Origin of the sequence: Microbacterium sp. NPDC087592 (assembly GCF_044743585.1) — a bacterium.
GTDB lineage: Bacteria > Actinomycetota > Actinomycetes > Actinomycetales > Microbacteriaceae > Microbacterium.
In genome coordinates, this window is record NZ_JBIUWT010000002.1 from 169,088 (window position 1) to 397,934 (window position 228,847).

A 228,847-nucleotide genomic window follows, 5' to 3' on the forward strand; every position below is an offset into this window, starting at 1 on the left:
CGCGCTCCGCGCCTTCAGCTACAACATCGACGGCGACATCGGGTACGTGCTCAACCCCGTCCTCACCGAGGTGCGCGGTGAGCCGCAGCCGACGGGGGAGGGATGCCTCTCGGTTCCCGGCCTCTGGCACGATGCCCAGCGCTACCCGTGGGCGCGCGTCGAGGGCATCGACCTCGACGGTGAGACCGTGGTGCTCGAGGGCGAGGGGCTGCTCGCACAGGCGCTGCAGCACGAGACCGATCACCTCGACGGCAAGCTCTTCCTGACGCGTCTCGACGCGGAGACCCGCAAGATCGCCATGCGCGAGGTCCGCGAGAGCGCCTGGTTCTGAACATACGAAGAAGGGCCCCGCGTGAGCGGGGCCCTTCTTCGTGAAGATCGTCCGTCGAAGCGTCAGCCGCCGATCGCCACGTTGGTCGTGGCGACGGGCTCGTCGTAGATCGCGGCGATCTCGTCGGCGAAGTCGTTCATGATGACGTTGCGCTTGATCGAGAGCTTCGGCGTCAGGTGACCGGAAGCCTCCGTCCATTCCGAGTCGAGGATCGTGAATTTCCGGATCGACTCGGCACGCGAGACGTGGGCGTTCGCGATGTCCACCGCTCGCTGCACCTCGGCACGGACAGCGGCGTTCTTGGACGCGTCCTCGAGCGACATCTTCGCCTCGAGGCCGTTGTTCGCGAGCCACGTCGGGAGCATCTCGGGGTCGAGGGTGACGAGCGCCGAGATGAACGGACGCTGGTCACCCACCACGACGACCTGTCCGATGATCGGGTTGGCGCGGATCGGGTCCTCGAGTGCTGCGGGAGCGACGTTCTTGCCGCCGGCGGTGACGATGATCTCCTTCTTGCGTCCGGTGATCGTGAGGAAGCCCTCGGAGTCGAAGCTGCCGATGTCACCGGTGTGGAACCAGCCGCCCTCGCTGAAGGCTTCCGCCGTCGCTTCGGGGTTGTTCCAGTACTCCTTGAACACGTTGATGCCGCGCACTTCGATCTCGCCGTCGTCGGCGAGGCGTACGCCCACACCCGGGAGCGCAGGGCCGACGGTCCCGATCTTGGACTTGTCCGCCAGGTTCACCGTCGCGGGTGCCGTCGTCTCGGTGAGACCGTATCCCTCGAGGATGACCACGCCGAGGCTGTGGAAGAAGTGACCCAGCCGCGAGCCCAGGGGAGCGGAGCCCGAGACGGCGTACACGACATTCCCGCCCATCGCCTCACGGAGCTTGCTGTACACGAGCTTGTTGAAGAGGGCGAACTTGAGCTTCATCCCGAACGGGATCTTCTTGCCCGCCTCCAGCAGCTTCGAGTGCTCGATGGCGACGTCGGCCGCGGCGCGGAAGATCTTGCCCTTGCCCCCGGCCTCGGCCTTCTGCTCGGCGGAGTTGTACACCTTCTCGAACACGCGGGGCACGGCGAGAAGGAAAGTGGGCTTGAACGACCCGAGCGCCGGCAGGAGCTGGCGCGTGTCCGGCTGGTGACCGGTGCGCACCCCGGCGTGGATGTCGAGGATCGAGATGAAGCGCGCGAAGACGTGTGCCGTGGTGATGAAGAGCAGCGTGGACGCGCCGGGGGTCTGCACGACGGCGTCGAGCGCTTTGGCGGAGTTGCGGGACAGCTCGACGAAGTTGCTGTGCGTGAGGACACAGCCCTTCGGACGTCCGGTGGAGCCGGAGGTGTAGATGAGCGTCGCGATGTCGGAACCGACGGCGAGGGTGCGGCGTCGTTCGATCTCGGCATCGGTCACCGAGGCGCCCTGAGCGGTCAGGGTGTCGATGGCGCCGAGGTGCAGCTGCCAGACCTCGCGGATCAGCGGCAGGTCCCCGCGCACCTCATCGACGCGCGCGAAATGCTCGGAGGTCTCCACGATCAGAGCGATCGCACCGGAGTCTTCGAGGATCCACTGGATCTGCGACGGCGAGCTGGTCTCGTAGATCGGCACCATCACCGCGCCGGCGTAGAAGAGCGCGAAATCCACGAGCGTCCACTCGTACGTCGTGCGTGCGAGGAAGCCGACCTTCTCGCCGGGCTGGATGCCGGCCGCAGCGAAGCCCTTCGCCAGAGCGACGACAGCTGTCTGGAAGTCGGCTGCGGAGATGTCGCGCCAGCCGTCGCCGTCGGGCACGGAGAAGAGCGCACGATCCGGAGTGGCTTCGACGCGCTTCACCAGCAGGTCGGCGACGTTCGCGTCGGGATCGGCGGGGACGATCGCGGGGACTTCAAACTGGACCACGGCAGCTCCTTCGGTACCGGTCGGGCACGGGTGTCCTTCGAGTGTAGGGCATGGAATCGGGTCGCGTCCGAGGTGAGACTCAGTCGCTCCTGAGGTCGAGAACGCGAGAACTCCGAGGCACGGGCCGCGGCGGCGCTAGACTTCACCTCGATGTTCTACTGGCTGATGAAGTACGTCGTTATCGGCCCCGTGGTCAAGGGTGTCTTCCGCCCCTGGATCGTGGGGCGGAACAACGTGCCCGCGAACGGTGCGGCGATCCTCGCGAGCAACCACCTCTCCTTCGCCGATTCCATCTTCCTGCCGCTGGTCATCGACCGGTCGATGTCCTTCCTCGCGAAGAGCGACTACTTCACCGGTCGCGGGCTCAAAGGCTGGGCGACGAAGTTCTTCATGAAGGCCACCGGTCAGATCCCGATCGACCGGTCCGGCGGCAAGGCCTCGGAGGCCTCCCTGAACACGGGGCTTCAGGTGCTCGGCGGTGGCGACCTGCTCGGCATCTACCCCGAGGGCACGCGCAGCCCCGACGGCAAGCTGTACCGCGGCCGCACGGGCATCGCCCGGATGGCATTGGAGGCGAAAGTCCCCGTCGTCCCTGTGATCATGGTCGACACCGACACGGCGATGCCGATCGGCCGGCGCCTGCCGCGCATCGTGCGCGTCGGCATCGTGATCGGGGAGCCTCTCGACTTCTCCCGGTACGCCGGCATGGAGAACGACCGCTACATCCTCCGATCGGTCACCGACGAGATCATGGTGGCCCTGCAGCGCCTCGGCGAGCAGACCTACGAGGACGTCTACGCGTCGACGGTCAAAGACCGCCTCCCGACCCGCGTCACATAGCCCTCGGCGCGCGTCTGGGCGGTACGCGCGACCACTAGGCTGGAACGCATGCTCCCGCACCACATCGAAGCCCTTGATGCATGGCGCTCGCTTCCCATCAAGCAGCAGCCGCAGTGGCCCGACGCGGACCGCGTCGCCGACGTCTCCCGTCAGATCGCAGGCCTCCCGCCGCTGGTGTTCGCGGGTGAGGTCGACAACCTCCGCGAGCGCCTCGCGCGCGCCGCCTCCGGGCAGGCGTTCCTCCTGCAAGGCGGAGACTGCGCCGAGACCTTCGCGGGAGCGACGGCCGAGCAGATCCGCAATCGCATCAAGACGGTGCTGCAGATGGCCGTGGTGCTGACCTACGGCGCGTCGATGCCGATCGTCAAGATGGGCCGCATGGCCGGTCAGTTCGCCAAGCCGCGCTCCAGCGACAACGAGACGCGTGGCGAGGTCACCCTGCCCGCGTACCGCGGCGACATCGTGAACGGCTACGACTTCACCGAGGGATCCCGCACGGCGGACCCTGCTCGTCTCCTGCAGGGGTACCACACGGCGGCATCCACGCTGAACCTGATCCGTGCGTTCACGCAGGGTGGGTTCGCCGACCTCCGCGAGGTGCATTCGTGGAACAAGGGCTTTGCGCAGAACCCGGCCAACCAGCGTTACGAGCGCATGGCGGCCGAGATCGACCGTGCGATCAAGTTCATGGAGGCGGCGGGTGCCGACTTCGATGAGCTCAAGCGAGTGGAGTTCTTCACCGGCCACGAGGGCCTGCTGATGGACTACGAGCGTCCGATGACGCGCATCGACTCGCGCACCGACACCCCGTACAACACCTCCGCACACTTCCTCTGGATCGGCGAGCGCACGCGAGAGCTCGACGGCGCGCACGTCGACTACTTCTCCAAGATCCGCAACCCGATCGGAGTGAAGCTCGGACCGACGACGACGCCCGAGACCGCGCTCGCCCTGATCGACAAGCTCGACCCCGAGCGCGAGCCCGGTCGACTCACCTTCATCACGCGGATGGGTGCGGGCAAGATCCGCGACGCTCTGCCGCCGCTGCTCGAGGCCGTCCGTGACTCCGGGGCGCAGCCGCTGTGGGTCACCGACCCGATGCACGGCAACGGCATCACCACGCCGACCGGATACAAGACCCGTCGCTTCGACGACGTCGTCGACGAGGTGCGCGGCTTCTTCGAGGCGCACCGTGCGGTCGGCACGTTCCCGGGCGGGATCCACGTCGAGCTCACCGGGGACGACGTCACCGAGTGCCTCGGCGGGTCCGAGCAGATCGACGAGGCCGCGCTGGCGACCCGCTACGAGAGCCTGTGCGACCCGCGCCTGAACCACATGCAGTCGCTCGAGCTGGCGTTCCTCGTGGCCGAGGAGCTCGAGAAGCGCTGACGCTGTAGACGAAGGGGGGGGCCGGAACGCGATTCCGGCCCCCCCTTCGTGCGTCCGGCCTCAGCCGGAGAAGCTCATCGTGAGGGTGATGGTCGTACCCTTGCGCTGGGCATCGGTCGGGCTGTACGACTCGACCTTCGTGTTCTCGTTGGCGAAGAGATCCCACACCGAGTCCGGGAGTCCGGTGCCGCTCGTGTAGGACCACTTGAAGCCGGCGTCGTTGAGCGCACGCGTCGCTTCGTCACGGGTCTTCCCGGACACATCGGGCACGTCGAACAGCGGGGGACCCTGGGAGATGATGAGCTGCACGGTCTCGCCGGGGCGCCACGCGCCTTCGGTCGGTCGATCCGCGATCCCGATGACCCGGTCCTTTCCGATGCCGTCACTGGTCTGGTACAGGCTCTCCGGATTGACCTTCAGCCCCTTGCCCGTGAGCGCGTCCGTGGCCTGGGCGACGCTGAGGTCGCTGACATCGGGAACCGCGCCGCGCGACACCTGGATCGTCGCCGTGTCGGTCTCATGGACCGTGCAGCCCTCGGCGCAGCCGAACGCGTCTCCGCCGTCGCGCGGCGTGATGCGGACATTGATGACCTTGCCGTCGTCGAGGTCGCCGAAGTACTCCTCGTCGTCCGTGAGTTCGAGGTTGGCCGCCTGCAGCGCCGCGCGGACGTCGTCCGACGCCACGCCGGCGACCGGGGCGATGTCGTGGGATGCAGGACCCGACGACACCACGACCGTGACGGTCGTCCCCTTGTCGAGGCGGGCACCTTCTTCGGGGTCGGTCTCTATCACCGCACCGGCCTCGACATCGACGGAAGGCGCGTCCTTCTGTGTCGGAACGAACCCGGCGTCGACCAGGAGGGCCGCGGCCTCGTCGTACGTCTTGCCGGCGACACCCGGCACAGCGATCAGTGAGCCGGGGCCGGATCCGAACCACCAGCCCACACCGCCGGCGAGCACCGCCAACAGCAGCACCAGTGTCAGGAGGAACGCTCCGCGGGCCCGGCGCTTCGACGCTCGGCGTCGAAGGAGCGTCGCGTTGTCGATCTCGGCAGGGACCGGCGCAGTCGGATCCGCGATGACCATCGTCCCCGGCATCACCTTGGTGAGGTCTCCGGAGTCGGCATGGCTGTGTTGCGGAGCGGTCGCTCTCGCTGCGGTCGGGGTGACACCGAGTTCGCGCTCGATGGCACGCAGGCGCTCGAGCATCTGCTGGGCGTCGTCCGGTCGCTCGTCGGGAGACTTCTCCGTCGCCCAGAGCACGAGTTCGTCGAGCTGTTCCGGCACGGCGGGGTTGCGCACGCTCGGACGCGGCACCGACTCGGTGGCGTGCTGGAACGCGATCTGCATGGGCTGCTCGCCCTTGTAGGGCTGCTCGCCGACGAGCATCTCGTACAGCATGATGCCGAGGGCATAGATGTCGCTGCGGGCGTCCGCGGTCCCACGGGTCACCAGCTCCGGGGCGAGGTAGGCGATCGTCCCGAGCAGCTGCTGCCCGGTCGCCGTGTTCGCCGTGGTCGCTCTGGCCAGCCCGAAGTCGCCGATCTTGATGCGCCCGTCCTCCGCGAGGAGCACGTTCTCCGGCTTGACGTCGCGGTGCACGATTCCGGCGCGATGCGCGGCCGAGAGCCCGGCGAGGATCGCATCCATGATCGTGATCGTCTGCGGGATGGTGAGTCGCTTCTGCTCACGCAGTAGCTCGCGCAGCGTGATGCCGGGCAGATACTCCATCACGAGGTAGGCGAGTTCGCCGTCCTGCCCCTGATCGAAGACGTTGACGACGTGCGGATCCGCCAGCCTGGCGGCTGCGCGGGCCTCCTGGATGAAGCGGCTCTGGAACGCCGAATCGTCGCTGAGGTGGGCGTGCATGACCTTGAGCGCGATGCGCCGCTCGAGGCGGAGGTCGGTGGCGACGTAGACCGTCGCCATCCCTCCGCGCGCGATCCGAGCACGGACGCGGTAGCGACCGTCGACAAGCCGCCCGATGAGGGGGTCGGCCTGCTGATTGGTCGTCACGTCAGAATTCTATTGAGAACTGCCTGAAAGACAGGGGAGCGGCTCACCTCTCGGCCCTGCGGATTTTATGGAAGTGGTCAGCCGTGGAGGGCGAGCCAGCTGTAGGACTGCGTCTCCCACTGCCCGTACTTGTCCGGATAGGCGGAGATCTGCACGGCCTGAGCGGCGGATGTGAACGGCATGCTCTCCCACCCGGCGATGTCGAGCAGACCGCGCGTCATGTGTCCGTTCGGGTCGTTCCGCCCGCCGTAGAAGACGCGGGTGCTCCGGTCGGCGTCCATGATCTGCGCCGGCGTTCCCCACCCGGTGCTCGGACGCTGCTGGAAGATGCCGAGCGAATCGCGGTCACCCCAGTCGAGGTTGCGGAGACCCGATTCCACCATGCCGGTCGCGAGTGCGAGGGCGATTCCACGATCGGGGATGCCGAGCTCTCGACCGACGCGGATGATGAGCGCGGCGTTCGCCGCCTGCTCGCTGTCGAGGGTCGCAGACCGCTGTCCGCCCACCGTGGCTGTTGCCGCTGCGGGAGGTGCGGCAACAGGTGCCGCACGAACAGCGAGCTTCTGCCCGGGGTAGATGATCGAGGACGGGCCCAGTCCGTTCAGGGCGAACACCGTCTGCGTGGTGATGCCGTACTTCTGGGCGATCCCGTAGACGGTGTCGCCGGCGACGACCATGTGCGATGCCGTGGCGGCGGGCGTGGGCGCGGACGCCGGTGCTGCTGCCGGTGCGGCGGCGGGCGCAGCCGAGCCGGTCACCGCCAGGGCCTGTCCGGGGTAGATCACCGATGCGCGCGTGAGCCCGTTCGCAGCCAGGACCGCATCGACGGTGGTTCCGTACTTCTGCGCGATGGCGTACACGGTGTCGCCCGCGACCACCTTGTGCGAGGTGGAGGTCGCAGCAGCAGGAGCGGGAGCAGGGGCGGCAGACGCAGCGGCTGTCCGCAGCGTCAGCGTCTGGCCCGGGTAGATCACCGAGCGCCAGGAGAGATGGTTCCAGGCGAGCACGTCGACGGTGCGGAGTCCGAAACGCGAGGCGATCGATGAGACCGTGTCGCCCGGTCGCACGACATAGCTCGCGGGCGCTGCCTGTGCCGGCACCACGCGCACGGGCATGCTGCGGTGGCGCTCGACCGGAGCGAGATCTGTGGTCGTCGCGGCGGCTTCGGCCGGAGCGGCGGTGAGAGTGGCGGCGAGAGCGCCGAGCACGGCGGCGGGCACTCCGAACTGCAGGCTTCGCGTCCGACGCGTGGCGGTCTTGGTTCTCAAGGCGGGCCCCCTTTTCGAGCACTTCACGCTGACACGGATGTAAACGGAAGTCAACAGAAGTGACGCAAGTGAAGGATGTGACTGGAGGGGCGACATGCGATGCCTCTGCAGAGATGAGATAGTGGGCAACGTGTCTGAGAACGTTGCTGGAACCCCTGCCGCCGCTGACGTCGAGTGGCTGACCATGCCCGATCTCGTCGAGGTGCTCGACGAGCCCCTCGGTCGTGTCCGCCGCCTGATCGACGACCACTATCTGGTCGGGTCGCGTCGCAGCGGCACCTTCGCGGTTCCGGCGGTGTTCATCGTCGACGGGCATCCGCTCAGCTCGCTGCGGGGGACGATCATCGTGCTGCAGGACGCCGGCTTCTCCGACGATGAGCTGATCGACTGGCTCCTCACGGAGGAGGAGACCCTCGGTCGCTCGCCGATCGACGCGCTGCTGGCCGGGCACAAGAGCGCGGTCCGGCGGCTCGCTCGAACCCTCGCCTGAGACGGGTTCCGCGTCAGGCGGAGCGGACGGTGGCGGCTCGCGCCAGCTCGCGCAGCTCGCCGACTGCCGCGTTGTCGAGGCGAGCACCCGATAGGGCGCGATCCGCTTCGCGCGCATAATCGGCGATCATCGCCTCCACCCGGTCCAGTGCACCGGAGTCGGTGATGGTGGCCTGCAGGAACGACACCTGCTGCGCGGTCAGCTCCGGGTCGCCGAGCATCTCGTCGAGAAGATTCCGCGCCGACGGGTCGAGGGCCTGCCGGGTGAGGGCGATGAGTACCGTGCGCTTTCCCTCTCGAAGATCATCCCCGGCCGGCTTGCCCGTGACGGACGCGTCTCCGAAGACCCCGAGCACGTCGTCGCGGAGTTGGAAGGCCATGCCGATCGGGTGGCCGAAGCGACGCAGCGCCGCCGTCTGATCGCGTTCGGCGCCGGCGAGGGCCGCGCCCAGGACCAGCGGCTGCTCGATGCTGTACCTGGCGGACTTCAGCGACGCCACGCGCAGCGCTCGCTCGGCATGGAGTCCACCATCGTTGACGCTCCAGGCCGACTCCTCGGCGATGTCGAGAAACTGCCCCGTGGTCACGTCGCGGCGCATCCTGGCGTATTCGGAGCGCACGTCCCCGGCGTGCGGGAGCCCCTCGAGGGCGGACTCGAGCAGGTCGTCGCTCCAGGCGACGAGGAGATCACCGAGGAGGATCGCGGAAGCGCGGCCGAAGGCCTCAGCATCGCCGGACCAGCCGGCCGAACGGTGCGACTCCTCGAGGGCGCGGTGGGCGGCCGGGCGGCCGCGGCGCGTGTCCGAGTTGTCGATCAGATCGTCATGGACGAGCGCGGCCGATTGAAAGATCTCCAACGCGGTGCAGATGTCCCAGAGGGCATCCGTCTCGGTCGTGGTGCGATCGCTGAATCGGCTGACGGCCCGCCACCCGGCGTGGCAGAACCGGGCGCGCAACCGCTTCCCTCCTTCGAGCGTGCCGGCAGCGGCATCGAAGAAGGAGGCGGCATCCGGGCCGTACTCCGACGATTCCTCGCGCATCCGAGTGAGGAATCGGTCGAGGTGTGCGGCGACCGCACCGGGAACGGAGGATGAAGTCGGCACGACTCCCAGCATACGTAAAGCAAGGGGACGCCGAACTGCTAGCCCCGGACGCCCGGGCGCGCGTAGAATGGAACGCACGATACCCGAGGGGGACGAAATGCCACTCTCCGAACAGGAGCAGCGTCTGCTCGACGAGATGGAACGCCATCTCCTCCACAACGATGCCGACGTCGTCAGCGCGCCGTCCGGCGACCGTGCACTGAGCTACCGAAATCTGGTCTACGGGGCTCTTCTCCTACTCGCCGGAGTCGGCGGCCTCGTGGCCGGCGTCATCCTCGGCGGCGTGTGGGGCATCGTGGTCGGCGTGATCGGATTCGCGGCGATGCTCGCCGGAGTCATGGTCGCCGTCACGCCCGTGCGTCGAGCGACTCCCGCCGAGCCGCGAGAGCGTTCCGCCCCGAAGCGTCAGGATTCCGCCTCGTTCATGGACCGTATGAATGATCGCTGGGATCGGCGCCAGGACGGTCACTGACCCCCACAGATTTTCACGACAGAAGCCCGGATGCTGAGCATCCGGGCTTCTGTCGTTAACGCGCGCCCCGCTCTGCTCCTCCACTGAGCCTCCACCTTCCTCCACCGCGGAATTCCGCGGTTCTTTGGCGCGCCCTTCGGGCCGATGGTGCGATATCTGCGGATTGGTCGTAGGTAAGTGGAGGAAAGTGGAGTAAAGTGGGGCGCACCTCGAGTTGGCCGGACGGAGAGGGGGTGGTGGCCGATGCTGCTGGGTACGCACTCACCCAAGCTGGACGACAAAGGACGGGTCATCCTTCCTGCGAAGTTCCGCGAGGACCTCGGCGGCGGCATCGTCGTCACCCGAGGCCAGGAACGCTGCCTCTACGTGTTCAGCACGGCCGAGTTCGAGGCGATGCACGAGCGGATCCGTCAGGCCCCGCTCGCCAACAAGCAGGCGCGTGACTTCATGCGGCTGTTCCTCTCCGGTGCGAGCGCGGAGATGCCCGACAGCCAGAACCGCATCACCATCCCCGCGCACCTGCGTCAGTACGCAGGTCTGCAGAAAGAGCTCATCGTCACCGGAGTCGGCGCGCACGCCGAGATCTGGGATGCCGAGAGCTGGAACACCTACCTCGCCGCCGGCGAGGAGACCTACTCGGACCTCGAGCAGGAGGTGATTCCGGGACTCTTCTGACCACGGCTGTGATGCCCCGCCGCTCCCGCCCCGACACACTTCCCCGGTGCCGGGTCGAGAAGCGGAGGGGGATCAGAGCCGAAGGTCACCCCGAGAAAGATCATGAACCTCCGAGACATTCACACCCCCGTACTGCTCGACCGCTGCGTCGAGCTGCTCGCTCCCGCCCTCCAGGCGGACGGAGCGGTGCTCGTCGATGCCACGCTCGGCATGGGCGGCCACTCGGAGGCGCTGCTCGAGCGCTTCCCGAACATCCGCCTCGTCGGACTCGACCGCGACACCGACGCCCTGCGCATCGCGGGGGAGCGGCTCGCGCGCTTCAAAGACCGCGTGACGCTCGTGCATACGGTGTACGACGAGATCGGCCTGCACGCCCAGGGGGCCGCGGGCATCCTCTTCGACCTCGGCGTCTCCTCGCTGCAGCTGGACGAGGCCGAGCGAGGATTCGCGTACTCGAAGGATGCTCCGCTCGACATGCGTATGGATCAGACCAAGGGCGTCACAGCGGCCGACGTCATCGCGACGTACAACGAGGGCAACCTGCGTCGCATCTTCGAGCGGTACGGCGAAGAGAAGCTCGCCGGCCGCTACGCGCGCTTCATCATCGACGCCCGGCAGAAGCAGCCGATCACCCGCTCCGGCCAGCTGGTCGAGATCCTGATCGCCGCGACTCCGGCAGCCGCTCAGCGCGCCGGGCACCCGGCCAAGCGTGTGTTCCAGGCCCTGCGCATCGAGGTGAACACCGAGCTCAACGTGCTCGCCGATGCCATCCCGTCCGCGATGGATGCGCTCGGCGTCGGCGGACGCATCGTCGTGATGTCGTACCAGTCGCTCGAGGACCGCCTGGTCAAGCAGGCGTTCGCCGCCGCAGCAGCCTCGACTGCTCCGGCAGGGCTCCCCGTCGAGCTCCCCGAGCATGCTCCGAAGTTCCGCATCCTCACCAAGGGGGCGGAACTCGCCTCCGACGAAGAACGCGCGCGCAACCCGCGGGCGATCCCCGTGCGGCTCCGCGCCGCCGAGAAGCTGCGGGAGAGCGCATGAGTCTGAACGCCGTCGTCCGCAAACCTGTGCAGCCGGTCGCCCCGGCGCGCGAGCCCCAACGGAGATTGCGGCCGGTCACCCGACCTGCAGTCCGCCGCAAGCCCAAGCTCGCCTACGCGCTCGTCGCCCTGGGCGGTGCGTTGGCGATCGGCGCGGCTCAGGTCGCGCTGTCGCTCGCGATCACGCAGGACTCGTTCACGCTCGCCGGTCTCTCATCCCAGCAGCGTGAACTGAGTCTGCAGACGCACGCACTCCAGGAGGAGCTCACCGGTCTGAGCTCACCGCAGGTGCTCGCCAACAGCGCTGCGGGACTCGGGATGGTGGTGGCGGGATCGCCGTCGTACCTGCGTCTGAGCGATGGCGCGGTGTTCGGCACCGGGGCGGGAGCGGACTGGACGTCGACCGTGAACCCGGGCGGAGCGGGTGCGGTGAGCAACTCACTGATCGTCAAGCCCGCGCCGACGGAGACGAAGACGGCAACAGATGACGGCCCCTCGGGCGCGACGACCCCAGAACTGCCGCCGGCGATCACCGACGGACTCCCGAGCCCCACGACACGCTGAACACACACGATCGACGGAGAGACGCATGACGACACGAGCCACCCGCGGACCGCGGCGACGCACCGTCGTCGCCCTCGCCGTCATCCTGTCCGTGCTGGCGGCCTTCGTGGTGCGTCTGGTCGACATCCAGGTTGTGAGCGCCGACGAGCACGTCGCTCAGTCGCTCACCAAGATCGGCGTGGGCGACGAGATTCCGGGGCAGCGCGGATCGGTCGTCGATGCCGGTGGAACGGTTCTCGCCTCGAGCGTGCTCGTCTACGACGCGCAACTCAGCCCGCTCGTCATCAACCAGTTCGAGGAGAAGGACCCGAAGGTTCCGTGGGCGGAAGCATCCGAGAAGATCGCGGCGATCACCGGACAGACCGGCGACGAGGTCCGCGCGCTCGTGGCCGACGCGCTCGCGAAGGATTCGCAGAGTCAGTACGCGCCGCTCAAGAAGTCCCTCACCACCGAGCAGTACATCGAGCTGCGTGACCTGAAGCTCGCCTACCTCCACATGCAGGGGCGGGAGACGCGGGTCTACCCGAACGGCGCGGTCGCCGGAAACATCCTCGGCTTCCTCGACGGCTCGGGAACGGCGCAGGCCGGCATCGAGCAGCTGGGCGAACAATGCCTGGCGCCGATCGATGGCGAGGAGTCCTACCGCCGAGGCGCGAACGGCGTCGTGATCCCGGGAAGCGAGCGCACGGTGGATGCCGTCGACGGCGGCTCGGTGCAGTTGACCATCAACAGTGATCTGCAGTGGTACCTGCAGCAGATGGTCGGCGAGGAGGCGCGTAAGCAGGGTGCGAAGGGCGGCACCGTCACCGTCGTCGAGGCGAAGACCGGGAAGATCCGTGCGGCGGCGGAGTGGCCGTCCCTGGACCCCAATGATCTCGACTCCTCGACGCCCGAGACGCGGTACAGCCAGATCTTCCACCGGGACTTCGAGCCGGGATCGACGTTCAAGGCGATCACCGCCGCCGCCGTCATCGAGGGCGCAGGGCTCACGCCCCTGAGCACGGTCACCGCATCGTCACGGGAGACGTTCCCCAATGGCGCCGTGATCAACGACGCGTTCAACCACCCGGCGTACAACTACACCCTCGCCGGCGGGCTCATCGACTCCTCGAACGTGGCGCTGTCCAAGTTCGGCACCATGGTGAGTCCCGAGGTGCGCTACGACTACCTGGAGCGGTTCGGGGTCGGACACAAGACGATCGACTTCCCCTCCGAGGTGGGGGGAACACTCCACCCGGTCAGCGAATGGGACAGCCAGTCGCTCTACACGACGACCTTCGGCCAGTACTACACGGTCACAGCGGCCCAGCTCGCCGGCGCGTACCAGGCGATCGCCAACGGCGGCGAGAAGATCGATCTCTCGCTGGTCGAGTCCTGCACCAAAGCGGACGGCACCGTCGCCGCGCCCGACAAGCCGAAGCACGAGCAGATCATCGAGAAGCAGACCGCGGCCGAGATCACCCGCATGCTCGAGAACGTGGCCGTTCAGGGCGGTAACGCCGAGCGGATCCAGGTGCCCGGCTACCGTGTGACCAGCAAGACCGGTACCGCTCAGGTCGCAGACCCCGTCAACGGCGGCTACAAGAACGGCGTGTACTACACCAGCATGGTGGGCTTCGCGCCGGTGGACGATCCCCAGTACGTCGTCGTGGTCACCCTCGATGAGCCGACTAAGGTTGTATCGTCCGCGGCCACCGCATCCGCCTTCCAGAAGGCGATGACGCAGGTGATGAAAACGTATCGCGTGATGCCGTCCTCTGTCCCGATGGACGAGCTCCTTCCCAAGTTCGGATAGTCGGCGAGAGCCGCGCATGGAGATGAAATGATCGCCCTGACGCTCGCTGAGATCACCGCCGCAGTGAGCGGTGATCTGCGCGTGGCCGGAGAAGACACGGCCGAGACCGTCGTCGACGGCCTCGTCGACACGGACTCGCGGACGATGGTTCCCGGCTCGATCTTCGTCGCGAAGCCCGGCGCGGAGACCGACGGTCACCAGTTCGTGGGAGCTGCTGTCGGGGCCGGCGCCGTGCTGGCGATCGTGGAGCACCCGGTCGATGTCCCCGTCAGCCAGATCGTCGTCGCCGACGCCGTCGCGGCGCTGGGAGAGCTGGCCAGAGAGGTCGTGGCTCGCGTGCGTGCCGGCGGCTCCCTCCGCATCATCGGGATCACCGGATCCAACGGCAAGACCACCACGAAGAACTTCCTCGCACGCATCCTCGAGGGTGAGGGCGAAACCGTCGCGCCGGTCAAGTCGTTCAACAACGAGGTCGGCGCCCCCGTCACGATGCTCCGCGTCACCGAGAACACGCGGTTCCTGGTGAGCGAGTTCGGGGCGGCGGCACCGGGCAGCATCGCGCACCTCGCCGGTCTCGTCGAGCCCGACGTGGCCGTCGTGCTCATGGTCGGCATGGCGCACGCCGGCGGATTCGGGGGGATCGAAGCCACCGCGAAGGCGAAGGCCGAGCTCGTCGAAGCGGCTCGCGTTCCCGGGACCGCCGTCCTCAACATCGATGACAGCAGGGTCGCCGCCATGCAAGGGCTCGCCGAAGCGCGTGGTCTGCAGGTCGTCGGCTTCGGACAAGGGTCGAGCGCCGATGTCCGCGCGCACGACATCTCCGTCTCCGCCTCCGGCACGTCCTGCACCGTCGAGGTCGGCGGCGACCGCCTGACCCTTCGTCTGCGGGTCCTCGGTGCGCATCACGTGTCCAACGCGCTGGCAGCCATCGCCGCAGCGCTCGTCGTCGGCGTCACGCCCGCAGACGCGGTCGCGCGTCTGGAGACGGTCGAGATCGCCGAGCGGTGGCGCATGCAGCCGCTGGGCAGCGACCGCGTGCGGATCATCAACGACGCCTACAACGCGAGCCCCGATTCCATGGCCGCGGCGTTGCGGACTCTCGCGCAGATCACCGGGCCGGAGGAGCGCACCGTCGCCGTCCTCGGCGCGATGACCGAGCTCGGAGAAGGTGCGGGGGAAGAGCACGACCGTATCGGTCTGCTCGCGGTGCGGCTCAACATCCAACGCATCGTCGTCGTCGGCCCTGAGGCGCGGCGGCTCTACCTCGCTGCGGTCGGCGAGGGCTCCTGGGACAGCGAGGCCATCCACCTCCCCGACCAGGAGGCAGCCTTCGAGTACCTGCGCACCGAACTCCGCGACGGCGACCGCGTACTCGTGAAGTCATCCAATTCCGTGGGCCTCCGGCATCTCGGCGATCGTCTGGGAGAATTGTTCTCGTGAGGTCTCTCATCATGTCGGCGGCGATCTCGCTCGCCTTCACCCTGTTCCTGACTCCTGTCTTCCTCCGGCTCTTCCGGAAGTGGGGCTGGGGGCAGGTCATCCGCACCCCGGAGTCGGTGCACAATCCGAGCCACGAGGCGAAGCGCGGCACGCCCACAATGGGCGGTGTCATCTTCATCGTCGGATCCATCGTCGGTTACTTCACCGGCGTGCTGGTGAGCGGTGAGGTGCCCGCACTCTCGGCGATCCTGGTGATCTGGCTGATGGTCGGCTTCGGCGCCGTCGGCTTCATCGACGACTACATGAAGGTGCGCAGCCAGCGCAGCCTCGGGCTGTCCGGCTGGCGCAAGGTGATCGGCCAGTTGCTGGTCATCATCCCCTTCGGCATCGTCGCTCTGAACTTCCCGAACAGGTGGGGGCAGATGCCGGCGAGCCCCGCGATCTCGCTCTTCCGCGACATCACCTGGCTCAACCTCTTCGCCTTCGGCGTCGTCCTCGGCTGGATCCTCTACCTCGTGTGGATCTCGATCATCGGCGTCGCGACCTCGAACAGTGTGAACCTGACGGACGGTCTCGACGGTCTCGCCGCCGGGGCCGGAGTCATCGTCGTCGGCGCCTACAGCGTGATCGCGTTCTGGCAGTTCAAGCAGCCCTGCATCGGCGGTGATCCCGACGCCCTCGGCGGATGCTACGAGGTGCGTGATCCGTTCAACCTGGCCATCATCGCGGCGTCGGTCGCCGCCAGCCTCATCGGGTTCCTCTGGTGGAACGCGCCCAAGGCGAAGGTCTTCATGGGCGATGTCGGCTCGATGGCGATCGGCGGCGTGATCACCGCGATGGCGATCCTCACCCGCACCGAGCTCCTCCTGCTGGTGATCGCCGGCGTGTTCGTCCTGTCCTCCGGCTCCGTCATCCTGCAGCGGGCGTACTTCAAGATCACGCGCGGCAAGCGGCTGTTCCTGATGAGTCCCTTCCATCACCACCTCGAGATGCGCGGCTGGTCCGAGGTCACGATCGTGGTGCGCATGTGGATCATCGCCGGACTCCTCGCGGTCTCGGCGGTCGGCCTCTTCTACGTCGAGTGGCTCACCCGTGTCGACTGATCGCCTGAGCGGACTCACCAGCTGGAATGCCGATTGGCGCGATCTCCGCGTCGCCGTGCTCGGCTTGTCGATGACGGGCTTCTCGGTGGCCGACACTCTCGCCGAGCTCGGTGCGGAGGTGCTCGTGCTCAGCGAGTCCGCAGAAGAGGAGTACGCGCGCCTGCTTCCGGTGATCGGTGCCGCGCTCGAGCTCGGCCCCCTGGCCGAGGTGCCGGCCGCACTGGTGGACTTCGCCCCCGAGGTGGTCATCGCCTCGCCCGGCTTCTCCCCATCGCACTCCGTGATCCGCTGGGCCCAGGCGTCGGGAATCGCGATCTGGGGCGATGTCGAACTCGCCTGGCGTGTCCGTGACAAGGTGCTCCGCGCCGACGGTACGCCGGCCGATTGGGTCCTCATCACGGGGACCAACGGCAAGACGACCACGACGCAGCTCACGGCCTCGCTGCTGGTCGAGGGTGGCCTTCGTGCGGCGCCCTGCGGCAACATCGGCGTGCCCGTCCTCGACGCGGTGCGGGATCCCGCCGGCTTCGACGTGCTCGTGGTCGAGCTCTCCAGCCACCAGCTCTGGTACCTCGGCCAGTCGCGGCCCGAGGGCGAGCTCTTCCCCTACGCGGCCGTGTGCCTCAACCTCGCCGACGACCACCTGGTGTGGCACGGCAGCGCCCAGGCATATCGCGACGCGAAGGCCGTGGTCTACCGCAACACCCGCGTCGCCTGCGTCTACAACAAGGCCGATGAGGCGACCCGGCTCATGGTCGAAGAAGCCGAGGTCGTCGAAGGAGCCCGCGCGATCGGTTTCGATCTCGGCATCCCCGGACCGAGCGACCTCGGCATCGTGGAGGGGCTCATCGTCGACCGCGCCTTCCTCGACGACCGCGCACGCAGCGCTCTCGAGCTGACGACCATCGCGGCTCTGGACGAGGTCGGGCTCGCAGCTCCGCACATCGTCCAGAACATCCTCGCCGCCAGTGCTCTGGCGCGGTCACTGGGAGTCGAACCGGAGGCGATCCACACGGCGCTGCAGAATTTCCGGCTGGACGCGCACCGCATCCAGGTCATAGCGCGGCATGCGGGCGTCACCTGGGTCGACGACTCCAAGGCCACCAATCCGCACGCCGCGGCGTCGTCGCTGCGGGCCTACCCCGGCGCGGTGTGGATCGTCGGGGGTGACTTGAAGGGCGTCGACATCGCCGATCTGGTCGCCGATGTCGGTGCCACGGCGCGAGCCGCTGTCGTGATCGGGGTCGAGAGGGACTCCGTGGTCGCGGCATTCCAGCGACACGCGCCGTCGGTACCGGTGTTCGAGGTCGATGCTGGCGAGACTGGACAGGTCATGAACCGTGTCGTGGAGATCGCGTCGGGGATCGTCGACGGCGAGGGCACAGTCCTGCTGGCCCCGGCGGCGGCATCGTTCGATCAGTTCTCGAGCTACGCGGATCGAGGTCACCGTTTCGCCGAGGCGGTGCGTGACTGGATAGACCGGGGGAGCGCCGATGACGCAGGTGTCCCGCCCTCCGCGCTCTGAGTCCGGCGGACTCGCCGCCAGGGTGTCGCTCGGACGCCGGTTCACGCCGGTGTCGACCGAGTTCCTCCTCATCGCGTCGACCGCCCTGCTGCTGACACTCTTCGGCCTGGTCATGGTGCTGTCCGCGACGAGCGCGACCGCGGTCGCGAGCGGAGCCGATCCGATGGGCGGCGTCCTCCGCCAGGGCGTGTTCGCGCTCCTCGGAGTCCCGCTGATGTTCCTGATCAGCCGTCTACCCGTCGCGTTCCTGAAGAAGATGGCGTGGCCCGCGCTGTTCGGCGCCGTCGCCCTGCAGCTGCTCGTGTTCACCCCCCTGGGGATCGAAGACGGCGGAAACCGGAACTGGATCGACATCGGCGGCTTCACGCTGCAGCCCTCCGAGTTCCTGAAGCTCGCACTGGCTCTGTGGATCGCCGCGGTGCTGCTGCGCAAGCAGGCCATGCTCGGCACCTGGCACCACGTCTTCATCCCCGTGATCCCGGTCGGGGCGCTGGCGATCGGTACCGTGCTCGCCGGCAAGGACCTCGGCACCGCGATGGTGCTGGTGCTCATCCTGCTGGGCTGTCTCTTCTTCTCGGGTGTCAAGCTTCGCCTGTTCATCATCCCGGTGGTGATCGGCATCGGCGCGGTCCTCGCCTACGCGCTGTCGAGCCAGGACCGGATGCGGCGCATCACGGCGACCTGCGACAACATGGCGCTGTACGAGAGCGACTGCTACCAGTCCATCCACGGCATCTGGGGGATGGCATCGGGCGGGATATTCGGGCTCGGACTCGGCAACTCCCAGGAGAAGTACGGCTGGCTGCCCGCCGCCGGCAACGACTTCATCTTCGCGATCGTCGGGGAAGAGCTCGGGCTGATCGGCTGCATCGTCGTTCTGGCGCTGTTCACGTTCTTCACGGTCGGTGCCTTCCACGTGATCCGGAAGACGCCTGATCCCTTCATCCGCGTCGCGGCCGGCGGAATCACGGTGTGGATCGTCGGTCAGGCCGTGCTCAACATCGGCGTCGTCATCGGTGTGTTCCCGGTGATGGGAGTCCCGCTCCCGTTCATGTCTCAGGGAGGCACGGCACTGCTCGCCGTGCTGATCGCGTGCGGGGTGCTGCTCGCCTTCGCGCGCACCATTCCCGTGGTCGAGAAGCCCTCAGCCGAGCGGGGTAGGGTCACCAGGTGACCTCGTACCTCCTCGCCGGCGGTGGCACCGCCGGCCATGTGAATCCCCTGCTCGCCGTCGCCGACGCACTTCGTGAACGCGACGCCGATGCCACCGTGCTCGTGCTCGGTACGGCCGAGGGGCTCGAGTCCCGGCTGGTGCCCGCTCGAGGCTACGAACTGCTCGTCGTCGACAAGGTCCCGTTCCCGCGTCGTCCGAATCGCCAGGCTGCGGCCTTCCCGATGCGGTTCCGCCGCGCCATCGCTCAGGTGCGCGCGCACATCCGCCGACACGGCGTCGATGTCGTCGTCGGATTCGGGGGCTACGCATCCGCACCCGCCTACGTGGCTGCGCGGCGCGAGGGCGTGCCGTTCGTGGTGCACGAGGCCAACGCCAAGCCCGGTCTCGCCAACGTGCTCGGGGCCCGCCGTGCCGCGGCCGTGGGCGTGGCGTTCGAGGGCACGCCGCTCCGGGGTAGCGAGACGGTCGGGATGCCGCTGCGCCAGGAGGTCATCACGCTCGATCGTGCGGCGACGCGCGCGGAGGCCGCGGAGTATTTCGGTCTCGACCCGGATCGCCCGGTGCTGCTCGCGTTCGGCGGCTCGCTCGGTGCTCAGCGCCTCAACGAGGCCCTCGCGGACTCCTGGCGCGATGTCCTCGCAGCCGGGTGGCAGCTGCTGCATGTGACGGGTGAGCGCAGCGATCTCGCCGATCCGGGCGTCGAGGGATACGCACTGCGGCGCTACGTCGACCGGATGGATCTGGCCTTCGCTCTGGCGGACCTGATCGTGTCGCGGTCCGGCTCGGCGACGGTCAGCGAGATCAGTGCGCTGGGCATCCCCGCCCTCTACGTGCCGTACTCGGTCGGCAACGGCGAGCAGCGCCTGAACGCGGCGTCTGCGGTGGCGGCAGGAGCGGCCGAGCTTCTCGACGACGCGACGTTCGACGGCGACGCCGTACGGCGGATCGTCGTGCCGATCCTGGGAGACAGGGACAGGCTCGACCGGATGGCCGCCGCGGCCGAGACGGCGGGCACCCGCAACGGCACCGAGAACGTGATCGGGTTGATCGACCGCGCATTGGACGCGGTCTGACACGGTCGTCGACACCGAAGAAAAGTAGACTGAAGCGGACATGATCAGACCCGACCTCTCCCTCCCCATTCCCGAGACGATCACCGCTGCGCACTTCATCGGCATCGGCGGTTCCGGCATGAGCGGCCTCGCGAAGATGTTCCTCGACGCGGGTATCCGCGTCTCCGGCAGCGACCGGGCGGACAGCGACAATCTGCGTGCCCTGGCGGACGCGGGGGCGACGGTGCACGTCGGCCACGACGCCGCCCACCTCGGTGATGCCGACACCGTCGTGCACACGGGCGCGATCTGGCCCGAGAACCCCGAGTTCGTGACGGCGAAGGCTCGCGGCCTGCACGTGATCCACCGGTCGCAGGCGCTGCATTGGCTGATCGGTTCGCGGCGGCTGGTCTCGGTCGCCGGTGCCCACGGGAAGACCACCTCGACCGGGATGATCGTCACGGCGCTGCGTGAGCTGGGCGCCGACCCGCACTTCGTCAACGGAGGCGTCATCGAGCAGCTCGGCACCTCGAGTGCCACGGGCACGGGCGACCTGTTCGTGGTCGAGGCCGACGAGTCCGACGGCACTTTCCTGCTCTACGACACCGCGGTCGCGCTCATCACCAACGTCGATCCCGACCACCTCGACCACTACGGCTCGGAAGAGGCATTCCACGACGCTTTCGTGCGGTTCGCCGACGCGGCCACCGAAGCCGTCGTCATCTCGAGCGACGACGCCGGTGCGCTCCGCGTCGGTGCCGGGCTGTCGCACCCGAACGTGCTCACGTTCGGCCAGGCGGAGAACGCCGACGTGCGCGTCACCGACATCGTCGCGGCCGGACCGGTCGCCGCGACCATCAGCCAAGGGGATGAGCAGGCGCGCATGCAGCTCGCGGTCCCCGGCGTGCACAACGCGATCAACGCGGCCGGAGTCGTCGCGGTGCTCCGAGCACTCGGGTACCCGCTCGTCGACGCCGTGCGCGCGGTCGAGGGCTTCGCCGGGACCGTGCGCCGCCTGGAGCAGCACGGCGTCGAACGAGGCGTCACGGTCTACGACGACTACTCGCACCATCCGACGGAGGTGCGGGCGGCGCTCGAGGCCATGCGCAGCATCGCGGGGTCGGGACGGATCATCGCGATCCAGCAGCCGCACACCTACTCCCGCACACAGCACATGTATCAGGAGTTCGCCGACGTCCTCGAGGAGTTCGCCGATCACACGGTGATGCTCGACGTGTACGGCGCTCGCGAAGACCCCGTCCCCGGTGTCACGGGCGAGCTGGTGAGCACGGCGTTCCGCGATCCGTCGCATGTGCACTTCGTCGCCGACTGGCAGCAGGCGGCCGACTACACCGCCGCGGTGGCCCGTGACGGCGACTTCGTCGTGACGCTCGGCTGCGGCAACGTCTACCAGATCATCCCGCAGGTCCTGGATTCGCTGCGCCGGACCGACGAGGCGTAGCGATGCGCCGTCCCCCACCGCTGCCGTCCGCACCGGAGAGCCCGGTGGAGAAGGGCGACGCGTCAGAAGCACGGGCACGCCACGGACGGCGGAGCGACCGCAGCGGGGTGCGGTCCGAACCGGATGGGTCGGTGCCGGAGCCTCCGGCCCACGACGGATTCGACGCTGCTGGCGCGGACGAGCCGGAGCCGACCTCGACCAGGGACGTGTGGCGTGCAGCACGGGCCAGACGTAAGGCTCTCCGCTCCGAGATCCGGCGCTTCACGCAGCGCTCCCGGCGTCGACGGATCATCTGGCTGAGTAGCATCGGTGCCGTGATCCTGTTGATCGGGGGCAGCGTCGCGGCCGCGTACAGCCCGCTGTTCGCGGTGGAGAAGATCACCGTGGTCGGGGCCGGGAGCCTCGATCCCGCCGCGATCGAGGCGGCGCTCGGCGACCAGATCGGCACGCCGCTGGCGCTCGTGGACACCAGTGAGGTGAAGGCCGCGCTGCTGGCCTTCCCCCTCATCGAGACATATGCACTCGAAGCGCGTCCTCCGCACGACCTCACGGTGCGGATCGTGGAACGCACACCGGTCGGTGTCATCCGATCGGGCGCCGGGTACACCCTCGTCGATGCCGCGGGAGTCGCGCTCTCGACCACAGCCGATCAACCGGCGGGCCAGCCGGTGATCGACGTCGACGGCGGCGTCGAGTCGCGCGCTTTCCAGAGCGCCGGTCTCGTCGTCCGTGCGCTGCCGGCAGATGTCCGTGCCGCTCTCACAGGCGTGCGTGCCACGACCGCCGATGATGTGACGCTGACCCTCGAATCCGGGCTGACCGTGGTCTGGGGGAGCGCAGAGGAGTCGGCCCTGAAGGCGCTCACGCTCTCCGCCACGATGGCCAAGAACCCGGACGCTGCCTCCATCGACGTCACTTCTCCCGAGGTGGCCGTCGTCGGCTGACGGCTTTCGAAGCCACGCCGAAGGCTTTCGCGAAGGAATGGCGCGACACGCCCAGGCGATCGCGCGCGCGGAGCCAGGCGGCGCTTACCTTCGATCAAAGAGAACGCAATACCGGGAAATACTTTACACCTCTACTTGAGGTTTAAGGTTCACCCTTTTCCAGGCTCGAATAATCGGAGGCCGGCCATGAGCCAGAACCAGAACTACCTCGCCGTGATCAAGGTCGTCGGCGTCGGCGGTGGCGGCGTCAACGCCGTCAATCGCATGATCGATCTCGGTCTCCGCGGAGTCGAGTTCATCGCCGTCAACACCGACGCACAGGCGCTGCTCATGAGCGACGCCGACGTCAAGCTCGATGTGGGCCGTGAGCTCACCCGCGGCCTCGGCGCCGGCGCGGACCCCGAGGTGGGTCGACGTGCCGCGGAGGACCATGCCGAGGAGATCGAGCAGGCCCTGACCGGCGCCGACATGGTCTTCGTGACCGCCGGCGAAGGTGGCGGAACCGGAACCGGAGGCGCACCGGTCGTGGCTCGCATCGCGAAGTCCATCGGCGCCCTCACCATCGGTGTCGTCACCAAGCCGTTCTCCTTCGAGGGTCGCCGTCGTCAGAGCCAGGCGGAGGCGGGTGTGGTCAAGCTCAAGGAAGAGGTCGACACCCTCATTGTCGTCCCCAACGACCGTCTCCTCGAGATCAGCGACCGCGGCATCTCGATGATCGAGGCGTTCGCCACCGCAGACCAGGTTCTGCTCGCCGGTGTCCAGGGCATCACCGACCTCATCACGACCCCGGGTCTGATCAACCTCGACTTCGCGGACGTCAAGTCCGTCATGCAGGGCGCCGGCTCCGCGCTCATGGGCATCGGTTCGGCACGGGGGGCGGACCGGGCCATCAAGGCCGCAGAGCTCGCCGTGGAGTCGCCGCTGCTCGAAGCCTCCATCGAGGGTGCGCACGGTGTGCTGCTCTCGATCCAGGGTGGATCGAATCTCGGAATCTTCGAGATCCACGATGCCGCCGACCTCGTCAAGGAGGCCGCGCACCCCGAGGCGAACATCATCTTCGGTACGGTCATCGATGACACTCTGGGCGACGAGGTGCGGGTGACGGTGATCGCCGCCGGCTTCGACAGCGGGGAACCGTCGCTGCGTCTCGACCCGATGGTGGTCTCGCGTCCGTCGGCCGCGACGCTTCCCGAGGTGGCCCTCCCGGACGAGTCCGAGACGAAGAGCGAGCCTGCACAGGCGGAGCCCGTGCACCAGCGCGTGCCCGCCACGAGCATCGAGCCGGCGTTCGCCGACGACGACATCGACATCCCCGAATTCCTGAAGTGACCTCGGCGGTCGACGGCCAGGAGCCATCGGGCCTGGCCGCGCGGCTGGCGGCGATCGACGAACGGATCGCCGCCGCCGCGCGTGCCGCAGGCAGAGATCCCGAAGAGCTCACCAGGATCGTGGTGACGAAGTTCCACCCGGCGTCGCTGGTCGAGGAGCTGGGCGCGCTCGGTGTGCGCGAGGTCGGCGAGAACCGACAGCAGGAGCTGTCGGCCAAGCAGGCTGAGCTCGCCGCCCTCGACCTGTCCTGGCACTTCATCGGCCAGGGGCAGACGAACAAGGCGGCGGCCATCCGTCGCAGCGCCGACGTGGTGCACTCGGTCGACCGCGACCGGTTCGCCGATGCCCTGCACAGAGCAGCCGACGGCGACGATGTGCTCGACGTGCTCGTGCAGGTCAACCTGACGGATGATCCGGGTAGAGGAGGCGTGGCCCCCGCCGATGCGGTCGGTCTCGCCGAGCATGTGCTCGCCCTGCCTTCTCTGCGTCTGCGCGGCGTGATGGCTGTCGCTCCTCTCGATGAGGAGCCTGCTGCCGCATTCGCTCGGCTGCGCGACGTCTCCGACGTCGTCCGAGCCACCGCCCCTGACGCGACTTGGATCTCGGCCGGGATGACCGGAGACTTCGCCGAGGCGATCGCCGCCGGCGCGACACACCTGCGGATCGGCTCCGCAATCACCGGACCCCGGCCCGACCGGGGTTAACCTGTGAAAAGACCAGCCCCAAACGTTCGAACCGGAGGACACGATGGGTAACCCGCTGAAGAAGACCATGGTGTATCTCGGCCTCGCCGACGAGGAAGAGGTCTACGAGGAAGAGGCGCAGGCGCCTGCCCGCGCTCACCGCGAACGCGACCGTGACCGTGACCGCGAGGAGCCGGCACCGGCCCCCGTCACGCCGTTGCGCCGCCCTGTCGCCGTCCGCCAGCCGTCTGCAGGAGCCGTGAACGAGATCCTCACCGTCCACCCGAAGCAGTACCGCGACGCACAGCTGATCGCCGAGAGCTTCCGTGAGGGCGTCCCCGTCATCATCAACCTCTCCCAGATGAGCGATGCCGACGCGCGTCGCCTCATCGACTTCGCGAGCGGGCTCTCCCTCGGTCTGTACGGCCGTATCGAGCGCGTCACTTCGAAGGTGTTCCTGCTCTCGCCGGAGAACATCGCGGTTTCGGGCCACGGGGGCATCGCACACGCAGACGCTGAGTCTGCGGGCTTCGACCAGTCGTAGCCCGTGGAGCTGGTCTCCGTCGCAGCGAGCATCGTTCACCTGGTGCTGCTGCTGTACATCTTCGTGCTCTTCGCGCGCCTCATCCTGGACTACATCCCGATGTTCAATCGGGAATGGCGTCCGAAGGGTTTCGGTCTGGTCGCCGCTGAGGCCGTCTACACGGTCACCGATCCACCCATCCGGTTCTTCCGGAGGCTCATCCCACCGCTGCGGATCGGCTCGCTGTCACTCGACTTCGGGTTCACACTCACCCTGTTGGTGGTGCTGATCCTGATGAACATCGTGCGGCTTTTCATCCGCTGAACTCCGCCCGCTCCGTGTGTCGGGCACGCCCCGAGTTCGTGTTCTCTGGGTGTCGCGACATCGCGGCGCTGAGGCGCGGGGGCTATGCTGGCACCCAGGTGCGCGCCCCGGGTTCGCGCCACATCACGACCACGCCATACATCGATACTGGCATTCGAACTCATCGAAAGAGGAGCCACTCATGGCACTTACCCCGGATGACGTCGTCACCAAGCAGTTCCAGCACGTCCGATTCAAGGACGGCTTCGACCCGGACGAGGTGGACGACTTCCTCGACGAGATCGTCATCGAGTGGCGCAAGGCTCTCGAGGAGAACGTCGAGCTGAAGGCCAAGCTGGCCGCGTACGAGTCCGGTGCTGCCCCCGAGGCCGCCGCGCCCGCCGCTGCACCCGTCGCGACCGAGGCCCCCGCGCCCGTCGCCGAGGTTGCTGCCGAGCCCGCACCGACCGGCTCCGCCACCGCGACTGCCGGCATCATCGAGCTCGCGCAGCGTCTGCACGACGAGCACGTGGCCGAGGGTGAGGCGAAGCGCAACGCGCTCATCGCCGAGGCCGAGACCGAGGTGGCGCGTATCCGCACCGAGGCCGAGGCGAAGCAGCGCGAAGAGTCGGCACGCCTGGAGCGCGAGCGCAACACGCTCGAAGCCCGCATCACCGAACTCCGCAACTTCGAGCGCGACTACCGCTCGCAGCTGCGCGGCTACATCGAGGGTCAGCTCCGCGAGCTCGACGAGAAGTCGGCATCCACGGACTCCACGCCCGTCTCCGCGATCGGTCTGTAAGGCGCCCCTTGTCAGGACGCTCGCCCCTTCGTCGGTCGGCGGCCGGTGCGATCGTTGCGATTCTCGCAGCGCTCGTGCTGGCCGCCGATCAGTTTGTGAAGTACCTCACGATCGAGAACCTGCCCCTGCATGAGCCGGTTCCGGTTCTCGGTGAGTTCCTTCAGCTGTACTACGTCCGCAATCCCGGCGCGGCATTCTCGCTCGGGTCCGAGGTGACGTGGATCTTCACGATCGCCCTCGCGGTGGTGGCCTCGATCATCATCTGGAAGGCGTTCGGGATCAAGTCCCGACTGTGGGCCGTCGTTCTCGGGTGCCTGCTCGGTGGTGTGCTGGGCAACCTCACGGACCGGCTGCTTCGTGAGCCCGGTTTCCCCGTGGGGCACGTCGTCGACATGATCTCGATGCCGTGGATGATGCCCGCGATCTTCAACGTGGCAGACGTCTTCATCGTGACCGGAATGATCTCGGTCGCACTTCTCGTCGTGTTCGGGCTCCGATTCGACGGCACGCGCGAGCGCGACCATGCTGTCGTCGAGACCGAGGAAGAAGCCGAAGCGGCTGCTGTGGCCGCTATGGTCGCGACCGAGACGGATGCCGAGTCGGCCGATGCGGACGACGCGGCGGCGGACACCGTCGGCGCGGATCGCTCGATCGACGACGATGCGCCCTCGGAGGGTGCGGCTCCCGCATCCGAAGGACGCTGACCGTGGAGTCCCGGTCTCTGCCGGTGCCCGACGGCTTGGACGGCACTCGCGTCGACGCAGCTCTGGCGAAGCTCATGGGCTTCTCCCGCACCTTCGCCGCCGACGTCGCCGCCGCAGGCGGCGTGCGGTTGGACGGCGTGACGCTCGACAAGTCCGACCGCCTCCGCGGCGGCGGCTGGCTCGATGTCGAGTGGCAGCCGAAGGAAGCACCGAAGATCATTCCGATCGCGGTGCCCGAGCTCGGCATCGTGTACGACGACGACGACATCGTCGTGGTCGACAAGCCCACCGGCGTCGCGGCGCATCCGTCGGTCGGTTGGGAGGGTCCGACGGTGGTCGGCGCTCTTGCCGCCGCGGGATTCCGCGTCGCCACGAGTGGCGCTCCCGAGCGCCAGGGAGTCGTGCATCGGCTCGATGTCGGCACCAGCGGCCTGATGGTCGTCGCGAAATCAGAACACGCCTACACGGTGCTGAAGCAGGCGTTCAAGGATCGAACGGTCGAGAAGATCTATCACGCCGTGGTGCAAGGGCACCCCGACCCGCTCGCAGGGACGATCGACGCGCCGATCGGGCGCCACCCGAACCACTCCTGGAAGTTCGCCGTCGTTCCCGACGGCAAGCCCTCGGTCACCCACTACGAGACGCTCGAGGCGTTCCCCGGTGCTTCGCTCCTCGAGATCCATCTCGAGACGGGGCGCACCCACCAGATCCGTGTGCACATGGCCGCCCACCGGCATCCGTGCGTCGGCGATCCACTGTACGGAGCCGACCCGACCATGTCGGCCCGCCTCGGGCTCACGCGACAGTGGCTTCATGCGCATCAGCTGGCGTTCGCGCACCCGGCGACGGGGGATTGGGTGCAGTTCGAGTCGCCGTACCCCGAGGACTTCCGGCACGCGCTGGACGTGCTCCGCGGCGAATAGCCCGCGCTTCATCGACGCGATGTCTGCGTCGTGCGCCACACTGATCGCATGGGCATCGAGGTTCGACCAGCAACGGAGTTCGACGATGTCGCGACGCTCGTCGGCCCGAAGAAGCCGACGTCCAACGTGTGCGTCTGCCTGAGCTATCGCATCGGCAGCAAGGAGAATGTGGCGCTGCGCGGGTCGCAGCGCGCTGATCGCGTGCGCGAGCTGTGCCATCAGGATCCGCCACCTGGGGTCATCGCCTACCTCGACGATGAGCCGGTGGGCTGGGCGGCGCTGCATCCACGGCGTGACACGAGCTTCGCGCGCAACCGTCTCGTCCCGCACATCGACGATTCGGACGTCTGGTCGCTGTGGTGCTTCCGGGTGCGGCCAGGACACCGCAAGCAGGGCATCTCCCACGCGCTGATCGACGGTGCCGTGGCCTACGCGACGGAGCGCGGCGCCCCGGCGATCGAGGGGTATCCCGTCGACAACGGCGGGGAGAAGGTCAACCTGACGATGGCGTACGTCGGCACGCGCGCGCTCTTCGAGAGCGCAGGATTCGTGAAGGCAGCCGACACGGGCTCCGTCCTCGACGGGTTCCCGCGGGTGCTGATGCGGCTCGATCTGGGCACTTCACGGAAGGCGTCGAAGAAAGCGTGAACCGTTTTCGTGAATCGCCCCAATACTCAGTGTGAGCACGGACAGCGAGATCATCCAGCGGTCGCTCGAAGAACCCGGGGTCTTCTCCGAGATCTTCGAGCGGCACGTCCGACCCGTCGGTGGGTACATCCGGCGACGGGTCGGGGCGCACGCCGTCGACGATGTTCTGAGTGAGACGTTCCTCGTCGCATTCCGGCGGCGTTCGTCGTTCGACCTCGGGACGGAGTCGGCGCGGCCCTGGCTGCTCGGCATCGCGACCAGGGTGGTGAAGAGCCATCGGGCTGCGGAAGCGCGGCAGTGGCGCGCATTCGAGGCTTCGGCATCAGCGGAGGAGGTCGCCGTGGAGACTCCGCAGGTCGCCTCCGAGTCGCGGATCGATGCCGATGCCGCTCTGCGAGCGCTGGCCCCGCGGATCGCGGCCCTCGCGGCGAAGGATCGCGACACCCTGCTGCTGCATGCGTGGGGCGACCTCACGTATGAGCAGATCGCCGCTGCGCTGGGCGTGCCGGTCGGAACCGTGCGGTCCCGACTGAATCGCGTTCGTCGCAAGCTCGCGCCGCCGGGCTCGCACGGAGCAGCCCGACTGACATGGATGGCGAAGGAGGAGAGCGATGCAGCTTATGGAACAAGTTCGTGAGATCGGGATCGATGAGTCCCGTGTGGATGAAGACACCGTTCTCGCTGCGCGACGGGCGCTGACGCGAGAGATGGCGCGGAGTGCGCGCCCGGAGCGCGCGGGGCCGTCGCGACGACGCACATGGGCCGGCATCGGTATCGGGGGGCTCGCCACCGGTGCGGCGGTGACCGCGATCGTGGTCGGCTCTGTCATCGCGCCACCGGACGCACCCGACGCGGCCGCAGCTGAAGTGCTGGAGCGTGCGTCAGCGGTGACGTTCGATGCGCAGGACACCACACTCGTCCCCGGGCAGTACCTGCGGATCGAGACCGTCGGTGAGTACCTCCATTTCTGGAAGGCCGAATGGGCCGATGATGATGACGAGAACACGTTCGCGTTCAACGCCTCGCGAGACGGCGGCGACGCCGCCGTGCTGGAGCGCGACACGCGCGTGCTCTACGTCCCGGCCGACCGGGCTGGTGACTGGTTCTACGACTGGGGCTCCTCCGAGGTCGTGGACTCCTTCGGACCCCGTGGCGCGGAGGCAGCACGGGAATGGTCGTCCTCGCCCGGCTCCGCGATTCGTGGACGCGGCACGATCGAGACGCTCCCGGCGGGCGAGTATCTCGCCGTGGGAGGCGACGAACCGCCGATGCCGTACCTGGCGGACCGGTACCGGCCGTATTACGACGATATGCCGAGGGATCCTCAGACGCTGCTCGATTGGCTCCGCGCGCAGTCGGGGATGACGGGGGAGGAAGGGGACCGCTGGCTCGTGGCGAGTCTCAGCGACCCGTCGGCGATCAACCTGATGCCTGCCGACCTGCGCTCGGCGTTCTTCCTCGCGATCGCGCTGATCCCCGGATTCGAGGTGGTGGCGGAGGATGGTTCGACGGCGACGCTGCAGTACGTCGTTCCCGGCCACCGGACGACGAAGATCGCGATCGATACCGAGCAGGGCCTCGTCGACTCGATCTCGGAGAACTACGGAAGCGGAGGACCTGCGGGCGACACGGTCGACTCCACCACCACGGTGCGCACCTCCGTCGTGGACTCCGCGCCCCAGGGCTAGCGGCCGAGGCTGAGCCCCGACACCGACCTGCGGTGTCGGGGCTCCGCCGTAGACTCGAAGGCATGGCATCCGACTCCTTCGTCCACCTGCATGTGCACAGCGAGTACTCCATGTTGGACGGTGCGGCGAAGATCAATGCGATGACCCAGGCGGCCGCCGATTACGGCATGCCGGCCATCGCGGTGACCGATCACGGCAACACCTTCGCGGCGTTCGAGTTCTACAACGCGGCGCGGAATGCGGGCATCAAGCCCATCATCGGGCTCGAGGCGTACATGACGCCGGGCACACACCGCAGCGACAAGACGCGCGTGCAGTGGGGCTCGCCCGACCAGAAGAGCGACGACGTCTCCGGCTCGGGCGCCTACACCCACATGACGATGTGGAGCCAGAGCACCCAGGGCATGCACAACCTCTTCCGGATCAGTTCACGGTCGAGCATGGAGGGCTACTACTTCAAGCCCCGCATGGACCGCGAGCTGCTCCAGACCTATGGCAAGGGCATCATCGCGACGACGGGGTGCCCGTCCGGCGAAGTGCAGACGCGGCTCCGGCTGGGGCAGTACGACGCGGCACGGGCGGCGGCGGCAGAGTTCCAGGACATCTTCGGCAAGGAGAACTACTTCGCCGAGATCATGGACCACGGTCTCTCCATCGAGCGTCGGGTGATGACCGATCTGCTCCGCCTCGCGAAAGACCTGAACATCCCGCTGGTCGCGACCAACGACTCGCACTACACCCACCAGCACGAGGCCGATGCGCATGAGGCTCTGCTGTGCGTGCAGTCGGGCTCCACCATGGACGACCCGAACCGCTTCAAGTTCGACGGCGACGGCTATTACATCAAGACCGCCGCGGAGATGCGGCAGCTGTTCCGCGATCACCCCGAGGCCTGCGACAACACTCTGTTGATCGCCGAGCGCTGCGAGGTCGAGTTCGACACCTCGGCGAACTACATGCCGCGGTTCCCGGTGCCGGACGGCGAGACCGAAGACAGCTGGCTCATCAAAGAGGTCGAGGCAGGCCTGCACTACCGGTACCCGGGTGGCATCCCCGACAAGGTGCGCAAGCAGGCCGAGTACGAGACCGGCATCATCCTGCAGATGGGCTTCCCCGGGTACTTCCTGGTCGTCGCCGACTTCATCAACTGGGCCAAGGACAACGGCATCCGCGTCGGTCCCGGACGCGGCTCCGGTGCCGGTTCCATGGTCGCGTACGCGATGAAGATCACCGACCTCGACCCCCTCGAGCACGGCCTGATCTTCGAGCGCTTCCTGAACCCCGACCGCGTCTCGATGCCCGACTTCGACGTCGACTTCGATGATCGCCGTCGTGGCGAGGTCATCGACTACGTCACGGAGAAGTACGGCTCGGAGCGCGTCGCCCAGATCGTCACCTACGGCACCATCAAGTCCAAGCAGGCGCTGAAGGATGCGGGCCGCGTGCTCGGCTTCCCGTTCAGCATGGGGGAGCGTCTGACCAAGGCGATGCCGCCGCCCGTCATGGGCAAGGACATGCCCCTCGACGGTATGTTCGACTCGGCGCACCCGCGGTACAAAGAGGCGAGCGAGTTCCGTGCGCTGATCGAGACCGACCCCGAGGCGAAGACGGTCTTCGACCGCGCGCTCGGTCTCGAAGGTCTGAAGCGTCAATGGGGCGTGCACGCCGCCGGCGTGATCATGTCGTCCGACCCGCTGCTCGACATCATCCCGATCATGAAGCGGGAGCAGGACGGTCAGATCGTCACGCAGTTCGACTATCCGTCGTGCGAGTCGCTCGGCCTGATCAAGATGGACTTCCTGGGGCTCCGTAACCTCACGATCATCTCCGACGCGCTCGACAACATCCGCACGAACCGTGGCGAGGAACTCGACCTCGAGCACCTCGGCCTCGATGATCCCGGGGTGTACGAACTGCTCGCGCGCGGCGACACCCTGGGTGTCTTCCAGCTCGACAGTCCGCCGCTGCGCTCGCTGATGCGCCTCATGAAGCCCGACAACTTCGGTGACATCTCGGCCCTCATCGCCCTCTACCGCCCTGGTCCCATGGGAGCGAACTCCCACACGAACTACGCGCTGCGCAAGAACGGTCTACAGGAGATCACGCCGATCCACCCTGAACTCGAGGAGCCTCTGGCGGAGATCCTGGAGGAGTCCTACGGCCTCATCATCTACCAGGAGCAGGTGATGGCGATCGCTCAGGCGGTGGCCGGATTCAGCCTCGGACAAGCAGACATCCTGCGCCGAGCGATGGGAAAGAAGAAGAAGTCCGAGCTCGACAAGCAGTACGAGGGCTTCGCGGGGGGCATGAAGCAGCGCGGATTCGGAGAGGCGGCGATCAAGGCCCTCTGGGACATCCTGCTTCCGTTCTCGGACTACGCGTTCAACAAAGCCCACTCCGCCGCGTACGGCCTCGTGTCGTACTGGACCGCCTACCTCAAGGCGCACTATCCCGCCGAGTACATGGCGGCACTGCTGACCAGCGTCGGTGACTCGAAAGACAAGATGGCGCTGTACCTCAACGAGTGCCGTCGCATGGGCATCAAGGTGCTCCCTCCCGACGTGTCCGACTCGATCAACTACTTCGCGGCCGTCGACGATGACATCCGCTTCGGTCTCGGCGCTGTGCGCAACGTCGGCAGCAATGTCGTCGACGGCATCGTGCGGGCTCGAAAGGACGAGCGGTTCACCTCGTTCCATCACTTCCTCGACAAAGTCCCTCTGCACGTCTCGAACAAGCGCACCGTCGAATCGCTGATCAAAGCCGGTGCCTTCGACTCGATGGGGGACTCGCGGCGGGCTCTCATGGAGGTACACGAGGACGCGGTCGAGGCAGCCGTCGACCGTAAGCGCAATGAGGCCCAGGGAGCGATCGGTTTCGATTTCGACAGCCTCTACGACGGCATGGAAGAGGCAGCTCCCGCCAAGGTGCCCGCCCGCCCGGAGTGGATCAAGAAGGACAAGCTCGCCTTCGAGCGGGAGATGCTCGGCCTCTACGTCTCCGATCACCCGCTCGCGGGCCTCGAGGTCCCGCTGGCCAAGCACGCGTCGATCTCGATCCACGACCTCAACAACTCCGAGGACCTTCAGGACGGCGATCAGGTGACGGTCGCCGGACTCGTGACCAGCGTGCAGCACCGCGTCGCCAAGGCCAGCGGAAACCCCTACGGCATGATCACGGTCGAGGACTTCAACGGCGAGGTGACCGTGATGTTCATGGGGAAGACCTACACCGAGTTCCAGCACACGCTGCAGCAGGATGCGATCCTCGCTGTCCGCGGACGAGTCTCCCGACGTGACGACGGGCTCAACCTGCACGCCCAATCGGCGTTCGCGCCCGACATCGGCTCGTTCGATGCGGCGGGTCCGCTGTCGCTCGTCCTCGCCGAGCAGCGCGCGACGGAGCGGGTGATGACCGAGCTCGCCGAGGTGCTTCGCCGCCACAACGGCGATACCGAAGTGCTGCTCCGCGTGCATCGAGGGGGGACCGCGAAGGTCTTCGAAGTGCCGATGCCGGTCAAGGTCTCCGCAGACCTCTTCGGTGACCTCAAGTCACTGCTCGGACCCACCTGTCTGGGGTGAGCGGGTAGGATCGTGAGCCGTCGGCAGCACGACGAACACCCCCGTCGAGCACTGTGACGAAAGGACCACCATGAGTACGGACACCTCCGAACCCGACCTTCCCGAGTCGGAGCCCGAGGACTCGATCTTCAGCGACGACGACGGCGTGCTCTACGACGACGAGGTGACTCCGGAATTCGGCATTCTCGGATTCACGCTGCGTGAACTGCTGATCGTGGGCGTATGGGTGGTGGCCTTCGTGCTGTCCTTCTTCCCGCTGACCGGCGGCCTCTCGCTCTGGGGGATCGGTATCCAGTGGATCCTCCCCATCGCGCTTCCCACCGTGGCCGTCTTCCTGCTGGTGCTGCGCCGCTTCTCGCCGGATGGTATCCGCCGAGTGGGCTCGCTGGGCATCGACCAGTTCGCCTCCGTGGCGTTCTCCGTCGCGGCCGTCGTCTGGGTCGGGAATCTGTGGCTCTCGATCTCCGGGCTGATCGCCACCGGCTACTGGGGGCTCCCGTGGAACGGCGTGGGGATGGTCATCACGTCTCTCGCGCTGGTCGTGCTCACGGTCTTCGCCCCGATCATTCCGGGTCTCAAGGAGGACTTCCACGGCCGCCTCGTCACGCTCGCGCATCGCAATGCGAATCCGGTGCGCCCGGTCATCGCGCGCCCGCGCCCCGAGCCCGCTCCCGTCGCCGAGTCGACCGTTTCCCCCAGCAGCACCGAGCCCGACGTCACCGTCGATGCGTCAGGGCTGCCCCCGGTGACCGGCCTCGACATCGAGACGACCGGGCGACAGGCGACTGACGAGATCGCCCGACTCGACCTCGCGGAGCAGGTGCCTCTCACGGCGCATGCCTCCGGCGGTGGCGTCGGGACCGACCAGGACACCTCCGACGAGGACTATGTGCCCGCCTACTCCCGTCGATCCCGCGGACAGGAGCCCGAGATCGTCTCGGACACCGGAAGCATCGAGTCGCTGCTCGAGACCGCAGCGACCTACGAGACCGGCGATGTCCTGGCCGAAGCGGAGCCCCGCATCGTCGAGGGCTTCGCCGACGCCGATGCTGATCTCGACGCGACGAATCCTCGCGAGGCGGCTCCCGCCGCGCAGCCGTTCTGGATCCTCGCCGCCTCCGAACGGGATGTGCATGACGAGCGAGGAGAACCGCTGTTCCGCATCGGGCCGAGTGCCTGGGCCCTCGTGATCGAGGACCGTGGAGGTGCGTACGTCGTCCGACATGACGACGGACGGATCGGCTACCTCCACGACATCTCCGACATCTCGAAGGGCTGAAATGCGCACGATCGATCTGCGAGGGCGCGAGCTCTCGCCCGCTGACATGCTCGCGGCCGTGCCGCGCGCCACGCACGCTCGGGCGGAGGCGCTCGACACGGCCGCCCGGATCGTCGAGGACGTGCGCGTTCGCGGTGAGGCCGCTCTCCGTGAGCAGGCGGAGCAGTTCGACCGGGTGACGGGCCACGAGGTGCGGGTTCCCGCCGCGCACATCGCCGACGCCCTCGCATCCATCGAGCCCCCCGTCCGCGCTGCGCTCGAAGAGGCGATCGTGCGCGTGCGCCGTGGGTCCGAGGCCCAGGTGCCGGCGCCTCAGACCACCGAGATCGGCCCTGGGGCGCGCATTCTGCAGCGGTGGCAGCCCGTGCACCGCGTGGGCGTCTACATTCCCGGCGGCAAGGCGGTCTACCCGTCGAGCGTGATCATGAACGTGGTTCCCGCGCAGGTGGCGGGCGTCGAGCAGATCGCTCTGGCGTCTCCACCGCAGGCCGATCAGGGCGGTCGGATCCATCCGACGATCCTTGCGGCCGCCGCCCTGTTGGGCGTCACCGAGGTCTACGCCATGGGGGGAGCCGGCGCGATCGGCGCCTTCGCGCATGGCGTTCCGTCGCTCGGCCTCGACCCCGTCGACGTGGTCTCCGGCCCGGGGAACAACTATGTCGCGTCTGCGAAGCGGGCCGTCGCCGGCGTCGTCGGGACGGATTCCGAGGCCGGTGCGACCGAGATCCTCGTCGTGGCCGATGCCGATGCCGATGCGAGACTCATCGCTGCGGATCTGGTCAGCCAGGCGGAGCACGATGAACAGGCTTCCGCCGTCCTGGTGACGGATGCTGCCGGGCTCGCGGATCAGGTCGCCGTCGAGGTCGAGCGGATGGCGGCGGTCACACGCCACAGCGAGCGTGTCGGGGCGGCTCTGAGCGGTCCGCAATCCGCGATCGTCCTCGTCGACGACCGTGCCATGGCGACGGCTTTCAGCAACGCCTACGCTCCGGAGCACCTCGAGCTGCACCTCGCCGACGCCGCAGATGCGGCGGCGGCGTTCACCAGCGCCGGTGCCGTCTTCGTCGGCGACCAGACTCCCGTCAGCCTCGGTGACTACATGGCGGGAAGCAACCACGTGCTTCCGACCGGCGGTCAGGCGCGGTATGCGCCCGGTCTCGGGTCCTACACGTTCCTGCGCCCGCAGCAGGTCATCTCGTATGATCGCGCGGCGCTGTCAGTCGTTCGCGCCGGTGTCGTGGCCCTCGCCGAAACCGAGGTGCTCCCTGCACACGGCGAGGCGATCGAGGCGCGTTTCACGGCGTAGGATCGGTCAGATGCACTGCCCCTTCTGTCGTCATCCCGACTCCCGTGTCATCGACTCGCGCACCAGCGACGACGGGTTGTCGATCAGACGCCGCCGCCAGTGCCCGGAATGCGGGGGCCGGTTCACCACCACCGAGACGGCGAGCCTCAACGTCATCAAGCGCTCCGGCGTCATGGAGCCGTTCAGCCGCGAGAAGGTCATCTCCGGCGTGCGCAAAGCCTGCCAGGGGCGGCCGGTGACCGAGGCCGACCTCGCGATCCTCGCGCAGCGTGTGGAGGAGGCCGTTCGCCAGACCGGTGTCTCGCAGCTCGACGCGAACGAGATCGGTCTCGCCATCCTGGGCCCGTTGCGTGAGCTCGACGAGGTCGCGTTCCTCCGCTTCGCCAGCGTCTACCAGGCGTTCGACTCGCTCGAGGACTTCGAGGCAGCGATCACCGATCTGCGGGCCGACCACACGAAGCAGGAGTCCGCGGAGCGGTAATCTGGCAGGGATGTATCCGTTGCTCTTCCGCGCTGTCCTCTCGCGCTTCGACCCCGAGTTCGCCCACCACGCCGGCATGGCGGTGATCCGTGTTCTCGGCGTGCGCCCCCTCTCCTGGGTGACGCGTGCCATGACGCGCCCGGACCCATCGCTGCGTGTCGAGGCTCTCGGTCTCACCTTCCCCTCGCCGTTCGGCATCGCGGCCGGGTTCGATAAAAACGCGGTCGGGGTGCGGGGCCTGGCAGCTCTCGGCTTCGGGCACGTGGAGGTCGGCACGCTCACCGCGATCCCGCAGGAGGGCAACCCCAAGCCGCGTCTGTTCCGTCTCATCGCCGATCGCGCCGTCATCAACCGGATGGGCTTCAACAACGCGGGCGCGGACGCGGCAGCGCGCCGTCTGGCCCGTCTGCGCCGTGGAGCGCCCGACACGGTGGTCGGCGTCAACATCGGCAAGAGTCGGGTGGTGGACGTGGAGAACGCGACGGCCGACTACGTGGCTTCCGCGACTCGTCTCGCCCCGCTCGCCGACTACCTCGCCGTGAACGTGTCGTCTCCGAACACGCCGGGGCTGCGCGGGCTGCAGGCGGTGGAGACCCTCGCCCCGCTCTTGCGGGCGGTCAAGCAGGCCTCCGGTGCCACGCCGCTGCTCGTGAAGATCGCCCCGGACCTTCCGGACGAGGAGATCGCAGCGATCGCGCAGCTGGCAGTGGCCGAAGGACTCGCCGGCATCATCGCGAACAACACGACCATCAGCCGAGACGGCCTGCTCTCGGATGCGGCGAAGGTCGAGGCCGCCGGCGCCGGTGGTCTGTCGGGGGCGCCGTTGAAGCAGCGCTCGCTCGAGGTGCTGCGCGTCGTGCGAGGCGCGGTTCCCGCCGACTTCTGCGTGATCGCGGTCGGCGGTGTCGAGACCGCTGCAGACGTGCAGGAGCGTCTGGAAGCCGGCGCCACTCTCGTGCAGGGTTACACGGCGTTCCTGTACCGCGGTCCGTTCTGGGGCCGCGAGATCAACAGGGGACTGATCAGTCGGGGTACTGCCCGCGCTTGACCTGCGGCTTCGGCAAGCGCATGAATCGCATCTGCAGGGCCCGCATCGCCGCGTACCAGCCGAGACCGCGCTCGAGACGCTCCTTGCCGAACTTCGCCGCAGCCTTGCGCTTGACCCGCATGGCCAGCAGGACCATGCCGCCGATCGCGATCACCAGGTACCCCATCATCACCAGGTACGCGTAGAACGAGATCATCATGTTCGTGGGCAGCAGCGAGGCGAGGATGACCAGCACCATGACGCCCATCACGAACTCGGCCGGGTGCCAGCCCGCATCGACGTAGTCGCGCACCCAGCGGCGCTGAGGCCCCTTGTCGCGGACGGGGAGGTACTTCTCCTCGCCGGCGGCCATGCCGGCCTGTGCCTTGGCTCGGCGCTCGTTGAGCTCGGCCTTGGCGGCGGCTTTGGCCTCTTTGGTGTTGGCGACCAGGGGGCGGCGGCGGGCAGCCTCCTGCTCCGCACGGGTCGGCGTCGCGCGCCCCTTTCCGACGGCGGGCGTCTCGGGGGCGTCGTCGTTCGTCGAAGGGGAGACAGGGGTAGTGGCCACGGAGTTCCTCGGTTCGCTGCGGGGGATCACCTTAAGATTACTCGCATGACCTCTCTTGTTCCTCCCCGTGAGCCCGATGCCGCCGTCCTCGAGGCTGTGGCGACCGGTATCCCCTCCGCGTTGTCGGACCTCGGCCACCTCGTGCGCATCCCGGGAATGGCCTGGCCCGCGTTCGATCAGACCCAGCTGGAGCGCAGCGCGGAAGCCGTGGCTGCGCTGGCCTCGGACACCGGTGTCTTCGACGAGGTGCGTGTGCTCCGTGCCGCGATCCCGGGCACCGATGAGCAGGGACAGCCGGCAGTCCTCGCCACGCGCGCGGCCCGCAACGGCAAGCCGACGATCCTGCTCTACGCGCACCACGACGTGCAGCCTCCCGGCGATGACGCCCTCTGGGAGACCCCGCCGTTCGAGCCGACGGTCCGTGACGGGCGTCTGTACGGACGCGGCGCCGCAGACGACAAGGCGGGGATCATGGCGCACATCGCGTCGATCCGAGCCGTACACGAGGTGCTGGGGGACGACCTCGACCTCGGTATCGCGATGTTCATCGAGGGGGAGGAGGAGTACGGGTCTCGTTCCTTCGCTCAGTTCCTCTCCGACAACAAGGAGGCGCTCCGCGCGGACGCCATCGTCGTCGCCGACTCCGGTAACTGGGATTCGGTCACCCCGGGCCTCACCGTCTCGCTTCGCGGGAACGCGCGCTTCACGCTGCGCGTGCGCACCCTCGATCACGCGTCCCACTCGGGGATGTTCGGGGGAGCGGTGCCCGACGCGATGATGTCGACCGTGAAACTGCTCTCCACGCTGTGGAACTCCGACGGCTCGGTGGCGGTGGCGGGGATGACCGAGCGCGATGCGCCCACTCCCGATTACACCGAGGCGACACTCCGTGACGAGGCAGGGCTCCTGCCCGGCACCACTCCGATCGGTGACGGCACGATCCTCAGCCGGATCTGGAACAAGCCCGCGGTGACGGTGATCGGCATCGACGCGACGAGCGTGGCGGCGGCATCCAACACCCTGCTTCCCGAGGTCACGGTCGTGATCAGCGCTCGTGTCGCGCCCGGGCAGACGGGGCAGGCCGCTTATGACGCCCTCGAGAGCCACCTGCGGGCTCACGCTCCGTTCGGCGCGGAGCTCACCTTCTCGGATGTCGACCTGGGGGATGGCTTCCTCGTCGACACCAGCGGCTGGGCGGTGCAGCTCACGCGCGACGCGATGCACGACGGCTACGGGGTTCCGCCGGTGGACCTGGGCGTCGGCGGTTCGATCCCGTTCATCGCCGACCTGGTGCGGGAGTTCCCGGCCGCGCAGATCCTCGTCACCGGTGTCGAGGACCCGCATTCGCGGGCGCACAGCCCCAACGAGTCGCTGCACCTCGACACCTTCCGCCATGCGGTCGCGACCGAGGCGCTGCTGCTCACCCGCATGAATGCTGCAGAACTCTGAGCCTCACAGGATCTGCGGCGGTAGAATCGTCCGAGAAGCCGTGCACCTGCGGCCCGTCACAAGGAGCGACATGAGCGACACCACACTCTCCCCAGAGACCACCCGCGCACACGGCGTCACCCTGACCGACGCTGCCGCCGTCAAGGTGAAGAACCTCCTCGAGCAGGAAGGCCGCGACGATCTCCGTCTTCGCGTCGCCGTGCAGCCCGGCGGATGCTCGGGCCTGATCTACCAGCTGTACTTCGACGAGCGCTACCTCGAAGGCGATGAGACCGTCGACTTCGACGGCGTCGAGGTGATCATCGACAACATGAGCGTCCCGTACCTCGACGGTGCGGCGATCGACTTCAAAGACACGATCTCGGAGCAGGGGTTCACGATCGACAACCCCAACGCAGCGGGCAGCTGCGCCTGCGGCGACAGCTTCCACTGATCGTCCGTCTGCCGAACGGCCGCCGTCACCATGGGTGACGGCGGCCGTTCCGCTTTCGGAACCTGCGTGGTTGGCATGAATCAGGTGTGAGGTTGCCCTAGACTTGGGTGTGCTCTGTTCGCGATCTGAAAGGTGCATCGTGCCCTCGAAACGCAGCCTTCGTTGGGCCGCACTCCCTGTGGGAGTCGTGGCAGCCTTGGCCCTGGCGGGATGTTCTCCCACCGAGCTGAACGGCTTTCTTCCGGGCTTCGTGGAGGGTGGCCCCGCAGCCACCAATCAGACCGAGCGCGTCTCCTCGCTCTGGGTGAACTCCTGGATCGTGCTTCTCGCCGTCGGCATCATCACCTGGGGCCTGATGGCCTGGGCCGCGATCGCGTACCGTCGCCGCAAGGGCCAGACCGGCCTCCCGGTGCAGATGCGCTACAACATGCCGATCGAGATCTTCTACACGATCGTGCCGCTCATCCTCGTGCTGGGTATGTTCTTCTTCACCGCTCGCGATCAGACCGAGATCGAGGCCAAGTGGGACGAGCCCGACGTCGAGATCACCGCGATCGCCAAGCAGTGGGCGTGGGACTTCCAGTACGACGGCGAAGAAGAGGACAACTCCGACGCCGTGTGGACGATGGGCATCCAGGCCCAGCCCGACGCCGAAGGCAACATCGATCAGTCGCAGCTGCCGACCCTGGTTCTGCCGGTCGACAAGAAGGTCACGATCGACCTGCAGTCGCGCGACGTCATCCACTCGTTCTGGATCATCGACTTCCTCTACAAGAAGGACATGTTCATCGGGAAGGACAACTCCTGGTCGTTCATCCCCACCCGTGAGGGCGAGTACGCCGGCAAGTGCGCCGAGCTCTGCGGTGAGTACCACTCGATGATGCTCTTCAACGTGAAGGTCGTCTCTCAGGACGACTACGACGCGTACCTCGAGTCGCTCGAGGAGAAGGGCAACACGGGCGACATCACCGACGCGTACGACCGTCTCTCGAACTTCCCGGGGACGACCCCGAAGACCGACACCGAGGAAGGAGGGGAGTAAGTCATGTCGACCACAGAAGCTCCCCGTACCGACGAGACTCCCCAGTCGCGTCCGACCACTCTGCCCGCTCGCCAGGCCGCTCTCATGAGCTCCTCGCGCGTGGAGCAGAAGGGTAACATCGTCGTCAAGTGGATCACCTCCACCGACCACAAGACCATCGGGTACATGTACCTGATCGCGTCCGTGCTGTTCTTCCTCCTCGGTGGCGTGATGGCACTCGTCATCCGCGCCGAGCTGTTCGCGCCGGGCATGCAGATCGTCCCGACGAAGGAGCAGTACAACCAGCTGTTCACGATGCACGGCACGATCATGCTGCTGATGTTCGCGACGCCGCTCTTCGCGGGCTTCGCCAACGCGATCCTGCCGTTGCAGATCGGCGCCCCCGACGTGGCCTTCCCGCGTCTGAACGCGTTCGCCTTCTGGCTCTTCCTCTTCGGCTCGACCATCGCGGTCGCCGGCTTCCTCACCCCGCAGGGCGCGGCCTCCTTCGGATGGTTCGCCTATCAACCGCTAGCCGGTGCGTCGTTCTCGCCGGGCGCGGGTGGAAACCTCTGGATGGTCGGACTGGGTATCTCCGGTTTCGGAACCATCCTCGGTGCCGTCAACTTCATCACCACGATCATCACGATGCGCGCTCCCGGCATGACGATGTGGCGCATGCCGATCTTCTCCTGGAACACGCTCATCACGAGCCTGCTCATCCTGATGGCGTTCCCCGTGCTCGCGGCAGCGATCTTCGCCGCTGCAGCGGACCGCATCCTCGGCGCTCACATCTACGACCCCGCCAACGGTGGTGTCCTGCTGTGGCAGCACCTGTTCTGGTTCTTCGGCCACCCCGAGGTCTACATCATCGCTCTGCCGTTCTTCGGCATCGTGTCGGAGATCTTCCCGGTCTTCAGCCGTAAGCCGATCTTCGGATACAAGACGCTGGTCTACGCGACGATCGCGATCGCCGCTCTCTCCGTGGCCGTGTGGGCGCACCACATGTACGTGACCGGATCGGTGCTGCTGCCCTTCTTCGCCCTCATGACGATGCTCATCGCCGTGCCGACGGGTGTGAAGATCTTCAACTGGATCGGCACGCTCTGGCGAGGATCGGTGACCTTCGAGACTCCGATGGTCTTCGCACTCGGATTCCTCGTGTCGTTCGTCTTCGGCGGTCTGACCGGTGTCATCCTCGCGGCCCCGCCGCTGGACTTCGCGCTCTCCGACTCGTACTTCGTCGTCGCTCACTTCCACTACGTGGTGTTCGGCACCGTCGTGTTCGCCATGTTCGCCGGCTTCTACTTCTGGTGGCCGAAGTGGACCGGTCGCATGCTCAACGAGCGTCTCGGCTACGTGCACTTCTGGATGCTGTTCATCGGCTTCCACATGACGTTCCTCATCCAGCACTGGCTGGGTGTCGACGGCATGGTGCGCCGCTACGCGGACTACTCCGCAGCAGACGGCTGGACCTGGCAGAACCAGGTCTCCACGATCGGTGCGATCATCCTCGGCGCCTCGATGCTGCCGTTCTTCCTGAACGTGTGGATCACGGCCCGCAAGGCTCCGAAGGTCACGGTCAACGACCCGTGGGGCTACGGTGCTTCGCTCGAGTGGGCGACGTCGTGCCCGCCGCCGCGGCACAACTTCACGTCGATCCCGCGTATCCGCAGCGAGCGTCCCGCGTTCGACCTGAATCACCCGGAGGCTGCCGAGTTCGCGACCACGGCGCCCGGCGAGCGAGAGGCCCACTAAGTCATGCGCGACAACGTCATTCTCTGGTGGGTGCTGACAGCGTTCTTCGCCCTCGTCGGTGTCGTCTACACCGGCTGGCACATCCTGGTCACTCCGTCCGACAACTTCGCGATGCGGATCGAGTGGGTCGGCACTGTCGCCCTGTTCTTCGCAGCCTTCATGGCCGCGATGGTCGCGTTCTATCTCGATCGCACGCACAAGGCGCAGAACGGTGAGCTGCCGGAAGACATCCTGACGGCGGACATCGACGACGGTGACCCTGAGCTCGGCGAGTTCAGCCCGTGGTCCTGGTGGCCGATCGTGCTCGCGGCTTCGGCCGGTGTCTTCGTCGTCGGCCTTGCAGTCGGACACTTCCTGCTCCCGATCGGTCTCGCGATCTTCGTCGTCGCGATCGTCGGCTGGGTCTACGAGTACTACCGCGGCAACTTCGCCCGCTGAGACTTCTGAATAGAAGAAGGCCCCCGGAATCGTCCGGGGGCCTTCTTCGTGTACGCGCCAGTGGGTCGGTTCGTGTGCGGGCGGCGGGGATCTTCACGACCTCGTTCGGACCCGTGCGATGCCGGTCAGTGGGTCGACAGGACGGCAGTGCACACCGTCGGCGTTGCCCAGAGAGCGAATGCCGTCAGCGTCGACGCATCAGAGGGTGGCAGTCATCTGCACGCGAGGGCCGTACCTGAAGAGCCCGAGGGCGGTCTCTGTGTCGATGAGGGAGCGGAGCAGAGCGGAGTCCGGCTCGGTCTCCGTGAAGCCGCAGGAGGCGTAGAACGGCGCGTTCCAGGGGACGTCACGGTAGGTGCGGAGGGTGATCGTACGATGTCCGCGGTCTCGGGTCTCAGAGAGCGCCGCCTGGACGAGCCGACGCCCGATCCCGCGCCGGCCGTACGTGGGCAGCACAGAGAGCTGCTCCAGATGAGCGTGCCCGTCGATCTCCAGGACGTGCACGAAGCCGACGGGGCCCGAAGAGGGGGCTGAGGCCTCGTGGGGCTCAGCGACGAGCACGAAGCCCGGCATCGAAGCGCGCTCCCAAGCAGTGGTCGGGGGCGGCCAGTCGACCGCGTCGAAACGATCGACGAGCAGAGCATCCGCCGCGGCTTCGATCTGTTCGGTCTCCGCGTCATCCGCCGGATGCGCAGGACGTACTCGGATCTCCATGGTCACTCTCCTGCGACGGCGGCGATGGCCTCGATCTCGACGAGCTGGTCATCGTAACCGAGCACCGTGACACCCAGGAGGGTGCTGGGCACGTCGTGGTCGCCGAAGGCAGCGTGGACCACGTCCCACGCCGTGACGAGGTCGGCCTGCGCGGAGGAAGCCACCAGCACTCGTGTGCTGATGACATCGGTGAGGTCCGCGCCAGCGACGTCGAGTGCTGCCTCGAGCGTCTGCACGCATCGGGCCGCCTGAGCCGCGTAGTCGCCCGGTGCGGCGGTCGTCCCGTCGTCGTTCAGAGGGCAGGCTCCCGCGAGGAAGATGAAACGCGAACCCGCCGGTGCAGTGGCGGCATAGGCGTAGGGGGCGTCGGCGAGGGCAGTGGCGCGGATCAGCTGGACGGCGGATGACATGGTTCGATCCTCTCATTCACGGATTAACGATGAAGGCCCCGTCCGTGTGGACGAGGCCTTCATCGTGGGGGAGTGGCGACTACTCGCCATCCTCCTTCTTCTTGCGAGGCTTCTTCACCGGCTCGGTCGCGATGACCGTGCTGGGGGTGTTCGGCGTCTCGTCGACGTGCGTCTCATCGACCGTGAGCGGGGCATCAGGGAAGCCGGCGCGCTCGTGAGCGCCCTGGATCTCTGCGGCCTCGGTCTCATCGTTCTGAGCCGTGACGTGGTGCTGGTGCGCATCGGCTGCTTCGACCTCGGCCTGCGTGAGCGGGGCCAGACGATCTTCGAAGAACCACCGGGAGATCGAGGAACGGAGGTTCTCCGTCCACGGGATGCGGCCCTTGGCGTTCGGGCGAACCACGAGAGGCTCGTAGGAGTCGACATCGATGAGCTTCCAGCGGTCGTACTGGTCGACCGGCTGGTGGACCTCGATGAACTCGCCACCGGGGAGACGGACGATGCGCCCCGACTCGAAGCCGTGCAGCACGATCTCGCGGTCCTTCTTCTGCAGCGCGATGCAGATGCGCTTGGTGACGAAGTATCCGAGGATCGGGCCCAGGAACAGCAACGCCTGCAGCGTGTGGATGACGCCTTCCATCGTGAGCATGAAGTGCGTCGCGATGAGGTCGGACGATGCTGCAGCCCAGAGGACGGCGTAGAAGATGACGCCGGCGACGCCGATCGCGGTGCGCGTCGCCGCGTTGCGGGGACGCTGTGCGATGTGGTGCTCGCGCTTGTCGCCGGTGACCCACGCCTCGATGAACGGGTAGATCGCGACGACCACGATGAACAGGCCGAGCACGAGCACGGGCGCAATGATTCCGAAGGACCACGTGCGGTCGAGGAACACGATGTCCCAGTTCGACGGCGCCAGACGCAGAGCGCCGTCGGCGAAGCCGATGTACCAGTCCGGCTGCGTGCCGGCCGAGACAGGGGACGGGTCGTACGGGCCGTAGTTCCAGATCGGGTTGATCTGGAAGAACGTCGCGATCATGACGATCACGCCGAACACGATGAACAGGTAGCCGCCCATCTTCGACATGTAGACCGGCATCATCGGGTAGCCCACGACATTGTCGTTCGTGCGGCCGGGGCCAGCGAACTGCGTGTGCTTGTTGATGATCATCAGCATCAGGTGCACGACGATGAGCGCGATGACGAGCATCGGCAGCAACAGGATGTGCAGCGTGTACAGACGTCCGACGATGTCGGTCCCGGGGAACTCGCCGCCGAAGAGGAGGAACGAGGTCCAGGTGCCGATCAGGGGGAGACCCTTGATCATGCCGTCGATGATGCGGAGGCCGTTACCCGAGAGCAGGTCGTCGGGAAGCGAGTAGCCGGTGAAGCCCTCTGCCATCGCGAGGATGAACAGGACGAAGCCGATGACCCAGTTGAGCTCACGCGGCTTGCGGAACGCGCCGGTGAAGAACACGCGGAGCATGTGCACGCCGATGCCGGCGATGAACACGAGCGCCGCCCAGTGGTGGATCTGGCGGACCAGGAGCCCGCCGCGCAGGTCGAACGAGATGTGCAGCGATGACTCGAGCGCCGCCGACATCTCGATACCACGCATCGGCGCGTAGGCGCCGGTGTAGTGGGTCTCGACCATGGAAGCCTGGAAGAAGAACGTCAGGAAGGTTCCGGAGAGGAACACGACGACGAAGCTCCACAGCGCGATCTCGCCGAGCATGAACGACCAGTGGTCGGGGAAGATCTTACGTCCGAGCTCCTTGACGAAGCCGGAGAGGCTGGTGCGCTCGTCGATGTAGTTCGACGCGGCACCGACGAAGCGACCGCCGAGGGGCGCCTTGGTGTCCTTGTCCTCTTTGGACAGCGTTGCGGTGCTCAATGGCGCTCCCAGAAGCTCGGGCCGACGGGTTCCTTGAAGTCGCTGCGTGCGACCAGGTAGCCCTCGTCATCGACGGTGATGGGCAGCTGCGGCAGCGGACGAGCCGCCGGGCCGAAGATGACCTTGGCGTGGTCCGTGACGTCGAACTGCGACTGGTGGCACGGGCACAGCAGGTGGTGCGTCTGCTGCTCGTACAGAGCCACAGGGCATCCGACGTGCGTGCAGACCTTGGAATAGGCGACGATGCCGTCGTAGGACCAGTCCTTGCGGTCCTCGGCCTCGATCAGCTGCTCGGGGCGCAGACGCATCATCAGCACGATGGCCTTGGCCTTCTCCTCGAGGTAGCCGTCGTGGTGGCTGAGCGTCGCGAGCTCTTCGGGGATCACGTGGAACGCCGACCCGAGGGTCACGTCCGCGGCGCGGATCGGGGTGCCGTCGGGGTCGCGGACGAGGCGCGCACCCTTCTCCCACATCGTGTGCTTGAGGAGAACGACCGGGTCGCCCGCGGTGGGGTCATCCGGCGTCGAGTGCGGAGCGAGACCACGGAAGAGTGTGACGCCCGGGATGATCGAGGCGACGAGTGCGGCGAACAGCGAGTTGCGGATCACCGTGCGGCGTCCGAAACCGGACTCCTCGTTCGCGTCGGAGAAGGCCTGGATGGCCGCCTCGCGGGTCGCGTCCTTGCCACGGGTGGGGTGGCGGTGCTCGATGAACTCCTTGTCGGACATGAGCGCCTTGGACCAGTGGATCGCACCGATGCCGAGGGCCAGCAGCGCGAGGGCGATGCCGAGACCGATGAAGAGGTTGTTCTGCCGGATGTCGATGAGCGCGCCGCTCTCGATCGGGAACAGCATGTAGGCGGCGACCGCCCAGATGCTCCCGGCCAGCGAGAGGTAGAACAGCGTGTAGACAGTGCGGACAGCGGCCTTCTCAGCGCGCGGGTCCTTGTCGGTCATCCGCTCGCGGTGCGGCGGAAGCCCGGGGTTCTGCACGGGATCGCTGACTGCGACACCCAGCCCCGGAGAGGGCTGGTAGGCCCTGTCAAGAGCCTGCGAGTCGTCGTCGTGTGCCATGGTGCTCCTCGTACGTTCCTCTTCGATGAATAAGCGTCAGTTGGACTTCGCCGTGATCCACACGGTGATGGCGACGAGCGCGCCGATTCCGAAGATCCAGACGAACAGGCCCTCGGAGACCGGTCCGAGCGAACCGAGCGAGAATCCGCCGATCTGCACGGACTGCTGCTGGAAGAGCAGCGCCGAGATGATGTCGCGCTTGTCCTCGTCGGACAGGTTCATGTCGCCGAAGACCGGCATGTTCTGCGGGCCGGTGACCATCGCCGCGTACATGTGCAGGGCGCTGGTCTCCTGGAGACCGGGTGCGTACTTGCCCTCGGTGAGCGCTCCACCCGCTGCGGCCACGTTGTGGCACATCGCGCAGTTGACGCGGAACAGCTCGGCGCCGTTCGCGACGTCACCTTCTCCGTCCAGGATGTGGTCGGCGGGGAACGTCGGGCCGGGAGCCTCGGACTGCACGAACGAGGAGATCGCGAGGATCTGGTCCTCGGTGAACTGCGGTGCCTTCTGCGGCGCCTGCGGTCCCTGCATCTGCAGGGGCATGCGACCGGTCGACAGCTGGAACTCGGTGGCCAGCTCGCCCACGCCGTACAGGCTGGGGCCGTTGGCGGTTCCCTGCAGGTCGAGACCGTGGCAGGTGGCGCAGTTCGCCTGGAACAGCTTCTCGCCGTCTTCGACGGTCAGCTGGGTCGACGCGGTCGGCGTGTCGGATGCGGCGAACGCAGCCGTCGCACCGGCGTACACGGCGCCGGTGATCATGAGGCCTGCTCCGATGAGCGCGGCCGCCGCCAACGGGCTGCGACGACCGCTGGAACGGCGCTTCTTCTCTCGTGCCATCTCGGGGATCAGCTCCGCTCTTATTTCAGGAAGTAGATAACGAGGAACAGCACGATCCAGACGACGTCGACGAAGTGCCAGTAGTAGGACACCACGATCGAGGAGGTCGCCTCCTTGTGCCGGAAGTTCTTGACGGCGTATGCGCGTCCGATGACGAGCAGGAACGCGACGAGGCCGCCCGTGACGTGAAGGGCGTGGAAGCCGGTCGTCAGGTAGAAGGCGGAGGCGTACGAGTCGGCGTTGATCGGCATGCCTTCAGCGACCAGCTGTGCGTACTCCCACACCTGGCCGGAGACGAAGATCGCGCCGAGGGCGAAGGTGAGGAAGAACCACTCGACCATTCCCCAGCCGAAGAGGCGACGGCGTCCGGCGCCGTTCTTCTGCCCCTTGCCGATCTTGTAGGGCTGCAGGTCTTCTGCCGCGAACACGCCCATCTGGCACGTGAACGAGGAGAGGACGAGGATCGCAGTGTTCACTGCGGCGAACGGGACGTTCAGCAGCTCGGTCCGGTCTGCCCACAGCTCCGGGGAGGTGCTGCGGAGCGTGAAGTAGATCGCGAAGAGTCCCGCGAAGAACATCACCTCACTGCCGAGCCACACAATGGTGCCGACAGCTACCGGGTTGGGCCGCTTAATCGTTCTCGCCGCCGGGGCATACGTCGCTGAGGTCGTCACCCCTCCATTATGGCCGATCCTGGGGCGTGATTCTTGCACCCACGACCTTCGAATCGCCGGACCTGGACTTAGGGGACCCTAAGAAAACACTGCGAATACCCGGTGAATCCGCGGGAAACAGGGGGTGGGCACGGAGTGCGCATGCGTGCGGAAGCATCTGCATGTTTTCTCCACGCCGATAGGATCGCACACATGCCTGATTCGTTGACCTGGCCCGACGTGCTCACCTCGCTGTTGGAGCGCCGCGATCTCAGCGTCTGGGAGTCCACGTGGGCGATGCGTCAGATCATGCAGGGTGGCGTGAGCGAGGCGCAGCTCGCCGGTTTCCTCGTCGCTCTCCGTGCGAAGGGCGAGACGATCGACGAGATCGTCGGGTTCCGCGATGCGATCCTCGAGGCCGCCGTGCCGCTGCCGGTCTCCCCGGACGTGCTCGACATCGTCGGAACCGGAGGGGACCGCGTCGGTACGGTCAACGTGTCCACGACCGCGGCGATCATTATCGGTGCCACCGGCGTGCCCGTCGTGAAGCACGGCAACCGTGCGGCCAGCTCCGCCTCCGGATCCTCGGACGTGCTCGGGGCGCTCGGCCTGGAGCTTTCTCTGAACCCCGCCGACGTGGCATCCATTCTCGACCGCACCGGCATCACGTTCGCGTGGGCCGGGGCGTTCCACCCGGGCTTCAAGCACGCAGGCACCGTGCGAGCCGAGCTCGGGGTGCCGACGGTCTTCAACATGCTCGGCCCGCTGTGCAACCCCGCGCGTGCCGAAGCCAATGCCGTCGGTGTCGCGCAGATCGAACGGGTGCCGCTGATCACGGGCGTGTTCCGCACCCGCGGCGCGACCGCACTCGTCTTCCGCGGCGACGACGGGCTCGACGAGCTGACGACCACCGGACACAGTCGTATCTGGGAGGTCACCCGAGGAGACATCCACGAGCACGACCTCGACCCCCGCGACCTCGACATCCCGATCGCCGATCTCGCCGACCTGATCGGCGGCTCACCGCAGCACAACGCCGAGGTGCTCCGGCGCACGCTCGCGGGGGAGACCGGCGCGGTACGCGACATCGTGCTCCTCAACGCCGCTGCCGGAATCGTCGCCTTCGAGCTCTCGCAGGACGCCACGCAGGTGCAGCGGCCCATCCTCGAGCGGTTGCGCGCGGGGTACGACAAGGCCGCGGCGGCGGTCGACGACGGTCGTGCCCTGGCCAAGCTCGATCAGTGGATCGGCGTCAGCCGCGAGCTGGCGGCACCCCAGGAGTGATCGTGGATCCCGTCGACGCGCTGCTCGAGATCGCCTCCCTCCTCGAACGCGAGCGTGCGTCACGGTATCGGGCGAAGGCGTTCCGCCAGGCCGCGGCGACTCTGCAGGATCTGCCGGACGACGTGCAGGCCGATCCGACGAGGCTTCGTGCGGCAAAGGGCATCGGCGAGTCCACGTTCGCGGTCATCCGTCAGGCGCAGGCGGGTCGGATTCCCGACTATCTCGTGGAGTTGCGCGGCGACGTCGAGCCGGAGCGCGTCTCGGCGCTGCGTGCCAAGCTGCGCGGTGACCTGCACGCGCACACCGACTGGTCGGACGGCACGACACCCATCCCGGTGATGGCCGCGGCCGCGCGGGCGCTGGGACACGAGTACCAGGCGATCACGGATCACTCTCCACGACTCCGGGTGGCACGCGGGTTGTCTGCCGAGCGCCTTCGTGAGCAGATGCCGTTGGTGCGTGCCGAGTCCGGCGACGGATTCACTTTGCTCGCGGGGATCGAGGTGGACATCCTGGAGGACGGCACACTCGACCAGGAGGATGGGCTGCTCGCGGAACTCGACATCGTCGTGGCCTCCGTGCACTCCAAGCTGCGCATGGACGCACGGCCGATGACGGCGCGGATGATCGCCGCCGTCTCGGATCCTCGGGTGAATGTACTCGGGCATTGCACGGGCCGGCTCGTGCAGGGCGATCGGGGAACGCGTCCGCCGTCGGCGTTCGACGCCGCAGCCGTCTTCGCCGCGTGCGCGGAGAACGGAGTGGCGGTGGAGATCAACTCGCGGCCCGAGCGGCAGGACCCTCCGGACGAACTGATCGCCATCGCGCTCGACGCGGGGTGCCTGTTCTCCATCGATTCGGATGCGCACGCACCGGGGCAGCTGTCACTGCTGGATCACGGCGCCGAGCGCGCCGAACGGGCGGGGATCCCCGCATCACGGATCGTGACGACCTGGGGCCTCTCCCGCTTGCTCGCCTGGGCCGAGTGAGTCGGGCCCGCACGCCGATCAGTCGGCGTGCAGAGCAGCCTTCGACACGGCTGCGACCGCCCGCGTCATGGAACCGCCGAGGTTCCATTTCTCTGCGAGAGCGGTGGCGGCGTCGACCTCGGCGGGGTCGAGGACGCGGAGCGGGATGCCGGGGGCGCTGATCGGCAGCGAGGTCGCCACGGCGACCACGGTGGGTGCGACCTCGAGGTAGTCCGAAGCCGCCAGGACCTTCGCGCGGACTCCCGCGCTCATTCCCTCGCCGACTTCCGCCGCGGCGCGGATCCCCGTGAGGTCGCTGTGGGTCTGGAGGAGGGTCGCCGCCGTCTTCTCTCCCACGCCGGCGACGCCAGGGAGCCCGTCGGAGGCGTCACCGCGCATGGTCGCGAAGTCCGCGTACTGAGACGGGAGGACCCCGTACTTGGCGACGACGGTCGCATCGGTCACGATCTCGAGGTTGCTCATGCCGCGCGCGGTGTAGATGACGCGGACGTCGCGCGCGTCGTCGACGAGCTGGAACAGGTCACGGTCGCCCGTGACGATGTCGACCGGCATCGTGGCGTCTGTCGCGAGTGTGCCGATCACGTCATCGGCCTCATGTTCCGCGACGCCGATGATGGGGATGCCGATGGCGGCGAGCGTCTCGCGGATCAGAGGGATCTGCGCCTCGAGCGGGTCGGGGATCTCCTCGACGTCCGGCCCACTGGCCACGACCTCGACGACGCGATGGGTCTTGTAGCTCGGGATGAGATCGACGCGCCACTGCGGGCGCCAGTCGTCGTCCCAGCACGCGATCACATGCGTCGGCTCATACAGGGTGACGAGCTTGGCGATGATGTCGAGCAGACCGCGGGCCGCGTTGATGGGCGATCCGTCCGGCGCCGTCACCTTGTCGGGAACGCCGTAGAAGGCGCGGAAGTAGAGGCTGGCGGTGTCGAGCAGCATGAGGCGGTCGGCGCGGGTCATGGACTCAGCGTAGAGCGCGGTCGGCCCACAGTCAGCAACCGGGCGCGCCGGGCTGCTCAGCGCACGTGCGGGCGACCAGCGCGGTCTCCGCCTCGTAGACACGGATCTGCCGCGCCGGGCCATCGATGGACAGCTCGCCGTCGATCGGGAACCACCCACCGCCGATGTCGACCTCGGCGGTGTAGTGGACGGTCACGTGCGCCGAGTACGTGCCGCGGTCGCGATACGAGTGACTCGTCGGGGTCGGTGTGAACTGCGCCTGCCCCAGGGCAGCCCAGGACCGACCGCCTGTGTTCGAGGTGGCCGCTGTGCCGTCACCGAACGCGAACCTGAAACGGACAGGCGTGAATCGTACGCTGATCGGTCTGTCGAACAGCGTGCCGGCGCGGGTGTGCACGGCTGCGGCTGCCACGAAGTTCGTCGGCATGCCCGCGATGCCGATGTTGCCCGGCTCTCCGGCGGTGGTGACGGGGGCAGGAGCGAACTGTGCGACGTCGGTGATGGTGAGGGGGCGGCCTTCGTCGTTCGTCACCCGCTCAGCGGTGAAGTTGCAGGACGCCTGGCGGACGGGATCGGTCGTGCAGGGCTTCGGCTTCTCGGGACTCGTCTGCTTGTCGCCTGGAGTGTCAAGTGACCGGGAGGCGTCGCGGGGCGATTGGGTATCGGTGCCGGAGATGACGACGGAGTTGTTGACGTTCGATGCCCAAGCATCATCGATACCCGCCTGGGGCGGACGAGTGTCCGTCTGCCCAGCCGCCACGACCCCCAAGACCAGAGAGACGATTAGCAGGGCGCGGACTCCTAGCATTTGATCGCCGCCGTCGAGATGGTCGAGAATATCGCCAGTGCGGAGTCTGTCTTAGCAGGGGCGAACTCAACTTCGAGCGATTGTCGAGGTGCGCGGTCGGCTGGCACTACTGAAACACCATTCGTGTCGAGCAGTTCAACGTCCGAAACGTCCAAGCAAAGACGAGCCGTGATGATCTGTCGGTCGTGCGAAACAGGAGTGAATGAGTCGAACGTGGTTTCGCCAGAGCGGGTCATGCCGCTTGCATAAAAGGCGTTGTAGTTCTCCTTGGCTGCTGAGAGGGCTTCCCCTCGTAGCCATCGGTACACCGATTCAAACGAATGTGGATCGTGAAGATCAGTCGCGTTGGACGCATCCGTGTATGCCCGATAGGTCGCCTCGGCGGCGTCGAAGGCCTCTTCTTCCGAGGCGAAGGCAGGCGTCGGAGTGGGCGAGGGTGAAGGATCGGGGGCGCAGCCGACGAGCAGGAGGAGGGCGCTCGTCAAGGCTGCAGCGCGCGCGAACGAGCGGGAAGAAGACGTCGGGGAGATCACCCGGTCACGCTAACTCGGAGGGCCGCCTGCCCGTTCGAGTTATCCACAGCTCGCGAGGCCGGAATCCGACTTCCTGCGGGATCCGAAGTTCTGATAGCCTTAACCGTCACTCGTGGCGTGCATGCGCGTGCCCTCGTGGCGAGAAAACCAAAATCCAACCGCTGAGAAGCATGCAGTCGGCCGTGCGCGGCCGTTGAGTCTCAGCCCGAGTCTCCATTCAACAAGGACAACCCACTACATGACTACCGCAACGACCGCCCCGGCCACCAAGCAGGTCGCCATCAACGACATCGGATCTGCTGAGGACTTCCTGGCCGCGGTCGAGAAGACCCTGAAGTTCTTCAACGACGGCGACATCATCGAAGGCACGATCGTCAAGATCGACCGCGATGAGGTCCTCCTCGATGTCGGCTACAAGACCGAGGGTGTCATCCCCTCGCGCGAGCTCTCGATCAAGCACGACGTCGACCCCAACGAGGTCGTCGCTGTCGGCGACCTGGTCGAGGCCCTCGTTCTCCAGAAGGAGGACAAGGAAGGCCGTCTCATCCTCTCCAAGAAGCGCGCACAGTACGAGCGTGCCTGGGGAGACGTCGAGAAGATCAAGGAGAACGACGGCGTCGTCACCGGTACGGTCATCGAGGTCGTCAAGGGTGGACTCATCGTCGACATCGGCCTCCGTGGCTTCCTGCCGGCGTCGCTCATCGAGCTGCGTCGCGTCCGCGACCTCACGCCGTACCTCGGCCAGGAGATCGAGGCCAAGATCCTCGAGCTCGACAAGAACCGCAACAACGTCGTCCTCAGCCGCCGCGCGCTGCTCGAGCAGACGCAGTCGGAGTCGCGCACCACGTTCCTGAACAACCTGCACAAGGGTCAGGTCCGCAAGGGTGTCGTGTCGTCGATCGTCAACTTCGGCGCGTTCGTCGACCTGGGTGGCGTGGACGGCCTCGTGCACGTCTCCGAGCTGTCCTGGAAGCACATCGAGCACGCCTCCGAGGTCGTCGAGGTGGGCCAGGAGGTCACCGTCGAGATCCTCGAGGTCGACCTCGACCGCGAGCGCGTCTCCCTGTCGCTGAAGGCGACGCAGGAAGACCCGTGGCAGGTCTTCGCCCGCACCCACGCGATCGGTCAGGTCACGCCGGGTAAGGTCACCAAGCTCGTTCCGTTCGGTGCGTTCGTCCGTGTCGCAGACGGCATCGAGGGCCTCGTCCACATCTCCGAGCTCTCCAGCAAGCACGTCGAGCTGGCCGAGCAGGTCGTGTCGGTCGGCGAAGAGGTCTTCGTCAAGGTCATCGACATCGACCTCGAGCGTCGTCGCATCTCGCTGTCGCTGAAGCAGGCCAACGAGTCGGTCGACCCCAACGGCACCGAGTTCGACCCGGCTCTCTACGGCATGCTCGCCGAGTACGACGAGAACGGCGAGTACAAGTACCCGGAGGGCTTCGACGCCGAGACCGGTGCGTGGAAGGAAGGCTTCGACGCCCAGCGCGAGGCATGGGAGCAGGAGTACGCTGCAGCCCAGGCTCGCTGGGAGGCGCACAAGGCTCAGGTCGTCAAGGCGGCCGAGGCCGAGGCCGCAGCCGGAGAGGACTTCGGCGGAGGCCAGTCCTTCACCAGCGAGGTCGCCGGAGCCGGCACCCTCGCCGACGACGAGGCTCTCGCGGCTCTGCGCGAGAAGCTCTCGGGCGGCAACGCTTAAGCAGCACTCTGAATCGGGTCGCCACCTCGCCTTCGGGCGGGTGTGGCGGCCCGTTTCGCGTTTCCGGGGTGCTGCTGCTTTTGCGTGACGGAACATTACGTCGGCATTCGTAACAATCGGTCCGCCCCGCCAGCATGGGGTCATGACTGCTCTGTTGCCCGCGTCGCGCACTGCTGACGCTTCGCCCTCGGCAGGAACAGCGCAGGCGGTCCGCCTCGACGGGATCGAGCGTTCCTTCGCGCTGCCGCGCGGGAGGCGCGACGTGCTCCGCGGCATCGACCTCCACATCGCGGCCGGGGAGATCCTCGCGGTCGTCGGTCCCTCCGGGTGCGGCAAGTCCACCCTCCTCCGTCTCGTCGGCGGACTGGATGCTCCGACGAGCGGACGCATCCTCCTCGACGACATCGGTGTCGCCGACGTCGACGAGCGGACCGCCATCGCCTTCCAGGAGCCGCGACTGCTCCCATGGCGCACCATCGCCCAGAACATCGAGCTCGGCCTGCCGCGAGGAACCGCCCGCCGTGTCGGCCGTGAGCGAGTGCGCGAGCTGCTGCACCTCGTGGGGCTCGAGCACGCGGGCGACCAGCGCCCGCGCGAGGTCTCCGGCGGTATGGCCCAGCGCGCCTCCCTAGCCCGGGCGCTCGCCCGAAACCCCGGGGTGCTGCTGCTCGATGAGCCGTTCGGCGCGCTCGACGCCCTGACGCGTCTGCGCATGCACGATCTGCTCCTGAAGATCCATGCGGCCGAGCCCACCACGATCCTGCTGGTCACCCACGACGTCGAAGAGGCGCTCTACCTCGCCGACCGCGTGCTGCTCCTGCGGACGCTGGACAGCTCGGGCACGGGCGCCGACGACGACCAATCCATCGCCCGCACGATCTCCGTGCCGGGCGTCCGTCCCCGCGACCGCGCCGACCGCGGCCTCGCCGACCTGCGCGCCGACCTTCTCGAAGGACTCGGCGTCGACACCCACCACCGCATCACCGAGGAGTCCCGATGAGCACCACCACACGCCGAATCATCCCCGCGATCGTGATCGCCGGGACGATGATGCTCGTCGCGACCGGGTGCGTGGCCGGAGAGAACGCCAAGGCATCGGACACCGAGGGCACGCCGGGCACGACCGAGTGGTCGGCGGACACCCTGTCTATCGACTTCGCCACCTACAACCCGCTGAGTCTGGTCGTCAAGGATCAGGGCATCCTCGAGGAGATCCTCGGCGATGACGTCGAGGTCGAGTGGGTGCAGTCCGCCGGCTCGAACAAGGCCAACGAACTGCTGCGCTCCGGCTCCGTCGATGTCGGCTCGACGGCAGGATCGGCCGCACTCCTCGCCCGTGCGAACGGCTCGCCCATCCAGGTCATCGACATCTACTCGCAGCCCGAGTGGTCTGCCATCGTCGTGGGCCCGGACAGCGACATCACCGCCCTCGAAGATCTCAAGGGCGCCTCCATCGCGGCGACCAAGGGCACCGACCCCTACTTCTTCCTGCTGCAGGCGCTCGAGGAGGGCGGCCTGTCGCTCTCCGACGTGGAGGTGCAGAATCTGCAGCATGCTGACGGCCGGGCCGCACTCGACGGCGGCTCCGTGGACGCCTGGGCCGGGCTCGACCCGATCATGGCCGCCGCCGAGGTGGAGTCGGGTGACCAGCTCATCTACCGCAACGTCGACTTCAACACCTACGGCTTCCTGAACGCGACCGAGGACTTCACCACGAACCACCCCGACCTCGCGCAGGCTGTCGTCGACGCGTACGAGCAGGCGCGAGAGTGGGCGCTCGAGAACCCTGAGGAGACCGCCGCGCTGCTCGCCGAGGTCGCCGGCATCGACCCCGAAGTCGCCACCACCGTGATCGAGGAGCGCTCGAACCTCGACGTGAGCGGCGTCCCCGGTGACGACCAGATCGCGGTGCTCGAGAAGATCGCGCCCGTGCTCGTCGAGTCCGGTGACGTGCAGGGCGGCAAGGACTCCGTCGACAAGGCGCTCTCATCGATCGTGAACGACACGTTCGCGAAGAAGGCGGTCGACGGCGAGTGACCATTCCCGACCGACTGATCGTTCCCGAGGAGTCTCGGGACGCGCTCGACTTCGCGAAGGGCACGTCCCAGCCCCGGAGCGGGGCTACGCGGCGCTCGTGGGACCGGCCGGTCGTGCGGATCATCGCCGGTCTCCTGCTGCCCGTGATCATCCTGACGGCCTGGCAGGTGGTGACGACGAGCGGGATGGTGCCGCCGTACCGCCTGCCCACACCGGCGTCGGTGTTCCAGGCCGGTGTGGAGCTGGCCGAGACCGGACAGCTCTGGACGCACATCGCGATCTCGGTGCAGCGCGTGCTGCTCGGTTTCGCGATCGGATCCGTCATCGGGTTGGCCGCGGCCGGCATCGTCGGGCTCTCCCGGCTGGGAGAGGTGCTTCTCAGCCCGACGCTCACGGCGGTCCGCGCCGTGCCGTCGCTGGCCTGGGTGCCGCTCCTCATCCTCTGGATGCAGATCGGCGAGGAGTCGAAGGTCACTCTGATCGCGATCGGTGCGTTCTTCCCGGTGTATACGACGGTCTCGTCGGCGCTCCGACACGTCGATCCGCAGCTCGTCGAAGCCGGGCGTTCGTTCAGCCTGCGCGGCTGGTCGCTGTTCCGCATCGTGCAGCTGCCGGCGGTGGTGCCGTCCGTCGTGTCCGGGCTGCGTCTGGCACTCGCGCAAGCGTGGCTGTTCCTCGTCGCCGCAGAGCTCATCGCAGCGTCCATGGGCCTGGGCTTCCTGCTGACCGAGTCGCAGAGCAGCGGGCGCGTGGACCGCATCCTGCTCTCGATCGTGCTGCTCGCACTTCTGGGCACGCTCACCAACGGGATCCTCGTGCTGGTCGAGAAATACCTGCTCCGTCGGTGGGTGTGACGGTGACCGAGGCTCGGCTGCAGGAGTCGCGGGTGTACGTGCCGGACGCTGGCTTCAGTGACGCGAACGTCACCGCGGACGCGTATGCGCGCGCCGCCGCGGATCCGATCGCGTTCTGGGAAGAGGCCGCGCGCCGCCTGGACTGGTCCGAGCCGTGGCACACCGCCCACGAATGGGATCCGCCGGTCGGCGATGCCGTTCCGGCGGCGCGCTGGTTCGTCGGCGGCAGACTCAACGTCGCGGTCAACTGCGTGGACCGTCACGTGGAAGCCGGACGCGGCGACAAGGTGGCGCTGCACTTCGAGGGGGAGCCGGGCGACCGCCTCTCGGTCACCTACGCCGATCTGCAGCGCCGCGTGTCGCAGGCCGCCAACGCGCTCACAGCTCTCGGCATCCGTCCCGGGGACCGCGTCGTGATCTACCTCCCCGTGCTCGTCGAGACGATCGTGATCACTCTCGCCTGTGCGCGGATCGGCGCCGTGCATTCGCTCGTCTTCGGTGGCTTCTCGGCCGAAGCCGTGCGGTTCCGTCTCGCCGACACCGGCGCGAAGCTGCTCGTCACGAGTGACGGTCAGTATCGCCGCGGAACCGCCACCGAGGTGAAGTCGACGGCCGATGTCGCTGCGGCGGAGCTTCCCGACCTCGAGCACGTCCTCGTGCTGCGCCGCACGGGGCAGGGCATTCCGTGGACGGATGGCCGCGACGTGTGGTGGCATGACGTTGTCGACACGGCGTCGCCGGAGCACAAGGCGCAGGCCTTCGATGCGGAGCATCCGCTCTTCATCATCTACACATCGGGAACGACGGGGAAGCCGAAGGGGCTCGTGCACACGTCGGGCGGGTACCTGACACACGCAAGCTGGGCGCACTGGGCGCATTTCGACGCGAAGCCCGACGACGTGCACTGGTGCACCGCAGACCTCGCGTGGGTCACGGCGCACACCTACGAGATCTACGGTCCGCTCTCGAACGGACTCACCCAGGTCCTCTACGAGGGGACTCCCGACGCACCGCACCGGGAACGCCACCTCGAGATCATCGAGCGCTATGGGGTGACCGTCTACTACACGGCGCCCACGCTGATCCGTACGTTCATGACCTGGTTCGGGGCGGAGCTGCCACAGGGCCACGACCTCTCCACCCTGCGACTGCTCGGCACCGTCGGGGAGGCGATCAACCCGGAAGCCTGGGTGTGGTTCCGACGCAACTTCGGCCGCGACGAACTGCCCGTCATCGACACGTGGTGGCAATCCGAGACCGGCGCGGCGATGATCGCCCCGCTCCCGGGAGTAACCGCCCTCAAGCCGGGGTCTGCCTCGGTCCCGCTCCCGGGCATCGACGCGGCGGTGGTGGACGAGCGGGGCGACGAGGTCGCGCCCGGCCGCTCGGGAACCCTCGTCGTCCGCAGGCCCTGGCCGGGAATGGCCAGGACCGTGTGGGGAGACCCCACCCGCTATCGCGACGCCTACTGGTCGACGTTCGCAGGTAGGGGTGACCACGGCGGGTTCTACGTGGCAGGTGACGGAGCGACCAGGGACGCCGACGGATACATCTGGATCCTCGGCCGACTCGACGACGTCGTGAACGTCTCGGGACACCGACTCTCCACGATCGAGATCGAATCGGCTCTGGTCGCACACGACACCGTGGGGGAGGCCGGGTCCGCCGGCGTGTCCGATCCGGTCACCGGACAGGCCGTCGTCGCCTTCGTCACCCCGTCCGGCCGGGCAGAGATCACCCCATCCGACCTGCGCACCCAGGTCGCACGATCCATCGGCCCCGTCGCCAAGCCGAAGCACATCGTGATCGTGCCCGACCTGCCGAAGACCCGCTCGGGCAAGATCATGCGCAGACTCCTGGCACAGTTGTGGGAGGCCGAGCAGGATCGCAGAGCCGGTCGCGACCCCGGCCCCCTCGGGGATACCACATCGCTGCAGAACCCCTGGGCCGTCGACGACATCGCCGACGTGCTCGCCGCCGCCGAACTGAGGACAGCATGACGGAAGAACACCGCTTCGGATTTCGCACCAGAGCCCTGCACGCCGGTGGCACGCCCGACGCGGCGACCGGCGCCCGAGCGGTGCCGATCTACCAGACGACCTCGTTCGTCTTCGAGGATGCGGCGGATGCGGGGAATCTGTTCGCCCTGCAGAAGTACGGAAACATCTACTCGCGGATCGGCAATCCCACGGTCGCCGCACTGGAGGAGCGCCTGGCATCGCTCGAAGGCGGCATCGGCGCCGTCGCGACCGCATCGGGCATGAGCGCCGAGTTCATCACGTTCGCGGCCCTCGTCGGGGCCGGCGACCACGTCGTCGCTGCGGCTCAGCTCTACGGCGGGACCGTGACGCAACTCGACGTGACGCTGCGACGGTTCGGCGTGGAGACGACGTTCGTCACGTCCTCCGACCCTGCCGACTATGCGGCGGCCATCCGTCCGGAGACCAAGGTCGTCTACGTCGAGATGATCGGCAACCCGTCCGGGGAGATCGCCGACATCGAAGGACTGGCCGCCGTCGCCCACGAGGCCGGGGTTCCCCTCGTGGTGGACGCGACTCTCGCCACGCCCTACCTGGCACGGCCGCTCGAGCACGGCGCCGACATCGTGATCCACTCCGTGACGAAGTTCCTGGGCGGACACGGCACCACCCTCGGCGGCGTCGTCATCGAGAAGGGGACGTTCGACTGGGGCAACGGAAAGTTCCCGCAGATGACCGAGCCCGTCGATTCCTACGGCGGCATCAAATGGTGGGACAACTTCGGGGAGTACGGTTTCCTCACCAAACTCCGCTCGGAGCAGTTGCGTGACATCGGTCCGGCACTCAGTCCGCAGTCGGCGTTCAACCTGCTCCAGGGGATCGAGACACTGCCGCAGCGCATCGACGCGCACCTCGCGAACGCGCGCATCGTCGCGGACTGGCTCGCCTCCGATCCCCGGGTCGCATACGTGACGTGGGCCGGCCTCGAAGGGCATCCGCACCATGATCGGGTGGCCAAGTACCTGCCGCTCGGCCCCGGTTCGGTGTTCGCGTTCGGCGTCGCGGCGGAGGACGGTCGGACGGCGGGGGAGACGGTGATCGAGAACCTGCAGCTCGCCTCCCATCTCGCCAACATCGGCGACGCTCGCACCCTCGTCATCCACCCGGCCTCGACGACGCACCGCCAGCTCACCGAGGCGCAGCTCGTCGCCGCGGGCGTGCGCCCCGACCTGATCCGCATCTCGGTGGGACTCGAAGACGCCGAAGACATCATCTGGGACCTCGACCAGGCCCTCACGACCGCGACGGGAGCGAACCGATGAGCGAGACGCAGACGACCGCCGCGGATTCCTGCGCCGTTCCGGCGGAGTCGGACGGGGTGGCCTGTGCGCTGCCCGGCGCACCGGCAGCTCACCCTGAGCGGACCTGGGTGGGGCCGAGTCAGCAAGAGCGCTTCGGTCTGCTCCGGCGGGCCAAGTCCATCGCGATCGTGGGGGCGTCGAACAATCCGGCACGCGCGTCGTACTTCGTGACGACATACCTGCTCTCCAGCACGTCGTACGACGTCTACCTCGTCAACCCGCGCGAGACCGAGATCCTCGGGCAGCCGGTCTACGCGTCGCTGAGCGGCCTTCCCGTCGTCCCCGACATCGTGGATGTGTTCCGCCGGCACGACGACCTTCCGGGTGTCGCGCAGGAGGCGATCGACGCGGGCGCGCAGACACTGTGGCTGCAGCTCGGCTCATGGAATGAAGACGCTGCGGCGGTCGCCGAGGCGGCAGGGCTCTCGGTCGTGATGGATCGCTGCATCAAGATCGAGCACGCGCGATTCCACGGTGGTCTGCACCTCGCCGGGTTCGACACCGGCGTGATCAGCTCGCGGCGTCAGCTGCTCGCCCGCTGAGCACAGATCGGATCGAAACATAGACTGGCGACATGCCACTCATCGCGCTCACCGGCGGCATCGCGTCGGGGAAATCGACCATTGCCCGGCGACTGGCGGAGCACGGTGCGGTGATCGTCGACGCCGACCAGATCGTCCGCGACGTGCAGGCGCCGGGCTCGCCGGTGCTGGAGCGAATAGCGGAGACGTTCGGAGCGACGGTGATCGACGGCGATGGCGCCCTGGACCGTGCCGCCCTGGGGGCGAAGGTCTTCGGCGACCCCGAGCTGCTCGCTCAGCTGAACGCGATCGTGCACCCCGCCGTTCGGGAGGAGTCGCAGCGCCGATTCGATGCGGCGTTCACTGCTGATGCGGATGCCGTGGTCGTCTACGACGTCCCCCTGCTCGTGGAGGCGAGAGTCGACGATCCGTGGGACCTGATCGTGGTCGCGCACGCCCCCGCTGCGGTGCGGCTCCGACGGCTGACCGAGCTGCGCGGCATGGAAGAGAAGGCCGCGCAGGAGCGGATCGATGCTCAGGTCTCCGACGAGAGGCGGCTCGCCATCGCCGATGTCGTGATCGACACGGCAGGAACCCTGGAGCGCACGCACGAGCAGACCGACGCGCTCTGGGAGCGGCTCCGACAGCGGTGACCTTACCCGGGCACGTGAAGACGGCGACCATCGTCGCCTGACGGCCTCGATGTCGGAGGGGCGGCATACGCTGGAGGTATGCAACCCACGCGCAGTGTCCGCCCCTTCGAGGTCATCAGCGAGTACGCGCCCGCCGGCGACCAGCCGGCGGCGATCGCCGATCTGGCGGCGCGGATCAATGCGGGCGAGACCGACGTCGTGCTGCTCGGAGCGACGGGTACCGGAAAGTCGGCGACCACGGCCTGGCTCGTCGAGCAGGTGCAGCGACCGACGCTCGTGCTCGCGCACAACAAGACCCTCGCGGCCCAATTGGCCAACGAATTCCGCGAGCTCATGCCGAACAACGCCGTCGAGTACTTCGTCTCGTACTACGACTACTACCAGCCAGAGGCCTACGTTCCACAGACAGACACCTTCATCGAGAAGGACTCGTCGATCAACTCCGAGGTCGAGCGGCTGCGGCACTCGACGACGAACTCGCTGCTGAGCCGTCGCGACGTGATCGTGGTCTCGACCGTCTCCTGCATCTACGGACTCGGCGCTCCCGAAGAGTATCTGCGCGCCATGGTGGCCCTGCAAGTGGGGGAGCGATACGACCGCGATGCGCTGATCCGCCAGTTCATCGCGATGCAGTACAACCGCAACGACGTCGACTTCTCGCGAGGCAACTTCCGGGTACGCGGCGACACGATCGAGATCATCCCCGTCTACGAAGAGCACGCCATCCGCATCGAGCTGTTCGGCGACGAGATCGAGGCCCTGTACTCGCTCCACCCGCTCACGGGCGAGGTGATCGAGAAACTCGACGCCGTCCCGATCTTCCCGGCGTCTCACTATGTCGCCGGCACCGATGTGATCCAGCGTTCCATCGGCACGATCGAGCACGAGCTGGAAGAGCGCCTGGCCGAGTTCGAGCGGCAGGGCAAGCTCCTCGAGGCGCAGCGTCTGCGCATGCGCACCACGTTCGATCTCGAGATGCTGCAGCAGTTGGGCTTCTGCTCGGGGATCGAGAACTACTCGCGTCACATGGACGGGCGCATGCCGGGGGAGCCGCCGCACACGCTGCTCGACTTCTTCCCCGACGACTTCCTGCTGGTCATCGACGAGTCGCACGTCACCGTGCCCCAGATCGGCGCGATGTACGAGGGGGACGCGTCCCGCAAGCGCACCCTCGTCGATCACGGTTTCCGGCTGCCGAGCGCGATGGACAACCGTCCGCTGCGATGGGACGAGTTCAAGAACCGGATCGGACAGACCGTCTATCTGTCGGCCACGCCCGGCAAATACGAGATGGGGATCGCCGACGGCATCGTCGAGCAGATCATCCGTCCCACCGGTCTGGTCGACCCGCACATCGTCGTCAAACCGTCGAAGGGGCAGATCGACGACCTGCTGGAGGAGATCCGCGTCCGCGTCGAGCGTGACGAGCGGGTTCTCGTCACGACCCTCACGAAGAAGATGGCCGAAGAGCTGACCGACTTCCTCGGGGAGCACGGTGTGCGCGTGCGCTACCTGCACTCCGATGTCGACACGCTGCGTCGTGTCGAGCTCCTCAGTGAGCTGCGTGCCGGCGTGTACGACGTGCTGGTCGGCATCAACCTGCTGCGTGAAGGTCTCGATCTTCCGGAGGTCTCGCTCGTGGCGATCCTGGATGCCGACAAGGAGGGCTTCCTGCGGTCGGGGACCTCACTCATCCAGACCATCGGTCGCGCCGCGCGAAACGTCTCGGGCGAAGTGCACATGTACGCCGACAAGATGACCGACTCGATGGCGAAGGCGATCGAGGAGACGGATCGTCGCCGCGAGAAGCAGGTCGCGTACAACAAGGAGCACGGCATCGACCCGCAGCCCCTCCGCAAACGCATCGCGGACATCACCGAGGTGCTCGCCCGCGAAGGCGCAGACACGGCGGAGATGATGTCAGGCCGTGGTCGCGCATCGGGCAAGGGCAAGTCGCCGACGCCCAACCTGCGTCGCACGGGCATCGCGGCCGAGGGAGCGCAACAGCTCGAAGCCACGATCCAGGATCTATCCGACCAGATGCTTGCGGCAGCTGCGGAGCTCAAGTTCGAGCTCGCCGGACGCCTGCGCGACGAGGTGCAGGACCTCAAGAAGGAACTCCGGGCGATGGAACGCGCGGGGCACGCGTAAGGCGACGCGCGGACCATGGATGCTGCGGGGGACGAGCTGGCCGATCGGATCCGGGCGCTGCTGAGCGCCGACATCGAGATCGAGGAGCGGCGGATGTTCGGAACCCGGGCATTCCTCGACGACGGTCGCATTCTTCTCGGTGCGCGTCCGGGCGGCGTCCTCCTGGTGCGTGTCGACGACGAGAACGGAGCGGCGCTCGTGGCTCGCGCGGGTGTCGCGCGGGCGGTCATGGGCTCGCGCACGATGGGTTCCGGATGGCTCGACGTCTCGCCTGAGGCCATCGAAGACGACAGCGAACTGATGTTCTGGCTCGATGTCGCGCGCGAGTCGACCGGCTCGGCGACCGATACCTCCGGCTCGGACTGACCTACGGGCAGTGCATCAGTGGCTTGGGGCCCGATCGATCGATCTCGTGCTGGGTCATCGGTGCACCGCACAGCGGGCACGCGCGTTCGGCACGTTCTGCGGCGCTCGGCGGAGGAGTCTTCTCGTACGGGCCGACGGAGGCAGGACCGGCGAGCCGGATGAGGTTCGTGTTCACCCAGGAGTAGAGGCCACCTGCCTCGCGGATGCGGGTGCGAAGGGGCGGGCGGTCGGAGTCCTGTGCCATGTTGCTTAGTGTACTAATGATTAGTGCAGATGTATAGTCGTCCATGTGACGGCTGACGACGACCTGCTCAAGCTGGAGAACCAGCTGTGCTTCGCCCTGGTGACCGCGGCACGCAACGTCGTCGCCCTCTACCGCCCGATCCTCGAGCCCCTGGGACTCACGCACCCGCAGTACCTCGTGATGCTCGCCCTGTGGGAGCGGGCGCCGCGTACGCTGAACGATCTCGCTCTGGATCTCGCGTTGGAGCCTGCGACCGCGTCGCCCCTGGTCAAGCGGCTCGAAGCGGACGGACTCGTGGCGCGACAGCGAAGCAGCGAGGACGAGCGACGACTGGAGATCACCCTGACAGCGACAGGCGTGGCACTGCGCGAGCGCGCCGTGGATGTTCCGCACCAGGTCATGGCGGCGGTCGGCATGGGCATCGATGAGATCGCTGCGCTCCGCGACGGCCTCGGTCCGTTCGCCGGGCGGCGTCCGGATCTCGGCTGAACCCGAGCGATGCCGCCCACGACTCGCGCGACCGACGACGGATTCATCGGGAGTCGCGCCCTAGGGTGGAGGCATGTCGCGCGCCGAAGCCCCGGTTTCCGGGGACCGGCGCGTCGGTGGCTCTCGCGTGGTCCGCGTCTTTCTGTCTCTGGTCACGGTCGCGGGCGTCTTCGCGGTCCTCATGTTCGTCGCTGCGCAGCAGGGCCTTCCACAGTTCCGCCCGCTGTCCGGCAACGGTGCGGAGATCGTCAATGAAGCGACCAGTGAGCCCGCGCCTGCCGAGTCGACGCCCGGACCGATGGAGCAGACCGAGGAATCGCCCCTGCTCAAGGTGATCGGCGCGGTGATGGCCGCCCTCGTCGCGATCGCGGTGTTGACGCTGCTGTTCTTCGGGGTGAGGATGCTGGTCCGCTACGCGCGCGGTCTCTGGCGGGATCGACCGCTCGCGCGGCGCGAGGCCGCCGACATCGATGCGTCGAGCGCGGCTGTCGCCGGGGCGGATGCCGAGCCTGACGCAGCGGTCATCCGAAGAGGGATCGACGAAGCACTGCGGACGATCGACGTCGACCCGGCACCGGGCGACAGCATCGTCGCCGCGTGGGTCGGTCTCGAGGAATCGGCGACGGATGCCGGCGCCGGCCGCGCCCCTCACGAGACGCCTTCCGAGTTCACCGTCCGGATCATCGGCCGACGTGCGGGGATAGCCGCCGACATCGTCGGGCTGCTCCGACTGTACGAGCAGGTCCGTTTCGGCGGTCTCGTCGCGGACGAGCGCGATCGCGCCGCGGCAGCGGCCTGTCTGCGCGGCATCCAGGAGGGGTGGCGATGAAGGGACGGCTGATTCTCCTGGGAGTCGGGGCGGCTGTCGCGGCCGTGGTCCTCGTGCTGCTCGGCGCACTCGGCGTGCCGACGCTGTTCGCCGCGTCCTGGCTGCTGATCGTGCTGACGATCGCGCTCGTGAGCCGTCAGGTCTTCTTCGACGAAGCCTCCCTCTGGCCCCCGGAGCAACGCCGACGTGCGGAGCGCGGCTCCGAGGTGTCTCGGCTCGCCTGGTCGATCAACTCGCGCACCGGTGTCGCCGGGCACGTGGTCGTCCGTCGGGTGCAGAACGTGCTGCGGCGACGACTGGCCCACCGGGGGCTCGACCTCGACGACCCCGCTCAACAGGCGGCGATCGACGCGCTCCTCGGGCCGGGAGTACGTGACTCTCTGCACAATCGCGAGGTTCAGGCTGCCGATCTCGAAAGGGTGCTCGACGCGGTCGAGGGCATAACGACCGAGGCCTCCGCGAACGCAGACCACCCGATCGCCGCGAAAGCCGGCATGGAGGAGAACCGATGAACACGGATGACGTCACCCGGATCGCCGCTCTCGGACGCCGAGTGCGGGAGAGCGTCGGCGCCGCCGTCGTCGGTATGGACGAGCCGCTCACGATCGCCCTGGCCGCGATCTTCGCCGGTGGTCACGTGCTGTTCGAAGATGTCCCCGGGCTCGGCAAGACACTCGCAGCGCGGAGCCTGGCCTCTGCGCTGGGCCTGGACTTCCGGCGATTGCAGTGCACACCCGATATGCTCCCCGGAGACGTCACCGGGTCGTACGTCTATGCACCGGCGACGGGCGACTTCGAGTTCCGGCCGGGGCCCATCTTCACCGGGCTGCTGCTGGCGGACGAGATCAACCGCACCACCCCCAAGACGCAGTCGGCGATGCTCGAGGCGATGGCGGAGCACCAGGTCACGGTCGAGGGGAACAGGTTCCCGCTGCCCCAGCCGTTCCATGTCGTCGCCACGTCGAACCCGATCGAGTACGAGGGAACCTACGCGCTTCCCGAGGCCCAGCTCGACCGCTTCATGGTGCGGCTCTCGGTCGGCTATCCGGACGTCGACGACGAGACCCGCATCATCCTGGACCGCGTGCGACGGCAGTCGTCCGACGTTTCCGTCGAGCCGGTCGTCGACGGCGAGGGCCTGCTGGCGATCCAGCGAGCGGTGGAACGGATCCACGTCGACGCGGACGTCGCCCGCTACTGCGTCGAGCTGGTCCGCGCCACGCGTGAGGTGGCGAACGTCTCGGTGGGTGCCTCTCCGCGCGGCTCGCAGTCCCTGGTGCTGCTCGGACGCGCTCTCGCCGCGCTGGACGGGCGGGCGTATGTGCGGCCGGACGATATCAAGCGCATCGCGGAGCCCGTGCTCGCGCACCGCCTCACCCTCACCCCGCAGGCCTGGGCGCAGGGCGTGGATCCCCGAGCGGTCGTCGCCGCGGTCGTCGCGAAGACATCGGTGCCGCCGACCGTCTCCGCGGTGCGATGACCGATCCGATCCGCGTCTCCGAGCGCACGACTCTCCGCTGGCGGCGGACCCCCGTCGTCGCGATCGGTGTGGCCGGGGCGGCGCTGCTCGTCGCGGCGGGGCTCGCTTTCTCGCGGCCGGACATCATCGGCATCGGCCTGCCTCTCGCGTTGACGACGGCCTGGATGCTGGTGCGCCGGCCTGCGACGGCCGATCTGCGGGTCGAACTGCGCGCGCAGGCCGGCGTGGGCGGTGAGCAGTCGGAGGCATGGGGCGAGGTCGACGTCGATGTCGATGCGGATTGGGTGCAGCTCGCCGTCGCGCAGGACAAGGGCCCGCAGCGACTCGCAGACGTCGGCGTCGGTCGATCCGTGCTCACCACGAGGACACGCCTTCAGCATTCCGGCCCCTTGGATCTGTTGAGCGTGACGGCGCGGTGCGTGGCGCAGGACGGCGCCTGGATCACGGAGGAGGCTCCGGCCGCCGGTATCCGGTGGAACACGCCGCCGCGCGCACTCCGCCTCGCGGGACTCCCCGTCGCGCCGCGGCTCACCGGTCTTCACGGTGCTCATGAGGGCGGACGCCCGGGGCAGGGTGGCGACTTCCGCGACATCCATCCGTTCGCGCCGGGCGACGAGCTGCGCCGCGTCGACTGGCGGGCCACTGCCCGGGCTGCTCGGCGGCCCGGCGAGCTCCTCGTGCGCCGGAACAACACCCTGAGCGACTCGTCGGTCGTCATCGCGGTGGATACGGCAGAGGATCTCGGCGCTGTGGTCGCGGGGTGGGGCGCCGCCGACCCCGACCGGTCCGGCGTGACCTCGTTGGACCTCGCCCGAGAAGCGGCGCTGTCGATCGCGACCACGGCCGTCGGTGCGGGCGACAGGATCGCCTACCACGCGCTGTCGAGCGGCGGGCGGAGCATCCCTTCGGGCGGAGGAGCACGACACCTCGCCCGGGTGCGCGATGTCATCGCCGCGACCGGTTCGAGTACCGACGGCTCGCCCTATCGCCGATCACCCGTCGTTCCCTCCGGCTCCATCGTGTTCGTGCTCTCGACCTTCTTCGACGGGGTGGCTGCCCAGCTGGCGACCCGATGGCGAGCGTCCGGCCACGCGGTCGTCGCGGTGGACGTCCTTCCGACGTCGGACGCGTCACGTCTCACCCGGGAGCAGCACATCGCGTTGCGCACCGTCCTCGCGGAGCGCACCGACATCCTGACCGAGCTGCGCCATGCGGGCATCGAGGTGGTGTCGTGGGCGGCGCCCGACGTTGATGCCGCCATGCGATTGGCGGACCTGCGCCAGCAGCGGATGAGGGCGGTGCGACGATGAGTCGCGCGATCCGGCAGATTCGGGTGCCGGGTGCCGTACCCGGGGTCACGGTCCGGCTGCTGCTCGTCGGCGTGGTCGCGGTCGGGGCGGTGACGCTGGTCCCGTTCCCGCTCTGGCAGGCGATCGCGGTGGTCGCGGCCCTCGTCGCCGTCGTCATCCCGCGCACACTCGCGGCGTGGACAGCTGCGGCATGCCTCCCGTTCGGGGTGATCCTCACGGAGCCGTCCCCGGGGCGGACGGCTCTTGCGCTCCTGCTCGTGCACGCCATCCACGTCCTCGCCGCGCTCAGTCTGGTCGTGCCGCTGAGGTCGCGCCTCGCGGTGCGGGTGCTCCGGCCGACCTTCATGCGTTTCGGCATCGTGCAGCTCCTGTCGCAGCCGCTGGTGTTCGCGATGTGGCTGCTCGCTCCGAGCGGTGTCGACCGTGGAACGGAGTGGCTCGCGCCGGTCGCGGCCGCGACCCTGGTCATGGGCGTGCTCCTCGCTCTGCGGGCGGCGAAACGGTCGGACGGCGAGCCGGCGCACACGGCCTCGGGCGGGGGAGAGACCGGAGTGGATGCCGGAGTCGGAGCCGATGTCCGTGGTCCCTCGTAGACTTGTTCGGTGCCCATCGTCCCCGTTGCTTCCCCAGGAAAACTCAGTGTCCGCGGTGCCCGCGTCCACAATCTCAAGAACGTCGACATCGACATCCCCCGCGACTCGCTGGTCGTGTTCACCGGCCTGTCCGGGTCGGGCAAGTCGAGTCTCGCGTTCGACACGATCTTCGCCGAGGGGCAGCGTCGCTACGTCGAATCGCTGAGTGCGTACGCGCGCCAGTTCCTCGGGCAGGTCGACCGCCCCGACGTCGATTTCATCGAGGGCCTCAGCCCGGCCGTCTCGATCGACCAGAAGTCGACCAACCGCAACCCGCGGTCCACCGTCGGCACGATCACCGAGATCTACGACTACATGCGCCTGCTCTGGGCGCGCATCGGTATCCCGCACTGTCCCGAATGCGGTGAACGCATCCAGCGTCAGACCGTGCAGCAGATCGCCGATCAGCTCATGGAACTTCCGGAGCGCACGCGCTACCAGGTGGTCGCACCCATCGTCTCTCAGAAGAAGGGCGAGTTCGTCGACCTGTTCCGTGAACTGGGCGCGAAGGGCTACTCGCGTGCCATCGTCGACGGAGATCTCGTCCAACTCGCCGAGCCGCCGACGCTCAAGAAGAGCTACAAGCACGACATCGCGGTGGTCGTCGACCGCCTCGTGGCGTCTGATGACATCCTCGGCCGCGTGACCGATTCGGTCGAGACCGCGCTCGGTCTCGCCGGCGGAGTGGTGCAGATCAACTACGTCGACGGCGAGGGCGACGACGCATGGCAGACGTTCTCCGAGAAACTCGCCTGCCCGAACGGGCACGCGCTCACCCTCACCGAGATCGAGCCCCGCACGTTCTCGTTCAACGCGCCGTTCGGTGCGTGCCCGGCATGCTCCGGGCTCGGCACCCGCATGTCGGTCGACGTCGACCTGATGCTGGGTGACGAAGACCTCTCGATCCGCGAAGGTGTAATCATCCCCTGGACCACCCAGGGTAAGGGGTTGTTCCAGTACTACGAGCGCCTGCTCGAGGGACTCTCCCGCGATCTGGACTTCTCGCTGGACACCCCGTGGCGCAAGCTGCACTCCGATGTGCAGAATGCGATCCTTCGCGGCGAGAACTACAAGGTGACCGTCAAGTGGAAGAACCGCTACGGACGCGAGATGCGCTATGCATCCGGATTCGAGGGCGTGGTCCCCTACATCGAGCGGCAGTATCTGCAGGCGGAGTCCGACAACCAGCGCAGCCGGTGGGGCGAGTACCTCCGCGAAGTGCCGTGCCCGGTCTGCGACGGCAACCGCCTCAAGCCCGAGGTGCTCGCCGTACAGGTGCACGGTCACTCCATCGCCGAGGTCTCGCACCTCAGCCTCGCCGACGCCCGCGGGTTCATGGAGACCCTCACCCTCAGCGACCGTGAGGCGAAGATCGCCGCTCAGGTGCTGCGCGAGATCCGTCTGCGTCTCGACTTCCTGCTCCAGGTCGGACTCTCCTACCTCAACCTCAGCCGCTCGGCCGGATCCCTGTCCGGTGGAGAGGCGCAGCGCATCCGCCTGGCCACGCAGATCGGCTCCGGCCTCACCGGGGTGCTCTACGTGCTCGACGAGCCGTCGATCGGACTCCACCAGCGTGACAACCGACGCCTCATCGACACCCTGCTGAAGCTGCGCGACCTCGGCAACACGCTCATCGTCGTCGAGCACGACGAGGAGACGATCGAAGCGGCCGACTGGGTGGTCGACATCGGTCCCGGCGCCGGAGTCAACGGCGGCGAGGTGGTGCACTCGGGTCCGTATTCGGCACTGCTCGAGGACAGCGACTCGATGACGGGGGAGTACCTCTCGGGTCGCCGTGAGATCCCCCTGCCGACGAAGCGCCGCAAGATCGACAAGAAGCGGATGCTGAGCGTCGTGGGCGCTCGGGCCAATAACCTCCGCAACGTCACAGCCGACTTCCCGCTGGGTGTGCTCACGGCCGTCACCGGTGTCAGCGGCTCCGGCAAGTCCTCGCTCGTGAACGACATCCTGTACCAGGTGCTCGCGTCACGGCTGAACGGTGCCCGCACGGTCCCCGGCAAGCACACGCGCGTGACCGGACTCGACAACCTCGACAAGGTCGTCCACGTCGACCAGGCACCGATCGGCCGCACCCCGCGGTCGAACCCCGCCACGTACACGGGCGTGTTCGATCGCATCCGCACACTCTTCAGCGAGACGCCGGAGGCGAAGGTCCGCGGCTATCAGCCCGGCCGCTTCAGCTTCAACGTCAAGGGTGGCCGCTGCGAGGCGTGCTCCGGTGACGGCACGATCAAGATCGAGATGAACTTCCTGCCCGACGTGTACGTCGACTGCGAGGTCTGCCACGGCAAGCGATACAACCGCGACACACTGGCCGTGCACTACAAGGGCAAGAACATCGCCGAGGTGCTCGAGATGCCGATCGAGGAGGCTGCGGAGTTCTTCGAGCCGATCCAGGCCATCCACCGTTACATGAAGACGCTCGTCGACGTGGGGCTCGGCTATGTCCGACTCGGGCAGTCGGCGACGACGCTCTCCGGCGGGGAGGCGCAGCGCGTCAAGCTCGCCACCGAGCTTCAGCGTCGTAGCAACGGACGCAGCATCTACGTGCTCGACGAGCCGACGACAGGTCTGCACTTCGAAGACGTCCGCAAGCTCCTCGAGGTGCTGAACGGACTGGTCGACAAGGGAAACACCGTGATCGTCATCGAGCACAACCTCGATGTGATCAAGTCGGCCGACTGGGTGATCGATCTCGGCCCCGAGGGCGGTTCCGGCGGCGGCCAGATCGTCGCCACCGGCACCCCGGAGCAGATCGCACGCGTCGAGGCGAGCCACACCGGGCTGTTCCTCGGCGAGATCCTGGGTGAGGGGCGCGCCGCGCGGAAGGCCAGCTGATGGCCGACGTGCTGCCGTACAAGCCGCGGCCGGGGGAGATCCCGACCGATCCCGGCGTGTACCGCTTCCGTGATGCGTCCGGGCGGGTGCTTTATGTCGGCAAGGCGAAGAACCTGCGTCAGCGCCTGTCGAACTACTTCGCCCCGCTGCGTACGCTCCACGAGCGCACCCGGCGCATGGTCACGACAGCGGCATCCGTCGAATGGACGGTCGTGTCGACGGACGTCGACTCGCTGCAGCTGGAATACATGTGGATCAAGGAGTTCGATCCGCCGTTCAACGTGCGCTACAAAGACGACAAGTCGTATCCCTTCATGGCGGTGACGCTCGCCGACGAAGCGCCCAGGGTGATCGTCACACGCAATCGCAAGATCCCCGGTGCGCGGTACTTCGGCCCGTTCCCGAAGGTGTGGGCGGTGCACGAGACCATCGATCTGATGATTAAGGCGTTCCCGATCCGCACCTGCAGCGATTCCAGCTACAAGCGCGCGATGCAGACCGGCAGGCCCTGTTTCCCCGGGCAGATCGGCAAGTGCGGCGGCCCCTGCTCTATGACGGTGAGCATCGAGGAGCACCGCGCCATGGTCGATGACTTCGTGGCGTTCATGGCCGGCGGTGATGAGCGCTTCACCCGGGAGCTCACCAAGCGGATGCTGGCTGCCTCGGCGGCGATGGACTACGAGGCGGCGGCGAAGTACCGGGACAAGCTCTCGGCGATCGAAGCAGTTCTGGGCAAGAGCGCACTCGTGCTCCCCGCCGACGAGGACGCCGATCTCTTCGGCATCGCCGAGGATGAGCTGGCGGCAGCTGTGCAGCATTTCGTGATCCGCGGCGGCAGGTTACGCGGTGTGCGTGCGCTGACCATCGAGAAGGAGATCGACATCTCGAGTGGTGATCTCGTCGAACAGGTGCTGCAGCAGGCATACGGCGAGGCGCAGGACGTCCCTCGCCGAATCCTCGTCCCGACCCTTCCGGACGACGCTGCCGAGCTCGAAGTCTGGCTGCGCGAACGTCGCGGCAAGAAGGTCGAGATCGCGGTCGCGCAGCGCGGGCAGCGGGCAGACCTCATGCGCACCGCGACGTTGAACGCGCAGCAGGCGTTGATCCGCTACAAGACCCGGCGCACGAGCGACTACGTCGCCCGTACGCAGGCGCTCACCGACCTGCAGGAGGCTCTCGGGATGTCCGAAGCCCCGCTGCGCATCGAGTGCTTCGACATCTCGCACCTCGGCGGAACGAACGTCGTGGCATCGATGGTCGTGTTCGAGGACGGTCTTCCCCGCAAGGACCAGTACCGCTCCTTCAACATCGCCGAGACGACGGATGACACCGACTCGATGTACCAGGTGCTTCGTCGTCGGCTCGCCTACCTCGATCGTCCCGAGGAACCGGAGGTCATCGATCCGACGACCGAGGCAGTCGTCGGAGAAGACGTGGGAGAGGCGACCGCGCGGCGAAAGCCGCGATTCGCCTACCCGCCGCAGCTCCTGCTCGTCGATGGTGGGCAACCGCAGGTGGAAGCAGCGGCCCGGGCCCTCCGTGACGCCGGGCACACCGAGATCGCGGTCTGCGGAATCGCGAAGCGTTTGGAGGAAGTGTGGCTCCCGGGTGACGATTTCCCGGTGATCCTGCCGCGTACCAGCGAGGCGCTCTATCTGCTGCAGCGTCTTCGTGACGAGGCGCACCGCTTCGCGATCACGCACCAGCGCAAGCGACGGCGCAACGACATCTCCTCCGTGCTCGCCGAGGTGCCGGGGCTCGGGGCATCCCGCATCAAGGTGCTGCTCAAGCACTTCGGCTCGGTGACGGCGCTGCGCGCAGCCGAACCGGGACAGATCGAAGAAGTGCAGGGAATCGGGCCCGTGCTCGCCCAGAACATCCATTCGCACCTGTCCACTCGCTAGGCTGGAGGCCGAGGGGGAGAGGGAGCACTGAGCAATGTCTGACGAGGAAAAGGGCGAGTTCCTCATCGTCACGGGAATGTCCGGCGCGGGTCGGACCACGGTGGCGAATGCGCTGGAGGATCTCGGCTGGTACGTCGTCGACAACCTCCCGCCCCAGATCCTCCGGCCGCTGCTGGATCTGACCGATATGGGTGGCAATGCGCTTCCCAAGGTCGCCGCCGTGGTCGATGTCCGGGGACGCAACCTCTTCGACGACTTCCCCGGCGTCGCGCGAGCTCTCCGGTCTCGAGGGTCTGTCCGCGTCCTGTTCCTCGACGCCTCCGACGACGTCCTCGTGCGGCGCTTCGAGTCCGTCCGACGGCCGCATCCGCTCCAGGGGGATGGGACGCTTCTCGACGGGATCCGCATCGAGCGCACCAGGCTCGCACCGATCCGTGAGGCGGCCGACCTGGTCATCGACACCTCGCGGCTCAACATCCATCAACTGGCGACGCAGGTTTCGGACATCTTCTCGGAGGAGGGCGCGGCGCGCCACCGCGTGACGCTCCTCAGCTTCGGATTCAAGTACGGGCTTCCGACCGACGTCGACATCGTCGCCGACATGAGGTTCCTGCCCAACCCGTTCTGGAACGAAGAACTCCGCGGCCTCACCGGCCAGGACGAGACGGTTCGTGACTACGTTCTCTCGCGGCCCGGTGCGATGGAGTTCCTGGACGCCTACTCGACCGCCCTCGTCCCGGTCCTCGAGGGGTATCAGCGAGAGAACAAGAGCCACTCCACGATCGCGATCGGTTGCACGGGGGGAAAGCACCGTTCGGTCGCGATGTCGGAGGAGCTCGCGCGCAGGCTGTCCGCGATCCCCGGCGTCGCCGTCAACGTCCGCCATCGAGACCTCGGCCGAGAATAGCGGTCCGCCCGGCCGAGTAAGCTGGACGTTTGCGCCGCGACCCGGCGCGTGAACGTGAAGGAGTGTCGTGGCACTAACCACCGACGTCAAGGCCGAGCTGGTCAGCATCCGCAATGCACCCCCGACGGTGCGAGTTGCGGAAGTCACCGCGATCCTCCGGTTCGCCGGTGGTCTGCATTCGATCGCCGGCCGCGTGGCCGTGGAGGCCGAGGTGGACGCCGAGACTCTCGCGCGCCGCGTCGCACGTGACCTCGCCGAGATCTACGGCGTGCGTCCCGAGATCGCGCAGGTGCAGTCGAGCACCGCGAACGACGGTGCCCGGTGGGCCGTTCGGGTGATCGCCCAGGGCGAGACGCTCGCCCGTCAGACGGGCCTTCTCGACCAGCGGCGGCGTCCCGTGCGCGGGCTCCCGAACCGCCTCACGACCGGTTCTCGGGCCGAGGTCGCCGGCCTGTGGCGCGGAGCGTTCCTCGCCGCCGGCACCCTGAGCGAGCCGGGCCGTTCGGCCATGCTCGAGGTCGTCTGCCCGTCGTCGGAAGCGGCGATGGCCCTCGTCGGTGCCGCGCACCGGCTCGGCGTGGCCGCCAAGGCTCGCGAGGTCCGCGGCATGCCGCGTGTCGTCGTGCGCGAAGGGGAGGCGATCCGCACCATCCTCAACGAGATGGGCGCGCAGAAGACCGCCATCGCGTGGGAAGAACTCCGTCAGCGCCGCGAGGTCCGTGCCGGGGTCAACCGCCTCGTGAACTTCGACGACGCGAACCTGCGCCGCTCGGCGCAGGCCGCGGTCGCCGCCTGCGCGCGTGTGGAGCGCGCGCTCGAGATCCTGGCCGACGAGGTACCCGATCATCTGAAGGTCGCCGGAGAGCTGCGTCTGGCTCACCGGGATGCCAGCCTCGACGAGCTCGGCCATCACGCCGACCCGCCGCTGACGAAGGATGCCGTCGCAGGCCGCATCCGCCGCCTGCTGGCGATGGCCGACAAGCGCGCTCAGCAGGAGGGTATTCCGGGCACCGAGGCCGCCGTGCCCGTGGGACTCGACGTCTGAGAGAATCCCTGCATGAGTGTCTTCGGCTGGCGCAGTGCAGAGTTCGGTGAGGCGACGGTCGAGACGCCGTTCGCGGAGACGATCCGTGATGCGATCACGGTCCTCGGCGTCGCTCCCACGATCACCGAGGGGCCTTTCGTCCGCTGGTACGACGGTGCGCGGCAGATCTCCGTCCGTCCGTCGAGCAGTGGCGGTGCGCAGATCCTCGTCGCGCACATGGATGCCATCGCTGACGAGGAGTATCGGAACTTCGAGTCCCTGCCCGACTCTGCTCTTCCCTACCGGTGGCGCGCGGATGACATCGGCCTCCTCCCCGACGGCAGCTACCTGCCGGGGGAGCGGGTCGTCGACGATTTCGACGCGCTGGCTCCGGTCCTGACCCGGACACTCGTCACGTTGTGCGAGGCGACGGCCGCGCTGGGGGACGGGCGTTCCGAGGCGCAACTGCACGTCTGGTACGCCGATCCGGCACATGACACCCTCGCCAGGGCCGACCGTTGGGCGGCGCGTCGCAAGACCTCGCTGAGCATCGCGTTCAAGGCGGGGACCGGGAACATACATGTGATGCCGGTGGGCGGGAAGGCGCACGCAGAGCGGATCTCGTTCCCCGCCACCCCCGAGAACGCATCCATCGCCGCGGGCGCACTCCTGGAGCAGGTCGTGGCTACGGGGGCGCCGAATCCGGCGGCGCTCCGACAAGACTCGCTGATGTACGTCGACCGTCGCAAGCTCGTGCTCAGTCCGTTCGCCCTCGGCATCCCGCAGATGGGGCTGAACGCCTGATCCGGGTCGACCGGTCCGAACCGTCATATGGCGGAAGGTTCCGGGGCGCACCCGCGTTGTCGTCAGTAGGATGAAAGATGTCCGCTCTACGCCGCACATCGGCGGCGCGGAGGATCGGCAAGCGCCGCGGCGCGGCGCGGATTGGATGAAAGCGATATGGCGACTTACACGCTCCCCGACCTTCCCTACGACTTCGCAGCCCTCGAGCCGCACATCAGCGGCAAGATCATGGAACTGCACCATGACAAGCACCACGCGACGTACGTCGCGGGCGCGAACACCGCGCTCGACCAGCTCGCAGAAGCCCGCGAGAGCGGCAACCTCGCGAACGTCAACAAGCTCGAGAAGGACCTCGCCTTCAACCTCGGCGGCCACGTCAACCACTCGATCTTCTGGACGAACCTGTCGCCGAACGGCGGAGGCCAGCCCGAGGGCGAGCTGAAGGCGGCCATCGACGAGTACTTCGGCTCGTTCGAGAAGTTTCAGGCGCACTTCACCGCGGCGGCGACCGGCATCCAGGGCTCCGGCTGGGCCGTGCTCAGCTGGGACTCGATCGGCTCGCGCCTGATCATCCAGCAGCTGTTCGACCAGCAGTCGAACACGGCGCAGGGCACCATCCCGCTGTTCCAGCTCGACATGTGGGAGCACGCGTTCTACCTCGACTACCTGAACGTCAAGGCGGACTACGTCAAGGCCGCGTGGAACATCGCGAACTGGGAGAACGTCGCCCAGCGCCTCGAGGTCGCCCGCAAGCAGACGAACGGCCTGCTGGTACTGTCGTAATCGGGTCGCGTCCCGACGGGCCACGGCTCGTCGGGACGCCCTCTCAGCCAAAAAACCCCGCGCTTCATACATGCTGGAAAGCTGTGTGCAGCGCACGAGAAACAGGGAGACCTGAGTGTCTGTCAAGATCGGTATCAACGGCTTCGGCCGCATCGGACGCAACTACTTCCGCGCGGCTCTCGCGCAGGGAGCGGACCTTGAGATCGTCGCCGTCAACGACCTCACCGACAACAAGACCCTGGCGCACCTGCTGAAGTACGACTCGGTGGGCGGCGTCCTCGACGCCGAGATCAGCTACGACGACGAGAGCATCACCGTCAACGGCAAGGTCATCAAGGCCTTCGCCGAGCGCGACCCCGCCGGTCTCCCGTGGGGCGAGCTGGGTGTGGACATCGTCATCGAGTCGACCGGCTTCTTCACCAAGGCCGAGCTCGCCAAGAAGCACATCGAGGCCGGCGCGAAGAAGGTCCTCATCTCGGCTCCGGGCACCGGTGTCGACGGAACGTTCGTCATGGGCGTGAACGAGGACACGTACAACCCGGAGACGGATCACATCATCTCCAACGCATCTTGCACCACGAACTGCCTCGCACCGCTCGCGCAGGTCTTCAACGACGCGTTCGGCATCGACCGCGGCTTCATGATGACCGCGCACGCGTACACGGCCGACCAGAACCTGCAGGACGGCCCGCACAGCGACCTCCGTCGTGCACGCGCCGCCGCGATCAACATCACCCCGGCTTCCACCGGTGCTGCCAAGGCCATCGGCGAGGTGCTCCCGGAGCTCCAGGGCAAGCTCAGCGGCTCGTCGTACCGCGTTCCGGTTCCCACCGGTTCGATCGTCGACCTCACCCTCATCACCGACCGTGAGAACCTCACGGTCGACGAGGTCAACGAGGCATACAAGAAGGCTGCTGCCGAGGGTCGCCTCGCCGGCTACCTCCAGTACAACGAGGACCCGATCGTGTCGAGCGACATCGTGCACAACCCGCACTCGTCGATCTTCGACTCGACGCTCACCAACGTGAGCGGCAACCTGATCAAGGTCTCGAGCTGGTACGACAACGAGTGGGGCTACTCCAACCGTCTCGTCGACCTGACCGAGTACGTCGCCGAGCGCCTCTAAGCTCAGGAACATGACTCTGCGCACCCTGGACACACTGGGGTCGCTCGAGGGCAAGCGCGTCATCGTCCGTTGTGATCTCAACGTCCCGCTCCGGGACGGGATCATCACGGACGATGGCCGTGTCCGCGCCTCGCTGCCGACCCTCAATGCACTCATCAACGCGGGCGCCCGCGTCGTCGTGTGCTCTCACCTCGGACGGCCGGATGGCGCGCCCGACCCGCAGTACAGCCTGGAGCCGGTGGCTCAGCGGCTGTCCGAGCTGCTCGGCGCTCCGGTCGCGTTCGCACGCGACACGGTCGGCGAGTCGGCGAAGGAGGCCGTCGCCTCGCTCGAGGACGGCGGGGTCGTCGTCATCGAGAACCTGCGGTTCAACCCGGGGGAGACCTCGAAGGACGAGTCCGTGCGCGCAGCCTTCGCGGCTGAGCTCGCCGAGCTCGGAGACGTGCTCGTCTCCGACGGATTCGGGGTCGTGCACCGCAAGCAGGCGAGCGTCTACGAGCTCGCCGAGCTGCTCCCGTCGGCGGCCGGTCTGCTGATCGCGGCCGAGCTCGACGTGCTCGACCGCCTGACCGAGAACCCCGAGCGCCCGTACGCGGTCGTGCTCGGCGGGTCGAAGGTCAGCGACAAGCTCGGCGTCATCTCGCACCTGCTGCCGCGCGTCGACAGGATTCTCGTCGGCGGCGGAATGCTCTTCACCTTCCTGAAGGCGCAGGGGCACGCTGTGGCTTCGAGCCTGCTGGAAGAGGATCAGCTCGAGACGGTTCGCGGCTACATCGCCGAGGCGGCCGAACGCGGTGTCGAGCTCGTGCTCCCCACCGATGTCGTCGTCGCCGCATCGTTCGGCGCGGACGCCGCCCACGAAGTCGCCGCGGCGGACGCGATCGAGTCGACGCCGTTCGGTGCCTCCGGCATCGGACTCGACATCGGTCCGGAGACGGCAGCACGCTTCGCCGACGTCATCCGCGAATCGAAGACCGTGTTCTGGAACGGCCCGATGGGCGTGTTCGAGTTCCCGGCGTTCGCGGCCGGCACCAAGACCGTCGCGCAGGCGCTCACCGAGGTCGACGGCCTCAGTGTCGTCGGTGGCGGCGATTCCGCCGCGGCCGTGCGTCAGCTCGGATTCACCGACGACCAGTTCGGTCACATCTCGACCGGCGGCGGCGCGAGCCTCGAGTTCCTCGAGGGCAAGAAACTACCTGGGCTGGAGGTCCTCGGATGGGTGTGAACTCCCGTACCCCGCTGATCGCGGGAAACTGGAAGATGAATCTCGACCACCTTCAGGCGGTCGCGTTCGTGCAGAAGCTGCACTGGACGTTGAAGGATGCCAAGCACGAAGACGGATCCGTCGAGGTCGCGGTCTTCCCGCCGTTCACCGACATCCGCAGCGTGCAGACGCTCATCGACGCGGACAAGATCCCGTTCGCGCTCGGTGCGCAGGATGTGTCGGCACACGACTCCGGTGCGTACACCGGTGAGGTCTCCGGTGCTTTCCTGGCGAAGCTCGACGCGAAGTACGTCATCATCGGCCACTCGGAGCGTCGTGAATACCACGCCGAGGGCGACGATGTCGTGGCGGCCAAGGTGCAGGCATCGCTCAAGCACGGTCTCGTGCCGGTGATCTGCGTCGGTGAGACCGCGGGCGACCTGGAGAAGTTCGGTGCGAGCGCCGTTCCGGTGTCGCAGCTCGAGGCCGCGCTTCAGGGCGTGTCCCCGAAGGCGGACATCGTGGTGGCGTACGAGCCGGTGTGGGCGATCGGCTCCGGCCAGGCCGCGACGCCGCAGCAGGCGCAGGATGTCTGCGCCGCTCTGCGTGCGGTCGTCGCGAAGGTTCTGGGCGACGAGGCAGCCGCGCGCACGCGCATCCTCTACGGCGGCTCCGTGAAGGCGGCGAACATCGCCAGCTTCATGCGCGAGCCCGATGTGGACGGCGCGCTGGTCGGCGGGGCGAGCCTCGTCGTGGACGAGTTCGCAGCGATCATCCGCTTCGAGAAGCACGTCGGAGTGTGAGTGCAGCGGGGCTGCGGCCCCGCTGCACCGTATACTTGACCGTTACGGGGGCGTTCCGGCCCCAGCGAAAGGCTCTTTCTCGTGGCAATTCTCGAGTTCGTCCTGCAGGTCGTGCTGGGCATCACCAGCGTTCTGCTGACCCTCCTCATCCTCCTGCACAAAGGTCGGGGCGGTGGACTGTCCGACATGTTCGGTGGAGGCATGACCTCTGCGGTCGGCTCCTCCGGTCTTGCGGAGCGGAACCTGAACCGCTTCACCGTCGTCCTGGCACTGACATGGTTCGTCGCCATCGTCGCGCTGGGCCTCATCACGAAATTCGAGGTCATCTGATGGCTACCGGTGGAAACGCCATCCGCGGCACCCGTGTCGGCTCCGGCCCGATGGGCGAGCAGGATCACGGTTATCACGCCGACCGCATCGCGGTCTCGTACTGGGACGGACTCGGCAACGAGACCGTGCGCTACTTCGCTGCGGGACTCCCCGAAGAGGAGATCCCCGAGACGATCGATCACCCGCAGTCGGGTCTCCCGGCCGGGCGTGACAAGGAGAACCCTCCTGCTCTCGCGAAGGCGGAGCCGTACAAGACGCACCTCGCGTATGTGAAGGAGCGTCGTACCGACGAGGAAGCCGTCCAGCTTCTCGACGACGCGCTCACCCAGCTGCGAGAGCGTCGGGGACAGTGACCTCGACCTGACATCGAAGAAGCCGCCGTGAGCGATCACGGCGGCTTCTTGCTTTATCAGTTCCTCGCTCAGAGCTCAGCGGCAGCCCGCTGCGGCGTCGATGTACTCCTGAGGCGGGTATCCGTAGGCCCAGACCCCGTTGGCATCGTCGGTGTATCCCATGCTGATGGCCCACGCAGTCGCCCATTTCTCGATGCTGTCCTGTGTCGACGCGTCGTACATGTCCTCGCACTTGACACTGATCGCGTGACCGACCTCGTGCGCGACCAGTGCCTTGCTCCGCTCCGCCGGCCACTGCTCGGCGACCGAGTTCGACAGCTCGATGTTGGCGCGGCCGGGGTCATCCCACCACCACGTGGTGTACCCGCCCATGCTGCCGTTGTAACCCGCACCGTTGACCACGGGCGACCAGTCGAACTCGAGGAGCACGCCGGGGGCGAGGGAGCGGGCGAAGGCCTCGATCTCCAGTCGGGCACCCCGCAACGGGCCCGACTTCTCCTGAAGTTCTTCGGCCTCCGTCGCGATGACCCGTGCGCCCGCGTCCTGCAATGCGACATAGGTGGTCGCCGCGTCGTCATCGACGGTCGTCGCAGTCAGCGCATCCGCAGCGGCGTTCCGGAGCGCGATCACGGCATCGTTGCGGGCTGACGGGTGTGCCGTCTCGAAACCCGCTGCCGCCTCACCGGCTGAGGAGAGCACGCCCAGGCCACTCTCCTGAACGGCCTCCTCGGCTTCGACGGCGCTCTCGGACGCCGTTTCGAGCTCCTGCGCCAGTTCGTCGAGCGAGCTCTCGTCCTCGACGAGCGCCGCAGAGGCTCCGAACAGCTCCCAGAACCAGACCGGCTTCTCTTCGGGGGACGGCAATGCGGTGGCGAGGAGCTCCTCCGCGACCGCTCCGGCTTCTTCCCCCTCGACGACGGCGGTCGACAGTGCAGAGACGGTCTCCTCCGGCACGGCGATCTGTGCGCTGCCCGCGTCCAGGATGACGTGGCCGGCATCCGTCGCCCGGGTCAGCACGTCTCGGGTGTGAGCGGTTTCCGACGTGATCGCCGTCGCGGTCCGCAGGGTGTCGGCGAATCGGTCCGCGGCAGCGTCGTAGCCCAGGTTCGCGGACAGCTGGGTGATGCCGAGGGCGGCGATCACCGCGGCGCCGCCGAGAACGCCGATGAGGAGGCCTCGATGCGGGCGACGGCGAGCACGGGGACGCGCGGTCGGATTCGGACTCGAGGAGAAGCGCGCCGGCAGCTCGTGGGGCCCGCGTGTCAGGGGGATCGAAGCCTCCAGGCCGGACGGAAGCGGGGCGGTCACGTCGTGCCCATTCGATGGTGCCTTCCGGTCGGAGACTGCGAGGGTCGGTGCTTTCAGAGTATTGGACCGATCGCCGCGCACGCGAGAAGGCCCCCACCGTTTCCGATGGGGGCCTTCTGATCCGGAGGGGCTGACGGGAATCGAACCCGCATCATTAGTTTGGAAGACTAAGGCTTTACCACTAAGCTACAGCCCCGGATCCCCGCGGAATCTCGGGGACGGGCCGGAGTCGCATCTCCGGACTCATCGATCATACCGGACAGTCGGGGGTGCTCTCGTCCGTTAGACTCGGTGGGGCTGAATCTGCGTGCGGATTCCCCGGGGCGTAGCTCAGCTTGGTAGAGCGCCCGCTTTGGGAGCGGGAGGTCGCAGGTTCAACTCCTGTCGCCCCGACACGGCCCCACGGACCTTACAGCCGCGATACCGCGCGGAAATCACAAGGAGAACACACCAGCATGGCGAACAGCACCGTCGAGAAGCTGACCCCGACCCGGGTCAAGCTCACCATCACGGTCACCCCGGACGACCTCAAGCCCAGCATCGCGCACGCCTACGAGCACATCGCTCAGGACGTGCAGATCCCCGGCTTCCGCAAGGGCAAGGTCCCGGCGCCCATCATCGATCAGCGCATCGGCCGCGGTGCGGTCATCGAGCACGCGGTGAACGAGGGCCTGGACAAGTTCTTCCGTGACGCCACGGTCGAGCACAAGCTGCGCGTCGTCGGCCGTCCGGCCGCCGACATCACACAGTGGCCGAACGAGAAGGACTTCTCCGGCGACCTGCTCGTCGACATCGAGGTGGACGTCCGCCCCGACATCGAGCTGCCCGCCTACGACGACATCACCGTGACGGTCGACGCCGTCGAGGCCGACGAGGCCGCACTGGATGCCGAGCTCGACAACATGCGTGCGCGCTTCGGCACGCTGGTGCCGGTCGACCGTCCGGCAGCGAAGGGCGACTTCGTCGAACTCGACCTCGTCGCGACGATCGACGGTGCCGAGATCGACCGCGCCGAGGGCGTCTCCTACGAGATCGGCTCCGGCGAGCTGCTCGAGGGCATCGACGACGCGATCGAGTCGCTCACCGCCGGTGAGGACACCACGTTCCGCTCGGCTCTCGTGGGCGGCGACCACGCCGGCTCCGAGGCCGAGGTCTCCGTGTCCGTCAAGGCCGTCAAGGAGCGCGAGCTTCCCGAGGCCGACGACGACTTCGCGCAGATCGCGAGCGAGTTCGACACCATCGCGGAGCTCCGCGAGAGCCTCGCTGAGCGCGTCGCACAGCAGGGCGTCTTCACGCAGGGTTCCGCCGCGCGCGACAAGCTCGTCGAGGCGCTGCTCGAGAAGATCGAGATCCCGGTTCCGCCGCAGCTCATCGAGGACGAGGTGCACAACCACCTCGAGGGCGAAGGCCGTCTCGAGGACGACGTGCACCGCGCCGAGGTCACCGAGGCGAGCGAGAAGCAGTTCCGCACGCAGGTGCTGCTCGACACGATCGCCGAGCAGGCCGACGTGCAGGTCTCGCAGGAAGAGCTGAGCCAGTACCTAATCCAGTCTGCCGCGCAGTACGGCATGGCTCCGCAGGAGTTCGTCGAGGCGCTGCAGTCCTCGAACCAGCTGCCCGCGCTCGTCGGTGAGGTGGCCCGGAACAAGGCCCTCGCCATCGCGCTCGGCAAGGTCAAGGTCGTCGACAGCAACGGCAAGGCCGTCGACCTCTCCGACTTCATCGTCACGGACGACGAGGCCGAGACCGAGGCGGAAGCCGACGAGAAGCCGGCCAAGAAAGCTCCGGCCAAGAAGGCTCCCGCCAAGAAGGCTCCGGCCAAGAAGGCCGACGCCGACGCTGCGGACGAGACCGCCGAGAAGAAGCCGGCTGCCAAGAAGCCCGCCGCCAAGAAGGCTCCGGCCAAGAAGGCTGCCGACAAGGCTGAGTGATCGGACACGATCCAGTGAAGAGGGCGGGTGCTGCGGCATCCGCCCTCTTTTCCATCCAGGGAGGGAGCAGCGATGAAGACGTGGGATGAGCGCATCGACGAGGTGTGGGAGGACGCGACGGGCGAAGAGGTCGGCGACGACACGATCGCGCGGGTTGATGCCCTGGCCGCCGAGCGCGGATCGGACGACGCACGCGCGGAGTTCGAACGTGCGGGTGCGCGCGACTCCGCGGGGAAGCCGGCCGAGGCCGTGGAACTGTACCGGCGCGCCCTGCAGCTCGGTCTCGACGAGGAGCACCGCCCGCAGTGCGTGATCCAGCTGGCGAGCTCCCTGCGCAACCTGGGGGAGTACGACGAGGCTCTCGCCGTCATCCGTGCCGAGGAGGAGCTGTCGGCTGATGGGCCCTATCGCGACGCCGTCGCGACGGTCCACGCACTCATCCTCGCGAGTGCCGGGCGACCGGCGCAGGGGCTCTCGGTCGCGTTGCTCGCCCTCGTGCCGCACCTCCCGCGGTACCACCGCTCGATGACGGCCTACGCCCACGAGATCGCCGGCACCGACACCTGATATGCCGACGGCGAACACGGCCTGAGCGCTGCGTTGTCGCCGGTAGATTCGAATCACTGAAACACGGAATCAGGAGCTGACATGGCTGCAGAACCCCTCCTCGCAACGAGCGTCTTCGACAGGTTGCTGAAGGACCGCATCATCTGGCTCGGCTCGGAGGTGCGAGACGAGAACGCGAACGAGATCTGCGCGAAGATCCTTCTTCTCGCCGCAGAGGACTCCGAGCGAGACATCTACCTCTACGTGAACTCGCCGGGTGGCTCGATCACCGCGGGTATGGCGATCTACGACACGATGCAGTTCGTGCCGAACGACATCGTCACCGTCGGCATCGGAATGGCAGCCTCGATGGGCCAGCTGCTGCTGACCGCGGGCACCAAGGGCAAGCGCTACATCACGCCCAACGCCCGGGTGCTGCTGCACCAGCCGCACGGTGGCTTCGGCGGTACGTCGAGTGACATCCAGACCCAGGCGCAGCTCATCATGTCGATGAAGAACCGCCTCGCCGAGATCACCGCAGCGCAGACCGGCAAGTCTGTCGAGCAGATCAACGCCGACGGTGACCGCGACCGCTGGTTCACCGCCGAGGAAGCGCTCGAGTACGGCTTCGTCGACCACATCCGCGAATCGGCCTCCGACGTCATCGGCGGCGGCGGAACCGACCAGGACACCGAGTAACGGAAAGCGAAAGGACGCTCATGTACACACCCACCTTCCGCGCTGCCGGTGACCTGCCCTCCAGCCGCTACGTGCTCCCGCAGTTCGAGGAGCGCACGGCCTACGGGTTCAAGCGTCAGGACCCGTACAACAAGCTGTTCGAAGACCGCGTGATCTTCCTCGGCGTGCAGGTCGACGACGCGTCGGCCGACGACGTGATGGCGCAGCTCCTCGTCCTGGAGAGCCAGGACTCCGAGCGTGACATCACGATGTACATCAACTCGCCCGGTGGTTCGTTCACCGCGATGACGGCGATCTACGACACGATGCAGTACGTCGCGCCGCAGATCCAGACCGTGGTGCTCGGCCAGGCGGCATCCGCCGCGGCCGTGCTGCTCGCGGCCGGCGCGCCCGGCAAGCGTCTCGCGCTGCCGAACGCCCGAGTGCTGATCCACCAGCCCGCGATGGGCGAGGCCGGCCACGGCCAGGCTTCGGACATCGAGATCCAGGCCGCGGAGATCCTCCGTATGCGGACCTGGCTCGAGGAGACCCTGGCCGGGCACACCAAGCGCACCCCGGAGCAGGTGAACCGCGACATCGATCGCGACAACATCCTCTCCGCCGCGCAGGCGCTGGAGTACGGCATCGTCGACCAGGTGCTCACCACGCGCAAGCGGGTCTGAGGCCTGCCGATCCTGAAGGGGCGTCCGTCATCATGACGGGCGCCCCTTCGCCGTGTCCGGCGAATGTGCACGCGCTGCGGGCGTTCTGCTCATATGAGCGATTGCGTGCGCGAACGCAGATTTCGGCCTACTCTGGGTGAGGAAGGAGGATGCCGTGGAAGAAGATCTGCTCATGGTTCGCGTCGCCGAGCTCTACTACGACGAGGACAAGACCCAGGACGAGATCGGCGGGCTCCTCAAGATCTCCCGCTGGAAGGTCGGCCGACTTCTGGTCCAGGCCAAGGACCGCGGCATCGTGCGCATCGAGATCGTGCACCCGCGTGCCCGTCGGCTCGGTCTGGAGCGGATGCTGGTGGAGCGGTTCGGCCTCACCGATGCCGTCGTCGTGCCCGCGCCGGACGGCGACGACGGGACGCTCGAGCGCGTCGCGCAGGCTGCCGCCGACTTCCTTACCGCGCTGCGTCCGGTTCCGCGCACCCTCGGCGTGAGCTGGGGGCGTACGCTCCGTGCCGTCGCTGAAGCCCTCCCCGACGGATGGGCCAACGGCGTCACCGTCGTGCAGCTCAACGGCGGCGTCAGCCTGAACCGCCGCTCCGGCGGTGCGGCCGGGCTGGCCGTGACGATCGCCCAGCGCGCCTCCGGGCAGGTGTCGCTGCTGCCGAGCCCGGCGATCCTCGAGCGCGTGGAGACCAAACAGGCCATCGAGTCCGACCGCACGGTCGCGGCGGTTCTCGAAGAAGCTGCCGAGGCGCAGGCGTTCCTGTTCACCGCGGGACCTTGCGATGCCTCGTCCGCCCATGTCGAGAACGGCTACCTCACGGGCGAAGAGGTCGAGGAGCTGGCGCGGCGCGGCGCGGTCGGCGACGTTCTCGGCCGCTACGTCGATGCCGAGGGCAACATCGTCGACTCGCAGCTCGACGCCCGGACGGTCGGCGTGTCGCTCGACCGGCTGCGCGGAGCCACCCACGCGATCTTCGTCACGGCGGGATCTGCCAAGCACGACATCGCACGAACGGTCGTGACCAGTGGCCTGTGCGGCGTACTGGTGACCGATGAGACCACAGCACGAGCATTGTTGGAGGAACAGTGACGACCACAGAAATCAGCCGCAGGACGGCGGTGGATGTCCTCGGCGGTGAGCCGGACGACGCCACCCTCCGTCGCTTCCTGCACGGGCTCCCCGGCGTCGACGCGGTCGGCCTGGAGCAGCGCGCTTCGGGCCTCGGCACCCGCTCCATCAAGACCACGTCGAAGGCCTGGGCCCTCGACACCATCATCAAGCTGATCGACCTCACCACACTCGAGGGTGCGGACACTCCTGGCAAGGTGCGATCGCTCGTCGCGAAGGCGAAGAATCCGGACGCCGCCGACCCCTCGACCCCTCGGGTCGCGGCCGTGTGCGTGTACGGCGACATGGTGGGCGACGCGGTCACCGCCCTCGGCGGCCTGCACGGCGACCCCGACGACGGTCTGATCTCGGTCGCGGCAGTGGCCACGGCTTTCCCGAGCGGCCGTGCGTCGCTCGCGATCAAGCTCGCCGACACCGCCGAGGCGGTCGCCGCGGGCGCAGACGAGATCGACATGGTCATCGATCGGGGAGCCTTCCTCTCCGGCCGCTACGGCCTCGTGTTCGATCAGATCGCCCAGGTGAAGGAAGCCTGCCGCCGCGAAGACGGTTCGTCCGCCTCCCTCAAGGTGATCCTCGAGACCGGTGAACTGAACACCTACGACAACATCAAGCGTGCCTCCTGGCTCGGCATCCTGGCGGGAGGCGACTTCATCAAGACGTCGACCGGAAAAGTGCAGCCGGCGGCGACCCTGCCGACCACGCTGCTGATGCTCGAGACGGTCCGCGACTGGCACCGCGGCACGGGTGAGAAGATCGGCGTGAAGCCGGCCGGCGGCATCCGCTCCTCGAAGGACGCGGTGAAGTACCTCGTCACGGTGGCCGAGACCGTGGGGGAGGAGTGGCTGCAGCCGCACCTGTTCCGCTTCGGTGCGTCCAGCCTTCTCAACGATGTGCTCCTGCAGCGTCAGAAGCTCAGCTCCGGCCACTACTCGGGCCCCGACTACGTCACGATCGACTGACGGGAAGACGAACATGTCATTTCTGGAATACGCTCCGGCACCGGAGTCCACTGCGGTCCTGAACCTCAAGAACAGCTACGGGCTGTTCATCGACGGCGAGTTCGTCGACGGGTCGGGCACGCCCTTCAACACCATCTCCCCGGCGACCGAGAAGCACATCGCGGAGATCGCCTCCGCGAGTGACGACGACGTGGACCGTGCGGTCAAGGCGGCGCGTCGCGCCTACGAGAAGACCTGGTCGCGGATGAGCGGCCGCGACCGCGGCAAGTACCTCTTCCGCATCGCCCGCCTCGTGCAGGAGCGTGCTCGCGAGCTCGCCGTCGCGGAGAGCCTCGACAACGGCAAGCCGATCAAGGAGAGCCGTGACGTCGACGTGCCGCTCGTCGCCTCCTGGTTCTTCTACTACGCGGGCTGGGCGGACAAGCTCGATCACGCCGGGCTCGGCGCGAACCCCCGCGCTCTCGGCGTCGCCGGACAGATCATCCCGTGGAACTTCCCGCTGCTCATGCTCGCGTGGAAGATCGCGCCCGCTCTCGCCGCCGGCAACACGGTCGTGCTCAAGCCCGCTGAGACCACGCCGCTGACGGCGCTGATCTTCGCCGAGATCCTGCAGCAGGCCGACCTTCCGGCCGGTGTCGTGAACATCGTCACCGGAGCGGGAGCCACGGGCTCGACGCTCGTGCGTCACCCCGATGTGGACAAGGTCGCCTTCACGGGTTCGACCGGTGTCGGTCGCGACATCGCGCGCGCGGTGGCCGGTACCAAGAAGAAGGTGACCCTCGAACTCGGCGGCAAGGCCGCGAACATCGTGTTCGACGACGCTCCGATCGACCAGGCCGTCGAGGGCATCGTCAACGGCATCTTCTTCAACCAGGGCCATGTCTGCTGCGCAGGGAGCCGCCTCCTGGTGCAGGAGTCGATCCACGATGAGGTCGTCGACCGGCTCAAGGCGCGCCTGTCGACGCTGCGCCTCGGCGACCCGCTCGACAAGAACACCGACATCGGTGCGATCAACTCCGCAGCCCAGCTGGCCCGCATCCGCGAGCTGAGTGACATCGGCGAGGCCGAAGGTGCGGAGCGCTGGACGGCGGACTGCGCGATCCCCGAGCAGGGTTTCTGGTTCGCTCCCACCATCTTCACCGGGGTCGAGGCGTCGCACCGCATCGCCCGTGACGAGGTCTTCGGTCCCGTGCTCTCTGTGCTCACCTTCCGCACGCCGGCCGAGGCCGTCGCGAAGGCGAACAACACGCCCTACGGGCTCTCGGCAGGCATCTGGTCCGACAAGGGATCCCGCATCCTCGCGGTGGCCGACCGGCTGCGCGCCGGGGTGATCTGGGCCAACACGTTCAACCGCTTCGATCCGTCGAGCCCGTTCGGTGGATACAAGGAGTCCGGATACGGCCGCGAGGGCGGACGCCAGGGTCTCACCGCCTACCTCAAGGGAGCCACAGCATGAGCAAGCGCCTGACCGTCCCGAAAACGTACAAGCTCGCGATCGGCGGGGCCTTCCCGCGCAGCGAGTCGGGCCGCACGTATGAGGTGCTTTCGCCCAAGGGCACGTTCCTCGCCAACGCGGCGAAAGGTTCCCGCAAGGACGCCCGTGACGCGGTGGTGGCCGCGCGCGCGGCGGTCAAGGGCTGGTCCGGTGCGACCGCCTACAACCGCGGCCAGGTGCTCTATCGTGTGGCCGAAGTGCTCGAGGGGCGGCGCGCGCAGTTCATCGACGAGATCGTCGTCCAGCAGGGGCTCTCGTCCTCCGCTGCGGCCGCGCAGGTGGACGAGGCCATCGATCTCTGGGTCTGGTACGCCGGGTGGTGCGACAAGTATGCGCAGGTCGCGGGTAACGCGAACCCGGTCTCGGGGCCGTACTTCAACATCTCCGTTCCGGAGCCGACGGGCGTCGTGGCTATCGTCGCGCCCCAGGACTCCGCGCTGCTGGGCCTGGTCTCGGTCGTCGCTCCGGCTCTCGTCGCGGGCAACACGGTCGTGGTGGTGGCCAGCGAGCGGCATCCGCTCTCGGCCATCAGCCTGGCCGAGGTCCTGGCCACGAGCGACGTCCCCGGTGGCGTCGTCAACGTGCTCACCGGTTCACCCGCGGAGATCGCTCCGTGGCTGGCCTCGCACCAGGATGTGAATGCCCTGGACCTCGCCGGCGCCGGCGACCTCGACTGGGTCGACATGCAGATCGCGGCCGCCGACACCCTGAAGCGCGTTCTCACGCCCGGTGAGGTCGTCGCCTCTCCCGAGCGGATCGGCGCCTTCACCGAGGTGAAGACGGTCTGGCACACCAAGAGCATGGTCTGACGCGGCTCTGCAGATCTCGTGAGGGGTCGGGAATCGCCGCCTCGGAACCGGGGATAGCGGCGGTTCCTGACTCCTCATGTGTCGCGACCCGATGCCGAGTACGGTCCAATGCGGCCCAGTGTCGTATGCAGCGGTTAGGCTCGAAGGACGATCTCTGATCCCCCCATAGGAGGACGCGCATGGCCCGCATCGGTGAAAGCGCTGACCTGTTCAAATGCTCATTCTGCGGAAAGAGTCAGAAGCAGGTCCAGCAGCTGATCGCCGGACCCGGCGTGTACATCTGCGATGAGTGCGTCGAGCTCTGCAACGAGATCATCGAAGAGCGGATGGCCGAGTCCTCCGGCGACGGTGTCGCGGAGTTCGAGCTGCCTAAGCCGCGTGAGATCTTCTCGTTCCTCGAGGAGTACGTCGTCGGTCAGGAGCCCGCCAAGCGCGCTCTCTCCGTCGCCGTCTACAACCACTACAAGCGCGTTCGTGCACTCGGCACTCTGCAGTCCGCCGAGCAGCGGGCCGAAGAGGTCGAGATCGCGAAGAGCAACATCCTGCTCATCGGTCCGACGGGCTGCGGCAAGACCTACCTCGCGCAGACGCTCGCCAAGCGCCTGAACGTGCCCTTCGCCGTGGCCGACGCCACCGCGCTCACCGAGGCAGGGTACGTCGGCGAAGACGTCGAGAACATCCTGCTCAAGCTCATCCAGGCCGCCGACTACGACGTCAAGCGCGCTGAGCAGGGCATCATCTACATCGACGAGGTCGACAAGATCGCCCGCAAGGCCGAGAACCCGTCGATCACCCGTGACGTCTCGGGTGAGGGCGTGCAGCAGGCGCTCCTGAAGATCATCGAGGGCACGGTCGCGTCGGTTCCGCCGCAGGGTGGCCGCAAGCACCCGCACCAGGAGTTCCTGCAGATCGACACCTCGAACGTGCTGTTCATCGTCGCCGGGGCTTTCGCCGGGCTCGAGGACATCGTGTCCGCACGTGTCGGCAAGCACGGGATCGGCTTCGGTGCGCCGCTGCACGACAAGGGCAAGGACCTCGACCTGTTCAGCGAGGTGCTCCCCGAAGACCTGCACAAGTTCGGCCTGATCCCCGAGTTCATCGGCCGTCTTCCCGTCGTCACGTCAGTCTCGCCGCTCGATCAGGCCGCGCTGATCGACATCCTGACCGGCCCGCGCAACGCGCTGGTGAAGCAGTATCAGCGCATGTTCGAGATCGACGGCGTGCAGCTCGAGTTCGAAGAAGAGGCTCTGCGTTCCATCGCCGACCTCGCCGTCGAGCGCAAGACCGGTGCCCGCGGGCTCCGTGCCATCCTCGAAGACGTCCTCGGTCCGATCATGTTCGAGATCCCCTCGGCAGAAGACGTCGCCAAGGTCATCGTGACCCGCGCGGCCGTCGACGAAGGCGCGCCGCCCACCATCGTGATGGAGCGCAAGCGCAAGAGCGCGTGACCTCGATCAGGCCAGCGGCAAGATGAGGTCGGTGCGCAGCTCTGCCGGCGTTGTGCTCGGATCGGACACGTACACCTCGATCCAGACACTTCCGGTACGGAGCCCCTGCGCTCCGGCGCGTTCGACGAGACCCGCCCATCCGGCACCGAGTTCCTCGTAGGAGCCGAGCACGGTCGTCGCGACAGCGGGCCCCGACGGCAGGGCCGAGCCGATGATGACACTCCCGCTCGCCGTGGGGATCGGATTCTCCGGCGGGGAGACCACGGGGTAGCCGAGTTCGAGATCGAAGACGTCCATCGGGTCGCCGTGGTAGATCGCGAGCGCGGGGCCGGCCGGGGTCAGCACGTCGCCGGCGAACGTCAGGGCGATCGCCGAGTAGCCCGCGTCGAACGCGTCGGAAAGGTCGGCGATGCGGATGCCGTTGTGACGGATCACCGCGAGCGGAACGGCGTCGAGGTCCAGACGGTCAGCCGGGCCGAACGGTGCGTCGGGGAATGCGTTCATGCCCTCAGGGTCTCACGACTCAGCCGCCGAGGCCACGGCGCTTCAACAGCGGCTCGATCTCAGCGTCGCGACCCCGGAAGTCGCGGTACGCCTGCAGGGGGTCCTTCGAACCGCCGACCCCGAGCAAGCGCCCGCGGAACCGGTCACCGTTGGCGCGGGTGAGCCCGCCGTTCTCCCGGAACCAGTCGACCGTGTCGGCGTCGAGCACCTCGCTCCAGATGTAGGAGTAGTAGCCCGCGCTGTACCCGCCGGAGAAGACGTGCGCGAAGTATGTGGACGAGTAGCGGGTGGGGACAGCCGGGTCGTCGAGGCCGATGTCGGCGAGGGCGGCGGCCTCGAACGCGGCGACGTCGCCGATCTCCGCGTCGACGCCCACGCGGTGCCACGCCTGGTCCAGCCATGCGGCGGCCAGGTACTCGCTCGTCGCGTGGCCTTGATCGAACGTCTCGGTCGCGCGCAGGCGCTCGACGATGGCGGGGTCGAGGGGTTCGCCGGTCTCGTGGTGTCGGGCGTAGTTGTCGAGGACCTCCGGCCAGAGGATCCACATCTCGTTCACCTGGCTCGGGAACTCGACGAAGTCGCGGAACACGTTCGTCCCGGCGAAGTGCGGGTAGGTCACCGTCGCGAAGAGCCCGTGGAGGGCATGTCCGAACTCGTGGAACAGCGTGGTGACTTCGTCGAGAGTCAACAGTGTGGGCTCGCCGTCGCCGGGCAGCGGCACGTTGAGGTTGTTGACGACGACCGGTGCGGTGCCGCGCAGGCGGGACTGACTCACGATCGCGTTCATCCAGGCCCCTCCGCGCTTCGAATCGCGCGTGTACAGGTCGAGGACGTACAGGCCGACGGGAGTTCCGTCGTCGTTGCGCACCTCGAACACGCGAGTCCCGGGGTGGTAGGCCACCAGGTCCTCGCGCTCCGCGAACGTCACACCGTACAGCTGCGTCGCGGCGAAGAAGACTCCGTCCTGCAGCACGCGCTCCGCCTCGAACCAGGGGCGCAGGGCGCTGGAGTCGATGTCGTACCGCGCCGTGCGCTCCCGTTCGGTGTAGTACGCCCAGTCGTGGGCCTCCACGGCGAACGGCGTGGATTCGGTCTCGTCGACGATCGCCTGCAGAGCGGTGTGCTCGGCCTTCGCGTTGCGTGCGGAGGGCGCGGCGAGCCGACGCAGCATCTGCTCGACGGCATCGGGAGTCCCGGCCGTCTCGTCGGCGGTGACGTACGCCGCGTGCGACTCGTACCCGAGCAGAGCCGCACGCTCCGCCCGCAGCCGCACGATCTCGAGGAGGACCGGGCGGTTGTCGTTCGCGTTGTCGCGGGATCCGCGCGCGAGAGAGGCGGCCATGATGCGCCGTCGCGACTGCCGCACTCGCAGCTGGGCCAGGGCGGGGTGTCCCGTGAACAGCGGCAGCGTGATGAGCAGCTTGCCGTCGAGCCCGCGGTCCGTCGCGGCACGCGCCGCGGCCGAAAGCTCTCCGGTGCTCAGACCATCGAGCTCCGCGGGGGTGTCGAACACGACGGCGAGGTCGTTCGTGTCGTTCAGCAGGTTGCGCTCGAACGTGTTCGAGAGTGTCGAGAGCTTCTGGTTCAGCGCCGTCAGCTGTTCTTTGGCCTGGTCGTCGAGGCCGACACCCGCGTGCGTCATCTCGCGGTGGTGGCGCTCCACCAGGTAGCGCTGCTCGGCGTCGAGACCGAGAGCATGCCGCTGCTCGAACACCTGCTGCACGCGCCAGTACAGCTGCGCGTCGAGGGTGATCGCGTCCTGGTGGGCGGCCATGAGGGGTGCGAGCTGCTCGTCGATCTCCTGGATCTCCGGCGTCGCATCCGCGGAGCTGACCGTGTAGAAGGCGTGCGCGACCCGGTCGAGCAGCTCGCCCGAGCGTTCGAGCGTCTCGAGGGTGTTCTCGAAGGTCGGCATCGATCGCACCATCGTGATGCGGGCGACCTCGCGGAGTTGCTCCTCGAACCCGGCCTGGAATGCCGGGAGATAGTGCTCGGGCCGGATCGCGGGGTAATCGGGGAGCCCGAAGGGGAGAGTCGACGGCTGGAGGAGCGGATTCGTGGCGTCGGTCATCCTCCGAGCCTATCCACCGAGGTCATCAGAGCTCAGGAATCGTCAGGAGAGTCTTGCAAAGAAACACTTGCAAAGAAAGCTTTGCAAAGGTATCTTTGCATACATGACGAACGGGACGCAGGTACGGACGCTCGATGCCGGGGCACTCAAGGCGCTCGCGCACCCGCTGCGGGTGAAGATCTTCGACCTGCTCGCGGCTCGCGGCCCGCAGACCGCCAGTTCGCTGGCGGCCCTCGTGGGGGAGACCTCCGGATCCACGAGCTACCACCTTCGCGCACTCGCCGCGCACGACCTCATCCGCGAGGTCGAGGGGCGAGGCACCGCCCGCGAGCGGTGGTGGGAACGGCCGAAGGGACGGATCGACGTTCCCGGTCCCGACGAGATGACCTCGCCCGCCAATCGCGCGGCGGCCCAGATCGTCAACTCGGAGTTCTTCCGTCTTCGTCACGAGACCCTCATGGCCTACGTCAATCGCCCTCAGGCGGACGTGCCGGAGGAGTGGCGCGACACCGGCGTCATCATGACCACGCACCTGGATCTGACGCCGGAGCAGGCGGTGTCGCTCCGCGATGAGCTCGAGGCGATCGTCGAGGGCGCGATCGAGCGCTACCGGGGTCAGACCGGCCCGGACGTGCGGCGGGTGTCGCTGCGAACCGAGCTCTTCGACCTGTCGACACCGTCGACCGCGTCATCCGCACCCGCCAGCGACTCGGAGGAGGAATCATGATCACCGCAACGCTTCACCTGATGGCTCCGACCCACACCGAGGCTCGGCTGCTTCGGTTGGCCGAGACCCTCACCGCATGGGTCGCTCGCCGCGTCGCCCGCCGGGCCGAGCGGCACGCGCGCGTTCTCGACAGACTGCGGCAGCAGCAGACACCGACACAGGATCCGCAGTCGTTGACCCGCGCGCTCGCGCAGCTCGACATCCCACGGTTCTGAACGAGCCCGAAGTCTCTCCGTGCGGGCGGGCTCAGTCCGTGAAGGGGCGGGCGACGGCCTCGCCGGATGCGGCCTGGAAGACCTCCCAGCCGGCGTCGAGCTCCGCGATGGCGCGGCCCTCGAGCCAGGTGAGGGTCCAGTGGCCGGTGAGGCCCTTCGCCTCCACCGCGGCGATCGCGGGACGCAGCGATGCGGGGACCGAGGCCGGTGCCTCAGATCCGGCCGCCCATCGAGTGCCGAGCTGCATCAGGAACCCTCGACCGGTGCGAGATCGATCGCGGTGACCGCGAACTCCTCGGCCTCGCTGAACTCGAGCTCGGCGATGCGGCCGACGGCGCGGAGGTCATCGGCGGCGGCACGGAGCGCCTCGAGCTTCGCAGCCGGAGCGGCGATCGCGGCGCGCGAGACCGGAGTCTTCTGCGACGCCTTCGCCTCGGTCTTCGCCCGACGGATGCCGATCAGCGCCTCACTCGCGGCAGCGAGCACGGCCGGGTCGCCGTCGATGCCGAGCGGCGTGGGCCACTCCGCCGTGTGCACGGACCCTTCCTCGAACCACGACCACGATTCCTCGGTGGCGAAGGACAGCACCGGCGCCAGCAGGCGGAGGAGCGTCGAGAGGGCCAAGCGCAGCGAGAGCGCGGCGGAAGCCTGACCCACGTCGGCCTGGTTGTAGGCACGCTCCTTCACGAGCTCGAGGTAGTCGTCGCAGAAGGTCCAGAAGAACGCCTCGGTCAGTTCGAGCGCGCGGGCGGCGTCGTAGCGATCGAACGCCTTGGTCGCCTCGGTCACCACACCGTCGAGGGCGGTCAGCATCGATGCATCCAGGGCATGCGTCACCTGCGCGCCCTCAGGCACGGGGAACGACAGCACGAACTTGGCCGCGTTCAGCACCTTGATGGCGAGGCGACGGCCGATCTTCACCTGCGTCGGGTTCTGCGGGTCGAACGCCGCATCCATGCCGAGTCGGCTCGATGCCGCCCAGTAGCGCACCGCGTCGGAGCCGTGAGCTTCGAGCACATCGGCCGGGGTGACGACGTTGCCCTTGGACTTCGACATCTTCTTGCGCTCGGGGTCGACGATGAAGCCGGAGATCGCGGCGTTACGCCACGGGGTCCGGTCGTCTTCGAGAGTGGAGCGCAGCATGGTCGAGAACAGCCACGTGCGGATGATGTCCTGACCCTGCGGGCGCAGGTCGAACGGCGCGGTGAGGTTCCAGAGTTCCTCGTCGCGCTGCCAGCCACCCGCGAGCTGCGGCGTGAGGGACGACGTCGCCCAGGTGTCGAGGATGTCGGCCTCGGCGTCGAACCCGCCGGCCACGCCGCGCTGGTCCTCGGTGTATCCGGCGGGGACATCGGTCGTCGGGTCGATCGGGAGCGTCGCCGCGTCGGGGGCGAGCACACGGTCGTAGTCGCGCTCGCCGTTCTCGTCGAGCGCGTACCAGAGCGGGATCGGCACTCCGAAGAACCGCTGGCGCGACACCAGCCAGTCGCCGGTGAGGCCGCCGACCCAGTTCTCGTAGCGCACGCGCATGAACTCCGGGTGCCAGGCGAGCTCCTGACCGTGGGCGATGAGCGTGTCGCGCAGTTCGCCGTCGCGGGCGCCGTTGCGGATGTACCACTGGCGGGTCGACACGATCTCGAGCGGACGGTCGCCCTTCTCGAAGAACTTCACCGCGTGGTTGAACGGCTTGCCGACGGCCGTCATGTCGCCGGTCTCCTGCAGCTTCTCGACGATCGCCTTGCGCGCGCTGAACACGGTCTTGCCCGCGAGCTCCTCGGCGTACCAGGAGACCGCCTCCGGGTTCTCGACGGACGAGGGCGCCTCGGGGAGGAAGCGTCCGTCGAGGCCGATCGTGGTCATGTTCGGCAGGGGCTCGTTCTCGGTGGTGCGCAGCTCTCGCCACCACACGATGTCGGTCACGTCGCCGAAGGTGCAGACCATCGCCGCTCCCGTGCCCTTGTCGGGCTGGGCGAGGTGGTGTCCGTGGATCTCGATCTCGGCGCCGAAGAACGGCGTCTTCACCTTCCTCCCGATGAGGTGCTTATGCGGACCCTCCGGGTGCGTCACGAGGGCGATGCATGCGGGGAGCAGCTCCGGGCGCGTGGTGTCGATCGCGATCGATCCCGAGCCGTCTGCGAAGGGGAATTCGATCGTGTGGTACGCGGCCTGCTGGTCGCGGTCCTCGAGCTCTGCCTGCGCGATGGCGGAGCGGAAGTCGATGTCCCACAGGGTCGGTGCGAGTGCCTGGTAGGCCTCGCCGCGCTCGATGTTGCGCAGGAATGCGAGCTGGCTCTGGCGGATCGTGTCGTCCGAGATCGTGCGGTAGGTCTGGGTCCAGTCCACGCTCAGTCCGAGCTGACGGAACAGCGCCTCGAACTGCTTCTCGTCCTCGATGGTGAGGCGCTCGCAGAGCTCGATGAAGTTGCGGCGGCTGATCGGCTGCTGGTCGGCCGCGCGGCTCGACTTGTTGTCGCCGCCCTCGAACGGGGGCGTGAAGTCGGCGTCGTAGGGGAGCGAGGGATCGCAGCGCACGCCGTAGTAGTTCTGCACGCGGCGCTCCGTGGGAAGGCCGTTGTCGTCCCAGCCCATCGGGTAGAACACGGTCTTGCCGCGCATGCGCTCGTAGCGGGCCTTCACGTCGGTGTGCGTGTACGAGAACACGTGCCCGATGTGCAGGCTTCCGGATGCCGTCGGCGGCGGGGTGTCGATCGAGTACACGCCCTCACGGCCGGCCTGTGCCGCGCGCAGACGGTCGAACAGGTAGGTGCCCTGCTCCGCCCAGGCGGCGTCCCACTTCGCTTCCAGACCTTCGAGTACGGGCTTGTCGGGAATCCCGGTGGGAATCGATTCGGAAGCAGGCATGGGGTCTCCTCGAGCGATGTATGCGGCACTGTGTGAGCGTGCCTGAGTGTGGGGTGTGCGGACCAGTCTACCGAGCGAGCGGAAGGCCGGCTGGACACGGCGGAGTCGCCCGGCGCGGCGCGGATGTCCGCTCCTCCGCCCCTGGAAGGATCGGAGCATGACACCGCTGTCGTCCGCCTCCTCCCGTCCCCGCCTCGCCGACCTCGGTGTCCCGTCGGGGGCGTTCGCGCGCGGTGCGGAGAACGCGATCACCGATGTCGGCGGTGTCCGGGTCGGGCACGCCACGCTGCACGGCGATGGTCTCCACACCGGGGTCACCGCGATCGTGCCCGATGCCCTGACCGGGGAGCGCCGCAGCCTCCCCGCGAACCTCTCGGTCGGCAACGGCTACGGCAAGCTCGTCGGTGCCACGCAGCTCCGCGAGCTCGGCGCACTGGAGACCCCGATCCTCCTCACCTCGACCCTGTCGGTCTTCCGCGTCGCCGACGCGCTGCTCGGACACCTGCTGGCGACCCCGTCCCACGCGCGGACGATGACGCTGAACCCGGTCGTGGGTGAGACGAACGACGGCTTCCTCTCCGACATCCGGCGCCGGGCCGTCGGCGAGGAGCAGGTGGTCCAGGCGTTGGAGGCGGCGGCCGCCGGCCCCGTCGTGGAGGGGTGCGTCGGGGCCGGTGCGGGGACGGTCGCGCTCGGCTACAAGGGCGGCATCGGCACGTCGTCCCGACTCGTCGACGTCGCCGGACGGACGCGCACGGTCGGTGCCCTGGTGCAGACCAACTTCAGTGGGACGTTGCGGATCGCGGGAGTACCGCTTCCCGCGGAGGAGCTGCTGGCCGAGGCCGCAGCTCAACCCGTCGGCAACTCGTGCATGATCGTCGTCGCGACGGATGCGCCCGTCGACGGACGCCAGCTCGGGCGGGTGGCCGCCCGTGCGGTGTTCGCGATGCGGGGCGTCGGCGCCGACTACGCGCAGGGCAGCGGCGACTACGCGATCGCGTTCTCGGTGCACGATCCGGCGCTCGGAGGGCCGGTGGCGGACGACCTGCTGTCGCCGCTGTTCGCCGCCACGATGGATGCCGTGGAGGAGGCCCTGATCAACTCCGTGCTCGTCGCCGAGACGACCGTCGGCCCCGATGGTCGGACCGCGCGTGCGGTGCCCATCGACGAGGTCCGGGCGCGTCTCGCCCGCGCCGGGGCCGTCTGACCCGCGTGCACAGCCGTGGACTCACCCGGCGAGCGCGCTGCGGATGCCCTCGCCGATCGTGCGCATCGCGGCCAGCACCGGTCCGCGCCCGTCCGCGCCGCGGTCCCAGTTCGCCAGCACCGCATAGGCGATCCGGCGATCCGGCGACATCACGATGCCCGTGTCGGCGCGCACCCGGGAGATCGTGCCGGTCTTGTTGAGCAGCCAGATGCCGCGGTCGAAGCCCCAGTGTGCGAGCGGGTCGAGGTCGAAGGCGGACGCGACCATCGACAGGTCCATGCCCGCGCCGAGCCAGCGTCGGAGGGTGTCGGCCGATGCCGGGGTCAGGTCGGTCCCGTCGGCGAGACGCGTCATGAACCGCACCAGTTCGGTGGCGCTCGCATGCGACAGCGTCGTCGGAGCGCCGGGCGGGATCGGCCATCGCACGATGTCGTCCAGCGCGGAGGAGGTGTAGCCGAGGGCGCGCGTGTGCTCCTGGACCACGGGGATCCCGATCACCCGGCCCAGGGTGTTCGTCGCGGCATTGTCGCTGACCGCGCCGATGAGGGCGGCCACGTCGTAGAGCGACAGCTCCGCCGCTTGCAGCAGGTACCAGAGCCCGGAGTCGTCGATGGACTCCACGGGGCGGCGCGTCACGCGCTCTTCCAGGCTCCGCGTCCCGGCATCGACCTCGGTGAGCAGCCGATGCAGGAGGAAGATCTTGCCGACGCTCGCGGTATCGAGCGCCGCCTCGGGCTCATGCTGCAGCAGCACCTCGCCGGTGTCGATGTCCTTCACCAGGACGGACCACACCGCGCCGTGATCCGCAGGCAGGTCCGCGCCGATGACGCTCATGCGAGTCCCGTCTCGTCACGCGCGAGCCCGGTGACATGCAGTCGGATCCGTTCTCCGATGTCTCTCATACTGTCGATGACGGGCGCGCGCAGATCGGTCGGACTCTGCTTCCAGTTCGCGGCCACCGCGTAGGCGACGGCCGCGACGGGGCCGCGGAGCAGGCCGGTGTCGACGCGGGCGAATCCGACGCTGCCGGTCTTGTGCCGCAGGACCATGCCCTGGTACTCGGCGTCCACGTGGGCGAGCGGGTCGAGCAGGAAGGCATCGGCGGTCATGGACGTGTCGGTGTCGGCGGCCAGCCAGTCGAGCACGCGTGCGCTCACCGCGGGGGAGAAGGCCTCACCGGCACCGAGGCGGCGCATCAGGTCGGCCAGTTCCGCCGCGGTGCCGTACGACGGTGTCCAGGGCAGGTCGGGCGTGCGCTCGTTGCGGATGTAGTCGTGCAGCGAGGTCTGCGTGTATCCGAGGGCCGGCGCGACGGCGCGCACGGACTCGAGGCCGCACAGGTGGATGAGGGCGTTCGTGGCGAGGTTGTCGCTCACCGCGCCGACGAGGAGGGCGGCGTCGTGCACGCCGATACCCTGGTTGCGCATCCGGTAGAGCAGACCGGAGTCCTCCACACGGTGCCCCTCCGGGATGGCGACCGGCTGATCCGGATCGAGCGTGCCGTCTTCGAGTCGGCGCGCGACTTCGAGCAGGAGGAAGATCTTGCCGATGCTGGCGGTCTCGCACTGCACGTGGGGGTCGTGCTCGGCGAGGGTGGCGCCGCTGTCGGCGTCGATCATCCGCACCGACCAGGTGATGCGGGGATCGAGCGTCGGCACGGCGATCATCCGGGCACTCCCACCGTGAGTCGCGGCTCATCCGTCATCGCATCGAGGACGCCGTCGACGCCGAGGGGGATCGTCAGGGCGTGCGGGTCGTGCCCGAAGCCCTGCTCCCACAGCACGGGCACACCGGTGTCCTGGAACTCGTCGCGCATGAGGGCGTGCACGAGCTCGAGGTCGCCGCATTCGTGCCAGGAGCCCAGCACGATCCCGTTCGCCTGCGCGAGTCGCCCCGCCCTCCGCAGCTGCGTCACGAAGCTGTCCAGCCGGTAGGGCTCCTCGGTGATGTCCTCGAGGAAAAGGATGCCTGGAGCCGGCGCAGCAGCCTCGGGGGCGCCGAGCCCGGCGGCGAGCAGGCTGAGATTGCCGCCGGTGAAACGCCCGACCGCGCGCCCCGGTGTCATCACCTCGGTCTTCGGGCCGATCAGCTCGCGTCCGCGCCAGGGCTCGAACAACCACCGCTGCACGTCGGCGCGCACCTGTTCCGAGTCGCGGAAGACGTTGTTGCCCGCCATCGGGCAGAACAGCGTCGCCAGGTCCAGGTGCGCGCGCATGGTCTCGTGCAGCGCGGTGATGTCGGAGGAGCCGGTGAGGAGCTTCGGACGACCGTCGCGCCGCAGCGCTCCGCGGCGCATCTCCGCCCAGTCGATGCCGTCGAGCAGTCGCAGTGCCCCGTACCCGCCCCGGGCGGCCACGACGGCATCCACGTCCGGGTCCATCCACGCATCGACGAGATCCGAGCGGCGCACATCGTCGGGACCGGCGAGGTACGACGCGCGTGGGTGCGGGGTGAGCACGTGGTCGCCCACCCGCACCCGCAGACCCCATGACTCGTAGTAGTCGACCGCGCGCTGCGTGTTCTCCTCGTTCCCCGGCCCGGACGGCGAGACGATCGCCACGGTGTCTCCGGGCTGCAGCGGGGCGGAGTCGAGGTAAGGAGAGGTCGTGCGGGTCATGCCGGCTGCTCCTCGATGCGCGGTGCTGCGGAGAGCAGATGCCGGGTGTACTCGTGCTGTGGATTCAACAGGACCTCCTCGGTCGTGCCCCGTTCGACGATCTCCCCGCGGTACATCACGGCGACGCTGTGGGCGATGTTCCAGGCGAGGCCCAAATCGTGCGTGATGACGAGCGCGGAGAGTCCGAGCCGCCGGCGCAGGTCGAGCAGCAGGCCGAGGATCTCTCCCCGCACCGAGGCGTCGAGCGAAGCGACGGGTTCGTCGGCGATGAGCATCTGCGGCTGCACGGCGAGGGCACCGGCGATCACCACGCGCTGGCGCTGCCCGCCGCTGAGCTCCTGCGGGATGGCACTGAAGAACCTCTCCGGCGGCGTCATCTCGGCATCAGTGAGGCTCTGGGCCACGCGCTCGCGTTCGTCGCCTGTGAAGCGCTGCACCCGCAGACCTTCGGCGACCGACTCGTACACGCTGTGCTTCGGGTTCAGCGCGGCCCAAGGATCCTGGAGCACGAGCTGCACCTGGGAGCGGAAGTGCGCGAGGTCGCGGCCCTTCGTGGGCATCTCCGCGCCGTCGAAGAGGATCCGGGAGCCGGGGTCGGCGGGCTGCAGGCCCATGAGCGCCCTGGCGAGTGTCGACTTCCCCGAACCGGATTGTCCGACGAGCGCGACGATCTCGCCTCGACGCACGGTGAGGTCGACGTCGCGCACGGCGTGCACCGGCCGACTACCCGATCGATAGGTGACGTTGACCCCGCGGGCCTCCAGCAGCACCTCGTCGCCATGGGCGATGTCCGGCACCTCGTCGGCGCCCTGCCCGTGCCGGGTCACCGGCGCCAGACGGGAGGCCGGGTCGCCGATGGTGGGGAAGGCATCGGCCAGCTGCCGGGTGTAGTCCTGCGTCGGACGCGTGCAGACGGCGTAGCTCTCACCGACCTCGACGAGTTCGCCGTCGCGCATGATGGCGATGCGCTGGCACGCCGTCGCGAGGACCGACAGGTCGTGGCTGATCATCAGCATCGAGATGCCGCGCTCGGAGACGAGCCGCGAGATCATGTCGAGGATCTGCTTCTGCACGATGACATCGAGAGCGGTCGTCGGCTCGTCGGCGATGATGACCTCGGGGTCGCACGCCAGGGCCATCGCGATCATCACCCGCTGCTTCTGGCCGCCCGAGAGCTCGTGCGGGTACGACTCGGACTTCTGCTGCGGGAGGTCGACGACATCCAGCAGCTCCGCCATGCGCTGCTTGCGGCCCTTCTCGCTCTTCCAGCGATCCGACGCGTGCAGCTCCAGGGCCTCGAGCAGCTGCCAGCCCACGGTCCGCACCGGGTTCAGCGAGTGCATCGCCCCCTGGAACACGATGGAGGTCTGCGCCCAGCGCACCGCGCGGAGCTGGCCGAAGGAGAGCTCCGCGACGTCCTGGTCGCCCAGGAGCACGCGGCCGCTCAGGCGTGCGTTGTGGGGCAGCAGGCGCAGCACGCTCATCGCCAGGGTCGATTTTCCGGACCCCGACTCCCCGGCGATGCCGAGCGTCTGGCCCGCCGGCAGCGTCAGCGAGACGTTGCGGACGGCGGCGACCTCGTCCCGGCCGGCGCGCCCGGCGGTGCGGTAGGTGATCGAGACGTCGTCGAAGATCAGGTCGGGCATGTCATCGGCTCCTCAGCGTCGGGTTCGTGATGTTCTCGACGGCGCGGCCCATCAGGGTGAACGACAGCACCACCAGGACGATCGCGATACCGGGCACGAGCACGTACCACCAGTAGCCGCTGGTCGCCGCGGAGACGTCCATCGCGTTCTTCAGGATCGAGCCCCAGGACTGCAGCGTGGTGTCGCCGAGCCCGAGGAACGCCAGCGTGGACTCGGAGATGATCGCCGAACCCACCGTGAGCGTGGTGTTGGCGAGCACCAGAGGCAGCACGCCGGGGAGGAGGTGCTTGATGATGATGTGCCAGTGGCCGGCGCCGAGGGCCCGCGAGCGCTCGATGTAGTCGCGCGATTCGATCGACAGGGTCTGCGCCCGCACCACGCGCGCCGTACCCGCCCAGGAGGTGAGCCCGATCGCGATGATGATCGTCCAGACACCGCGGCTGAGCACCGAGGAGAGCACGATCGCGAGGATGAGCGAGGGCAGCACGAGGAAGAAGTCGATGATGCGCATCATCAGGCCGCCGAAGAAGCCGGTGAAGTGACCGGCGGAGAGCCCGACCAGTGTGCCGATGACCATCGACATGGCGGTGGCCGCGAGTCCGACCAGAAGGGAGACGCGCGCCCCCCATACCATGCGGACCCAGATCTCGCGGCCCTGCTGATCGGTGCCGAGCGGATGCTGCCACGAGGGCGGCGCGAACCGCTCCGGGTCGACGAGCTTGGTGACGTCGAGCATGCTCGACGGTGCGATCACCGGTGCCAGGATCGCCACCGCCGCGACGATGACCAGGAAGATCAGACCGACCATGCCCGCGCGGTGGTGCGTGAACTGGCGGCAGAAGTCGGCGAACGCCGCCCCACGGCGGTGCCAGGCGAGCGCGCGGGGCGAGCGGATGGAAGTGGATGCCGTGCTCATGCGCGCCTCACCCTCGGGTCGAGCTGACGGTAGATGAGGTCCGCGATGAGGTTCATCACGATGATGATCGTGGAGAACACCACGAAGGTGCCCTGCAGGAGGGGCAGGTCGGGACCGGAGATGGCCTCGAAGGTGAGCTTGCCCAGTCCGGGCCACGAGAACACGGTCTCCACCGTCACCGCCCCGGCGATCAGCCCGCCGATGTGCATGAAGACGAGGGTGACGGTCGGGAGCAGGGCGTTGGGGACGGCGTGGCGGCGGCGCACGAGGTCTTCCCGTAGTCCCTTCGCGCGCGCGGTCGTGAGATAGTCGGCGCCCATCTCCTCCAGGAGCGAGCTGCGCATCACCATCAGGTACTGCGCATAGACGACGGCGACCATCGTGATCACGGGCAGGACCATGTGCGAGATCACGTCGAGGACGGCGCCGACGGGATCGGTGGGCGGGTTGGGGGAGACCATCCCGCCGGTGGGGAACCAGTGCAGCGTGCCGCCGAAGATCATCAGCAGCAGCAGGGCGAGCCAGAACGTCGGGACCGACCAGAACACCAGCGAGGTGCCCGAGACGATGCGGTCGAAGGTGGAGCCGTGCTTCCACGCGGCCTTCTGCCCGAGCCACAGGCCGAGGGCGATGGCGATGATCGCCGCGGTGCCGGTGAGGAGGATCGTGTTCCAGAAATACATGCCGATGAGTTCGGAGACCGAGGTGCGGTACACATAGCTCGTGCCGAAGTTCAGCGTGAAGACGTTGCCGAGGTAGTCGATGAACTGCTGCCACAGGGGCTTGTTCAGGCCGAGCTGCTCGCGCAGCTGCGCCACCTGTTCGGCGCTCATGCCGCGCTCGCGCGCGATCGATGCGACCGGGTCTCCGGGCAGGATCTTGAAGGCGAAGAATCCGAGGAGGATGACCATCGCCATGCTGATGGCTGCGCCGCCCAGCTTGACCAGGAAGTAGCGGAGGCCGCCGAGACCTCTCGGCTGCTCCTCGGCTGCGGCGCTGGTGGCGATGGCGGATGTGGATGGGGGAACCGCGTTCGACATGAAGTCTCCTTACAGCGGACCGGGAGACGCCGCGGGGGCGGATGCCCGCCGCCCACGGCGTCTCGCTGGAGTCATTCGACGTCGGCGATGTTGCGACGACGGATCAGGAAGAAGACCAGTCCTCCGATGAGGACCACTCCCACCACGATGCCTCCGATGATGAGTCCGGTGTTCGTGCCGGTGCCGCTGGCGGTCGCGCCCTCGACGGGCTCCACCGTGAGGTAGCCCCAGTAGCCGGCCTGGTTCGCGATGATGCCACCGTCCTTGGGCTGCAGGGTGAAGCCGGTGAACCGGTCGGAGCGGTAGGCCTCGAGCGAGTTGGCGTACCAGGTGGCGACCTGCGCCGTGTCGGTGTAGTTCAGCGCCAGCATGTCGTGCACGATCTCCTGGCGCTTCTCCTCGTCGATCTCGGAGCGCTGCTGGGCGTACAGCTCGTCGAACTCGGGGTTGCAGTAGCCGTCCTGCGTGGTGCCGCCGGTGCCGTCGGTCGCCGTGGGCAGGTTCATGCAGGTGTTGATGCCGAGCTGGTAGTCGGGGTCGGGGTTGACGGACCATCCGCTGAAGTACAGGTCGTAGTCGCCGGACGTGGCCTTCGCGCTGATGGTGTCGGAGTCGGTCGACTCGACCGCGATCTCGATCCCGATGTCCTTCATCCACGGGACGAAGAACTCGGCGATGGACTGCTCGTTCGAGTCGTCGGCGTCCGTCAGCAGGCGCAGGCTCAGACGCTGTCCGTCCTTCTCCCTGATGCCGTCGGCAGCGGGCACCCAGCCCGCGTCGTCGAGCTTCGCCTTCGCGGCGTCGGGGTCGAACCCGACGATCACCTCGTCGTCGTCCGAGAGGTGCCACTTCGGGAAGGACGCGGGGATGAAGCTGGTGGCCTGCACGCCCTCGCCGGCGAGGACCTTGTCGAGCAGCGTCTCCGTGTCGGTGCCGAGGCGGATCGCCTGACGGACCTCGAGGTCCTTCAGCGCCGCGTTACCGGTGCCGTAGGGCACGTTCTCGCGGGTCTGCTGGCCCAGGTTGATGCTGATCGAGTGATAGCGGCGTCCGATCCCGGAATGGGTCGTGATGCCCTCGACGCCGTCGAGCGCCTCGAACTGCGTCGGGGTGAGGCCAGAGACGAGGTCGACGTCGCCGGCCTTCAGCGCCTGCACCTGGGCGTCCGAGTTGGTGTAGTACACGTACTGGATCGCGTCGATCTTGGGGGCGCCACGCCAGAAGTTCTTGTTCGCCTTGAGCACGATCGACTGGTTGGCCGAGTAGCTGTCCAGGACGAAGGGGCCGGAGCCGACCACCTCGGAGTCGTTCGCGAACGTGGTCGGGTCGTCGACCGCCTCCCAGATGTGCTGCGGGACGATCGGGATCTCGGAGCCGGGGTTGGGTGCCTGCGGCGTCTTGAGCGAGATCACCACGGTCTTGTCGTCGGGGGTCTCGACCGAGTCGAAGTTGGAGACGAGGTTGCCGTTCGCGGTCCCGAGGGCCGGCACGGTCATCATCTGGTCGTACGTGTACTTCACATCGGCCGAGGTGATCGGCTCGCCGTCCGACCAGGTGAGATCGTCCTGCAGGGTGAAGGTCCAGGTCTGGCCGCCGTCGCTGGCCTCCCAGGAGTCGGCGAGGCCCTTGGTGGGTGAACCGTCCTCGGCGTCGTTCTGCACGAGGGACTCGTACACGTAGCGGATGATGTTCGTCGGCGTCAGGTAGATCGAGATGAACGGGTTGAACGTGTCGACGAAGCCGGACGTCGCGATGCGCAACGTGGTCTCGGAGGCGGGGGATTCGGTCGCGGCACTCACGGACTGCGCCTGAGCGGCACCGGCGGGAGCAGCGATGAGGAGCGCGGAGGCGATCGCAGCGGCGGTCAGACTTCGTGCTGTTCTGGAGCGGGGGGCAAGACGCATAGAAGAAGTCCCTTCGGGCACCGCCCGGATCCACGATGAAGCCGGGTCGGTGGAGACCATGCAAGCGGAAGTCTGCCTCCGGGTCAAGGGATTCGTTGCGTATCGTCGAAGATTTTTCGCAAGTCGGCATCTGGGCGCAGGTTGCTTTCCGGGTGTAACAGCCCGGAAACATGCGGATGCAAGGATGCGCCCCACGCGAAGGGAGTTCGAAGATGCGGTATTTCCGTCCCGAGATCCGGAACGTATCCCTCGGATCAGCGTGATCAGGGCGCAAACGGGAATCGTATCCTCACTCCGCGGGCAGGGTGAGCACGGCACGCAGGAGTGCGATGCGCTCGCCGAGGGAGGAGCGCAGGAAGTGCTCGTCCTCCGCATGCGCGCCACCTCCGCGGGGTCCGAATCCGTCGACCGTCGGCAGCCCGAGGGCGCCCAGCAGATTGGTGTCGCCCGCGCCGGCCGCCGGACGCGCCTCGATGCGCTGTCCGATGCCCGCGGCGGACCGTTCGATCGCCGCCACCAGCGCGGCGTCCTGCGCGGAGGCGAGCCAGGCAGGGCGGGCGCTCAAGGTCTCGACGACGATCTCCGCACCGGCGCGGACGGGCCGCAGTGCGGCGAGTGCACGCATCACCCGCTCCTCGGTGACCGGATCGGTGAAGCGGAGACCGATCTCCGCCTCTGCCCGTGCGGGGATCACGTTGGCGCGGGCGCCACCGGAGATCGTCCCCACATTGCAGAGCACGGGTCCCGGCAAGGCGGGATCCGCGACGATCTCCCGCACCCGCATCAACTGATCGACGAGCTCGTCCACGGCGGAGATGCCGTGCTCGGGGTCGAGGGCGGCGTGTGCGGCGCGCCCGGTGACCGCGATCCTGACCCGTGCGCTCCCGCGCCTGCCGACCTTGAGGGCGCCGTCCGGATGTGGCGACTCGAAGCCGATGGCCGCGACAGCTCCGCGTGCGCGTTCGGCGAGCAGGGGACCCGACTCGGGCGAGCCGACCTCCTCGTCGGCGACCAGGACGATGCGCACGGCTCTGCGGCGTTCGCGCGGGAGCGGCTGAAGTCGCCGCAGGGCTTCGAGCATGACCACGATCCCGGCCTTCATGTCGTAGGCGCCGGGCCCGCGCACGACGTCGCCCTGCTGAGACCAGGGCAGCGCGCCGTCGAGGGTGCCCTCCGGCCACACGGTGTCGGTGTGACCGATCAGGAGGTACGGATCGCCGGCTCCGGCGACGTCGATGACGAGATCCGTTCCCGCGGCGGTCGGCTCCTGGCGGACCTCCCCGCCGACGCCCTCGAACCATCCGGTGAGGAGATCGGCGATGCTGCGGCTCGCCACGGCATCGCGGGTGGGCGACTCGCGGGTCACAAGTTCGCGCACGAGTGCGATGATGTCGTCTGAAGGGTGGTCCGCTCCGGGAGCTGCCGGGAAAGTGGTCACAGTTACGAACCGTATCTGCCTCTTGATTGAGGTGCAAGCCGCCGATAACATCGCTCCCAGCTGCATCACTCGTTCGATCTTAGGAAACGTATCGTGCCTCACTCTTCGGTGGCCGCCGACGCGGGCGTCGGTTACGACTGCCGCGAACTGACCCAGTACTCCGAGTTCCGTGAGGCGGCGGCACTCTATGCGCGCGTCTTCGCGTACACCGAGCAGGAGTACGCGCTCAACGCCAATCTGCTCACCGCGCTCGCACGTAACGGCGGATCCGCGGTGGGGGCCTTCGCAGACGACGGGGGGCTCATCGGGTTCGCGTACGGCTTCGCGGGCTGCGATGCGAGCGGGACCCACTTCCACTACTCGCAGGCGGCCGCGGTCGATGCCGCGCAGCAGGGCCGCGGAGTCGGTCAGGCGCTCAAGCTCGCCCAACGCGACGTCGCGCTCCGGTGGGGGCAGCAGTCCATGCGCTGGACCTTCGATCCGCTGCTGGCGCGGAACGCGCACTTCAACCTCAGCTCACTCGGTGCGGTCGGCATCGCGTTCGAACGCGACTACTACGCCCGGCCCGACACCGACCGGCTCGTGGTCTCCTGGGATCTGACCGCGACCCCGACCGCACCCCGGGCGCCGCGATCGGGCGTTCCGGCGGGACTGGGCAGGGAGGACTGGGGGCGCGTCGTGCACGTCGGCGACGCCGATTGGATCGCGATCCCCGCGCGTGCGGATGAGCTCGCCCCCGGCGAGCGCCCGGCGCTGCGGCGGCAGCTGGAGAGTGCGATGACGGAGGTGTTCCGGCGAGGCGACGTGCTCGTCGCGGCCTCCCGTGTCGACGAGCACACCGCGGTCTACCGCGCCACATCAGGGAAGGCCATCGCATGAGCGACCAGCAGCACGAGGACCGCGAGCTCGTTTCGCCGCGGGACCGCTTCGGCGAGCGCATCCGGACCAACCTCTCGGCGGAGAGCATCCAGGCGCGCATCATCGAGACCGAGCTGCGCACGCTCGCGCTCACGTTCGAGGAGCTGAGCACGTCGGCCCAGGTGCCGCAGGCCGCGGCGCTGCTGCTGGGCGCCCGACGACGCTACGTCGCGGGTGAGGGGAAGGCGGCGGCCTACGCGCAGCTGCTCAACGCTGACCTGTCCGCGACGCTGTCCAACGTCTTCCTCGTCGACGGGCATGCGCTGCAGCCGCTGACCGTGCTGACGGATGTACGGGCCTCCGACGTGCTCATCGCCTTCTCCCTCCGGCGCTACCGCGAGGAGACCGTGCGGCTCGGGCAGTTGTTCCGGGAGGCCGGCGGGCAGCTCGTGGTGATCACCGACAGCGAGGACGCCCCGCTGGCGCCGCTCGCGACCTCGCTCATCCGGGTGCGCACCGGGTCGGCGTCCTACGCGGACTCGCCCACCCCGGTCGCGGCCGTCTGCCACCTGCTGAGTGCGCTGACGACGGCGAGCGCGAAGGGAGCCCGCCGTCGCCTGGCTGAGCGCGATCGGCTCGTCGCACGACTGGGACTGTACAGTTCGGATCCCTCGCGGCCCGAGGTCGACGAGGAGGTGGAGACGTGAAGATCACCCGCATCCGGCTGTTCGCGGTGCGTCAGGACCTGCGGCACAGCTTCGAGACCAGTTCGCATCGTAAATCCGGCATCGAGCACATCATCGTCGAGGCCACCGACGAGGAAGGCCGTCGTGGCTGGGGAGAGATCGCCGCGCCCAGCGACCCGTACTTCGGCGCGGAGACGACCACGACGGCGTGGGAGATCGCCACCCGCTACCTCGTGCCGGCCCTCGTCGGTGCCGAGGGTGAGGAACCTGCCGATCTGGAGATGACGTGGGCGCGGGTACGCGGCAACGAGTTCGCCCGAGCCGGCTTCTCCGGCGCGGTGTGGGACCTCTTCGCCCGCCGCCGGGGGCTCTCCCTCGCGACGGCGCTCGGGGGCACCCGTGACGAGGTGGTGGCAGGAGTCTCGCTCGGCATCGAGCCGTCGATCGACGAGCTCCTGGGCCAGGTGGAGCTGCAGCGCGCCGCAGGATATCCGCGCGTGAAGCTCAAGATCGCCCCCGGGTGGGACGTGGAGCCGGTGCGAGCGGTGCGCGACGCGCACCCCGACCTCGACCTCCACGTCGACGCGAACGGCGCGTATCCCGACGACGACGACTCCGCTGCCGTGTTCACACAGCTCGACGCACTGGGTCTGACCATGATCGAGCAGCCGTTCGCCCCGCGGGAGATGGTGGCGCATGCGACGCTCCAGGCCCGGATCGGAACGGCGGTGTGCCTGGACGAGTCCGTCATCGGGCTCGGCGATCTGCGCACGATGATCAGGCTCTCCGCCGCGCGCATCCTCAACATCAAGGTGTCGCGGATGGGGGGACTCACCGTCGCGAAGGCGGCGCACGACCTCGCCGTCGACGCCGGCATCCCCGTCTGGTGCGGGGGCATGCACGAGTTCGGGATCGGTCGGGCGGCGAACGTCGCGATCTCGGCACTGCCCGGGTTCCTCCTCCCGTCGGACGTCTCCGGTTCCGACAAGTACTACGTCGACGACATCATCGCCCCACCCGTCACCGCGGTGGAGGGCAGGGTGCAGGTTCCTCGCGGAGCGGGCATCGGCCACGACGTCCTCGTGGAGCGGATCGAGCGGGCCGCGTTCCGCACCTGGGATTCCGCCGACACCACCGTCCGCGATCCCGCGCTCACACACGGGTGAGACGCCCATTCCGGAGAGGACCATCATGCGTGCGCTGCTGCTGTTTCGCCTCGACCTGTCGGGCACGTCCGCCGTCGAGGAGAGCATCCACCCCATCGACCCGCGTGAGCCGATCGTCAGGGCGACCGACCTCGGCGTCAATCGCGGCGACGGGGTGTTCGAGACCGCCGTGGTCCGCGGCGGCAGGCCGCAAGCACTCGAGGCTCATCTGACGCGCCTCGAACGCTCGGCGGCGCTGATGGAGCTGCCCGCGCCCCGACGTGACCTGTGGCGAGCCGCGGTGCTCCGGGCGGCCGCGGCGGTGTCCCTTCCCGGAGTGCTGGAGGAAGGGGAGATCGCGTCCGTCAAGTTCGTCATGACCCGAGGCGACGAATTCGACCAGGGAGGGCCGACCGGTTGGGTGCTCGGGTTCGCCGGCAGCGACCCCTCCGCCGTCCGTATGCGCGGCGTCCGCGCCGTCGTGCTGGATCGCGGCTACCGGCACGACGTGATGCAGTCCGCCCCCTGGCTGCTGCAGGGAGCGAAGTCGCTCGCCTATGCGGTGAATCAGGCTGCCCTTCGGGAGGCGGCCCGTCGCGGCGCCGATGACGTGATCTTCGTGAGCGCAGACGGATTCGTGCTCGAGGGCCCGCGCTCGACGCTGATCGCCCGCATCGACGGCGAGCTCGTCACACCACCCGCCGAGCTCGGCGTCCTCCCCGGAACGACCCAGGCCGATGCATTCTCGGGAATCACCGACGTCCCGACGAGGATCGGGGTGCTCATGCGCGACGATCTGGATCGGGCGGATGCGCTGTGGTTGTGCTCCAGCACGCGCGGCGCGGTGCCGGTGGGGCAGGTCGACGGTGCGGAGCGGTTCATCGACCATGACATGACCGCGCGGATGAACGCGGCGCTGGACGCGCGCGAGGACTGAGAGAGGTGCACAGCGGATGCTCGACAGTGTGATCGACGGACACAACGACCTGGCGTGGGCGAGCAGGACCCTGCTCGGGTACGGGGTGGAGGAACTCGCGGACGGCGTGCCGTCGACGCAGACCGATCTTCCCCGGCTCGCGATCGGCGGGGTGGCCGGACAGTTCTGGTCGGTATGGGTCGATCCGGTGCTGCAGGGCGCCGAGCAGGTCGTCGGAACGCTGGAGCAGATCGACTTCGTGCACCGCCTGGTCGACGCGCACCCCGAGCGCCTCGCCTTCGCGCGGACCGCAGCGGATGTGCGCCAGGCGATGGCGGAAGGGCGGATCGCCTCGCTCATCGGCATCGAAGGCGGCAGCCAGCTCGGCGGTTCGCTCGCGGTGCTGCGCCAGTACGCCCGTCTGGGCGCGCGGTACATGACGCTCACCTGGTCGCGGACGACCACCTGGGCCGACTCCGCGACCGACGACGCGCATCACGGCGGTCTCAGTGCGTGGGGCCGCGAGGTGGTGCGCGAGATGAACCGCATCGGGGTCCTCGTCGATCTCTCCCACGTGGCCCCGACGACGATGCGTCACGCCCTCGAGGAGACCACCCGCCCCGTGATGGTGAGCCACTCCGGTGCTCTCGCCCTCTGCGATCACCCGCGCAACGTCCCCGACGACGTGCTCGCCGCGATCGGTGCCCAGGGCGGAGTGGTGATGGTCGCTTTCGTACCCACGTTCGTCTCGCAGGCCCGCCGCGACTGGTGGGAGGCCGGAGGCGAGGGCGAGGCGCCGGCCGTGAGCGTCCGCGACGTCGCCGATCACCTCGACCACATCCGACGGGTCGCGGGACCACACGCCGTCGGCATCGGCGCGGACTACGACGGCACCGATGCGATGCCGGACGGACTCGCCGACGTCTCCGGCTACCCGGTGCTTTTCGCAGAGCTGCGAGCGCGGGGATGGTCGGAGGCCGAACTCGCCGGCCTCGCGCACGAGAATGTGCTCCGGGTCCTGGAGGCTTCCGATCGCGATCACGAGTCCTTCCTGGCAGGGCGGGCCGCACCGCCCGCGACCGCCGCGCTGGTGCCCGCCGTCGATGTGTCGACGCGGGAGGGAGCGCTGTGAGCCCGCGCGTGCTCGTCGTCGTCAACTCCGCGAGCTCCGGACCGCGGCGCCTCGGGGGCTGGCTCGTCGACCGCGGCATCGCGGTCGACGCCGTGGTCGCAGCGGAGGAGGAGCTCCCCGCCACTCTCGACGGCTACGCCGGACTGGTGCTCCTCGGCGGTGGCCTGATGCCGGACGAGGACGACCGTGCGCCTTGGCTCGCGGTCGAGCGCGCGCTCGCCGCCGAGGCCATCGACGACGACCTCCCGACGCTCGGCATCTGCCTGGGCGCGCAGGTGCTCGCGCACGTGGCCGGAGGAGAGGTGAAGGCGAAGACCGGCCCCGTCGAGCGCGGGGCGACGCCCATCCGTCCGACCCCGTCCGGCCGGGAGGACGCGGTGATCGCGACGCTCGGCGACGGTGCCCCGATGATCGAGAACCACCAGGACATGATCACCCGTCTGCCGCCGCGGGCGGTGCTGCTCGCATCCAGCGACGCCATCGAGATTCAGGCCTTCCGGCTGGGGCGGCACGTCCGCGGCGTGCAGTTCCACCCCGAGGCCTCGGCTGCCGATCTCGCCCGCTGGGACGATGCCGCCTTGCGCGGAGAAGGACGATCCTTGGCGCGCCTGATCGCCGCCGCCGAGGAGGTCGACGCGCACAACACGGAGGTCAGCCGTGCGATCGTCGAGGCGTTCGCGGACGAGATCCTGGTCGGAGGTCGCGGGTGAACGCGGCGGCCGCTCCGCTCGCGACGACGACGGTGGACCGCGCCGTCCGGCATGGGCTGGACGAGAGGGCGCGGCGGACCGCCCCCGCATCGGTCGTCGCCGTGTGCGAGCGCGGGGAGGTGCGGGGTGTCCGCGCCCACGGACATCCGCGCGCCGACGCCGCGACGACGAGTCGGGACACCGTGTTCCGGATCGCATCGATGTCGAAGAGCTTTCTCGCCGCGACGGCACTCGCCCTGCGGGACAGCGGCGCCCTCGATCTCCATGCCCCGATCACCGAGTATCTCCCCGCCGTGCGCGCCAGGCACCGGGGCGCGGATGCCGTGCTCACCGGAGACCTGCTGCTCTCCAACCGGTCGGGGCTCGGCGAGGACAACGCCTGGGTCGACCGCCACCTGGGCGACTCCCGAGCGGGGATCGCTGCGCTGTTCTCCGAGGGGATGCTGCTCTCCGCCGCGCCCGGAACCACGTACCAGTACTCCAATCTCGGGCAGTCGCTGGTCGGCGCGGCGGTCGAGGCCGTCACCGGACGAGCCGTCGAGGACGTGGTGCGGGAGACACTGCTCGAGCCACTGGGACTGACGAGCACCGCCCATTCGGCGGACGGCTACGCGCACGACACCCTGGCCCGCGGCTTCCGCACCTTCGACGACGGCGCGACCTTCCACCCCGAGCCGTATGTGCGCACCGGCGCCCTCGGCTGCATCGGGAGCATGTTCAGCACCGTGGACGACATCGCCACCTGGATGTGGTTCCTCGGTTCGGCCTTCACCGACGACCCGCTCGCGCCGCACGTGCTCGCGCCCTCCTCGCGGATCGAGATGCAGCAGCCGAGGACACCCATCGATGTGCCATCGGGGATGTTCGACGGACGCGACCTCGCCGGTGCCGGCTACGGGTACGGACTCTTCGTGGAGCAGGACCGGCGGTTCGGCCGTATCGTGCAGCACTCCGGGGGCCTTCCGGGCTTCTCCGCCCACATGCGCTGGCATGCGGCGACCGGCATCGGCGCGGTGGCGTTCGGGAACTCGGACGAGTTCGGTGCACGGCGTGTGGCCGGTGCCGCACTGCAGGACGCGCTCGACGGTGCCGACGCGCCGTCGGCCGTGGTGCGGCCATGGCCGGAGACCGTGACCGCGGCACGGGCGATCGATGACGCCATCCGAGAGGGCCGATCCGCCGCCGAGTATCCGGGCCTGGCCGATCACGTCCTCGAGGATGTGCCGCCGGGCATCCGTGATTCCCGCCTTGCGGCCCACATCGCCACGATCGGCGGCCTGGACCCCGTTCAGAAGCCCTTCGCCGAGCGGGTGATCGCATCCGCCACCGAGGCCGAGCTGCTCTGGCGGATCGCCGGGGAGAGGGCGGACCTGCGCGTGGAAGCGCGCCTGGTGGGTGTGCCCCGGCCTCGCGTGCAGAACCTGGATGTCGCCGTCATCGCGCACGGCGAGACGAGAACGAAGGACGAGATCGTCTCGCCCGCTGACCGCCATCGCATCGTGTTCGACGGGGAGTGAGGAGCCCCGGAGCCGCGGGGGCATACTTTTCGACCCAGTCCAAGAAATCGCCGTAGAATAGACGCATCCCGCCCCGTCCGTTCTGAGGATCGTCATGCCCGCAAAACCCGTGCGCCGTCTCCTGCCCTTCGCTGCGCTCGCCGCCGCCACCGCCCTGGTGCTGAGCGCCTGCGCGGCCCCTGCCTCGGAAGGCGAGGGCGAGGGAGAACTCGTCTGGTCCATCGAGGGCGCGAACCTGTCCGCCGGGCACATGGACCCGCAGATCAGCCAGCTCGACGTGTCGGGCATGGTGCAACGGGCGGTGCTCGACTCGCTCGTCTTCCAGGAGACCGACGGCACATTCACGCCGTGGCTGGCGAAGGAGTGGGAGGTCTCGCCGGACAGCACCGAGTACACCTTCACGCTCCGCGACGACGTGACCTTCACCGACGGCGAGCCCTTCGACGCGGCGGCGGTCAAGGCGAACTTCGACCGCATCGTCGACCCCGCGACGGTTTCGGCGCAGGCGGCGAGCATGCTGGGCGCGGCCTTCTACGAGGGCACCGAGGTCATCGACGACCACACGGTGAAGGTCTCCTTCACCCAGCCGTACGCCCCCTTCCTGCAGGCGGCCAGCACGCCCCAGCTCGGGTTCTACTCGCCGGCAGTGCTCGAGGAGTCGGCCGACAAGCTCAAGGCGGGCGGCCCCGGCATCACCGTCGGAACCGGTCCGTTCGAGCTGACCGAGTACACGCCCGACCAGGAGCTCGTGTACACCCGCAACGACGAGTACGCCTGGGGCCCGCACGACACGACGGCGCCGAAGTTCGAGACGCTCCGCGTCGAGATCCAGCCCGAAGCCTCCGTACGCACGGGCGTGGTGACCAGCGGCGAGGCCGACCTCGCCAGCAACATCCCGCCGAACCTCGCGCAGGACCTCGGCGACGGGGTCACGGTCGACTCGATCGAGTACCCCGGTCTGCCCTACTCGCTGTATCTCAACGAGAAGTACGGCGCTTTCGCCGACGAGAAGGTGCGTCAGGCTTTCGCCCGCGGCATCGACATCGACGCGGCGGTCGAAGAGATCTACTTCGGACAGTTCCCGCGCGCATGGAGCATCCTCGGGTCGACGACCCCGGGCTACGACTCCTCGCTCGAGGGCAGCTGGCCGTTCGACCAGGACGCCGCGAACGCGCTTCTCGACGAAGCCGGATGGACCGAGCGCGACACCGATGGCATCCGCATGAAGGACGGCGAGCGGCTGTCGGTGCGCTGGATCGCCTGGACGCCGGTTCCCGACGACCGCGCGGCGCTCGCCAACGCGATCCAGTCCGACCTCAAGGGGATCGGCTTCGAGGTGAAGCGCGAGGTGCTCGAACCCGGCGCCTACAACGCGCAGTACGAGCCGAAGACGTTCGACCTCACCGACTGGGGTTTCTCGGGCGTCGACCCCGACCTGCTGCGCAGCCACCTGCACACCGACGGCATCCAGAACGCGTCGCAGGTGAGCGATCCCGAGATCGACGCACTGCTGGAGCAGGCCGTGGCCAGCAGCGACCAGGACGAGCGCGACGAGCTCTACGCGCAGCTGCAGCAGTGGAACGCCGAACACACCGCCATCGTGCCGCTGTACAGCCCGTCGGCGATCACCGCGGTCGGCGAGCGCGTCGAGGGACTGCAGTACGACCTGTACGGTCGACCGCTGTTCTACGATGTGACCGTCGGCTGAACCGCCGGCTGAGCGGAAGGCTGGGGTGGTGAAGGCTGCTCTCGTCCGCGTCGCCGGCCTCGCTGCATCCGTCGTCATCGTCCTGTGGGGCGCCGCCACCGTCGCGTTCCTCGCGTTCCGGGTGATCCCCGGTGATCCCGTGTCGGTGATGCTCGGCCCCCAGGCGCAGGTCAGCGAGGCGGTGAAAGACGGGATCCGCGCCGACCTCGGGCTGGATCGGCCGCCGCTCGAGCAGTATGTCGGCTTCATCGGGCAGCTGGCCCGCGGAGACCTGGGCGAGTCGTATCAGCTGCGGTTGCCGGTGTCCGAAGTCATCGGACGCCAGCTCGGCGCGACGGTGCAGCTCTCGGCGCTCGCGCTCCTCATCGCCCTGGTGCTGGCGCTCTCGGTCGCGGTGCTGGTGCGCGGCCAGGTGGCTCGTACCGTCGCCGCGGGCATCGAACTGGTCGTGCTGTCGTCACCCGTGTTCTGGATCGGGCTCATCCTGCTCAGCGTCTTCGCCTTCGGCCTGGGCTGGTTCCCCGTCTCGGGGGCGCGGAACCCGGCCACTCTCGTGCTGCCGGCGATCACCCTCGCCCTTCCGGTCGCGGCGTTGCTGAGTCAGGTGCTGCGGGACGGCCTGATGCAGGCGGAGCGGATGCCGTTCGCGGAGACCGTGCGTGCCCGCGGTGCCAGTCCCTCGTGGTTCACGGTGCGTCATGGGCTGCGTCACGGCGCGGCCTCCGCCATCACGCTCGCCGCGTACCTCACGGGTTCCGTGCTCGGTGGTGCCGTGCTCGTCGAGACCGTGTTCGCCCGCCCGGGACTCGGCCGTGTCACGCTGGCCGCGATCAGCGACCGGGACCTTCCGGTCATCACCGGCATCATCCTCCTGAGCGCCCTGGTGTTCGTCGTGGTGAACCTCGTGATCGAACTCGTGCATCCCCTCATCGATCCGCGCGTCGGAGCGGCCCGAGCCGGAGGTGTCCGATGAAGCGTGCGCAGCGCGTGCTGCTGTGGGCGGCCGTGGCGATGCTCACCCTGATAGTCTTCGCCGCCGTCTTCCCCGGAATGCTCGCGACTCACGATCCGCTGCAGACCGACGTCCGCTCGGCGCTGCTACCGCCGAGTGCCGAGCATCTCTTCGGCACCGACCAGAGCGGTCGCGACGTGTACTCGCGTGTCGTCTACGGGGCTGGGCGCTCGCTGGGGATCGGGCTTCTCGCCACGGCGGTCGCGCTGGCGGTCGGCCTCGTCATCGGAGCTCTCGCCGGGGTCGCACCCCGAGCGGTGGACACCACCGTGATGCGGGTCAACGACGTGCTGATGGCTTTTCCCGAGTTCCTCGTCGCTCTCGTCGTGGTCGCGGTGCTGGGGCCGGGGCCGGTGAACATCGCGATCGCGGTCACTCTCGCCGCGGTGCCCGTGTACATCCGGCTCGCCCGCGTGCAGACGCAGACCCTGCGGGTCGCCGAGCACGTCGAAGCCGCGCGCATCCTGGGCGTACCGAGGGTGAAGGCGTTCACGCGTCACGTCGTCCCCGGTGTGCTCGGGGCGCTGAGTGTGCTCGCGACGATCGGCATCGGGTCGAGCATCCTGGCCGCGGCGGGCCTGAGCTTCCTCGGTCTCGGCCCGTCCGAGCCGACGCCCGAATGGGGGCTGATGCTCGCCGGAGGACGCAACGTGCTGGGACAGGCATGGTGGATCGCGGTCTTCCCCGGAATCGCCATCACCCTCACCGTCATCTCGGCGACTGTCCTCGGGCGCATCCTGCGGGCACGCGCAGAAGGGCGGACGTCGTGAGTGCGCTGGAGGTGCGGGGACTGCGGATCGCGTTCGGCGCGGACCCGGTCGTCGACGGTGTCGGGTTCGCGGTGGAGCCGGGGGAGTGCGTCGCGATCGTCGGGGAATCCGGAGCGGGCAAGACACTCACCGCGCGCGCACTCCTCGGGCTCACGCCGTCGGATGCGACGGTGACGGTCGACACGCTCACCGTCGACGGGAGGGATGCGGCGACGCTCTCCGAGCGCGGCTGGCGGGGGCTCCGTGGCGCCGGCATCGGCCTCGTCTCGCAGGACGCCCTGGTCTCGCTCGATCCGCTCCGTCGCATCGGTGCGGAAGTGGCGGAGCCGTTGCGCCTGCACGGTATCGTGCGGGGCCGGGCAGCGCTCGACGCCCGGGTGCGAGAGCTTCTGCGGCGGGTGTGGATGCCGGATGCGGAGCGTCGCTCCCGGCAGTATGCGCACGAGCTCTCGGGCGGACTCCGACAGCGGGCATTGATCGCCTCCGCGATCGCCGCATCTCCTGTCGTCCTCGTGGCCGATGAGCCGACGACGGCGCTGGACGCCACGGTGCAGGCGCGGATCCTCGGCCTGCTGCGCGATATCACGGACGCCGGGACCGCGCTCGTCTTCATCAGCCACGACTTCGCGGCCGTCCGGCGGCTCGCGGACCGGGTGCTGGTCATGAAGGGCGGGCAGGTGGTCGAGTCCGGCCCGGTGTCCGAGGTGCTGGAGAGCCCGCAGCACGAGTACACGCGTCAGCTGATCGCGGCGACGATCCACGAACCCCGAGCGGGGGTGCAGACGGAGTCGGCGCCGGTGCTGGTCGTGGACGGAGTCTCGAAGAGCTTCGACGCGGTGCCGGCGGTCATCGAGGCGTCGTTCACCGTCATGGCGGGCCGGACGCTCGGCGTCGTGGGGGAGTCCGGATCAGGGAAGACGACCTTGGCGCGGATGATCGTCGGTGTCGAGCAGCCGGACGCCGGCTCGCTGCGCTGGATCGGCGAGCCGCGGGTGCAGCTCGTGCACCAGAACCCACTCGGTGCCTTCGACCCCCGATGGACGATCGGGCGCTCCCTGCGCGAGGGGCTCGAGGCCGCGGGCGTGCCCCGGGGCAGACGGGCCGAGCGGGTCGCCGAGCTGCTGGACGAGGTCGGCCTCGCACCCGAACTCGCCGACCGTCGTCCTCGCGCGCTCTCCGGCGGGCAGCGTCAGCGCGCGGCGATCGCCCGTGCGCTCGCCGCCGACCCCGAGGTGCTCGTCCTCGACGAACCCGTGTCGGCGCTCGACCCCTCGGTCCGCGAACGCGTGCTGCAGCTGCTCGCCCGACTGCAGCAAGAACGGAAACTGACGATGATCCTCGTCTCGCACGACCTCGATGTGGTCGGAGCCGTCGCCGACGAGGTGCTCGTCATGCAGGATGGCCGGATCGTGGAGCAGGGCGCGACCGCCGAGGTGTTCGCGGCGCCGCAGCATCCGTTCACGCGAGAGCTGCGGGAGGCGAGCGGTCCCGTCAGTCCTTGATCTGGATGCCCAGGCCCGCCGCGATCACGGGCGCCAGCTGCTGCACCTGGAACGACGAGAGTGTCGTCCCGCGGAGGCTGTTGGCGTCGAGATAGGTCATCGCATCGAGACCGCGCAGATCGACGTCTGTGGCGCGCATGCCCCGCGGGTCGACCTCGTCGCTGGTCGTGGCGGTGAACCGGACGCGGGTGAGGTCGGCCTGCGGCATGTCGATCGTGCGGATCGCGCAGCCGGAGATCTCGAGGTCGGTCACCTTCGCGGCACCGAGGTTGAGGTAGTCGATCCGTACGTCACGCAGCTCGAGTTCCGAGATGCGTGCCTCGCTGAGGTCAAGGGTGCCGATGCGGCCGCCAGCGATCCGCAGTCGTCGCACACCGGTGTCGCGCATCCGCAGTGAAGCGATGCGTGCCCCGGACATCTCGACGTCGACCACCGTCGCGCCCGTGAGGTCGACGGCTTCGGCATCCGCCGACACGGTGCACTGTTCGAGTGTCGCGTAGGCGAGGTCCACCGTTCCGTGGAGATCGAGGCTCGCGGCGATGATGTCGGCGCTGCGCGCGGGAGAGGCGGGCTCGAACTCCGGGGGCAGATCGGGGTCGCTGATACGGGGCGGTGCGGGGGACTCTGTCGTGCGGGCCATGCTCCGAGGCTATGGCCTGACACGGACACCGGCCTGGCCACTGCCCTGGCGTCGGCAGAGGCGTCTCTGCGAGGGGAGTGCGGATCTGCGACGGCGCGCGGCGCGCGGGACCCGCGTACACTGGAGGGACGAGCATCGATCCGGCATCACCGGGGAGCTCTCGGAAGAACGGCGCATCCCCCGGGGTGTGCTCAGTAGAACCGAGCGGGGCAGGCCCGTCACAGCCGCAGTGAGAGTGGTCGCGTCGCAAGGCGTGGCACGCGAGGTGGTACCGCGGTCCGTGAGGGTCGTCCTCGCAGGAGCATCCGCCACGACGACCACTGCGAGACACGATGACCTACCCCCGTTCCTCCTTCGGCCCCGCCGCCGATTCCGTCGCGCCCAGCCCCCGCTTCCCGCAGATCGAGGAGGAGGTGCTCGCGTTCTGGAAGGACGACGACACCTTCCGCGCCTCGATCGAGCAGCGTGAGGGATCGCCGGAGTGGGTGTTCTACGACGGCCCGCCGTTCGCGAACGGCCTGCCGCACTACGGCCACCTCCTCACCGGGTACGCCAAGGACGTGTTCCCGCGCTTCCAGACCATGACCGGCCACAAGGTCGACCGGGTCTTCGGCTGGGACACGCACGGACTTCCCGCCGAGCTCGAGGCGATGAAGCAGCTCGGCATCACCGAGAAGGCCGAGATCGAGGAGATGGGCATCGACGTCTTCAATGCGAAGGCGAAGAGCTCGGTACTCGCCTACACGCACGAGTGGCAGGACTACGTCACCCGCCAGGCGCGCTGGGTCGACTTCGACCGCGGCTACAAGACGCTCGACCTCGGGTACATGGAGAGCGTGCTCTGGGCGTTCAAGACGCTGTACGACAAGGGCCTCGCCTACGAGGGCTACCGCGTCCTGCCGTACTGCTGGCGTGATGAGACCCCGCTCAGCGCTCACGAGCTGCGCATGGACGACGACGTGTACCAGATGCGTCAGGACCCCTCCGTCACGGTGACCTTCCCGTTGACCGGGGCCAAGGCCGAGTCGCTCGGGCTCACGGGAGTGCGCGCCCTCGCCTGGACGACCACGCCCTGGACGTTGCCGACCAACGTCGCACTCGCCGTGGGGCCGGAGATCGAGTACGTCGTGCTGCCCGCCGGCCCGCTCGGTGCCGCAGACGTGCATCAGGTCGCAGGGACCACGGATGCCGCGATCGAGTCGTCCGCGCATCGCTACCTGCTCGCCCGTGAGCTCGTCGGCGGTTACGCGAAGGACCTCGGGTACGAGAGTGCGGAGGACGCGCTCGCCGCGGTCGACGCCACCGTCCGCGGCGCCGAGCTGCAGGACGTCACCTACGACCGTCTGTTCGACTACTACGCCGACACCGAGACGTACGGCACCGAGAACGCCTGGCGCATCCTGGTCGACGACTACGTCACGGTCAGCGACGGCACCGGCATCGTCCACCAGGCCCCGGCCTACGGTGAGGACGACCAGCGGGTCGCGGGCGCGGCCGGCATCCCCACGATCCTGTCTCTCGACGACGGCGGGAAGTTCCTCCCGAACGTCACCGATGTGGCGGGTCAGCTGTGGATGGACGCGAACACGCCGCTGGTGCGCCTGATCCGCGAGAACGGTCGTCTGATCCGTCTGCAGAGCTACGAGCACTCGTACCCGCACTGCTGGCGCTGCCGGAACCCGCTGATCTACAAGGCCGTGTCGAGCTGGTTCATCCGCGTGACGGACATCAAGGACGACATGCTCGCGAACAACGAGCAGATCACCTGGGTGCCGGAGAACGTGAAGCACGGCCAGTTCGGCAAGTGGCTCGAGGGTGCGCGCGACTGGTCGATCAGCCGCAACCGCTATTGGGGTTCGCCGATCCCGATCTGGAAGAGCGACGACCCGGAGTACCCGCGCGTCGACGCCTACGGTTCGCTCGAGGATCTGGAGCGCGACTTCGGCACGCTGCCGCGCAACCCCGAGGGCGAGATCGACCTGCACCGCCCGTACATCGATGACCTGACGCGCCCGAACCCCGACGATCCCACGGGCAAGAGCACGATGCGACGGATCGAAGACGTCTTCGACGTGTGGTTCGACTCGGGGTCGATGCCCTACGCCCAGGTGCACTACCCGTTCGAGAACCAGGAGTGGTTCGACTCGCACGCGCCGGCGGACTTCATCGTCGAGTACATCGGTCAGACCCGCGGCTGGTTCTACGTCATGCACGTGCTGTCGACGGCGTTGTTCGACCGCCCGGCGTTCACCGGTGTCAGCTGCCACGGCATCGTGCTGGGCAGCGACGGGTACAAGATGTCGAAGTCGCTGCGCAACTACCCGGACGTTTCCGAGGTGCTCGATCGCGACGGCTCCGACGCGATGCGCTGGTTCCTGATGTCGAGCTCCGTGCTGCGCGGCGGCAACCTCGCGGTGACCGAAGAGGGCATCCGCTCCGGCGTCCGCGAGTTCCTGCTGCCGCTGTGGAACTCCTGGTACTTCTTCGCCACCTACGCGAATGCGTCCGGTGTCGACGGCTACGAGGCCGAATGGTGCACGGATTCCACGGATGTGCTCGACCGCTACATCCTGGCTCGCCTCGGAGACCTCGTGCGCGAGGTGCGCGCCGATCTGGAGGGACTCGACTCGACCACGGCGTCGGCACGACTGCGCGACTTCGTCGAGGTGCTGACGAACTGGTACATCCGCCGCTCGCGCGACCGCTTCTGGGTCGGTGTGACCGAGGACCCGAAGAGCCGCGAGGCTTTCGACACGCTCTACACCGTGCTCGAGACGCTCACTCGCGTCGCGGCACCGCTCGTGCCGCTGATCAGTGAGCGCGTGTGGCAGGGGCTCACCGGCGGGCGCAGCGTGCACCTGACGGACTGGCCGGATGACACACAGTTCCCCGCCGCCGACGAGATCCGTGACGCGATGGATGCGGTGCGCGAGCTCTCGAGCGTCGGCAATGCGCTGCGCAAGAAGGAGAAGCTGCGCGTGCGACTCCCGCTGGCGCGTCTGACCGTCGTGTCGCCGCTGGCCGGGACGCTGGGGCAGTTCGAGGACATCCTGCGCGAGGAGCTCAACGTCAAGTCGGTCGAGCTCGTCGCCCTGCAGGACTCGACCGCCGCCGAATACGGCATCACGCACCGCCTGAGCGTGAACGCGCGTGCCGCGGGTCCGCGTCTCGGCAAGAACGTGCAGACCGTGATCAAGGCGGCCAAGGCGGGGGACTGGTCCGAAGAGGGCGGGGTCGTCACCGCGGGTGGGATCGCCCTGGAGCCCGCCGAGTACGACCTCGCGCTGGAGACGACCGGACGTCCGGAGGGCGAGGCGCTGGCGATCGTGCCCTCGGGCGGGTTCGTGCTGCTCGACACGCAGACCACGCCGCAGCTCGAGGCCGAGGGTCTCGCGCGCGACGCGATCCGTGTGGTGCAGGAGGCCCGGAAGAATGCGGGCCTCGACGTGAGCGACCGCATCGTCCTGGCACTCAACGCCTCGCCGGAGGACGCCACTGCGCTGGAGGCCCACGCGGAGCTGATCGCCGCGGAGACGCTCGCGGTCGCCTTCGCCGTGCAGCCGACCGACGACCTCGAGGCCCTGGTCGATGAGGTCACGAGCCCCGGCGACGGCGTCTTCCGTTCGGGAGCGCGTGCGCTCGGTGCGACGAAGGCCCCGGTGATCGTGACGATCGATGCGACTGCGGTCGCGAGCGGAAAGGCCGGAGCATGAGCGAGAGGGAACGAGCGGACGCCGTCTACGAGGCGCTGCTGAGCCGCGCGGGGGAGCGCTGGGTGCAGCCGCGCAAGGAGCGCACCGCGCGCATCCTCGCCTTCCTGGACGACCCGCAGCGCACCTACCGCGTGATCCACATCACGGGCACGAACGGCAAGACCTCGACGGCGCGCATGATCGAGAGCCTGCTGCGCGCGCATGACCTGCGCACGGGCCTGTTCACGAGCCCGCACCTGGAGCGTTTCACGGAGCGCATCATGATCGACGGCGAGCCGATCGCCGACGAGGCGATCGCCGACGCGTGGGATGAGATCGAGCCGTTCGTCGACATCGTGGACGCGGAGTTCGAGGCCGCGGGCGATGCGCCGCTGACCTTCTTCGAGCTGCTCACGGTCCTGGCGTTCGTCGCCGTGGCGGATGCGCCGGTAGATGTGCTGGTGCTCGAGGTCGGCATGGGTGGGGAGTGGGACTCCACGAACACGGCCGACGGTGACGTCGCGGTGTTCGCGCCGATCGACATCGACCACGCGGATCGGCTCGGCGACACGATCGCCGAGATCGCGGAGGTCAAGTCGGGCATCATCAAGGAGGGCGCGGCGGTCGTCTCCGCCCAGCAGCCTCCCGAGGCCGCTGAGGTGCTGCGTCGCGTGGCGGCGGAGCGCAACGCGACCATCGCCTTCGAGGGCGAGGAGTTCGGCATCACGGAGCAGAAGCTCGCCGTCGGCGGCCAGCTGCTCACGATCCGCGGGCTCGCGGGGGAGTACGCCGAGGAGTACCTGCCGCTGTACGGAGCTCACCAGGGCCACAACGCCGCACTCGCCGTCGCCGCCGTCGAGTCGCTCATCGGCGGGGCGACCCAGGCGATCGCGGGCGACGTCATCTCCGATGGACTCCAGGGCACGACCTCTCCGGGGCGGCTGCAGCTGCTCGGAATCGCGCCGACCGTGATCGTCGATGCCGCGCACAATCCCCACGGAGCCACGGCCCTCGCCCAGGCGCTGGACGACAGCTTCGACTTCGACGAGTGGGGCCTCGTGCTCGGTGTGCTCGACGACAAGGACGCCGCAGGCATCGTCGGCCGGCTCGCTCCCGCCGTCGCGCACGTCTTCGCGACGGCGCCGGACTCGGATCGCGCGAGCGACGCCGATGCGATCGCCGACCTCGTCGAGCAGACGGGTCAGCGGGCGACCGTGCACCACTCGCTCGCCGACGCCGCCGACGCGGCGCGTGAGTGGGCGGCATCGTCCGATCGCCGGGCTGTCGTCATCGCCGGCTCGGTCGTGCTCGCCGGCGAGGCGATCGCCCTCGCCGAGGAAGAGGACTGGAAGTCGGGGTGGCGCGCGTGAGTGCGGATGCCGCCCCCGCACGCGCCCCGCGGCCGCCGCGCACGCTCGTGCAGAAGCTCGCGCCCATCGTGCTCGGGTTCGAGGCGATCGTGGTGTTCCTCGTCGGACTCACGATCTTCGGCCTGCGGCAGCTGCCCGCCGGCGTCGAGCAGTGGTGGGGGATCGTCGGCGGTGGCGTCCTCGCGATCGCCTGCATCGCCATCGCCGGGATGATCACGAAGCCCTGGGCCCTCACGGCCGGATGGGTCGTCCAGGCCATCGTCGCGCTGTCGGCGTTCTTCGTTCCTGCCATCCTGCTCGTCGTCCTGATTTTCGGCGGCATGTGGGCGTATGCGACCATCGGAGGGGCCCGACTGGACGCACGACGCCCCGCCGAGCCCACGACCGAGACTCAGACAGAGAGTGAATGACATGGCCACCGAAGAAACCCTCGTCCTCGTCAAGCCCGATGGTGTCGCCCGCGGCCTCACCGGCACGATCCTCGCCCGCATCGAGGCGAAGGGGTACGCCCTCGTCGACATCCGCCTCGTCGAGCCCGACCGCGATCTGCTCGCCGAGCACTACGCCGAGCACGAGGGAAAGCCGTTCTACGAGCCGCTGCTCGAGTTCATGCTCTCGGGACCGTCGGTCGCCATCCGTCTCGCGGGCAACCGTGTGATCGAGGGCTTCCGCTCGCTCGCCGGCACGACCGACCCGACCACGGCCGCGCCCGGCACGATCCGTGGTGACTTCGGCCGCGACTGGGGCCTCAAGGTGCAGCAGAACCTCGTGCACGGTTCGGACAGCCCTGAGTCGGCCGCGCGCGAGCTCGGCATCTGGTTCGACTGAGCTCCGAGACAGGAAACCCGCCGTCGATCCGAGGATCGGCGGCGGGTTTCCTCATTCCGTGGAGCGGGATCAGAAGATCATGCCGATGACCTCGCCGAGAAGGTCGAGGCCGCGCAGCTGGACGAGCAGGATGATCAACGCGTAGGCGAGGATCGTCGCGAGCGGCACCCAGGGCATCAGCCGGTTCGCGCGCTCCTGCGCCCGCTCGCTGTTCGTGAACGTGCCGTTGCGGGTGAGATGCACCATGGTCGCGAAGAAGGTCGGGATGGTGACCGCCCACGTGGCCATGCACCACGGGCACAACACACCGAGGTTCGGCGCGTACAGGCTCTGGCTGATGAGCCAGACGACGAAGCCGAACGCGAACGTGATCCCGGCACCGAAAGCCAGCCAGAACCAACGGGGGAAGCGCGCGCCGGCGAGCAGCGCCACGCCGACGACCAGCGGCGCCATCCACAGCGTGAGGCCGATGATCGGGTTCGCGAAGCCGAACACCTCGCCCTGCCACGAGTTGAGGTTGACGTCGCACTGGATCATCACGCTCACGTAGCAGTTGGACACCGCGTCGGGATTCTCGAGCTTGGCGAGCTTCTCGGTGAGGAGCTGGAAGGCGGCGAACCAGCCCACCACGCTCGCGAAGATCAGCCAGACGGCGTAGACGACGGGGCGGGTGCGCTGCTCGCTCATACTGAGGATTATCCCTGCGATGGCTATGGATGTGGCGAGAACAGGCCGGACAAAAACGCGCTGGTCTCGATGGGATGCCGTGAACGGACCCACTTGGTGCGATAATGGCCTGTGACACGATGAACGGCCTTGCCGCGACACGTGCCGACGCAGACTTCGGGGCCCCATGCCCCACGCGATCAGAGCCATGAGCCGGTCGCACACCGAGTGAGTTCGCGGAACCTGCGGGTACCGCATGAGATTTCACGGAGCACCAGTGCCCCGTGCAGGGAGTAAGCCAGAGATGGCCGATGAGAACAATGACAACAACGTACCTACCCTCGACTTCCCGGCTGACGCCGCGGGACCGCTGACGGAGCCCACGGCTCCCGAGGCCGACGACTCCCACGGGTCGACGAGCGAGGGCGACGCCGCATCGGATGCAGCGGAAGCTGCCGCCGATGCCGCTGCCGACGATGTCGCTGCCGGCTACGCGGCTGCGGAAGACGCCGCCGCCGCTGCGGATGACGCTGCGGCGGGCGCCGTCGCGGATGCCGCTGCAGACGACGAGGCTGCCGCGGTGATCGCTGCCGAGGCTGCGAACGCATCCGGATCCGAGGCCGAAGCCGAGGCCGAGGCAGACGCTACGGCGGAGAGCGGCGATGCCGTGGCTCCCTCGGATGCCGACGTCGAGGCGATGTCCGAGGCGATCGTCGAAGAGAGCGCTGTGAGGGACGAGGCTGCCGAAGAAGCGTCCGGTGCCGAGACCTCCGCCGAGGAGTCTGCAGGACAGGCTGACGCTGCCACCGAGACGCCCGTCGAGGAACCTGTCGAGGAGAAGGCTCCGGCTGCTCCCGAGGCTCCGGCCGCGGTGACCGCCGTGTCGCTCGGGCTGCTGCCCGAGGTCTTCGTGTCGCAGGTCTCCACGCAACTGCACTTCTACGCGCCCGAGATCACCCCGCTGCCTGCACGGCCCGACCGCGGAGAGCGCATCTTCGACCGCATCGCCGAGCGCGAGCAGTCGCAGGACGAGTCGTCGGGTCGTGGCCGCGGTCGTGGCCGTCGCCGTGGCGGATCCGACGGGGACGACCAGCGTGAAGAGCCGCGTCAGCGTCAGCGCGTCGTGGAGTACATCACCGAGCCGAAGGCCATCAAGGGTTCCACCCGGCTCGAGGCGAAGAAGCAGCGTCGCCGCGACGGACGCGACGCGGGTCGCCGCCGTCCGGTCGTCACCGAGGCCGAGTTCCTCGCGCGTCGCGAGTCCGTCGACCGCAAGATGGTCGTGCGCTCGAAGAACGGCCGCACGCAGATCGGCGTCCTCGAGGACGGCGTCCTCGTCGAGCACTACGTCGCCCGCAACCAGGACGCCTCGCTGATCGGCAACGTGTACCTCGGCCGCGTCCAGAACGTGCTGCCGAGCATGGAGGCCGCGTTCGTCGACATCGGCCGTGGCCGCAACGCCGTGCTGTACTCCGGTGAGGTCGACTGGGACGGCGTGGAGACCGGCAACCAGCCGCGGCGCATCGAGCTCGCGCTCAAGCCCGGCGATCGCGTGCTCGTGCAGGTCACCAAGGACCCGGTCGGACACAAGGGCGCCCGCCTCACCAGCCAGATCTCCCTTCCCGGCCGCTACCTGGTCTACGTGCCCGGCGGCTCGATGAACGGCATCAGCCGCAAGCTTCCCGACAACGAGCGTGCGCGACTCAAGCGGATCCTCAAGGAGGTCCTCCCCGAGTCGTCCGGCGTGATCGTGCGCACTGCGGCCGAGGGCGCGACCGAGGACCAGCTCACGCGCGATGTGCAGCGCCTCACCGCGCAGTGGGAGCACGTCCAGAAGCAGGTCGAGAACCAGCAGGCACCTGCTCTCCTGCATGCGGAGCCCGACCTGCTCGTGAAGATCGTCCGCGACGTCTTCAACGAGGACTTCACCAAGATGCTGATCCAGGGTGAGGACGCGCAGCAGACCATCCGCGCCTACCTGGAGAGCGTCGCGCCCGACCTGCTCGAGCGTGTCGAGGCATACGAGGAGGAGGCCGACCCGTTCGACGCGTTCCGCATCACGGAGCAGATCGAGAAGGCCCTCGACCGCAAGGTCTGGCTCCCGTCGGGCGGTTCGCTCGTGATCGACCGTACCGAGGCGATGACCGTCGTCGACGTCAACACCGGAAAGTTCGTCGGCTCCGGCGGAAACCTCGAGGAGACGGTCACCAAGAACAACCTCGAGGCCGCGGAGGAGATCGTCCGCCAGCTGCGACTGCGCGACATCGGCGGCATCATCGTCGTCGACTTCATCGACATGGTGCTCGAGTCCAACCGTGACCTCGTGCTCCGCCGTCTGATCGAATGCCTGAGCCGCGACCGGACGAAGCACCAGGTCGCCGAGGTCACCTCGCTCGGCCTCGTGCAGATGACCCGCAAGAAGCTCGGACTCGGGCTCCTCGAGACCTTCAGCGAGGCCTGCGAGGTCTGCGCCGGCCGCGGTGTCATCGTGCACCACGATCCGGTCGTGAAGCACCGCTCCAGCAACAACGGCGGCAGCAGCAACGGCAACGGCCAGAGCGGTCGTCGTCAACGCGGCGGCAACGGAAACAACGGCGGCAACGGCCAGAGTCAGAACGCGCCTGCGGCTCCGAGCGTGACCCACAGCATCACCGAGGGTGCCAAGTCGGCGCTGGCTCAGATCGCCGCCTCCACCATCGTTCCGGCCGCGGAAGGCGCTGCAGAGGCGGAGACCACCCCGGCAGCGTCCGAGGCGCCGACGGCGGCCGAACGGCCCAAGAAGGCCCGCAAGAAGCGCGGTGGCGATCGTTCGGCGCCGAAGTCGCCGGCGGAGCAGCTGCTCGACTCGGTTCTCGACGCCCTTCCGGAGCCGAAGGCTCCGGGTCAGGGCCGGGGTCGCCGTCGGGTGAGCACTGCTGCACTCACCGGCACCCCGGTGTCGGTGAACAACGAGCCGTCAGCGCCGGTCGCGGCCGCGGACTCGGAGTCCTGAGGCGATCAGGCGTCGCACCAGCTCCTTGCCCTTGACCGGGCGGGCGCCGGCGATGACGAGCCGGGGGATCATCTCCTCCGGCACGTCGTAATGGTCGAGGTCGAAGGCGCGCGCCGGCACGTCGTTCGCCTTCGCGAAGGTGTGCAGTTCGTCGAGGCTCTCGTCGCTGACCAGGTGCGCCCACAGGCGTCCGTGGGCGGGCCAGAGGGGGTCGTCGACGAGTACGGTCACCTCGTCAGCCTACGACCGCTCCCGGCGTTGGCGGCCGGGGGAGCGACACGCGGGGGAGCGGGAGCGGCCCCGCTTTGCGACACCGACCCGCATCCGGTAAAGTAGTCCCTTGGTGCGTATGCCGCGTCGTCCTCGTCGGTCGAAGCGGAGAGTCTTGCGTTCGCGCCCGCCGTTCCACGGTGCATGCAAGCAACAGTCTTCCCGTGAGATCTCGGAGCCGCGAGCTCCCCAACGAAACAGGTATGAAGTGGTTTACGCAGTAGTGCGCGCCGGTGGGCGGCAGGAGAAGGTCGAGGTCGGCACGATCGTTCAGCTCGACCGTGTCAAGGCTGCCCAGGGCGAGAAGATCGAGCTGGCCGCAGTGCTGCTCGTCGACGGCGCCACGGTGACCACCGACGCTGACTCGCTGGCGAAGGTCAAGGTCACGGCTGAGGTCATCGGCAACCTCCGCGGCCCGAAGATCATCATCCAGAAGTACAAGAACAAGACCGGTTACAAGAAGCGCCAGGGCCACCGTCAGGAGCTCACGCGCGTCAAGATCACCGGCATCAAGTAAGCCAGAGGGGACTAGGACATGGCACATAAAAAGGGCGCAAGCTCCACCCGTAACGGTCGTGACTCCAACGCTCAGCGCCTCGGCGTGAAGCGCTTCGGTGGTCAGCAGGTCCTCGCCGGCGAGATCATCGTCCGCCAGCGCGGCACGCACTTCCACCCCGGCGTCAACGTCGGCCGTGGTGGCGACGACACGCTGTTCGCTCTGGCCGCCGGTGCGGTCCAGTTCGGAGCGAAGGGCGGCCGCAAGGTCGTCAACATCGTCGCTGCAGCTGAGTGATCTCAGCACGACACTAGTCATCCGGTTCGGGGCGGGCTTCGGCTCGCCCCGTCCGTGTATCTGCACACCGTCATAAACAGGAACCCAGGGGAACCCGCACATGGTCACGTTCGTCGACACCGTCACACTGCACCTGCGTGCGGGTAAGGGCGGCGGCGGTTGCGTCTCCGTGCACCGCGAGAAGTTCAAGCCCCTCGGCGGCCCCGACGGCGGAAACGGCGGCGACGGCGGCGACATCGTGCTCGTCGCCGACCCGCAGACCGGCACGCTGCTCTCGTACCACCACTCTCCGCACCGTTCCTCGGGCAACGGCGGTCCCGGCATGGGCGACCACCGCTCCGGTTTCCTCGGCGAGACGCTCGAACTGCCGGTGCCGGTGGGCACCGTGGTGAAGAACACCGCGGGCGAGGTCCTGATCGACATGATCATCCCCGGCGAGCGGTTCGTCGTCGCCAAGGGTGGGATGGGTGGGCTCGGCAACGCCGCCCTCGCCACTCCGAAGCGCAAGGCTCCCGGCTTCGCGCTTCTGGGTACGCCCGGATACGAGGGCGACGTCGTCCTCGAGCTGAAGACCGTCGCCGACATCGCGCTCGTCGGCTACCCGTCTGCCGGCAAGTCGAGTCTGATCGGCGCGATCTCGGCCGCTCGGCCCAAGATCGCCGACTACCCGTTCACCACCCTGCACCCCAACCTCGGCGTCGTGCAGGTCGGAGACTTCCGCTACACGGTCGCCGACGTGCCCGGCCTCATCGAGGGCGCGAGCGAGGGGCGCGGCCTCGGACTCGAGTTCCTCCGCCATGTCGAGCGCTGCTCTGCCCTGCTGCACGTCCTCGACTGCGCCACCCTCGAGCCCGGGCGCGACCCGATCTCCGACCTCGATGTCATCCTCGCCGAGCTCGGCGCCTACGAGGTGCCCGAGGGGCAGACCCCTCTCCTCGAGCGCCCGCAGTTCGTCGCGCTGAACAAGATCGACGTGCCCGAGGCGCGCGACCTCGCCGAACTGGTGCGCCCCGATCTCGAAGCGCGCGGCTTCCGTGTGTTTGAGATCTCCACGGTCTCGCACGAGGGGCTGCGTCCGCTGACGTTCGCGCTGGGCGAGCTCGTCGAGAAGGCCCGCGCCGAAGCCGCGCTGGAGACGCCGCCGGAGCGCGTCGTCATCCGCCCGCGTGGCTCCAAGAAGGGGTTCACCATCCGCGTCGAGGGTGGCACCTACGGCAACGTCTACCGGATCATGGGAGAGAAGCCGGTGCGTTGGGTTCAGCAGACCGACTTCCAGAACGAAGAGGCTGTGGGCTACCTCGCGGATCGCCTCGAGAAGCTCGGCGTCGAGGACGAACTCTTCCGCCTCGGTGCGGTGCAGGGGTCGACCGTCGTGATCGGCGAGGGCGACAGCATCGTCTTCGACTGGGAACCCACGATGACCTCGGCGGCGGAGCTCATGAGCGCTCCCCGTGGTACCGACCCCCGACTGGCACCCAACTCGCGCCGGACGACGTCGGAGCGCCGCGAGCAGTACTACGAGCGCATGGATGCCAAGGCCGAGGCTCGTGCTGAGGTGGAGACCCAGCGCCTGGCCGCGTACCGCGAGGACGGCGAGTGACCGCACGCACCCGCGCTGATCTGGCGACCGCCTCGCGAATCGTCGTCAAGGTCGGTTCGTCCTCGATCAGCGGCGAGTCGTCGTGGCGCATCCCTGTGATCGTCGAGGCCCTCGCCGCAGCGCACGCACGTGGGGCCGAGGTCGTGCTGGTGTCCTCCGGCGCGATCGCGTCCGGGATCCCGTTCCTGCGTCTGGACTCGCGGCCGAACGACCTCGCCACCCAGCAGGCGGCCGCGGCCGTAGGGCAGAACATCCTCATGTACCGGTACCAGGAGTCGCTTCGCCCGTTCGACATCGTCGCCGGTCAAGTCCTCCTCACCACCGGCGACCTGGAACACCCCACCTCACGCTCGAACGCACGGCGTGCGATGGAGCGACTTCTCGGTCTGCGGACTCTGCCGATCGTCAACGAGAACGACACGGTCGCGACGCAGGAGATCCGGTTCGGAGACAACGATCGTCTGGGCGCCCTGGTCGCGCAGCTGATCGAGGCCGACGCGCTCATCCTCCTAAGCGACATCGAGTCGCTGTACACGAAGCCGCCGACGGATCCGGGTGCGGAGCCGATCGACATCGTCGCCCCCGACGCCGATCTCACCGGGCTCGAATTCGGTGCGACGGTGGTCAACAGCGTCGGCACCGGCGGAGCGGCGACCAAGGTCTCGGCGGCGCGACTGGCCGCGGCGTCCGGCATCGGCGTGCTCGTCACCAGCGCAGATCTGGTGGACAAGGCGCTCTCCGGCGCCGAAATAGGAACCTGGTTCGAACCCGCCACCTCATAAACTGGACGGATGACCGACCAGACCCCGCAGGTGCGCCTGGAGCGCGCCAAAGAGGCCTCCCGCGCCACCGCGGCCCTGACCAGCGCTGACAAGGCTCGTGTGCTCGAAGCCATCGCGCTCGCGCTCCTGGCGGACGCGCCGCGCATCATCGAGGCGAACGGTCGTGACATCGCGCGCGGTCAGCAGGACGGCATCGGTGAGTCCCTGATCGATCGGCTGCGACTCGACGAGAAGCGGGTCGCGGCTCTGGCTGCCGCCGTCCGCGAGGTCGCCGCTCTCCCGGACCCCGTTGGGCGCGTGGTCGGCGGTCACCGCATGCCCAACGGCGTGGCGCTCGAGCAGGTGCGGGTCCCCTTCGGTGTGGTCGGTGCGATCTACGAAGCCCGGCCCAACGTGACCGTCGACATCGCCGCGCTCGCGTTGCGATCGGGCAACGCCGTGGTGCTGCGCGGTGGCAGCGCCGCCCACGACTCCAACGCCGTGCTCGTGGACATCATGCGCGCGGCGGTCGAGGGCGCCGGACTCACGGCGGAGGCGATCCAGACCGTCGACGACTTCGGCCGCGACGGCGCGAAGGCGCTCATGCACGGTCGCGGTTTCATCGATGTGCTGATCCCGCGGGGGAGTGCGGGCCTCATCGAGACCGTGGTGACGGAGTCGACCGTGCCCGTCATCGAGACCGGGGCGGGCAACGTCCACATCTTCCTCGACGAGACCGCCCCCGACGACTGGGCGCGCGACATCGTCGTGAACGCCAAGGTGCAGCGTCCGAGCGTGTGCAACGCCGTCGAGACGGTCCTCGTGCACCGTCAGGCCGCGCCGCGTCTCGTGCCGCTGGTGGCCAGTGCTCTCGAGAGCGAGGGTGTCGCGATCCACGGCGACGACATGGTCGTGGGGCTCATGTCGAACGTGATCCCCGCCACCGAGGAGGACTGGGAGACCGAGTACCTGAGCCTCGACATCGCGATGAAGGTCGTCGACTCGCTCGACGAGGCCCTCGCGCACATCCGTCGGTACAGCACGGGGCACACCGAGTCGATCATCACGACGGATTCGCGCAATGCCGAGCGGTTCCTCGCCGAGGTGGACTCGGCTGTGGTCATGGTGAACGCGTCCACGCGATTCACCGACGGAGGCGAGTTCGGGTTCGGTGCGGAGGTCGGCATCTCCACCCAGAAGCTGCATGCGCGGGGACCGATGGGGCTCTCCGAGCTGACCAGCACGAAATGGCTCGCGCGTGGGTCGGGGCAGACGCGCGGCTGAGGGCTAGACTGGGGGACGCTGTAACCCCCGCAGGATCCCGAACAGCACGCCACGAAACGGAGCCAGGATGAACCTCGTCGCACAGATCGCGATGGCCGCTGCCGAAACCGAGCACCACGGCAACGTCGCGCTCGAGACGCTGATCTTCGGGGTCATCGCCGCGATCGTGTTCGGCGCGCTCGGCCTCGTGACGTTCTCGTACAAGAACGTCGCCAACCGTCACTCGGCGAAGGCCGAGGCATGGGCTGCGCAGCACGGAAAAGACGGCCACGAGGCGGGACACGGCCACTAGGCCCGCATGAACGACGCTGCGACCACGCGCCCCCCGCGCATCGGCGTGATGGGCGGCACGTTCGACCCCATCCACCATGGCCACCTGGTCGCAGCGAGCGAGGTCGCAAACTCTTTCGGCCTCGACGAGGTCGTCTTCGTGCCGACCGGGCATCCGTGGCAGAAGTCGGGTGTCTCGCCGAGCGAGCATCGCTATCTGATGACCGTGATCGCGACCGCCTCGAACCCGCAGTTCACGGTGAGCCGGGTCGACATCGATCGCGAAGGCCCCACCTACACGATCGACACCCTGCGCGATCTGAAGCGGGATCGACCCGACGCCGAGCTCTTCTTCATCACGGGAGCCGACGCCGTGGCGCAAATTCTCAGTTGGAGGGACCATGATGAGTTGTGGGAGTTGGCCCACTTCGTCGCGGTCTCACGTCCTGGACATGTCCTGAGCACTGACGGCCTCCCGAGCGACAACGTCAGCCAACTCGAGGTGCCGGCGCTGTCGATCTCGTCGACGGACTGCCGCGAACGCGTTCGTGACGATCAGCCGGTCTGGTACCTGGTCCCTGATGGGGTCGTTCAGTACATCGCGAAGCATCACCTGTATCGGAGCAAGGCATGAGTACATCGGATCAGCAAGGGCAGGGTCCGCTGACGCGCAAGCAGTTGCGGGAGATCCGGTTGACGGGATCGACCCCGGTCATCTCCAGCGAGGAGGCCGCCGCGGCGGCCGAGGCGGCTCCCCCCGCGCCCCCGCTGCCCCGTGCCGCGGAACCCGTCCAGATCGAGCCGGCACCGGTGCCGGTCGCCGTAACCGACGAAGCGAACGGCGGTGCCCCGCTGACCCGTCGCCAGGTTCGCGAGCAGGAGAAGGCCCGCACCGGTTCCGTCTCCGTGATCGGTGCCGAAGAGGCGGAAGCGGTGCCATCCGCCGAGCCCGCCGATGAGGCCGAGGCAGCAGCCGCAGCGCAGGTCGAAGAAGAGGCGCCGCAGCAGGAGGAAGCTCCCGCGGTGGCCGCTGCAGAAGCCCCTGTCGAGCTCGTCTCCGGGGTCCCGGACTTCGCTCGGACCGTCGATGTCGACGATGACGAGGACGACGATGTGGATGAGGAGGTCGCCGTCGCCCCCGTCAGCGCAGCAGTCGCGGCCGACACGGTCGGCGACGTCCCGCTCGAGGCCGTCGAGACCCCTGCAGAGGCCGCGGTCGACGAAGACGATGTCGAGGCGGTGCTCGGACTTCCCGTCGAGGGCAGCGACGAGGCTGCCGACGGTGACGTCCTCGCCGACGTGCACGATGCCGAAGACGATGAAGACGACGACGTGCGTCCGACCGTCAACTCTTCGTTCGGAGAAGGCCTTCTCGCCGACGCCCCCGAAGCGCACACGCCTTTCCGGCCCTCGTTCGACGAGCTGATCGGCGTGGGAGATTCGACGGGGTCACAGCATTCCGCGCCCAACGCGCTGATCTTCACCCCGTCGCCGGGGGAGGGCTCGCTCTCGGGCCCGGTCGCGTCGACCGGAGAGATCCTCGTCACCGGTTCCTACGAGCTGCCGAAGGGCATGGGCTCGCAGGGCCATGCGCTCGGCACCACCGACGGCAAGGACGTCGACGCCGTTCTCATCGATGGCGAGCTGCCGCCGGCATCCTCGCCCACGCCGATCGCCGCGAGTGCGGCCGTCAGCACCATCAAGCCGGCCGGAGAGGTCATCCGACCTCCTGCCCCCGAGAAGGGGAACCGACTGATGGTGACCCTCGCCATCATCGCCGGCGGACTCGCCCTCGCGATCGGCGTCGTTCTCGTCATCGCCTTCACCACGAAAATGATCTGATGCAATCACCTGAAACTGCCGAAGAGATGCTGCGCCTCGCAGCCCAAGCCGCCATCGACAAGGGCGGTGAGGATCTCGTCGCGCTCAACGTCTCCGAGCCGCTGCCGCTCGTCGACATCTTCCTGCTCGTGACGGGAAACAGCGAGCGCAACGTCGCCGCGATCGCGGACGAGATCGAGGACCGCCTGATCGAGTCCGGTCACAAGCGCGTGCGTCGTGAGGGGCGGGCGGAGGCCCGCTGGGTGCTGCTCGACTTCGGCGACCTGATCGTGCACGTCTTCCACCAGGAGGAGCGCGTCTACTACGGGCTCGAGCGCCTCTGGAAGGACTGCCCGATCGTTCCGATCGACGTGGCAGAGCCTGCGGCAGACGCCAGCTGACATGACCACGCACCTGGTCACCGGTGCGGGTTCCGGCATCGGGTCGGTTCTCGCCCGCCGGTTGCTGGACCGTGGCGACGCCGTCGTGGCGATGGCTCGGGATGCAGGGCGTGCCAAGCAGATCGCGGACGACCTTCCCGGGGCATCCGTCATCGTCGGCGACCTCGCGCAGCCGGGGCGACTGTCGTGGGCGCTCTCCAAGCAGCAGCTGCCCGACCGCATCGATTCGCTGGTGCATGTCGCCGGCGTCGTCGACCTCGGCGACGTCGCTGATCTGCCTGCCGCGCTGTGGGAGCAGCAGCTCGCCGTCAACCTCATCGCTCCGGCGGAGCTCACCCGGCTTCTCCTTCCGGTGCTGCGCGTGTCGCAGGGACAGGTGGTGTTCGTGAACTCCGGCGCCGGCCTGCGCGCCAACGCCGGATGGTCCGCGTATGCGGCGTCCAAGCACGGGCTCCGGGCACTCGCCGACGCCCTGCGCGCCGAGGAGGCGCCGCACGGAGTGCGGGTGACCTCGATCTACCCCGGCCGCACGGCGACGCCGATGCAAGAGCGCGTGCACCAGCAGGAGGGCCAGGCGTACGACGCGGAACGCTACGCCACACCGGAGGCCGTGGTCACGACCATCCTCACGGCGCTCGACCTTCCGCGGGACGCACAGATCACCGACCTGACGGTGCGCCCCGGCCGCTGAGCCGACCCGCATCCTCCGCAGGTGCTGTCAAGGGGCTTCTTCTCGGAGCGCTGAGGGCGCAAGCTCTTCTCGAGAGAGTCCTGGAGGGCCCCCGCATGTCTGAACTCCCCGATCCGCGCTTCATGTTGAATCGCATCACCGCGTCGGAATGGGTCATCAACGACCTTCGATACTCACCCAACGATCCGCGCCACGTGGTCGCCTGCGTCTACGAGCTCGCCGAGACCGAGGTCGAGGTGACCTGGCTCCGTGACCTGCCGCTCGCCACTCGCTACGGAACCGCGTTCGAGGTGCTCGAGGACGTCGAGCGGATGCGTGGTTCCAGCCGCGCGACCCGTCCGATCACGATTCCTCACCGCCCCCCGCTGATGGCGACCTGACGGTCGCTGCCGCGTCGCACGAAGCGCACCCCTCGATGATCGAGGGGTGCGCTTCCGTGTTCTCCGCGAACCTGATCAGGTCAGAGGGTCTTCCTCGTCCGCTCCCGCGGCGACGCGATCGGCCTCGGCGCTGTCGACGAGAGCGTCGTCGACATCCGGATCGAGCACGCGCTCACCGTCGACGTCCTTGGTGGGCACATCGGCCGCGTCTTCATCGTGAGGGACGGGAGGCACCGGAGGAATGATGGGGTTCGACATGATCGCATCCTTTCGTCGAGGTGCGTTCACGCTAGATCCTGGAGCGTGCGGAATGAACCGGGTTGACGCTCATGAAGTCGCGCGCTAGCGACGACGCCGCGGCTTCACGGCTCGAGATACGCGGCGAGATTCGCCAGCGACGAAGTCAGCCCCTGTGCGTGGTCGCGGGCACGGACGCCCTGGGGCACGTCGCGTGCGGTCAGCTCGACCTCCGTCCCCTCCTCGACGCTGCGGACGCGCCACTCCATCCGCATGGTGCCGCGAAACGCCGGGTCAGCGGAGTCGAAGTCGACCTCCTGCACGATGAGCTCGCCCGGCACGATCCGCGCCACGCGGACCTCGGAGGCGTCCGAGTCGGCTGAGGTCTTGCCCGGCGAGTCAGTGGGGTCGTCATACGTGAGAACAAGTCGATACGAGCCGCCTTCGCGCATGTCGAAGCGTTCGAATCGCCCGTGCATCCCGTGGGGAGGCAGCCAGGTGAGCAGCGCCTCGCGACCGGTCAAGGCGTCGAACGCTTCGTCGCGGCCGACGTGGAGGAGGAGACTGGCGCGATCGGTTCTACTCATGTCATCAGCCTATGGCGGCCGCGTTCCGCCCGGCTCCCGGTGATCATCGCAGCTTCGAAAGGCCCCGGAAAAACAAGAAAACCCGCGATCTCTCGCGGGTTTCGTTGTGGACCTGAGGGGACTCGAACCCCTGACCCCCTGCATGCCATGCAGGTGCGCTACCAGCTGCGCCACAGGCCCAGATGCCGCTCCGTAGAAGCCGGAGCAACTTGAAAAGAGTACTACACGAATCCGCGCGAGCACCAATCGGCGGCAGCCGCCCGGGAGTGTCGTCACCCGGCTGGAACAACCGGGAGTGGCGGGGCGTTCTGTTCTTCGTGAGCATCCTCGACAGTCTGGTGATCGGCGCAGGGCAGGCCGGCCTCTCGGCGTCCTTCCACCTGTCGCGGCTCGGCATCTCGCACGTCGTCCTCGACGCGGATGAGCGACCTGGAGGTGCCTGGCAGCATCGCTGGGACGCCCTGACGATGCGCGACGTGCACGGTGTCGCCGAGTTGCCCGGCGACACGCCTCCGCCGCGTGACGGAGCCCGTGCCAACGTGGCCGTCCCCGACTACTTCGCGGCATACGAGCGCACGCATGCACTCCCGGTGCTCCGACCGGTGCACGTGGAACGCGTCGAGGACGAAGACGGACTCCTGGTCGTGCGAGCGCGGGAGGGGGAGTGGACGACCCGCACGCTGGTGAACGCGACGGGGACATGGTCGCATCCGTTCCTCCCGCACTACCCCGGGATGGAGACCTTCGTCGGAGAGCAGCTGCACACGGTCGACTATCCCGGTCCCGAGCACTTCCTCGGCAGACGAGTCCTCGTTGTCGGGGGTGGGGCGTCCGCGGTGCAGTTCCTCGGCGCCCTCGCCCCGATCACCGACACGCTCTGGGTCACCCGCCGGGAACCCGTGTGGCGGAACGACGACTTCACGCCCGAAGCCGGTGCGGCCGCGGTCGCTCTGGTCGAGCAGCGCGTCGCCGCAGGACTCCCTCCCGAGAGCGTGGTCAGCGTCACCGGACTGATGCTGCGCCCGCAGGAAAGCGAGGCCGAGCGTCTGGGCGCCTATGCCGCACGTCGCCCGATGTTCGAGCGCATCGAGCCCGACGGCGTGCGCTGGGCCGACGGCAGCTTCGAGCACGTCGACGTCATCCTCTGGGCCACGGGTTTCCGTCCGGCCATCAGCCACCTGGCGCCCCTGCACTTGCGGAGCGCGGTCGGCGGCATCCAGCTCGACCGGAACGGCCGCGGCACGACCGCGGTCGCCGACCCGCGGGTGCAGCTGGTCGGTTACGGGCCTTCCGCGAGCACGATCGGCGCGAACCGAGCCGGGCGCTCGGCGGCGAAAGGTGTGCAGCGCGCGCTACGGTCCGTCGGGGCGAGCGTCACCAGCGGTTGAGCACCTCTTCGGCGAAGCCCTCGATGCCGTCGACGCGCACCGGCGTACCCGTGTCGTCGTGCACCCAACCCGACCAGACGCCGAACAGCTGATCGGTCCGACTCGCGATGGCCAGCGCATTCGTACGTGACATCTTGTCGTAGAACGGTGTGAACGTGAGGTCGGCGGTCGCGCCGTGCACCTGCCAGGGGCGCATGAACTGCTCGGGGTCGTAGTCCCACACGAGTTCCTCGCTGATCTTCGACAGGCGCCCGTCGACGAGCAGGGCGTTCTCGGTGGCCCCGGAGCCATCCGTCCACTTCGCGCCGAGCTGCAACCCGATCGTGCGGCCGTCGACGATGCCGCTACCCGCGGCCCAGTTCCACTGCACCTGATACGGCCAGCGCCCGCGTCCGTGGTCGAGCACCGCCCAGCTGCCCACCGGCACGTCGTGGGCGGTGCCGTCGATGGCGATGCTGCCGGTCGTCGGCCGCGCCACATCCTTCACGGTGTACTGGAACCGGCGGATGTCGTCACCCCGACGCCAGGGCACGACCACGCCGAGCGACTCGTGCTCGAGCGGCCTGGCGGCGAGCAGGTCGAACGACACCCGGGGAGCGGTGCCCCGCAGGCGCGTGCCGTCGAACACCTCGTCGACGTCGAGCGTGATGCGGCGGGTGCGGGCCCGCACCGGGCCGTCCCCGAGCGATGGCGGCAGTGTCGCGGTGCGCGCTCCGGGGGAGATCGCGGTCGATCCGATGTCCTCGCCGGTCGCCCGGTCGAGCACCCAGACCTCGTGCAGCGCCAGGTAGTCGATGCACGACACGGTGAACGCGATGATGTGCGACGGCGTCATCACGTTCCAGTACTCCCAGCGCTTGTTGCGCCCCCAGTGGCCTCGACCGGGGATGCCGGATGTGTCGTGCAGAGGCGTTCGAGACCAGCCGAGCGCATCGCGGTTCAGTGCCCCGTCGGGAGTCGTGAGCGAGACGGGCGCGGTGATCTCGCGCTCGATCAGCGGTGTGGGCATCGTCGTCCTGCTGTCGGGAGGGATACCGTTCGGGTCGGCATCGTTGACCCGAGTGTAGAGGACCCGGTGCCGCCGTACGAGTGACCCGGCACACGGATCCGTGTTCGGGCGGAGACCGGTGCCTGGCTACGCTGAACAGCATGCTCCGCATCGTGTTCCTCGTCGTCTGGCTGCTGCTCTCCGCCTGGCTCGTCATCTGGGTCGGCGAAGGGCTGTTCGGCGTGGATCAGCGTCACTCGATCCTCCCGTTCGCCGGTGAGGACACGCTCGGCGGCCCGATCATCATCGGCGTCGCGTGGGGCCTGCTGCTGACGTTCGGCGGGATGCTGTCGGGCCTTGCGCGTCGCAGGACCCCGCGTGGTGAGGCGCAGATCGGGGTCGGCACGATCGTCGAGGTCACCCGCACCGGGATGACGGTCAACGACGTGCCGCAATACGACCTCTTCATCCGCGTGATCCCGAGCGCGGCCGATGACTTCATCGGGCAGCTCCGGACACTCGTGCAGCCGACGGATCTCGCGACGCTCCAGGTGGGGCTTCCGGTCCCGGTGCGCTACAGCGTGACCGACCAGGACACGGTCGAGCTCGCGGACCTCAGCGACCCCGCTGTGCGCGACGCGATGCTGCAGTGGCGCATCGACCGAGGCTTGATCGACCCCCGCCAGGTACGGGCGCGCACCAGCGGGACGCAGGTGCCCGCGTCGGTGCTCGAGGTGCGGCCGACGGGCCGACGTCGCGAGGGGCAGAGCGAACTCGCGCTGCGCGTGCTCATGGCACCCGAAGGGGCGGCGACGTGGGAGGCCGACACGACCGTGTTCGTCTACCCCCAGGCGATCCCGCATCTCCAGGTGGGAGCTCCCGTATGGGCGTTCTACCGCCGGGAGGACCCGCAGACCGTCGCGGTGACCATCGAGAAGGAGACGGCACGATGAACCCGATGGATGCCCTCGTCTGGCTGGTGAACTTCCCGGCCTCTCACGGATACGCCATGGTCTTCATCGCGGGGTTCTCGACCCTCGGGCTGTTCGCGCTGTCGGCGCGGGGTGCGGTTCCGGGTGAGGCGCTGCGGAGCATCCGGGAGCGGGAGGGCCTCCTGCACCCCACGGAACGTCCGCGAGGTCGGGTCTGGGCCGGTGTCGTCCGTATCGCGGCCCGCGTGCTGGCGCTCCTCATGCTGGGATCGCTGGTGATCGGGATCCTCAGCCTCACCGGGGTGCCCGTGACCCGCGCATACATCTACGACAACGGCCGCCCGACCACCGGAACCCTGGAGGGGGACTGGGTGACCTTCACGACCGCCGAGGGCGTCGAGTACACGCTGGAGAGCAACTTCTTCACGCCCGCCGTGTACCCGGACCGCGACGTCTACCTGACGAGCGGCGAGCCGGTGGTCGTCCGCTACCTGCCGAGCCATCCGCAGGCATTCGTGATCGACAGCGACCAGACCCCGCGCTGAGGTCGGAGGGGGCGCGTAGGGTGAGGGTATGTCGCGCATCATCGTCTTCGGCGGCCACGGCCGCATCGCCCTTCTGCTCGCGCCGCTGCTCGTCGCCCGCGGTGATGAGGTCACCGGCGTGATCCGCAACCCGGAGCACGCCTCCGATGTCGAAGCGACGGGGGCCGAGGCCCTCGTCGCGGATATCGAGAATCTGGACGTGGACGAGCTCACCGAGATCATCCGCGGGCACGACGCGGTCGTGTGGTCGGCCGGTGCCGGTGGCGGATCACCGGAGCGCACGTACGCGGTGGATCGTGACGCCGCTCAGCGATCGATGGATGCGGCCGAGCGGGCGGGCGTCCGCCGGTACGTGATGGTGTCGTGGCTCGGATCCACGGCCGATCACGGTGTCCCGGAGGGCGACTCCTTCTTCCCCTACGCGGATGCGAAGTGGGCGGCCGACGAGCACCTGCGCGGCAGCGGGTTGGAAGGCACGATCCTCGCTCCCGGCACGCTCACGTTCGACGAGCCGACCGCGCGGATCCAGATCGATCCCGCGGGCAGCGGAGCCGTGTCGCGGGCAGACGTCGCCGGGGTCATCGCCGCATCGCTCCACGGACCGTGCACCATCGGCCGCACGATCCGTTTCGGCAACGGCGACGCCGCCACGGCGGTGCCGATCACCGAGGCGCTCGGCTGCTGACGCGTCCACACCGCACCGGACCCGTCATGTCCCGACACCGTCGCTGGGCCGCAGGAGCGCTGGCGGTCGTCGCGACGGCGGCACTGTGCGCCTCACCGGCCGCCGGCGCTTCGACCGTCCCGTCGACGGCTGCCTCCCGCACCCCGACCGCCGCCTCCTCGGTCGCGGAGCCGACCGGCCCGGCCGCGCATGCGACCGCTCTCGTCAAGGAGATGTCGGTGGACGAGCAGGCCTCCGCCGTGGTCATGGGGCACGTGTCGGGAACGGATCCCTCCGCGCTCCGGGCATACATGCAGTCCGGTCTCGGCGGGTTCATCCTCATGGGAGCGAACATCCCCGACTCGGAGTCCCAGCTGCAGGCTCTCACCGCCGCGATGACCATCGATCCCGCGTTGCCCCCGCTGATCGCGGTCGACCAGGAGGGCGGGATCGTCTCGCGTCTGCACGGCGACGACTACGCGGCCTCCACCACGCTGAAGCGGCTCCCGGTCGACGCCACCTCGGCGGCGTTCACGGCTCGAGGGTCGCTGGTGGCCCGTGCGGGGATCACGGTGAACTTCGGCACCGTGGCCGACTTCACGGCCGACTCGGGAACCTTCATCTACGGTCGCGCGCTCGGCACCGACCCCGCGAGCGCCGCGGATCGCGTGTCGGCCGCCACCACCGCGCAGGAGCAGTTCGTCGCCTCGACCCTCAAGCACTTCCCCGGACATGGTGCAGCCCCCGGAGACTCGCATTCCGCGATCCCGAGCACGAGCATGGGGCTCGACGAATGGCGCAGTACGGAGGCTGTCCCGTTCGCGGCGGGCGTCGATGCCGGAGCATCTCTCCTCATGTACGGGCATCTCGCCTACATGGCCGTGGACGCCCTGCCCGCCTCCCTCTCGGCGAAGTGGCACGAGATCGCCAGGGAGGAACTCGGCTTCGAGGGGGTGGCGGTGACCGACGACCTCGGGATGCTGCTGTCGTCGGGGAATCCCGCCTACGCGGATCCCGTCGCCAACGGTGTCGCCGCGATCGCCGCCGGCAACGACCTGGTGCTGATGATCGCGGGCTCCGATGCGCAGACCGCGGGCAAGATGGCGGCCGGGATCGCGGCGGCGGTCGAAGCCGGCACTCTGCCGAAGGAGCGGCTCGAAGAAGCGGCGACGCGGGTGCTCACGTTGCGAACCCAACTGTCCGCGGCGTCGGCGCGATGGACGCTCTGCGCCGACTGCGAACAGGCGGAGTGACGCTCAGGCCGCTTCTCGTGTGCCGTCGCCGAGCCACGCGTCCAGCAGAGCCCTGCGCAGCGCGGTGCCGCGTTCGGCGAAGACGCGCTGCCGGCGCACATACTCCGACTTGCCCTCCGGCGTCTCGATGCGGACGGGGGTGACGTCCCACGCCGAGAGATCGTACGGCGCGGCCTCCATGTCCAGCAGCCGGATGTCACGCGCCAGCTCGAACGAGTCGAGGAGGAGTTCGCCGGGGATGAGGGGCCCGAGCTTCGTCGCCCACTTGTAGAGGTCCATCCCCGCGTGGAGACACCCCGGTTGCTCGAACAGCGGCTGGTCCTCGCGGCTCAGGGGCGTGCGATTGCGGGGGACCGCCTCCGGGGTGAAGAACCGGAACGCGTCGAAGTGCGTGCAGCGCAGGTCATGACTCTCGACGACCGCATCCGTGCCCGCCCGTCCCAGACGCAGCGGCACCGCGTGACGGTGCTCGTCCGCCTGGTACACCATCGCCCACTCGTGCAGGCCGAAGCAGCCGAACTGGCCGGGGCGTGACGCCGTGCGGCGCAGCATCCGATCCACGAGCGCGGCGAGGTCCGCCTTCTCCTGCGCGAAGGATCGGGGGTCGGGCACGGCGCTGCCCTCGGTCTCTCCCGGCGAATACCAGCGCCACGAGAGACGTTCGGGCGCATCCTGCAGCTCGACGCCCGCTCCCGGGTGCCAGCGCCGAAGCTGTGCCGGCTTGTACGAGTAGTACGTGAACAGGAAGTCCCACACGGGGTGCTTCTCGGATCGGGAGGAGCGCTCGCGATGCGCGGCGGTCAGCGCGTCGGCGCGCTCGTGATGCGCCTGCTCACGGGTGAGCCATTCTTCGCGGGGGAGCGCCCTCTCGATCAGCGTGTGCATGTCTGGCCTGGTCTCGTCAGTGCAGGATGCCGGCTTCGCCGAGGAGGTCGCGGAGCCCGGCGCCGTCTTCGGCGCTCACCCACGGTGCCACGTCTTCGGAATGCGGTTCACGGCCGGCGCGTCCGCCGGCGAGCACGGCCTCTGCGGGCAGCAGGCGCCGGATGGCGACCCCGGCGACCGAATCGGGATGCTCGTCCATGAACTGCGAGTAGATGGATTCGTCGTGCTGGCCGTCATCGCCGATCAGCAACCACTTCACGTCGGGGAATTCCGTCGCCAGCCGGCGCAGGTTGGTGAGCTTGTGCTCACGCCCGCTGCGGAACCAGCGCTCGTGCGTGGGGCCCCAGTCCGTCAACAGCATCGACCCCGCCGGGAAGAGGTGGCGACCGAGGAAGCGCCAGAGGGTCGGCGCGACGTTCCACGCACCGGTCGACAGGTACACCATCGGTGCTCCGGGGTGCTGTCGCAGCAGCTGGTCGAGCAGCACGGCCATTCCGGGCACGGGGAGGCGGGCATGCTCATCGAGCACGAAGGAGTTCCAGAAGGCGATGAACGGACGCGGCAGGGCCGTGACCATCACGGTGTCGTCGACATCGGACACGACGCCGAACGTGGTGTCCTTGGCGACGATGAAGGCGCCGGCTTCGACGGGCTCCTGCCCCTCGACCGAGATCATGAAGTTCTGCCAGCCGGGCTCCAGGTCGACGGGGATCTTCGCATCGACCACGCCACCGCGATCGGCGACCAGCTGATGCGTCGTCTCGCCGACATGCACGGTCACGGTCGCGTACCCGACAGGGATCCCGACGAAGCTGCGCCAGCCGCGCACGCTCGCCGGCTCGCCGTCGCGGGTGCGACGCTGCGGGGGCACGATCAGCACTCGACCCACGACCCGCACCCAGCCCGGACCGCCGTAGCCGGGGAACGGGAGGATCGTGGCGACACGGCCACGACGGCGCGCACGACCTTCACGCCAGACATGGAGGCGATGCTCGAGTCGGGCGAACCAGTGGATCCGGGGGGCTGGGGGAGCCGATGCCATTGACTCAGTCTTTCACGTCGGAGTCGGCTGCCGACTCCGGGGCCTCCTGATGACGGGCTTCGAGCCGCTGCAGCAGCTTCTTGCCGAGGAATGCGAGGAGCAGGAACAGCGCGATGACGCCGACGAAGATGTAGCCCGCGAAGTGCACGCGATCGACGAGTTCGCGGAAGCTGCCGGCCGCGAGGGAGGTCACGCTCACATACGCGGTGGCCCAGAGCACGCACGCCGGAGCGGTCCAGGCCAGGAACTTGCGATAGGGGTACTCGCTCATGCCGACGGTGAGGGGCACGAGGGAGTGCAGCACCGGGAGGAACCGGGACAGGAAGATCGCGATCCCGCCGCGGCGTTCGAGATAGTTCTCTGCGCGGACCCAGTTGTGCTCGCCGATCCTGCGGCCGAGCCACGACACGCGGATGTGCGGGCCGAGCCAGCGTCCGAGCCAGAATCCGATGCTCTCGCCGATCAGCGCTCCGATCACGACGGCGACGCCCATCGCGATGCCCTCCCACACGGTGGCGACGCCCATCGAGGCGATGATGACGATGGTGTCCCCGGGGACGATGAGGCCGATCAGGATGCTGGTCTCCAGCATGACGGCGAGCCCCGCGACCAGCGTGCGCGTGATCGGATCGATCGACTGCACGGTGTCGAGGAGCCAGAGCAGGAGGTCGTCCACGTCATGAGAATACGGGAGCGACCCGACCCTAGGCTGGAAAGGTGCCCGAACAGTTGACCGCTCGCCCCCTCCCGTCCTGGGTGGAGCCGTGGGCCGTGTTCCGGATGCTCGAAGCGCGCGTCGCCGATGTCTTCTGGCTCGACGCCGGCGCGGATGCCGCGCAGGGCTGGAGCTTCGTCGGCACGGGGGAGCGGTCGTCGCTGCCGCGGGATGTGGCACTGGATGCGGCTCCGACCGATCGCACCCGTCCGCCCTTCTCCGGTGGGTGGGTCGGCTGGCTCGACTATGAGTCCGGTGCCGATCCCGCCGGTGCCCCGGTGAGTGGGCCCGTCGACGAGCCGGGCGGCTCCTGGCTGCGCGCCACACATGTCGTCGCGTTCGATCATGCCGCGCGGCGCACCTGGGTGCTCAGCGCCGACGACGAGCTCCCCTCGTGGACAGCGGAAGTCTCCGCCGTCCCGCAGCCGGCGGACGACACGGTCCCCCTGAAGGCCTCCGACGATGCGGTCCGCATCGCCGAAGCGCGACACGATCCGCACGAGTACGCCGCGCTCATCGAACGCTGCCGCGACCTGATCCGCGCCGGCATCGCGTACCAGCTGTGCCTGACGACGCGGTTCACCGTGGCAGGGGCGCATGACGCCGTCGACGTCTACCGTCGCCTGAGAGCCGCGACGCCCGCGCATCACGGCGGATTCCTCCGCATCGGCGGCCGCACGCTGCTGAGCGCCAGCCCCGAGCAGTTCCTCCACGTCGAAGCCGGTGTCATCCGCACCCGCCCCATCAAGGGCACCCGGCCCCGCAGCGCCGACCCGGAGGAGGATGCCGCGCTGGCCGCAGAACTCGCGGCGGATCGCAAGGAGCGCGCCGAGAACGTGATGATCGTCGATCTGATGCGCAACGACCTCTCCCGCGTGTGCGAGCCGGGGAGCATCCGCGTCGACGGACTGTGGGTGGTCGAGAGCTACCCGGCCGTCCATCAGCTCGTGAGCACCGTGAGCGGTGTCGCCGCGGCCGGGACGTCCGTCGGTTCGCTGCTCGACGCGGCCTTCCCTGCCGGCAGCATGACGGGTGCCCCCAAGCTCTCCGCGATGACGAGACTGCACGAGTTGGAAGGCGGGCCGCGCGGCGTCTACGCCGGCTGCTTCGGGTACATCGGGGCGGACGGCGTGCTCGACCTCGCCATGGTCATCCGCAGCATCCTGATCGATGGCGACCAGGCGGTCGTCGGCGCGGGCGGAGGCATCACCTGGGGATCGGTCGCCGCATCCGAAGTCGCCGAGGTCGCGACCAAGGCGCGAGCTCCCCTCGCCGCGCTCGGTGCGGAAATGCCGGGGGTCTGGCGTTCCGATATCCTGAACTGATCCCGCTTTTTCCTTCAGATTGGTCGTGCGTTCGTTGTCTGAGAACCTGTCCACCGCTCCCGCCGATGACGAGACTCCGTCGGCGCACGCCATCCAGACGAAGTGGCAGAAGTACTGGGCGGAGAACGGCACGTTCCTCACCGGCGGCGAGGAAGACACCCGGCCGCGCAAGTACGTGCTCGGGATGTTCCCCTACCCGTCCGGTGACATGCACATGGGGCACGCCGAGAACTACGCGTACGTCGACATGGTGGCGCGGTTCTGGCGTCACCGCGGGCACAACGTGCTCAACCCGATCGGCTGGGACTCCTTCGGCCTGCCCGCGGAGAACGCGGCGATCAAGCGTGGCGCCGACCCTCGGGAGTGGACCTACGCGAACATCGATCAGCAGAAGCAGAGCCTGAAGGAGTTCGGTACCTCCTACGACTGGACGCGCGTCCTGCACACGTCCGACCCCGAGTACTACCGCTGGAACCAGTGGCTGTTCCTGAAGCTCTATGAGCGTGGGCTGGCCTATCGCAAGAAGAGCCCGGTCAACTGGTGCCCCAACGACCAGACCGTGCTGGCCAACGAGCAGGTCGTCGACGGTCGCTGCGAGCGCTGCGGTGCCGAGGTCATCAAGAAGAAGCTCACGCAGTGGTACTTCCGCATCACCGACTACGCCGACCGTCTGCTCGACGACCTCAACCAGCTCGAGGGCTTCTGGCCGCACAAGGTGCTGCAGATGCAGCGCAACTGGATCGGACGCTCGATCGGTGCGGATGTCGACTTCGTCATCGAGGGTCGCGAAGAGCCGGTCACCGTCTTCTCGACGCGCCCCGACACGCTGCACGGAGCCACCTTCTTCGTCGTCGCACCCGATTCCGACCTGGCTTCCGAGCTGGCGGCGGATGCGCCTGAGGAGGTGCGCCAGCGCTTCTGCACCTACCTGGAGCAGGTGCAGAAGGAGACGGACATCGCCCGGCAGTCCACGGACCGCCCGAAGACCGGTGTCTTCCTCGAGCGCTACGCGATCAACCCGGTCAACGGCGAGAAGCTCCCGGTGTGGGCGGCCGACTACGTGCTCGCCGATTACGGTCACGGTGCCGTCATGGCAGTTCCCGCCCACGATCAGCGCGACCTCGACTTCGCCCGCGCGTTCGACCTGCCCGTCAAGGTCGTGGTCGACACGACAGCTCCTGTCACCGGCGCGATGCCCGTGATCGAGGTCGACGACGAAGGGGTGCCGATCGACACCGGCGCCGCGCTCGACGAGCAGAACCCGGCATCCACAGGCATCGCGTTGACCGGCGAAGGCCGCATGATCAACTCGGGTGCGCTGAACGGACTGTCCAAGCGCAACGCGATCGCCCGCGCGATCGAGCAGCTGGAGGCATCCGGCACCGGACGCGCGGCGAAGAACTACCGCCTGCGCGACTGGCTGATCTCGCGCCAGCGCTTCTGGGGCACTCCCATCCCGATGCTGCACACCGAGGACGGGGACATCATCCCGGTTCCCGAAGACCAGCTGCCGGTGAAGCTGCCCAGTGTGGAAGGTCTCGACCTCTCGCCCAAGGGCACCTCGCCGCTCGGGGCAGCGGAGCGCTGGGTGCGCACCACGGCCCCCGGGACCGGTGACCCGGTGCTGCGCGACACCGACACCATGGACACCTTCGTCGACAGCTCCTGGTATTTCCTGCGCTTCCTGTCGCCGAACAGCGACACCGTCGCATTCGACCCGGCTCAGGCCGACCGGTGGGCTCCTGTCGACTCGTACATCGGTGGTGTCGAGCACGCGATCCTGCACCTGCTGTACGCGCGCTTCATCACGAAGGTCCTGTTCGACATGGGGCTGATCGATTTCACCGAGCCCTTCACGACGCTGATCAACCAGGGCATGGTTCTTCTCGACGGATCGAAGATGTCGAAGAGCAAGGGCAATCTGGTCGAGTTCTCGTCGAGCATGATCGACCCCGGTGCCGATGTCGTCCGTGTCGCTCTGGCCTTCGCAGGCCCGGTGGAGGATGACATCAACTGGGAGGACGTCTCCACAGCCGGGGCGCAGAAGTTCCTGGCCCGCGTGCTGCGGATCGCCGGCGACGTCGCGAGTCCGGTCGACGTCGTGTTCGACGGTGGGAACCCCGCACTGCGCCGCGCGACGCACAAGCTGCTCGCCGAGGCCCCGGCTCTCGTGGAGCAGACCAAGTTCAACGTGCTGGTCGCCCGCCTCATGGAGCTGGTGAACCTCACCCGCAAGACGATCGACGGTGCTGCCGGTGCCGCCGATCCCGCCGTGCGTGAGGCCGCCGAGACCATCGCCGTGATGCTCGACCTGTTCGCCCCGCACACCGCCGAAGAGGTGTGGGAGATCCTCGGTCACGAGCCCTCCGTCGGCCTGGTGCCGTGGCGGTCCGCCGATCCCGCGCTGCTGGTCGAGGACACGATCACCGCCGTCGTGCAGGTGGGCGGCAAGGTCCGCGCACAGCTCGAGGTCTCGGCGCGCATCGGCGAGTCCGAGCTCGAAGCGCTGGCTCGTGCGGACGAGCGGGTGATCCGTTCGATCGGTGACCGCGAGATCGTCAAGGTCGTCGTGCGCGCGCCCAAGATCGTCAGCATCGTCGTGAAGGGCTGATCGGCTCTCACCGCACGGACTGCTTCCGGCCCCTGGTGCTCGCTCTCGTGAGCGCCAGGGGCTGTCGCCGTCATCCTCTTCGCGCTGCTCTGCGGGCCTGAACGACGCGCATGATCGCCTCGATGCCGATGACGACGAGAAGCGGGACGGCCACGCCGAGGATCGCTCCGAGGGCGACGTCATGGACGTAGTGGACGCCCTGCGAGACGCGCCCGACGGCGACGACGGAGGCGAGCGCGATCGCCGACCATGTGAGCCACGACCGTCCGAGGGTGATGGCGATCACCGCAGCAGCGCCGAATGCGAGGGTCGCGTGGTTCGAGGGCAACGACCAGTCTCCGGGTGGCGGGCACTCACCGGCGATCTGCCAGACCGCGCACGGACGCGCCTGGGCGAAGAGCAGCTTTCCGCCCTCGCTCAAGAGGTAGGCCAGGACCACGCCGACGGCGGAGGCTGCGATGTGCACGCGTCGTTCATGGTGGTTCCACCATGCACGAGCCATGACCGCTGCCGTGGCGGCGGCGAGCAGGAGGAGCCCCGCTTCGGAGATCAGCTCGACCGCGGGGACGGCCGAGCCTGCAGAGCTGAGCCATCGGGTGCCGACCACGCTGAGGCTCCCCGGCAACGGGACGATCAACAGGAGGGCGGCGAGTGCCGAGGCGATGCCCAGGGGCAGGACGGAGCGCACGGACAGACGAGTGGAGGGCATGCTCACGACGCTACGGACAGTGGGCTCGGGTGAGCATCGGTCGGAGGATGTAGTCGGGTCCGCCAGGCGGTGGAGATGCGCGGGATAGTGCTTCTCTGCACCGTCCGCCCGGAATGGCTGCGGTTTCCATGGCTTGCGTTCATTTTGCTGCCCGGTGAACACGACATTGAGAGAAAAGTACGTCGACGAGTTGACAGGAATGGACCTCCGGTGTCTAATCGGAGAAGAAGATGAAACGTCTCATTTGCTTCGAAATCCCCGGCTGTCGGTTGACGGTCGTGGCGCTAAGCCTCTCCACCCACACCCCTACAGACAAGGACGTGACGAAGTGGTCACAATGAAATCCCGCCGGGCACGCATCGCCGCGCTGTGCACGATCGTCGGTCTCACCGCGAGCATGGCGGCGTGCAGCGCCGATAGCGGCGAAGGGAGCACATCGCCGGTGGTGATCGGAATGAACTCGGGTCTCGTGCCCCAGTTCGAGGCGTACGCGAAGGTGTACAACGCCACCAACCCCGAGGCGCCCGTCGAGGTCAAGGCCATCCCGGACGGGCAGGACGACTACATCCAGCAGCTGGTGACCCAGGGGCTGTCGTCGACGCTGCCCGACATCGTGTTCAACTACGACAGCCTCAACCAGACTCTCGTGTCCAACAACCTGCTCTACGACCTCGGACCATGGCTGGCCGAGGGTAAGGACGGATTGAAGGGGGACAGTTTCATCCCCGCCTTCCTCAATCAGTACCAGGCAGAAGGCGCGGACGGTCCCACCACAGGCATCCCGGTGAGTGCCGACTCGACGATGCTCTTCTACAACAAGAGCCTCTTCGAGAAGGCAGGCGTCACCGAGCTGCCCACTGAGCAGTGGACCTACGACGATCTGTACCGTGTGGCCGAGCAGATCACCACAGCGAGCGGCGGCGCCTATTGGGGTCTGCGAACACCCGCTGCAGCCGGCGGTCTGCTCTTCGTGGACTACCCCATCCTGAGTGCATACGGTTCGGAGATCTACGACGCCGAGGCGAATGCGTTCGTGTTCGCCGATGAAGCCGGCCTCGAAGCCTGGGAGACCATTCTGGCTCCGTACGTCGAGGGCTGGGGGTCGCCGTACCCGACGGCGAGCGGGCAAGACGGGAACTACTTCGCGGCCGGACAGGTGGCGATGTCGCTCGACACTCGCCCCGCGGTCTCGCGTTACCGCACCGACCTCGCCGACGACTGGGACGTCATGAACCTCCCGACCATCGATGGCAACCCGACGGTCGGCGGCGGCTCGTACGGTCTGTCGATCGCCGAGAAGTCCGACAACAAGGAGGGTGCGTGGAAGTTCATGGCCTGGTTCTACTCCAAGGACGGCGGCATGAAGGAAGCCGAGCCCAACGGGGTCATCCCGGCCACCGTCGACGGCCTCGAGAACGGTTCGTGGCTCGATGATCCCAACCCCGTACCCGCGAATCTGATCCCGGCTACGCAGTACGCGGTCGCCAACGCGCAGCTGCCGAACGCCATCCCCAACGAGGTTCAGCCCAAGCTGGTGCCGGCCCTCGAGAAAGCCGCGCAGGAGGTACTCGTCGGTGGGAAATCCATCGAGGAGGCCTACACCGCAGCCCAAGATGAGCTGAACGCACTCCTCGAGAAATGAAAGGCAGGGAGGTCGGTGACGGAAACGTGTCACCGACCCCCTCTCATCCATGAATACACACCATCGTTTCTCTCTGCGTGACTCGCTCGCAGCCTGGGCGTTTCTCACACCAGCCCTTCTCCTCTTCGCCGTGTTCATCGTGGTGCCCACCATCGCGGGCATCGGACTGAGCTTCTTCTCATGGAACTTCTTCAACACTCCGACCTTCCTCGGCGTGGACAACTTCGCACGGTTCTTCTCCGATGCCGACGCGTGGAAGGCTCTCGGCGTCACGATGTCGTTCGTCGTGCTGGGCGTCATCCCGACCGTGTTCATCGGCTTCATGCTCGCCGTTCTCGTGAGCGCGAACCTTCCGGGGATCGGCGTCGCCCGCGTTCTCTACTTCGTGCCGGTCGTCCTGTCCGTCGCGGTATCGGCTGTGCTGTGGATCTTTCTCTACGACCCGAGGCAAGGACCGATCGCCGCGCTGCTGCGCGCCGTCGGAATCACCGCCCCCAGCTTTCTGCAGGACCCTGTCTACGCCTTGCCGGCACTCGTCGTCATGATGATCTGGCTCGCCCTGCCGATCGTGATCATCCTCTACCTCGCGGCCCTCCAGCGAGTGCCGGATGACATCTACGCCGCTGCGGCACTCGACGGTGCGGGGCCGTGGCGTCGCCTCTGGACGATGACCTGGCCGAACGTGATGTCGACGACCCTCGTCGTGGGGGTGCTGCAGACGATCAACTTCGTGGCGGCGTCATTGGATGTCTCCTTGATCATGACCAATGGTGGCCCCATCAATGCGACGAGGTCGCTGAGTCTCTACGCGTACCAGCAGGCCTTCATCAATCAGGACGTCGGATACGCGAGCGTTCTCTCGGTGGTGCAGCTCGTCGTCATCGTCGGAATCGTCGTCGTCGGCCGCGCCGTGACCAGCCGCTTGAGCAAGTAGGAGACGCCCATGAAACCGAATCGCCTCCGCCTCGGCCGATACACGACCGTCATCGTGTTCGGCGCGATCATCGCGATCCCCCTGTTCTACCTGCTCTCGGGCTCGCTCATGTCGGCGCAGGAGATCGTGCAGTATCCTCCCCGGCTGTTGCCGAGCACTCCGGTGTGGGACAACTTCGTGAAGGCGATGGACTACCTCGAGCCCCGCACGATCCTCAACACCTTCGTCTTCGTTCTCGGTGTACTCGTCATCCAGCTCGCCATCTGCCTTCCTGCCGGATTCGCGCTCTCGAAGATTCCGTTCCGAGGAGCAGCGATCGTCCTCGCGGTGTTCGTGGTTCCCATGTTCATGCCCACCAACCTGCTGCTGATCCCGACCTACGTCGTCACGTTCAAGCTCGGTCTCGTCGGGTCTTTCTGGGGCATGATCCTGCCGGTCGCGGGCCAGGCCTCGCTGGGCGTGCTGCTTTTCCGGCAGTTCTTCGCCACGCTGCCACCTGGGCTGATCGACGCCGGACGCATCGACGGCGCCAATTGGTTCCAGATCTTCACCCGCATCTCGCTGCCGCTCGCGAAACCGATCATCGCCTCGTATTCGGTGGTCACCTTCCTCACCGCATGGAACATGTACATCTGGCCGCTGCTGGCCGCGCCCGGCGAGGATACGAAGGTGTTGACGCTCGCGCTGGCGCCCCTCGCAAGCGGTCAGTTCGCCTACATCCCGCCATCTGTGACGTTCGCCGCAGCGGTGATCGGCATGCTCCCCGTACTGGTCGTCTTCGTCGTGTTCCAGAAATGGTTCACGAAGGGCGTCGCGGGATCGGGGCTCGAGTAGATCGTGAGCGTGCCGCATACCACCGTGCAGGGGATAGTTCGCGCGGAACATTTGGCTCCGAACCTTCCCGGGGTGACGAACTCATCGACCCTCGTCGGCACCGATCGACCGCGCCTTTCCTGGCGGTACTCGTCGACTAACCCGCAGTGGCGCCAGCAGCGGCGCGAGTTGCAGCTCACACGTGCGAACGGGGCGGTCGAGACCCACGCGGCAGCGGATGCCGAGCAGGTGCTCGTGGAGTGGCCATTCGAGCCGCTTTCGTCGCGCGAGCGGGCGACCGTCCGGGTGCGTGGCGGAGATTCAGACGAGTGGACTCCCTGGAGCGAGCCGGCGACGATCGAGGCCGGCCTGCTGTCTCCCACTGATTGGAGCGCCTCATGGGTGACGCCGACGGATGTCGTCGGCGTCGACGACCCGGCGCCTGTGCTGGGCACGGAATTCGTCGTGGGTCCCGGCATCGTGGCCGCTCGCCTCTACGTCTCCGCGCTCGGGATCATGGTCACCCGCATCAACGGTGTTCCCGTGAGCGAGGACCACTTCGCGCCGGGGTGGACGTCGTACGACCACCGCATCCGGTACCAGAGCTATGACGTCACCGTCCTGGTGAGCGAGGGGAACAACTCGTTCCATACGCTTCTCGGCAACGGGTGGTATCGAGGCCGCATAGCCTCGTTCGCGCTGCATCGCGGCCACCCATACGGCGACCGCCTCGCACTTCTCGCCCAGCTGGAGTTGCGCTACGCCGATGGCAGAGTCGAGCTCGTCGCCACCGACGGGTCATGGAGAAGCGGCGCATCCGGCGTACTCCTCAATGACTTCTACGACGGCCAGTTCACGGATCTCCGCGTAGACGGCTACGCGGCGCTCGACCGTGGAGTGACGGTCGTGCCCGCACCCACGGCCAGCCTCGCAACTCCCGAATCGCCGCCTGTGCGCGCGGTCGAGACGATGACTGCAGTGTCGGTGAACACGACGCTCGATGGTCGGCACATCGTCGACTTCGGTCAGAACCTCGTCGGTTGGGTCAGATTGCGCAGTCGAGGTCGCCGTGGCTCGGAGGTGGTCGTCCGTCACGCCGAGGTACTCGAGGAAGGCGAGCTGTCTCTGCGACCCCTGAGATCAGCCAGGGCCACCGATCGCTATCTGCTCGCCGGAACCGGCGTCGAGCTCCTGGAGCCCCAACTCGTGTTCCATGGCTTCCGCTACGCCGAGGTCACGGGCGTGGCCGAACTGTCGACCACTGACATTCAGGCGGTCGTCCTGGGAAGCCAGCTCGATCGCACGGGATGGTTCTCGTCATCGGACGCCGCTCTGAACCAGCTGCACGAGAACATCGTGTGGGGAATGCGCGGCAACTTCCTCGATCTACCGACCGACTGCCCCCAGCGAGATGAGCGTCTCGGCTGGACCGGCGACATACAGGTCTTCGCCCCGGCGGCATCCACTCTCTTCAACGTCGCCGGGTTCCTCTCGTCCTGGCTCAGCGACCTCGCGGCTGACCAACTGCCCGACGGGACCGTTCCTGCGGTGATCCCGCGGGTCTTCCGTGACGTCAAGGCCTTCGCCGGCTGGGGGGACGCGGCCGTGATCGTGCCCTGGGTGCTGTACGAACGATTCGGCGATGCCGGCATCCTCAGACGCCAGTACCGAAGCATGTGCCGGTGGGTCGATCGGGTGGCGGAACTGGCGGGCCCCACCCGCCTCTGGTCAACGGGGGAGCAACTGGGGGATTGGCTCGATCCTCTCGCCCCGCCCGACGACCCGGCAAGAGCGCAGGCCGATCCCGCGGTCGTCGCTACGGCCTATTTCGCCCGCTCCGCGCAATTGCTCGCGCGGGCGGCAGCCGTGGTCGGCGAGCCCGCCGACGCGCGTCACTATGGGATCCTGGCCGAGCAGGTGAGGGACGCGTTCTGTGCGGAGTACGTCTCATCGAGCGGGCTGATCCGCAGCGACTGCCAGACCGTGTATGCGCTGGCCCTGCATTGGCGCCTCGTCCCCGACGGACCGACACGTACTCGCACGGGATCTCGCCTCGCCGAACTCGTGCAGCAGCAGAGGTACACCGTGGCAACCGGCTTCCTGGGCACCGCGGTCATCCTCGATGCACTGTGTGCATCCGGCCACCGGGATGCGGCCTACCGCATGCTGCTGACGCATGAGTTCCCGTCGTGGCTCCACGCCGTCGACCTGGGCGCGACGACGATCTGGGAACGCTGGGACAGCATGCTTCCGGACGGCAGCGTGAACGAAGGGGAGATGACGTCCTTCAACCACTATGCGTTCGGTGCGGTCGCCGACTGGATGCACCGTGAGATCGCAGGGCTTCAGCCGACCGCGCCCGGCTATCGGGAACTGCGTCTGGCACCGACGGTGGGGGGCGGCCTCACTGCCGGCAGCGCTCGTCACCTGTCGCCCTACGGCGAGATCGCGATCGAATGGCACCTGGCTGGCTCGGGCTTCAGCCTCACGGCGCGGATCCCCGTCGGTGTCACCGCGACTGTCGTGCTGCCCGACGGCTCCGAGATACCCGACGTCTCCCACGGGGAACACAGATTCGAGCTCGAGCGCTTCGTCACCGATGCCGCGATCGACGGCGATCGCACGGACGTGAGCGCCGCGTCCGAGGCGATGCGGAGCCGCTGAGGGAGTGCGGTTCCGTCATGTGCGCCGCGTCACGCGGTCTTGCGCGTCCATCCGGTGATCCTCACCACGTGCGCGCGCTGCTGGTCCAGCCGACCAGGCCGACCCGCATCGCGAGGAACCGCTGCACATCCGGCAGGGGCACGAACGGTCCGCGCCCGACGTCGTGTTCGTCGTGCCAGCGAACCCCTACGTCGACGGCGACGACACTCGAGCGGCCGGCCCAGTCGCACAGGTCCACGCTCACACGATTCCAGGCGATGGGGAGTGGGCGTGCTTCCGCAACGACACTCGTGCCGTCCGACGACGTCAAGCGCAGGAGCACCCGCACGACACGACCGGTCAGATAAGGGCCGTCGATGTCCACATGCGCGAAGGCGAAAGAAGCGGCCCTCAGATCGAGTGGAGCATCGGGATGGAGGGTGACCCATCGTTCGTCGTCCGGATCGAAGTTCGCGATCGATATGGAGAGCGTCGGCGCGGGTATCGGTTCGTGGAAGACCGGAGAGCAGACGACGACCTCGTGTTCCACCTCCACCGATGTATCGGACCCCACCGGACGCCAGGCGGAAGATTTCCATATCTCTCCCGGGCGCGGGGCGCGGGGCTCGACCCGAGTCGCGACCGGAGGCAGGAGGGGGATCGCACGCCGCACGCTGTGGTGTCCGGAATCGAGGGTCACGGTCTCTCCTCCCGGTACGACGATGTCGGCAGTTGTGCCGACGGGGACGGTGACGTCGCAGACGAACAGGCTGTCGTGCGCGGTCCACGCGACTTCGATCATGCCGTGGCGTGTCATCCGCTGCACCGCCGCCGACCGCACCGCCGTGGTGAGTCGAGGCGCGACCACGAACCGCCGAAAGCCGGGTTCCGTCGCACGAAGACCGGCCACGAACTGCCACGCCCAGGCTGCGAAGGGAGCTCCGAGGCCGATGTGATCGAGCGACGCGACACCGACATTCTCGTCGTCGATCCACCAGGCCTCCCAGAAGGTTCCTGGTCCCTCGACCAGCATCGACCCGATGCCCGGCTGTTCCTCCTGGTGGACGGCGTCGAGAAGCGTGCTCCCGCCGTCGTGCTCGGCCAGCGCACGCACCACCGCATTTGTCCCGGCGAAGCCGCTGCTGAGTCGGTTGCCGCGCTCGACCACCTGCTGGGACAGCCGAGTCTGCAAGCGCACGCGTTCGCCGTCGGTCGCCAACCCCGTCACCAGGGCCAGCGCGATCGAGGCCTGCGAGTCGTTCGCCCAGGTGGCGTCGAGTTCATCATGAAGGATCCGGGTCGCAGTCGACGCAAGTCCGTCTGCCTGAGATCGCCTGATCATCGCCGCCTCGGTGTGCTCCAGCGCCTCTTCGAGGTCTGCGAGCGCACGCAGCGACCGGATGACCGCTGCTGTCTGAAGCATCACCGGGGGAGTCTGTTGCAGCGCGAGCCAGTCAGCGCCGTAACTGATGTCTGCGTTGCGGACGACTCCCTCCTCGACGGTGCCGAGTTGCCAATCGGCCCACGCGCGCATCGCGGGGAGCAGCGCACGAAGGTGGCCGATGCCACCGGTAGCCCACCATTGCTGCCAGGGGATCTCGGTCAGCGCGGCTCCCCACACCGGATCAGAGGGCTGCAGGTGGCCTTCGGATTGGACATGAGGTGAGACGCCGAGGACTGCACCGTGGCGGGCATCGAGCGCGACGTCGACGAGCCAGTTGTTGTAGACCGGCGACAGGTCGAGGTGCGCCAAAGCTGCTTCGACCGATGCCGCGGCATCCCCGGTCCACCCTGCCTGTTCGCGGGTCGGACAATCCTCGGGCAGCCCATGCGTGTTGTTGAGTTGAGTACGCATCGCCATGTCGACGAGACGGTTCAGCTTCGGCTCGCTCGAGCGGAACCAGCCGGTCTGCTCGACTGCAGAGTGCAACACGCCGGCGGAGACGGTGATCCTCTCCTTCGTGAGTCCACGCACCTCCACATAGCGGAAGCCGTGCACGGCGAACCACGGCGAGATGATCTCGGGTGATTCCGTCGAACCAGCAGTCGTCCAAGCCAGCAGTTGGCGTTCGCGGTCACGATCGGAGGGCAGACGGATGTTGGTGCTGTCGACACGTCCGTTACCGTCGAGCTTCTCGCCGTGCGCGACGACGATGCGTCGGTCGGCGTCGCCACTGTCCACGACGACTCGCACGCGCCCTGCGAGGTTCTCGCCGAGATCGAACACCCTCACGCCAGGAGCCGGCTCGCCAATGAGCGCAGCGTCGACCTCCCGGACGATGCGCACAGCGGGGCCGGCGTCCGGTGTCACGACTCGTGGTGCCGGGAGAGTGTCCTCAGCGAGCAGAGCGACGAGATCACCCCCGACACGTCCGTACTCGTCACGTCGCGCGTCGTGTTCTTCGAGATAGAACGGTTCATCGGAGATGAGCTGGCTGGGGGAGTGCTGCCACTCGCTCGACGTCGCCACGACGTGGGTCGACCCGTCTTCGAGTTCGAGATGCAGTTCGGCCAGCACGCGCGGACGCTCGAGCACCTGTCCGTAATGCCCCAAGGTCGCGACCATGCTCAAGGTGTGAGTGGTCGCCGTGGGGTCGAGGAAGGGCGTGGCATCGTAGCTGCGAGACACCGCGCGCTCGAGCGACGAATCCGTAGGGTCGAGCGCGTTCGGGTTGATCGCGGCGTCGTCGATCACGGCACGCACCACGCCCGCTGCGGCGAAATGCAGAGTGGCACGGATGACGGCTCCGGGGATGCGGAAACGGGTGCTGGCGGAGTGGGCCGTGGGAAAGGAGATCCATTGTCCCTTCCAGTCCGCCGCGGTGAGCGGGCCGGTCACGAGCGGCGCAGGCGTTGCCCAGTCGGAGACGACGCCGAGTTCATCGGTTGTTCGGACCGTCCACAGAGCGTGGGTGTGCGGCTGCAATGGTGTCCCAGCCCAGTCGACATCGGAGTTCGTGGAGGTCTCGACGGGACCGGAATCCCAAAGGTCCCCGCGCACGCGAGGGTCACCGGTCGCGGAGGCTCGCACATGCCATGCCGCCTGGGCTTGTCCGGTGTGCTGGAGGGGGATCACCCACCCCAAGCGGGGAGTGGCGGAAGTGGCTACGGTGAGGGCAATCCCCGCAGGAGCGTCTTCCGCAAGACGGTCGTCCACCATGAGGCGAAACGGTGCAGCCATGATGAAACCTTTCAGTCGCGTCGACTCTAACGACGTGTGGATTCGATGGCAAGCAATGAACATGATGAACGGTGGACGTAGACTCATGGCAAGCACTCACCCTCAGGAGCACGCTCGATGAAGAAGCCAATCGGTATCCGCGACGTGGCAGCGCATGCAGGCGTCTCCGTGGGGACTGTCTCGAACGTGATCAATCATCGGCCGACAGTCACGCAAGCCAACCTCGAGCGGGTGCATGCCTCGATGGCCGAACTCGGTTTCGTGCGGAATGATCTCGCCCGGCAACTACGCATGGGGGGTGGCACCACGATCGGCCTCGTGGTGCTCAATGTCGCGAACCCCTTCTTCGCCGACCTCGCACACGCTCTCGAGGCGGAAGCGGAGATCAACGACCACACGATCATCCTCGGGTCGAGCGACCAGGATCCCGCACGCGAAGATCGCTACATCGATCTATTCGAAGAGCAGCGAGTGCGGGGAATGCTGATTGCTCCGCTGGACGGGATCACCCCTCGGCTCGCCCGCTTGAGGTCCCGTGGAGTCCCGGTCGTGCTCTTCGACAGCACCATAGACCCTGAGCTCTTCTGTTCTGTGACGTTGGACGGCACGGCAGGGGGGTATATGGCGACCCGTCACCTCATCGACACGGGGCGCCGACGGATCCTCTTCGCCGGAGGCCCTCTGCCGCAGGTTGCCGAGCGGTTGGCTGGGGCCAGTCAGGCGGCGCGGGAGAGCGGCAGCACCGCCTTGTCGCTGATGGAGACCGACGATCTGACCGTCGCCGAGGGGCGAGCCGTCGGCGACCATATTCTCGGACTGGCGCGCGGCGATCGACCAGACGCCGTCTTCGCTGCGAACGATCTGCTCGCGGTTGGAATACTGCAGTCGCTGATCCTTGCCACCGATCTGAACGTGCCTGAGGACATCGCCATCATCGGGTACGACGACATCGACTTCGCGGCATCGACGATCGTGCCGCTGTCGACTATCCGTCAACCGCGGGAGCTCATCGCTCGTGAGGCACTGAGGCTGATGGAGGAAGAGGTGGATTCCTCTTCCGAGCACGTGCATGCGCGCCACCTGTGCACCCCCGAGCTCGTGGTGCGCGAGAGCACCCGGCCACTCGCTCGAGCATGAGGTGGCGGGGCGACAGCCGCCCCTGACACGACGCCCGGGACGGCGTCGTCGACCTGCTCGGACGCGCGGGATCGTCGTTCACGGACCACTCCTTGAGGGCAGAAGCGTTGACGTGGATGCATAATTCGTGATAACAATCGATCGTCGATTGAACGTTTCATTTAGATGCGAAGGAGCATCATGGCCAGCGACAACATCATGACAAGAACGAGGAGCTGGAGGCGCGCCGTCGCCGCGACCGCCGCCGCTGTGATCGCGGTAGCGCTCTGCGTCGTCGCTCCCTCCCTCGCGGCGACGGCGGCGGTCACTTCCTCCGGCCCCGTGTTCACCCACGCCGGGTACGACTACGCGCCAACAGTCATCGAGGAGAACGGCGTGCGCAAGATGTGGTGGTGCGGGGAGGCAACCACTGACGGCTACCTCTCGGATGCGATCTTCTACCGAGAGCAGAACATCTCCACCGGAAGCCTGTCGCCGATCCAGCAGGTACTCACGCCCAGGCCCAGCATCGCCACCTGGGACAAGTCTTATATCTGTGACCCCTCAGTGGTCAAAGGCTCCTTCACCAACCCGGATGATGGGAAGACCTACACATACGCCCTCTATTACACCGCGACTGATCGCGGTCCCGGCAACCCCGCTTACTACGGCACCCACCTCGACGGCACGAACAATCGCATCGGAGTGGCCTGGTCCAATGACGGGGTCGCCTGGAAGAAATACTCGCAGAACCCCGTGATCTCCCCTCGTGTGGTCAACACGGACGCTTACGGCGCGGGGCAGGCGACGAGCTATAACGCGGGCGGGAGCTCCGTTCGGGTGACCTACCATGACAACTCCACGGCCGGGACCAGCCTCTACACGCGAACGAGCACGAACGGCCGCACGTTCGGCGCAGAGACGTTGGTATCGCTGACAGGGCTGGCACCCTCGGGGCAGCTCAGCTATGGCTCGAACTTCGATGTGGCGTACAAGCCCAGCGAAGGCATGTGGTATGGAACCTTCCCGTTGCCCAGACGCGATGCAGGCGATCGTGAGACGTATCGCATGGTCATCGCGAAGATCCCTGCGGCGTCGTTTCCTTCCGGAACCTGGCAAAAACTGGGCTTCATCGACTCCAACCGGACCGGGGCCTATCTCAATCACAGCCCGGGTATCGCTCGGACAGGATCGGGCGAAGTGAGCACAGCCTCATCGGGACTGACCGTGTTGTACTCGGGCGGGGCGAACAGCCCGGGCACGTGGGATCTGCGGGTCGCCAAATGGTCGGCAACGCCGGCGACAGCGGCTCTTAATCGGTACTACAACGCCGCGGCGGTCCGCCATCAGGTCACCACGGGGCCGCCGACCGGCGGAGGCGTCTTCGAAGAGACCCTCGGTTACCTGCCGCAAGCACCGACAGGCTCGGCGGTCCCGCTCTACGGGTGCAAGTTCTTGGGCGAGGACTACTTCGTGGCGCTGGATGAGAACTGCGAGGGGCACAGCGAGCTCGGAATCAATGGTTACATCTACCCGAGCGCGCCGACGGGCGTCGCCTCCAAACGCATCTACCGCTGCTACACGGGACAAGACCACTTCGTCTCAGACGAATCCAACTGCGAGGGCGTGAAGGTAGAAGCCGCTCTCGGCTTCATCCTGGTGAACCCCTGAGCGGATGGTGGGTGCGGCGCGAGCCGTACCCACCATCTTCGCGTTGCTGCTTCCACCGGGGCTCCCACGCTGAAATGCTCTGCACAGCGTGAACCTGATCGCGGTTGTCCACGGCTCAGGTGTCCGGCGCCCGGGAAGCCCGATTCACCCACCTAGCGTGGCCGGATGGCATCTCCCCAGGCACCACCTCCGCCGCGGCGTCGACTGCGTCTGAGCATCGGCGCCGGGGTGGTTCTCGCACTCGTGGTGCTGTCCGCCGCTGTCGGCCTCGGCATCCTCCGCGGCCAGGCCGCGCCGACCGCATCCGTACCGTTGACGGAAGCCGCGACGGCCGCCGGCGCGTCCGGTGAGCTGTACGTGCACGTCCTGGGCTCCGTCACCCATCCCGGCCTCTACGTGCTGGACCTGGACGCCCGCCTCGTCGATGCGCTGGCAGCGGCCGGGGGAGCCACTGATGATGCCGACCTGGCGGCGGTCAACCTCGCGAGGCTCCTCGAAGACGGCGAACAGATCATTGTCCCGGCCGTGGGTGCGGCGACCGATGCGCCGCGAGCGGGTCCGCCGGGTGACGACCGCATCGACCTCAACACCGCGGATCAGGCCGCTCTGGAGACGCTGCCGCGCATCGGTCCGGCGCTGGCGGAGCGGATCATCGCCTGGCGCGACGAGAACGGGCGCTTCGGGTCCGTCGACGACCTGCTCGCGGTTCCCGGCATCGGCGAGAAGCTGCTCGCTGGCCTGCGCGACGGAGTCAGGGTGTGAAGGCGCGCGACCTCCGTCTCCTCCCTCTCGCGCTGGTTGTCTGGGGCACCGCCCTGCTCTGCGTACTGATACCCGAGGCGGCCTGGTGGTGTGCGGCCGCCTGCGGTCTCGTGGCGAGTCTGGTGCTGATGCTGCTCGTCCGGTGCCCGCGAACCTGGGTCTCGCGGCTGACCGGCGGTCTGGCCGTCGTGCTTCTCGCGGGAGCCTCGGCCGCGGCCTTGACGGTCGGGTTCGCCCTCCCCGCACGGGAGGAGGCGATGTCCTGGGACGGTCGCGTGGTGGAGGCCACAGGGGAGATCACCTCCTCGGCGTCGGTCGGTCGCGACGGGCGGCTGTGGTTCGAGGCATCGACATCCACGCTCGGACCGCCGGGGCGCGCGAGCGATTCGTCGGCGCCCGTGCGCATCGGAGTGGACCCGGGCGACGGGTTCGACCTCGGCGCGCGCATCCGCGTCATCGGCGAGGCCGCCGCCTCCGATGCGGGCGAGCGGTCGGCGCTCGTCGTCTTCGCGAACGATGCCGAGGTCGTCGAACCCGCCTCCGGAGTGTTCGGCGTCGCAGCGGCGCTCAAGCACGCCTTCGTCGAGCGCTCCCTGCGGCTTCCCGAGCCCGGCGCCGGCCTGCTTCCCGGCCTGGCCGTGGGGGATACCCGGGCGGTGTCGATCGAGCTGAACGATGACATGCGCACCAGCGGTCTCAGCCACCTGACGGCGGTCTCCGGGGCGAACTGTGCGATCGTCGTCGGTGGGATCTTCTGGCTCGCCGCCCTGTGCGGTGCGGGGCGAATGCTGCGGGTCGCCCTCGCGGTCGTGGGGCTTGCCGGGTTCGTCGTCCTCGTCACGCCGGAGCCGAGTGTCATCCGCGCAGCGGTGATGGCAGCTGTCGGCATGCTCACCGTGCTGCTCGGCCGCCCGAGTGCTGGAGCCGGCATGCTCTCGCTGTGCGCGGCGGGCATCCTCCTCGTCGACCCCTGGCTGGCCGCCACGCCGGGATTCGCACTCTCGGTCGCGGCCTCCGGAGCGTTGATCCTGCTCGCGCCTCCGCTCGCACGGGGGTTCGGCCGGATCATGCCCGGACCGGTGGCTCTGGCTCTCGCGGTCCCTTTTGCCGCACAGTTGGCCTGCGGCCCGATCATCGCCCTCTTCGCCGAGCAGCAGTCTCTCATCGGCATCGCCGCGAACATCATCGCGGCGCCCGCGGCCCCGATCGCCACCGTCGTCGGGCTGCTGGCATGTCTGGCCGCTCCGTTGCCGGGTCTCGCTGATCTGCTGGCGTCGTCCGCCTGGCTGCCCGCTGCCTGGATCGCGGCGACGGCGACGACGACCGCTCGCCTGCCGGGAGCACAGCTGTTGCTGCCCGCCGGGATCGGCAGCGCACTGCTCGTGGGTCTCGTGAGCGTGTGCATCGCGGTCGTCGTCATCAGATCCGGTCGACCGGGCACGGGAGCGGCGATCGGGCGTGGGGGACTCATCGTGCAGCGAGCCGCGGCGGCGGTCCTGATCGTCGTGCTCTCGCTCGCCGGCGCCCGGGTGCTCCTTGACGGACCACTCGCCACGGCCACGACGCCGGAGGGGTGGGCGATCGCCGCATGCGACGTCGGACAGGGCGATGCGCTGCTCGTGCGCTCGGCGGCGAGAGTGGCGCTGATCGACACGGGGCCCGCCCCGGAGCCGCTGGCGGCGTGTCTGCGGTCTCTCGGCATCGGACACATCGATCTTCTCGTCCTCACGCACTACGACCTCGACCACGTCGGCGGTGTCGCCGCCGTGCAGGGACGCGTGGATGTAGTGCTCCACGGCCCGGCGCTCGAAGAAGACGAACGACGCCTCCTCGCCGACCTCGCCGCATCGGGCGCACAGGTCGACGAGGCGTGGGCGGGACAGCGCGGCGATCTCGGGGAAGCCGCATGGCGGGTGTTGTGGCCGGTGCGGGGTTCGGCTGCCTTTCCGGCCGGCAATGACGCGAGCGTGGTGATGGAATTCGATGGGGGAGGAGTGCCTCGGTCGCTCTACCTCGGCGACCTCTCGGCCGCACCCCAGCGGATGCTGCTCCGCACCGCTCGGCTGGGTCACTACGACGTCGTCAAAGTCGCCCATCACGGCAGCGCGGACCAGGACGCGGGTCTCTATGAGGCCGTGCAGGCTCGCGTGGCGCTGTTCAGCGTGGGAGCGGACAACGACTACGGCCATCCGCGCATCGAGACGCTCGACCTCCTGTCGGCGACCGGGGCGCAGGCGCTGCGCACCGATCGGCAGGGACGGATCCTCCTCGGCACCGGCGACAGCGAGCTGCAGGTGTGGACGGAGAAGGTTGCACCATGAGCGAGCGGGCAGCGGTGTCGGCGACCGCCGGTAGTCTGGATCCATGGCAGCTTCGCGTCCCCCTTCCCGCGGTGGTGCGAAACCCACGAAGGTCCCCCAGGTCTCCTGGCGAGAGCCTCGTCCCGCTCCGCTCGTGCTCGTCTCCGGGCCGGAAGAGGTCTGCGCCGAGCGGGCGATCGCCGGCGTCCGCGACTATCTCCGCGCCGAGGACCCCGCCCTCGAGGTCAGCGATGTGCGCGCCGACGACTACGCGCCGGGAACGCTGCTGTCCCTCACCTCCCCGTCCCTTTTCGGCGAACCACGCCTGGTGCGTGTCTCGGGCGTGGAGAAGTGCTCCGATGCTTTCATCCAGGAAGCGGTGTCGTACCTCGACAACCCGCAGGAGGGGGCGACCGTCATCCTCCGGCACACGGGGGCGAGCGTGCGCGGCAAGAAGCTGCTCGATGCGGTCCGCGCCGGCACCGGTGGAGGCATCGAGATCGCCTGCCCGGCGATCAAGCGCGACGGCGACCGGGTCGACTTCGCAGCGGGGGAGTTCCGCACCGCCAAGAAGCGCATCGCGCCGGCGGCGCTCCGTGCGCTGGTCTCCGCGTTCGCCGATGACCTCACCGAGCTGGCGGCGGCCTGCCAGCAGCTCATCGGAGACGTCGAGGGCGACATCTCCGAAGAAGTCGTCACCAAGTACTACGGCGGGCGCGTCGAGGTGTCGGCGTTCGTCGTTGCCGACACGGCGATCGCCGGCCGCTACGGTGAGGCGCTGGTCGCGCTCCGCCACGCACTGTCATCCGGTGCTGATCCGGTGCCGATGGTCGCAGCCTTCGCGATGAAGCTCCGCACCATGGCGCGGGTCGCCGGAAACCGCGAACCGAGCCGCCAGCTCGCCCAGCGCCTGGGTATGAAGGACTGGCAGGTCGACCGTGCCCGCCGTGACCTCGCCGGGTGGAACGAGCGTTCGCTCGGGATGGCGATCCAGGCCACAGCGCGCGCCGACGGTGAGGTCAAGGGTGCCGCCCGCGATCCGATCTTCGCGCTCGAGCGTATGGTCACGGTGATCGCCACTCGTCGACCGTTCGGCGAGGAATAGTCACGCGTCCTCACGCCGCGGAACGCCGCGGATCACTGCCGAAGAACGAAGAAGGCCCGCCCCGAAGACGGGACGGGCCTTTCTCAGAAGCTTCAGCTCAGAGAGAAGCGACCTGCTTGGCGAGAGCCGACTTGCGGTTCGACGCCTGGTTCTTGTGCAGGACACCCTTGCTGACGGCCTTGTCGAGCTTGACGGCGGCCTTCTTCAGGCCGGCCTCGGCTGCAGCCTTGTCGCCGGCGGTGACTGCCGTGCGAGTCGTGCGGATGACCGTCTTGAGCTCGCTCTTCACGGCCTTGTTACGCTCGCGCGCCTTCTCGTTGGTCTTGTTGCGCTTGATCTGCGACTTGATGTTTGCCACGTGTGGACGCTTTCTGTACAGGAGTGTTCGGAATGCCGGCAGCAGAAGAGGGCTGCTGCACGGCGGTCGTGAGGGAAGAACCCACACGCAAGCCAAGAGTCGAGTCTACCAGCAGAGGGGGTGCAGACGCGAAACGGCCGACGGATTGCGAAACTCCGTCGCGGATGTCGTGGTACTGGGTGCAGAATCATCACTATCCCGACACCGCTGTCAAGGAGCCAGATGACCCCCGAACGCGTTCCTCCGCCCGTGCCCGCAGGCCTTCGCTGGTCCGCCGCGACCTCCGCCTTCCAGATCGAGGGGTCGCGTCCGACGGGAAATACGGGACGCTCCATCTGGGACGACTTCCTCGAGAGGCCCGGCGCGATCATCGACGGATCGACGGCGGATCCGGCCTGCGACAGCTATCGGCATCCCGAAGCCGATGTGGCCCTCGCCGCGGGGTTGGGACTCGACCGCTATCGGTTCTCGATCCCTTGGGCGCGCGTGCAGCCGGACGGCCGAGGAGTCGGTGACAAGACCGCCCTCGATCACTACTCGCGGCTGGTCGACCTTCTCCTGGAGGCGGGAGTCGCGCCGTTCCCGACCCTTTTCCACTGGGAGATGCCGAGCGCGGTCGAGGCCGACGGCGGCTGGCTCGAGCGCGACACCGCCGAGCGCTTCGCCGACTACGTGACGATTGTGGCCGACCGCCTCGGTGATCGCGTGCGGCAGTGGTACACCCTCAACGAGCCGGCCATGACTACGTTGCAGGGATACGCGGTCGGCGCACTCGCGCCGGGGAGGCAGCTGCTCTTCGGCGCGCTGCCGACCGCCCACCACCAGCTGCTCGCCCATGCCCGCGCTGCCTCCGTGCTGCGGGAGCGAGGCGCCTCCGCCGTCGGGCTCGCGAACAACCACACGTGGGTGCTTCCGCTGCACGACACAGCCGACGACCACCAGGCGGCCGCGCTCTACGACCTGATCCACAATCGGGTCTTCAGCGAGCCGCTCCTCACCGGCACCTACCCGGACCTGGAGTCGCTGGGCCTCCCGCCGATGCCGGTGCGCGACGGGGACCTCGAGGAGATCGGCGGCTCGATCGACTTCTACGGCATCAACTTCTACAACCCCACGACCGTGACGGCTGCCGCGGAGGGGAGCGCCGTGCCGTTCGACATCGTGCCCACTCCCGGCGCCCCCGTCACCGGCTTCGGCCCCGAATGGCCGATCGTGCCCGGAGCCCTGCGCGACTTCCTGCTCGACCTGCACGTGCGACATCCAGATCTTCCGCCGGTCATCATCGGTGAGAACGGAGCCTCGTTCCCGGAACCGCCGCGCGCCGGCCGCGTCGACGACACGGACCGGATCGCGTATCTGGCCGGGCACCTCGCCGCCGTCGGGGAGGCGATGGTCGCCGGGGTGCCTGTGGAGGAGTACACGGTGTGGTCACTGCTCGACAACTGGGAGTGGGCCGACGGCTACACCCAACGGTTCGGGATCGTCCACGTCGACTTCGAGACGGGGGAGCGGACGCCCAAGGCCTCCTACGACTGGTATCTCGACGTCATCGCGAGTGCGCGCGCAGCGGCAGCGACGGCGGTGGGGAGATGACCGAAGTCACCGGCACGCGCACCGTTCGAGCGGGAGCACGATGGATGTCGCTGTTCACGCTGGCGTGGCTCGCGATCTGGACCGTGCAGCTCACGCCGGTGCAGCTGCTCCTTCCCCTGCAGCTGGATACGCCGGAAGACGACTGGATCCGCGGCGTCGTCTCCTCCGGTCTGGTTCTCGGAATCGGCGGGCTCGCCGGCATCATCGCCGGTCCCGCGGCCGGAGCGCTCTCCGATCGTGCGGCGGCGGGGCGCCACCGTCGCCGTCCGTGGGCGCTCGGCGGCGTTCTGTTCACCGCGGTCTGCCTCGTCCTGACCGGATACGCGGAAGGTCCCTGGGCGGTCGGCGCCGGATGGGTGGGCGTGTCGATCGGCGTCGCGGTCTCGTCTGCCGCCTTCACCGCTCTCATCGCCGACCAGCTGCCGTCCACGCAGCGCGGTGCGGCCTCGGCGGCGGTCGGTTCCAGTCAGGCCGTCGGCATCGTGCTCGGCGTCGGGCTGGTCGTCCTCCTCGGGCTCGGCATCCGCGACGGCTACCTGCTGCTCGCCGGCGTGATCGCGGTCGTCGGATCGGCAGCCGCCCTGCTCCTCCCCGACCCGCCGAGCGTCGAGGCGATGCGCCCGAAGACGGTGGGGCGCCGTCGGTTGGCGTCTCTGCGCGACCGGGATTTCGCCTGGATGCTCTCCGGTCGCCTGGTGACGAACATCGGCAATGCACTCGGGACGGCGCTGTTCCTGTTCTTCCTCCTGCACGGGCTCGGCCAGCCGAGTGCCGTCGCGCAGGACAACCTCCTGCTGCTCATCGTCGTGTACACGGTCTTTGTGGTGATCGCGTCCGTGGTGACCGGTCTCGTCTCCGACCGTACGGGCAATCGGCGCACGCTCGCGGTCGCCGCCACGGTGGTGCAGGCGGCATCGGGCGTCGCGATCGCGCTGGTGCCGACTTTCGAGATGACGATGGTGGCCGCGGCCCTGATGGGGCTCGGCTACGGCGCGTTCTCGACGGTGGGACTCGCCTTCGCCGCCGATCTGCTGCCGGACGAACAGGACCATGCGCGTGACCTCGGGATCGTGAACGTCACGGCCGCCCTCGGCCAGCTGATCGGACCGGTGCTCGGGGCCGCGCTGGTCGCCCTGGTCGGCGGGTTCTGGCTGGTGTTCGTCGCGGCAGCGGTGCTGTCCCTGGTCGGGGGACTGCTCACGGCGTTCGCGCGGGAGCCGAAGCGCTCATGACGGCTCTGCGTCCTGCTCCACCGTCGCGATCGCGAGCTGCAGCACCGCGTTGAATATCCGCGGCCTCATGGCCGTGACCAGGTGGGTCGTGCGGGGGACGATGATCAGCTCGGCGTGTGAGGCGAGACGACGGAAGAGTGTCTCGTTCAGGCGCAGCTGATCGTACTGGCCGTTCACGAACCAGAGGGGGATCTTGATGCGGGGGACTGCGGCGGCGACGTCGAGAGCTGCGAGGCTGCGGAGCGCGGCATCCTGCGTGTCGAGTGCGTAGCCGCCCGCGGCGAAGTCGGACCGTGTCTCGGCGGGGATGGTGGCCTGGAGCATCCGCGCGGTGAGCCACATCCCGCGGTCGGGGAGCGAGTCCACGGCCCTCGCGAAGAGCCGATAGGCACGCAGGCCCGCGCCGGAGGGGAGCGAGGTGCACGCGGCCGCGACCAGTCCGGCGACCGGCGGCGTCTCCGCGCCGCCGACGTAGGCGAGGCAGAGGAGCCCGCCCATCGAATGCCCGACGAGCACGACGGGCCCCTTCTCCGCCGCAGCGCGAACCGCGACGTCGATCGTGTGCAGCGCCTCATGCAGCGTGAAGTCCTCGCTCATCCGGGTGCCGTGTCCCGGCAGGTCGACGGCTGTGGCGGCGTATCCGTGCGCTTCCAGATAGGCGAGCTGCGCGCGCCACATGGTGGCGGACGTGCGGATGCCGTGCACGAGGACGATCTGTGCGCTCACGCGTTCAGCTTAGGATCTCGGCGTCTATGCCGAGACCCCGCGTCACAACAGCAGGCCGGCTGCCGTGACGCCGAGAGCCACGGCGAGGGCGAGAGCGAGAAGAGGCAGCCACGCGACGATCACGGTTCGCGCCACCTCACCCGTCGGAGCCCGCCCGACGTCATCACGCGCGTGGTCGATCGCCTCCACCACACCGACGAAGGCGCGGGAACGGTGTGTCGTCGACGCGTCGGCTTCCCGGTCCCGACGCGGCCGGACGGTGGGTGAGCCCCAGGCGCGGATCGCGGTGCCGTCGGTCAACTCGACGACGAGCTGATACCGCACGTGGAGTTCGGCCACCTCATGCCACGGGATCGTGTGCGTGCGGAAGACGTTGACCACGGTGAGCGTGGATGGCGCGACGATGAGGCAGGGCCGGATCAACAGCATCCAGCACACGAGCAGCACCACTCCCATCCAGGGGAGGGAGAGGAGCACTATCGTCCACTCCGCGCGAACGGCCGCGTCGATGAGCAGGTAGGCGAAGAGCGCCGCCAGAACACCGCTGATCCACCAGCCCGATGCACCGCGGATGACGATGCGGTCAGCGCCGCGGCCGCTCACGCCGTCACCACGGATCACGCGGTCTGCAGGATGTCCTGCTCCGCCCAGTGGCAGGAGACGTCGCGTCCTTCCACGGGGCGCAGCTCGGGAGAAACGGTCTCACATTCGGCCTGCTGTGCGGGAGGAAGGATCGCGTAGAGCGGGCACCGTGAGCGGAACGCGCACCCCGTGATCGTCTCGGTCGGCGATGGCAGGTCTCCGGAGAGGAGGATGCGCTCGCGCGTCCGCTCGATCTGCGGGTCGGGGATCGGCACGGCCGACAGCAGCGCGCGTGTGTACGGGTGGCGCGGGTTGCTGAAGATCGCGTCGACGTCGCCGTACTCGATGATGCGCCCGAGGTACATCACGGCGACGTCATCGGCGATGTGGTGCACCACGGCGAGGTCGTGGGCGACGAACAGGTAGGAGAGTCCCAGCTGCTGCTTCAGATCCTCGAGCAGGTTGATCACGCCGGCCTGCACCGAGACGTCGAGCGCGGAAACCGGCTCGTCGAGGACGAGGATCTTCGGTTCGACGACGAGCGCACGCGCGATTCCGATGCGCTGGCGCTGACCTCCGGAGAACTCGTGCGGGTAGCGACGGGCATAGCTCGGCTCGAGACCGACGAGCTCGAGCATCCGGCGCACGCGGCGCGAGATATCCTTCGCCGGGACGTCGTGCACGGTGAGCGGTTCGCCGATGAGCTCTTCGACGGTCATACGCGGGTCGAGCGAGGCCGCCGGGTCCTGGAACACGATCTGGATGTCGGTCCGGAGCGCGCGACGCTGTGAAGCAGAGAGCGTGGCCGTGTCGATGCCGTTGACGGAGACGCGCCCCGACTGCGGCTGGGCGAGCTCCATCACCTCCATGACGGTGGTCGACTTTCCGCAGCCCGATTCTCCGACCAGGCCGAGGGTCTTGCCGCCGTCCAGCTCGAAGCTGACGCCGTCGACCGCGCGGACGGTGCCGATCCGGCGGCGGAAGACGGTGCCCTTGGTGAGTGGGTAGTGCCGCTTCAGGTCTTCGACCTTGAGCACGGTGCCGCGGGTCTCGACCTCGCGGACGACCTCTTCGACCGGGGCAGGCGGGGAGAAGACCTCGTCGCGGGGGAGCCGGCCGTCGACGATCTCTTCCGCACGGATGCACGCCGCGGACTGCAGCGGTGCGACGGGGACGAGGTCGGGTTCGATGTCGTGGCACGCCGAGATCACGGCGGGGCAGCGATCGGCGAACGGGCAGCCGGTGGGCACCTCGGTCAGCAGTGGCGGACGTCCCTCGAGCGGGACGAGACGTTCGGAGGCCCCGTTGGCGATGCTCGGCATCGAGCGCAGGAGTCCGATCGTGTACGGCATCGCCGGACGTGCGAACAGTTCGTCGACCGGTGCGGTCTCCACGATGCGGCCCGCATACATCACGGCTACGCGATCCGCGTTGCCGGCGACGACGCCGAGATCATGCGTGATGAGCACCACGGCAGCGCCGGTGATTTCCTTCGCCTTCTGGAGCACATCCAGGATCTGGGCCTGGATGGTGACATCCAGTGCCGTGGTCGGCTCGTCCGCGATGATCAGCTTCGGATCGTTCGCGATGGCGATCGCGATCATCGCGCGCTGGCGCATGCCGCCGGAGAACTCGTGCGGGAACGACTTCACCCGTCGGCGCGGCTCCGGGATGCCGACGATGTCGAGCAGCTCGACCGCGCGGGCTTCCAGAGCCTGGTTGCTGAGCCCGGGCTGGTGCAGCTTGAGGCCCTCGATGATCTGCTGACCGATCGTGTAGACCGGCGTCAGTGCCGAGAGCGGGTCCTGGAAGATCATCGCGATGTCGGAACCGCGCATCTTCGACAGCTGCCGGTCGGTGGAGCCGAGGAGCTCGGTGCCGTCGTACGTGATGGAGCCCGAGACGTTGGCGGTGCTCGGGAGGAGGCCCATGACCGCCATCGACGACACGGACTTACCCGAACCGGACTCACCAACGATGGCCAGGAACTCTCCCCGGTTGACCTCGTAGTTGACGCCGCGCACCGCGTGGACGGTGCGGGCCTTCGTCTCGAAGGTGACGTTGAGGTCGCGGACGCGAAGCAGGGGTTCAGGCACGGTTGTTCTCCGAGGTCGGGTCGACGGCGTCACGCAGGGCATCTCCGAGCAGACTCGACGCGAGCACGGTGGCGACGAGGATGATCGCCGGCGGGATGAAGAGCCAGGGACGGGTGGTCGCCGCGGCGCTTCCCGCAGCGAGCAGCGTGCCGAGCGACACATCGGGCGGCTGGATGCCGAAGCCGAAGTAGCTGAGTGTGGTCTCGGCGAGGATCGCGGCGCCGACACCCAGCGTCGCGTCGATGATCAGCAGCGATGCCACGTTGGGGATGATGTGGCGGCGGATGATCGTGAATCCACCGACGCCCATGAAGCGCGCTGCCTTGACATAGTCGCGCTCGCGCAGCGACATGGTCTGACCGCGGATGACTCTCGCGAGCACCATCCATCCGAAGAGGGGGAGGAACACGACGAGCGCGACCCAGGCCAGGTCCTTGAAGAGCGGGCTCAGCAGCACGAGGATGTAGAAGCTCGGCAGCACGAGGAGCAGGTCGATGATCCAGACGATCACCCGGTCCCATACACCGCCGACGTACCCGGCGATCGCGCCGACGAGCCCGGCGATGAGTGCCGTGACCGGTCCGACGATGAGGCCGATGAGCAGGGACTTCTGCAGACCCGCCATCGACTGGGCGAAGATATCCTGCCCGATCGTGTCGGTGCCGAACCAGTGGTCGAGGCTCGGCCCCTTGTTGAACGCGAGATAGTCCTGGTCGGTGGACGACCACGGGTAGAGCAGCGGTCCGACGTACGCGAGCAGGAACATCAGCACGAGCACGCCGGCGCCGATCCAGGCCCGCTTGGTCGAGAACGTGCGGACCAGGATCAGCCGCCACCGGGGGATCGAGGGAGATTCCTCGTTCTCCGGCTCGAGCGGTGGAGCGTCGAGCTGTGTGGGATCGAGCGTCATGTCACATCCTCACTCGGGGGTCGAGGGCCGCGTAGAGGACGTCGGCCAGCGTGCCCGCGATGAGCACCAGGATCGCGGCGAACAGGATGGATCCGGTCGCGGCGTTGATGTCGTTGTTCGACACGGAGTCAATGAGGTATTCGCCCATGCCGTGCCAGCTGAAGATCTTCTCCGTCACGGCCGCGCCCGCCAGGATGGTGCCGAACGAGTAGGCGAAGAAGGTCGACATGGGGATCAGTGCGACGCGCACGCCGTGACGCATGATGGCAGATCCGCGGGTGCGGCCCTTCGCGCGTGCCGTGCGGATGAAGTCCGAGGACAGCACGTCGAGCATCGCGCTGCGCTGGTACCGGGAGTAGGAGGCTGCCGCGGTCACGGTGAGCGCGATCGTGGGCAGTAGCAGATGCGCTATTCGATCGCCTATGACGGGCCAGAACCCGGTGACCCCGACGCTGTACTCGCCGGTGAAGTTGATGAGCTGCTGACCGGACGCGTTGTTGACCCAGGTCGCGCCGATCATGAGGAGTACCGCGATCACGAAGATCGGCGTCGCGAGAACGGTGAACGACGCGTAGGTGATGATCTGATCACTCGCGCGGTACTGGCGGATGGCTCCCCATACACCGAGCAGGATGCCGAAGATCGCGCCGAGGATGGAGCCGATGATCAGCAGTCGGAGGCTCGTGCCGGCCCGTTCGATGATGTCAGCCGTCACCTCGGTGCTGCGAGTCGAGATTCCGAGGGAGCCGGTCGTGACGAACTGGACGAGCCAGTCCCACATGCGCTGCAGCAGCGAGACGTCAGGATTGACGCCCATCTTGTCGAGCGCGGCGTCGATGCTGGACTGCGGGACGGGGGGATTCTTGCCGAGGAACCGCGCCGCCGGCTGAAGTGTGGTGGAGACGAGGGCGTAACCGGCCAACGTGGCGATGACGGTGAGGATGAGATAGTTCACCAATCGCTTGGCGATGAATCCGATCATGGAGCTCCTTCGGCGCGGGATCGCCGCGCACCCGACATCTGTTGCGGCCTCGCTACTCTAGGCACCCGAGTCCCGCTTTCCAAAACTCCGGCATATCCTCTTCGATCGCCGGCAGGCTCCCCATGTTGCCATGTTCACGGTGGTCAGGCTGGCGCGACGCGGTGTCAGCCACGACGCGACCCCGTTTCAGCCACACGATCCTGCGGCTTGAACGACAACTAGGTAACGATCCGGACAACACGTGCCTGACATGCCGGTGTACGGGGCGATTATCGATGATGTTGCTCCATAGCCGGTCGCTGTCTTCGGTACCCGGCTCGGACGAGTCCTGTGCAGTCTGCACGAAACGATAGAAGGGGGAGATCGATGAAGTCGAACTCCAAGAAATGGGCGGGCCTCGCCGGGATCGCCGCGGTCGCGCTGGCGCTCTCTGCGTGCGCGCCCGCCACGAACGGCGGAAACGAGGGGGACGGCGGTTCCTCGCCCGAGGCGCTTCCCGGGACCGGCTGGGTCGCCGCAGACCGCGACGCCGTCAAGGACGGCGGCACGCTCAACCTGCCGCTCGACGAGACGCCGGCCAACTGGAACCTCTACAACCTCGATTCCGGCACCGTCGACGACAACACGATCGCGAGCCTGTTCACCCCCGGTTTCGTCGTCGTGAACGAGGACGGCAGCTGGGAAGCCGACCCGAACTTCGCCACGTCGGTCGAGCTCAAGAGCGAGGACCCTCAGGTCGTCGAGGTCAAGATCAACCCCGACGCCGTCTGGTCCGATGGCACTCCCATCGGTGTCCAGGACTTCCAGGGCCAGTTCAACGCCCTGAACGGCAAGAACGAGGCGTACGCCCCGACGTCCACCAACGTCTGGTCCGACATCGCCTCCGTCGAGGCCGGTGAGAACGACCAGGATGTGCTGATCACGTTCGCGAACAAGAACGCCGACTGGCCCTCCATCCTCGGCACCGGCACGATCTACCCTCGTTGGCTCACGGAGACGCCGGAGAGCTTCAACACCGCGTGGGCGAACGGTCCGTTCGCTGCTGACGGTTCGACCTACGTCTCCGGCGGTCCGTTCATCGTCAGCAAGTTCGACGCGACCGGCAAGACCATCACGTTCGAGCCGAACCCGACGTGGTGGGGCGACAAGCCGAAGCTCGACACGATCAACTACAAGGCGACCGACCGGTCGACCGTCGGCCAGGCGTTCGCCAACAAGGAGTTCGACGCCGTTCCGATCAACTCCAGCGTCGACACGCTCGAGTCCGCGAAGGCGCGCTCCGACTCCGAGATTCTGAACTCGAAGGGTGTGACGTACAGCCACGTCACGCTCAACGGCACCGCCGGCGTGTTCGAGGACGTCGAGGTCCGTCAGGCCTTCGCGAAGTCGCTCGACCGTCAGATCATGGCTCAGGCCGTCATCGAGCCGCTGGGTGTCGAGCCCGAGGTCCTGAACAACCTCATCTTCCTCAACGGCCAGAACGGCTACGAAGACGACGGCGCGGACATCGCGTTCGATGTCGACGCCGCGAAGAAGCAGCTGGAAGACGCCGGCTGGGTCGAGGGCGACAAGGGCATCCGCGAGAAGGACGGCACCAAGCTGACCGTTCGCCTCGTGATCCCCTCGGAGACCCCGAACTCGGCGATCCTCTCGCAGCAGATCCAGCCGATGGCCGCCAAGGCGGGCTTCGACGTCAAGATCGACACCGTCCCGTCGGCCGACTTCTTCACGAAGTACATCACGACCGAGACGCGTGACTTCGAGGCGACGATCTTCGCGTGGCAGGGTACGCCGTACCCGATCTCCTCGACGGAATCGATCTTCAACCCGGCCGACTCGGGGCAGAACTTCCCCGGTGTCGCGGATGAGCGTCTGGACGATCTGTGGGCGAAGGCCAACGCCGAGCTCGACCCCGAGGCGCGCCTCGAGATCGCGAAGGAGATCGACAAGATCATCATGGGCGAAGCCGTGACGATCCCGCTCGCGGCACGACCGAACCAGTACGCGATCGCCGACGGCCTCGTGAACTACGGTCCCTCGCAGTTCGAGTCGGTCACCGGCGCGAAGTTCTGGGAGAACGTGGGCTGGGCCAAGTAAGCCCCGTTCGCACCCCACACTGGGCGGTCCCTTCGGGGGCCGCCCAGTGTGCTTTCCCCGGTGTCGCATCACGCGAATCGGGATTCACACCGCCTGACCGTAGAATCGAGGGGACATGTCCCCACGCGCTCTCACACCTCTTCAGCCTGCCTCGACGCCGGCTGCGCAGATCCGCAATTTCTGCATCATCGCCCACATCGACCACGGCAAGTCCACCCTCGCCGACCGGATGCTCCAGATCACCGGCGTCGTCTCGGATCGCGACATGCGGGCCCAGTACCTCGACCGGATGGACATCGAGCGCGAGCGCGGCATCACGATCAAGAGCCAGGCCGTGCGCATGCCCTGGGAACTCGACGGCCAGACCGTCGCCCTGAACATGATCGACACCCCCGGCCACGTCGACTTCACCTACGAGGTATCGCGCTCACTCGCGGCCTGCGAGGGTGCGATCCTGCTCGTGGACGCGGCGCAGGGCATCGAGGCCCAGACGCTGGCGAACCTCTACCTTGCGCTGGAGAACGACCTCCATATCATCCCGGTGCTCAACAAGATCGACCTGCCGGCCGCCGACCCCGAGAAGTACGCGAAGGAGCTCGCGTCCCTCATCGGCGGCAAGCCCGAGGACGTGCTCCGCGTCTCGGGCAAGACCGGCGTCGGCGTCGAGGAGCTGCTCGACCGGCTCGTCAAGGAGATCCCCGCCCCGAGGGGCGACGCGGACGCGCCGGCGCGCGCGATGATCTTCGACTCGGTCTACGACGCCTACCGCGGTGTGGTCACCTATGTGCGCATGGTGGACGGCAGCCTCTCGCCCCGCGAGCGCATCCAGATGATGTCAACCGGAGCGAATCACGAAGCGCTCGAGGTCGGTGTGTCGAGCCCGGAGCCGACCCCGACCAAGGGACTCGGGGTGGGCGAGGTCGGCTACCTGATCACGGGTGTGAAGGACGTGCGTCAGTCGAAGGTCGGCGACACGATCACAACGTCGCGCAAGCCCGCGTCCGAGGCGCTTCCGGGGTACACGGACCCCAAGCCCATGGTGTTCTCGGGTCTGTACCCGATCGACGGCAGCGACTACGCGGAGCTGCGTGAGGCGCTCGACAAGCTGAAACTCTCCGACGCCTCGCTCGTGTACGAACCGGAGACCTCGGTGGCCCTCGGCTTCGGCTTCCGCTGCGGATTCCTCGGTCTCCTGCACCTGGAGATCATCACCGAGCGTCTCGCGCGGGAGTTCGACCTCGACCTCATCACCACCGCGCCCAGCGTGATCTACGAGGTGCTCACGAGCGACACCGGCGAGACCGTCACCGTGACCAACCCGAGCGAGTACCCGGATGGGCGCATCGGCTCGGTCTCGGAGCCGATGGTGAAGGCGGCGATCCTGCTGCCCAAGGACTACGTCGGCACCGTCATGGAGCTGTGCCAGTCCCGCCGTGGAACGCTGCTCGGCATGGAGTACTTCTCGGAGGAACGCGTCGAACTGCGCTACAACATGCCGCTCGGTGAGATCGTGTTCGACTTCTTCGATCAGCTGAAGTCCAAGACGCAGGGCTACGCCTCCCTCGACTACGAACCGTCCGGGCAGCAGGAGGCCGACCTCGTCAAGGTCGACATCCTCCTCCAGGGCGAGAAGGTCGACGCGTTCAGCTCGATCGTGCACCGCGACAAGGCCTACGCCTACGGCACGATGATGGCCGAGCGCCTGCGCAAGCTCATCCCTCGCCAGCAGTTCGAGGTGCCGATCCAGGCCGCGATCGGTGCGCGCATCATCGCCCGAGAGACGATCCGCGCGATCCGCAAGGACGTGCTCGCCAAGTGCTACGGCGGTGACATCACCCGCAAGCGCAAGCTCCTCGAGAAGCAGAAGGAGGGCAAGAAGCGCATGAAGATGGTCGGTCGCGTCGAGGTCCCCCAGGAGGCGTTCATCGCCGCGCTGTCGGGCGACGTCGAGGGCAAGGACAAGAAGTAGCACGTGCCGCTGCCGGCATACGAGCGGGGAATCACACGCCATCCGATCGCGACAGCGCCGGAGGGGATGCGGATCGCCGAGCATTCGACCGTGGTCGATCCGGCGGCGCGCGATGCCGTCGCGGCGTTGGTGTGCTCGTGGGAGTTCAAACGACGCGCCGGATTCGAGGTGCCGCCCCAGGAGCCGACGCCCGGCCTCGAAGGTGTGCTCGCGAAGCGCCTGTTCGGTATCCGCTTCGTCGAGCCGGTGCGCATCGTCTGGGCCGATGAGAGCGGGTTCGGCTATGAGACGCGACCCGGGCACCCGATCTACGGCGAGGAGTCGTTCCGGATCGACGAGCACGGTGTGTTCACGGCGCGGTCCATCTCCTGCCCTTCCACCGCACTCTGGCGGGTTCTCGGTCCTGCCCTGCGGATGGTGCAGCGCGCGACCCATGCGCGCTACGTGAAGATCGTGCAGGCCGAAGCGGCGGCTTCCCGCACGCAGTGACGCTCGACCGGCCGGGTGCGCCGACCGAAGATGTGTCGCCGTGCGGCGCGTGGGGGTGTTCGCTCAGGTAACGGGAAGTAGGCTGGAACTCATGCGGCGCGGGACTTTCCGAGACGACACGGTGGACTATGCGGCCGTGGGTGCGACCCACGCGCCCGATCTGATGCAGTACCCGCCGGAGCGCAGCATCCCGGCGGAGGAATCCTGGCGTATCGGCAGCGGCAGCGAGCGCTTCCAGACCGCCGGTGAAGCGCTGCTCTCGTGGACGGCGCAGCGCGCGGCCGGACTCTCGGTCGAAGACGTGCGCCCGGCGCCCGGCCCTGCTTACGCCGGGGTGAGCTTCGACGCGGAGGGCAACCCGATCGCGCCGAGCAAGCGCGACGTCGAGCCCCGCTACGACGCGGAGGGCATGCCCTTCGTCGGTGCGGGGATGACTCTTCATCTGCGCGGTCGCGTCGGCAGCATGCGTGCGGACGCGGAGCTGCGGGTGATCTCGGTGACCGAGGAAACTCGGCGCATCGGCTTCGTCCTCGGCACCGTCGGCGGATCCGTCGTCCGCGGCGAGGAGTCCTTCGACGTGGACTGGCGTGAAGACAACGACGAGGTCTGGTTCACCGTCCGCGCCTTCGACGCTCCACACGCGCTGCTGTACCGCACCGTGCCTGCACTCGTGAAGCGCCGTCGTCGTGAGCTCTTCGCGCGTTACCTCCGCGCGATCTCCCCGCTGTACGCGACCCCCCTGTGATGGCGGGACCGCTTCCTCTGGGAGACCCTGCGCCGGCGGACGGGCATCTGCCCGACGACCTTCCCGTCGACACGAGTGTGCCGTTCTCGGCCTACCTGCACATCCCGTTCTGCACGGTGCGCTGCGGTTACTGCGACTTCAACACGTACACGTCGACCGAACTCCGCGGCGCCAAGCAGGAGGACTACGCATCGACGCTGATCTCCGAGATCGGCCTCGCCCGTCGGGTGCTGGCCGACGCGGGGGCGCTGCGGCCGATGGACACCGTCTTCTTCGGCGGGGGTACGCCCACACTGCTGCCGGCCGGCGATCTCGCGCGGATGCTGGAGGCCGCGACCTCAGCTTTCGGACTGGCGGAGGGCGCGGAGGTCACCGTCGAGGCGAACCCCGACACCGTGACGCCCGCGGTCGCGCGCACGCTGGCCGCCGCCGGTGTGACGCGGATGTCGGTCGGTATGCAGTCGGCTGTGCCGCACGTGCTCGCCTCGCTCGACCGCACGCACCGGCCCGAGAACGTGACCACCGCGGTCGCCGCGGCCAAAGACGCGGGTCTCGCCGTCAGCGTCGATCTGATCTACGGGGCGCCGGGGGAGTCGCTCGCCGACTGGGAAGCCTCGCTCGACGCGGCGCTCGCGCTGGAGTCCGACCACATCTCCGCCTACGCGCTGATCATCGAGGAGGGCACGAAGCTCGCTCGCCAGATCCGCCGCGGAGAGGTTCCGACCCCCGATGACGACCTGCAGGCCGACATGTACGAGCTCGCCGACGCGCGTCTCGCAGCCGGTGGCTTCGACTGGTACGAGGTCAGCAACTGGGCGCGCACGCCCGAGCAGCGGTCGCGGCACAATCTCGCGTACTGGCGGGGGAGCGACTGGTGGGGCTTCGGCCCCGGAGCGCACAGTCACGTCGCCGGGCTGCGCTGGTGGAATGTGAAACATCCGGCGGCGTACGCGCAGCGGCTCGCGGCATCCGAGTCGCCCGCCGCAGGCACGGAACGTCCGGACGCCGAGTCGCGGACGCTGGAGCGGATCCTGTTGCTGAGCCGCATCCGCGAGGGCATAGCTATCGACGAGGTGCCCGCCGCGAACCGAAGCAGCGTCGCCGGGCTGATCGCCGACGGGCTCGTGGACCCGGCCGCAGCCATCCGCGGCCGCGTCCAGCTGACCCTGCGCGGACGACTCCTCGCCGATGCCGTGGTGCGCGAGCTCACCGACTGAGCGCCCGCGCCGGTCGGGCTCACCCCGGGAGCAGATCCATGCCGGTGGTCCGCCGCTGCGGCAGCGTCGTGCTGGTGGTGTCGAAGACCCGCGTCTGTCGGCCGGGCCCGTACGCCGGCCAGCCGGGGTCGCCGTTCGTGACGAACCCCACCCAGGCCGCGTTCATCTCGTCGGCGAGCGTCTGCGGGGCGTCGCGGCCCGCCAGCCGCACCGTCTCGTCGTCCGTGAGCCGATCGAACACGAACCCGAGTTCGAGTGCATGCGCGGCGCGCAGATCGCGAACCGGACTCGGCCACGCGAACTCATACACATGCGTGCGCTCCGGTCGCGCTGCCGCCACACGACTCAACGGCCCTCGCAGCATCATGTCCGTGACGAGCTGCCCGAACACCTCGCCGGTGCTCGCCCCGGGGAAGGCCGAGCGATACTCGCGCACTGCTCGACGAGGGATGCGGGAGAGGATCCGTGCGGCCTGCAGCTTCAGCTCGCTGATGCCGGCCAGAGCCTCGGGCGGGAACCACAACCGGTACTCGTCGGTGTTGCTGCCGATCAACAGGGGGGTGTCGATCTCGCCGAGAACCTCGTGCGGAGAGCGGGGCAGGCTGTCCGGGTCGATGGCGAACTGGAAGCCGGGAGCTCCGCCCAGCGGCGAGGAGCCTGCGGACTGGGCCCTTCGCGCTTCGAGCAGCTGATCGGGTGAGAGCGCGGCGAACGAGTCACGGTCGGCCCGGACACCGAGGCGCTTTGCGAGCTGTGCGGTCACCCGTCCCGCCTGCTTCGCCGGCTGTGCAGCCAACGGTCCGGATTCGATGATCGCCCGATGGATCAGCTCGCGGGATTCGTCGCGCGCGAGAAGCCCGGCGACGATCGCCCCGCCGGCGGATTCTCCCATCGCGGTGATCTGCGCGGGATCACCGCCGAACGCGGAGATCTCGCGGTGCACCCACTCCAGCGCCGCAGCGGCGTCGCGCAGTCCGAGGTTTCTCGGTGCACCTTCGAGTACCGAGAAACCCTCCGAGCCCAGGCGGTAATTGATGGAGACGAACACGATCCCCGCTTTCGCGAAGACCGTGCCGTCGTAGAGGGGCAGAGCAGCGGTGCCCCGTTCCAGCGCCCCGCCGTGGATCCACAGGAGCACCGGCGCCGCGGAGGCCCCGGACGGTGCCCAGACATTGGCCGTGAGGATGTCCTCGCCGTCGATATGCACGGAGCCGAGGAGCTCGCCGATCGCGCCGGCGTAGGGAAGCTGGGGTGCCGTGGGGCCGAACTGCGTCGCCTCACGGATGCCCTCCCACGCCGGTACCGGCCGTGGGGCGCGGAACCTGTTCTCGCCGAACGGTGGTGCGGCATAGGGGATGGCGAGGTAGCGGTCGACCCCCTCCTCCGCGGAGCCGCGGACGATGCCGCTCGACAACGTGGTCTGAGGTGAGGAGGTCATGAGCGTCATCCTAGGGTCGCGCATCCGCGCTACGGAGAATCCCGAGCTGCACGGGGTAGGATTGGCACTCTGAACGTCCGAGTGCCAGCGGAAGGGAAGGGCGATGGTCACAGAGCGAGGACTCCAGGTTCTCCGCGCGATCGTGCAGGACTACGTCGAGACCCACGAACCCGTCGGCAGCCGATCCATCGTCGACCGGCACTCCTTCGGCGTCTCGGCGGCGACGATCCGCAACGACATGGCGCTGCTCGAGGACGAAGAGCTCATCACGGCGCCGCACACCTCGTCCGGTCGGGTGCCGACCGACAAGGGCTACCGCGTCTTCGTGAATCACCTGGCGCAGCTGCGGCCGCTCTCGTCCGCGCAGCGCTCGGCGATCGAGTCGTTCCTCGGCGAGCCCGCCGACCTCGACGACCTGATGGTGCGCACCGTGCGGGTGCTGACGCAGCTCACCGGTCAGGTGGCGCTCGCGCAGTACCCCTCGTTCGCACGTGCTCACGTCACGCACGTCGAGCTGGTGGCGTTGGCCCCCAATCGACTCCTGATCGTCCTCGTGACGGACGCCGGCGGTGTGTCGCAACGCGTGGCCCAGCTGCCGGAGGCCATCGACGAGGCCGAGATGGCGGTGCTGCGTGCACGCATGGCCGCCTTGATCACCGGTCACGGCATCGGCGAGGCCTCGGACCGCCTGCAGGCACTGCTCGCCGTGAAGGACGCGCCGAAGGATCACGTGCTTCGCGCGATCGCGAGCGTCGTCATGGACGAGCTCAGCGGATTCCGACAGGAGCGTCTGGTGATGGCGGGAGCTGCCACCCTGGCCCGTCGCGAGCAGGACTTCCGCGGCAGCATCCATCCGCTCCTCGAGGCGATCGAGGAGCAGGTGACCCTGCTGCGGTTGATGAGCGAGATGGTGACCGACGAGCACGGACTCGCCGCCAGCATCGGCACCGAGAACGCACCGTTCGGCCTCGGTGAGGCATCGATCGTCGCCAGCAACTACGCCGCGCCCAGCGGCACCGCGCGCGTCGGCGTGATGGGGCCGACGCGGATGGATTACCCGAGCAATCTCGCGGCGGCACGGGCGGTCGCCCGCTACCTGTCGCGGATGCTCGACGAAGACGAGGCCGGCCGCTGACGCGGTCGCGACCGGAAGACACACGCAGAAAGGCGATTGTGGCGGACCACTATGAGGTTCTCGGGGTGTCCCGAGACGCTTCCACCGACGAGATCAAGAAGGCGTATCGACGTCTCGCGCGACAGCTGCACCCGGATGTGAATCCCGGTGAGGATGCGGCGGAGAAGTTCAAGCTCGTCACGCATGCGTACGACGTGCTGAGCGACGACGAGTCGCGGCGCCGCTACGACATGGGCGGAGGAGACGGCGCCGCTGGCAACTTCGGCGGATTCGGCGGGTTCGGCGACATCTTCGAGACGTTCTTCGGTGCCTCCCAGGGCGGCGGTCGCGGCGCACGACCCCGTTCGCGCCGGGAGCGCGGACAGGATGCTCTCGTGCGTGTCACGCTCGACCTCGGTGACGTCGTCTTCGGCGCGCACCGCGACATCGACGTCGACACCGCCGTGCTGTGCGAGACGTGCCAGGGCTCCTGTTGCCAGGAGGGTACGTCCCCCGTCACCTGCGACATCTGCGGCGGCTCCGGACACGTGCAGCGTCAGGTGCGCAGCCTGCTCGGCAACGTCGTGACCTCTCAGCCCTGCGGCACGTGCGAGGGCTACGGCACCACCATCCCGTTCCCGTGCGGCACCTGCGGAGGCCAGGGCCGCGTGCGCTCGCGTCGCACGGTCTCGCTCGACATCCCCGCCGGCGTCGAGACCGGCCTTCGCCTTCAGCTGCCCGGCTCGGGCGAGGTCGGCAAGGCGGGCGGCCCGAACGGCGACCTGTACGTCGAGGTCACGGTCAACGCCCACCCCGCTTTCAGTCGTGAGGGCGATGACCTGCTCGCCACGCTCGAGGTGTCGATGACCGACGCCATCCTCGGCGCCGAGACCACGATCCAGGGGCTCGACGGCGAGGTCGACCTCGAGATCCGCGCGGGCGTGCAGTCCGGCGACGTGCTCACCATCAAGGGGCGGGGCATCACCCCGCTCCGGGGGACCCAGCGCGGAGATCTCCGCGTCGGCGTGCAGGTCTTGACGCCCACCCGGCTGGACTCCGCGCAGCGGGCGCTGATCGAGGACTTCGCGAAGAAGACCAAGGCTCCGGATCCGCAGCTCGCGCAGTTCCAGCCCGGTCTCTTCTCGAAGCTCCGCGACCGTTTCCGCAGCCACTGATCATGGCGCTGCACTTCCTGGTCGAGTCGTCGACGGATGCCGGAATCGGCGACCTCGTGTCGTTGACCGGCGCTGAGGCGAAGCATGCCGCCGTCGTGCGGCGCCTGCGGGTCGGCGAGGCGGTCACGGTCGGCGACGGCGCGGGCGTGTGGCTGATCGGCGCGGCCGAAGAGGTGTCCCCGACCCGCGTCGAGGTGCGGATCTCCGACCGCGTCGAGCATCCGGCTCCGAGCCCTCGGATCGTTCTGGTCCAGGCGCTCGCGAAGGGCGACCGCGACGAGCTGGCCGTGCAGGCGGCGTGCGAGCTCGGCGTCGACGAGATCGTACCGTGGCAGGCGAGCCGCAGCGTCTCCCGCTGGGAGGGACCGAAGGCGGTCAAGGGTCGCGAACGGTGGGCGACCATCGTGCGCGAGGCCGCGAAGCAAGCCCATCGGGCCTGGGTGCCCGAGGTCACCGCACCGGTCTTGACGACGCAGCTCGCCGAGCGGGCGACTTCGCAGCGCGTGCTGCTCCTCGACCCCACCGCATCCGTGCGCCTCTCCGAGATCTCGGCCGACGATCGCGATCTGGTGCTGGTCGTGGGGCCGGAAGGCGGGATCGCCGAGGAAGAACTCGACCGGCTGACAGCTGCGGGCGCCGAAAGAGTGCTCCTGGGCGACACGGTGCTGCGGACGTCGACGGCGGGCCCGGCGGCGATCGCCGTGCTGTCGGTCGCGCTCGGCCGATGGTGAGCTGCGTTCCGGCCGCCCACGGCGTCAGGCCGCTGGGGACGCGGCGATCAGTAGACTTGAGCGCATGACGGAACCCTCGATCTTCACGCGCATTCTGAACGGGGAGATCCCTGCCGAGATCCTCGGCGAGACCGACCGCCTGTTCGCATTGCGTGACATCGCGCCGCAGGCGCCGGTGCATCTCCTCGTGGTGCCGAAGACTGCGGAGTACCGCGATGTCACCGAGCTCGCCGCGGGGGACCCGTCCCTCCTGGCGGAGATGGTGGCGTTCGCCGGGAAGCTGGCCGCCGAGCACACCGACGACGGCGACTTCCGCCTCGTCTTCAACACCGGCACGAACGCCGGACAGACCGTTTTCCACGTCCATGCCCATGTGCTGGCCGGGGGATTGACCGAGAAGAGCGTCGGTGCCTGACAACAACGAACCGCAGGAGCGCAGCCTGGGCGGTCGACCGCCCGAGGCGGTCGAGAAGATCTACGCCGACGGTGTCGCCATGGTGCAGCTGCTCGGACCCCAGGACCGGCTGCTGCGGATGCTCGAGAAGGAGCACCCCGACGTCCAGGTGCTGGTGCGCGGCAACGAGATCACCCTCGGCGGCGACGCGGATGCGGTCGCGAAGGCCAAGGCGCTGGTCGAAGAGCTGCTCGCCATGACCAGGGCAGGTCATGATCTGGCTCCGAGCGACGTCTCCAGCTCCGCCCGGATGCTGCGCCAAGAGGGGGGTCCCCGGCCGAGCGAGGTGCTGGGCGAGGCGATCCTGACCACGCGCGGCAAGGTGATCCGTCCGAAGACGCTCGGGCAGAAGGAGTACGTCGACGCGATCGAGGAGAACACGATCGTCTTCGGCATCGGCCCTGCCGGCACGGGCAAGACCTACCTGGCGATGGCGAAGGCCGTCCAGGCGTTGCAGCGCAAGGAAGTCACGCGCATCATCCTCACCCGTCCTGCCGTCGAAGCGGGAGAGCGCCTCGGGTTCCTCCCCGGCACGCTGACCGACAAGATCGATCCGTACCTGCGACCGCTGTACGACGCGCTCAACGAGATGATGGACCCCGAGATCGTGCCGCGCCTGATGGCCACCGGGACCATCGAGGTCGCCCCTCTCGCCTACATGCGCGGGCGTACCCTGAACGATTCGTTCGTCGTGCTCGACGAGGCGCAGAACACCACACCCGAGCAGATGAAGATGTTCCTCACGCGCCTCGGCTTCGGCACGCGCATGGTCGTGACGGGCGACATCACCCAGGTCGACCTCCCGCAGGGCTCCTCCGGACTGCGTCTGGTCACGCGTGTGCTCGACGGCATCGACGACATCCACTTCTCGCGACTCACCAGCGACGACGTCGTCCGTCACTCGCTGGTCGGACGCATCGTCGACGCGTACAGCGAGTACGACGAGAAGCGCACGGCGCAGCGCTTCGAGCGCGAGCAGGCGGCGGAGTTCGCCAATCGCGCCGACCGCAGGGGAGCGCAGCGCCCAGGACCACGTGACCGCATGCCGAAACGAGGACTCTCATGATCGAGATCAACAACGAGTCGGCCATCGACGTCGACGAGACCGTGCTGCAGCGACTCACGGACTACAACCTGGCGCAGCTGCACGTCAGCCCGGACGCCGAGGTGGCGATCGTCCTCGTCGACGAGGGCGCCATGGAGGCACTCCACGTGCAGTGGATGGATGAGCCCGGTCCCACCGACGTGCTCAGCTTCCCGATGGATGAACTGCGTCCGGGCACGGAGGACCGCCCCACCGCTCCCGGTCTCCTCGGCGACATCGTGCTGTGCCCGCAGGTGGCGGAGGCACAGGCTCAGGCCGCGCGTCACACCCTGATGGACGAGCTGATCCTGCTCACCACCCACGGCCTTCTGCACCTTCTCGGATTCGATCACGCCGAGCCCGACGAGGAGCGTGAGATGTTCGGACTGCAGAAGGAACTGATCCAGGGCTTCGCCGCGGCTGAACGCCGCCGATGACGGCCGCCCTCCTTCTCATCGCCGCCGTCCTGCTGGTGGCGTTCGGCGGTCTCATGGCGGCGATCGACGCCGCCTACGGTGTCGCTTCCCGCGCCAATCTCGCCGACATGGCGACCGAGGGACGCCGGGCCAAGGCGCTGGGGCGAATCGCCGCCGATCTCGACGCGCACGTGAACGCGGTCGCGTTCATCCGTGTGCTCGCCGAGGTGACCGCTGCGGTGCTGGTGACGGTCGCCTTCACCATGCTCATCGACAACAACTGGTGGGCGATGCTCGCCGCCGCTCTGCTGATGACGGCGATCACCTTCGTGCTCGTCGGCGCGAGCCCGCGGTCGTTCGGTCGCCAGCACGCCGAGGGAATGATCCGCGGTACCGCCTCGATCGTCCGAGGGCTCCGCATCTTCCTCGGACCGCTCGCGCAGGGGCTCGTCGTGCTGGGCAACAAGGTCACACCCGGCACGGGCCGCAGCTCCTTCGCCAGCGAGGACCAGCTGCTCAGCATGGTCGATGAGGCCGCCTCGAACGATCTGATCGAGGAGGACGACCGCGACCTCATCCACTCGGTGTTCGACTTCACGGACCAGTTCGTCCGCGCCGTCATGGTGCCGCGGACGGAGATGGTGACCGTCGATGCCACCGCCACGACGGACGAGGCGATGTCCCTGTTCCTGAACCGCGGCGTTTCCCGGATGCCCGTCGTGGACGACGACGCGGACGACGTGGTGGGTGTGCTGTACCTCAAGGACCTCGTGCAGTTCGCGTATCGCGACGACAGTGCCTGGCGCGCCGCATCCATCCGGCCGATCGCGCGACCGGCGACCTTCGTGCCCGAGTCGATGCGCGCCGAGACGCTCCTGCAGCAGATGAAGCGCGACGCCGTGCACGTGTGCCTCGTGATCGACGAGCACGGTGGCATCTCCGGCCTGGTGACCCTCGAGGACCTGATCGAGGAACTCGTCGGCGAGATCTCCGACGAGTACGATCAGGTATCCGCAGAGTTCGTCGATCTCGGTCACGGACGCTACCGCGTGAGTGCCCGTCTCTCCCTGGAGGACGTGGGCGACCTCTTCGGTCTCGAACTCGAGGACGAGGACGTGGACTCGATCGGCGGTCTGCTCGGCAAGGCGCTGGGACAGGTCCCGCAACCCGGGGCGACGGCGACGGTGGAGGGCCTGGTCCTCACCGGAGGAGCCTCTCGTGGCCGAGGTCGCGGGATCGCGACGGTGTTCGTGGAACGTGCGGCAGGGGACCCTGACGCTTCGCAGGATGAAGGAGATCGACACGATGACTGACGACACCCGAAGCGGGTTCGTGACCTTCGTCGGCCGCCCCAACGTCGGCAAGTCGACGCTGACGAACGCGCTCGTCGGCGAGAAGATCGCCATCACCAGCGAGAAGCCGCAGACCACGCGTCGAGCGATCCGCGGCATCGTGAATCGTCCGGAGGGGCAGCTCGTCATCGTCGACACCCCCGGAATCCACAAGCCGCGGACACTGCTCGGTGAACGGCTGAACGACCTGGTGGAGCAGGTGCTCGGCGACGTCGACGTCATCGGGTTCTGCGTGCCGGCGAATGAGAAGGTCGGCCCGGGTGATCGCCGCATCGCCGCGTCGCTCGACGGCTATCCCCGCGCCAAGAAGATCGCGATCGTGACGAAGACCGATGTCGCGGCCCGCGACGAGATCACCGAGCGTCTGCTGGAGGTCGACGCGCTGCGTGAAGACTGGTCCGCGGTGATCCCGCTGTCCGCGCTCACCAGGGACCAGCTCGACGTCCTGTCCGACGAGATCCTGCTGCTGATGCCGAAGGGCCCTGCCCTGTATCCGGAGGGCATCACGACCGACGAGTCGCAGGAGGACCGCATCGCCGAAATGATCCGCGAGGCGGCTCTCGAGGGGGTGCGCGACGAACTCCCGCACTCGATCGCGGTCGTGATCGACGACATCGCGCCGCGCGAGGGCACTGATCTCACCGACGTGCACGCGTCGATCGTCGTGGAGCGCGACAGCCAGAAGGCGATCATCATCGGGCACAAGGGCAAGCGACTGAGCGAGGTCGGCGCGCGTGCCCGCGTCGGCATCGAGGCGCTGGTGGGCACCCGCGTGTTCCTCGGCCTGCATGTCAAGGTCGCGAAGGAATGGCAGCGCGACCCGAAACAGCTCGGCAGGCTCGGCTTCTGAGATGAGGCCCGGTCACACGTCGATGGCGGCGGGAAGGCCGCCGACCCCGCAGACATGAGCTTCCGCAGCGATGACCCGAATCCGCTGCGGAACGAGGTCTTCACCCGAGTCTTCGACGCTCACTGGGCGGCGGTACGGCACCACATCGAGGGCGTCGTCGGCGACGAGGAGGAAGTCACCGAGATCGTCTCCGAGGTGTTCCTGCATGCCTGGTCCCGGTTGAGGCCGGCTCGACCGCCCGGTCGGGTCTGGTTGCTCCGTGCTGCCGATCGGCGTCTGCGCTCTCGTTCCCGTCCGTCGTCGATGCCGAACGGCGCCGTCGACGCCGTGCACAGCGGAGTGTCCGGCGCCGACGAACAGCCGGGGCTGACGGCCCGCCTGGTAGTCATCCGAGCTTTGGGTGTCCTCACTCCGGTGCAACGGCGTATCATCATGCTCACGTACTGGGATGGACTCGCGGTGGGGGAGATCGCGGAATTGCTGCGCGCTTCTGAGTCCCGAGTGCGGAAGACTCTGGGCGTCGCGCAGGGTCATCTGCGTGATGAGCTGGGCCTGGAGGGGCTGATGACGGGTGATGACTGATAACGCCGTGCTCGAGCGGATGCTGATCGACGCCGATCCTGCACCGACGCCACGTGACGCGCCGCCCGACGCCCGTGCTCTCGCGACCCGGGACCGCATCCTCCGACGCGATGTCGCACCGAAGCGCCGTCGGGTGCGGACGCTCGGCTGGGCGGGCGGGATCACGGCCGTCGCCGCTTCCACCGCTCTGGTGATCGGGGTGCTCTCTCCGCAGGGCGCCGCCGTGGCGGGCACTCCCGCACCGCTCGAGTTCAGTGGGTCGAGCACTGTCGCTCAGATCGTCGACGACGCGGAGACGGCTCTTGCCGAGACACCGGGGCCGACGGTGCCGATGCGAACAGTCAGGACGGCCTCCTGGGGCTTCCAAGTCGATGTCGACGCGAAGACCACGAGTGTCGTGCCACAGCTCTCCACACTCGTGTGGGAACCGGACGGCTCCGGGCGGATGACCATCATCGCCGGAGTGCCGTACGATCCGTCTGACGCGGTGGCCAGCAATGCCGCCGAGGTTTCGAGCAGCGGGAAGGTCGTCACCGATCTGGTGATGGAGCCGGGGGATTTCGAGACCCCCTGGACGACGGTGCCCGGTGAGACGCGGGACGACATGGTGGCGATGCTCGAGGCGTTCGGCATGCCGGCAGATCCCACCGCGTACGACGTCGAGCTGGCGCTCACCTCTGTTCTGGACCAGTGGACGCTGACCGACGCGCAGCACGCGCAACTCCTGCTCCTGCTCGAGGAGGCCGGCGATGGCGAAGCACTGGGCAACACGACCGATCGCCTGGGGCGCGCCGTGACCGGTGTACGTGTCCAGTCCCCGGACGGCGCCGTGAGCGACCTGGTCCTCGTGTCGCGCGACACGGGGCGGATCGTGGGCGTCGAACGCACGGTCCTGAAAGCCGATGACGTGTTCCCCGCCGGCGCGATCATCTCGTATCAGATGTGGGATCTCGATGAGGAGACCGTTCGATGAAACGCACCACCGTTCTGGCCGCTGCTCTGCTCGGGCTCGTCATGACGCTGGGGGCGGCCCCCGCCATGGCCGCCGTCGACGACGACCGTGAGGTCGACCCCCTGGTGGCGGCGGTGCTCGATGAGGTGCCGGGCGGTGTCGTCATCGACGGGCGGCACGCGGTGTGGCCCAAGCTCGACATGGAGCTCACCGTGCCCGCAGCCTCGGGCTTGTCATCGTGGTCGGTCGGGAGCTGCACCACCGGCAGGATCTGCGCCTACAGCAACACTTCGCTCGGCGGAGCATCCCTGACGTTCGGCACGTGCGCGGTGCATACGATCCCGTCGAGCTTCGCGGTCAAGTCCGTCGCCAACGCCCGCGGCTCCGGCTCCGTCCAGGTGCGCAACGGGTCGACCGTCCTGAAGACCGTGGCCGCCGGGAGCTGGAGCAACGTCTCCGGCACGGTCACCAACCTCCGCTGCCTCCTCTGAACCGTGTCGCAGTCGATGTCATCCGAGGAACGGCCGCTGGCGCAGCACTGGGTGGCGACCGCGCCCGGTGGACCGGATTCGTGGGAGTTCGTCGAGGAGCGACTGGCGGCACCCGGGCACGGTGAGGTCACCATCCGAGTGCACGCGTCCGGCGTGAACCCCGCCGACGCGAAGCATGTCGCGTCCGGCCGGTCGGGCCTGGAGTTCCCCGTTCCGATCGGGTACGAGGTGTCCGGTGTGCTCAGCGCGGTCGGTCCGGACACTCGGATCGGCTCCGGTGCAGCGGTGATCGGCGACGAGGTGATCGCTTTCCGGGTGCGCGGCGGTTACGCGACAGCGGTCACGGTCCCCGCGGAGAAGGTCTTCGCGAAGCCGTCCACGCTCACGCATCCGGAGGCGGCGAACCTGCTTCTCGTCGGCACCACGGCCGCGGAGATGCTCGCGGTCACCGGGGCGGCGCCGGGGGAGACCGTCCTCCTCCACGGCGCCTCGGGCGCGGTCGGCGTGAGCGTCCTGCAGCAGGCTCGGCTCCGCGGCATCCGCGTCATCGGCACCGCGAGCACCGACCGGTTCGACGAGGTCCGGCGATTCGGGGGAGAGCCCGTCCGATACGGCCCGGGGCTCGCCGACCGGGTCCGTGAGGTCTCGGCCGGACCGGTGGCCGCAGCGCTCGATGCCGTCGGCACCGACGAGGCCGTCGACGTGTCACTCGAGCTGGTCTCGGATCGCCGTCGCATCGTCACCATCGCCGCCCTGGGGCGCGCCGAGGCCGAGGGGATCCAGGCGATCGCCGGCTCGATGCCCGCCAGTGCCCGGTTCCGCGATGAGGTGCGCAGCGAGCTGATCGCCCTCGCGCAGAACGGCGACCTCGTGGTGCCCGTCGCCCGGACCTTTCCGCTCGACGAGGCGCGTCAGGCCCATCGTGTGTTGGCGACCGGCCACCCTGGCGGGAAACTCGCCCTGATCCCCTAGATCAGTCGATCTCGCGCAGGGCGGAGGTCACGACCACCACCTCGTCGCCGTATTCGGCATCCACCGCATCCTGGAGAGTGCCGTCATCCCACACGACCTGCAGCCAGACGTAGCCTCGATCCGTCCCGACCGTGAGGGCATCGGTCCCGAGACGCGCGGAGATGTCGTCCTGCACCCGCGTCAACTCGTCTTCGTCCGTCGAGCCCTCGACGCCGCCGGTCGGATCTTCTGGAGCGACCGTGTCGTACAGCGCGAGCATGATCGGCGGGTCGGTCCGGGTGAGCCGCTCGCCGTCGTACGTGGCATACACGGCATACGCGCCCCAGGTCGCGTCCCCGCTGGTCTCGCTGCCGTCGACGCCGTCCCAGGTCCAGTCGTCCAGTGGCACCCCGCTGCACTGGGGCGGGTAGGACTCCATGATCGCCCCCATGCACAACGCCACGTCGCCTGCGTCGTCCAGCACGGTGCCCACCCCGATGACGCGCCCCTCCGGAGGCTCAGGATGTGCGTTCTCGAGGCGCTGGTCCGACGGGACGGTCGTGCTCGTCGGCGCCGCGGAACCGCCCGGTCCCGCGGCGCAGGCGGTCAAAGCGAGGAGTCCGACGGCCGATGCCACGGCGAGGATCAGGCGACGCTGCGATGTGCTCATATCGGGGAGTGTCACCGGCCGCGTGATCGTCTCACACGCGTCGAAACCGCCGGGCCATCCCTGCTAGCATGACCACATGCCTTTCGGCGGTCTGCTTCTTCTTAGCTGCCGCGACGAGTCCTAAAGCTAGGGCCTTCCTCGTCGCGGCGCTTGTGTTGGCCCGTTCATCTTGACGAAGAGAAGAAGCCCCATCATGCAGAACACTCAGCGCCCGTCCGCGATGCCGATCCACAAGTACCGGCCGTTCCACGAGCAGATCAACGTCCACCTGCCTGACCGTACCTGGCCTGATGCTCGGATCACCGAGGCGCCGCGGTGGTGCGCCGTCGACCTCCGAGACGGCAACCAGGCACTCATCGACCCGATGTCGCCCGAGCGCAAGCGCGTGATGTTCGAACTGCTCGTCAGCATGGGCTACAAGGAGATCGAGGTCGGCTTCCCGTCGGCGAGCCAGACGGACTTCGACTTCGTCCGCCAGCTCATCGAAGAGAACCTGATCCCCGACGACGTCACCATCCAGGTGCTGACCCAGGCACGCGAGCACCTGATCGAGCGCACCTACGAGTCGATCGCGGGCGCCAAGCAGGCCATCGTGCACCTGTACAACTCCACGAGCGTGCTGCAGCGCGAGGTCGTGTTCCGCACCGACAAGCAGGGCATCATCGACATCGCGCTCGAGGGTGCGCGCCTGTGCCGCAAGTTCGAGAAGACGATCCCGGACACGAAGGTCTACTACGAGTACTCGCCCGAGAGCTACACGGGCACAGAGCTCGAGTTCGCGGTCGACATCTGCAACCAGGTGATCGAGGTCTTCGAGCCGACTGCAGACCGCAAGGTGATCATCAACCTGCCCGCCACCGTCGAGATGGCCTCTCCCAACGTCTACGCCGACTCGATCGAGTGGATGAGCCGGAACCTCAACCACCGAGAGAACGTCATCCTGTCGCTGCACCCGCACAACGATCGCGGTACCGCGATCGCCGCCGCCGAGCTCGGCTACATGGCCGGAGCCGACCGCATCGAGGGCTGCCTGTTCGGCAACGGCGAGCGCACGGGCAACGTCGACATCGTGGCCCTGGGCATCAACCTGTTCACGCAGGGCATCGACCCGCAGATCGACTTCAGCGACATCGACCAGGTCAAGCGAACGGTCGAGTACTGCAACCAGCTGCCCGTGCCCGAGCGCAGCCCCTGGGCGGGCGACCTGGTCTTCACCGCGTTCAGCGGGTCGCACCAGGATGCGATCAAGAAGGGCTTCGAAGCGATGGAGGCCCGGGCGAGCGCCGAGGGCGTCACGGTCGACGAGATCGAGTGGGCGGTTCCGTACCTGCCGGTCGACCCGAAGGACCTGGGCCGCTCATACGAGGCGGTCATCCGGGTGAACTCGCAGTCCGGCAAGGGCGGCGTCGCGTACCTGCTGAAGTCGGATCACGCGATCGATCTGCCGCGCAAGCTCCAGATCGAATTCTCCGGCGTCGTGCAGGCCAAGACGGATGCCGAGGGCGGCGAGGTCACGTCCGACCAGATCTGGTCGATCTTCAACGACGAGTACCTGCCCGCCGACGACTCCGCGGCCAAGTGGGGACGGTTCGAGCTGCTCGCGACGCAGACTCGCAGCGACATGTCCGGTGACGTGGTGCTCGACGTGGTGCTGCGCGACGACGACGAGCAGGTCTCGGTGTCGGGCAACGGCAACGGCCCGGTGGCGGCGTTCGTCGAGGTGCTGCGCGGTCAGGGCTTCGACATCACCGTGTACGACTACGTGGAGCACGCCCTCAGCGCCGGAGGCGACGCACAGGCCGCGGCCTACGTCGAGCTGCAGGTCGGCGACCAGCGCCTGTGGGGCGTCGGCATCGACGGCGACATCTCGACGGCATCCCTCAAGGCGATCGTCTCGGGTGTCAACCGCTCGATCCGCACGCGGCAGCAGGAGCTCGCGGCGGTCTGACAGTCCGCGCAGGAACGCCCCCTCGGTGACGACCGAGGGGGCGTTCGTCATTCCCTGTTCAGACCCACTGGACGAGCTGCCAGATGATCCCGTTCGGATCGGCGAACTGGCAATAGCGCTCGCCCCACGGCTCGGTCTCCGGGGGAGTGATGACGCGCGCACCCGCCGCGTCGATGCGGGCGAACTCCGCATCGATGTCCTCCACGACGAACACGAGCAGGGTGCCCTGACCCGCGGAGCCGGCGATCTCCTGGGGTCGGAAGCTTCCCAGGCCGGTCTCCAGGAAGATGAGGTTGGGTGCGTCCGGGTGCTGCAGCGAGACGAATCCCTCGGCGGACATCGCCTCCTCGAATCCGAAGTGGGTTTTCGCGAACGCGGCTGATGCGGCGACGTCGTCGACGTTGAGAGAGATGGCGGTCTGAGTGATGTTCACGGTGTCTCCTGTCTAAACTACGTACAACGTACATGGTTAAGAGATCCCGTGAGAGGATTATTCCGACATGGCCAAGAATCTGGTGGATCTCCTCTGGCGGGACGAATCGTCGGCGGCCGCGGGCGGTCGTCGTGGACCTCGGGCCCGACGTTCGACGGCGGAGGTTATCTCGCGGGCGATCGAGCTCGCCGATCACGCCGATCTGGACGCCGTGACGATCCGCGCCCTCGCGCAGTCACTCCAGCTGCCGCCGATGTCGATCTACACGCACGTGAACAGCCGTGCGGACCTGCTCGTCCTGATGGTCGACGTGATGCACTCTCGGATGCGGGTTCGCTCGGTCGAGGAAGTCGGCTGGCCCGCGCGAGTGCGCGCGGTTGCCGAGGACAACCTCGCCCTGCTGCGAGGGCATCCCTGGGTGCTCGACATCGCGGACCAGCGTGCCGCGCTCGGGCCCGGCACGATCGCCAAGTACGACCGCGAGCTGCATGCGTTCGATGACACGGGGCTGGGCGACATCGAACGCGACGCGGCACTGTCCTTCCTCCTGGACTTCGTCCACGCCGCGGCGATGAGGATGCGGGAGAGCGCCGAGAAGGAGCAGTTCGGCGCATTTTGGGCGGAGGCGGGCCCGCGCCTCGCTACCTACCTGGGGGAGGACTACCCGCTCGCGCAATCGGTCGGTCAGGCCGCGGGCGAGTCCCTGGGGACGCCCTACGATGCCGCAGTCGCGTGGGAATTCGGTCTGGCGAGGGTGATCGACGGCCTCCGTGCGATCATCGGCGAGCACCCGGGATCCTGAGATCGAGGCTCAGATGTCGGCGCTGGGCTTGACGATCGCGATGGCGCCCGTCTCCGCGGCCACCTTGCGGCGGTAGATGCGGCGCTGCTCCGGCAGGGAGACGTCGAACGTGACGGCGAGGATGCGGATGACGGTCGTCACGGCGATGCCGGCGACGGCGGCGATCGTGATGGGCATCCCGAGCGCGACGGCGATGACGATGAACGTGCACCCGGCGCCGGCCGCGACGGCGTAGAGCGACCCGACGTGCATGATCGCGGTCGGCAGCCCCATGAGCATGTCGCGGAGCACGCTGCCGCCCACGGCCGCGCACACGCCGATGAACACGGCCGGCACCTCGGGGATGCCGAAGGCGAGAGCTTTGCTCGTCCCGAACGCACCGAACATCCCGATGACCACCGCGTCGAGCACCACGATCGCCGTGTTCAGGCGGGTGAACAGACCGGCGAGCAGCATGCCCAGGAGTGCCGCCCCGGCCGCCGTGACGAGATACCACTGGTTCTGCAGCGTCGCCGGCGTCTGCCCGAGCAGGATGTCGCGGATCAGACCGCCGCCCATCCCGATCATGATGCCGATGATCGCGACGCCGAGCCAGTCGAGGCGCCGCTGACCCTGGAACCCCGAAGCGAACATCGCGCCCTGGACCCCGCCGAGGCCGACGCCGAGCAGGTCCGCCCACAGCGGAATGGTGAAGAGCGGTTCGGTCACCCGTCCATTCTCCCGTACGGAGGATAATCGAGGGGTGCCCACCTACCGAGACGAAGCGGTGATCCTGCGCACTCACAAGCTCGGTGAGGCGGATCGCATCGTCACCATGCTCTCGCGCCGCCACGGCAAGGTGCGCGCGGTCGCTAAGGGCGTGCGCCGCACCTCGTCGAAGTTCGGTGCCAGGCTCGAGCCGTTCATGGTCGCCGACGTGCAGCTCTATCAGGGGCGCTCGCTCGACATCGTGCAGCAGGCGGAATCGCTCGGCTCCTACGGCACGGACATCGCGGCGCACTACGACCGGTTCACCGCGGCGAACGCGATGGTGGAGACAGCCGACCGTCTGAGCGATGCCGAGGCGACCCCCGATCAGTACCTGCTCCTCGTGGGCGGGCTGCGGGCACTGTCGCGCGGAGAGCACGTTGCGCGGAGCATCCTCGATTCGTACCTCCTGCGGGTCATGTCGCTTTCCGGGTGGGCGCCCTCGCTCGACGAGTGCGCGCGCTGCGGGACGCCGGGGCCGCACGCGCGGTTTGTCGCGCAGCTGGGTGGACTGGTGTGCACCAACTGCGCGCCGGCCGGCAGCCCCCGCGTCGCCGAGAAGACACTGGCCCTTCTCCGCGCCTTGATCTCGGGGGAGTGGGACGTCATCGATGCGTCCCCGCCCGCCGACACCGCGGCCGCGTCCGGACTCGTCTCCGCTTACGCCCAGTGGCACCTGGAGCGCGGCATCCGCTCGCTCGCCCATGTGTCGGACATCTCGTCGGAAGGACCACGATGAGCCCGAAGCCCTACACGCACAAAGACGCGGTGCCCTATCGTCCGCTGGACTGGACCGGAGTGCACCCGCCGGCGTTCCGGGCCGTGCCCGAGCACGTCGCGATCGTCATGGACGGCAACGGCCGCTGGGCCAACCGCCGAGGGCTCAACCGCATCGAAGGCCACAAGGCGGGCGAGGAGGTGCTCCTCGACGTCGTCGCCGGCGCCATCCAGGCCGGGGTGAAGCATCTGTCCGTGTACGCGTTCTCGACCGAGAACTGGGCGCGGTCCCCCGAGGAGGTGCGCTTCCTCATGGGCTACAACCGCGATGTGCTGCACCGCCGCCGCGACCAGCTCAACGAGTGGGGGGTGCGCATCCGCTGGGCGGGCCGCAAGCCCCGGCTCTGGGGCAGCGTCATCAAGGAGCTGCAGCACGCCGAACATCTCACCCGCGGCAACGACGTGCTCACCCTCACGATGTGCGTCAATTACGGCGGACGGGTCGAGCTCGTCGACGCGATGCGGGCGATCGCGGAAAATGTCGCTGCCGGGCGCGTGAAGCCCAAGGCCATCACCGAGAAGATGATCCGCCGGAACCTGTACGTGCCGGACATGCCCGACGTCGATCTCTTCCTCCGGAGCTCGGGGGAGCAGCGCACCTCGAACTTCCTGCTGTGGGAGTCGGCCTACGCCGAGATGGTTTTCCTCGACACGCTCTGGCCGGACTTCTCGCGGGAAGAGCTCTGGCGGGCGATCGGCGTCTACCTGTCGCGGGACCGTCGCTTCGGCGGCGCGATCGACACCCCTGACTCACCCGCCTGAGCCCGGAGCCACTGCTCGGTCTCGTTCGGAGTCCGGAGCCGGACGATCGTGAGCTGCGGGAAGCGCAGGGTGTAGTCCGGCATCCGCTCGGTCCAATGCCCCAGGGTCTTGGTCTGCCAGGCGAGGATGTTCTCGTCGGGATCGCTGCGGAACATCTGCCAGATCGGTTTCTCGACGTTGCCGTTCCACATCCGCGTGCGCAGGATGCTGCGGCGAAGCGTTCGACGCAGCAGGCGTGAGCGCACCACGCGGTACGGATAGTCCAGCCAGATCGCGAGGTCGGCGCGCGGCGTGAGGATCTCGTCGGTGCCCTTGCTCGTGTACTGCCACTCGGTGACCCAGCGGTCCTCGGCCGCGAAGGCGCGGACATCGTCGAGGAACTCGGGCCGCGGAGCCCAGTTCGGCCCGTGGAACAGGCCGTCGATCTCGATCTGGCGCAGTCCCCACACGCCGGCGACGCGGCGCGCGAGAGTGGTCTTGCCGGAGCCCGTGACACCGGCGATCAGGACCCGCTCGGGCCGGAAGGGAAGCGGGTCGGCGGCGGTGAGCATCCGAGAATCCTACCGATGTCGCCCCCGCTGCCTCGGAATAGCTCGGAGGCGCATGCGGTTGGATGAAAGTGTGACTGAACCCATCTCCATCGACATCTGGTCCGACATCGCCTGCCCCTGGTGCTACATCGGCAAGCGCAACCTCGAGAAGGGTCTCGAAGCGGTCGCTGCCGACGAGGACGCGCCGCAGGTCAACATCACCTTCCACTCGTTCGAGCTGTCGCCCGACACCCCGGTCGACTTCGACGGAGACGAGATCGACTTCCTCGCTGGCCACAAGGGCATGCCGCGGGAGCAGGTCGAGCAGATGCTGTCGAACGTGACCGGTGTCGCGGCGAACGCGGGGCTCGAGTACCGTTTCGACATCCTGCAGCACACCAACACCGTGAAGGCGCACGAGCTGCTGCACTTCGCGAAGGCCGAAGGGCTGCAGCACGAGATGGAGGAGCGGCTCATGTCCGCCTACTTCACCGAAGGCAAGCACGTCGGGCGTATCGACGACCTCGTAGCCCTCGCGGCCGAGGTGGGGCTCGACGCCGACCGCGCCCGCACCGCGCTCGAGAGCGAGCAGTACCTCCCGGCCGTGCGTCAGGATCAGGCGCAGGCACGGGCCTACGGCATCCAGGGAGTGCCCTTCTTCGTCGTCGACGGCCAGTACGGCATCAGCGGTGCACAGCCGCCCGCCGCGTTCGAGAACGTGATCCGCGACCTGTGGGCCAAGAGGGACGAACCCGTCGAAGCCTGAGAGCCACGGCACGCTCCACACACGACGCCGGGGACCCGAACGGGTCCCCGGCGTCGTGTGTGTGAGGGTCAGACCCGCTGCTGGCGCGGGGCGAGGGGCAGTGGCTCCATGGGCTGGTCGTTCGCCGTGAGGTCGATGCCGAGTTCGCGCGCGTAGACGACGCGGGTGGCGATCGTCACCTCGTCACCCGCCTCCTTGAGCTCGAACACCCGACCGCCGCGCATGCGGTTGCGCTCTGCGCCATCGAGACCGTATGCGCCGAAACCGGTGCCGGGGGCATAGCCGAGCATGACGCCGTAGTAGTCGCCCACGTAGTCATTGATGTGGTCGTGGCCGACGAACACGCCCTTCACGTCGCCGCGCTCGAGGATCGCGTTGAACATCCCCGAGTTGAACGGACCGGGGCACTCGTCTTCGTTGCGCTCACCGACGATGGCGTGCCGGGCCCTGCCGCGCGCGGCATCGGCCTCCGTGCGGGTGTCCACGCCGCCCCACCACATGAAGCGGTGCTCCCACAACGCGATGTGCAGGAACATCAGCCCCGGCACCTTGCGCCCGCGACGCTGTTCGAGACGCTGCGACTGCTCGCGGTACCAGGCCACCTGGTCCATCCGCAGCCAGTCCCAGGTCGGGTATCCGGCGAAGTCCTGGCCATCGATCGTGCCGGGGGCGTAGCGCCCCGAGTCCATCAGCCACAGCGCGAACGCCTCGCGGTTCTTCCGGGCGGCCGAGCCGATCGACACGATCGTGTTGCTCGTGCCCGTCACGCCCCGCGTGCTCTCGGCATTCACGTTGTACTCGTACGAGCGGTAGATCTTCAGCATCCCCGCCTCGTCCACGCCCGACTGCGGGAGCGAGTCCTCGTCGTGGTTGCCGTACGTGACCGCCCAGGGGATGCGCCGGGATTCCATCGGCGTGACGACGTTGTTGATCGCCTGTTTCACGGCGAGCCGGGTCTCGCAGCCACCGGTGATCACATCGCCGTTGATGACGACGAAATCGGGCTTCTCCTGATCGAGCACCTTCTCCATCAGTTCGACCGTGCGGCGGTCGGTGAGTTCATCGTCTTGCGTGTCGTTGAACTGCACCACCTTGAAGGTCCCGTCGGCGCGGAACCGCAGACCGCGGCCGGCTCCGGCGCCCGCCGGGGCGATGTCCGAGGCCGCGGCTGCGGAGGCGGTACCGAGGGGCAGGGCGGTTCCGAGAGCGCCGAGCGCTCCGGCGGTGAGGACGGTGCGCCGGCTGATCGGCAGGCGGTCGGGCATGCGTGGTCTCCTTCGTCTTCGGGCGATGTTCGCCGCGGTGAGACTAGGGAGGCCAGATGGCGTCGGGCTGACGAGGAGGTGAACGAGCCCCGTGTTCGCCCGCAGATCAGGGGAGCGCGCGGCTTACGCGGAGGTGAACCGCACCGACCCCGCGCTCGATCCGTCGTGACTTAGCGGGTCAGTGCTGCTTCGATCGCGCTGACGATCTCGGGAGCGTCCGGCTTCTGCTTCGGGCGGAAGCGCAGGACGTCGCCGTCGGGCAGCACGAGGAACTTCTCGAAGTTCCACTCGACCCGCCCGGCCTTGCCGCCCTGGTCCGGGGTCTCCTTGAGCGCCTTGTAGAGCTCCGAGGCGTTCTTGCCGTTCACCTTGACCTTGTCGTTGACCGGGAAGGTGACGCCGTAGGTCGTAGAGCAGAACTCGAGGATGTCGTCGACAGAACCCGGCTCCTGGCCGAAGAACTGGTTGCAGGGGAAGCCGACGACGGTGAAGCCGCGGTCGCCGTACAGGCGCTGCAGCTCCTCGAGCTGCTCGTACTGGGGGGTGAGGCCGCACTTGGACGCCACGTTGACCACCAGCACCACGTCGGCGCCGAGATCGTCGAGCGTCTTCTCCTCGCCCTTGGCATCGGTGAACGGGATCGAACGGAGCGCGGAATCGGTCATATTCACAGCTTAGGTCGCCGCATCCCTCCGGGCTCCGCGTCTGGGAGAATGGAGAGGACATGACTCTCGCCACCGCCCCCGCCCGCCCCCTTCGCATCGGCCCGATCGACCTCGACGTGCCGGTCGTCCTCGCACCCATGGCGGGTATCACCAACACCGCCTTCCGGCGCCTGTGCCGCGAGTACGGCGCCGGACTCTACGTGAGCGAGATGATCACCTCGCGCGCGCTGGTCGAGCGCAACGAGACGACCATGCGGCTGATCCGGCATCACGAGTCCGAGACGCCGCGGTCCATTCAGCTCTACGGTGTCGACCCGAAGACGATCGCCGAGGCCGTGCGCATCATCGTCGCGGAAGACCATGCCGACCACATCGATCTCAACTTCGGATGCCCGGTGCCGAAGGTCACCCGCCGCGGCGGGGGAGCAGCGCTGCCGTGGAAGTCGAAGCTGTTCGCCGACATCGTCGACCAGGCGGTCAAGGCGGCGGGTGACGTGCCGCTCACGGTGAAGATGCGCAAGGGAATCGACAAGGATCACCTGACGTTCCTCGACGCCGGGCGCGCGGCGGAGGATGCCGGTGCAGCCGCCGTGGCCCTGCACGCGCGCACCGCGGGCGAGTTCTACTCCGGGCACGCCGACTGGAACGCGATCGGCGAGCTGAAGCAGGCCGTCACGAGCATCCCCGTGCTGGGCAACGGCGACATCTGGTCCGCCGACGATGCCGTGCGCATGATGGCGCAGACCGACTGCGACGGTGTCGTGGTCGGCCGCGGCTGCCTCGGACGCCCGTGGCTGTTCGGTGAGCTCGCCACCGCCTTCGGCGGCGAGGGCAAGACGGTCGACGCCACGCTCGGGTTCGTTGCGAACGCCTTCCGTCGGCATGCCGAGCTGCTGGTCGAGTTCTTCGAAGACGAAGATCGCGGGTGCCGTGACATCCGCAAGCACGTCTCCTGGTATTTCAAGGGATACCCGGTCGGTGGTGACATCCGCACCGGGCTCGCCACCGCGTCCAGCCTCGCGGAGATCGACGACTTCCTCGGGCGACTCGATCACACCGCTCCGTATCCCGGTGCGGATGCCGAGGGGCAGCGCGGACGCTCCGGGCACCCGAAGCGGACGGCACTGCCGGACAAGTGGCTGGAGTCGCGGGAGCTCGCCTCGTCGGCATCGGAGATGATGCGTGGAGCGGAGATCGAGAACAGTGGCGGTTGATCCCCAGGTCGGCCTGCGCGCCGACGGTTACGACGCGCGTGACGCCGAGCGCTTCTTCGCGGAGACCCATCGATCCGAGCGCAATGACTTCGCGCGCGATCGCGCACGCGTGCTGCATTCCGCAGCTCTGCGTCGGCTCGCCGCGAAGACACAGGTGCTGAGCCCGGCCAGCACGGCCGACTTCGCCCGCAACCGCCTGACACACTCGCTCGAGGTGGCGCAGGTCGGGCGGGAGCTCGCGGTCGCCCTCGGCGTCTCAGCCGATGTGGTCGACACCGCCTGCCTGAGCCACGACCTGGGCCACCCGCCGTTCGGACACAACGGCGAGCGGGCGCTCAACGAATGGGCGGAGCCGATCGGCGGCTTCGAGGGCAATGCTCAGTCGCTGCGCATCCTCTCGCGGCTCGAGGCCAAGGTGCTCGACGACGATGACCGCTCCGTCGGACTGAACCTGACGCGCGCCAGCCTCGACGCGACGTGCAAGTACCCGTGGACGGTCGACAGTCCGGTGCCGGATCCCGGTGGGCGGCTCAAGTTCGGCGTGTACCCCGAGGACGAGGCTGTGTTCCGGTGGATGCGCGAGGGAGCCCCCGGACGCCTGCGGTGCATCGAGGCCGAGATCATGGATCTCTCCGACGACATCGCATACTCGGTGCACGACTTCGAGGACGCGATCGTCAACGGATACGTCGACGTCGCGCAGCTGGCCGATCCTCGTGCGCACGATGCGCTGCTCGGACGCATCCAGCAGTGGGTGGGATACGACTTCACTCGCGACGAGCTGGCGGATGCGCTGTACCGCCTCTCGTCCCAGCCGATGTGGCTCGCGTCGTTCGACCGCTCACGGCAGGCGCTCGCCCGGCTCAAGAACCTGACGAGCGATCTGATCGGCCGCTTCGCCAAAGCCGCGGTCGCCGCCACCAAAGAGGCGTACGGAAGCACGGCTCTGGTTCGCTACAACGCCCATGTCGTCGTCCCGCGGGTGATCGAGGTCGAGATCGCCGTGCTCAAGGGCATCATGGGTCAGGCCATCGTCACGATCGAGGCCCGCAAGGGGGTCTACAAGGAGCAGCGTCGCGTTCTGACGCGACTCGCCGAGGCGCTCTGGTCGACTGACGCCCTGTGGTCCGCCGGATCCGACGTGCTCGAGCCGGCGTTCGCTGCGGACTTCATCGCGGCGGAGAACGACGCCGAGCGCGCCAGGGTCGTCGTGGATCAGATCGCGAGCCTCACCGACCAGAGTGCGATCGACTGGCACAACCGGCTCGTGGGAGAGATCGATCCGGCCGAGGTGGGCATCTGGACTCCTCGTCACGCCCGACCCGGGGCTCGGGCGCACGCCGAGAGGCGGCCCATCGCCGAAGGGGCGCGCTGATGCCGCGGATCCGGCAGGCCGACGTCGACGAGGTCAAGGCGCGCACGAACATCGCCGACATCGTCGGTGAGCGTGTCGCGCTGAAGTCGGCGGGCGTGGGTTCACTCAAGGGACTGTGCCCCTTCCACGACGAGAAGAGCCCGAGCTTCCATGTGCGCCAGCAGGTGGGCTACTACCACTGCTTCGGCTGCGGCGAGTCGGGCGACGTCTACTCGTTCCTGCGCGAGATGGACCACGTCAGCTTCACCGAGGCGGTCGAGCGTCTCGCCGGCCGCATCGGGTACACGCTGCACTATGAGGACGGGGGAGCGGCACCGGAGACGAGCGGCCGCAGCCGTCTCTACGCGGCGAACACCGCGGCCGCGGAGTTCTTCCGCGCACAGTTGCTCACGCCGGATGCCGAGGCCGGCCGCCGCTTCCTCGGGGAGCGCGGCTTCGACGCCGGAGCCGCGGCGCATTTCGGCGTCGGCTTCGCGCCGCGCGGCTGGGACGGCATGCTCAAGGCACTCACCGCACAGGGCTTCACGCGCGAAGAGCTCAGCAACGCCGGACTGGTCTCCACCGGGCAGCGCGGCGTCTACGACCGGTTCCGCGGGCGCCTGGTGTGGCCGATCCGCGACGTCTCGGGTCAGACGATCGGCTTCGGCGCGCGCAAGCTCTTCGACGACGACAACGGCCCGAAGTACCTGAACACCCCGGAGACCCCGATCTACAAGAAGGCGCAGGTCCTCTACGGACTGGACCTCGCCAAGCGCGACATCGCGCGCGGAGACCCCCGCCGTGTCGTCGTGGTCGAGGGGTACACCGATGTGATGGCCTGTCACCTCGCCGGTCTCACCACGGCCATCGCGACGTGTGGCACGGCCTTCGGTACCGACCACATCAAAGTGCTGCGTCGAGTCATGGGGGATGACAACGCCTCGGGCGAGGTCGTCTTCACCTTCGACGGCGATGAGGCCGGCCAGAAGGCCGCACTGCGAGCCTTCACGGAAGACGATCGGTTCAACGCGCAGACCTTCGTGGCGGTCGCGCCCGACGGCCTCGACCCGTGCGATCTGCGTCTCCAGCGCGGTGACGCCGCCGTTCGCGGGCTGATGGACACCAAGCAGCCGATGTTCGAGTTCGCGATCGACCGCAAGCTGGGCGGTTTCGATCTCTCCACCGTCGAGGGGCGCGTGGGCGCTCTGAGGGCTGCGGCGCCGATCGTGGCCGAGATCCGCGACCAGCTCCTTCGCCCGGGTTACGAGCGTGTCCTGGCACGGCGACTCGGGATGGATCCCACCGAGGTGCGTAGCGAGGTCGAGCGCGCGGCGCGTGGCGGTTCCACGCCGCAGCACTCGCGTCGCGAGGCTCCGCAAGTCGATCCCGCGACCGGGGCATCGGTCGTGGCGCCGGTCACTCTCGCCAGTCTTCCGCGCAGCCCCGATGTCGCGGTCGAACGGGACGCGCTGATGGGTGCCCTGCAGTACGGGCATCAGGTCGATCAGGCCCTCCTGAATCGGGCGCTGGGCATGCCGTTCCGCACCCCGGGTCTCGACGCCGTGCGCGAAGCCGTGGCGGCGGCGCCCGACCGCACCAGGGCCGGCTGGGTGACGGAGGCCGTCAACAGCGTCCGCGAGCCCTACCGCTCGCTGGCGGGTGAGCTGCTGATGACGCCTTTCCCCGCGCGGGACGAGGAGCGCGCCGTCGCCACCGTGGCCGACCTCGCCCGACGACTCGTCCTGCGCCAGCTCGAGCGCGACAAGCAGGAGCTTCTCGGCGCCGTGCAGCGGGTGCCGGCGGATTCCGATGGGGGCCGTGCGTTGCGGATGCGCCTTCGCGACATCGATGCCGAGCGTCAGCGCTTCGCCGAGTCGTAACCCCGCCCTGCACCGCGAAGAAGGCAGGATGGACACATGTCCCGCAGGCCAGAATCCACGAACGCGATCGATTGCTCGGATCTCGTGATCGACCGGATCGGCCACGGGATGCCGACCCGCGCCGTTGACGGCGTCACCTTCTCTCTCGCTCCCGGGGGACTGATCTGCGTCGCCGGCCCCACGGGTTCCGGAAAATCCACTCTGGTCGCCGCTCTCGCCGGTTCCACCGACCCTTCGGTGAAGGTCGTCGGGGGGAGCGCGCAGGTGTGCGGCGTCGACGTGCGCCGGCCGGGACGCAAGCACAGAATCCTCACCTACCGCACCGGCTTCGTGCCGCAGGGGGCGGGTGCCGACCTGCCGCCGCGGCTGACCGTCAACGAGGTCATCGCCGAGCCGATCCTCGTCCGCGAGCGCAAGGTCAACACCAAGGCGCTCTCGATCCGCGTGGCGACGCTCCTGGACGAGTTGCACCTTCCGCTCGGCACTGCGGCCAAGTTCCCGTACGAGCTCAGCGCCGGCATGCGCCAGCGTGTCGCGATCGCGCGCTCGTTCGTCCTGGAGCCGAAGGTGCTGATCGCCGACGAGATCCTCGCGAACCTCGACCTCGAAGTGCGACCGGTGGTCTTCGACGCCATCACCCGACGCCGCAAGGAGCAGGGGATGGCAGCCCTGCTCGTCACCAACGATGCGGACTTCATCCGCGAGCTCAACGCCGAAACGCTCATGCTGCGCGCCGGTCACGTGGTCGCCCGGGGCGTCGGACGGGACCTGCTCTGGGTCCCGAATGCGGAGTCGGATTCTCGCCGCTGAGCACGACACGCCCGGCATCCGCGAAGGGTGCCCCGGTGTCATGAAGTCGGTCCGGAGTTTGCTAAGCTTGTCGAGTTGCCCGCTGAGCGGGCACATTCCTCGGTAGCTCAATTGGCAGAGCAGCCGGCTGTTAACCGGCAGGTTCTTGGTTCGAGTCCAAGCCGGGGAGCCAACGAGAAAAGCCCCCTCCACGGAGGGGGCTTTTCTCGTTCAGGCGCGGGATCGAGCGGTTGAAATGGAGAGAAGAGCCCTTTCGGTAGAAGGGGCTCTTCTCATCAGTGGGGGAGGACGGCGTCAGCCGACGCCCTCCATGGCGCTCGTCTCGGTGTTGCCGATGCGGGCGATCACGTCGGGTCGACGACGCGACAGGTAGAGGTACCGGGTCAGCGCGAGAGCGACGGTGGCCAGGAAGATGTACGGGATCACGTTGTACGGGAACGCCGGCACCGGCCAGACGTTCGCGAAGAACACGTACGCCATGGTGACGACCGCGATGGTCGCGCACACCTTCACGAGGCCGTTGCGCATCTTCGCCCGCTGCGTGTAGACGACGCAGGCGATTGCGACGAGGGCATAGGCGACCATGTAGCCGTAGGTGCCCCAGGTGTTCACCCAGACGAGGATGTCGCCGGTCGCCGCTCCCGAGAGCAGCAGCACGATGTCGACCGTGATCGCGGCCGCGCCGGCGATGATCAGCACGCGGTGCGGGGTCAGGTGCTGCTCGTGGGTGCGACCGAACCGCTCGGCGACCACGCCCTCCTTGCCCATGACGTACACGATGCGCCCGATCACGTTGAGCGGAGCGACGACGACCGCGAAGAACGAGGCCGAGACACCGATCGTGAGGGCGGCGGCGAACCAGGCCGGCATGCCGATGAGAGCCGACATGCTCTCCAGCGGGCTGGCCGAGGTGGCGAGGTCGTCGCCCAACACCGTGATCTGCGTATACGCCGCGAACACGTATAGGACTCCGACGCCGAGCGCGCTCCACATGATCGCGCGGGGGATCGCCTTGTACGGCTCCTTGGCCTCTCGGCCGAGTGCGTCAGCGGAGGAGAACCCCACGAACCCGAGGATGCCGAGCACCATGCCCGACGCGACCCCCTGGAACGAGGATCCGGTGGCGAGCACCTGAGCGGGGTCCCACGCGGCGGGTCCGGCCCAGATGAGTGCCGCGACCAGGAGCACGAGGATGATACCCACGGAGAGGAGCTCGAGCACGAGCGAGACCCGGGCCGACAGGCGGATGCCGCGGATGGTGAACAGCGTCGCCAACCCGCCGAGTACGACGGCGAGGCCGATGTCCCATCCGAGTCCCTGGGCCGGAAGGCCGAGCATGCGGAGGAACTGGGCCATGTAGCTGACGGAACCGCTGAGGGAGGCGGCCGCGATGCCGAAGCAGCCGATCAGCAGGGTGACGCCGGCGAGGAAGGCGCCGAACGGCCCGAGGCCCTTCGACACGTACGTGTACAGCGAACCCGCCGAGGCGTGCTTGCGAGCGAACACGACGACGCAGTAGCCGACGCACAGGATGACGATCGTCGCCAGGGCGAAGGCGTAGATGGTGCCGTTGCCCGCACCGAGGAAGATCGCCGCCGCGGTGAAGGCGATGACGGCGCTGGGGGCGATGTTGGCGATGGCTTGAGCGGCGAGTTCGGGGCCGCTCATGACGCCGGTGCGAAGGCCGGCATCCTGGGGCGCGCCGGGCGGGGCGACGACGGTGTCAGACATGGGTTCTCCTGGATTCGGGTTTCAGGGGTGAGGGTCCGCGGTGCGCGGTCAGGGGATGAGGAGCGTACGCAGTGCCGAACCGGTCTCGAGATCGTCGAGGGCCGCCGCGGCCTCGGACAGCGGGCGCCGCCCGGAGATCAGGGGGTCGATCTTGAGCTGTCCGTCCATGTACCGGTCCACCAGAGCGGGAACGTCGATGGAGGGGCGGACGGAGCCGTAGTTCGATCCGAGGATGCGCTGGTCGGCCTCGGCGAGGACGAGGGGTTCGAACGAGGCGCGGGCACCCGTCGGGGGGAGGCCCACGATCACGGCGGCGCCGCCGAGCCCGAGCATCTGGATCGACTGCTCCGTCGTGCTGGTGCGTCCGATGGCGTCGAAGGCGTAGTCGACCCCGTCGGAGATCAGTTCCCGCAGCTGCGCGACGGCGTCGCCCTGAGAGGCGTCGATGCGGTCGGTCGCGCCGAACTGCAGGGCCAGCTGGGTCTTCTCGGGACGCACGTCGATCGCGACGATGCGCTCCGCACCGGCGAGTCGCGCCCCCTGGACGACGTTGAGGCCCACGCCGCCGCACCCGATCACCGCGACGGTGGAACCGGGCTCGACCGCGGCCGTGTTGAGCACCGCACCGACGCCGGTGGCCACGGCGCACCCGACGACGGCGACGACATCGAGCGGGGCGTCGTCGCGCACCTTCACGGCTCCGGACGCGGGCACCACGACCTCCTCGGCGAACGAGGAGACGCCGAGGTAGTGATGCAGCGTCTCGCCGTCGCGGCTGAGACGCGAGGTCCCGTCGAACAGCACGCCGAGGGGCGCGACCACGGTCGCGACCTTTTGACACCGTGCCTCGTGACCGGCGCGGCAGTAGCGGCACTCGCCGCACGGCGGCACCCAGCTCAGCACGACGTGATCGCCCACGGCGAGCGTGTTCACGCCTTCACCGAGTTCGGTGACGACGCCGGATCCTTCGTGGCCCATGACCAGGGGAGCAGCGGCATCCCACTCGCCGCGCTTCACGTGCAGGTCGGAGTGGCAGACGCCGGCGGCCGCGATTCGCACGCGGACCTCGCCGGCGCGCGGGGGCGCGAGGTCGACGTCGACGAACTCGATCGGTGACTGCGGATCGCGGAAGACAACAGCTTTCATGACATCCTTCGGGTGGAGAGGGGATGCGCACGATGCTAGGAGAGCGCGCCCGGTCGGAGCATCCGACAAATGTGTGAATGGAATAGCTTGCACTCGACATTTCGTATGATCGAGATATGGTTCGTGATGTCGTCTCCATAGCGCGGTACCTCGACGGCGAACTCCTGCAGGGCGAGGTCCCGAGCACCCGACACGTGAACTCGGTGGTCGCGATCGACGCGTTCGGCATCCCGACCGACCGGCTCTTCACGACACTCGTGACGACAGACGAGAAGCCGATCCTCGCTCTCGTCGACGATCCGGAACGCGCCACGCTCCTGCGCGACATCGTGCTCGTCACGAGCGTCGACACACCACCGCTGCGTCAGGTGCTCTCCGCAGCGCGGATCACCGCGATCGTGGGGGCGCACACATCGCAGGAACTGCTCATGCCCCGGCTCACGGCGCTCCTCGCCGTCGACCAGGCCGCGGAGGCCAGAGCGATCACCTCGGCGATGCGTGTTCTCACGCTCGCGGCTCGACGCAGCGGGATCACAGGCGTCATCGCCGAACTCGCACACCGGATCGACGGATGGGCCGTGCTCCTCGACCGGCACGGCGAGGTGATCACGACCGCCGGTGCGGGAAGCCTGCACATCGACGACGCGATCGCGGTCGCGATCGGCCGGCCCGTCCGCGTGCGTCATCGAGCACTGCAGGTTCATCCCGTGGGCCCCGGACAGGACGTCACCGCGCAGCTCGTCACCGCCCCGCGCAATGACAGCTCCGGTCGGGGCCGGGAACTCAGCTCGCAAGCCGCTGCGCTGCTCGATCTGCTCATGAGGACGCGCGACAGCAGCCATCTCGAGCGTCTCGGTCGATCGATGATGCTCGAGACGGTTCTCGAGGGCGGAGACCGGGCGACGCGCCTCCTCCGCCGCTGGGGTGTGCACGAGCGGACCCTCGTGGGATTCGCTCTGGCGTCCCGCACGAGCGGCGTCGACGTCGAGCATCTACTCGCACTGTGGCTGGACGAACTCGGCGCCGAGCACGTCTTCACATCGCAGCGCGGACTCATCCAGGGCCTGTTGCGGGAAGAGCACGTGGAAGAGATCGCGCACCGAGTGGAGGCCTTCGCCTCGACGCTGTACCTGGGCCTCGGACGCCCGGCCGGCACGGACGCACTCGCCCGGAGCGTCGACGAGTCCCGCCAGGCGTGCGAAGCGGCCCGTGCCGGTGGCGAACGTGTGGTCCGCTACACCACGATCCCGACCGTGTCCTTCGTGCTCGGGCAACTCGATCGGGAGCAGGTGGGCAGGGTCGGCCGACTGCTCGATCCGCTCCGTTCGGGGGATCAAGGGACGGAACTCATCGAGACGCTGCGGGTCTTCCTCGCCGCGAACAGTGCGTGGGGCGAGAGCGCCAGCCGCCTGCGGATCCACCGGCAGACCCTGACCGCTCGCATCCGACGGATCGAGGATCTGATCGGGCTGTCGTTGGCCGATCCGGACGATCGCGTCGCCGCGTGGCTCGCGCTGCGCGCGTCGGACGGCTGAGAGTCACCGGAGCGTTCGCTCAGCGCGCGGCGCCCTCCAGCGTTCCTTCGATCTGTCCGGCCGGATCGAACAGCACGCAGTAGACGGTGCGCCCGTCGGGCTGGTCCCACGTCTCTTCCGCCGGGGGGATCGGGTACACGCCGAGCGCGGACGCCTCCCGCTGCACTCCGACGAAGGCCGTGAACGCATCCCCGACGCACTCGGCGGAGGCTGCCTCGACCGCCTGCTGCGAGAAGGTGCCGTCGGGCATCTCGATCTCGTGGAAGACCTCTTCGTCATGCCGCTCTGCGCACGGGACGACTTCGGCGTCTTCGGGCAGGCCGCTGGCGGCTTCGAGGCGACAGTCACCGACCGTCACCGCGGGCGTCTCGACCTTCGCGACACCAGCGCCGTCGCCGGTCGCACTGCGTTCAGGAGAGGGCTCAGAGGTCCCGCAGCCGGTCAGGGCGACCGCGAGCGTCAGGGCGCACGCGGCGAACAGCAGAGACGGTCGTTCGTACAGCTTCATCTTGATCTTCCTTCGTGCCTTCGGAGACACGATCTCCACTCGTGCTGCGGCTCAGCCCTCGAGGTCGTCAACACCGGGCATCCAGCTCGCCCCCGGACGTCCCCATCCGCGCTTGCGTGCGATCTTCTGCACCGTCTTCCAATCGCCGTCGGAGAGACGATCCACATAGAGGATGCCGTCGAGGTGATCGAACTCGTGCTGCATGATCCGGGCACGCCACCCGTCCACGTCGATCGTGACCGGTCGGCCGTCCAGATCCGTCGCCGTCACGTGCACCCGCTCCGAGCGACGCAGGGGGAAACGCTCACCGGGGAACGAGAGGCAGCCCTCGGATTCGAGGTCGGGGTCGGGGTCGCCCGGTTCGAGCGGCACCATCCACAGCTCAGGGTTGATGAGCACGCCGCGCCAGGGCTGATCGTCGTCGTCCACGTAGGCGTAGGTGTAGATGCGCAGGGGCACGCCGACCTGCGGAGCCGCCAGCCCGACTCCCGGAGCGGTGTCCATCGTCTCGAACATGTCGGCGACGAGCGTGCGGATGTCGTCGGTGATCTCGTCGACGGGGGATGCGGGGGAGTGCAGGACGGGGTCGCCCATGATGCGAATCGGAAGTACAGCCACGTCACAACCCTAGTCGGCGGCGCTCGCCCGGTAGGCTCGTACCGTGACTGCTGGGGTGTGGATGAACGGGGCCGAACAGGTCGGCGATCAGCTCGTGGGAGCCTTCCAGAACCCCGGCATCCTGCTCGGGATCCCCCTGGCCCTCGCTGGAGCGGTCTTCATGTCGCTCGGCGCGCAATACCAGCACCGAGGAGTCGAGAAGGTCGAGCGCCTCAGCGGCGCCGATGGGGCATCGGGGCTGAGTTTCGACCAGTTGAAACGACTGCTCACACGGCCCTCCTGGCTCGTCGGAACGCTCATGCTCGGCCTCGCGGTGGTCTGTCAGCTCGCGGCCCTCGTCCAGGCGCCGCTGATCGTCGTGCAGCCGCTCGGTGCCATCGCGCTCGTCATCACGACGCTTTTGAACGCGAGAGTCTCCGGTCACAGTCCGACGAGACAATCGCTCACAGCCATAGCATGCTGTGTCGGAGGCATCTTCCTCTTCGTCTTCTTCGCCGCGATCTACGCGACCGAGCAGGAGGTGACGGAGCGCGAGCTCTTCGTGATCCTCGCCCTCCTGCTGGTGGTCATCATCATCCTCGGAGCCTGCTGGCTGATACTCCGTCACCGCATGCGTGCGCTGTTCTACGTGGTCGGCGCCGGCGTGCTCTACGGCTTCGTCGCCACCCTCGCCAAGGTCATCATCAAGCGCATCGAGGCCGGTCAGTTCGAGTGGATCACCGCGATCTGCGTCCTCGCGCTCCTCGCCGCGGCTGCGGTCGGCGGCTACTTCGTGCAGACCGCGTACAGCTCGGGACCGCCCGACCTGGTGATCGCCGGCCTCACGGTCGTCGATCCGCTCGTCGCGGTTCTGATCGGCATGGTCGTTCTCGGCGAGGCCGCGGCCGCACCGCCGTGGGTCATGGTGATCTTCGCGATCGCCGGAGCCATCGCCGTGTGGGGAGTGGTGGGTCTCGCCCGTTACCACCCGCAGGTGCTCAGCGACAGCCAGGAGCTGGGAATCGAGCGCGGGAGCACGCCGACGGGGCAGGGGGCGTCCGCAGAAGCCTCCTCCTCGCGGACGACGGCCGTCGACGCGACGGAACGTGAACGTCCGGAGAGCTCCGAGAGCCCGGATGACGGCGACCTTCCACCGCGGCGCTCCGGTCCCCCCGAGCAGCAGTAGCTGCAGGAGCGAGGACCGTGAGTGACGCGACGGTCAGTACGCCTGATCGATGAGGTCGGGTGAGACCTCGGAGGCGGCGGCCTCATCCACGAAGAACACGGTGCGCTTGCGCCCCTTGGCGCCGGCCGCCGGCACGCTCGTGTAGCTCGCACCGGCGAGGGCTAGTCCGAGTGCCGAGGCCTTGTCGGCGCCGGTGAGCACGAGCCACACCCGCTTCGACGAGTTGAGCACCGGACGGGTGAGCGTGACGCGCTCGGGCGGGGGCTTCGGAGAGTCGCGGACGGCGAGCGCAGCGGCGTCGGTGACCGTGACCTCCTCCCGATCCGGGAACAGCGAGGCGATGTGTCCGTCCGGACCGACGCCCAGGAAGCAGACGGCGAATGACGGCCACGGGTGCTCGTCGGTGCCGAAACGGGCGAGTTCGGCGGCGTAGGCCGCGGCCGACTCGTCGAGCGTGAGCCCGGTCTCCGGCCCCGCCACCTCATGCACGTTCTCTGCGGGCACGGGAATGTGGTCGAGGAGCGCCTCGCGCGACTGCAGGGAGTTCCTGTCCGCGTCGTCTCGCGGCACGAACCTCTCGTCACCCCACCAGAAGTGCACGAGTGACCAGTCGATCGCGGCGGACCGCGGATCGTCAGCCGTGGCGCGGAGCACGGCACCGCCCATCGAACCACCCGTGAGGGCGATGTGGGCGACTCGACCGTTCCGTGTGCGCGCGCGAACACGCGTGAGGAAACGGTCTGCTACTCGGGCGGCGAGGGCGGCGGGGGTGGATTCCACCACGACCCGCTTCTCTGCGGACGATACCGGCATCGACGTCACTCTCCAGTCTCGGGCGGACCCAGTTTCTCCCAGCCCTCGGTGATGACTCGACCGTACAGGACATCGGGGTCGAGCCTGCGCAGCTCCTCCGCGAGGCATTCGCGGAGCGTGCGGCGCGGCAGGTGGAGGTCGTGGTTCGGCTGATCCGGCTGCGTGAGGATGGCGATGCCGGGCGAAGGCCGCTCGAGCAGGATGTCGCCGGAGGCGCGGGTCAGACGGACCGACTTGATGCCCTCCTGCCAGTGCTCGGGGTTCTCGTACGACCAGCGCACGCGAACGCCCAGAGCCATCTGCAGCCAGGCGGCGAGCAGCGCGGTCGACGGAGAAGCCGACCCACCGCGCACCTCGACACCCGTGATGGGTTCGTACGGCGGCTGATCGAGCACAGCGGCCAACTGCTCCCGCCAGTGCGTCAGACGCGTCCAGGCGAGGTCCGTGTCTCCGGGGGCGTGGGTGCGTCCGAGCAGCGCGAGCCGATCGCGCACGTCGGGCGAGGTTGCGGCATCGGTGATGCGGCGCTGGGCGATGCGGCCGAGCGGTGACGTCGACGGCGAGGTCGGAGCATCCTCCGGCCACCAGGCGACCACGGGAGCGTCGGGCAGCAGAAGGCCGGTTATCAGGCTCTCTTCGTTGCTCGCGGCGTCTCCGTAGGCGCGCAGCACGACGACCTCGCTCGCGCCGGCGTCGCCGCCCACGCGGATCTGGGCGTCGAGGCGGGAATCGCCGTCGCCCGTGGTGATGACGATGACGCGCATGGGGTGTTCACGCGATGCGTCGTTGGCCGCATCGATGGCCGCTTCGGCGACACCGTTGCGGGCGGCGATGACCAGGGTCAGCACACGGCCGAGGGCGACGGCGCCGCCCTCTTCGCGTACCTTGACGAGCTGCTTGGCGACCTGACTGACGGTCGTGTCGGGAAGGTCGATGATCACGGGCGTCTCCAGACTCGTCCGTCGCGGGCCAGCAGGTCGTCGGCGGATGCCGGACCCCACGAGCCCGGAGCGTACTGCTCCACCGGACCGCCGACGGCCGCCCAGTACTTCTCCACGGGGTCGAGGATCTTCCAGGAGAGCTCGACCTCCTCGTGCCGCGGGAACAGCGGCGGGTCGCCCAGGAGGACGTCGAGGATCAGACGCTCGTAGGCCTCGGGGCTCGCCTCGGTGAAGGCGTGGCCGTAGCCGAAGTCCATCGTGACGTCGCGCACGTTGCTCCCGCTGCCGGGCACCTTGGATCCGAAGCGGATCGTCACACCCTCATCGGGCTGCACACGGATGACGAGCGCGTTCTGCCCGAGCTCCGAGGCGTTGCCACGCCCGAACAGGTGCTGTGGGGCCCGCTTGAAAACCACGGCGATCTCGGTCACGCGGCGTCCGAGACGCTTGCCGGTCCGCAGGTAGAACGGCACGTCGGCCCAGCGACGGGTGTCGATCTCGAGCTTGATGGCCGCATATGTCTCCGTGGTGGAGTCGGGGTTCATGCCCTCCTCGTCCAGGAAGCCGGTGACCTTGTCGCCGCCCTGCCACCCGCCGGCGTACTGCCCGCGAGCCGTGGCGAGGGAGAGATCGTCCGGCACGTGCACCGCGGCGAGCACCTTCTCCTTCTCGGCACGCAGGTGCTCCGCCGAGAGGCTGATGGGCTCCTCCATGGCGGTGAGCGCGAGCAGCTGCAGCAGGTGGTTCTGGATCACGTCGCGCGCTGCACCGATGCCGTCGTAGTACCCCGCGCGTCCGCCGACGCCGATGTCCTCGGCCATCGTGATCTGCACGTGGTCGACGTAGTTGCGGTTCCAGATCGGCTCGTACAGCTCGTTAGCGAAGCGCAGCGCCAGGATGTTCTGGACCGTCTCCTTGCCGAGGTAGTGGTCGATGCGGAAGATCGAGTCCGCGGGGAACGCGACCTCGAGCGCCGCGTTGAGCGCGCGGGCGGACTCGAGGTCGTGCCCGAACGGCTTCTCGATCACGACACGACGCCAGCGCTCGTCGTCATCGCTGTTCTCGCCGACGAGGCCGGAATCCTTCAGCTGCTTCGCGACGAGAGGGAAGTCCTTCGGCGGGATGGACAGGTAGAACGCGTGGTTGCCCATCGTGCCGCGTTCCAGGTCGAGCTTCTCGATGGTGTCGCGGAGCTTGCGGAACGAGTCGGGGTTGTCGAACTCACCCGACACGAACCGGATGCCCTGAAGCAGCTGCGTCCAGGTCTCCTCACGGAACGGCGTACGGGCGTGCTCCTTGACCGCGTCGTAGACGACCTGGGCGAAGTCCTGGTCCTCCCAGTCGCGGCGAGCGAACCCGACGAGGGCGAACCCCGGCGGAAGCAGACCGCGGTTGGCGAGATCGTAGACCGCGGGCATCAGCTTCTTGCGTGACAGGTCTCCGGTGACGCCGAAGATCACGAGCGCGCTGGGCCCCGCGATCCGGTTGAGACGACGGTCATCGGGGTCACGCAGCGGGTTGTGCCCGCGCGAGATGGGAACAGACATGGGTGGGGGATTCTCCTGCTGTTACTTCTGTGCGGCTTCGAAGAGGGCGAGCACGTCGTCCGAGGACTCGGTGATCGTCAGCGTGACGACCGGGCGGCCGTGCTCGGCGAGCACGGCGGCGTCGCCGGCGGCCTGGGCCTGGATGAGCTGCCCGAAGGTGAACGGGCGATCCGGGATCTCGAGATCGACCTCGGTGCGCTCCAGGATCTGCAGGAACACGCCCTGCGCCGGTCCGCCCTTGTGGTACTGGCCGGTCGAGTGAAGGAATCGCGGGCCCCATCCGAATGTGGTGGGGCGACCCGAGTCCGCCGCGACGAGCTCGCGCAGGCCCTGGAGCTGCGGAACCTCGAGGCGGTTGACGTATGCCTGGATCGACACGTAGCCATCGGCGGGGAGCTGGGCCCAGAGCGCATCGAGCACACCTTCGACGGTGCCGGAGGCGGCGAGGGCAGTGTCGGACACACGCACCTCGACACCGTTCTCGACGAATGCCGGAGCAGTCGGCTCCGGACGGGCGTCGAGAAGGCCGCGGGCGGCGATCTTCGCCGACTCCACGTCGGGCTGATCGAAAGGATTGATCCGGAGCAGGTGACCGGCGATCGCGGTCGCATACTCCCAGACGATGAGCTGCGCACCCAGGGTGCCGCTCACGAGGATCTCGCCCTCGTGGCGCTCGTGCAGGTGGAACTCGTTGGCGTCGTCGACCAGGCGGACGATCTGCAGGTCGGCGGGCACTGGGTCGAGTTCAGGAGAGACCGGGAGCAGGACCACCGGGAGGATGCCGGTGCCGTCCTTGCCGGTGGATTCGGCGATGAGCTGCTCGATCCAGTCCGGCAGACCCTTGATGTGCGTGCCGTCGGTGATCAGACCGAGCTTGTCGCGTCGCGGGTTCGTTGCGGCGATCGCTGCGCCGAGGCGGAGCGCGGGGTTCTCGGCGGAGTCCACCGCGACCTCGAGCGAAGACGCTTCGGCTTCGTTCAGCAGCTCGTCGATGTCGACGCCCGCGAGGCCCGAAGGCACCAGGCCGAAAGCGGTGAGTGCCGAGTAGCGGCCGCCGACGTTCGGGTCCGCATTGAAGACGCGGTATCCCGCTTCGCGGGCCGAGACATCGAGCGGCGAACCCGGGTCGGTCACGACGACGATGCGCTCCACGGGGTCGATTCCGAGATCGCGGAACGCGGCCTCGAACGTGCGGCGCTGCGAATCGGTCTCGACGGTGGAGCCCGACTTCGACGACACGACCAGCACGGTGTCGGTGAGCCCCTCGTCGAGAGCGGCGAGCACCTGGCCGGGGGCCGTGGAGTCGAGGATCGTCAGCGGCACACCCGCGGTCTGCGCGATGACCTCGGGCGCGAGCGAGGAGCCGCCCATGCCGGCGAGGATCACGCGGGTGACGCCCTTGGTGTTCAGATCGGCGCGCAGGGCGACGATCTCGGCGACGAGCGGGCGGGAGACCGAGACGGCCTCCACCCATCCGAGGCGCACGGCGGCCTCGGCCTCGGCGGCCGCACCCCAGAGGGTGGGGTCGCCGCCGGTGATGCGCGAGGCGACGAGATCGTGGACCAGGCTGGGCACGGTCTCATCGATCGCGGCTCGCGCCGCGCCGGACGTGTGGATCGAGAAGGTCATCGCTGGGACTCCAGAGCCTCGGCCACCTGACCCAGCAGGTCGTGCCAGGAGTCGATGAACTTCGAGACGCCCTCATCCTCCAGGACCTGCGTGACGTCGGTGAGGTCGATGCCCACGGCGGCGAGGTCATCGAACACCTGGTGCGCCTCCGCGTATCCGCCCGTGATGGTGTCGCCGGTGATGACGCCGTGATCGAACGTCGCCTCGAGGGTCTTCTCGGGCATGGTGTTCACCACGCCGTCGGCGACCAGCTCGGTCACGTACAGGGTGTCGGGGAGCGCGGGGTCCTTGACGCCGGTCGAGGCCCACAGCGGACGCTGCAGGTTCGCGCCGAGCTTGATCAGGTCCTGGGCGCGCTTCTCCGCGAACTTCTGCTCGAAGAGCTCGTAAGCGAGGCGCGCGTTCGCGAGCCCGGCCTTGCTCTTGAGCGCCTCGGCCTCGGGGGTGCCGATCGCCGACAGCCGCTTGTCGGTCTCGGTGTCGACACGAGACACGAAGAACGAGGCGACGGAATGGATGCTCGACAGGTCGAAATCGGCGCTGTGTGCGCGCTCCAGACCTGTCAGGTAGGCGTCGATGACCTCGGCGTAGCGCTCCAGGCTGAAGATCAGCGTGACGTTGACGCTGATGCCGGTCGCGATCGCCTCGGTGATCGCCGGAAGCCCTGCCTTGGTGGCCGGGATCTTGACGAGGAGGTTGGGGCGGTCGATCTTCGACCACAGCTCCTTGGCCTGAGCGACGGTGCCCGCGGTGTCGTGGGCGAGGTCGGGGGAGACCTCGATCGAGACGCGGCCGTCGACATGTCCCGAGGCCTCCCAGACGGGGCGGAACACATCGAGTGCGGCGCCGACGTCCTGGGTCGTGGCGGCGAACACCGCTTCCTCGGCGCTCGCCCCGGAGGCGGCGAGCTCGGTGACCTGTGCGTCGTACGACGTGTTGCTCTTGTCGGTGATCGCGTTCGCGAAGATCGTCGGGTTCGTCGTGACGCCGACGACGTTGCGCGACGAGATCAGCTCGGCGAGGTTGCCGGAGTCGATGCGGGTGCGGGAGAGGTCGTCGAGCCAGATGCTGACACCTGCGGCGGCGAGCTGTGCGGTGGGGGTGCTCATGCGTTCTCCTTGGTGCTGTTTGCGGCGATGGTCTCGCGTGCGGCCGCGATGACGGCCTCGGTCGTGATGCCGAACTTCTCGAACAGGGTCTTGTAATCGGCGGAGGCGCCGAAGTGGTCGATTCCGACCGAACGGCCGCGGTCGCCCACGATTCCGCGCCAGGAGAGCACGGAGCCCGCCTCCACGGAGACACGAGCGGTGACGGATGCGGGAAGCACGCTCTCGCGGTAGGCCTCGTCCTGCTCATCGAACCACTCGAGCGACGGAGCGGAGACCACGCGGACGTTCACGCCGTCGGCGGCCAGCGCCTCGCGGGCGTTCACGGCGAGCTGCACTTCCGAGCCTGTGGCCACGATGATGACGTCCGGGGTGCCGTTCGGCGCCTCGGCGAGGACGTAGGCGCCCTTGGCCGCGTTGTCCGCCGAAGCGAACGTGTCGCCGGAGGCTGCACCCTCGCCGCGCTCGAACACCGGGATGTTCTGGCGGGTCAGCGCGATGCCGGCCGGTCCCTCGTGGCGACGGAGGATCTCGAGCCAGGTGGCCGAGGTCTCGTTGGCGTCGGCGGGGCGGACGACCGTGAAGTTCGGGATCGCGCGGAGCGTCGCGAGCTGCTCGATCGGCTGGTGCGTCGGTCCGTCCTCACCGAGGGCGACGGAGTCGTGGGTCCAGACGAAGATGCTCGGGATGTTCATGAGGGCGGCGAGACGCACCGAGGGACGCATGTAGTCGCTGAAGATGAGGAAGGTGCCGCCGAACGCGCGCGTCTTGCCGTGCAGGACGATGCCGTTGACGATCGCGCCCATGGCGTGCTCGCGGATGCCGAAGTGCAGCACCCGTCCGTACGGGTTGCCCGACCACTCATGGGTCGACCACTCGGCCGGGATGAACGACGGCGCCCCCTTGATCGTGGTGAGGTTCGACTCGGCGAGGTCGGCCGAACCGCCCCACAGCTCCGGAAGCTCGGCGGCGAGGGCGTTGATGACCTGGCCGGATGCGGCGCGGGTCGACACCTCCCTGCCGGACTCGAACACCGGGAGCGCGGCCGTGATGTCGGCGGGGAGCTCCTGTGCCTCGAGACGGTCGAGGAGCGCTTTCTTCTCGGGGTTCGCGGCGGCCCAGGCGTCGAAGGACTCCTGCCAGGCGGCGCGGGCTTCGGCGGCACGAGCCGCGAGACCGCGGGTGTGGGCGAGTACGTCGTCGGCGACCACGAAGGTCTGCTCGGGGTCGAAGCCGAGCACCTTCTTCGTGGCAGCGAGCTCGTCGGCTCCGAGAGCGGAACCGTGGATCTTGCCGGAGTTCTGCTTGCCGGGCGACGGCCATCCGATGATCGTCTTGAGGATGATGAGCGACGGCTTCGAGGTCTCGCCCTTGGCGGCCTCGATCGCGGCGAACAGTTCGGCGACGTCTTCGACGTACTCACCGGTCTTCTTCCAGTCGACGGTCTGCACCTGCCAGCCGTAGGCCTCGTAGCGCTTCGCGACGTCCTCGGTGAAGGCGACGTTGGTGTCATCCTCGATCGAGATCTGGTTGGAGTCGTAGATGGCGATCAGGTTGCCGAGCTGCTGGTGGCCCGCGAGCGAGGAGGCCTCGCTGGTCACGCCCTCCTGCAGGTCGCCGTCGCCGGCCACCACGTAGACGAAGTGATCGAACGGGCTGGTGCCGGCGTCCGCCTCGGGATCGAACAGGCCGCGCTCGTAGCGGGCGGCGTAGGCGAAGCCGACGGCGGAGGCGAGGCCCTGGCCGAGCGGGCCGGTGGTGATCTCGACGCCCTTGGTGTGGCCGTACTCCGGGTGGCCCGGCGTCAGCGAACCCCAGGTGCGCAGTGCCTTGAGGTCGTCGAGCTCCAGTCCGAAGCCACCGAGGTAGAGCTCCACGTACTGCGTGAGCGAGGAGTGTCCCGCAGAGAGGATGAAGCGGTCGCGGCCCAGCCAGTCGACGTCGGTCGGGTCGTGGCGCAGCACGCGCTGGTAGAGGAGGTACGCGGCCGGAGCGAGGCTCATGGCCGTGCCGGGGTGACCGTTACCGACCTTCTCGACGGCATCGGCCGCCAGGATTCGGGCGGTGTCCACCGCGCGTCGATCGATCTCATCCCACTGCAATTCCGACACGTTCATGCCCTTTCCGACAGTTTCGAGGGCGCCCTTATTCCCTGGCGCATCCGCAACTTCCCTGGCGCATCCTGCACCGTCGCGGAGACGGGTGGAGGGGTGTGCGCAGCGCCGGGCGCGCGAGTGCTTTCAGCATAGCGAAGACGACTGTCGTGCTACGCGAGTGGACGGCGCGGATGACGTCATCCGGTGTCATAGACTGGAGAGGTTGTCCGGTCACATGTGCGGAGGAGGCGATCGAGATCTCGACGATGTCTGATCAGACCGTGAGGAAGTCGTCCATCGGTCGCACGGTGAAGGCTTACGTCACGCTGACCAAGCCGCGTGTCCTCGAGCTTCTGCTCGTCTCGACCGTTCCGGTGATGTTCCTGGCGCAGGGCGGACTGCCCAACCTGTGGCTGGTGCTGGCGACCGTCATCGGCGGCTCGTTGAGCGCCGGTTCCGCCGCCGCATTCAACATGTACCTCGATCGTGACATCGACGCGCACATGCATCGCACCGAAAATCGACCGCTGGTCACGGGCGAGATCAGCCCGCGCGGCGCGCTGATCTTCTCCTGGACGCTCGCGATCGTGTCGACGGTCTGGCTGCTCGCCACGACCAACTGGCTCGCCGCAACCCTGTCCGCGACCGCGATCTTCTTCTACGTCGTGATCTACACGATGATCCTCAAGCGCCGCACCGAGCAGAACATCATCTGGGGCGGCATCGCCGGGTGCTTCCCCGTGCTCATTGGCTGGTCCGCCGTCACCGGCTCGCTCGACTGGCCGGCGTTCGTCCTCTTCCTCCTGATCTTCCTCTGGACGCCGCCGCACTACTGGCCGCTGTCGATGAAGTACAAGGACGATTACGAAGACGTCGATGTGCCGATGCTGGGTGTCACCCGCAACGCCTCGCAGGTCGGCCTCCAGGTCATCCTCTACGCGTGGGCGACGGTGGCGTGCTCTCTGCTCCTCGTCCCGATCGCGGACATGGGCCTGGTCTACACCGTCTCCGCGGCCGTCTTCGGCGGATGGTTCATCTACGAGTCGCACCGGCTCTACAACCGTGCCGTCCACGGCACCGAGCCGCGGCCCATGCGCGTGTTCCACGCCTCGATCACCTACCTGACGCTGATCTTCGTCGCGGTCGCGATCGACCCGCTGCTGCCGTTCTGACCCGAAAGCTTCTGAAACGACGGAGCGGCGCCGATTCCTCGGCGCCGCTCCGTCGTTCTTTCCGCTCAGCAGATCAGCGTGTGATCGTCGAGTCGTCCGGCTTCGCGTCGCTGGCGGGAGCGTCGTCCCGAGCGGTGTCGTGCGCGTCAGCGGCGGGCACCTCGTCGACTGTCGCCGTGTCGTACGTCGGCGCTGCCGCGGGGGATTCCGTGGTTTCGGACGTTGCGGTCTCGGCCGCGGCCTGAGGCTGTGCGGTCTCGGCGGTCCAGTCGATCGCCTCGACGACGGCCGGGGCGGGAGCGGGGACGAGCGAGCGTGCCGCGACGAGCCCGAGGGTGAACAGGATGCCGACGATTCCGGCCGCGAGGACGCCTGCGCCCACGACGACGAGCGACTGGCCGACGTATACCTCGACGCCCGTGGCCGTGCCGTCGAGCAGGGTGGTCGTCATCGTCCCGATCTGACCGGAGATGAGCCATCCGCCGACAGCTGTCGTGGCGAGGGACACGACCAGGAGGAGCCAGAATCCGATGCTGCGTGAGAGTGACTTGTTCATGTCGTCCACGATCGCGGACACGCTGATGAGTCGGCGATGTGCGAGCTGTGGATCGCCTGTGCGGGGTCAGGCCTCGGCGGGGACCTGGCGCTTCAGATGGAGCA

At 68.1% G+C, this 228,847-nt stretch carries 215 protein-coding genes and 4 tRNA genes (2 of these 219 cut by a window edge); 153 read left to right on the top strand and 66 right to left on the bottom strand.

Translation table 11 applies throughout. The annotated features are described in order from the left end of the window. Positions 1-331, top strand: partial view of a peptide deformylase gene (locus ACIOTO_RS13750; protein ID WP_400858305.1) — the 3' portion only. Its footprint begins 161 nt before the window's first position; only the last 331 of its 492 coding nucleotides appear in the window; the start codon falls outside the window, past its left edge; the stop codon is at positions 329-331. 62 nt (positions 332-393) lie between these two features. On the opposite strand, the gene ACIOTO_RS13755 is transcribed toward ACIOTO_RS13750, so the two are convergent. Then, entirely contained in the window at positions 394-2,226 is a 1,833-nt protein-coding gene (locus tag ACIOTO_RS13755) for an AMP-dependent synthetase/ligase (protein WP_400858306.1), read from the bottom strand. Between the two features lie 150 nt (positions 2,227-2,376). Here ACIOTO_RS13755 and ACIOTO_RS13760 point away from each other — a divergent pair, with 150 nt between their 5' ends. Beyond that, positions 2,377-3,066 carry a 1-acyl-sn-glycerol-3-phosphate acyltransferase gene (locus tag ACIOTO_RS13760; RefSeq protein ID WP_029261546.1) on the top strand — a complete coding sequence of 230 codons (690 nt, stop codon included), beginning with the start codon at positions 2,377-2,379 and terminating at the stop codon, positions 3,064-3,066. Between the two features lie 48 nt (positions 3,067-3,114). Continuing rightward, on the top strand, positions 3,115-4,455 hold the full coding sequence (locus tag ACIOTO_RS13765; RefSeq protein ID WP_029261547.1) for a class II 3-deoxy-7-phosphoheptulonate synthase: 1,341 nt from the start codon (positions 3,115-3,117) through the stop codon (positions 4,453-4,455). Positions 4,456-4,515: 60 nt separating this feature from the next. Here the strand turns inward: ACIOTO_RS13765 and pknB are convergent, their stop codons facing one another. Both pknB and ACIOTO_RS13775 read right to left on the bottom strand, forming a co-directional pair. Beyond that, positions 4,516-6,471, bottom strand: a complete 1,956-nt coding sequence (gene pknB, locus ACIOTO_RS13770) for a Stk1 family PASTA domain-containing Ser/Thr kinase (RefSeq protein WP_400858307.1) — start codon at positions 6,469-6,471, stop codon at positions 4,516-4,518. A 77-nt stretch (positions 6,472-6,548) separates the two neighbouring features. Then, positions 6,549-7,739, bottom strand: coding sequence for a LysM peptidoglycan-binding domain-containing protein (locus ACIOTO_RS13775; protein WP_400858308.1), 1,191 nt, complete (start codon positions 7,737-7,739; stop codon positions 6,549-6,551). Between the two features lie 121 nt (positions 7,740-7,860). Here ACIOTO_RS13775 and ACIOTO_RS13780 point away from each other — a divergent pair, with 121 nt between their 5' ends. After that, on the top strand, positions 7,861-8,229 hold the full coding sequence (locus tag ACIOTO_RS13780) for an Rv2175c family DNA-binding protein (protein ID WP_331280457.1): 369 nt from the start codon (positions 7,861-7,863) through the stop codon (positions 8,227-8,229). Between the two features lie 13 nt (positions 8,230-8,242). On the opposite strand, the gene ACIOTO_RS13785 is transcribed toward ACIOTO_RS13780, so the two are convergent. After that, on the bottom strand, positions 8,243-9,331 hold the full coding sequence (locus ACIOTO_RS13785) for a polyprenyl synthetase family protein (RefSeq protein ID WP_400858309.1): 1,089 nt from the start codon (positions 9,329-9,331) through the stop codon (positions 8,243-8,245). Between the two features lie 97 nt (positions 9,332-9,428). On the opposite strand from ACIOTO_RS13785, the gene ACIOTO_RS13790 reads away from it, so the two are divergent. The 27 genes from ACIOTO_RS13790 to ACIOTO_RS13920 all read left to right on the top strand — a co-directional run bounded on the left by ACIOTO_RS13790 (position 9,429) and on the right by ACIOTO_RS13920 (position 37,875). Continuing rightward, positions 9,429-9,803 carry a DUF3040 domain-containing protein gene (locus ACIOTO_RS13790; protein WP_372466531.1) on the top strand — a complete coding sequence of 125 codons (375 nt, stop codon included), beginning with the start codon at positions 9,429-9,431 and terminating at the stop codon, positions 9,801-9,803. Positions 9,804-10,046: 243 nt separating this feature from the next. Next, on the top strand, positions 10,047-10,478 hold the full coding sequence (gene mraZ / locus ACIOTO_RS13795) for a division/cell wall cluster transcriptional repressor MraZ (RefSeq protein ID WP_029261553.1): 432 nt from the start codon (positions 10,047-10,049) through the stop codon (positions 10,476-10,478). Positions 10,479-10,580: 102 nt separating this feature from the next. Beyond that, a complete protein-coding gene (gene rsmH / locus ACIOTO_RS13800; RefSeq protein ID WP_029261554.1) occupies positions 10,581-11,519 on the top strand; it encodes a 16S rRNA (cytosine(1402)-N(4))-methyltransferase RsmH in 939 nt (312 codons plus the stop codon). Further along, positions 11,516-12,082, top strand: coding sequence for a hypothetical protein (locus tag ACIOTO_RS13805; protein ID WP_400858310.1), 567 nt, complete (start codon positions 11,516-11,518; stop codon positions 12,080-12,082). The genes rsmH and ACIOTO_RS13805 overlap by 4 nt, the downstream gene beginning before the upstream one ends. A 25-nt stretch (positions 12,083-12,107) precedes the next feature. After that, a complete protein-coding gene (locus tag ACIOTO_RS13810) occupies positions 12,108-13,877 on the top strand; it encodes a peptidoglycan D,D-transpeptidase FtsI family protein (RefSeq protein ID WP_400858311.1) in 1,770 nt (589 codons plus the stop codon). 27 nt (positions 13,878-13,904) lie between these two features. Beyond that, a complete protein-coding gene (gene murF / locus ACIOTO_RS13815; protein WP_400858312.1) occupies positions 13,905-15,317 on the top strand; it encodes a UDP-N-acetylmuramoyl-tripeptide--D-alanyl-D-alanine ligase in 1,413 nt (470 codons plus the stop codon). Continuing rightward, positions 15,314-16,420 carry a phospho-N-acetylmuramoyl-pentapeptide-transferase gene (gene mraY / locus ACIOTO_RS13820; RefSeq protein WP_029261558.1) on the top strand — a complete coding sequence of 369 codons (1,107 nt, stop codon included), beginning with the start codon at positions 15,314-15,316 and terminating at the stop codon, positions 16,418-16,420. The genes murF and mraY overlap by 4 nt, the downstream gene beginning before the upstream one ends. Continuing rightward, on the top strand, positions 16,410-17,945 hold the full coding sequence (murD, locus tag ACIOTO_RS13825; RefSeq protein ID WP_400858313.1) for a UDP-N-acetylmuramoyl-L-alanine--D-glutamate ligase: 1,536 nt from the start codon (positions 16,410-16,412) through the stop codon (positions 17,943-17,945). Before mraY ends, murD begins: the two co-directional genes overlap by 11 nt. Further along, on the top strand, positions 17,914-19,119 hold the full coding sequence (gene ftsW, locus ACIOTO_RS13830; protein WP_029261560.1) for a putative lipid II flippase FtsW: 1,206 nt from the start codon (positions 17,914-17,916) through the stop codon (positions 19,117-19,119). Before murD ends, ftsW begins: the two co-directional genes overlap by 32 nt. Further along, positions 19,116-20,192 (top strand): UDP-N-acetylglucosamine--N-acetylmuramyl-(pentapeptide) pyrophosphoryl-undecaprenol N-acetylglucosamine transferase, encoded by a 1,077-nt coding sequence (locus tag ACIOTO_RS13835; RefSeq protein WP_400858314.1) that lies wholly within the window; start codon positions 19,116-19,118, stop codon positions 20,190-20,192. Before ftsW ends, ACIOTO_RS13835 begins: the two co-directional genes overlap by 4 nt. A 40-nt stretch (positions 20,193-20,232) precedes the next feature. Next, positions 20,233-21,633 (top strand): UDP-N-acetylmuramate--L-alanine ligase, encoded by a 1,401-nt coding sequence (gene murC / locus ACIOTO_RS13840; RefSeq protein ID WP_262001154.1) that lies wholly within the window; start codon positions 20,233-20,235, stop codon positions 21,631-21,633. 2 nt (positions 21,634-21,635) lie between these two features. Then, positions 21,636-22,577 (top strand): FtsQ-type POTRA domain-containing protein, encoded by a 942-nt coding sequence (locus ACIOTO_RS13845; protein WP_167633332.1) that lies wholly within the window; start codon positions 21,636-21,638, stop codon positions 22,575-22,577. Between the two features lie 186 nt (positions 22,578-22,763). Next, positions 22,764-23,906, top strand: a complete 1,143-nt coding sequence (gene ftsZ / locus ACIOTO_RS13850; protein ID WP_091037300.1) for a cell division protein FtsZ — start codon at positions 22,764-22,766, stop codon at positions 23,904-23,906. After that, positions 23,903-24,610 carry a YggS family pyridoxal phosphate-dependent enzyme gene (locus ACIOTO_RS13855; protein WP_400858315.1) on the top strand — a complete coding sequence of 236 codons (708 nt, stop codon included), beginning with the start codon at positions 23,903-23,905 and terminating at the stop codon, positions 24,608-24,610. The genes ftsZ and ACIOTO_RS13855 overlap by 4 nt, the downstream gene beginning before the upstream one ends. 43 nt (positions 24,611-24,653) lie before the next feature. Next, entirely contained in the window at positions 24,654-25,133 is a 480-nt protein-coding gene (locus tag ACIOTO_RS13860) for a cell division protein SepF (RefSeq protein WP_400858316.1), read from the top strand. Between the two features lie 3 nt (positions 25,134-25,136). After that, a complete protein-coding gene (locus tag ACIOTO_RS13865) occupies positions 25,137-25,436 on the top strand; it encodes a YggT family protein (RefSeq protein ID WP_029261567.1) in 300 nt (99 codons plus the stop codon). A gap of 181 nt (positions 25,437-25,617) precedes the next feature. Continuing rightward, complete coding sequence (locus tag ACIOTO_RS13870; RefSeq protein WP_105710187.1) at positions 25,618-26,217, top strand: DivIVA domain-containing protein; 600 nt, start codon at positions 25,618-25,620, stop codon at positions 26,215-26,217. An 8-nt stretch (positions 26,218-26,225) separates the two neighbouring features. Next, positions 26,226-26,921, top strand: coding sequence for a signal peptidase II (gene lspA / locus ACIOTO_RS13875; RefSeq protein WP_400858317.1), 696 nt, complete (start codon positions 26,226-26,228; stop codon positions 26,919-26,921). A gap of 2 nt (positions 26,922-26,923) precedes the next feature. Then, the gene (locus tag ACIOTO_RS13880; RefSeq protein ID WP_372466541.1) at positions 26,924-27,844 is read left to right on the top strand and encodes an RluA family pseudouridine synthase; all 921 of its coding nucleotides are present in this window, start codon (positions 26,924-26,926) and stop codon (positions 27,842-27,844) included. A gap of 48 nt (positions 27,845-27,892) precedes the next feature. Next, positions 27,893-28,492: a GNAT family N-acetyltransferase gene (locus ACIOTO_RS13885; RefSeq protein ID WP_400858318.1), complete on the top strand. Its 600-nt coding sequence runs from the start codon at positions 27,893-27,895 to the stop codon at positions 28,490-28,492. Between the two features lie 31 nt (positions 28,493-28,523). Beyond that, positions 28,524-29,129 carry an RNA polymerase sigma factor gene (locus ACIOTO_RS13890; RefSeq protein WP_400858319.1) on the top strand — a complete coding sequence of 202 codons (606 nt, stop codon included), beginning with the start codon at positions 28,524-28,526 and terminating at the stop codon, positions 29,127-29,129. A 22-nt stretch (positions 29,130-29,151) separates the two neighbouring features. Then, positions 29,152-30,180, top strand: coding sequence for a hypothetical protein (locus ACIOTO_RS13895; protein ID WP_400858320.1), 1,029 nt, complete (start codon positions 29,152-29,154; stop codon positions 30,178-30,180). 62 nt (positions 30,181-30,242) lie between these two features. After that, entirely contained in the window at positions 30,243-33,761 is a 3,519-nt protein-coding gene (gene dnaE / locus ACIOTO_RS13900; RefSeq protein ID WP_029261576.1) for a DNA polymerase III subunit alpha, read from the top strand. Positions 33,762-33,831: 70 nt separating this feature from the next. Then, positions 33,832-35,040: a hypothetical protein gene (locus ACIOTO_RS13905; RefSeq protein WP_400858321.1), complete on the top strand. Its 1,209-nt coding sequence runs from the start codon at positions 33,832-33,834 to the stop codon at positions 35,038-35,040. A 1-nt stretch (position 35,041) separates the two neighbouring features. Beyond that, positions 35,042-36,346, top strand: coding sequence for a histidinol dehydrogenase (hisD, locus tag ACIOTO_RS13910; RefSeq protein ID WP_400858322.1), 1,305 nt, complete (start codon positions 35,042-35,044; stop codon positions 36,344-36,346). Between the two features lie 10 nt (positions 36,347-36,356). Continuing rightward, positions 36,357-36,827: a transcriptional regulator NrdR gene (gene nrdR / locus ACIOTO_RS13915; RefSeq protein ID WP_105710179.1), complete on the top strand. Its 471-nt coding sequence runs from the start codon at positions 36,357-36,359 to the stop codon at positions 36,825-36,827. 10 nt (positions 36,828-36,837) lie between these two features. Beyond that, the gene (locus ACIOTO_RS13920; protein WP_400858323.1) at positions 36,838-37,875 is read left to right on the top strand and encodes a quinone-dependent dihydroorotate dehydrogenase; all 1,038 of its coding nucleotides are present in this window, start codon (positions 36,838-36,840) and stop codon (positions 37,873-37,875) included. Here ACIOTO_RS13920 and ACIOTO_RS13925 read toward each other — a convergent pair. Next, positions 37,850-38,422 carry a DUF3043 domain-containing protein gene (locus ACIOTO_RS13925; RefSeq protein ID WP_029261581.1) on the bottom strand — a complete coding sequence of 191 codons (573 nt, stop codon included), beginning with the start codon at positions 38,420-38,422 and terminating at the stop codon, positions 37,850-37,852. The two genes, ACIOTO_RS13920 and ACIOTO_RS13925, sit on opposite strands and share 26 nt — an antisense overlap. A 45-nt stretch (positions 38,423-38,467) precedes the next feature. Here ACIOTO_RS13925 and ACIOTO_RS13930 point away from each other — a divergent pair, with 45 nt between their 5' ends. From ACIOTO_RS13930 to ACIOTO_RS13950, 5 genes are all read left to right on the top strand, one after another. Continuing rightward, positions 38,468-39,871, top strand: a complete 1,404-nt coding sequence (locus ACIOTO_RS13930; protein WP_400858324.1) for a dipeptidase — start codon at positions 38,468-38,470, stop codon at positions 39,869-39,871. 70 nt (positions 39,872-39,941) lie between these two features. Beyond that, positions 39,942-40,304 carry an iron-sulfur cluster insertion protein ErpA gene (erpA, locus tag ACIOTO_RS13935; protein WP_029261583.1) on the top strand — a complete coding sequence of 121 codons (363 nt, stop codon included), beginning with the start codon at positions 39,942-39,944 and terminating at the stop codon, positions 40,302-40,304. 139 nt (positions 40,305-40,443) lie between these two features. After that, on the top strand, positions 40,444-41,346 hold the full coding sequence (gene coxB / locus ACIOTO_RS13940; RefSeq protein WP_029261584.1) for a cytochrome c oxidase subunit II: 903 nt from the start codon (positions 40,444-40,446) through the stop codon (positions 41,344-41,346). Between the two features lie 3 nt (positions 41,347-41,349). Beyond that, on the top strand, positions 41,350-43,083 hold the full coding sequence (ctaD, locus tag ACIOTO_RS13945) for a cytochrome c oxidase subunit I (protein ID WP_029261585.1): 1,734 nt from the start codon (positions 41,350-41,352) through the stop codon (positions 43,081-43,083). Between the two features lie 3 nt (positions 43,084-43,086). Then, complete coding sequence (locus ACIOTO_RS13950) at positions 43,087-43,521, top strand: cytochrome c oxidase subunit 4 (RefSeq protein WP_029261586.1); 435 nt, start codon at positions 43,087-43,089, stop codon at positions 43,519-43,521. 198 nt (positions 43,522-43,719) lie between these two features. Here the strand turns inward: ACIOTO_RS13950 and ACIOTO_RS13955 are convergent, their stop codons facing one another. The 6 genes from ACIOTO_RS13955 to ACIOTO_RS13980 form a co-directional block, all read right to left on the bottom strand. Further along, entirely contained in the window at positions 43,720-44,235 is a 516-nt protein-coding gene (locus ACIOTO_RS13955) for a GNAT family N-acetyltransferase (RefSeq protein WP_400858325.1), read from the bottom strand. Between the two features lie 2 nt (positions 44,236-44,237). Next, the gene (locus ACIOTO_RS13960) at positions 44,238-44,645 is read right to left on the bottom strand and encodes a RidA family protein (protein ID WP_029261589.1); all 408 of its coding nucleotides are present in this window, start codon (positions 44,643-44,645) and stop codon (positions 44,238-44,240) included. A gap of 79 nt (positions 44,646-44,724) precedes the next feature. Continuing rightward, positions 44,725-46,536 carry a cytochrome bc complex cytochrome b subunit gene (locus ACIOTO_RS13965; RefSeq protein ID WP_105710174.1) on the bottom strand — a complete coding sequence of 604 codons (1,812 nt, stop codon included), beginning with the start codon at positions 46,534-46,536 and terminating at the stop codon, positions 44,725-44,727. Further along, positions 46,533-47,609, bottom strand: a complete 1,077-nt coding sequence (locus ACIOTO_RS13970) for a ubiquinol-cytochrome c reductase iron-sulfur subunit (RefSeq protein WP_029261591.1) — start codon at positions 47,607-47,609, stop codon at positions 46,533-46,535. Before ACIOTO_RS13970 ends, ACIOTO_RS13965 begins: the two co-directional genes overlap by 4 nt. Positions 47,610-47,645: 36 nt before the next feature. Continuing rightward, positions 47,646-48,446 carry a c-type cytochrome gene (locus ACIOTO_RS13975; protein WP_029261592.1) on the bottom strand — a complete coding sequence of 267 codons (801 nt, stop codon included), beginning with the start codon at positions 48,444-48,446 and terminating at the stop codon, positions 47,646-47,648. A 20-nt stretch (positions 48,447-48,466) separates the two neighbouring features. After that, positions 48,467-49,024: a heme-copper oxidase subunit III gene (locus ACIOTO_RS13980; RefSeq protein WP_205828862.1), complete on the bottom strand. Its 558-nt coding sequence runs from the start codon at positions 49,022-49,024 to the stop codon at positions 48,467-48,469. A 288-nt stretch (positions 49,025-49,312) separates the two neighbouring features. On the opposite strand from ACIOTO_RS13980, the gene trpD reads away from it, so the two are divergent. Then, positions 49,313-50,383: an anthranilate phosphoribosyltransferase gene (gene trpD, locus ACIOTO_RS13985; RefSeq protein WP_029261594.1), complete on the top strand. Its 1,071-nt coding sequence runs from the start codon at positions 49,313-49,315 to the stop codon at positions 50,381-50,383. 2 nt (positions 50,384-50,385) lie between these two features. Then, positions 50,386-51,372, top strand: coding sequence for a PHP domain-containing protein (locus tag ACIOTO_RS13990; RefSeq protein ID WP_181156214.1), 987 nt, complete (start codon positions 50,386-50,388; stop codon positions 51,370-51,372). Between the two features lie 18 nt (positions 51,373-51,390). Here ACIOTO_RS13990 and ACIOTO_RS13995 read toward each other — a convergent pair whose 3' ends face one another. From ACIOTO_RS13995 to ACIOTO_RS14005, 3 genes are all read right to left on the bottom strand, one after another. Next, positions 51,391-52,335 carry a 5'-3' exonuclease H3TH domain-containing protein gene (locus ACIOTO_RS13995; protein WP_400858326.1) on the bottom strand — a complete coding sequence of 315 codons (945 nt, stop codon included), beginning with the start codon at positions 52,333-52,335 and terminating at the stop codon, positions 51,391-51,393. A 31-nt stretch (positions 52,336-52,366) separates the two neighbouring features. Beyond that, positions 52,367-52,867, bottom strand: a complete 501-nt coding sequence (locus tag ACIOTO_RS14000; RefSeq protein WP_400858327.1) for a PKD domain-containing protein — start codon at positions 52,865-52,867, stop codon at positions 52,367-52,369. Between the two features lie 269 nt (positions 52,868-53,136). Further along, entirely contained in the window at positions 53,137-53,676 is a 540-nt protein-coding gene (locus ACIOTO_RS14005; protein WP_400858328.1) for a hypothetical protein, read from the bottom strand. 238 nt (positions 53,677-53,914) lie between these two features. On the opposite strand from ACIOTO_RS14005, the gene rpsA reads away from it, so the two are divergent. From rpsA to ACIOTO_RS14055, 10 genes are all read left to right on the top strand, one after another. Further along, positions 53,915-55,372, top strand: coding sequence for a 30S ribosomal protein S1 (gene rpsA / locus ACIOTO_RS14010; protein ID WP_105710170.1), 1,458 nt, complete (start codon positions 53,915-53,917; stop codon positions 55,370-55,372). 142 nt (positions 55,373-55,514) lie between these two features. Continuing rightward, a complete protein-coding gene (locus ACIOTO_RS14015) occupies positions 55,515-56,372 on the top strand; it encodes an ABC transporter ATP-binding protein (protein WP_400858329.1) in 858 nt (285 codons plus the stop codon). Continuing rightward, positions 56,369-57,409 carry an aliphatic sulfonate ABC transporter substrate-binding protein gene (locus ACIOTO_RS14020; RefSeq protein WP_400858330.1) on the top strand — a complete coding sequence of 347 codons (1,041 nt, stop codon included), beginning with the start codon at positions 56,369-56,371 and terminating at the stop codon, positions 57,407-57,409. Before ACIOTO_RS14015 ends, ACIOTO_RS14020 begins: the two co-directional genes overlap by 4 nt. Next, positions 57,406-58,263: an ABC transporter permease gene (locus ACIOTO_RS14025; RefSeq protein WP_258134072.1), complete on the top strand. Its 858-nt coding sequence runs from the start codon at positions 57,406-57,408 to the stop codon at positions 58,261-58,263. Before ACIOTO_RS14020 ends, ACIOTO_RS14025 begins: the two co-directional genes overlap by 4 nt. Continuing rightward, positions 58,260-60,263 carry an acetate--CoA ligase gene (gene acs / locus ACIOTO_RS14030; protein WP_400858590.1) on the top strand — a complete coding sequence of 668 codons (2,004 nt, stop codon included), beginning with the start codon at positions 58,260-58,262 and terminating at the stop codon, positions 60,261-60,263. The genes ACIOTO_RS14025 and acs overlap by 4 nt, the downstream gene beginning before the upstream one ends. After that, positions 60,260-61,564 (top strand): O-acetylhomoserine aminocarboxypropyltransferase/cysteine synthase family protein, encoded by a 1,305-nt coding sequence (locus tag ACIOTO_RS14035; protein ID WP_400858331.1) that lies wholly within the window; start codon positions 60,260-60,262, stop codon positions 61,562-61,564. The genes acs and ACIOTO_RS14035 overlap by 4 nt, the downstream gene beginning before the upstream one ends. Further along, positions 61,561-62,145 carry a CoA-binding protein gene (locus ACIOTO_RS14040; protein WP_400858332.1) on the top strand — a complete coding sequence of 195 codons (585 nt, stop codon included), beginning with the start codon at positions 61,561-61,563 and terminating at the stop codon, positions 62,143-62,145. Before ACIOTO_RS14035 ends, ACIOTO_RS14040 begins: the two co-directional genes overlap by 4 nt. Before the next feature lie 32 nt (positions 62,146-62,177). Further along, a complete protein-coding gene (gene coaE, locus ACIOTO_RS14045) occupies positions 62,178-62,777 on the top strand; it encodes a dephospho-CoA kinase (RefSeq protein ID WP_400858333.1) in 600 nt (199 codons plus the stop codon). A 78-nt stretch (positions 62,778-62,855) separates the two neighbouring features. Next, a complete protein-coding gene (gene uvrB / locus ACIOTO_RS14050) occupies positions 62,856-64,928 on the top strand; it encodes an excinuclease ABC subunit UvrB (RefSeq protein WP_029261607.1) in 2,073 nt (690 codons plus the stop codon). A 15-nt stretch (positions 64,929-64,943) separates the two neighbouring features. After that, complete coding sequence (locus ACIOTO_RS14055) at positions 64,944-65,294, top strand: TfoX/Sxy family protein (RefSeq protein ID WP_400858334.1); 351 nt, start codon at positions 64,944-64,946, stop codon at positions 65,292-65,294. 1 nt (position 65,295) lies between these two features. Here ACIOTO_RS14055 and ACIOTO_RS14060 read toward each other — a convergent pair whose 3' ends face one another. After that, positions 65,296-65,538, bottom strand: coding sequence for a hypothetical protein (locus ACIOTO_RS14060; protein WP_091037185.1), 243 nt, complete (start codon positions 65,536-65,538; stop codon positions 65,296-65,298). A 45-nt stretch (positions 65,539-65,583) separates the two neighbouring features. Between ACIOTO_RS14060 and ACIOTO_RS14065 the strand changes: the two genes are divergently transcribed. The 17 genes from ACIOTO_RS14065 to ACIOTO_RS14145 all read left to right on the top strand — a co-directional run bounded on the left by ACIOTO_RS14065 (position 65,584) and on the right by ACIOTO_RS14145 (position 82,375). Then, positions 65,584-66,027, top strand: coding sequence for a MarR family winged helix-turn-helix transcriptional regulator (locus ACIOTO_RS14065; protein ID WP_091037182.1), 444 nt, complete (start codon positions 65,584-65,586; stop codon positions 66,025-66,027). Between the two features lie 73 nt (positions 66,028-66,100). Then, positions 66,101-66,856, top strand: a complete 756-nt coding sequence (locus ACIOTO_RS14070; RefSeq protein ID WP_400858335.1) for a DUF4129 domain-containing protein — start codon at positions 66,101-66,103, stop codon at positions 66,854-66,856. Continuing rightward, positions 66,853-67,368 (top strand): hypothetical protein, encoded by a 516-nt coding sequence (locus ACIOTO_RS14075; protein ID WP_400858336.1) that lies wholly within the window; start codon positions 66,853-66,855, stop codon positions 67,366-67,368. Before ACIOTO_RS14070 ends, ACIOTO_RS14075 begins: the two co-directional genes overlap by 4 nt. Beyond that, entirely contained in the window at positions 67,365-68,336 is a 972-nt protein-coding gene (locus ACIOTO_RS14080; RefSeq protein ID WP_400858337.1) for an AAA family ATPase, read from the top strand. Before ACIOTO_RS14075 ends, ACIOTO_RS14080 begins: the two co-directional genes overlap by 4 nt. After that, positions 68,333-69,646 carry a DUF58 domain-containing protein gene (locus tag ACIOTO_RS14085; RefSeq protein ID WP_400858338.1) on the top strand — a complete coding sequence of 438 codons (1,314 nt, stop codon included), beginning with the start codon at positions 68,333-68,335 and terminating at the stop codon, positions 69,644-69,646. The genes ACIOTO_RS14080 and ACIOTO_RS14085 overlap by 4 nt, the downstream gene beginning before the upstream one ends. After that, on the top strand, positions 69,643-70,239 hold the full coding sequence (locus ACIOTO_RS14090) for a hypothetical protein (RefSeq protein WP_400858339.1): 597 nt from the start codon (positions 69,643-69,645) through the stop codon (positions 70,237-70,239). Before ACIOTO_RS14085 ends, ACIOTO_RS14090 begins: the two co-directional genes overlap by 4 nt. Before the next feature lie 9 nt (positions 70,240-70,248). Further along, complete coding sequence (gene uvrA / locus ACIOTO_RS14095) at positions 70,249-73,137, top strand: excinuclease ABC subunit UvrA (protein ID WP_400858340.1); 2,889 nt, start codon at positions 70,249-70,251, stop codon at positions 73,135-73,137. After that, positions 73,137-75,041 (top strand): excinuclease ABC subunit UvrC, encoded by a 1,905-nt coding sequence (uvrC, locus tag ACIOTO_RS14100; protein ID WP_400858341.1) that lies wholly within the window; start codon positions 73,137-73,139, stop codon positions 75,039-75,041. Before uvrA ends, uvrC begins: the two co-directional genes overlap by 1 nt. Before the next feature lie 34 nt (positions 75,042-75,075). After that, positions 75,076-75,948, top strand: a complete 873-nt coding sequence (gene rapZ, locus ACIOTO_RS14105; protein ID WP_029261617.1) for an RNase adapter RapZ — start codon at positions 75,076-75,078, stop codon at positions 75,946-75,948. Between the two features lie 67 nt (positions 75,949-76,015). Next, positions 76,016-76,993 carry a DNA-binding protein WhiA gene (whiA, locus tag ACIOTO_RS14110; protein ID WP_017202788.1) on the top strand — a complete coding sequence of 326 codons (978 nt, stop codon included), beginning with the start codon at positions 76,016-76,018 and terminating at the stop codon, positions 76,991-76,993. Positions 76,994-77,005: 12 nt separating this feature from the next. Continuing rightward, a complete protein-coding gene (locus ACIOTO_RS14115) occupies positions 77,006-77,776 on the top strand; it encodes a hypothetical protein (RefSeq protein ID WP_400858342.1) in 771 nt (256 codons plus the stop codon). Between the two features lie 156 nt (positions 77,777-77,932). Then, complete coding sequence (locus tag ACIOTO_RS14120; protein WP_029261619.1) at positions 77,933-78,559, top strand: superoxide dismutase; 627 nt, start codon at positions 77,933-77,935, stop codon at positions 78,557-78,559. A 115-nt stretch (positions 78,560-78,674) separates the two neighbouring features. After that, positions 78,675-79,685 (top strand): type I glyceraldehyde-3-phosphate dehydrogenase, encoded by a 1,011-nt coding sequence (gap, locus tag ACIOTO_RS14125; RefSeq protein ID WP_105710159.1) that lies wholly within the window; start codon positions 78,675-78,677, stop codon positions 79,683-79,685. A 10-nt stretch (positions 79,686-79,695) separates the two neighbouring features. Beyond that, positions 79,696-80,910, top strand: a complete 1,215-nt coding sequence (locus ACIOTO_RS14130) for a phosphoglycerate kinase (protein WP_400858343.1) — start codon at positions 79,696-79,698, stop codon at positions 80,908-80,910. Next, on the top strand, positions 80,901-81,692 hold the full coding sequence (gene tpiA, locus ACIOTO_RS14135; RefSeq protein WP_167633366.1) for a triose-phosphate isomerase: 792 nt from the start codon (positions 80,901-80,903) through the stop codon (positions 81,690-81,692). Before ACIOTO_RS14130 ends, tpiA begins: the two co-directional genes overlap by 10 nt. 81 nt (positions 81,693-81,773) lie before the next feature. Continuing rightward, positions 81,774-82,022 (top strand): preprotein translocase subunit SecG, encoded by a 249-nt coding sequence (secG, locus tag ACIOTO_RS14140; protein WP_029261623.1) that lies wholly within the window; start codon positions 81,774-81,776, stop codon positions 82,020-82,022. Continuing rightward, complete coding sequence (locus ACIOTO_RS14145) at positions 82,022-82,375, top strand: RNA polymerase-binding protein RbpA (protein ID WP_017830291.1); 354 nt, start codon at positions 82,022-82,024, stop codon at positions 82,373-82,375. Before secG ends, ACIOTO_RS14145 begins: the two co-directional genes overlap by 1 nt. Positions 82,376-82,450: 75 nt before the next feature. Here the strand turns inward: ACIOTO_RS14145 and ACIOTO_RS14150 are convergent, their stop codons facing one another. Both ACIOTO_RS14150 and ACIOTO_RS14155 read right to left on the bottom strand, forming a co-directional pair. Further along, positions 82,451-83,683, bottom strand: coding sequence for a hypothetical protein (locus ACIOTO_RS14150; protein WP_400858344.1), 1,233 nt, complete (start codon positions 83,681-83,683; stop codon positions 82,451-82,453). Positions 83,684-83,808: 125 nt separating this feature from the next. After that, positions 83,809-83,879, bottom strand: a tRNA-Gly gene (locus tag ACIOTO_RS14155). Between the two features lie 123 nt (positions 83,880-84,002). Here ACIOTO_RS14155 and ACIOTO_RS14160 point away from each other — a divergent pair. The 10 genes from ACIOTO_RS14160 to clpX all read left to right on the top strand — a co-directional run bounded on the left by ACIOTO_RS14160 (position 84,003) and on the right by clpX (position 93,361). Then, positions 84,003-84,076, top strand: a tRNA-Pro gene (locus tag ACIOTO_RS14160). A 62-nt stretch (positions 84,077-84,138) separates the two neighbouring features. Next, positions 84,139-85,614, top strand: a complete 1,476-nt coding sequence (gene tig, locus ACIOTO_RS14165; protein WP_400858345.1) for a trigger factor — start codon at positions 84,139-84,141, stop codon at positions 85,612-85,614. Between the two features lie 72 nt (positions 85,615-85,686). Further along, positions 85,687-86,181 carry a tetratricopeptide repeat protein gene (locus ACIOTO_RS14170; protein ID WP_400858346.1) on the top strand — a complete coding sequence of 165 codons (495 nt, stop codon included), beginning with the start codon at positions 85,687-85,689 and terminating at the stop codon, positions 86,179-86,181. Between the two features lie 81 nt (positions 86,182-86,262). Next, positions 86,263-86,859 (top strand): ATP-dependent Clp protease proteolytic subunit, encoded by a 597-nt coding sequence (locus ACIOTO_RS14175; protein WP_017830295.1) that lies wholly within the window; start codon positions 86,263-86,265, stop codon positions 86,857-86,859. Positions 86,860-86,879: 20 nt separating this feature from the next. Then, a complete protein-coding gene (locus tag ACIOTO_RS14180) occupies positions 86,880-87,521 on the top strand; it encodes an ATP-dependent Clp protease proteolytic subunit (RefSeq protein ID WP_029261627.1) in 642 nt (213 codons plus the stop codon). A 154-nt stretch (positions 87,522-87,675) separates the two neighbouring features. After that, complete coding sequence (locus tag ACIOTO_RS14185; RefSeq protein ID WP_400858347.1) at positions 87,676-88,611, top strand: sugar-binding transcriptional regulator; 936 nt, start codon at positions 87,676-87,678, stop codon at positions 88,609-88,611. Next, the gene (deoC, locus tag ACIOTO_RS14190) at positions 88,608-89,609 is read left to right on the top strand and encodes a deoxyribose-phosphate aldolase (protein ID WP_400858348.1); all 1,002 of its coding nucleotides are present in this window, start codon (positions 88,608-88,610) and stop codon (positions 89,607-89,609) included. The genes ACIOTO_RS14185 and deoC overlap by 4 nt, the downstream gene beginning before the upstream one ends. A gap of 13 nt (positions 89,610-89,622) precedes the next feature. Further along, positions 89,623-91,065, top strand: coding sequence for an aldehyde dehydrogenase family protein (locus tag ACIOTO_RS14195; protein ID WP_029261630.1), 1,443 nt, complete (start codon positions 89,623-89,625; stop codon positions 91,063-91,065). Continuing rightward, entirely contained in the window at positions 91,062-91,913 is an 852-nt protein-coding gene (locus tag ACIOTO_RS14200) for an aldehyde dehydrogenase family protein (protein ID WP_400858349.1), read from the top strand. The genes ACIOTO_RS14195 and ACIOTO_RS14200 overlap by 4 nt, the downstream gene beginning before the upstream one ends. Before the next feature lie 179 nt (positions 91,914-92,092). Further along, positions 92,093-93,361, top strand: a complete 1,269-nt coding sequence (gene clpX, locus ACIOTO_RS14205) for an ATP-dependent Clp protease ATP-binding subunit ClpX (protein ID WP_372466565.1) — start codon at positions 92,093-92,095, stop codon at positions 93,359-93,361. 6 nt (positions 93,362-93,367) lie between these two features. Here clpX and ACIOTO_RS14210 read toward each other — a convergent pair whose 3' ends face one another. Together ACIOTO_RS14210 and ACIOTO_RS14215 are read right to left on the bottom strand one after the other, a co-directional pair. After that, positions 93,368-93,865 carry a GyrI-like domain-containing protein gene (locus ACIOTO_RS14210; RefSeq protein WP_372466566.1) on the bottom strand — a complete coding sequence of 166 codons (498 nt, stop codon included), beginning with the start codon at positions 93,863-93,865 and terminating at the stop codon, positions 93,368-93,370. Between the two features lie 19 nt (positions 93,866-93,884). Then, on the bottom strand, positions 93,885-95,936 hold the full coding sequence (locus ACIOTO_RS14215; protein ID WP_400858350.1) for a M3 family metallopeptidase: 2,052 nt from the start codon (positions 95,934-95,936) through the stop codon (positions 93,885-93,887). Between the two features lie 103 nt (positions 95,937-96,039). On the opposite strand from ACIOTO_RS14215, the gene ACIOTO_RS14220 reads away from it, so the two are divergent. Both ACIOTO_RS14220 and ACIOTO_RS14225 read left to right on the top strand, forming a co-directional pair. Next, positions 96,040-96,663, top strand: coding sequence for an ArsR/SmtB family transcription factor (locus tag ACIOTO_RS14220; RefSeq protein WP_400858351.1), 624 nt, complete (start codon positions 96,040-96,042; stop codon positions 96,661-96,663). Beyond that, positions 96,660-96,878 carry a hypothetical protein gene (locus ACIOTO_RS14225; protein ID WP_400858352.1) on the top strand — a complete coding sequence of 73 codons (219 nt, stop codon included), beginning with the start codon at positions 96,660-96,662 and terminating at the stop codon, positions 96,876-96,878. Before ACIOTO_RS14220 ends, ACIOTO_RS14225 begins: the two co-directional genes overlap by 4 nt. Positions 96,879-96,909: 31 nt before the next feature. Here the strand turns inward: ACIOTO_RS14225 and ACIOTO_RS14230 are convergent, their stop codons facing one another. Both ACIOTO_RS14230 and valS read right to left on the bottom strand, forming a co-directional pair. Further along, positions 96,910-97,125, bottom strand: coding sequence for a hypothetical protein (locus tag ACIOTO_RS14230; RefSeq protein ID WP_400858353.1), 216 nt, complete (start codon positions 97,123-97,125; stop codon positions 96,910-96,912). Next, a complete protein-coding gene (gene valS / locus ACIOTO_RS14235) occupies positions 97,125-99,740 on the bottom strand; it encodes a valine--tRNA ligase (RefSeq protein ID WP_400858354.1) in 2,616 nt (871 codons plus the stop codon). The genes ACIOTO_RS14230 and valS overlap by 1 nt, the downstream gene beginning before the upstream one ends. A gap of 157 nt (positions 99,741-99,897) precedes the next feature. Between valS and ACIOTO_RS14240 the strand changes: the two genes are divergently transcribed. Next, entirely contained in the window at positions 99,898-100,947 is a 1,050-nt protein-coding gene (locus tag ACIOTO_RS14240; RefSeq protein ID WP_400858355.1) for a P1 family peptidase, read from the top strand. A 21-nt stretch (positions 100,948-100,968) separates the two neighbouring features. On the opposite strand, the gene ACIOTO_RS14245 is transcribed toward ACIOTO_RS14240, so the two are convergent. The 8 genes from ACIOTO_RS14245 to ACIOTO_RS14280 all read right to left on the bottom strand — a co-directional run bounded on the left by ACIOTO_RS14245 (position 100,969) and on the right by ACIOTO_RS14280 (position 110,448). Continuing rightward, positions 100,969-101,781 carry a serine hydrolase gene (locus ACIOTO_RS14245; protein ID WP_051662499.1) on the bottom strand — a complete coding sequence of 271 codons (813 nt, stop codon included), beginning with the start codon at positions 101,779-101,781 and terminating at the stop codon, positions 100,969-100,971. Beyond that, positions 101,778-102,614 carry a serine hydrolase gene (locus ACIOTO_RS14250; protein ID WP_400858356.1) on the bottom strand — a complete coding sequence of 279 codons (837 nt, stop codon included), beginning with the start codon at positions 102,612-102,614 and terminating at the stop codon, positions 101,778-101,780. The genes ACIOTO_RS14245 and ACIOTO_RS14250 overlap by 4 nt, the downstream gene beginning before the upstream one ends. Beyond that, positions 102,611-103,564 (bottom strand): LD-carboxypeptidase, encoded by a 954-nt coding sequence (locus ACIOTO_RS14255; protein WP_400858357.1) that lies wholly within the window; start codon positions 103,562-103,564, stop codon positions 102,611-102,613. The genes ACIOTO_RS14250 and ACIOTO_RS14255 overlap by 4 nt, the downstream gene beginning before the upstream one ends. Then, a complete protein-coding gene (locus ACIOTO_RS14260) occupies positions 103,561-105,210 on the bottom strand; it encodes an ATP-binding cassette domain-containing protein (protein ID WP_400858358.1) in 1,650 nt (549 codons plus the stop codon). The genes ACIOTO_RS14255 and ACIOTO_RS14260 overlap by 4 nt, the downstream gene beginning before the upstream one ends. Before the next feature lies 1 nt (position 105,211). After that, positions 105,212-106,126: an ABC transporter permease gene (locus ACIOTO_RS14265; protein WP_091037101.1), complete on the bottom strand. Its 915-nt coding sequence runs from the start codon at positions 106,124-106,126 to the stop codon at positions 105,212-105,214. Next, complete coding sequence (locus tag ACIOTO_RS14270; protein WP_029261645.1) at positions 106,123-107,166, bottom strand: ABC transporter permease; 1,044 nt, start codon at positions 107,164-107,166, stop codon at positions 106,123-106,125. Before ACIOTO_RS14270 ends, ACIOTO_RS14265 begins: the two co-directional genes overlap by 4 nt. 71 nt (positions 107,167-107,237) lie before the next feature. Further along, on the bottom strand, positions 107,238-108,965 hold the full coding sequence (locus ACIOTO_RS14275) for an ABC transporter substrate-binding protein (protein WP_400858359.1): 1,728 nt from the start codon (positions 108,963-108,965) through the stop codon (positions 107,238-107,240). A gap of 394 nt (positions 108,966-109,359) precedes the next feature. Continuing rightward, a complete protein-coding gene (locus tag ACIOTO_RS14280; RefSeq protein WP_400858360.1) occupies positions 109,360-110,448 on the bottom strand; it encodes a M20/M25/M40 family metallo-hydrolase in 1,089 nt (362 codons plus the stop codon). 153 nt (positions 110,449-110,601) lie between these two features. Between ACIOTO_RS14280 and ACIOTO_RS14285 the strand changes: the two genes are divergently transcribed. The 11 genes from ACIOTO_RS14285 to ACIOTO_RS14335 all read left to right on the top strand — a co-directional run bounded on the left by ACIOTO_RS14285 (position 110,602) and on the right by ACIOTO_RS14335 (position 122,464). Next, positions 110,602-111,387, top strand: a complete 786-nt coding sequence (locus ACIOTO_RS14285; protein ID WP_400858361.1) for a hypothetical protein — start codon at positions 110,602-110,604, stop codon at positions 111,385-111,387. Next, entirely contained in the window at positions 111,384-112,073 is a 690-nt protein-coding gene (locus tag ACIOTO_RS14290; protein WP_105710137.1) for a MurR/RpiR family transcriptional regulator, read from the top strand. The genes ACIOTO_RS14285 and ACIOTO_RS14290 overlap by 4 nt, the downstream gene beginning before the upstream one ends. Further along, positions 112,070-113,218, top strand: a complete 1,149-nt coding sequence (gene menC, locus ACIOTO_RS14295) for an o-succinylbenzoate synthase (RefSeq protein ID WP_105710136.1) — start codon at positions 112,070-112,072, stop codon at positions 113,216-113,218. Before ACIOTO_RS14290 ends, menC begins: the two co-directional genes overlap by 4 nt. Positions 113,219-113,243: 25 nt before the next feature. Further along, positions 113,244-114,134, top strand: coding sequence for an aminotransferase class IV (locus ACIOTO_RS14300; protein ID WP_400858362.1), 891 nt, complete (start codon positions 113,244-113,246; stop codon positions 114,132-114,134). A 16-nt stretch (positions 114,135-114,150) separates the two neighbouring features. Continuing rightward, the gene (locus tag ACIOTO_RS14305; protein WP_029261652.1) at positions 114,151-115,245 is read left to right on the top strand and encodes a dipeptidase; all 1,095 of its coding nucleotides are present in this window, start codon (positions 114,151-114,153) and stop codon (positions 115,243-115,245) included. Further along, positions 115,242-115,955 carry a type 1 glutamine amidotransferase gene (locus ACIOTO_RS14310; RefSeq protein WP_400858363.1) on the top strand — a complete coding sequence of 238 codons (714 nt, stop codon included), beginning with the start codon at positions 115,242-115,244 and terminating at the stop codon, positions 115,953-115,955. The genes ACIOTO_RS14305 and ACIOTO_RS14310 overlap by 4 nt, the downstream gene beginning before the upstream one ends. After that, positions 115,952-117,472 carry a serine hydrolase domain-containing protein gene (locus ACIOTO_RS14315; RefSeq protein WP_400858364.1) on the top strand — a complete coding sequence of 507 codons (1,521 nt, stop codon included), beginning with the start codon at positions 115,952-115,954 and terminating at the stop codon, positions 117,470-117,472. Before ACIOTO_RS14310 ends, ACIOTO_RS14315 begins: the two co-directional genes overlap by 4 nt. A gap of 94 nt (positions 117,473-117,566) precedes the next feature. Next, positions 117,567-119,180: an ABC transporter substrate-binding protein gene (locus ACIOTO_RS14320; protein ID WP_400858365.1), complete on the top strand. Its 1,614-nt coding sequence runs from the start codon at positions 117,567-117,569 to the stop codon at positions 119,178-119,180. Positions 119,181-119,208: 28 nt separating this feature from the next. Further along, positions 119,209-120,153, top strand: a complete 945-nt coding sequence (locus tag ACIOTO_RS14325; protein WP_400858366.1) for an ABC transporter permease — start codon at positions 119,209-119,211, stop codon at positions 120,151-120,153. Further along, entirely contained in the window at positions 120,150-120,962 is an 813-nt protein-coding gene (locus tag ACIOTO_RS14330) for an ABC transporter permease (protein WP_029261657.1), read from the top strand. The genes ACIOTO_RS14325 and ACIOTO_RS14330 overlap by 4 nt, the downstream gene beginning before the upstream one ends. Further along, positions 120,959-122,464, top strand: coding sequence for an ATP-binding cassette domain-containing protein (locus ACIOTO_RS14335; protein ID WP_400858367.1), 1,506 nt, complete (start codon positions 120,959-120,961; stop codon positions 122,462-122,464). The genes ACIOTO_RS14330 and ACIOTO_RS14335 overlap by 4 nt, the downstream gene beginning before the upstream one ends. Here ACIOTO_RS14335 and ACIOTO_RS14340 read toward each other — a convergent pair. Beyond that, a complete protein-coding gene (locus tag ACIOTO_RS14340; protein WP_400858368.1) occupies positions 122,454-123,104 on the bottom strand; it encodes a pentapeptide repeat-containing protein in 651 nt (216 codons plus the stop codon). The two genes, ACIOTO_RS14335 and ACIOTO_RS14340, sit on opposite strands and share 11 nt — an antisense overlap. 332 nt (positions 123,105-123,436) lie before the next feature. Here ACIOTO_RS14340 and ileS point away from each other — a divergent pair, with 332 nt between their 5' ends. The 4 genes from ileS to ndk are packed head-to-tail and all read left to right on the top strand — an operon-like array spanning position 123,437 to position 128,994. After that, complete coding sequence (ileS, locus tag ACIOTO_RS14345) at positions 123,437-126,817, top strand: isoleucine--tRNA ligase (protein WP_400858369.1); 3,381 nt, start codon at positions 123,437-123,439, stop codon at positions 126,815-126,817. Beyond that, positions 126,814-128,166, top strand: coding sequence for a bifunctional folylpolyglutamate synthase/dihydrofolate synthase (locus tag ACIOTO_RS14350; protein WP_400858370.1), 1,353 nt, complete (start codon positions 126,814-126,816; stop codon positions 128,164-128,166). The genes ileS and ACIOTO_RS14350 overlap by 4 nt, the downstream gene beginning before the upstream one ends. Next, positions 128,163-128,576, top strand: a complete 414-nt coding sequence (locus tag ACIOTO_RS14355; protein WP_400858371.1) for a DUF4233 domain-containing protein — start codon at positions 128,163-128,165, stop codon at positions 128,574-128,576. Before ACIOTO_RS14350 ends, ACIOTO_RS14355 begins: the two co-directional genes overlap by 4 nt. 1 nt (position 128,577) lies before the next feature. Further along, entirely contained in the window at positions 128,578-128,994 is a 417-nt protein-coding gene (gene ndk, locus ACIOTO_RS14360) for a nucleoside-diphosphate kinase (protein WP_029261664.1), read from the top strand. Positions 128,995-129,063: 69 nt separating this feature from the next. Here the strand turns inward: ndk and ACIOTO_RS14365 are convergent, their stop codons facing one another. After that, the gene (locus ACIOTO_RS14365; RefSeq protein WP_400858372.1) at positions 129,064-129,681 is read right to left on the bottom strand and encodes a vitamin K epoxide reductase family protein; all 618 of its coding nucleotides are present in this window, start codon (positions 129,679-129,681) and stop codon (positions 129,064-129,066) included. A 283-nt stretch (positions 129,682-129,964) separates the two neighbouring features. Here ACIOTO_RS14365 and ACIOTO_RS14370 point away from each other — a divergent pair, with 283 nt between their 5' ends. Next, positions 129,965-132,652 (top strand): Rne/Rng family ribonuclease, encoded by a 2,688-nt coding sequence (locus ACIOTO_RS14370; RefSeq protein ID WP_400858373.1) that lies wholly within the window; start codon positions 129,965-129,967, stop codon positions 132,650-132,652. Here the strand turns inward: ACIOTO_RS14370 and ACIOTO_RS14375 are convergent. Next, positions 132,617-132,883, bottom strand: a complete 267-nt coding sequence (locus tag ACIOTO_RS14375) for a DUF4031 domain-containing protein (protein ID WP_029261667.1) — start codon at positions 132,881-132,883, stop codon at positions 132,617-132,619. The two genes, ACIOTO_RS14370 and ACIOTO_RS14375, sit on opposite strands and share 36 nt — an antisense overlap. 247 nt (positions 132,884-133,130) lie before the next feature. Here ACIOTO_RS14375 and rplU point away from each other — a divergent pair, with 247 nt between their 5' ends. From rplU to ACIOTO_RS14430, 11 genes are all read left to right on the top strand, one after another. Next, entirely contained in the window at positions 133,131-133,439 is a 309-nt protein-coding gene (gene rplU, locus ACIOTO_RS14380; RefSeq protein ID WP_028501602.1) for a 50S ribosomal protein L21, read from the top strand. Between the two features lie 18 nt (positions 133,440-133,457). After that, entirely contained in the window at positions 133,458-133,715 is a 258-nt protein-coding gene (rpmA, locus tag ACIOTO_RS14385) for a 50S ribosomal protein L27 (protein WP_028501603.1), read from the top strand. A gap of 100 nt (positions 133,716-133,815) precedes the next feature. Beyond that, complete coding sequence (obgE, locus tag ACIOTO_RS14390; RefSeq protein WP_029261668.1) at positions 133,816-135,315, top strand: GTPase ObgE; 1,500 nt, start codon at positions 133,816-133,818, stop codon at positions 135,313-135,315. Beyond that, on the top strand, positions 135,312-136,097 hold the full coding sequence (gene proB / locus ACIOTO_RS14395; protein WP_029261669.1) for a glutamate 5-kinase: 786 nt from the start codon (positions 135,312-135,314) through the stop codon (positions 136,095-136,097). The genes obgE and proB overlap by 4 nt, the downstream gene beginning before the upstream one ends. Positions 136,098-136,106: 9 nt before the next feature. Next, positions 136,107-137,360 (top strand): glutamate-5-semialdehyde dehydrogenase, encoded by a 1,254-nt coding sequence (locus ACIOTO_RS14400; protein ID WP_400858374.1) that lies wholly within the window; start codon positions 136,107-136,109, stop codon positions 137,358-137,360. Between the two features lie 67 nt (positions 137,361-137,427). Next, the gene (locus ACIOTO_RS14405) at positions 137,428-137,652 is read left to right on the top strand and encodes a hypothetical protein (RefSeq protein ID WP_029261671.1); all 225 of its coding nucleotides are present in this window, start codon (positions 137,428-137,430) and stop codon (positions 137,650-137,652) included. A gap of 6 nt (positions 137,653-137,658) precedes the next feature. Further along, positions 137,659-138,264 (top strand): nicotinate-nucleotide adenylyltransferase, encoded by a 606-nt coding sequence (gene nadD / locus ACIOTO_RS14410; RefSeq protein ID WP_029261672.1) that lies wholly within the window; start codon positions 137,659-137,661, stop codon positions 138,262-138,264. Beyond that, positions 138,261-139,472 (top strand): hypothetical protein, encoded by a 1,212-nt coding sequence (locus ACIOTO_RS14415; protein WP_400858375.1) that lies wholly within the window; start codon positions 138,261-138,263, stop codon positions 139,470-139,472. Before nadD ends, ACIOTO_RS14415 begins: the two co-directional genes overlap by 4 nt. Beyond that, complete coding sequence (gene rsfS, locus ACIOTO_RS14420; RefSeq protein ID WP_029261674.1) at positions 139,472-139,852, top strand: ribosome silencing factor; 381 nt, start codon at positions 139,472-139,474, stop codon at positions 139,850-139,852. The genes ACIOTO_RS14415 and rsfS overlap by 1 nt, the downstream gene beginning before the upstream one ends. Before the next feature lies 1 nt (position 139,853). Continuing rightward, positions 139,854-140,543 carry an SDR family oxidoreductase gene (locus ACIOTO_RS14425; RefSeq protein WP_400858376.1) on the top strand — a complete coding sequence of 230 codons (690 nt, stop codon included), beginning with the start codon at positions 139,854-139,856 and terminating at the stop codon, positions 140,541-140,543. 95 nt (positions 140,544-140,638) lie between these two features. Beyond that, the gene (locus ACIOTO_RS14430) at positions 140,639-140,923 is read left to right on the top strand and encodes a hypothetical protein (RefSeq protein ID WP_029261676.1); all 285 of its coding nucleotides are present in this window, start codon (positions 140,639-140,641) and stop codon (positions 140,921-140,923) included. A gap of 75 nt (positions 140,924-140,998) precedes the next feature. On the opposite strand, the gene ACIOTO_RS14435 is transcribed toward ACIOTO_RS14430, so the two are convergent. The 3 genes from ACIOTO_RS14435 to ACIOTO_RS14445 form a co-directional block, all read right to left on the bottom strand. Next, on the bottom strand, positions 140,999-141,181 hold the full coding sequence (locus ACIOTO_RS14435) for a hypothetical protein (RefSeq protein WP_400858377.1): 183 nt from the start codon (positions 141,179-141,181) through the stop codon (positions 140,999-141,001). Positions 141,182-141,285: 104 nt separating this feature from the next. Next, the gene (locus ACIOTO_RS14440; RefSeq protein WP_400858378.1) at positions 141,286-141,747 is read right to left on the bottom strand and encodes an SRPBCC domain-containing protein; all 462 of its coding nucleotides are present in this window, start codon (positions 141,745-141,747) and stop codon (positions 141,286-141,288) included. A gap of 107 nt (positions 141,748-141,854) precedes the next feature. Continuing rightward, positions 141,855-141,927 (bottom strand) — tRNA-Ala (locus ACIOTO_RS14445). 137 nt (positions 141,928-142,064) lie between these two features. On the opposite strand from ACIOTO_RS14445, the gene ACIOTO_RS14450 reads away from it, so the two are divergent. Continuing rightward, entirely contained in the window at positions 142,065-143,135 is a 1,071-nt protein-coding gene (locus ACIOTO_RS14450) for an NAD(P)-binding domain-containing protein (RefSeq protein ID WP_400858591.1), read from the top strand. On the opposite strand, the gene ACIOTO_RS14455 is transcribed toward ACIOTO_RS14450, so the two are convergent. Then, entirely contained in the window at positions 143,122-144,144 is a 1,023-nt protein-coding gene (locus ACIOTO_RS14455; RefSeq protein ID WP_400858379.1) for a DUF2804 domain-containing protein, read from the bottom strand. The two genes, ACIOTO_RS14450 and ACIOTO_RS14455, sit on opposite strands and share 14 nt — an antisense overlap. Positions 144,145-144,284: 140 nt before the next feature. Between ACIOTO_RS14455 and ACIOTO_RS14460 the strand changes: the two genes are divergently transcribed. Genes ACIOTO_RS14460 through ACIOTO_RS14475 form a run of 4 tightly spaced genes read left to right on the top strand, consistent with a single transcriptional unit; the run spans position 144,285 to position 147,517 of the window. After that, complete coding sequence (locus ACIOTO_RS14460; RefSeq protein WP_400858380.1) at positions 144,285-145,076, top strand: hypothetical protein; 792 nt, start codon at positions 144,285-144,287, stop codon at positions 145,074-145,076. After that, the gene (locus tag ACIOTO_RS14465) at positions 145,073-145,600 is read left to right on the top strand and encodes a hypothetical protein (protein ID WP_400858381.1); all 528 of its coding nucleotides are present in this window, start codon (positions 145,073-145,075) and stop codon (positions 145,598-145,600) included. The genes ACIOTO_RS14460 and ACIOTO_RS14465 overlap by 4 nt, the downstream gene beginning before the upstream one ends. Positions 145,601-145,628: 28 nt before the next feature. Next, positions 145,629-146,285, top strand: a complete 657-nt coding sequence (locus tag ACIOTO_RS14470) for an SDR family oxidoreductase (protein WP_400858382.1) — start codon at positions 145,629-145,631, stop codon at positions 146,283-146,285. A 26-nt stretch (positions 146,286-146,311) separates the two neighbouring features. Further along, positions 146,312-147,517 (top strand): glycoside hydrolase family 3 N-terminal domain-containing protein, encoded by a 1,206-nt coding sequence (locus ACIOTO_RS14475; RefSeq protein WP_400858383.1) that lies wholly within the window; start codon positions 146,312-146,314, stop codon positions 147,515-147,517. Positions 147,518-147,520: 3 nt separating this feature from the next. Here ACIOTO_RS14475 and ACIOTO_RS14480 read toward each other — a convergent pair whose 3' ends face one another. The 3 genes from ACIOTO_RS14480 to ACIOTO_RS14490 are packed head-to-tail and all read right to left on the bottom strand — an operon-like array spanning position 147,521 to position 150,120. After that, positions 147,521-148,402 carry a 3-methyladenine DNA glycosylase gene (locus ACIOTO_RS14480; RefSeq protein WP_400858385.1) on the bottom strand — a complete coding sequence of 294 codons (882 nt, stop codon included), beginning with the start codon at positions 148,400-148,402 and terminating at the stop codon, positions 147,521-147,523. A 16-nt stretch (positions 148,403-148,418) separates the two neighbouring features. Beyond that, positions 148,419-149,444: an App1 family protein gene (locus tag ACIOTO_RS14485; protein WP_400858386.1), complete on the bottom strand. Its 1,026-nt coding sequence runs from the start codon at positions 149,442-149,444 to the stop codon at positions 148,419-148,421. A 4-nt stretch (positions 149,445-149,448) separates the two neighbouring features. Continuing rightward, positions 149,449-150,120 carry a DedA family protein gene (locus ACIOTO_RS14490; protein WP_400858387.1) on the bottom strand — a complete coding sequence of 224 codons (672 nt, stop codon included), beginning with the start codon at positions 150,118-150,120 and terminating at the stop codon, positions 149,449-149,451. Positions 150,121-150,161: 41 nt separating this feature from the next. Between ACIOTO_RS14490 and ACIOTO_RS14495 the strand changes: the two genes are divergently transcribed. Further along, complete coding sequence (locus ACIOTO_RS14495) at positions 150,162-151,484, top strand: anthranilate synthase component I family protein (protein ID WP_400858388.1); 1,323 nt, start codon at positions 150,162-150,164, stop codon at positions 151,482-151,484. Between the two features lie 34 nt (positions 151,485-151,518). Further along, complete coding sequence (leuS, locus tag ACIOTO_RS14500) at positions 151,519-154,095, top strand: leucine--tRNA ligase (protein WP_400858389.1); 2,577 nt, start codon at positions 151,519-151,521, stop codon at positions 154,093-154,095. A 70-nt stretch (positions 154,096-154,165) separates the two neighbouring features. Here the strand turns inward: leuS and ACIOTO_RS14505 are convergent, their stop codons facing one another. After that, positions 154,166-154,804 (bottom strand): phosphatase PAP2 family protein, encoded by a 639-nt coding sequence (locus tag ACIOTO_RS14505; protein ID WP_400858390.1) that lies wholly within the window; start codon positions 154,802-154,804, stop codon positions 154,166-154,168. Positions 154,805-155,141: 337 nt separating this feature from the next. Between ACIOTO_RS14505 and ACIOTO_RS14510 the strand changes: the two genes are divergently transcribed. From ACIOTO_RS14510 to ACIOTO_RS14525, 4 genes are all read left to right on the top strand, one after another. Continuing rightward, a complete protein-coding gene (locus ACIOTO_RS14510) occupies positions 155,142-156,446 on the top strand; it encodes an ABC transporter substrate-binding protein (RefSeq protein ID WP_400858391.1) in 1,305 nt (434 codons plus the stop codon). A gap of 49 nt (positions 156,447-156,495) precedes the next feature. Next, a complete protein-coding gene (locus ACIOTO_RS14515; protein ID WP_400858392.1) occupies positions 156,496-157,380 on the top strand; it encodes a carbohydrate ABC transporter permease in 885 nt (294 codons plus the stop codon). 9 nt (positions 157,381-157,389) lie between these two features. Beyond that, complete coding sequence (locus tag ACIOTO_RS14520; protein ID WP_400858394.1) at positions 157,390-158,214, top strand: carbohydrate ABC transporter permease; 825 nt, start codon at positions 157,390-157,392, stop codon at positions 158,212-158,214. Between the two features lie 72 nt (positions 158,215-158,286). Then, positions 158,287-160,857: a family 78 glycoside hydrolase catalytic domain gene (locus ACIOTO_RS14525; RefSeq protein WP_400858395.1), complete on the top strand. Its 2,571-nt coding sequence runs from the start codon at positions 158,287-158,289 to the stop codon at positions 160,855-160,857. A gap of 61 nt (positions 160,858-160,918) precedes the next feature. Here the strand turns inward: ACIOTO_RS14525 and ACIOTO_RS14530 are convergent, their stop codons facing one another. Beyond that, entirely contained in the window at positions 160,919-164,017 is a 3,099-nt protein-coding gene (locus ACIOTO_RS14530) for a family 78 glycoside hydrolase catalytic domain (RefSeq protein ID WP_400858396.1), read from the bottom strand. Positions 164,018-164,134: 117 nt separating this feature from the next. Between ACIOTO_RS14530 and ACIOTO_RS14535 the strand changes: the two genes are divergently transcribed. From ACIOTO_RS14535 to holA, 5 genes are all read left to right on the top strand, one after another. Continuing rightward, entirely contained in the window at positions 164,135-165,154 is a 1,020-nt protein-coding gene (locus tag ACIOTO_RS14535; RefSeq protein WP_400858397.1) for a LacI family DNA-binding transcriptional regulator, read from the top strand. Positions 165,155-165,334: 180 nt separating this feature from the next. Further along, a complete protein-coding gene (locus tag ACIOTO_RS14540) occupies positions 165,335-166,804 on the top strand; it encodes a hypothetical protein (RefSeq protein WP_400858398.1) in 1,470 nt (489 codons plus the stop codon). Between the two features lie 165 nt (positions 166,805-166,969). Then, entirely contained in the window at positions 166,970-167,566 is a 597-nt protein-coding gene (locus tag ACIOTO_RS14545) for a ComEA family DNA-binding protein (RefSeq protein ID WP_400858399.1), read from the top strand. Then, on the top strand, positions 167,563-169,887 hold the full coding sequence (locus ACIOTO_RS14550; RefSeq protein ID WP_400858400.1) for a ComEC/Rec2 family competence protein: 2,325 nt from the start codon (positions 167,563-167,565) through the stop codon (positions 169,885-169,887). The genes ACIOTO_RS14545 and ACIOTO_RS14550 overlap by 4 nt, the downstream gene beginning before the upstream one ends. Before the next feature lie 43 nt (positions 169,888-169,930). Beyond that, on the top strand, positions 169,931-170,971 hold the full coding sequence (holA, locus tag ACIOTO_RS14555) for a DNA polymerase III subunit delta (RefSeq protein ID WP_029261696.1): 1,041 nt from the start codon (positions 169,931-169,933) through the stop codon (positions 170,969-170,971). A 97-nt stretch (positions 170,972-171,068) separates the two neighbouring features. Here the strand turns inward: holA and rpsT are convergent, their stop codons facing one another. Next, the gene (rpsT, locus tag ACIOTO_RS14560) at positions 171,069-171,329 is read right to left on the bottom strand and encodes a 30S ribosomal protein S20 (protein ID WP_029261697.1); all 261 of its coding nucleotides are present in this window, start codon (positions 171,327-171,329) and stop codon (positions 171,069-171,071) included. A gap of 222 nt (positions 171,330-171,551) precedes the next feature. Here rpsT and ACIOTO_RS14565 point away from each other — a divergent pair, with 222 nt between their 5' ends. After that, positions 171,552-172,922 (top strand): glycoside hydrolase family 1 protein, encoded by a 1,371-nt coding sequence (locus ACIOTO_RS14565; RefSeq protein ID WP_400858401.1) that lies wholly within the window; start codon positions 171,552-171,554, stop codon positions 172,920-172,922. Further along, positions 172,919-174,154 carry an MFS transporter gene (locus ACIOTO_RS14570; RefSeq protein ID WP_400858402.1) on the top strand — a complete coding sequence of 412 codons (1,236 nt, stop codon included), beginning with the start codon at positions 172,919-172,921 and terminating at the stop codon, positions 174,152-174,154. The genes ACIOTO_RS14565 and ACIOTO_RS14570 overlap by 4 nt, the downstream gene beginning before the upstream one ends. Here ACIOTO_RS14570 and ACIOTO_RS14575 read toward each other — a convergent pair. Genes ACIOTO_RS14575 through ACIOTO_RS14595 form a run of 5 tightly spaced genes read right to left on the bottom strand, consistent with a single transcriptional unit; the run spans position 174,149 to position 179,450 of the window. After that, positions 174,149-174,880, bottom strand: a complete 732-nt coding sequence (locus ACIOTO_RS14575; protein ID WP_400858403.1) for an alpha/beta fold hydrolase — start codon at positions 174,878-174,880, stop codon at positions 174,149-174,151. The two genes, ACIOTO_RS14570 and ACIOTO_RS14575, sit on opposite strands and share 6 nt — an antisense overlap. Before the next feature lie 42 nt (positions 174,881-174,922). Next, the gene (locus ACIOTO_RS14580; protein ID WP_400858404.1) at positions 174,923-175,501 is read right to left on the bottom strand and encodes a PH domain-containing protein; all 579 of its coding nucleotides are present in this window, start codon (positions 175,499-175,501) and stop codon (positions 174,923-174,925) included. Then, complete coding sequence (locus ACIOTO_RS14585) at positions 175,498-177,600, bottom strand: dipeptide ABC transporter ATP-binding protein (RefSeq protein ID WP_400858405.1); 2,103 nt, start codon at positions 177,598-177,600, stop codon at positions 175,498-175,500. The genes ACIOTO_RS14580 and ACIOTO_RS14585 overlap by 4 nt, the downstream gene beginning before the upstream one ends. Beyond that, complete coding sequence (locus tag ACIOTO_RS14590; RefSeq protein WP_051662503.1) at positions 177,551-178,468, bottom strand: ABC transporter permease; 918 nt, start codon at positions 178,466-178,468, stop codon at positions 177,551-177,553. The genes ACIOTO_RS14585 and ACIOTO_RS14590 overlap by 50 nt, the downstream gene beginning before the upstream one ends. A gap of 1 nt (position 178,469) precedes the next feature. Next, the gene (locus ACIOTO_RS14595; protein ID WP_029261704.1) at positions 178,470-179,450 is read right to left on the bottom strand and encodes an ABC transporter permease; all 981 of its coding nucleotides are present in this window, start codon (positions 179,448-179,450) and stop codon (positions 178,470-178,472) included. Between the two features lie 366 nt (positions 179,451-179,816). Here ACIOTO_RS14595 and ACIOTO_RS14600 point away from each other — a divergent pair, with 366 nt between their 5' ends. From ACIOTO_RS14600 to hemW, 5 genes are all read left to right on the top strand, one after another. After that, complete coding sequence (locus tag ACIOTO_RS14600; protein WP_051662504.1) at positions 179,817-181,547, top strand: ABC transporter family substrate-binding protein; 1,731 nt, start codon at positions 179,817-179,819, stop codon at positions 181,545-181,547. Positions 181,548-181,662: 115 nt separating this feature from the next. Next, a complete protein-coding gene (gene lepA, locus ACIOTO_RS14605) occupies positions 181,663-183,516 on the top strand; it encodes a translation elongation factor 4 (protein WP_400858406.1) in 1,854 nt (617 codons plus the stop codon). Positions 183,517-183,519: 3 nt separating this feature from the next. Then, entirely contained in the window at positions 183,520-184,005 is a 486-nt protein-coding gene (locus ACIOTO_RS14610) for a DUF1990 family protein (protein WP_400858407.1), read from the top strand. 91 nt (positions 184,006-184,096) lie between these two features. Continuing rightward, entirely contained in the window at positions 184,097-184,750 is a 654-nt protein-coding gene (locus ACIOTO_RS14615) for a DUF1990 family protein (RefSeq protein ID WP_029261708.1), read from the top strand. Further along, on the top strand, positions 184,750-185,967 hold the full coding sequence (hemW, locus tag ACIOTO_RS14620) for a radical SAM family heme chaperone HemW (RefSeq protein ID WP_400858408.1): 1,218 nt from the start codon (positions 184,750-184,752) through the stop codon (positions 185,965-185,967). The genes ACIOTO_RS14615 and hemW overlap by 1 nt, the downstream gene beginning before the upstream one ends. 19 nt (positions 185,968-185,986) lie before the next feature. Here hemW and ACIOTO_RS14625 read toward each other — a convergent pair whose 3' ends face one another. After that, positions 185,987-187,405: a carboxylesterase/lipase family protein gene (locus tag ACIOTO_RS14625; protein ID WP_400858409.1), complete on the bottom strand. Its 1,419-nt coding sequence runs from the start codon at positions 187,403-187,405 to the stop codon at positions 185,987-185,989. Between the two features lie 103 nt (positions 187,406-187,508). On the opposite strand from ACIOTO_RS14625, the gene hrcA reads away from it, so the two are divergent. From hrcA to ACIOTO_RS14685, 12 genes are all read left to right on the top strand, one after another. Further along, positions 187,509-188,540, top strand: coding sequence for a heat-inducible transcriptional repressor HrcA (gene hrcA, locus ACIOTO_RS14630; protein ID WP_029261712.1), 1,032 nt, complete (start codon positions 187,509-187,511; stop codon positions 188,538-188,540). A gap of 38 nt (positions 188,541-188,578) precedes the next feature. Beyond that, positions 188,579-189,694 carry a molecular chaperone DnaJ gene (gene dnaJ, locus ACIOTO_RS14635; RefSeq protein ID WP_400858410.1) on the top strand — a complete coding sequence of 372 codons (1,116 nt, stop codon included), beginning with the start codon at positions 188,579-188,581 and terminating at the stop codon, positions 189,692-189,694. A gap of 2 nt (positions 189,695-189,696) precedes the next feature. Further along, positions 189,697-190,425 carry a 16S rRNA (uracil(1498)-N(3))-methyltransferase gene (locus ACIOTO_RS14640; protein ID WP_400858411.1) on the top strand — a complete coding sequence of 243 codons (729 nt, stop codon included), beginning with the start codon at positions 189,697-189,699 and terminating at the stop codon, positions 190,423-190,425. Between the two features lie 64 nt (positions 190,426-190,489). Further along, positions 190,490-190,840 (top strand): HIT domain-containing protein, encoded by a 351-nt coding sequence (locus ACIOTO_RS14645; protein WP_029261715.1) that lies wholly within the window; start codon positions 190,490-190,492, stop codon positions 190,838-190,840. A gap of 79 nt (positions 190,841-190,919) precedes the next feature. Continuing rightward, positions 190,920-191,945 (top strand): PhoH family protein, encoded by a 1,026-nt coding sequence (locus ACIOTO_RS14650; protein ID WP_400858592.1) that lies wholly within the window; start codon positions 190,920-190,922, stop codon positions 191,943-191,945. Then, positions 191,942-192,400, top strand: coding sequence for an rRNA maturation RNase YbeY (gene ybeY / locus ACIOTO_RS14655; protein WP_029261717.1), 459 nt, complete (start codon positions 191,942-191,944; stop codon positions 192,398-192,400). The genes ACIOTO_RS14650 and ybeY overlap by 4 nt, the downstream gene beginning before the upstream one ends. Next, positions 192,397-193,692 carry a hemolysin family protein gene (locus ACIOTO_RS14660; protein ID WP_029261718.1) on the top strand — a complete coding sequence of 432 codons (1,296 nt, stop codon included), beginning with the start codon at positions 192,397-192,399 and terminating at the stop codon, positions 193,690-193,692. Before ybeY ends, ACIOTO_RS14660 begins: the two co-directional genes overlap by 4 nt. Beyond that, on the top strand, positions 193,685-194,581 hold the full coding sequence (gene era / locus ACIOTO_RS14665; protein ID WP_029261719.1) for a GTPase Era: 897 nt from the start codon (positions 193,685-193,687) through the stop codon (positions 194,579-194,581). Before ACIOTO_RS14660 ends, era begins: the two co-directional genes overlap by 8 nt. Before the next feature lie 54 nt (positions 194,582-194,635). After that, positions 194,636-195,163 (top strand): RNA polymerase sigma factor, encoded by a 528-nt coding sequence (locus tag ACIOTO_RS14670; RefSeq protein ID WP_400858412.1) that lies wholly within the window; start codon positions 194,636-194,638, stop codon positions 195,161-195,163. After that, entirely contained in the window at positions 195,156-196,136 is a 981-nt protein-coding gene (locus tag ACIOTO_RS14675) for a hypothetical protein (RefSeq protein ID WP_400858413.1), read from the top strand. The genes ACIOTO_RS14670 and ACIOTO_RS14675 overlap by 8 nt, the downstream gene beginning before the upstream one ends. Then, the gene (locus tag ACIOTO_RS14680; protein WP_105710098.1) at positions 196,133-196,606 is read left to right on the top strand and encodes a hypothetical protein; all 474 of its coding nucleotides are present in this window, start codon (positions 196,133-196,135) and stop codon (positions 196,604-196,606) included. The genes ACIOTO_RS14675 and ACIOTO_RS14680 overlap by 4 nt, the downstream gene beginning before the upstream one ends. A 15-nt stretch (positions 196,607-196,621) precedes the next feature. Continuing rightward, complete coding sequence (locus tag ACIOTO_RS14685; protein ID WP_400858414.1) at positions 196,622-197,578, top strand: zinc-binding alcohol dehydrogenase family protein; 957 nt, start codon at positions 196,622-196,624, stop codon at positions 197,576-197,578. A gap of 1 nt (position 197,579) precedes the next feature. On the opposite strand, the gene ACIOTO_RS14690 is transcribed toward ACIOTO_RS14685, so the two are convergent. Next, on the bottom strand, positions 197,580-198,227 hold the full coding sequence (locus ACIOTO_RS14690) for a hypothetical protein (protein WP_400858415.1): 648 nt from the start codon (positions 198,225-198,227) through the stop codon (positions 197,580-197,582). Between the two features lie 193 nt (positions 198,228-198,420). On the opposite strand from ACIOTO_RS14690, the gene leuA reads away from it, so the two are divergent. Further along, the gene (gene leuA, locus ACIOTO_RS14695) at positions 198,421-200,175 is read left to right on the top strand and encodes a 2-isopropylmalate synthase (protein ID WP_029261725.1); all 1,755 of its coding nucleotides are present in this window, start codon (positions 198,421-198,423) and stop codon (positions 200,173-200,175) included. 58 nt (positions 200,176-200,233) lie between these two features. Here leuA and ACIOTO_RS14700 read toward each other — a convergent pair whose 3' ends face one another. Beyond that, positions 200,234-200,608, bottom strand: a complete 375-nt coding sequence (locus tag ACIOTO_RS14700) for a VOC family protein (RefSeq protein ID WP_167634775.1) — start codon at positions 200,606-200,608, stop codon at positions 200,234-200,236. A 67-nt stretch (positions 200,609-200,675) separates the two neighbouring features. On the opposite strand from ACIOTO_RS14700, the gene ACIOTO_RS14705 reads away from it, so the two are divergent. Further along, a complete protein-coding gene (locus ACIOTO_RS14705; RefSeq protein ID WP_372466641.1) occupies positions 200,676-201,410 on the top strand; it encodes a TetR/AcrR family transcriptional regulator C-terminal domain-containing protein in 735 nt (244 codons plus the stop codon). Positions 201,411-201,419: 9 nt separating this feature from the next. On the opposite strand, the gene ACIOTO_RS14710 is transcribed toward ACIOTO_RS14705, so the two are convergent. Further along, positions 201,420-202,118, bottom strand: a complete 699-nt coding sequence (locus ACIOTO_RS14710) for a trimeric intracellular cation channel family protein (RefSeq protein WP_105710095.1) — start codon at positions 202,116-202,118, stop codon at positions 201,420-201,422. Positions 202,119-202,152: 34 nt separating this feature from the next. Here ACIOTO_RS14710 and recO point away from each other — a divergent pair, with 34 nt between their 5' ends. Next, positions 202,153-202,896 carry a DNA repair protein RecO gene (gene recO, locus ACIOTO_RS14715; RefSeq protein ID WP_262001066.1) on the top strand — a complete coding sequence of 248 codons (744 nt, stop codon included), beginning with the start codon at positions 202,153-202,155 and terminating at the stop codon, positions 202,894-202,896. Further along, on the top strand, positions 202,893-203,696 hold the full coding sequence (locus ACIOTO_RS14720; protein ID WP_400858416.1) for an isoprenyl transferase: 804 nt from the start codon (positions 202,893-202,895) through the stop codon (positions 203,694-203,696). Before recO ends, ACIOTO_RS14720 begins: the two co-directional genes overlap by 4 nt. Here the strand turns inward: ACIOTO_RS14720 and ACIOTO_RS14725 are convergent. Beyond that, positions 203,636-204,247 (bottom strand): AAA family ATPase, encoded by a 612-nt coding sequence (locus tag ACIOTO_RS14725; RefSeq protein ID WP_400858418.1) that lies wholly within the window; start codon positions 204,245-204,247, stop codon positions 203,636-203,638. The two genes, ACIOTO_RS14720 and ACIOTO_RS14725, sit on opposite strands and share 61 nt — an antisense overlap. Before the next feature lie 70 nt (positions 204,248-204,317). On the opposite strand from ACIOTO_RS14725, the gene ACIOTO_RS14730 reads away from it, so the two are divergent. Then, a complete protein-coding gene (locus ACIOTO_RS14730; RefSeq protein WP_029261732.1) occupies positions 204,318-204,992 on the top strand; it encodes a DsbA family protein in 675 nt (224 codons plus the stop codon). A gap of 68 nt (positions 204,993-205,060) precedes the next feature. On the opposite strand, the gene ACIOTO_RS14735 is transcribed toward ACIOTO_RS14730, so the two are convergent. Next, positions 205,061-206,257, bottom strand: a complete 1,197-nt coding sequence (locus ACIOTO_RS14735) for a metallophosphoesterase family protein (RefSeq protein WP_036303294.1) — start codon at positions 206,255-206,257, stop codon at positions 205,061-205,063. A 170-nt stretch (positions 206,258-206,427) separates the two neighbouring features. Continuing rightward, positions 206,428-206,922, bottom strand: a complete 495-nt coding sequence (locus ACIOTO_RS14740) for a glutathione peroxidase (protein ID WP_400858419.1) — start codon at positions 206,920-206,922, stop codon at positions 206,428-206,430. 59 nt (positions 206,923-206,981) lie between these two features. Between ACIOTO_RS14740 and dusB the strand changes: the two genes are divergently transcribed. The 5 genes from dusB to ACIOTO_RS14765 all read left to right on the top strand — a co-directional run bounded on the left by dusB (position 206,982) and on the right by ACIOTO_RS14765 (position 212,352). After that, entirely contained in the window at positions 206,982-208,136 is a 1,155-nt protein-coding gene (gene dusB, locus ACIOTO_RS14745; RefSeq protein ID WP_029261735.1) for a tRNA dihydrouridine synthase DusB, read from the top strand. Continuing rightward, the gene (locus ACIOTO_RS14750) at positions 208,126-209,511 is read left to right on the top strand and encodes a deoxyguanosinetriphosphate triphosphohydrolase (RefSeq protein ID WP_029261736.1); all 1,386 of its coding nucleotides are present in this window, start codon (positions 208,126-208,128) and stop codon (positions 209,509-209,511) included. The genes dusB and ACIOTO_RS14750 overlap by 11 nt, the downstream gene beginning before the upstream one ends. Next, the gene (dnaG, locus tag ACIOTO_RS14755) at positions 209,511-211,370 is read left to right on the top strand and encodes a DNA primase (protein WP_105710091.1); all 1,860 of its coding nucleotides are present in this window, start codon (positions 209,511-209,513) and stop codon (positions 211,368-211,370) included. Before ACIOTO_RS14750 ends, dnaG begins: the two co-directional genes overlap by 1 nt. 36 nt (positions 211,371-211,406) lie before the next feature. Continuing rightward, positions 211,407-212,180, top strand: a complete 774-nt coding sequence (locus tag ACIOTO_RS14760; RefSeq protein ID WP_029261738.1) for an ATP-binding cassette domain-containing protein — start codon at positions 211,407-211,409, stop codon at positions 212,178-212,180. A 96-nt stretch (positions 212,181-212,276) separates the two neighbouring features. Beyond that, positions 212,277-212,352 (top strand) — tRNA-Asn (locus ACIOTO_RS14765). 122 nt (positions 212,353-212,474) lie between these two features. On the opposite strand, the gene ACIOTO_RS14770 is transcribed toward ACIOTO_RS14765, so the two are convergent. Both ACIOTO_RS14770 and ACIOTO_RS14775 read right to left on the bottom strand, forming a co-directional pair. Beyond that, positions 212,475-213,911, bottom strand: a complete 1,437-nt coding sequence (locus ACIOTO_RS14770) for an APC family permease (RefSeq protein ID WP_105710090.1) — start codon at positions 213,909-213,911, stop codon at positions 212,475-212,477. 48 nt (positions 213,912-213,959) lie between these two features. Continuing rightward, positions 213,960-215,057 (bottom strand): alcohol dehydrogenase catalytic domain-containing protein, encoded by a 1,098-nt coding sequence (locus tag ACIOTO_RS14775; protein ID WP_029261740.1) that lies wholly within the window; start codon positions 215,055-215,057, stop codon positions 213,960-213,962. Positions 215,058-215,173: 116 nt separating this feature from the next. Between ACIOTO_RS14775 and ACIOTO_RS14780 the strand changes: the two genes are divergently transcribed. Next, complete coding sequence (locus tag ACIOTO_RS14780) at positions 215,174-216,592, top strand: PucR family transcriptional regulator (RefSeq protein ID WP_400858420.1); 1,419 nt, start codon at positions 215,174-215,176, stop codon at positions 216,590-216,592. Positions 216,593-216,611: 19 nt separating this feature from the next. Here ACIOTO_RS14780 and ACIOTO_RS14785 read toward each other — a convergent pair whose 3' ends face one another. Next, positions 216,612-217,100 carry a hypothetical protein gene (locus ACIOTO_RS14785; protein ID WP_400858421.1) on the bottom strand — a complete coding sequence of 163 codons (489 nt, stop codon included), beginning with the start codon at positions 217,098-217,100 and terminating at the stop codon, positions 216,612-216,614. Positions 217,101-217,151: 51 nt separating this feature from the next. Beyond that, positions 217,152-217,718: a peptide deformylase gene (gene def, locus ACIOTO_RS14790; protein WP_105710086.1), complete on the bottom strand. Its 567-nt coding sequence runs from the start codon at positions 217,716-217,718 to the stop codon at positions 217,152-217,154. 61 nt (positions 217,719-217,779) lie between these two features. Here def and ACIOTO_RS14795 point away from each other — a divergent pair, with 61 nt between their 5' ends. Then, positions 217,780-218,883, top strand: a complete 1,104-nt coding sequence (locus tag ACIOTO_RS14795) for a DMT family transporter (protein ID WP_400858593.1) — start codon at positions 217,780-217,782, stop codon at positions 218,881-218,883. Positions 218,884-218,916: 33 nt separating this feature from the next. On the opposite strand, the gene pgl is transcribed toward ACIOTO_RS14795, so the two are convergent. The 6 genes from pgl to tkt are packed head-to-tail and all read right to left on the bottom strand — an operon-like array spanning position 218,917 to position 227,030. Then, positions 218,917-219,696, bottom strand: coding sequence for a 6-phosphogluconolactonase (pgl, locus tag ACIOTO_RS14800; protein ID WP_400858422.1), 780 nt, complete (start codon positions 219,694-219,696; stop codon positions 218,917-218,919). A 5-nt stretch (positions 219,697-219,701) separates the two neighbouring features. Beyond that, entirely contained in the window at positions 219,702-220,637 is a 936-nt protein-coding gene (locus tag ACIOTO_RS14805; protein WP_029261746.1) for a glucose-6-phosphate dehydrogenase assembly protein OpcA, read from the bottom strand. After that, the gene (gene zwf, locus ACIOTO_RS14810) at positions 220,634-222,184 is read right to left on the bottom strand and encodes a glucose-6-phosphate dehydrogenase (RefSeq protein ID WP_400858423.1); all 1,551 of its coding nucleotides are present in this window, start codon (positions 222,182-222,184) and stop codon (positions 220,634-220,636) included. The genes ACIOTO_RS14805 and zwf overlap by 4 nt, the downstream gene beginning before the upstream one ends. A gap of 21 nt (positions 222,185-222,205) precedes the next feature. Continuing rightward, positions 222,206-223,813: a glucose-6-phosphate isomerase gene (locus ACIOTO_RS14815; protein ID WP_400858424.1), complete on the bottom strand. Its 1,608-nt coding sequence runs from the start codon at positions 223,811-223,813 to the stop codon at positions 222,206-222,208. Continuing rightward, on the bottom strand, positions 223,810-224,922 hold the full coding sequence (gene tal, locus ACIOTO_RS14820; RefSeq protein ID WP_029261749.1) for a transaldolase: 1,113 nt from the start codon (positions 224,920-224,922) through the stop codon (positions 223,810-223,812). Before tal ends, ACIOTO_RS14815 begins: the two co-directional genes overlap by 4 nt. Then, positions 224,919-227,030, bottom strand: a complete 2,112-nt coding sequence (gene tkt / locus ACIOTO_RS14825) for a transketolase (protein WP_400858594.1) — start codon at positions 227,028-227,030, stop codon at positions 224,919-224,921. The genes tal and tkt overlap by 4 nt, the downstream gene beginning before the upstream one ends. A 251-nt stretch (positions 227,031-227,281) precedes the next feature. Between tkt and ACIOTO_RS14830 the strand changes: the two genes are divergently transcribed. Continuing rightward, on the top strand, positions 227,282-228,187 hold the full coding sequence (locus tag ACIOTO_RS14830; protein WP_400858425.1) for a heme o synthase: 906 nt from the start codon (positions 227,282-227,284) through the stop codon (positions 228,185-228,187). 73 nt (positions 228,188-228,260) lie between these two features. Here the strand turns inward: ACIOTO_RS14830 and ACIOTO_RS14835 are convergent, their stop codons facing one another. Beyond that, positions 228,261-228,743, bottom strand: coding sequence for a hypothetical protein (locus ACIOTO_RS14835; RefSeq protein ID WP_400858426.1), 483 nt, complete (start codon positions 228,741-228,743; stop codon positions 228,261-228,263). Positions 228,744-228,809: 66 nt separating this feature from the next. Next, on the bottom strand, positions 228,810-228,847 hold the final stretch of the coding sequence (locus ACIOTO_RS14840; protein WP_400858427.1) for a heme A synthase. It continues 1,069 nt past the right edge of the window; only the last 38 of its 1,107 coding nucleotides appear in the window; its start codon lies off the right edge, out of view; the stop codon is at positions 228,810-228,812.

Coding starts and splice junctions, on each gene's coding strand:
- ACIOTO_RS13760 (WP_029261546.1), top strand. CDS start 2,377: ATGTTCTACTGGCTGATGAAGTACGTCGTTATCGGCCCCGTGGTCAAG.
- ACIOTO_RS13765 (WP_029261547.1), top strand. CDS start 3,115: ATGCTCCCGCACCACATCGAAGCCCTTGATGCATGGCGCTCGCTTCCC.
- ACIOTO_RS13790 (WP_372466531.1), top strand. CDS start 9,429: ATGCCACTCTCCGAACAGGAGCAGCGTCTGCTCGACGAGATGGAACGC.
- mraZ (WP_029261553.1), top strand. CDS start 10,047: ATGCTGCTGGGTACGCACTCACCCAAGCTGGACGACAAAGGACGGGTC.
- rsmH (WP_029261554.1), top strand. CDS start 10,581: ATGAACCTCCGAGACATTCACACCCCCGTACTGCTCGACCGCTGCGTC.
- ACIOTO_RS13805 (WP_400858310.1), top strand. CDS start 11,516: ATGAGTCTGAACGCCGTCGTCCGCAAACCTGTGCAGCCGGTCGCCCCG.
- ACIOTO_RS13810 (WP_400858311.1), top strand. CDS start 12,108: ATGACGACACGAGCCACCCGCGGACCGCGGCGACGCACCGTCGTCGCC.
- murF (WP_400858312.1), top strand. CDS start 13,905: ATGATCGCCCTGACGCTCGCTGAGATCACCGCCGCAGTGAGCGGTGAT.
- ftsW (WP_029261560.1), top strand. CDS start 17,914: ATGACGCAGGTGTCCCGCCCTCCGCGCTCTGAGTCCGGCGGACTCGCC.
- murC (WP_262001154.1), top strand. CDS start 20,233: ATGATCAGACCCGACCTCTCCCTCCCCATTCCCGAGACGATCACCGCT.
- ACIOTO_RS13845 (WP_167633332.1), top strand. CDS start 21,636: ATGCGCCGTCCCCCACCGCTGCCGTCCGCACCGGAGAGCCCGGTGGAG.
- ftsZ (WP_091037300.1), top strand. CDS start 22,764: ATGAGCCAGAACCAGAACTACCTCGCCGTGATCAAGGTCGTCGGCGTC.
- ACIOTO_RS13860 (WP_400858316.1), top strand. CDS start 24,654: ATGGGTAACCCGCTGAAGAAGACCATGGTGTATCTCGGCCTCGCCGAC.
- ACIOTO_RS13870 (WP_105710187.1), top strand. CDS start 25,618: ATGGCACTTACCCCGGATGACGTCGTCACCAAGCAGTTCCAGCACGTC.
- ACIOTO_RS13885 (WP_400858318.1), top strand. CDS start 27,893: ATGGGCATCGAGGTTCGACCAGCAACGGAGTTCGACGATGTCGCGACG.
- dnaE (WP_029261576.1), top strand. CDS start 30,243: ATGGCATCCGACTCCTTCGTCCACCTGCATGTGCACAGCGAGTACTCC.
- ACIOTO_RS13905 (WP_400858321.1), top strand. CDS start 33,832: ATGAGTACGGACACCTCCGAACCCGACCTTCCCGAGTCGGAGCCCGAG.
- hisD (WP_400858322.1), top strand. CDS start 35,042: ATGCGCACGATCGATCTGCGAGGGCGCGAGCTCTCGCCCGCTGACATG.
- nrdR (WP_105710179.1), top strand. CDS start 36,357: ATGCACTGCCCCTTCTGTCGTCATCCCGACTCCCGTGTCATCGACTCG.
- ACIOTO_RS13920 (WP_400858323.1), top strand. CDS start 36,838: ATGTATCCGTTGCTCTTCCGCGCTGTCCTCTCGCGCTTCGACCCCGAG.
- ACIOTO_RS13930 (WP_400858324.1), top strand. CDS start 38,468: ATGACCTCTCTTGTTCCTCCCCGTGAGCCCGATGCCGCCGTCCTCGAG.
- erpA (WP_029261583.1), top strand. CDS start 39,942: ATGAGCGACACCACACTCTCCCCAGAGACCACCCGCGCACACGGCGTC.
- ctaD (WP_029261585.1), top strand. CDS start 41,350: ATGTCGACCACAGAAGCTCCCCGTACCGACGAGACTCCCCAGTCGCGT.
- ACIOTO_RS13950 (WP_029261586.1), top strand. CDS start 43,087: ATGCGCGACAACGTCATTCTCTGGTGGGTGCTGACAGCGTTCTTCGCC.
- ACIOTO_RS13955 (WP_400858325.1), bottom strand. CDS start 44,235: ATGGAGATCCGAGTACGTCCTGCGCATCCGGCGGATGACGCGGAGACC.
- ACIOTO_RS13960 (WP_029261589.1), bottom strand. CDS start 44,645: ATGTCATCCGCCGTCCAGCTGATCCGCGCCACTGCCCTCGCCGACGCC.
- ACIOTO_RS13970 (WP_029261591.1), bottom strand. CDS start 47,609: ATGGCACACGACGACGACTCGCAGGCTCTTGACAGGGCCTACCAGCCC.
- ACIOTO_RS13975 (WP_029261592.1), bottom strand. CDS start 48,446: ATGGCACGAGAGAAGAAGCGCCGTTCCAGCGGTCGTCGCAGCCCGTTG.
- ACIOTO_RS13980 (WP_205828862.1), bottom strand. CDS start 49,024: ATGTTCTTCGCGGGACTCTTCGCGATCTACTTCACGCTCCGCAGCACC.
- trpD (WP_029261594.1), top strand. CDS start 49,313: ATGCCTGATTCGTTGACCTGGCCCGACGTGCTCACCTCGCTGTTGGAG.
- ACIOTO_RS13995 (WP_400858326.1), bottom strand. CDS start 52,335: ATGACCCGCGCCGACCGCCTCATGCTGCTCGACACCGCCAGCCTCTAC.
- rpsA (WP_105710170.1), top strand. CDS start 53,915: ATGACTACCGCAACGACCGCCCCGGCCACCAAGCAGGTCGCCATCAAC.
- ACIOTO_RS14015 (WP_400858329.1), top strand. CDS start 55,515: ATGACTGCTCTGTTGCCCGCGTCGCGCACTGCTGACGCTTCGCCCTCG.
- ACIOTO_RS14020 (WP_400858330.1), top strand. CDS start 56,369: ATGAGCACCACCACACGCCGAATCATCCCCGCGATCGTGATCGCCGGG.
- ACIOTO_RS14035 (WP_400858331.1), top strand. CDS start 60,260: ATGACGGAAGAACACCGCTTCGGATTTCGCACCAGAGCCCTGCACGCC.
- ACIOTO_RS14040 (WP_400858332.1), top strand. CDS start 61,561: ATGAGCGAGACGCAGACGACCGCCGCGGATTCCTGCGCCGTTCCGGCG.
- coaE (WP_400858333.1), top strand. CDS start 62,178: ATGCCACTCATCGCGCTCACCGGCGGCATCGCGTCGGGGAAATCGACC.
- uvrB (WP_029261607.1), top strand. CDS start 62,856: ATGCAACCCACGCGCAGTGTCCGCCCCTTCGAGGTCATCAGCGAGTAC.
- ACIOTO_RS14055 (WP_400858334.1), top strand. CDS start 64,944: ATGGATGCTGCGGGGGACGAGCTGGCCGATCGGATCCGGGCGCTGCTG.
- ACIOTO_RS14060 (WP_091037185.1), bottom strand. CDS start 65,538: ATGGCACAGGACTCCGACCGCCCGCCCCTTCGCACCCGCATCCGCGAG.
- ACIOTO_RS14070 (WP_400858335.1), top strand. CDS start 66,101: ATGTCGCGCGCCGAAGCCCCGGTTTCCGGGGACCGGCGCGTCGGTGGC.
- ACIOTO_RS14075 (WP_400858336.1), top strand. CDS start 66,853: ATGAAGGGACGGCTGATTCTCCTGGGAGTCGGGGCGGCTGTCGCGGCC.
- ACIOTO_RS14080 (WP_400858337.1), top strand. CDS start 67,365: ATGAACACGGATGACGTCACCCGGATCGCCGCTCTCGGACGCCGAGTG.
- ACIOTO_RS14085 (WP_400858338.1), top strand. CDS start 68,333: ATGACCGATCCGATCCGCGTCTCCGAGCGCACGACTCTCCGCTGGCGG.
- ACIOTO_RS14090 (WP_400858339.1), top strand. CDS start 69,643: ATGAGTCGCGCGATCCGGCAGATTCGGGTGCCGGGTGCCGTACCCGGG.
- uvrC (WP_400858341.1), top strand. CDS start 73,137: ATGGCCGACGTGCTGCCGTACAAGCCGCGGCCGGGGGAGATCCCGACC.
- rapZ (WP_029261617.1), top strand. CDS start 75,076: ATGTCTGACGAGGAAAAGGGCGAGTTCCTCATCGTCACGGGAATGTCC.
- ACIOTO_RS14115 (WP_400858342.1), top strand. CDS start 77,006: ATGAGTGTCTTCGGCTGGCGCAGTGCAGAGTTCGGTGAGGCGACGGTC.
- ACIOTO_RS14120 (WP_029261619.1), top strand. CDS start 77,933: ATGGCGACTTACACGCTCCCCGACCTTCCCTACGACTTCGCAGCCCTC.
- ACIOTO_RS14130 (WP_400858343.1), top strand. CDS start 79,696: ATGACTCTGCGCACCCTGGACACACTGGGGTCGCTCGAGGGCAAGCGC.
- tpiA (WP_167633366.1), top strand. CDS start 80,901: ATGGGTGTGAACTCCCGTACCCCGCTGATCGCGGGAAACTGGAAGATG.
- ACIOTO_RS14145 (WP_017830291.1), top strand. CDS start 82,022: ATGGCTACCGGTGGAAACGCCATCCGCGGCACCCGTGTCGGCTCCGGC.
- tig (WP_400858345.1), top strand. CDS start 84,139: ATGGCGAACAGCACCGTCGAGAAGCTGACCCCGACCCGGGTCAAGCTC.
- ACIOTO_RS14170 (WP_400858346.1), top strand. CDS start 85,687: ATGAAGACGTGGGATGAGCGCATCGACGAGGTGTGGGAGGACGCGACG.
- ACIOTO_RS14175 (WP_017830295.1), top strand. CDS start 86,263: ATGGCTGCAGAACCCCTCCTCGCAACGAGCGTCTTCGACAGGTTGCTG.
- ACIOTO_RS14180 (WP_029261627.1), top strand. CDS start 86,880: ATGTACACACCCACCTTCCGCGCTGCCGGTGACCTGCCCTCCAGCCGC.
- ACIOTO_RS14195 (WP_029261630.1), top strand. CDS start 89,623: ATGTCATTTCTGGAATACGCTCCGGCACCGGAGTCCACTGCGGTCCTG.
- ACIOTO_RS14200 (WP_400858349.1), top strand. CDS start 91,062: ATGAGCAAGCGCCTGACCGTCCCGAAAACGTACAAGCTCGCGATCGGC.
- clpX (WP_372466565.1), top strand. CDS start 92,093: ATGGCCCGCATCGGTGAAAGCGCTGACCTGTTCAAATGCTCATTCTGC.
- ACIOTO_RS14210 (WP_372466566.1), bottom strand. CDS start 93,865: ATGAACGCATTCCCCGACGCACCGTTCGGCCCGGCTGACCGTCTGGAC.
- ACIOTO_RS14215 (WP_400858350.1), bottom strand. CDS start 95,936: ATGACCGACGCCACGAATCCGCTCCTCCAGCCGTCGACTCTCCCCTTC.
- ACIOTO_RS14220 (WP_400858351.1), top strand. CDS start 96,040: ATGACGAACGGGACGCAGGTACGGACGCTCGATGCCGGGGCACTCAAG.
- ACIOTO_RS14225 (WP_400858352.1), top strand. CDS start 96,660: ATGATCACCGCAACGCTTCACCTGATGGCTCCGACCCACACCGAGGCT.
- ACIOTO_RS14230 (WP_400858353.1), bottom strand. CDS start 97,125: ATGCAGCTCGGCACTCGATGGGCGGCCGGATCTGAGGCACCGGCCTCG.
- valS (WP_400858354.1), bottom strand. CDS start 99,740: ATGCCTGCTTCCGAATCGATTCCCACCGGGATTCCCGACAAGCCCGTA.
- ACIOTO_RS14240 (WP_400858355.1), top strand. CDS start 99,898: ATGACACCGCTGTCGTCCGCCTCCTCCCGTCCCCGCCTCGCCGACCTC.
- ACIOTO_RS14245 (WP_051662499.1), bottom strand. CDS start 101,781: ATGAGCGTCATCGGCGCGGACCTGCCTGCGGATCACGGCGCGGTGTGG.
- ACIOTO_RS14250 (WP_400858356.1), bottom strand. CDS start 102,614: ATGATCGCCGTGCCGACGCTCGATCCCCGCATCACCTGGTCGGTGCGG.
- ACIOTO_RS14255 (WP_400858357.1), bottom strand. CDS start 103,564: ATGACCCGCACGACCTCTCCTTACCTCGACTCCGCCCCGCTGCAGCCC.
- ACIOTO_RS14260 (WP_400858358.1), bottom strand. CDS start 105,210: ATGCCCGACCTGATCTTCGACGACGTCTCGATCACCTACCGCACCGCC.
- ACIOTO_RS14265 (WP_091037101.1), bottom strand. CDS start 106,126: ATGAGCACGGCATCCACTTCCATCCGCTCGCCCCGCGCGCTCGCCTGG.
- ACIOTO_RS14270 (WP_029261645.1), bottom strand. CDS start 107,166: ATGTCGAACGCGGTTCCCCCATCCACATCCGCCATCGCCACCAGCGCC.
- ACIOTO_RS14290 (WP_105710137.1), top strand. CDS start 111,384: ATGAGCGACCAGCAGCACGAGGACCGCGAGCTCGTTTCGCCGCGGGAC.
- ACIOTO_RS14300 (WP_400858362.1), top strand. CDS start 113,244: ATGCGTGCGCTGCTGCTGTTTCGCCTCGACCTGTCGGGCACGTCCGCC.
- ACIOTO_RS14305 (WP_029261652.1), top strand. CDS start 114,151: ATGCTCGACAGTGTGATCGACGGACACAACGACCTGGCGTGGGCGAGC.
- ACIOTO_RS14320 (WP_400858365.1), top strand. CDS start 117,567: ATGCCCGCAAAACCCGTGCGCCGTCTCCTGCCCTTCGCTGCGCTCGCC.
- ACIOTO_RS14330 (WP_029261657.1), top strand. CDS start 120,150: ATGAAGCGTGCGCAGCGCGTGCTGCTGTGGGCGGCCGTGGCGATGCTC.
- ACIOTO_RS14340 (WP_400858368.1), bottom strand. CDS start 123,104: ATGGCCCGCACGACAGAGTCCCCCGCACCGCCCCGTATCAGCGACCCC.
- ileS (WP_400858369.1), top strand. CDS start 123,437: ATGACCTACCCCCGTTCCTCCTTCGGCCCCGCCGCCGATTCCGTCGCG.
- ACIOTO_RS14350 (WP_400858370.1), top strand. CDS start 126,814: ATGAGCGAGAGGGAACGAGCGGACGCCGTCTACGAGGCGCTGCTGAGC.
- ndk (WP_029261664.1), top strand. CDS start 128,578: ATGGCCACCGAAGAAACCCTCGTCCTCGTCAAGCCCGATGGTGTCGCC.
- ACIOTO_RS14365 (WP_400858372.1), bottom strand. CDS start 129,681: ATGAGCGAGCAGCGCACCCGCCCCGTCGTCTACGCCGTCTGGCTGATC.
- ACIOTO_RS14370 (WP_400858373.1), top strand. CDS start 129,965: ATGGCCGATGAGAACAATGACAACAACGTACCTACCCTCGACTTCCCG.
- rpmA (WP_028501603.1), top strand. CDS start 133,458: ATGGCACATAAAAAGGGCGCAAGCTCCACCCGTAACGGTCGTGACTCC.
- obgE (WP_029261668.1), top strand. CDS start 133,816: ATGGTCACGTTCGTCGACACCGTCACACTGCACCTGCGTGCGGGTAAG.
- ACIOTO_RS14400 (WP_400858374.1), top strand. CDS start 136,107: ATGACCGACCAGACCCCGCAGGTGCGCCTGGAGCGCGCCAAAGAGGCC.
- ACIOTO_RS14405 (WP_029261671.1), top strand. CDS start 137,428: ATGAACCTCGTCGCACAGATCGCGATGGCCGCTGCCGAAACCGAGCAC.
- nadD (WP_029261672.1), top strand. CDS start 137,659: ATGAACGACGCTGCGACCACGCGCCCCCCGCGCATCGGCGTGATGGGC.
- ACIOTO_RS14415 (WP_400858375.1), top strand. CDS start 138,261: ATGAGTACATCGGATCAGCAAGGGCAGGGTCCGCTGACGCGCAAGCAG.
- rsfS (WP_029261674.1), top strand. CDS start 139,472: ATGCAATCACCTGAAACTGCCGAAGAGATGCTGCGCCTCGCAGCCCAA.
- ACIOTO_RS14425 (WP_400858376.1), top strand. CDS start 139,854: ATGACCACGCACCTGGTCACCGGTGCGGGTTCCGGCATCGGGTCGGTT.
- ACIOTO_RS14430 (WP_029261676.1), top strand. CDS start 140,639: ATGTCTGAACTCCCCGATCCGCGCTTCATGTTGAATCGCATCACCGCG.
- ACIOTO_RS14435 (WP_400858377.1), bottom strand. CDS start 141,181: ATGTCGAACCCCATCATTCCTCCGGTGCCTCCCGTCCCTCACGATGAA.
- ACIOTO_RS14440 (WP_400858378.1), bottom strand. CDS start 141,747: ATGAGTAGAACCGATCGCGCCAGTCTCCTCCTCCACGTCGGCCGCGAC.
- ACIOTO_RS14455 (WP_400858379.1), bottom strand. CDS start 144,144: ATGCCCACACCGCTGATCGAGCGCGAGATCACCGCGCCCGTCTCGCTC.
- ACIOTO_RS14460 (WP_400858380.1), top strand. CDS start 144,285: ATGCTCCGCATCGTGTTCCTCGTCGTCTGGCTGCTGCTCTCCGCCTGG.
- ACIOTO_RS14465 (WP_400858381.1), top strand. CDS start 145,073: ATGAACCCGATGGATGCCCTCGTCTGGCTGGTGAACTTCCCGGCCTCT.
- ACIOTO_RS14470 (WP_400858382.1), top strand. CDS start 145,629: ATGTCGCGCATCATCGTCTTCGGCGGCCACGGCCGCATCGCCCTTCTG.
- ACIOTO_RS14475 (WP_400858383.1), top strand. CDS start 146,312: ATGTCCCGACACCGTCGCTGGGCCGCAGGAGCGCTGGCGGTCGTCGCG.
- ACIOTO_RS14480 (WP_400858385.1), bottom strand. CDS start 148,402: ATGCACACGCTGATCGAGAGGGCGCTCCCCCGCGAAGAATGGCTCACC.
- ACIOTO_RS14485 (WP_400858386.1), bottom strand. CDS start 149,444: ATGGCATCGGCTCCCCCAGCCCCCCGGATCCACTGGTTCGCCCGACTC.
- ACIOTO_RS14505 (WP_400858390.1), bottom strand. CDS start 154,804: ATGCCCTCCACTCGTCTGTCCGTGCGCTCCGTCCTGCCCCTGGGCATC.
- ACIOTO_RS14510 (WP_400858391.1), top strand. CDS start 155,142: ATGAAATCCCGCCGGGCACGCATCGCCGCGCTGTGCACGATCGTCGGT.
- ACIOTO_RS14515 (WP_400858392.1), top strand. CDS start 156,496: ATGAATACACACCATCGTTTCTCTCTGCGTGACTCGCTCGCAGCCTGG.
- ACIOTO_RS14520 (WP_400858394.1), top strand. CDS start 157,390: ATGAAACCGAATCGCCTCCGCCTCGGCCGATACACGACCGTCATCGTG.
- ACIOTO_RS14530 (WP_400858396.1), bottom strand. CDS start 164,017: ATGGCTGCACCGTTTCGCCTCATGGTGGACGACCGTCTTGCGGAAGAC.
- ACIOTO_RS14535 (WP_400858397.1), top strand. CDS start 164,135: ATGAAGAAGCCAATCGGTATCCGCGACGTGGCAGCGCATGCAGGCGTC.
- ACIOTO_RS14540 (WP_400858398.1), top strand. CDS start 165,335: ATGGCCAGCGACAACATCATGACAAGAACGAGGAGCTGGAGGCGCGCC.
- ACIOTO_RS14545 (WP_400858399.1), top strand. CDS start 166,970: ATGGCATCTCCCCAGGCACCACCTCCGCCGCGGCGTCGACTGCGTCTG.
- holA (WP_029261696.1), top strand. CDS start 169,931: ATGGCAGCTTCGCGTCCCCCTTCCCGCGGTGGTGCGAAACCCACGAAG.
- ACIOTO_RS14565 (WP_400858401.1), top strand. CDS start 171,552: ATGACCCCCGAACGCGTTCCTCCGCCCGTGCCCGCAGGCCTTCGCTGG.
- ACIOTO_RS14570 (WP_400858402.1), top strand. CDS start 172,919: ATGACCGAAGTCACCGGCACGCGCACCGTTCGAGCGGGAGCACGATGG.
- ACIOTO_RS14585 (WP_400858405.1), bottom strand. CDS start 177,600: ATGCCCTGCGTGACGCCGTCGACCCGACCTCGGAGAACAACCGTGCCT.
- ACIOTO_RS14590 (WP_051662503.1), bottom strand. CDS start 178,468: ATGACGCTCGATCCCACACAGCTCGACGCTCCACCGCTCGAGCCGGAG.
- ACIOTO_RS14595 (WP_029261704.1), bottom strand. CDS start 179,450: ATGATCGGATTCATCGCCAAGCGATTGGTGAACTATCTCATCCTCACC.
- ACIOTO_RS14600 (WP_051662504.1), top strand. CDS start 179,817: ATGAAGTCGAACTCCAAGAAATGGGCGGGCCTCGCCGGGATCGCCGCG.
- lepA (WP_400858406.1), top strand. CDS start 181,663: ATGTCCCCACGCGCTCTCACACCTCTTCAGCCTGCCTCGACGCCGGCT.
- ACIOTO_RS14615 (WP_029261708.1), top strand. CDS start 184,097: ATGCGGCGCGGGACTTTCCGAGACGACACGGTGGACTATGCGGCCGTG.
- hemW (WP_400858408.1), top strand. CDS start 184,750: ATGGCGGGACCGCTTCCTCTGGGAGACCCTGCGCCGGCGGACGGGCAT.
- ACIOTO_RS14625 (WP_400858409.1), bottom strand. CDS start 187,405: ATGACCTCCTCACCTCAGACCACGTTGTCGAGCGGCATCGTCCGCGGC.
- hrcA (WP_029261712.1), top strand. CDS start 187,509: ATGGTCACAGAGCGAGGACTCCAGGTTCTCCGCGCGATCGTGCAGGAC.
- ACIOTO_RS14640 (WP_400858411.1), top strand. CDS start 189,697: ATGGCGCTGCACTTCCTGGTCGAGTCGTCGACGGATGCCGGAATCGGC.
- ACIOTO_RS14645 (WP_029261715.1), top strand. CDS start 190,490: ATGACGGAACCCTCGATCTTCACGCGCATTCTGAACGGGGAGATCCCT.
- ACIOTO_RS14650 (WP_400858592.1), top strand. CDS start 190,920: ATGGTGCAGCTGCTCGGACCCCAGGACCGGCTGCTGCGGATGCTCGAG.
- ybeY (WP_029261717.1), top strand. CDS start 191,942: ATGATCGAGATCAACAACGAGTCGGCCATCGACGTCGACGAGACCGTG.
- ACIOTO_RS14660 (WP_029261718.1), top strand. CDS start 192,397: ATGACGGCCGCCCTCCTTCTCATCGCCGCCGTCCTGCTGGTGGCGTTC.
- era (WP_029261719.1), top strand. CDS start 193,685: ATGACTGACGACACCCGAAGCGGGTTCGTGACCTTCGTCGGCCGCCCC.
- ACIOTO_RS14670 (WP_400858412.1), top strand. CDS start 194,636: ATGAGCTTCCGCAGCGATGACCCGAATCCGCTGCGGAACGAGGTCTTC.
- ACIOTO_RS14675 (WP_400858413.1), top strand. CDS start 195,156: ATGACTGATAACGCCGTGCTCGAGCGGATGCTGATCGACGCCGATCCT.
- ACIOTO_RS14680 (WP_105710098.1), top strand. CDS start 196,133: ATGAAACGCACCACCGTTCTGGCCGCTGCTCTGCTCGGGCTCGTCATG.
- ACIOTO_RS14685 (WP_400858414.1), top strand. CDS start 196,622: ATGTCATCCGAGGAACGGCCGCTGGCGCAGCACTGGGTGGCGACCGCG.
- ACIOTO_RS14690 (WP_400858415.1), bottom strand. CDS start 198,227: ATGAGCACATCGCAGCGTCGCCTGATCCTCGCCGTGGCATCGGCCGTC.
- leuA (WP_029261725.1), top strand. CDS start 198,421: ATGCAGAACACTCAGCGCCCGTCCGCGATGCCGATCCACAAGTACCGG.
- ACIOTO_RS14705 (WP_372466641.1), top strand. CDS start 200,676: ATGGCCAAGAATCTGGTGGATCTCCTCTGGCGGGACGAATCGTCGGCG.
- ACIOTO_RS14720 (WP_400858416.1), top strand. CDS start 202,893: ATGAGCCCGAAGCCCTACACGCACAAAGACGCGGTGCCCTATCGTCCG.
- ACIOTO_RS14725 (WP_400858418.1), bottom strand. CDS start 204,247: ATGCTCACCGCCGCCGACCCGCTTCCCTTCCGGCCCGAGCGGGTCCTG.
- ACIOTO_RS14735 (WP_036303294.1), bottom strand. CDS start 206,257: ATGCCCGACCGCCTGCCGATCAGCCGGCGCACCGTCCTCACCGCCGGA.
- ACIOTO_RS14740 (WP_400858419.1), bottom strand. CDS start 206,922: ATGACCGATTCCGCGCTCCGTTCGATCCCGTTCACCGATGCCAAGGGC.
- dusB (WP_029261735.1), top strand. CDS start 206,982: ATGACTCTCGCCACCGCCCCCGCCCGCCCCCTTCGCATCGGCCCGATC.
- dnaG (WP_105710091.1), top strand. CDS start 209,511: ATGCCGCGGATCCGGCAGGCCGACGTCGACGAGGTCAAGGCGCGCACG.
- ACIOTO_RS14760 (WP_029261738.1), top strand. CDS start 211,407: ATGTCCCGCAGGCCAGAATCCACGAACGCGATCGATTGCTCGGATCTC.
- ACIOTO_RS14770 (WP_105710090.1), bottom strand. CDS start 213,911: ATGTCTGACACCGTCGTCGCCCCGCCCGGCGCGCCCCAGGATGCCGGC.
- ACIOTO_RS14775 (WP_029261740.1), bottom strand. CDS start 215,057: ATGAAAGCTGTTGTCTTCCGCGATCCGCAGTCACCGATCGAGTTCGTC.
- ACIOTO_RS14780 (WP_400858420.1), top strand. CDS start 215,174: ATGGTTCGTGATGTCGTCTCCATAGCGCGGTACCTCGACGGCGAACTC.
- ACIOTO_RS14785 (WP_400858421.1), bottom strand. CDS start 217,100: ATGAAGCTGTACGAACGACCGTCTCTGCTGTTCGCCGCGTGCGCCCTG.
- ACIOTO_RS14795 (WP_400858593.1), top strand. CDS start 217,780: ATGAACGGGGCCGAACAGGTCGGCGATCAGCTCGTGGGAGCCTTCCAG.
- pgl (WP_400858422.1), bottom strand. CDS start 219,696: ATGCCGGTATCGTCCGCAGAGAAGCGGGTCGTGGTGGAATCCACCCCC.
- zwf (WP_400858423.1), bottom strand. CDS start 222,184: ATGTCTGTTCCCATCTCGCGCGGGCACAACCCGCTGCGTGACCCCGAT.
- ACIOTO_RS14815 (WP_400858424.1), bottom strand. CDS start 223,813: ATGACCTTCTCGATCCACACGTCCGGCGCGGCGCGAGCCGCGATCGAT.
- tal (WP_029261749.1), bottom strand. CDS start 224,922: ATGAGCACCCCCACCGCACAGCTCGCCGCCGCAGGTGTCAGCATCTGG.
- ACIOTO_RS14830 (WP_400858425.1), top strand. CDS start 227,282: ATGTCTGATCAGACCGTGAGGAAGTCGTCCATCGGTCGCACGGTGAAG.
- ACIOTO_RS14835 (WP_400858426.1), bottom strand. CDS start 228,743: ATGAACAAGTCACTCTCACGCAGCATCGGATTCTGGCTCCTCCTGGTC.